This is a genomic window from Mycobacterium sp. (assembly GCF_965229265.1).
Taxonomy (GTDB): domain Bacteria; phylum Actinomycetota; class Actinomycetes; order Mycobacteriales; family Mycobacteriaceae; genus Mycobacterium.
This window is the reverse complement of record NZ_CBDDIY010000013.1, coordinates 226750-457435: the sequence shown is the minus strand read 5'-3', so window position 1 is coordinate 457435 and position 230686 is coordinate 226750. Positions and strand designations below refer to the sequence as shown.

Annotated in this window: 207 protein-coding genes, 2 tRNA genes and 3 pseudogenes (2 of these 212 running past the window's edge); 110 read left to right on the top strand and 102 right to left on the bottom strand. The window is 67.3% G+C overall.

The features are described 5' to 3' along the window. The 4 genes from ADBZ9K_RS24235 to ADBZ9K_RS24220 form a co-directional block, all read right to left on the bottom strand. On the bottom strand, positions 1–732 hold the 5' portion of the coding sequence (locus tag ADBZ9K_RS24235) for an SDR family oxidoreductase (RefSeq protein ID WP_526624795.1). Its footprint begins 132 nt before the window's first position; 732 of the gene's 864 nt are visible here — the first part of the coding sequence; its start codon is at positions 730–732; the stop codon falls past the left edge of the window. 149 nt (positions 733–881) lie between these two features. Continuing rightward, positions 882–1817, bottom strand: a complete 936-nt coding sequence (locus ADBZ9K_RS24230) for a class I SAM-dependent methyltransferase (protein ID WP_526624794.1) — start codon at positions 1815–1817, stop codon at positions 882–884. Positions 1818–1971: 154 nt separating this feature from the next. Beyond that, entirely contained in the window at positions 1972–2607 is a 636-nt protein-coding gene (locus tag ADBZ9K_RS24225; protein ID WP_526624793.1) for a TetR/AcrR family transcriptional regulator, read from the bottom strand. Positions 2608–2909: 302 nt separating this feature from the next. Then, on the bottom strand, positions 2910–4295 hold the full coding sequence (locus tag ADBZ9K_RS24220; RefSeq protein WP_526624792.1) for an aldehyde dehydrogenase family protein: 1386 nt from the start codon (positions 4293–4295) through the stop codon (positions 2910–2912). A gap of 135 nt (positions 4296–4430) precedes the next feature. Between ADBZ9K_RS24220 and ADBZ9K_RS24215 the strand changes: the two genes are divergently transcribed. Together ADBZ9K_RS24215 and ADBZ9K_RS24210 are read left to right on the top strand one after the other, a co-directional pair. Continuing rightward, positions 4431–4994 carry a TetR/AcrR family transcriptional regulator gene (locus ADBZ9K_RS24215; protein WP_526624791.1) on the top strand — a complete coding sequence of 188 codons (564 nt, stop codon included), beginning with the start codon at positions 4431–4433 and terminating at the stop codon, positions 4992–4994. A 22-nt stretch (positions 4995–5016) separates the two neighbouring features. Beyond that, positions 5017–7170, top strand: coding sequence for an FUSC family protein (locus tag ADBZ9K_RS24210; RefSeq protein WP_526624790.1), 2154 nt, complete (start codon positions 5017–5019; stop codon positions 7168–7170). Between the two features lie 6 nt (positions 7171–7176). On the opposite strand, the pseudogene ADBZ9K_RS24205 reads toward ADBZ9K_RS24210, so the two are convergent. From ADBZ9K_RS24205 to ADBZ9K_RS24195, 3 genes and pseudogenes are all read right to left on the bottom strand, one after another. Continuing rightward, positions 7177–7563: pseudogene (locus tag ADBZ9K_RS24205) on the bottom strand (pirin-like C-terminal cupin domain-containing protein); the annotation flags it as partial. Between the two features lie 71 nt (positions 7564–7634). Next, entirely contained in the window at positions 7635–9251 is a 1617-nt protein-coding gene (mdlC, locus tag ADBZ9K_RS24200; protein WP_526624789.1) for a benzoylformate decarboxylase, read from the bottom strand. A gap of 208 nt (positions 9252–9459) precedes the next feature. Then, entirely contained in the window at positions 9460–10947 is a 1488-nt protein-coding gene (locus ADBZ9K_RS24195) for a flavin-containing monooxygenase (protein ID WP_526624788.1), read from the bottom strand. A gap of 112 nt (positions 10948–11059) precedes the next feature. On the opposite strand from ADBZ9K_RS24195, the gene ADBZ9K_RS24190 reads away from it, so the two are divergent. After that, positions 11060–12052: a helix-turn-helix domain-containing protein gene (locus ADBZ9K_RS24190; protein ID WP_526624787.1), complete on the top strand. Its 993-nt coding sequence runs from the start codon at positions 11060–11062 to the stop codon at positions 12050–12052. Between the two features lie 139 nt (positions 12053–12191). Next, entirely contained in the window at positions 12192–12797 is a 606-nt protein-coding gene (locus tag ADBZ9K_RS24185; RefSeq protein ID WP_526625613.1) for a TetR/AcrR family transcriptional regulator C-terminal domain-containing protein, read from the top strand. A 77-nt stretch (positions 12798–12874) separates the two neighbouring features. Here ADBZ9K_RS24185 and ADBZ9K_RS24180 read toward each other — a convergent pair whose 3' ends face one another. The 3 genes from ADBZ9K_RS24180 to ADBZ9K_RS24170 are packed head-to-tail and all read right to left on the bottom strand — an operon-like array spanning position 12875 to position 15701. After that, the gene (locus ADBZ9K_RS24180) at positions 12875–14032 is read right to left on the bottom strand and encodes an acyl-CoA dehydrogenase family protein (RefSeq protein WP_526624786.1); all 1158 of its coding nucleotides are present in this window, start codon (positions 14030–14032) and stop codon (positions 12875–12877) included. A 39-nt stretch (positions 14033–14071) separates the two neighbouring features. Further along, positions 14072–14746 carry a maleylpyruvate isomerase family mycothiol-dependent enzyme gene (locus tag ADBZ9K_RS24175; protein ID WP_526624785.1) on the bottom strand — a complete coding sequence of 225 codons (675 nt, stop codon included), beginning with the start codon at positions 14744–14746 and terminating at the stop codon, positions 14072–14074. Then, the gene (locus ADBZ9K_RS24170) at positions 14733–15701 is read right to left on the bottom strand and encodes an alpha/beta fold hydrolase (RefSeq protein WP_526624784.1); all 969 of its coding nucleotides are present in this window, start codon (positions 15699–15701) and stop codon (positions 14733–14735) included. The genes ADBZ9K_RS24175 and ADBZ9K_RS24170 overlap by 14 nt, the downstream gene beginning before the upstream one ends. Before the next feature lie 100 nt (positions 15702–15801). On the opposite strand from ADBZ9K_RS24170, the gene ADBZ9K_RS24165 reads away from it, so the two are divergent. Genes ADBZ9K_RS24165 through ADBZ9K_RS24155 form a run of 3 tightly spaced genes read left to right on the top strand, consistent with a single transcriptional unit; the run spans position 15802 to position 18769 of the window. After that, complete coding sequence (locus ADBZ9K_RS24165) at positions 15802–16437, top strand: TetR/AcrR family transcriptional regulator (RefSeq protein ID WP_526624783.1); 636 nt, start codon at positions 15802–15804, stop codon at positions 16435–16437. A 43-nt stretch (positions 16438–16480) separates the two neighbouring features. Beyond that, on the top strand, positions 16481–17233 hold the full coding sequence (locus ADBZ9K_RS24160) for an SDR family NAD(P)-dependent oxidoreductase (protein ID WP_526624782.1): 753 nt from the start codon (positions 16481–16483) through the stop codon (positions 17231–17233). Positions 17234–17260: 27 nt separating this feature from the next. Continuing rightward, the gene (locus tag ADBZ9K_RS24155) at positions 17261–18769 is read left to right on the top strand and encodes a long-chain-fatty-acid--CoA ligase (RefSeq protein WP_526624781.1); all 1509 of its coding nucleotides are present in this window, start codon (positions 17261–17263) and stop codon (positions 18767–18769) included. Between the two features lie 247 nt (positions 18770–19016). On the opposite strand, the gene ADBZ9K_RS24150 is transcribed toward ADBZ9K_RS24155, so the two are convergent. The 4 genes from ADBZ9K_RS24150 to ADBZ9K_RS24135 all read right to left on the bottom strand — a co-directional run bounded on the left by ADBZ9K_RS24150 (position 19017) and on the right by ADBZ9K_RS24135 (position 22373). Further along, positions 19017–19487, bottom strand: coding sequence for a hypothetical protein (locus ADBZ9K_RS24150; protein ID WP_526624780.1), 471 nt, complete (start codon positions 19485–19487; stop codon positions 19017–19019). Positions 19488–19496: 9 nt separating this feature from the next. After that, positions 19497–20003 (bottom strand): hypothetical protein, encoded by a 507-nt coding sequence (locus tag ADBZ9K_RS24145; protein ID WP_526624779.1) that lies wholly within the window; start codon positions 20001–20003, stop codon positions 19497–19499. A gap of 5 nt (positions 20004–20008) precedes the next feature. Next, positions 20009–20548, bottom strand: coding sequence for a hypothetical protein (locus ADBZ9K_RS24140; RefSeq protein WP_526624778.1), 540 nt, complete (start codon positions 20546–20548; stop codon positions 20009–20011). A 127-nt stretch (positions 20549–20675) separates the two neighbouring features. Beyond that, positions 20676–22373, bottom strand: coding sequence for a phosphoenolpyruvate--protein phosphotransferase (locus tag ADBZ9K_RS24135; protein WP_526624777.1), 1698 nt, complete (start codon positions 22371–22373; stop codon positions 20676–20678). Between the two features lie 102 nt (positions 22374–22475). Between ADBZ9K_RS24135 and ADBZ9K_RS24130 the strand changes: the two genes are divergently transcribed. From ADBZ9K_RS24130 to ADBZ9K_RS24115, 4 genes are all read left to right on the top strand, one after another. Beyond that, positions 22476–23255, top strand: a complete 780-nt coding sequence (locus ADBZ9K_RS24130; protein ID WP_526624776.1) for a DeoR/GlpR family DNA-binding transcription regulator — start codon at positions 22476–22478, stop codon at positions 23253–23255. Next, positions 23252–24244, top strand: a complete 993-nt coding sequence (gene pfkB, locus ADBZ9K_RS24125; protein ID WP_526624775.1) for a 1-phosphofructokinase — start codon at positions 23252–23254, stop codon at positions 24242–24244. Before ADBZ9K_RS24130 ends, pfkB begins: the two co-directional genes overlap by 4 nt. Positions 24245–24266: 22 nt before the next feature. Then, entirely contained in the window at positions 24267–26267 is a 2001-nt protein-coding gene (locus tag ADBZ9K_RS24120; RefSeq protein WP_526624774.1) for a PTS fructose transporter subunit IIABC, read from the top strand. An 89-nt stretch (positions 26268–26356) separates the two neighbouring features. After that, positions 26357–26614, top strand: coding sequence for an HPr family phosphocarrier protein (locus tag ADBZ9K_RS24115; protein WP_526624773.1), 258 nt, complete (start codon positions 26357–26359; stop codon positions 26612–26614). An 84-nt stretch (positions 26615–26698) separates the two neighbouring features. Here ADBZ9K_RS24115 and ADBZ9K_RS24110 read toward each other — a convergent pair whose 3' ends face one another. Genes ADBZ9K_RS24110 through ADBZ9K_RS24095 form a run of 4 tightly spaced genes read right to left on the bottom strand, consistent with a single transcriptional unit; the run spans position 26699 to position 30496 of the window. After that, positions 26699–27901 carry an NAD(P)/FAD-dependent oxidoreductase gene (locus ADBZ9K_RS24110; protein ID WP_526624772.1) on the bottom strand — a complete coding sequence of 401 codons (1203 nt, stop codon included), beginning with the start codon at positions 27899–27901 and terminating at the stop codon, positions 26699–26701. 17 nt (positions 27902–27918) lie between these two features. Beyond that, positions 27919–29298 carry an MBL fold metallo-hydrolase gene (locus ADBZ9K_RS24105; protein ID WP_526624771.1) on the bottom strand — a complete coding sequence of 460 codons (1380 nt, stop codon included), beginning with the start codon at positions 29296–29298 and terminating at the stop codon, positions 27919–27921. A gap of 28 nt (positions 29299–29326) precedes the next feature. Next, a complete protein-coding gene (locus ADBZ9K_RS24100) occupies positions 29327–29593 on the bottom strand; it encodes a metal-sensitive transcriptional regulator (protein ID WP_526624770.1) in 267 nt (88 codons plus the stop codon). A gap of 27 nt (positions 29594–29620) precedes the next feature. Further along, positions 29621–30496 (bottom strand): sulfite exporter TauE/SafE family protein, encoded by an 876-nt coding sequence (locus tag ADBZ9K_RS24095; RefSeq protein WP_526625612.1) that lies wholly within the window; start codon positions 30494–30496, stop codon positions 29621–29623. Between the two features lie 333 nt (positions 30497–30829). Between ADBZ9K_RS24095 and aqpZ the strand changes: the two genes are divergently transcribed. Beyond that, entirely contained in the window at positions 30830–31588 is a 759-nt protein-coding gene (aqpZ, locus tag ADBZ9K_RS24090; protein ID WP_526624769.1) for an aquaporin Z, read from the top strand. Between the two features lie 57 nt (positions 31589–31645). On the opposite strand, the gene ADBZ9K_RS24085 is transcribed toward aqpZ, so the two are convergent. The 7 genes from ADBZ9K_RS24085 to ADBZ9K_RS24055 form a co-directional block, all read right to left on the bottom strand. Beyond that, positions 31646–32188 (bottom strand): Dps family protein, encoded by a 543-nt coding sequence (locus ADBZ9K_RS24085; RefSeq protein WP_526624768.1) that lies wholly within the window; start codon positions 32186–32188, stop codon positions 31646–31648. Positions 32189–32267: 79 nt separating this feature from the next. Next, entirely contained in the window at positions 32268–33179 is a 912-nt protein-coding gene (locus ADBZ9K_RS24080) for a DNA-3-methyladenine glycosylase family protein (RefSeq protein ID WP_526624767.1), read from the bottom strand. A 2-nt stretch (positions 33180–33181) separates the two neighbouring features. Further along, positions 33182–33544 (bottom strand): DUF427 domain-containing protein, encoded by a 363-nt coding sequence (locus ADBZ9K_RS24075; RefSeq protein ID WP_526624766.1) that lies wholly within the window; start codon positions 33542–33544, stop codon positions 33182–33184. 50 nt (positions 33545–33594) lie between these two features. Then, complete coding sequence (locus tag ADBZ9K_RS24070; RefSeq protein WP_526624765.1) at positions 33595–34965, bottom strand: NAD(P)/FAD-dependent oxidoreductase; 1371 nt, start codon at positions 34963–34965, stop codon at positions 33595–33597. A 49-nt stretch (positions 34966–35014) separates the two neighbouring features. Beyond that, positions 35015–35392, bottom strand: a complete 378-nt coding sequence (locus tag ADBZ9K_RS24065) for a cupredoxin domain-containing protein (RefSeq protein ID WP_526624764.1) — start codon at positions 35390–35392, stop codon at positions 35015–35017. Positions 35393–35424: 32 nt separating this feature from the next. Further along, positions 35425–36486, bottom strand: coding sequence for an NAD-dependent epimerase/dehydratase family protein (locus tag ADBZ9K_RS24060; protein WP_526624763.1), 1062 nt, complete (start codon positions 36484–36486; stop codon positions 35425–35427). Further along, positions 36483–36983: a nuclear transport factor 2 family protein gene (locus ADBZ9K_RS24055; RefSeq protein WP_526624762.1), complete on the bottom strand. Its 501-nt coding sequence runs from the start codon at positions 36981–36983 to the stop codon at positions 36483–36485. Before ADBZ9K_RS24055 ends, ADBZ9K_RS24060 begins: the two co-directional genes overlap by 4 nt. Positions 36984–37064: 81 nt before the next feature. On the opposite strand from ADBZ9K_RS24055, the gene ADBZ9K_RS24050 reads away from it, so the two are divergent. From ADBZ9K_RS24050 to ADBZ9K_RS24035, 4 genes are all read left to right on the top strand, one after another. After that, on the top strand, positions 37065–38075 hold the full coding sequence (locus tag ADBZ9K_RS24050; RefSeq protein WP_526624761.1) for a bifunctional methionine sulfoxide reductase B/A protein: 1011 nt from the start codon (positions 37065–37067) through the stop codon (positions 38073–38075). A gap of 87 nt (positions 38076–38162) precedes the next feature. Next, the gene (locus tag ADBZ9K_RS24045; RefSeq protein WP_526624760.1) at positions 38163–38741 is read left to right on the top strand and encodes a TetR/AcrR family transcriptional regulator; all 579 of its coding nucleotides are present in this window, start codon (positions 38163–38165) and stop codon (positions 38739–38741) included. A gap of 126 nt (positions 38742–38867) precedes the next feature. Then, positions 38868–41162: a BamB-related PQQ repeat family beta-propellar protein gene (locus ADBZ9K_RS24040; protein WP_526624759.1), complete on the top strand. Its 2295-nt coding sequence runs from the start codon at positions 38868–38870 to the stop codon at positions 41160–41162. Positions 41163–41801: 639 nt separating this feature from the next. Further along, positions 41802–42866 (top strand): trypsin-like peptidase domain-containing protein, encoded by a 1065-nt coding sequence (locus tag ADBZ9K_RS24035; protein ID WP_526625611.1) that lies wholly within the window; start codon positions 41802–41804, stop codon positions 42864–42866. A 217-nt stretch (positions 42867–43083) separates the two neighbouring features. Here the strand turns inward: ADBZ9K_RS24035 and ADBZ9K_RS24030 are convergent, their stop codons facing one another. Together ADBZ9K_RS24030 and ADBZ9K_RS24025 are read right to left on the bottom strand one after the other, a co-directional pair. Further along, the gene (locus ADBZ9K_RS24030; protein ID WP_526624758.1) at positions 43084–45543 is read right to left on the bottom strand and encodes an AAA family ATPase; all 2460 of its coding nucleotides are present in this window, start codon (positions 45541–45543) and stop codon (positions 43084–43086) included. Next, positions 45540–45920 carry a hypothetical protein gene (locus ADBZ9K_RS24025; protein WP_526624757.1) on the bottom strand — a complete coding sequence of 127 codons (381 nt, stop codon included), beginning with the start codon at positions 45918–45920 and terminating at the stop codon, positions 45540–45542. Before ADBZ9K_RS24025 ends, ADBZ9K_RS24030 begins: the two co-directional genes overlap by 4 nt. Before the next feature lie 534 nt (positions 45921–46454). Between ADBZ9K_RS24025 and ADBZ9K_RS24020 the strand changes: the two genes are divergently transcribed. The 8 genes and pseudogenes from ADBZ9K_RS24020 to ADBZ9K_RS23985 all read left to right on the top strand — a co-directional run bounded on the left by ADBZ9K_RS24020 (position 46455) and on the right by ADBZ9K_RS23985 (position 59388). Beyond that, the gene (locus ADBZ9K_RS24020) at positions 46455–49211 is read left to right on the top strand and encodes a tetratricopeptide repeat-containing protein (RefSeq protein WP_526624756.1); all 2757 of its coding nucleotides are present in this window, start codon (positions 46455–46457) and stop codon (positions 49209–49211) included. 1111 nt (positions 49212–50322) lie between these two features. Next, complete coding sequence (locus tag ADBZ9K_RS24015; protein ID WP_526624755.1) at positions 50323–51546, top strand: hypothetical protein; 1224 nt, start codon at positions 50323–50325, stop codon at positions 51544–51546. Then, entirely contained in the window at positions 51543–53705 is a 2163-nt protein-coding gene (locus ADBZ9K_RS24010; protein ID WP_526624754.1) for a VMAP-C domain-containing protein, read from the top strand. Before ADBZ9K_RS24015 ends, ADBZ9K_RS24010 begins: the two co-directional genes overlap by 4 nt. Positions 53706–53836: 131 nt before the next feature. Further along, entirely contained in the window at positions 53837–54757 is a 921-nt protein-coding gene (locus tag ADBZ9K_RS24005; RefSeq protein ID WP_526624753.1) for an ATP-binding protein, read from the top strand. Then, a pseudogene (locus tag ADBZ9K_RS24000) lies at positions 54754–56547 on the top strand (SAV_2336 N-terminal domain-related protein); the annotation flags it as partial. The gene ADBZ9K_RS24005 and the pseudogene ADBZ9K_RS24000, both read left to right, overlap by 4 nt. 765 nt (positions 56548–57312) lie before the next feature. After that, complete coding sequence (locus tag ADBZ9K_RS23995; RefSeq protein ID WP_526625610.1) at positions 57313–58251, top strand: mycobacterial-type methylenetetrahydrofolate reductase; 939 nt, start codon at positions 57313–57315, stop codon at positions 58249–58251. Between the two features lie 45 nt (positions 58252–58296). Then, on the top strand, positions 58297–58665 hold the full coding sequence (locus ADBZ9K_RS23990; RefSeq protein WP_526624752.1) for a DUF6602 domain-containing protein: 369 nt from the start codon (positions 58297–58299) through the stop codon (positions 58663–58665). Positions 58666–58671: 6 nt separating this feature from the next. Continuing rightward, positions 58672–59388 (top strand): hypothetical protein, encoded by a 717-nt coding sequence (locus ADBZ9K_RS23985; protein WP_526624751.1) that lies wholly within the window; start codon positions 58672–58674, stop codon positions 59386–59388. Here the strand turns inward: ADBZ9K_RS23985 and ADBZ9K_RS23980 are convergent. After that, positions 59285–60583 (bottom strand): hypothetical protein, encoded by a 1299-nt coding sequence (locus tag ADBZ9K_RS23980; RefSeq protein WP_526624750.1) that lies wholly within the window; start codon positions 60581–60583, stop codon positions 59285–59287. The two genes, ADBZ9K_RS23985 and ADBZ9K_RS23980, sit on opposite strands and share 104 nt — an antisense overlap. 2597 nt (positions 60584–63180) lie before the next feature. Here ADBZ9K_RS23980 and ADBZ9K_RS23975 point away from each other — a divergent pair. From ADBZ9K_RS23975 to ADBZ9K_RS23965, 3 genes are all read left to right on the top strand, one after another. Beyond that, positions 63181–63867, top strand: a complete 687-nt coding sequence (locus ADBZ9K_RS23975) for a hypothetical protein (protein WP_526624749.1) — start codon at positions 63181–63183, stop codon at positions 63865–63867. Between the two features lie 363 nt (positions 63868–64230). Then, the gene (locus ADBZ9K_RS23970) at positions 64231–64884 is read left to right on the top strand and encodes a hypothetical protein (RefSeq protein WP_526624748.1); all 654 of its coding nucleotides are present in this window, start codon (positions 64231–64233) and stop codon (positions 64882–64884) included. A gap of 28 nt (positions 64885–64912) precedes the next feature. Next, on the top strand, positions 64913–66091 hold the full coding sequence (locus ADBZ9K_RS23965) for a hypothetical protein (RefSeq protein ID WP_526624747.1): 1179 nt from the start codon (positions 64913–64915) through the stop codon (positions 66089–66091). A 319-nt stretch (positions 66092–66410) separates the two neighbouring features. On the opposite strand, the gene ADBZ9K_RS23960 is transcribed toward ADBZ9K_RS23965, so the two are convergent. Then, complete coding sequence (locus tag ADBZ9K_RS23960) at positions 66411–67814, bottom strand: AAA family ATPase (protein ID WP_526625609.1); 1404 nt, start codon at positions 67812–67814, stop codon at positions 66411–66413. A 99-nt stretch (positions 67815–67913) separates the two neighbouring features. Here ADBZ9K_RS23960 and ADBZ9K_RS23955 point away from each other — a divergent pair, with 99 nt between their 5' ends. Continuing rightward, complete coding sequence (locus ADBZ9K_RS23955) at positions 67914–68276, top strand: hypothetical protein (RefSeq protein WP_526624746.1); 363 nt, start codon at positions 67914–67916, stop codon at positions 68274–68276. 45 nt (positions 68277–68321) lie between these two features. On the opposite strand, the gene mobF is transcribed toward ADBZ9K_RS23955, so the two are convergent. After that, positions 68322–69197 carry a MobF family relaxase gene (mobF, locus tag ADBZ9K_RS23950; RefSeq protein WP_526624745.1) on the bottom strand — a complete coding sequence of 292 codons (876 nt, stop codon included), beginning with the start codon at positions 69195–69197 and terminating at the stop codon, positions 68322–68324. Positions 69198–69483: 286 nt separating this feature from the next. On the opposite strand from mobF, the gene ADBZ9K_RS23945 reads away from it, so the two are divergent. Further along, positions 69484–69783: a helix-turn-helix transcriptional regulator gene (locus ADBZ9K_RS23945; RefSeq protein ID WP_526624744.1), complete on the top strand. Its 300-nt coding sequence runs from the start codon at positions 69484–69486 to the stop codon at positions 69781–69783. A 184-nt stretch (positions 69784–69967) separates the two neighbouring features. Here ADBZ9K_RS23945 and ADBZ9K_RS23940 read toward each other — a convergent pair whose 3' ends face one another. Further along, positions 69968–70573 carry a TetR/AcrR family transcriptional regulator gene (locus ADBZ9K_RS23940; protein WP_526624743.1) on the bottom strand — a complete coding sequence of 202 codons (606 nt, stop codon included), beginning with the start codon at positions 70571–70573 and terminating at the stop codon, positions 69968–69970. A gap of 98 nt (positions 70574–70671) precedes the next feature. On the opposite strand from ADBZ9K_RS23940, the gene ADBZ9K_RS23935 reads away from it, so the two are divergent. Beyond that, positions 70672–71997, top strand: a complete 1326-nt coding sequence (locus tag ADBZ9K_RS23935) for an NAD(P)/FAD-dependent oxidoreductase (protein ID WP_526624742.1) — start codon at positions 70672–70674, stop codon at positions 71995–71997. A gap of 767 nt (positions 71998–72764) precedes the next feature. On the opposite strand, the gene ADBZ9K_RS23930 is transcribed toward ADBZ9K_RS23935, so the two are convergent. Both ADBZ9K_RS23930 and ADBZ9K_RS23925 read right to left on the bottom strand, forming a co-directional pair. Further along, positions 72765–73067 carry a ribbon-helix-helix domain-containing protein gene (locus ADBZ9K_RS23930; RefSeq protein WP_526624741.1) on the bottom strand — a complete coding sequence of 101 codons (303 nt, stop codon included), beginning with the start codon at positions 73065–73067 and terminating at the stop codon, positions 72765–72767. Next, positions 73064–73396 (bottom strand): hypothetical protein, encoded by a 333-nt coding sequence (locus ADBZ9K_RS23925; protein ID WP_526624740.1) that lies wholly within the window; start codon positions 73394–73396, stop codon positions 73064–73066. Before ADBZ9K_RS23925 ends, ADBZ9K_RS23930 begins: the two co-directional genes overlap by 4 nt. A 178-nt stretch (positions 73397–73574) precedes the next feature. Between ADBZ9K_RS23925 and ADBZ9K_RS23920 the strand changes: the two genes are divergently transcribed. Together ADBZ9K_RS23920 and ADBZ9K_RS23915 are read left to right on the top strand one after the other, a co-directional pair. Next, positions 73575–73784, top strand: a complete 210-nt coding sequence (locus tag ADBZ9K_RS23920) for a helix-turn-helix transcriptional regulator (RefSeq protein WP_526624739.1) — start codon at positions 73575–73577, stop codon at positions 73782–73784. 122 nt (positions 73785–73906) lie between these two features. Continuing rightward, complete coding sequence (locus ADBZ9K_RS23915; RefSeq protein WP_526624738.1) at positions 73907–74995, top strand: site-specific integrase; 1089 nt, start codon at positions 73907–73909, stop codon at positions 74993–74995. A gap of 95 nt (positions 74996–75090) precedes the next feature. Here the strand turns inward: ADBZ9K_RS23915 and ADBZ9K_RS23910 are convergent. Next, positions 75091–75183, bottom strand: a tRNA-OTHER gene (locus ADBZ9K_RS23910). A gap of 150 nt (positions 75184–75333) precedes the next feature. On the opposite strand from ADBZ9K_RS23910, the gene ADBZ9K_RS23905 reads away from it, so the two are divergent. Further along, on the top strand, positions 75334–76131 hold the full coding sequence (locus ADBZ9K_RS23905) for a DUF3298 domain-containing protein (protein ID WP_526624737.1): 798 nt from the start codon (positions 75334–75336) through the stop codon (positions 76129–76131). 75 nt (positions 76132–76206) lie between these two features. Here the strand turns inward: ADBZ9K_RS23905 and ADBZ9K_RS23900 are convergent, their stop codons facing one another. Next, positions 76207–77535: a cytochrome P450 gene (locus ADBZ9K_RS23900; protein ID WP_526624736.1), complete on the bottom strand. Its 1329-nt coding sequence runs from the start codon at positions 77533–77535 to the stop codon at positions 76207–76209. A gap of 117 nt (positions 77536–77652) precedes the next feature. Between ADBZ9K_RS23900 and ADBZ9K_RS23895 the strand changes: the two genes are divergently transcribed. After that, a complete protein-coding gene (locus tag ADBZ9K_RS23895; protein WP_526625608.1) occupies positions 77653–78270 on the top strand; it encodes a TetR/AcrR family transcriptional regulator in 618 nt (205 codons plus the stop codon). Between the two features lie 131 nt (positions 78271–78401). On the opposite strand, the gene ADBZ9K_RS23890 is transcribed toward ADBZ9K_RS23895, so the two are convergent. Then, positions 78402–78911, bottom strand: coding sequence for a hypothetical protein (locus ADBZ9K_RS23890; RefSeq protein ID WP_526625607.1), 510 nt, complete (start codon positions 78909–78911; stop codon positions 78402–78404). Then, on the bottom strand, positions 78911–79369 hold the full coding sequence (locus ADBZ9K_RS23885; protein ID WP_526624735.1) for a PPOX class F420-dependent oxidoreductase: 459 nt from the start codon (positions 79367–79369) through the stop codon (positions 78911–78913). The genes ADBZ9K_RS23890 and ADBZ9K_RS23885 overlap by 1 nt, the downstream gene beginning before the upstream one ends. A gap of 68 nt (positions 79370–79437) precedes the next feature. Between ADBZ9K_RS23885 and ADBZ9K_RS23880 the strand changes: the two genes are divergently transcribed. The 6 genes from ADBZ9K_RS23880 (at position 79438) to ADBZ9K_RS23855 (ending at position 86414) form a co-directional block, all read left to right on the top strand. Next, a complete protein-coding gene (locus ADBZ9K_RS23880) occupies positions 79438–80481 on the top strand; it encodes a zinc-binding dehydrogenase (RefSeq protein ID WP_526624734.1) in 1044 nt (347 codons plus the stop codon). Positions 80482–80543: 62 nt separating this feature from the next. After that, entirely contained in the window at positions 80544–81191 is a 648-nt protein-coding gene (locus ADBZ9K_RS23875) for a TIGR03085 family metal-binding protein (RefSeq protein ID WP_526624733.1), read from the top strand. A gap of 158 nt (positions 81192–81349) precedes the next feature. Further along, positions 81350–82615, top strand: coding sequence for a GTP cyclohydrolase II (locus ADBZ9K_RS23870; protein ID WP_526624732.1), 1266 nt, complete (start codon positions 81350–81352; stop codon positions 82613–82615). Continuing rightward, positions 82612–83859 carry a DUF1688 family protein gene (locus ADBZ9K_RS23865; RefSeq protein ID WP_526624731.1) on the top strand — a complete coding sequence of 416 codons (1248 nt, stop codon included), beginning with the start codon at positions 82612–82614 and terminating at the stop codon, positions 83857–83859. The genes ADBZ9K_RS23870 and ADBZ9K_RS23865 overlap by 4 nt, the downstream gene beginning before the upstream one ends. Before the next feature lie 9 nt (positions 83860–83868). After that, positions 83869–84498, top strand: a complete 630-nt coding sequence (gene upp, locus ADBZ9K_RS23860) for a uracil phosphoribosyltransferase (protein ID WP_526624730.1) — start codon at positions 83869–83871, stop codon at positions 84496–84498. Positions 84499–84542: 44 nt separating this feature from the next. After that, positions 84543–86414, top strand: a complete 1872-nt coding sequence (locus ADBZ9K_RS23855; protein WP_526624729.1) for an ArnT family glycosyltransferase — start codon at positions 84543–84545, stop codon at positions 86412–86414. Here ADBZ9K_RS23855 and ADBZ9K_RS23850 read toward each other — a convergent pair whose 3' ends face one another. Beyond that, positions 86415–87512, bottom strand: a complete 1098-nt coding sequence (locus tag ADBZ9K_RS23850; protein ID WP_526624728.1) for a fatty acid desaturase family protein — start codon at positions 87510–87512, stop codon at positions 86415–86417. It abuts the gene before it with no gap. 17 nt (positions 87513–87529) lie between these two features. After that, positions 87530–88564, bottom strand: a complete 1035-nt coding sequence (locus tag ADBZ9K_RS23845) for a ferredoxin reductase (RefSeq protein WP_526625605.1) — start codon at positions 88562–88564, stop codon at positions 87530–87532. Positions 88565–88646: 82 nt separating this feature from the next. Between ADBZ9K_RS23845 and ADBZ9K_RS23840 the strand changes: the two are divergent. Together ADBZ9K_RS23840 and ADBZ9K_RS23835 are read left to right on the top strand one after the other, a co-directional pair. Next, positions 88647–89373 (top strand): annotated as a pseudogene (locus ADBZ9K_RS23840) (TetR/AcrR family transcriptional regulator). A gap of 54 nt (positions 89374–89427) precedes the next feature. After that, the gene (locus ADBZ9K_RS23835; protein WP_526624727.1) at positions 89428–90099 is read left to right on the top strand and encodes an HAD family hydrolase; all 672 of its coding nucleotides are present in this window, start codon (positions 89428–89430) and stop codon (positions 90097–90099) included. 11 nt (positions 90100–90110) lie between these two features. On the opposite strand, the gene ADBZ9K_RS23830 is transcribed toward ADBZ9K_RS23835, so the two are convergent. Next, positions 90111–90785 carry a hypothetical protein gene (locus tag ADBZ9K_RS23830; protein ID WP_526624726.1) on the bottom strand — a complete coding sequence of 225 codons (675 nt, stop codon included), beginning with the start codon at positions 90783–90785 and terminating at the stop codon, positions 90111–90113. A 145-nt stretch (positions 90786–90930) separates the two neighbouring features. Continuing rightward, on the bottom strand, positions 90931–92928 hold the full coding sequence (locus ADBZ9K_RS23825; protein WP_526624725.1) for a cadherin-like domain-containing protein: 1998 nt from the start codon (positions 92926–92928) through the stop codon (positions 90931–90933). Between the two features lie 319 nt (positions 92929–93247). On the opposite strand from ADBZ9K_RS23825, the gene ADBZ9K_RS23820 reads away from it, so the two are divergent. From ADBZ9K_RS23820 to glgX, 4 genes are all read left to right on the top strand, one after another. After that, positions 93248–94129 (top strand): DUF4344 domain-containing metallopeptidase, encoded by an 882-nt coding sequence (locus ADBZ9K_RS23820; protein ID WP_526625604.1) that lies wholly within the window; start codon positions 93248–93250, stop codon positions 94127–94129. A 46-nt stretch (positions 94130–94175) separates the two neighbouring features. Next, positions 94176–94922, top strand: coding sequence for a pyrimidine reductase family protein (locus ADBZ9K_RS23815; protein WP_526624724.1), 747 nt, complete (start codon positions 94176–94178; stop codon positions 94920–94922). Further along, a complete protein-coding gene (locus ADBZ9K_RS23810) occupies positions 94919–95347 on the top strand; it encodes a hypothetical protein (protein ID WP_526624723.1) in 429 nt (142 codons plus the stop codon). The genes ADBZ9K_RS23815 and ADBZ9K_RS23810 overlap by 4 nt, the downstream gene beginning before the upstream one ends. A 111-nt stretch (positions 95348–95458) precedes the next feature. Next, a complete protein-coding gene (gene glgX, locus ADBZ9K_RS23805) occupies positions 95459–97591 on the top strand; it encodes a glycogen debranching protein GlgX (RefSeq protein WP_526624722.1) in 2133 nt (710 codons plus the stop codon). A 195-nt stretch (positions 97592–97786) separates the two neighbouring features. Here glgX and ADBZ9K_RS23800 read toward each other — a convergent pair whose 3' ends face one another. The 5 genes from ADBZ9K_RS23800 to ADBZ9K_RS23780 all read right to left on the bottom strand — a co-directional run bounded on the left by ADBZ9K_RS23800 (position 97787) and on the right by ADBZ9K_RS23780 (position 102305). Further along, positions 97787–98392, bottom strand: coding sequence for a GNAT family N-acetyltransferase (locus ADBZ9K_RS23800; protein ID WP_526624721.1), 606 nt, complete (start codon positions 98390–98392; stop codon positions 97787–97789). 9 nt (positions 98393–98401) lie between these two features. Continuing rightward, the gene (locus ADBZ9K_RS23795; RefSeq protein ID WP_526624720.1) at positions 98402–99301 is read right to left on the bottom strand and encodes an SDR family NAD(P)-dependent oxidoreductase; all 900 of its coding nucleotides are present in this window, start codon (positions 99299–99301) and stop codon (positions 98402–98404) included. Beyond that, positions 99298–100098: an enoyl-CoA hydratase/isomerase family protein gene (locus ADBZ9K_RS23790; protein WP_526624719.1), complete on the bottom strand. Its 801-nt coding sequence runs from the start codon at positions 100096–100098 to the stop codon at positions 99298–99300. The genes ADBZ9K_RS23795 and ADBZ9K_RS23790 overlap by 4 nt, the downstream gene beginning before the upstream one ends. Before the next feature lie 120 nt (positions 100099–100218). After that, on the bottom strand, positions 100219–101457 hold the full coding sequence (locus ADBZ9K_RS23785) for an NRAMP family divalent metal transporter (protein WP_526624718.1): 1239 nt from the start codon (positions 101455–101457) through the stop codon (positions 100219–100221). Next, positions 101454–102305: a magnesium transporter MgtE N-terminal domain-containing protein gene (locus tag ADBZ9K_RS23780; protein ID WP_526624717.1), complete on the bottom strand. Its 852-nt coding sequence runs from the start codon at positions 102303–102305 to the stop codon at positions 101454–101456. The genes ADBZ9K_RS23785 and ADBZ9K_RS23780 overlap by 4 nt, the downstream gene beginning before the upstream one ends. A 110-nt stretch (positions 102306–102415) precedes the next feature. On the opposite strand from ADBZ9K_RS23780, the gene ADBZ9K_RS23775 reads away from it, so the two are divergent. Together ADBZ9K_RS23775 and ADBZ9K_RS23770 are read left to right on the top strand one after the other, a co-directional pair. Beyond that, positions 102416–103711 (top strand): acyl-CoA dehydrogenase family protein, encoded by a 1296-nt coding sequence (locus tag ADBZ9K_RS23775; protein ID WP_526624716.1) that lies wholly within the window; start codon positions 102416–102418, stop codon positions 103709–103711. A 10-nt stretch (positions 103712–103721) separates the two neighbouring features. Further along, positions 103722–104381 (top strand): TetR family transcriptional regulator, encoded by a 660-nt coding sequence (locus tag ADBZ9K_RS23770; protein ID WP_526624715.1) that lies wholly within the window; start codon positions 103722–103724, stop codon positions 104379–104381. Here ADBZ9K_RS23770 and ADBZ9K_RS23765 read toward each other — a convergent pair. The 3 genes from ADBZ9K_RS23765 to ADBZ9K_RS23755 are packed head-to-tail and all read right to left on the bottom strand — an operon-like array spanning position 104351 to position 106684. Beyond that, entirely contained in the window at positions 104351–105160 is an 810-nt protein-coding gene (locus ADBZ9K_RS23765) for an acyl-CoA thioesterase (protein WP_526624714.1), read from the bottom strand. The two genes, ADBZ9K_RS23770 and ADBZ9K_RS23765, sit on opposite strands and share 31 nt — an antisense overlap. After that, positions 105157–106356 (bottom strand): CoA transferase, encoded by a 1200-nt coding sequence (locus ADBZ9K_RS23760; RefSeq protein WP_526624713.1) that lies wholly within the window; start codon positions 106354–106356, stop codon positions 105157–105159. The genes ADBZ9K_RS23765 and ADBZ9K_RS23760 overlap by 4 nt, the downstream gene beginning before the upstream one ends. Positions 106357–106381: 25 nt before the next feature. Beyond that, positions 106382–106684 carry a hypothetical protein gene (locus tag ADBZ9K_RS23755; protein WP_526624712.1) on the bottom strand — a complete coding sequence of 101 codons (303 nt, stop codon included), beginning with the start codon at positions 106682–106684 and terminating at the stop codon, positions 106382–106384. A 265-nt stretch (positions 106685–106949) separates the two neighbouring features. Between ADBZ9K_RS23755 and ADBZ9K_RS23750 the strand changes: the two genes are divergently transcribed. The 4 genes from ADBZ9K_RS23750 to ADBZ9K_RS23735 are packed head-to-tail and all read left to right on the top strand — an operon-like array spanning position 106950 to position 109549. Further along, positions 106950–107450 carry a metallophosphoesterase family protein gene (locus ADBZ9K_RS23750; protein ID WP_526624711.1) on the top strand — a complete coding sequence of 167 codons (501 nt, stop codon included), beginning with the start codon at positions 106950–106952 and terminating at the stop codon, positions 107448–107450. Positions 107451–107476: 26 nt separating this feature from the next. Beyond that, positions 107477–107929, top strand: a complete 453-nt coding sequence (locus tag ADBZ9K_RS23745; RefSeq protein WP_526624710.1) for a MarR family winged helix-turn-helix transcriptional regulator — start codon at positions 107477–107479, stop codon at positions 107927–107929. Beyond that, positions 107926–108735: an ATP-binding cassette domain-containing protein gene (locus ADBZ9K_RS23740; RefSeq protein ID WP_526624709.1), complete on the top strand. Its 810-nt coding sequence runs from the start codon at positions 107926–107928 to the stop codon at positions 108733–108735. The genes ADBZ9K_RS23745 and ADBZ9K_RS23740 overlap by 4 nt, the downstream gene beginning before the upstream one ends. Beyond that, the gene (locus ADBZ9K_RS23735; protein WP_526624708.1) at positions 108725–109549 is read left to right on the top strand and encodes an ABC transporter permease; all 825 of its coding nucleotides are present in this window, start codon (positions 108725–108727) and stop codon (positions 109547–109549) included. The genes ADBZ9K_RS23740 and ADBZ9K_RS23735 overlap by 11 nt, the downstream gene beginning before the upstream one ends. Positions 109550–109617: 68 nt before the next feature. Here ADBZ9K_RS23735 and recD read toward each other — a convergent pair whose 3' ends face one another. Genes recD through ADBZ9K_RS23710 form a run of 5 tightly spaced genes read right to left on the bottom strand, consistent with a single transcriptional unit; the run spans position 109618 to position 119844 of the window. Then, on the bottom strand, positions 109618–111354 hold the full coding sequence (recD, locus tag ADBZ9K_RS23730) for an exodeoxyribonuclease V subunit alpha (protein ID WP_526625603.1): 1737 nt from the start codon (positions 111352–111354) through the stop codon (positions 109618–109620). Next, positions 111348–114665, bottom strand: coding sequence for an exodeoxyribonuclease V subunit beta (recB, locus tag ADBZ9K_RS23725; protein ID WP_526624707.1), 3318 nt, complete (start codon positions 114663–114665; stop codon positions 111348–111350). The genes recD and recB overlap by 7 nt, the downstream gene beginning before the upstream one ends. Next, complete coding sequence (recC, locus tag ADBZ9K_RS23720; RefSeq protein WP_526624706.1) at positions 114665–117931, bottom strand: exodeoxyribonuclease V subunit gamma; 3267 nt, start codon at positions 117929–117931, stop codon at positions 114665–114667. Before recC ends, recB begins: the two co-directional genes overlap by 1 nt. 39 nt (positions 117932–117970) lie before the next feature. After that, the gene (locus ADBZ9K_RS23715; protein WP_526624705.1) at positions 117971–119179 is read right to left on the bottom strand and encodes a sensor histidine kinase; all 1209 of its coding nucleotides are present in this window, start codon (positions 119177–119179) and stop codon (positions 117971–117973) included. Beyond that, a complete protein-coding gene (locus ADBZ9K_RS23710) occupies positions 119176–119844 on the bottom strand; it encodes a response regulator transcription factor (RefSeq protein WP_526624704.1) in 669 nt (222 codons plus the stop codon). Before ADBZ9K_RS23710 ends, ADBZ9K_RS23715 begins: the two co-directional genes overlap by 4 nt. A gap of 87 nt (positions 119845–119931) precedes the next feature. On the opposite strand from ADBZ9K_RS23710, the gene ADBZ9K_RS23705 reads away from it, so the two are divergent. Continuing rightward, on the top strand, positions 119932–120843 hold the full coding sequence (locus ADBZ9K_RS23705; RefSeq protein WP_526624703.1) for an FAD:protein FMN transferase: 912 nt from the start codon (positions 119932–119934) through the stop codon (positions 120841–120843). Next, a complete protein-coding gene (locus ADBZ9K_RS23700) occupies positions 120840–121049 on the top strand; it encodes a ferredoxin (RefSeq protein WP_526624702.1) in 210 nt (69 codons plus the stop codon). The genes ADBZ9K_RS23705 and ADBZ9K_RS23700 overlap by 4 nt, the downstream gene beginning before the upstream one ends. An 82-nt stretch (positions 121050–121131) precedes the next feature. Here the strand turns inward: ADBZ9K_RS23700 and ADBZ9K_RS23695 are convergent, their stop codons facing one another. The 5 genes from ADBZ9K_RS23695 to ADBZ9K_RS23675 all read right to left on the bottom strand — a co-directional run bounded on the left by ADBZ9K_RS23695 (position 121132) and on the right by ADBZ9K_RS23675 (position 126542). After that, positions 121132–122454: a maltokinase N-terminal cap-like domain-containing protein gene (locus tag ADBZ9K_RS23695; protein ID WP_526624701.1), complete on the bottom strand. Its 1323-nt coding sequence runs from the start codon at positions 122452–122454 to the stop codon at positions 121132–121134. Beyond that, positions 122451–124205, bottom strand: coding sequence for a maltose alpha-D-glucosyltransferase (gene treS / locus ADBZ9K_RS23690; protein ID WP_526624700.1), 1755 nt, complete (start codon positions 124203–124205; stop codon positions 122451–122453). The genes ADBZ9K_RS23695 and treS overlap by 4 nt, the downstream gene beginning before the upstream one ends. A 127-nt stretch (positions 124206–124332) precedes the next feature. Further along, positions 124333–125307, bottom strand: coding sequence for an NADPH:quinone oxidoreductase family protein (locus ADBZ9K_RS23685; protein WP_526624699.1), 975 nt, complete (start codon positions 125305–125307; stop codon positions 124333–124335). Positions 125308–125366: 59 nt separating this feature from the next. Then, on the bottom strand, positions 125367–125846 hold the full coding sequence (locus tag ADBZ9K_RS23680; RefSeq protein ID WP_526624698.1) for a GreA/GreB family elongation factor: 480 nt from the start codon (positions 125844–125846) through the stop codon (positions 125367–125369). Positions 125847–125909: 63 nt separating this feature from the next. Next, positions 125910–126542 (bottom strand): GntR family transcriptional regulator, encoded by a 633-nt coding sequence (locus tag ADBZ9K_RS23675; RefSeq protein WP_526624697.1) that lies wholly within the window; start codon positions 126540–126542, stop codon positions 125910–125912. 145 nt (positions 126543–126687) lie between these two features. Here ADBZ9K_RS23675 and ADBZ9K_RS23670 point away from each other — a divergent pair, with 145 nt between their 5' ends. The 5 genes from ADBZ9K_RS23670 to ADBZ9K_RS23650 are packed head-to-tail and all read left to right on the top strand — an operon-like array spanning position 126688 to position 131029. Beyond that, positions 126688–127302, top strand: a complete 615-nt coding sequence (locus tag ADBZ9K_RS23670; protein ID WP_526624696.1) for an ECF transporter S component — start codon at positions 126688–126690, stop codon at positions 127300–127302. Further along, entirely contained in the window at positions 127299–128777 is a 1479-nt protein-coding gene (locus tag ADBZ9K_RS23665; protein WP_526624695.1) for an ABC transporter ATP-binding protein, read from the top strand. Before ADBZ9K_RS23670 ends, ADBZ9K_RS23665 begins: the two co-directional genes overlap by 4 nt. Then, on the top strand, positions 128774–129556 hold the full coding sequence (locus ADBZ9K_RS23660) for an energy-coupling factor transporter transmembrane component T family protein (RefSeq protein ID WP_526624694.1): 783 nt from the start codon (positions 128774–128776) through the stop codon (positions 129554–129556). Before ADBZ9K_RS23665 ends, ADBZ9K_RS23660 begins: the two co-directional genes overlap by 4 nt. Further along, on the top strand, positions 129543–130103 hold the full coding sequence (locus ADBZ9K_RS23655) for a uridine kinase family protein (RefSeq protein WP_526624693.1): 561 nt from the start codon (positions 129543–129545) through the stop codon (positions 130101–130103). The genes ADBZ9K_RS23660 and ADBZ9K_RS23655 overlap by 14 nt, the downstream gene beginning before the upstream one ends. Then, the gene (locus ADBZ9K_RS23650; RefSeq protein WP_526624692.1) at positions 130100–131029 is read left to right on the top strand and encodes an ABC transporter substrate-binding protein; all 930 of its coding nucleotides are present in this window, start codon (positions 130100–130102) and stop codon (positions 131027–131029) included. Before ADBZ9K_RS23655 ends, ADBZ9K_RS23650 begins: the two co-directional genes overlap by 4 nt. On the opposite strand, the gene ADBZ9K_RS23645 is transcribed toward ADBZ9K_RS23650, so the two are convergent. From ADBZ9K_RS23645 to ADBZ9K_RS23630, 4 genes are all read right to left on the bottom strand, one after another. Continuing rightward, the gene (locus ADBZ9K_RS23645; protein WP_526624691.1) at positions 131026–132078 is read right to left on the bottom strand and encodes an ABC transporter ATP-binding protein; all 1053 of its coding nucleotides are present in this window, start codon (positions 132076–132078) and stop codon (positions 131026–131028) included. The genes ADBZ9K_RS23650 and ADBZ9K_RS23645 overlap by 4 nt on opposite strands. Continuing rightward, positions 132075–132812 (bottom strand): ABC transporter permease, encoded by a 738-nt coding sequence (locus ADBZ9K_RS23640; RefSeq protein ID WP_526625602.1) that lies wholly within the window; start codon positions 132810–132812, stop codon positions 132075–132077. Before ADBZ9K_RS23640 ends, ADBZ9K_RS23645 begins: the two co-directional genes overlap by 4 nt. 71 nt (positions 132813–132883) lie before the next feature. Beyond that, the gene (locus ADBZ9K_RS23635; protein WP_526625601.1) at positions 132884–133729 is read right to left on the bottom strand and encodes an ABC transporter permease; all 846 of its coding nucleotides are present in this window, start codon (positions 133727–133729) and stop codon (positions 132884–132886) included. An 8-nt stretch (positions 133730–133737) separates the two neighbouring features. Further along, entirely contained in the window at positions 133738–134862 is a 1125-nt protein-coding gene (locus tag ADBZ9K_RS23630) for an ABC transporter substrate-binding protein (RefSeq protein ID WP_526624690.1), read from the bottom strand. A gap of 257 nt (positions 134863–135119) precedes the next feature. On the opposite strand from ADBZ9K_RS23630, the gene ADBZ9K_RS23625 reads away from it, so the two are divergent. Continuing rightward, a complete protein-coding gene (locus ADBZ9K_RS23625; protein WP_526624689.1) occupies positions 135120–135920 on the top strand; it encodes a HugZ family pyridoxamine 5'-phosphate oxidase in 801 nt (266 codons plus the stop codon). 1 nt (position 135921) lies between these two features. On the opposite strand, the gene ADBZ9K_RS23620 is transcribed toward ADBZ9K_RS23625, so the two are convergent. Then, entirely contained in the window at positions 135922–136167 is a 246-nt protein-coding gene (locus ADBZ9K_RS23620; RefSeq protein WP_526624688.1) for a hypothetical protein, read from the bottom strand. A gap of 164 nt (positions 136168–136331) precedes the next feature. Continuing rightward, a complete protein-coding gene (locus tag ADBZ9K_RS23615; RefSeq protein ID WP_526625600.1) occupies positions 136332–137342 on the bottom strand; it encodes a vWA domain-containing protein in 1011 nt (336 codons plus the stop codon). Positions 137343–137510: 168 nt separating this feature from the next. On the opposite strand from ADBZ9K_RS23615, the gene ADBZ9K_RS23610 reads away from it, so the two are divergent. Beyond that, a complete protein-coding gene (locus ADBZ9K_RS23610) occupies positions 137511–138506 on the top strand; it encodes a vWA domain-containing protein (protein WP_526624687.1) in 996 nt (331 codons plus the stop codon). Between the two features lie 49 nt (positions 138507–138555). Here the strand turns inward: ADBZ9K_RS23610 and ADBZ9K_RS23605 are convergent, their stop codons facing one another. Beyond that, positions 138556–139932: a cytochrome P450 gene (locus ADBZ9K_RS23605; RefSeq protein WP_526624686.1), complete on the bottom strand. Its 1377-nt coding sequence runs from the start codon at positions 139930–139932 to the stop codon at positions 138556–138558. Positions 139933–140047: 115 nt separating this feature from the next. Between ADBZ9K_RS23605 and ADBZ9K_RS23600 the strand changes: the two genes are divergently transcribed. Next, a complete protein-coding gene (locus ADBZ9K_RS23600) occupies positions 140048–140272 on the top strand; it encodes a hypothetical protein (protein WP_526624685.1) in 225 nt (74 codons plus the stop codon). Here ADBZ9K_RS23600 and ADBZ9K_RS23595 read toward each other — a convergent pair. Next, positions 140262–140831, bottom strand: coding sequence for a TetR/AcrR family transcriptional regulator (locus ADBZ9K_RS23595; RefSeq protein ID WP_526625599.1), 570 nt, complete (start codon positions 140829–140831; stop codon positions 140262–140264). The two genes, ADBZ9K_RS23600 and ADBZ9K_RS23595, sit on opposite strands and share 11 nt — an antisense overlap. A gap of 142 nt (positions 140832–140973) precedes the next feature. Between ADBZ9K_RS23595 and ADBZ9K_RS23590 the strand changes: the two genes are divergently transcribed. Continuing rightward, positions 140974–141777, top strand: coding sequence for an SGNH/GDSL hydrolase family protein (locus ADBZ9K_RS23590; RefSeq protein WP_526624684.1), 804 nt, complete (start codon positions 140974–140976; stop codon positions 141775–141777). Positions 141778–141998: 221 nt separating this feature from the next. Continuing rightward, the gene (locus ADBZ9K_RS23585) at positions 141999–143243 is read left to right on the top strand and encodes an MCE family protein (protein ID WP_526624683.1); all 1245 of its coding nucleotides are present in this window, start codon (positions 141999–142001) and stop codon (positions 143241–143243) included. On the opposite strand, the gene ADBZ9K_RS23580 is transcribed toward ADBZ9K_RS23585, so the two are convergent. Continuing rightward, positions 143233–144141 (bottom strand): LLM class F420-dependent oxidoreductase, encoded by a 909-nt coding sequence (locus tag ADBZ9K_RS23580; protein ID WP_526625598.1) that lies wholly within the window; start codon positions 144139–144141, stop codon positions 143233–143235. The genes ADBZ9K_RS23585 and ADBZ9K_RS23580 overlap by 11 nt on opposite strands. A gap of 284 nt (positions 144142–144425) precedes the next feature. Between ADBZ9K_RS23580 and ADBZ9K_RS23575 the strand changes: the two genes are divergently transcribed. After that, the gene (locus ADBZ9K_RS23575; protein ID WP_526624682.1) at positions 144426–144755 is read left to right on the top strand and encodes a hypothetical protein; all 330 of its coding nucleotides are present in this window, start codon (positions 144426–144428) and stop codon (positions 144753–144755) included. Between the two features lie 236 nt (positions 144756–144991). Further along, the gene (locus ADBZ9K_RS23570) at positions 144992–146659 is read left to right on the top strand and encodes an AMP-binding protein (protein ID WP_526624681.1); all 1668 of its coding nucleotides are present in this window, start codon (positions 144992–144994) and stop codon (positions 146657–146659) included. On the opposite strand, the gene ADBZ9K_RS23565 is transcribed toward ADBZ9K_RS23570, so the two are convergent. Then, positions 146656–147483: a mycofactocin-coupled SDR family oxidoreductase gene (locus ADBZ9K_RS23565; protein ID WP_526624680.1), complete on the bottom strand. Its 828-nt coding sequence runs from the start codon at positions 147481–147483 to the stop codon at positions 146656–146658. The genes ADBZ9K_RS23570 and ADBZ9K_RS23565 overlap by 4 nt on opposite strands. A gap of 304 nt (positions 147484–147787) precedes the next feature. Between ADBZ9K_RS23565 and ADBZ9K_RS23560 the strand changes: the two genes are divergently transcribed. From ADBZ9K_RS23560 to ADBZ9K_RS23525, 8 genes are all read left to right on the top strand, one after another. After that, complete coding sequence (locus ADBZ9K_RS23560; protein WP_526624679.1) at positions 147788–148582, top strand: SDR family NAD(P)-dependent oxidoreductase; 795 nt, start codon at positions 147788–147790, stop codon at positions 148580–148582. Further along, a complete protein-coding gene (locus ADBZ9K_RS23555) occupies positions 148579–149256 on the top strand; it encodes a DUF1275 family protein (protein WP_526624678.1) in 678 nt (225 codons plus the stop codon). The genes ADBZ9K_RS23560 and ADBZ9K_RS23555 overlap by 4 nt, the downstream gene beginning before the upstream one ends. A 97-nt stretch (positions 149257–149353) precedes the next feature. After that, positions 149354–150835, top strand: coding sequence for an adenylate/guanylate cyclase domain-containing protein (locus ADBZ9K_RS23550; protein WP_526624677.1), 1482 nt, complete (start codon positions 149354–149356; stop codon positions 150833–150835). A gap of 123 nt (positions 150836–150958) precedes the next feature. Continuing rightward, on the top strand, positions 150959–151516 hold the full coding sequence (locus tag ADBZ9K_RS23545) for a TetR/AcrR family transcriptional regulator (protein WP_526624676.1): 558 nt from the start codon (positions 150959–150961) through the stop codon (positions 151514–151516). Between the two features lie 15 nt (positions 151517–151531). Beyond that, positions 151532–153796, top strand: a complete 2265-nt coding sequence (locus tag ADBZ9K_RS23540; RefSeq protein ID WP_526624675.1) for a molybdopterin-dependent oxidoreductase — start codon at positions 151532–151534, stop codon at positions 153794–153796. A gap of 14 nt (positions 153797–153810) precedes the next feature. Then, positions 153811–155385, top strand: coding sequence for a class I adenylate-forming enzyme family protein (locus ADBZ9K_RS23535; RefSeq protein WP_526624674.1), 1575 nt, complete (start codon positions 153811–153813; stop codon positions 155383–155385). 10 nt (positions 155386–155395) lie between these two features. Next, the gene (locus tag ADBZ9K_RS23530; RefSeq protein ID WP_526624673.1) at positions 155396–155797 is read left to right on the top strand and encodes a DUF6941 family protein; all 402 of its coding nucleotides are present in this window, start codon (positions 155396–155398) and stop codon (positions 155795–155797) included. 132 nt (positions 155798–155929) lie between these two features. After that, a complete protein-coding gene (locus ADBZ9K_RS23525) occupies positions 155930–156682 on the top strand; it encodes an SDR family NAD(P)-dependent oxidoreductase (protein ID WP_526624672.1) in 753 nt (250 codons plus the stop codon). Here ADBZ9K_RS23525 and ADBZ9K_RS23520 read toward each other — a convergent pair whose 3' ends face one another. Both ADBZ9K_RS23520 and ADBZ9K_RS23515 read right to left on the bottom strand, forming a co-directional pair. Next, a complete protein-coding gene (locus tag ADBZ9K_RS23520; RefSeq protein WP_526624671.1) occupies positions 156683–157891 on the bottom strand; it encodes an FAD-dependent oxidoreductase in 1209 nt (402 codons plus the stop codon). Between the two features lie 3 nt (positions 157892–157894). Continuing rightward, on the bottom strand, positions 157895–159823 hold the full coding sequence (locus ADBZ9K_RS23515) for a potassium transporter Kup (RefSeq protein ID WP_526624670.1): 1929 nt from the start codon (positions 159821–159823) through the stop codon (positions 157895–157897). A gap of 165 nt (positions 159824–159988) precedes the next feature. Between ADBZ9K_RS23515 and ADBZ9K_RS23510 the strand changes: the two genes are divergently transcribed. The 4 genes from ADBZ9K_RS23510 to ADBZ9K_RS23495 all read left to right on the top strand — a co-directional run bounded on the left by ADBZ9K_RS23510 (position 159989) and on the right by ADBZ9K_RS23495 (position 163358). Then, positions 159989–160732: a (Fe-S)-binding protein gene (locus ADBZ9K_RS23510; RefSeq protein ID WP_526624669.1), complete on the top strand. Its 744-nt coding sequence runs from the start codon at positions 159989–159991 to the stop codon at positions 160730–160732. After that, the gene (locus ADBZ9K_RS23505; RefSeq protein ID WP_526624668.1) at positions 160729–162201 is read left to right on the top strand and encodes a LutB/LldF family L-lactate oxidation iron-sulfur protein; all 1473 of its coding nucleotides are present in this window, start codon (positions 160729–160731) and stop codon (positions 162199–162201) included. Before ADBZ9K_RS23510 ends, ADBZ9K_RS23505 begins: the two co-directional genes overlap by 4 nt. Then, positions 162198–162818: a LutC/YkgG family protein gene (locus ADBZ9K_RS23500; protein ID WP_526624667.1), complete on the top strand. Its 621-nt coding sequence runs from the start codon at positions 162198–162200 to the stop codon at positions 162816–162818. The genes ADBZ9K_RS23505 and ADBZ9K_RS23500 overlap by 4 nt, the downstream gene beginning before the upstream one ends. Before the next feature lie 87 nt (positions 162819–162905). Next, positions 162906–163358, top strand: a complete 453-nt coding sequence (locus ADBZ9K_RS23495; protein WP_526624666.1) for a hypothetical protein — start codon at positions 162906–162908, stop codon at positions 163356–163358. A gap of 19 nt (positions 163359–163377) precedes the next feature. Here the strand turns inward: ADBZ9K_RS23495 and ADBZ9K_RS23490 are convergent, their stop codons facing one another. Further along, positions 163378–164244 carry a rhomboid family intramembrane serine protease gene (locus tag ADBZ9K_RS23490; protein WP_526624665.1) on the bottom strand — a complete coding sequence of 289 codons (867 nt, stop codon included), beginning with the start codon at positions 164242–164244 and terminating at the stop codon, positions 163378–163380. A 384-nt stretch (positions 164245–164628) separates the two neighbouring features. Between ADBZ9K_RS23490 and ADBZ9K_RS23485 the strand changes: the two genes are divergently transcribed. The 6 genes from ADBZ9K_RS23485 to ADBZ9K_RS23460 all read left to right on the top strand — a co-directional run bounded on the left by ADBZ9K_RS23485 (position 164629) and on the right by ADBZ9K_RS23460 (position 168167). Beyond that, a complete protein-coding gene (locus tag ADBZ9K_RS23485) occupies positions 164629–165069 on the top strand; it encodes an STAS domain-containing protein (protein ID WP_526624664.1) in 441 nt (146 codons plus the stop codon). 60 nt (positions 165070–165129) lie between these two features. Then, on the top strand, positions 165130–165765 hold the full coding sequence (locus ADBZ9K_RS23480; RefSeq protein ID WP_526624663.1) for a methyltransferase domain-containing protein: 636 nt from the start codon (positions 165130–165132) through the stop codon (positions 165763–165765). A gap of 62 nt (positions 165766–165827) precedes the next feature. Further along, positions 165828–166235: a VOC family protein gene (locus ADBZ9K_RS23475; protein WP_526624662.1), complete on the top strand. Its 408-nt coding sequence runs from the start codon at positions 165828–165830 to the stop codon at positions 166233–166235. 21 nt (positions 166236–166256) lie between these two features. Further along, complete coding sequence (locus ADBZ9K_RS23470; protein WP_526624661.1) at positions 166257–166739, top strand: peroxynitrite isomerase; 483 nt, start codon at positions 166257–166259, stop codon at positions 166737–166739. Next, complete coding sequence (gene lipE / locus ADBZ9K_RS23465) at positions 166736–167989, top strand: lipase LipE (protein WP_526624660.1); 1254 nt, start codon at positions 166736–166738, stop codon at positions 167987–167989. Before ADBZ9K_RS23470 ends, lipE begins: the two co-directional genes overlap by 4 nt. A gap of 37 nt (positions 167990–168026) precedes the next feature. Then, positions 168027–168167: a hypothetical protein gene (locus ADBZ9K_RS23460; RefSeq protein WP_526624659.1), complete on the top strand. Its 141-nt coding sequence runs from the start codon at positions 168027–168029 to the stop codon at positions 168165–168167. Between the two features lie 5 nt (positions 168168–168172). Here the strand turns inward: ADBZ9K_RS23460 and ADBZ9K_RS23455 are convergent, their stop codons facing one another. Genes ADBZ9K_RS23455 through ADBZ9K_RS23430 form a run of 6 tightly spaced genes read right to left on the bottom strand, consistent with a single transcriptional unit; the run spans position 168173 to position 172211 of the window. Beyond that, entirely contained in the window at positions 168173–168481 is a 309-nt protein-coding gene (locus ADBZ9K_RS23455; RefSeq protein WP_526624658.1) for a DUF2694 family protein, read from the bottom strand. Then, positions 168478–168795 carry a type VII secretion target gene (locus ADBZ9K_RS23450; protein ID WP_526624657.1) on the bottom strand — a complete coding sequence of 106 codons (318 nt, stop codon included), beginning with the start codon at positions 168793–168795 and terminating at the stop codon, positions 168478–168480. Before ADBZ9K_RS23450 ends, ADBZ9K_RS23455 begins: the two co-directional genes overlap by 4 nt. 2 nt (positions 168796–168797) lie before the next feature. After that, positions 168798–170210, bottom strand: a complete 1413-nt coding sequence (locus ADBZ9K_RS23445; protein WP_526624656.1) for a DUF4226 domain-containing protein — start codon at positions 170208–170210, stop codon at positions 168798–168800. Positions 170211–170268: 58 nt separating this feature from the next. Further along, positions 170269–170628: a DUF4226 domain-containing protein gene (locus ADBZ9K_RS23440; RefSeq protein ID WP_526624655.1), complete on the bottom strand. Its 360-nt coding sequence runs from the start codon at positions 170626–170628 to the stop codon at positions 170269–170271. A 60-nt stretch (positions 170629–170688) separates the two neighbouring features. Then, positions 170689–171474 (bottom strand): C40 family peptidase, encoded by a 786-nt coding sequence (locus tag ADBZ9K_RS23435; RefSeq protein ID WP_526624654.1) that lies wholly within the window; start codon positions 171472–171474, stop codon positions 170689–170691. Next, the gene (locus tag ADBZ9K_RS23430; protein WP_526624653.1) at positions 171471–172211 is read right to left on the bottom strand and encodes a helix-turn-helix domain-containing protein; all 741 of its coding nucleotides are present in this window, start codon (positions 172209–172211) and stop codon (positions 171471–171473) included. Before ADBZ9K_RS23430 ends, ADBZ9K_RS23435 begins: the two co-directional genes overlap by 4 nt. A gap of 130 nt (positions 172212–172341) precedes the next feature. Between ADBZ9K_RS23430 and ADBZ9K_RS23425 the strand changes: the two genes are divergently transcribed. Next, entirely contained in the window at positions 172342–172752 is a 411-nt protein-coding gene (locus ADBZ9K_RS23425) for a WhiB family transcriptional regulator (RefSeq protein WP_526624652.1), read from the top strand. Positions 172753–172773: 21 nt separating this feature from the next. Here the strand turns inward: ADBZ9K_RS23425 and ADBZ9K_RS23420 are convergent, their stop codons facing one another. Then, on the bottom strand, positions 172774–173913 hold the full coding sequence (locus ADBZ9K_RS23420) for an aromatic ring-hydroxylating oxygenase subunit alpha (RefSeq protein ID WP_526624651.1): 1140 nt from the start codon (positions 173911–173913) through the stop codon (positions 172774–172776). 96 nt (positions 173914–174009) lie between these two features. Here ADBZ9K_RS23420 and ADBZ9K_RS23415 point away from each other — a divergent pair, with 96 nt between their 5' ends. Next, a complete protein-coding gene (locus tag ADBZ9K_RS23415) occupies positions 174010–174630 on the top strand; it encodes a TetR/AcrR family transcriptional regulator (RefSeq protein WP_526624650.1) in 621 nt (206 codons plus the stop codon). Positions 174631–174723: 93 nt separating this feature from the next. Further along, positions 174724–175020, top strand: a complete 297-nt coding sequence (locus ADBZ9K_RS23410) for a hypothetical protein (RefSeq protein ID WP_526624649.1) — start codon at positions 174724–174726, stop codon at positions 175018–175020. Positions 175021–175054: 34 nt separating this feature from the next. On the opposite strand, the gene ADBZ9K_RS23405 is transcribed toward ADBZ9K_RS23410, so the two are convergent. Further along, positions 175055–175939 carry an EamA family transporter gene (locus ADBZ9K_RS23405; RefSeq protein WP_526625597.1) on the bottom strand — a complete coding sequence of 295 codons (885 nt, stop codon included), beginning with the start codon at positions 175937–175939 and terminating at the stop codon, positions 175055–175057. A 174-nt stretch (positions 175940–176113) separates the two neighbouring features. Between ADBZ9K_RS23405 and ADBZ9K_RS23400 the strand changes: the two genes are divergently transcribed. The 3 genes from ADBZ9K_RS23400 to ADBZ9K_RS23390 are packed head-to-tail and all read left to right on the top strand — an operon-like array spanning position 176114 to position 178299. Beyond that, complete coding sequence (locus ADBZ9K_RS23400) at positions 176114–177082, top strand: pirin family protein (RefSeq protein ID WP_526624648.1); 969 nt, start codon at positions 176114–176116, stop codon at positions 177080–177082. Positions 177083–177089: 7 nt separating this feature from the next. Further along, entirely contained in the window at positions 177090–177431 is a 342-nt protein-coding gene (locus ADBZ9K_RS23395) for a GNAT family N-acetyltransferase (RefSeq protein WP_526624647.1), read from the top strand. A gap of 31 nt (positions 177432–177462) precedes the next feature. After that, complete coding sequence (locus ADBZ9K_RS23390; RefSeq protein ID WP_526624646.1) at positions 177463–178299, top strand: acyl-CoA thioesterase domain-containing protein; 837 nt, start codon at positions 177463–177465, stop codon at positions 178297–178299. A gap of 8 nt (positions 178300–178307) precedes the next feature. On the opposite strand, the gene ADBZ9K_RS23385 is transcribed toward ADBZ9K_RS23390, so the two are convergent. From ADBZ9K_RS23385 to ADBZ9K_RS23365, 5 genes are read right to left on the bottom strand one after another with little or no spacing between them, the layout of a single operon-like run. Continuing rightward, positions 178308–178586 (bottom strand): hypothetical protein, encoded by a 279-nt coding sequence (locus ADBZ9K_RS23385; protein WP_526624645.1) that lies wholly within the window; start codon positions 178584–178586, stop codon positions 178308–178310. 25 nt (positions 178587–178611) lie between these two features. Continuing rightward, the gene (locus ADBZ9K_RS23380) at positions 178612–179346 is read right to left on the bottom strand and encodes a YqjF family protein (RefSeq protein WP_526624644.1); all 735 of its coding nucleotides are present in this window, start codon (positions 179344–179346) and stop codon (positions 178612–178614) included. A 7-nt stretch (positions 179347–179353) separates the two neighbouring features. Then, positions 179354–180724: an amino acid permease gene (locus ADBZ9K_RS23375; RefSeq protein WP_526624643.1), complete on the bottom strand. Its 1371-nt coding sequence runs from the start codon at positions 180722–180724 to the stop codon at positions 179354–179356. Positions 180725–180735: 11 nt separating this feature from the next. Beyond that, a complete protein-coding gene (locus tag ADBZ9K_RS23370; RefSeq protein WP_526624642.1) occupies positions 180736–182352 on the bottom strand; it encodes an amidohydrolase in 1617 nt (538 codons plus the stop codon). Next, positions 182349–183332, bottom strand: a complete 984-nt coding sequence (locus ADBZ9K_RS23365) for a nitrilase-related carbon-nitrogen hydrolase (RefSeq protein ID WP_526624641.1) — start codon at positions 183330–183332, stop codon at positions 182349–182351. Before ADBZ9K_RS23365 ends, ADBZ9K_RS23370 begins: the two co-directional genes overlap by 4 nt. 72 nt (positions 183333–183404) lie before the next feature. Here ADBZ9K_RS23365 and ADBZ9K_RS23360 point away from each other — a divergent pair, with 72 nt between their 5' ends. Further along, positions 183405–184010, top strand: coding sequence for a TetR/AcrR family transcriptional regulator (locus ADBZ9K_RS23360; protein WP_526624640.1), 606 nt, complete (start codon positions 183405–183407; stop codon positions 184008–184010). A 1-nt stretch (position 184011) separates the two neighbouring features. On the opposite strand, the gene ADBZ9K_RS23355 is transcribed toward ADBZ9K_RS23360, so the two are convergent. Both ADBZ9K_RS23355 and ADBZ9K_RS23350 read right to left on the bottom strand, forming a co-directional pair. Next, positions 184012–184980, bottom strand: a complete 969-nt coding sequence (locus ADBZ9K_RS23355; protein ID WP_526624639.1) for a GGDEF domain-containing protein — start codon at positions 184978–184980, stop codon at positions 184012–184014. Positions 184981–185026: 46 nt separating this feature from the next. Then, complete coding sequence (locus ADBZ9K_RS23350) at positions 185027–185293, bottom strand: YdeI/OmpD-associated family protein (protein ID WP_526624638.1); 267 nt, start codon at positions 185291–185293, stop codon at positions 185027–185029. A gap of 109 nt (positions 185294–185402) precedes the next feature. On the opposite strand from ADBZ9K_RS23350, the gene ADBZ9K_RS23345 reads away from it, so the two are divergent. After that, positions 185403–186503 carry a GGDEF domain-containing protein gene (locus ADBZ9K_RS23345; RefSeq protein WP_526624637.1) on the top strand — a complete coding sequence of 367 codons (1101 nt, stop codon included), beginning with the start codon at positions 185403–185405 and terminating at the stop codon, positions 186501–186503. On the opposite strand, the gene ADBZ9K_RS23340 is transcribed toward ADBZ9K_RS23345, so the two are convergent. The 4 genes from ADBZ9K_RS23340 to pknB (ADBZ9K_RS23325) form a co-directional block, all read right to left on the bottom strand. Then, positions 186500–187957 (bottom strand): purine-cytosine permease family protein, encoded by a 1458-nt coding sequence (locus ADBZ9K_RS23340; protein WP_526624636.1) that lies wholly within the window; start codon positions 187955–187957, stop codon positions 186500–186502. The two genes, ADBZ9K_RS23345 and ADBZ9K_RS23340, sit on opposite strands and share 4 nt — an antisense overlap. A gap of 103 nt (positions 187958–188060) precedes the next feature. After that, a complete protein-coding gene (gene hisD, locus ADBZ9K_RS23335) occupies positions 188061–189419 on the bottom strand; it encodes a histidinol dehydrogenase (protein WP_526624635.1) in 1359 nt (452 codons plus the stop codon). 84 nt (positions 189420–189503) lie between these two features. Continuing rightward, the gene (locus ADBZ9K_RS23330) at positions 189504–190454 is read right to left on the bottom strand and encodes a LysR family transcriptional regulator (RefSeq protein ID WP_526624634.1); all 951 of its coding nucleotides are present in this window, start codon (positions 190452–190454) and stop codon (positions 189504–189506) included. 21 nt (positions 190455–190475) lie between these two features. Further along, positions 190476–192347, bottom strand: a complete 1872-nt coding sequence (gene pknB, locus ADBZ9K_RS23325) for a Stk1 family PASTA domain-containing Ser/Thr kinase (RefSeq protein WP_526625595.1) — start codon at positions 192345–192347, stop codon at positions 190476–190478. Positions 192348–192610: 263 nt separating this feature from the next. Between pknB (ADBZ9K_RS23325) and ADBZ9K_RS23320 the strand changes: the two genes are divergently transcribed. Continuing rightward, complete coding sequence (locus tag ADBZ9K_RS23320; protein WP_526624633.1) at positions 192611–192964, top strand: hypothetical protein; 354 nt, start codon at positions 192611–192613, stop codon at positions 192962–192964. Between the two features lie 41 nt (positions 192965–193005). Here ADBZ9K_RS23320 and ADBZ9K_RS23315 read toward each other — a convergent pair whose 3' ends face one another. Continuing rightward, the gene (locus ADBZ9K_RS23315; protein WP_526624632.1) at positions 193006–194487 is read right to left on the bottom strand and encodes a PucR family transcriptional regulator; all 1482 of its coding nucleotides are present in this window, start codon (positions 194485–194487) and stop codon (positions 193006–193008) included. A gap of 125 nt (positions 194488–194612) precedes the next feature. Here ADBZ9K_RS23315 and ADBZ9K_RS23310 point away from each other — a divergent pair, with 125 nt between their 5' ends. Together ADBZ9K_RS23310 and ADBZ9K_RS23305 are read left to right on the top strand one after the other, a co-directional pair. Next, positions 194613–195710, top strand: a complete 1098-nt coding sequence (locus ADBZ9K_RS23310; protein ID WP_526624631.1) for an alcohol dehydrogenase catalytic domain-containing protein — start codon at positions 194613–194615, stop codon at positions 195708–195710. A gap of 39 nt (positions 195711–195749) precedes the next feature. Then, complete coding sequence (locus tag ADBZ9K_RS23305; protein WP_526624630.1) at positions 195750–197180, top strand: amino acid permease; 1431 nt, start codon at positions 195750–195752, stop codon at positions 197178–197180. Here the strand turns inward: ADBZ9K_RS23305 and ADBZ9K_RS23300 are convergent. Then, a complete protein-coding gene (locus tag ADBZ9K_RS23300; protein WP_526624629.1) occupies positions 197082–198068 on the bottom strand; it encodes an EamA family transporter in 987 nt (328 codons plus the stop codon). The genes ADBZ9K_RS23305 and ADBZ9K_RS23300 overlap by 99 nt on opposite strands. A 192-nt stretch (positions 198069–198260) precedes the next feature. Here ADBZ9K_RS23300 and ADBZ9K_RS23295 point away from each other — a divergent pair, with 192 nt between their 5' ends. From ADBZ9K_RS23295 to ADBZ9K_RS23285, 3 genes are all read left to right on the top strand, one after another. After that, positions 198261–199169 carry a LysR family transcriptional regulator gene (locus ADBZ9K_RS23295; protein ID WP_526624628.1) on the top strand — a complete coding sequence of 303 codons (909 nt, stop codon included), beginning with the start codon at positions 198261–198263 and terminating at the stop codon, positions 199167–199169. Then, positions 199166–199342, top strand: coding sequence for a hypothetical protein (locus ADBZ9K_RS23290; protein WP_526624627.1), 177 nt, complete (start codon positions 199166–199168; stop codon positions 199340–199342). Before ADBZ9K_RS23295 ends, ADBZ9K_RS23290 begins: the two co-directional genes overlap by 4 nt. Before the next feature lie 154 nt (positions 199343–199496). Beyond that, entirely contained in the window at positions 199497–202658 is a 3162-nt protein-coding gene (locus ADBZ9K_RS23285) for a beta-propeller fold lactonase family protein (RefSeq protein ID WP_526624626.1), read from the top strand. A 203-nt stretch (positions 202659–202861) separates the two neighbouring features. On the opposite strand, the gene ADBZ9K_RS23280 is transcribed toward ADBZ9K_RS23285, so the two are convergent. Next, the gene (locus tag ADBZ9K_RS23280) at positions 202862–203662 is read right to left on the bottom strand and encodes an NlpC/P60 family protein (protein ID WP_526624625.1); all 801 of its coding nucleotides are present in this window, start codon (positions 203660–203662) and stop codon (positions 202862–202864) included. Positions 203663–203894: 232 nt separating this feature from the next. Here ADBZ9K_RS23280 and ADBZ9K_RS23275 point away from each other — a divergent pair, with 232 nt between their 5' ends. Then, the gene (locus ADBZ9K_RS23275) at positions 203895–205295 is read left to right on the top strand and encodes a DUF222 domain-containing protein (protein WP_526624624.1); all 1401 of its coding nucleotides are present in this window, start codon (positions 203895–203897) and stop codon (positions 205293–205295) included. 81 nt (positions 205296–205376) lie between these two features. Here the strand turns inward: ADBZ9K_RS23275 and ADBZ9K_RS23270 are convergent. Continuing rightward, positions 205377–205459, bottom strand: a tRNA-Leu gene (locus ADBZ9K_RS23270). 226 nt (positions 205460–205685) lie between these two features. On the opposite strand from ADBZ9K_RS23270, the gene ADBZ9K_RS23265 reads away from it, so the two are divergent. From ADBZ9K_RS23265 to pknB (ADBZ9K_RS23235), 7 genes are all read left to right on the top strand, one after another. Next, a complete protein-coding gene (locus ADBZ9K_RS23265; protein WP_526624623.1) occupies positions 205686–207104 on the top strand; it encodes an FHA domain-containing protein in 1419 nt (472 codons plus the stop codon). A 149-nt stretch (positions 207105–207253) separates the two neighbouring features. Continuing rightward, positions 207254–207721, top strand: coding sequence for an FHA domain-containing protein FhaB/FipA (locus ADBZ9K_RS23260; RefSeq protein ID WP_526624622.1), 468 nt, complete (start codon positions 207254–207256; stop codon positions 207719–207721). Continuing rightward, positions 207718–209337 (top strand): PP2C family protein-serine/threonine phosphatase, encoded by a 1620-nt coding sequence (locus tag ADBZ9K_RS23255; protein WP_526624621.1) that lies wholly within the window; start codon positions 207718–207720, stop codon positions 209335–209337. The genes ADBZ9K_RS23260 and ADBZ9K_RS23255 overlap by 4 nt, the downstream gene beginning before the upstream one ends. Continuing rightward, positions 209334–210737 (top strand): peptidoglycan glycosyltransferase RodA, encoded by a 1404-nt coding sequence (rodA, locus tag ADBZ9K_RS23250; protein ID WP_526624620.1) that lies wholly within the window; start codon positions 209334–209336, stop codon positions 210735–210737. The genes ADBZ9K_RS23255 and rodA overlap by 4 nt, the downstream gene beginning before the upstream one ends. After that, positions 210734–212209 (top strand): D,D-transpeptidase PbpA, encoded by a 1476-nt coding sequence (pbpA, locus tag ADBZ9K_RS23245; RefSeq protein ID WP_526624619.1) that lies wholly within the window; start codon positions 210734–210736, stop codon positions 212207–212209. The genes rodA and pbpA overlap by 4 nt, the downstream gene beginning before the upstream one ends. Before the next feature lie 66 nt (positions 212210–212275). Continuing rightward, entirely contained in the window at positions 212276–213556 is a 1281-nt protein-coding gene (locus ADBZ9K_RS23240; RefSeq protein ID WP_526624618.1) for a protein kinase domain-containing protein, read from the top strand. Next, positions 213553–215433: a Stk1 family PASTA domain-containing Ser/Thr kinase gene (gene pknB / locus ADBZ9K_RS23235; protein ID WP_526624617.1), complete on the top strand. Its 1881-nt coding sequence runs from the start codon at positions 213553–213555 to the stop codon at positions 215431–215433. Before ADBZ9K_RS23240 ends, pknB (ADBZ9K_RS23235) begins: the two co-directional genes overlap by 4 nt. Here the strand turns inward: pknB (ADBZ9K_RS23235) and ADBZ9K_RS23230 are convergent. Then, a complete protein-coding gene (locus ADBZ9K_RS23230) occupies positions 215417–216115 on the bottom strand; it encodes an aminodeoxychorismate/anthranilate synthase component II (protein ID WP_526624616.1) in 699 nt (232 codons plus the stop codon). The two genes, pknB (ADBZ9K_RS23235) and ADBZ9K_RS23230, sit on opposite strands and share 17 nt — an antisense overlap. Before the next feature lie 27 nt (positions 216116–216142). Next, positions 216143–216934 carry a DUF881 domain-containing protein gene (locus ADBZ9K_RS23225; protein ID WP_526624615.1) on the bottom strand — a complete coding sequence of 264 codons (792 nt, stop codon included), beginning with the start codon at positions 216932–216934 and terminating at the stop codon, positions 216143–216145. Between the two features lie 49 nt (positions 216935–216983). Between ADBZ9K_RS23225 and crgA the strand changes: the two genes are divergently transcribed. Next, positions 216984–217265, top strand: coding sequence for a cell division protein CrgA (gene crgA / locus ADBZ9K_RS23220; RefSeq protein WP_526624614.1), 282 nt, complete (start codon positions 216984–216986; stop codon positions 217263–217265). A gap of 156 nt (positions 217266–217421) precedes the next feature. Beyond that, on the top strand, positions 217422–217835 hold the full coding sequence (locus ADBZ9K_RS23215) for a PH domain-containing protein (protein WP_526624613.1): 414 nt from the start codon (positions 217422–217424) through the stop codon (positions 217833–217835). A 10-nt stretch (positions 217836–217845) separates the two neighbouring features. On the opposite strand, the gene ADBZ9K_RS23210 is transcribed toward ADBZ9K_RS23215, so the two are convergent. Beyond that, on the bottom strand, positions 217846–218391 hold the full coding sequence (locus tag ADBZ9K_RS23210) for a peptidylprolyl isomerase (RefSeq protein WP_526625594.1): 546 nt from the start codon (positions 218389–218391) through the stop codon (positions 217846–217848). A gap of 88 nt (positions 218392–218479) precedes the next feature. Here ADBZ9K_RS23210 and cwsA point away from each other — a divergent pair, with 88 nt between their 5' ends. Both cwsA and ADBZ9K_RS23200 read left to right on the top strand, forming a co-directional pair. After that, positions 218480–218911 (top strand): cell wall synthesis protein CwsA, encoded by a 432-nt coding sequence (cwsA, locus tag ADBZ9K_RS23205; RefSeq protein ID WP_526624612.1) that lies wholly within the window; start codon positions 218480–218482, stop codon positions 218909–218911. A 2-nt stretch (positions 218912–218913) separates the two neighbouring features. Further along, positions 218914–220272 carry an L-serine ammonia-lyase gene (locus tag ADBZ9K_RS23200; protein WP_526624611.1) on the top strand — a complete coding sequence of 453 codons (1359 nt, stop codon included), beginning with the start codon at positions 218914–218916 and terminating at the stop codon, positions 220270–220272. Positions 220273–220283: 11 nt separating this feature from the next. Here the strand turns inward: ADBZ9K_RS23200 and ADBZ9K_RS23195 are convergent, their stop codons facing one another. The 4 genes from ADBZ9K_RS23195 to ADBZ9K_RS23180 all read right to left on the bottom strand — a co-directional run. Next, positions 220284–225947, bottom strand: coding sequence for a beta strand repeat-containing protein (locus ADBZ9K_RS23195; RefSeq protein WP_526624610.1), 5664 nt, complete (start codon positions 225945–225947; stop codon positions 220284–220286). Between the two features lie 945 nt (positions 225948–226892). Then, positions 226893–228299, bottom strand: a complete 1407-nt coding sequence (locus tag ADBZ9K_RS23190; RefSeq protein ID WP_526624609.1) for an MCE family protein — start codon at positions 228297–228299, stop codon at positions 226893–226895. Position 228300: 1 nt separating this feature from the next. Beyond that, positions 228301–229434: an MCE family protein gene (locus ADBZ9K_RS23185; protein ID WP_526624608.1), complete on the bottom strand. Its 1134-nt coding sequence runs from the start codon at positions 229432–229434 to the stop codon at positions 228301–228303. After that, positions 229431–230686, bottom strand: partial view of an MCE family protein gene (locus ADBZ9K_RS23180; RefSeq protein ID WP_526624607.1) — the 3' portion only. It continues 4 nt past the right edge of the window; only the last 1256 of its 1260 coding nucleotides appear in the window; the start codon falls outside the window, past its right edge; the stop codon is at positions 229431–229433. Before ADBZ9K_RS23180 ends, ADBZ9K_RS23185 begins: the two co-directional genes overlap by 4 nt.

Sequence of the window (230686 nt, the reverse complement as noted above, 5' to 3'; positions counted from 1 at the left end):
CACCTTGCCGCCGCCGACGATGAACACCGACGCCGAGTCCGGCACCTCCTCGGTGCACAGGTACGACACGACGGGAGCGACGTACTCGGGGGTGAGCTTCTTGAACACCTCGGGCGGCAGAATGTCCTCGGTCATCCGGGTGGCGGCGATCGGGGCCACCGCATTGGCCTTGATGTTGTACTTGGCGCCTTCCTGGGCCAGCGTGTTGATCAGGCCGACGAGGCCGAGCTTGGCGGCGCTGTAGTTGGCCTGGCCGAAGTTGCCGAACAGGCCGCTGGTGGAGGTGGCGACGACGATGCGCCCATAGCTCTGCTCGCGGAAGTGCGGCCACGCGGCGCGGATGACGTTGTACCCGCCATAGAGGTGCACCTTGAGCACCGAGTCCCAGTTCTCGAACGGCATCTTGTGGAAGGTGCCGTCGCGCAGGATGCCCGCGTTGCTGACGATGCCGTCGATCTTGCCGAACTCGTCGATGGCGGTCTTGACGATGTTCGCGCCACCCTCGGGCTCGGCGACCGAGTCGTAGTTGGCGACCGCGCGGCCGCCGGCGTCCTTGATCTCCTGGACGACCTGGTCGGCCATCGAATGGCCGGCTCCGGTGCCGTCGCGCGCACCGCCGAGGTCGTTGACCACGACACTGGCACCCTCGCGCGCCAGGGTCAGGGCGTATTCACGACCCAGACCACCGCCGGCACCGGTGACGACGATGACACGATCCGCAACTCCGGGCATGAGCTTCCTTTCTGCAGTGACTTGGTGTGTCTTGTATACGCGGGCCGCGGAACGGCCTTATCCGCGGGTCACGGCAGTTGGGTGTGGCCACCTGACTCGGACAGTGGCCGAGTCAGGTGGCCCCGCTCACGGGCGGGCAACGGCTCGGCCTAGACGCGCTCGCCGACGACGAACGTGGCGAACGCGTCGGGATCGTTGCCCATCGGCACGTCGATCCACCGGCCGAGCCGGCGCATCTCCTCGGTCGAGGGCTGTCCCGAGGCGCGCCATCCGTGCGCGTTGAGCCAGTCGGTGACGTTGGCGCGATCGGGGTCGTTGTAGGTCAGGTTCTGGATGTCAACGGCCCGCTCGATGCCGAGCTGGTCGGCGAACTTCTCGAAGCGCTCGCGCATCTGTTCGCGACGTTCCTCGTTGTGGTGCCCGATCGCCTCGGCGGAGACCCGGCTGCCCGGGGCGCTCAGTGCGGTGATGGTGTCGAAGAGCCGATCCTGGGCGTCGGCGGGCAGGTACATCAGCAGCCCCTCGGCCAGCCACGCCGTCGGCTGGGCCGGGTCGAAACCCTGCGCGGCGAGCGCGGCCGGCCAGTCGTGACGCAGGTCGACGGGCACTTCGTGGAGTTCGGCGCGGGGCGCTGCGCCGTGGGCGCCCAGCGTCACCGACTTGTACTCGAGGACCTTGGGCTGGTCGATCTCGTAGATGTGGGTGCCGGCCGGCCAGTCCAACCGGTAGGCGCGGGAGTCCAGGCCCGAAGCCAGGATGACGATCTGGCGAATGCCGGCGGCGACGGCGTCGGCGAAGAACGCGTCGAAGAAGTGGGTGCGCACCGCCTGGTAGTTGCGCATGTGGGCGAAGACCGCGGCGGCTTCGGGGTCGGCTGCGGCCAGCCGGTCTGCCATCGAATCATCGAGGATGGTTTCCCACACGCCGGTGCCGGCTCCCTCGACGAGGATGCGGGCGTAGGGATCGCTGATCAGCGGATCGGGGCTGTCGGTTTCGCCGGCGCGCGCGGCGGCCACCATCACGGCGGTCGAGCCAACGCTGGTGGCGATGTCCCAGGTGTCGTCGTCGGTGCGCAGAGAACTCATGGCAGCGGGGTATCCGTTCGGGTCGCGTAGGGCTTCGCGTGGGGCCGACGGGCAATCTCAGCCCGTGCGGACGTCATCCCAGTTCAGCCAGGGTTGTAAGCCATGCTACCGACCAACGAGGCAAGCCCATCCGGCTGTGGCGTACGTCACCGACTCAGCGGCTGGAGTCCCACACCTTGCCGTTGAGCAGCGCGACGAACTCGTCGGTGATCGCCGCCATCCGCTGGCGGTCCCCCACGAAACCCGCATAGAAGCCGAGCCCCCACATCATCGCCATGAGCATCTCGGCTGCTGCCTCGATGTCGATGTCCGGCCGCACTTCACCGGCTTCTACGGCGTCCTTGAGGGCCGACTTCACGTAGCCGCGGGTGAACTCCCGCGAATCACGGTCGGTACCCGCCAGCTCCGGGTGCCGCTCCGATTCGAGCACCGCGGTTACCAGGAACGCCGCGACCGCGCGATCCTGGCCCTGGGCCTGCACCGCGGACTGGATGAAGGCGCGGATCCGGCCCGCCAGCGTGCTCTCACGCTGCGAGCTCTGGACGGCAGCCTCGATGACCAAAGCGTTGGTCTGGTCGACGACCTCCTGATACAGCAACCGCTTACTGGCGAAGTAATGGTTGATGGCAGGTCTGGTCAGGTCGGCGCGGATGGCGATTGCCTGGAAGGTGGCAGCGTCGTAGCCCAGCTCGCTGAACACCTCGCGGGCGGCGCGAAGAATGCGCTCGCGTGTCTCCGCCGCCTTAGCTGCAGGGGGGCGCCCCGGACCCCGACTCGCTGTGTGCGGCACACTCGAATTGTGCCACAACCCTGGGCACAATTTGACGGCAGACGTCATTTGCACGCAACTTTCATATTAGAGTTCCGCTCATATTCGCAAGCGCATTCGTATGTCATTGCAGCTCAGCGCATTTCGCGAAGGTATCCGAGCACCCCGGCGTACGAAATTTGCATTCGGATGAAAAGCAGACTTGACGTCCGTCAGAATGCATTCCGAACAGGAATTCGCTCAACATCGAGTTCGGTGCAAGTAATCCCCGTCAACGGGATGTCAGCATCCGAGCTTCAGTTTGCTGGCGTCAATCACCGGCGCTACAGCACCTTGCGCATGAGCTTGATCGCGCGGTCGGTGTAGGGCGGGTACATCAGGCTCAGGTCCATCTTGGTCGGCTTGGCCAAGACCGCGCGGCGGTGGCTGAGCGCCTCGAAACCCCAGCGGCCGTGGTAGGCCCCCATGCCGCTGGCGCCGACCCCGCCGAAGGGCAGTTGCGGCACCAGGCAGTGCACCGCCACATGGTTGATCACCGCGCCGCCCGACGGCATCCGGTCGATCAGCTCACGGGCCACCCGCTGCGAGGCGGTGAAGATGTAGAGGGCCAGCGGCTTGGGCCGGGCGGTGACGAAGGCGACCGCCGCATCCACGGAGTCGACGGGGATGATCGGCAGGATCGGGCCGAAGATCTCCTCGGACATGACCGGGTCATCGGCAGCCGGATCCACGATCACCGTCGGTTCGATCCGCAGCGCCGAGCGGTCCGAGCCGCCTCCGGCGACCACCTTTCCGCTGGTCGAGCCGATCAGGGACACCAGCCGGTCGAACTGGCGCTCGTTGACGATGCGCACCGATGGATCCGGCTCGGCGGACCGGAACTCCGCCAGCGTCGCGACGATCTTGTCGGTGAGCTGGGCCGCAATCGCACGATCGGCGAGCACGTAGTCGGGGGCGATGCAGGTCTGCCCCGAGTTCAGCAGCTTGATCCAGGCGATCCGGCGGGCCGCCACGTCGAGGTCGGCGTCGGCGAGCACCACGACCGGACTCTTGCCACCCAGCTCGAGGGTGACCGGGGTCAGCGTCGGGGCGGCAGCGGCCATGATCTTACGCCCGATTTCGGTGCCGCCGGTGAACAGCACGTGGTCGAAGCCCTGGGCCAGCAGGTCCTGCGTTGTCGAGGCCTCACCCTCGACCACTCGGATGGCCTGCGAATCCAGGTACTCCGGAACCAGCCGGGCCAGCAGCGCCGAGGTGGCCGGTGCCAGCTCCGAGGGCTTGACCACCACGCCGTTCCCGGCAGCGATCGCGGCCACCACCGGCGCCATGCACAGGTAGAACGGGTAGTTCCAGGGACCGATCACCAGGATCACCCCCAGCGGGTCGAACTGGACCCAGGCCCGGCCGGGCAGCTGCGCCAGCGGCAGTCCCTGACGCTGCGGCTTCACCCACTTCTTCAGATGTTTGCGCGCGAACGCCGCCTCGGCCTTGGTCGATCCGATGTCCCCGAGCCAGGCCTCGAACGCCGATCGGCCCAGGTCGCGGGCCAGCGCCTCGGCGATTTCGGGCTCCCGCTCGTCACACATCCGCTCGACGGCACGCAGCTGCTCGTTCCGCCACGCCAATGACCGGGTGCGGCCACTGGTGAACGCCCGGCGGACATCGGTCAGCACCTCGGCGGTGTGATCTCGGGTGATCTGGACGGTCATGCCAACTCCTCGGATCGATCGCTCGAGTCCAGCTTGCCCCATCGGCGGCGGGCGGCGACAGGGTGCCGACCCAACTTGGTCACGATCAGGCACGTCGTCGTCATCTGTCGGGGGCGGTCGAACTATGGTCATGGCATGGCCACCGTCGCCAACAAGGACGCGTACTTCGAGACCGGCCTTGGGGTACTTGCCGATCTCGGTTACGGCGGCCTCAAGCTGGCCGAGGTGTGCAACCGACTCGGTGTCACGACCGGCTCGTTCTACCACTACTTCGCCAGCTGGCCGGCCTACACCCGCGACCTGGTGGCGTACTGGGTGCAGGACCGCACCGTCCGGGTCATCGACGCGATCCGCGCCGAATCCGATCCGCGCCGGCGCATCGAGGCGATCATCGAGGTCGGGCTCGCCCTACCGCACGGGGCCGAGGCCGCCATCCGGTCCTGGAGTTCGGTCGACCCGCATGTGCTGTCCGTGCAGACCGAGGTCGACCGGCAGCGCTTCACCATCCTCTACGAGTCGGCCAACGAGATCGTCCACGATCAACGCCAGGCCGAGGTGTACGCATCCTGGGCGGTCTATGTGTTCATCGGCTACGAACAGGCCACCCTGCCGCGCGAGCCGGGGATGTTCGGCTGGATCGCGCAGTACATGCTCGACGCGCTGGATTCGGGCAGCTTCATCAGCGTGCCGCCGCGGTGAGCCGCCGCTCGACGCTCCGGCCATGCTGACCCCGGCTGACCTATGGCGCCGGGCGGCCGAACGAATCCGCACGCGCGACCCCGAGAACGACGGTGCACGACGGGCGTTGCGCGCCGCCATCGTCATTCCCATCGCCGCGGCAACCAGCTTCGCCGTCGGGGGCGGCTCGCAGACCCCGATGTTCACCATCTTCGGCTCGGTCGCGCTGCTGATCGTGGTCGACTTCCCCGGCAACGTCAACGCCCGCGCGCTGGCCTACGGCGGCCTCGGGTTCAACGGGGCGGTCCTGATCACCATCGGCACGCTGGTCGCGCCCATCCCGTGGCTGGCGGTCACGCTGATGTTCATCATCGGGGTGGCCGTCGCGCTCTCGGGCGTCCTCAGCGAGGTCATCGCCGCGGGCATGCGTGCCACCTTGCTGACCTTCGTGCTGCCGGTGTGTACGCCGCCCGGCCCACTCGGTGAGCGACTCGTCGGTTGGCTTATCGCACTGGTGATCTGCGTGCCCGCAGCGTTGTTCGTGTTCCCGCCGCGCCACCACGGCGAGTTGCGCCGCCATGCCGCCGCGGTGTGCGCGGTGCTGGCCGACCGGATCGAGGGCAGTGCATCGGCCGCCGACGTCACCACGGCGATGGATGCGCTGCGCGCAAACTTCCTCGGCGCGAAGTACCGTCCAGTCGCCCTGACCGCGGGCAGTCGTGCCCTGGTCCGGGTGGTCGACGACCTGCAGTGGCTGTGCGACCGGGTCACCGGCGACACCGGCGACCTGATCGGGCCGATGGCAGAGCCGGTGGTCCGCGTGTTGCGCAACTCCGCACGCATTCTGCGCATCACCCGGCCGGCCGATCGGGCCGAGGAGCGGGCCTTGCTGGCCGCTTCGCTGGCCGAGCTGCGCACCGTCGCGGTGGGCAGCTACCGGCAGGACATCGTCGACATCCTCGCCGAGCCCGACGACCAGACCGCTGTCGAGCTGGGCCGCACCCTGTTGACCCGACGCACCATCGGCGCCGCGGCCGCGGTTACCGGGCGGCTCATCGCCGCCGCCGCGGCCGCCGATGCCCGGCCGGTGTGGGCCCGTGTCCTGGGGCGCCAGCTTCCCGAGACCGGATCCGCAGACCGGGTGTACCCCGAGACCACCGCCGTCGCGAATATCCCGGCTGGCTATCTGAAGACATGGTCGGTCACGGCGCGCAACAGCGTGCGAACCGGCGCCGGCCTGGCCCTGGCCGTACTCGTCACGGTCGTGTTCCCGGTCCAGCACGGGTTCTGGGTGGTCCTCGGCGCGATGTCGGTCTTACGCAGCAGCGCACTGACGACGGGCACCAACGTCGTCCGGGCGGTCGCCGGCACGTCGATCGGCTTCGTCATCGGGGCGATCGTCATCGAGGTGCTCGGCGTCGACCCGGTGGTGATGTGGATCCTGCTCCCGGTGGTGGCGTTCGGGTCGGCCTACGTGCCCGAGATCGCGTCCTTCACCGCCAGCCAGGCCGCGTTCACCATGATGGTGCTGATCGTGTTCAACCTGATCGTCCCCACCGGCTGGCGAGTCGGCCTGTTGCGGATCGAGGACATCGTGGTCGGCGCGTCCGTCGGGATCGTCGTCTCACTGCTGTTGTGGCCGGGCGGGGCCAGGACAGTGGTCCAGCGGGTGATCGGTGCGGCATCCAGTGTCGGCTCGCAGTATCTGCGGGCGGCGGTGCTGCGGGTCACCCGGGGCGCGTTCGAGCAGGCCGACAATCAGGTGAATGCACTGAGTCACGACGCACTGACAGCCTCACGAACCTTGGATGATGCTGTGCGCCAATATCTTTCGGAAAGCGGCGGCCCCACCGACTCCCGCGCGCCGGTGGTCAGGGCCGCCAACCGCGCCATCCGGCTGCGGGCGGCGGCGGACCTGATTGCCGACATCGCGCCGCCGCCGCTGGGGGTGTACCCACGGGCCCGCGCGGTGCTCGAGGAGCACGCTGCGGCGATCTGCGCCCGGCTCGACGGCACTGATGCCGCCCCCTCGGCCACCCCGATCAGCGACGATCTGGTGCCCGCGCTGCGGGCCGAGGCGGGTACGGGCGACCTGGCGGTGTCGGCGGCGCTGCCGCTGGTGACCGCGGCGGCCCACATCGGCGAACTCGAGCTGACCTATCCGCCCGCGGTGGCCGCCGAGCCCATGCGCCGATGAGACGGCCTACCCGCGCCCGGTGCGGTGCGGCATCAGCGCACCCGGCGGGATGGCGCCGAACCGGCCGGCGTTGAAGTCCTCGAGCGCCTCGATGACCTCCGACTTGGAGTTCATCACGAACGGCCCGTAGTGGAACACCGGCTCACGAATCGGCTTGCCGCCCAACAGCAGAACCTCCATAGCGGGTCGGTTGGCGTCCTGGCTGGAGCCGGCGGCCACCGTGATGCGGTCGCCGGGGCCGAGCACCGCGAGCTGCCCCTGCTGTATCGGGTGGCCGACAGGACCGACGGTGCCGCGACCGGAGAGCACATAGACCAGCGCGTTGTAGTCGCGCGGCCACGCCAGGTTGAGCCGGGCTCCGGGCTCAATGGTGGCGTGCGCCAGGACGTCTGGGCCACCGGTTTCGGTGATTTCGATGGCGTGCATGGCGGTCTCCTCAAAGGGCTTTCGTTCAAGCGTGTTCGTTAACCGAGCTGTGGCAGCTCCAGTTGAGTGGGGACGACGATCACGGTCGGGCCGTCCGCTTGCAGGGCGGTCGCGAACTCTCGCGCCAACTCTTCGATGGTGTCGACGTTTGCCGTGCGGCATCCGAAACCCGTTGCCAGGGACCCGATATCCAATCCAGGGAGATCAAGCGCAGGCACACCCGGCGTGTTCTCCAGCAAGGCAAACGACTTGAGGATGGCGTACGCCCCGTTGCGCAATACCACGAAGACGATCGGCAATTTGTGCTGGGCGGCCGTCCAGATCGCCTGCACCGAGTACTGGAACGACCCGTCACCGATGGTGGCGACGATATGCCGCTTGACGCCACGCTCGCGGTCGCCGAGCGCCACCCCAACGGCTCCGGGAACGCCCCAGCCGATACCCCCGCTTCCGGTGGCAAAGAAGCTGCCGGGCCGCGTGGTGGGCAGCCACTGCAGCAGCTCGGCCATCGTCGACGTGGACTCCATCACCACCGCGGCATCGTCGGGTTTGACCGTGCTCAGGGTCGCATAGACCTCGTCGGCGGTCAGGGGTTCCGACGGTGCCGAGGACCGCACGGCCCGGTCCCTATTCAACGGAGGGTGCGAGGCCAGGTCAGTCGGTACGTCGATCAGGTCGACCAGTTGTTCCAGGGCAAGCCGAACGTCGCCGAGGAGGCTGTCACCGACTGGGGCGACCGAGGCCAGGTGAGGATCGACTGTGAGCTGAATGAGCTCGGATCCCTCTGGCAGATACTCGCCCGCCACGAACGGGTAGTAGCGGAACGCCTGCGCACCGATCACGAGGACGAGGTCATGCCCATGGACCACCTGATTGACCCCGGCGATCGTCATCGGCATCGGACCTGCGTACAGCCGGTGGTCTTCGGGGAATGACACGCGGTCGGTCAGTGCGCTGGCGCGCACAGGTGCCCCGAGCTTCTCGGCGAAGGCGATGCCGACGTTCCACCCACCAGCACGGTCCACCTCCGGCCCGAGAATCAGCAGCGGGTTCTTCGCGCGATTAATCCGCTCGGCGAACTCTCTGAGCCGCAACATATCTGGGGCACTCCGTCGGCTGACGGTCCGCACCGTTGCCGGGCCGAGGGCTGGCTTCTGCCAGTCGTCCAGCGGAACAGACAGAAACACCGGTCCAGCGGGGGGCTGCAGGGCGATGGCGTAGGCCTGCATGAATGCCGCCGGAACGTCCTCGGAGCGCACGGGCTCGTATGCCCACTTGACCCAGGGTGTGGGCAGCACCGTTGCGTCCCGGTTGTTCAGATACGGGTCGCCCAGCGACATCTCGCGGGTCTGCTGACCCGCCGTGACGATTAGCGGCGTGTTTGCGCGGTAGGCAGCCACTAGGCTTCCCATCGCGTTGCCTACGCCCGCCGCGGTATGCAGGTTGACCAGAGCCGGCTTGCCGACGGACTGAGCGAAGCCGTCCGCCATCGCCAGTGCGGAGGCCTCCTGCAGCGCCAACACGTAGGTGAAGTCGTCAGGAAAGTCTTGCAAGAACGTCTGCTCGGTCGACCCGGGGTTCCCGAAAACTGTTGTCAGACCAAGCGTGCGGAGTAGGTCGTAGGTGACCGCGTGGACGGTCTTGTGATCTGTCATGTAAACACCAGCTTTCGATGGACTTGACGGCTTGGATGACCCCGGCACTCTTGCGAGGTGTCATCGACATCAACGAATCACGTTGGCGCCTAGATATTTATCAATGGCAGTGATCAGACCGGATATTTTCATCCTCCTGATCTACCTTCAGATGGCCTGTGTCGTCACTACTGACGTGCTGGTGACGAACAGTGGTGGGGACGAGTTCTTATCTGGCAGCCCTGACGACTGCGCGTTGTGACTGAAAGTGCAACGGTTCGGCGGAAAAGTCCACCCGGCAAAGATCGGCCTTGTCTGCCCAGTAGTCCTGCGAGTGGCGCCAGAGGTGCTTATCGCCCCGCCTGGGCAGCGTGTTCGCCGCGCGCTGTACGTAGCCGGGGTTGAACTCTTCGGTGTCCAGGTAGGGCAGAAGAACCATGTCGGCATCTTCCGGGCGAAGCTGCGGGGTCACTACGGACACTCCGCTCTGACGCATGTGATTCAGCAGTCTGCACACGAACGCCCCGACCAGGTCGACCCGCAGCGTGTATGGGGCCGAACGGAAGTAGCCGACAACCCACGCGAGGTTGGGAGTCTCGGTGAAAAGGATGCCGCGATAGGTCACGGTCTTGCACATGTCGAACGGCACCCCGTCCTGCGATATCGCGATATCGCCGAACGCCGACACGTTGAAGCCGGTCGCGGTGACGATCACGTCCGCATCGAGCACTGCACCGGACTTCAAACGTACGCCCTCAGGGACGAAGGCCTCGATCTCGTCGGTGACGACAGTTGCCTTGCCGGACCGAATCGCGTCGAAATAGTCGTTGTCAGGCACGTAACACACTCGCTGCCGCCACGGCTTGTACGCCGGGACGAAGTCGTCGGTAAGTTCGCCACCCAGTGCTTCACGCACGCCGGCAAGTAAGTCCCGCTTCGCGTCCTCTGGGTTCTCAAGACTATGCGTGACCCATTCATCATGGTCCGAGAGCACCTGCTGACGCACAATTTCGTGTATCCACTCCTTGGGAATGTCGAGCTTGCGCAGCCGAGTGGCCAGTTCATTCTCGTTCGGTGCCGCCACGAAGTAGGTCGGGGACCGCTGCAGCTGGGTCACGTGTGCGGCGGTGTCGGAGAGCGCCGGAATGATCGTGACCGCCGTTGCGCCCGAACCGATTACCAGCACCCGCTTGCCAGCGCAGTCATAGCCGTGGGGCCAGCGCTGAGGATGCAGGATGTCCCCGGAGAAGTCGCTCATACCAGGCCAATCGGGGATGTATCCCTCGAGGTGTCGGTAGTAGCCCTGGCACATCCAGAGGAAGGTGGCGGTGTAAGTCTCCGTGCTGCCATCGCTGCAGGTGGCCGTCACGACCCAGTGGGAATCGGCCGAGCACCAGTCCACGGTCGTGACGTGACGTGAGTAGTGGATGCGGTTCTGCAATCCGTGATCGTCGATGACCTCGCCAATGTAATCCCGGATGGGCCCGCCCCTGGCGATCGGGGCACCTTCCCAAGGCTTGAAACTGAATCCGTATGTGAACAAGTCGGTATCCGAGCGTGCGCCTGGATAAGTGTTGGATCGCCAGGTGCCACCGTGACCGGCGAAGGCGTCAAGGATCGCGAATTCGGCCCACGGGCACTCCTTGGTGAGGTGGACGGCCGACCCCACACCGGAAAGTCCCGCCCCGATGATCAAGACGTCGAGATGCGTTGCCACGAGTGACCCCATTTCTACTGGGAATTTGTCAGGTGATCGGCTTCCAGCGTGCGCGCCTGCACCCTCAATCGAGGAGTGCCTGAGACGCCAAGAATGTGGCAAAATGAGCCAAATGGTTGATGCCTACGGCCTGCCTAGCCCGATCGGTTACTTCCGCACCATCCAGCGCGCACTCGGTGCCGAAGGCGAATTCCTCGAAGGGACCGGCCTGACCCAGGCCGAGGTCGAAACCACCACGGCGGACATCGATCTCGGCAGACAGCTCCAGCAGATCAGGAACGTCGTGAACACATGCGGAGACGACTGGGTGTTCCAACGGCCGGAGATCTGGGGTGCCGCGATGCACGGCGCCCTGGCGATCGCCGCCGTCTCTGCCCCCACCGTCGGCCATGCGCTCGGGGTCATGCAGCGGTACGGCAGGTCCCGGGCGAGTTGGTCAGAAACCTGCATAACATCGACCAGACAACACATCTGTTTTGACTTGGACCTCAGTGTTCCGCTGGATGTGGACGAATGGCGTCACCTGATCGAAGTGCACTTCGTGACGGTGCGGTATCTGGTGCAAAGCGCACTGGGACGGGAGCCAAAGGAGATGAGCTTCTTCTTCCGGTGTCCTCAACCCGACTACCACGACAGCATCCGGCAGGTCTTGGGATCAAACGTCGAATTCTCGGCACCGATGAATCGTGTTCGCATTCCCCGTGAATGGGGCCCCATCCGCTCGGTCGGGGAAGATCCGCGGCTCCATGCGCACGCGATCGACGAACTCTCGGGTTCCGGAGGCAGCGTCGCAGACAGCGCATACTTCAAGCTGCGCGTCGAGCGGACTCTGCGCGGCGCGCTGCAGGGTCGCCTCTCTGCGGACCACGTTGCGAAGTCGCTCGCGGTATCGCGCCGGACGATGGCCCGACGACTGCTCGCGGAGGGAACCACCTTTCGGGAGCTCAGCGACAACGAGACAAAGCGCAGGGCGCGCGCAATGAGTAAAGCGGGGCTGACTCGCGAGGTGATGGCTGCGCGTCTCGGCTACGACGACCCGACAAGCCTCAGCCGGGCGTGGCGGCGCTGGTCGGCAGAGGACGCTGGCACGTCCCCTCGCCGCTAACACGTACACTGTACCTCTGATTGGTCGCCGCGATATCGCAGTGGAAGGCTGGTGAGGGGTGCGGGCTCGATTCACAGTGGACGAGATCGGCCAGTGCGCGCTGAGCATCGTAGAGCGTGACGGGGTGGGTGGGCTCACTATGCGAGCAGTGGCTTCCCAGCTGAAAACGGGGCCAATGACGTTGTACAACTACGTCAGTGGGCGGGAAGGCCTCGAAGATCTGGTCGTCGACGCGATCATCGAATCGTTGGTGCTGCCCGAGCCCACCAACGACTGGCAAACCGATCTTCGAGAAACAGCAACGGCACTGTGGGAGGTATTGCGGGCACATCCCAACGTCATACCGCTGATTCTGATGCGCCGGCCAGTGTCGGCGTCTGCGTTTGCTCCGGCCGATCAGATGATCGCCGCGCTATCCCGATCGCAATTGAGTGAGCAAGACGTTTTGGCCGCGTTTCGTGCGATCCTGGCGTTGGTGACGGGCTCTGCCCAAGCCGAGTTCGCCGGGCTGTTCGCGGGCACTCCGGAGCACGACGAGGCCAATGCCGCCGGTGCCATAAGAGTCGGCGAACTCGCCCGTGATCGGTATCCGTACATCGCAAAGCTGGCGAAAGTGAGTGAGCAGTCCACGGCAGCAGCCGATTTCCAGCGTGGCCTCGCGATCTTCTTACAAGGCCTCGCCGCTGTTGAGGAGCATCCCGGGGTCAAGCGAGTTCGGCCGCCAACTCGGCGCGGAAAGCGATGATAAGTCGCCTGGGAACGTAAGGCGCTGTCCGACAACCACTTGCTGCCATCGTGACGACCGCGACGGTTGCCGCTTCCTCATAACAAGGCCCTGGACATGACCATTCGTTGAATCTGATTGGTGCCTTCATAGATCTGGGTGATCTTGGCGTCACGCATCATGCGCTCCACGGGGAAGTCGGTGGTGTAGCCGGCCCCGCCGAACAATTGGACGGCGTCGGTGGTCACACTCATCGCGACATCGGAGGCAAAGCACTTACTTGCTGAAGAGATGAAGCTGAGGTCGTCCTCGCGACGCTCGGCGCGGGCAGCGGCGGTGTATACCATGAGGCGGGCTGCTTCGATCTTCATCGCCATATCGGCCAGCATGAACTGTACGGCTTGGAAGTCCGAGACTGAGCGCCCAAACTGTCTGCGGTCTTTCGTATATGCGATAGCTGCATCCAGCGCACCCTGCGCAATACCCACGGCCTGGGCGCCAATCGTCGGTCGGGTGTGGTCCAGGGTCGCCAACGCAGTCTTGAAACCGGTACCGGGCGCGCCGATGATCCGGTCTGCAGGTATGCAACAGTCGGTGAAGTACAACTCCGTCGTGGACGAACCCTTGATGCCGAGCTTTCGCTCCTTTTCGCCCACTGTGAAGCCATCGTCGTCCTCGTGAATCATGAACGCCGAAATCCCGTTTGGCCCTTGGCTCGCATCAGTAACGGCCATCACGGTGTACCAGCTCGACGCGCCGCCGTTGCTGATCCAGGCTTTGGTCCCGTTGAGGATCCAATTCTCACCGGCGGCTTGGGCGCGTGTGCGCATCGCTGCGGCATCGCTACCGGCCTCTCGTTCGGACAGCGCGTACGAAGCCATAGCGATGCCGGAGGCCAGATCAGGGAGCACCTTCCTCTTGAGTTCCTCGGAACCATTGAGGATCAAGCCCATCGTTCCCAGTTTGTTCACGGCGGGAATCAAAGCCGCTGACGCGTCCACCCGAGCCACCTCCTCGATGACGATGCACGTCGCTACTGAGTCGGCGCCCTGCCCACCATAAGCGTCGGGTATGTGGACTGCGTGAAACCCCGCAGTAGTCAACGCCTTCAAAGCCTCGTGAGGGAAGCGCGCGTTCTGGTCAACATCGGCGGCGTGGGGCGCGATCTGCTTTTCGCACAGGGCGCGCATCGACATACGAAGTTCTTGGTGTTCGTCGGGGAGGCGGAACAGGTCGAAATCGGACGTGCGGGTCATGATGGGCTCCCGGGCTGGAAAGTGAGGTGGCCGGACAGGTCACAGGACTCGTCGGGTGTGTCCGATCGGTCTTGAGATCCGCTTGCTCAGAGTGGAAACTCCATCTCCAGAAAGAAAGGCGAGAGCATGTGGGCGGCCCGCTAGCGCCGATGCGAGGTGTGCTGCCCGACCCTCGATCACGCCGCATGGGTCGCCGTCCGCGGTGGACGTCCAACCGGTATCCGTTGCGCGCAGGGTCAAGCCCGATGCGTTTCGCTTCGCGGGAACGAATGGATTGGGCAGACCGACCTCCGTCGCGAGAACGGCGTCGACTATCTCCCTGGGTATCTCCGGTGTCATGCGTAGCGCCAGGGCAATGTCGAGATAGTGCATGACGTGATCGCCCAGCAGTAGCCCGGGTGGGAAGAGGTGTCCGATACCGCGCCTGTGATCGATCAGCAGCTCGAAGGTGTCGATGAGTTCCCGGGCACTGCGTCGACGTGCAAGACGTTGCGCCAGTGCGGTGTTGGTCCGATCAAAGTTCATCCGATGTTTGGCCATCGACCAGCAGAGCGACGGCACGGAGACGCTGTATCCGATGACGAGATGAGCGAGCACGTCATGTGTGGTCCACTCGGAGCACAGGCTCGGTTGCTTCCAGTCCGCGGGCTTCAGCGAGCGGGCGAACTTCACGAAGTCATGGTCATGACGTTGTAGAAAGTCACGGTTCGACATGGAGTTCCTTGCGCAAGAAGGCCGTTTGGTCGGCCACCAGTGTGTGCACCAGCGGTGGATGGTAGATCTCGAAGTGGTCGCCGTCATAGGAACGGACGGTCGCCTTGGGGGCAGTGCCAGCCACGTCGTACACGTGTTTGACATCCATCAAGTTCTCGTTGGAGGACACGCAGATGAACAGCGGTGCTTGAATTTTGGACGCTTTGCGCTTCGCGCTGATCACTGCCAGGCCCAAGGCATTCGCCGCCGCAATCCGGTTGTCGAACGAAGAATCCTGAGGCGTCGTGGAGTTCCAGCCTTGGAGTGCGCCTGGCGCCGTGACCACCGCCGTGCCGCCCGGGGGCCCAACGATGGGAATGTACTTCCGGGGCGATCCGATGGCGGCGCGAACCAGGTCTTCGACGATCGGCGGCGTCATCCTCAACACTGGTCCGAGTCCGGAGTGCAGCGCCGCGCCGGGGCCGTACACGATCGGGCACTGGACCACGACTGCTGCGACGTCGTTGCGTTCGCTGGCTACGCGTAGCGCATGCATGGCGCCCAGGCTGGTGCCCCACAGACCCACTCGTCGGGCGTCGACGCGGGGGTCGGACTTGAGGAAGTCGTAGGCTGCCTGAACGTCGGCGTGTTGCCGACGCATTGACAGCCGCTGGCGAGGGTCACCGGCGGACGCTCCCGTGGTGCGGTAGTCGAACGCTAAAGTGACTATTCCCGCCGTGCTGAAGGCCTGCTCGTACTGCGTCAACATCATTTGATGAGTTGCGCCAAGACCATGGATGAGGACGACTGCCGGGTGTGGGCCCGGCCCATCGGGATAGGTCAACCAGGCTGCGCACCTGGTGCCGCCTGACTCGAAGCTCGCATCGATCGTCGTCGTCATGTCATGTTCCTTCCAAGCCGCCGCACACCTTAGAGGTACGTTGTACGTATAATACGTACAACGTACGTGCAACATGTGTCAAGCGTCCGGCTGGGCCATTGGGCGCCGCCGCGGCCAATTCGGCGTACGTTGTACCTATGTTTGGATATGCGGACGGGTCGCAGAGGAGGCCGGCATGCCGAGAAAGTCGTTGAGGCACACAGCGAAGGGCGAACACACCCGGCAGCGAATCCTGGAAGCTGCCGATCGTCTGATCAGTGGGCATGGCGTGACCCGCGTGACCCTTGAGGACGTGCGAGCCGAGGCGAACGTGAGCAGCTCCCAGATCTACCACTACTTCGCCGACAAGCAAGCCTTGATCTCGGCCGTCGTCGATCATCAGGACTCGCTGTGGTCGGGGGGTGAGTCGATGGTGGGCAGCTTCGGGTCGGCGGATGCCGTGCGGTCCTGGGTCCAGCGTCTGGTCGAGGAGCAACGCGAATCGGAATTCGCAGGCGGTTGTCCCATCACCACACTGGGCGCCGGACTGATGGATCTCGATGGCGCCACGCTCGCCCAACTCGCACGGATACTCCGCCGATGCGAGGACGGCATTCGTGCCGGTTACAGAACGATGCACGCCAACGACGACCTCGCGCCGAACGCTGATCCGGATGCGCTCGCGACCATGACGTTGGCTACTGCGATTGGTGGTCTCGTGCTCACTCAGCTCAATCGCGACGCCCGGCCGCTACAGGTAGCCCTGGAAGCGATGCTCGACTGTCTACAGGCGCAACGGTCTTCGACATCAAAGATGTTGTCATTCAAATAGATTGGATTGGTGATTCCAAAAGCATGCGTCTAACGTTCGGGACATGACTTTGGACATGGCAGGATCGACGGCGTTGGTGACGGGTTCAACGAGCGGTATCGGCACCGCGATAGCGACGGCGTTGGCACAGCGCGGAGCCCACGTACTGGTTTGTGGCCGCGACGCTCAGCGCGGTGAGCGGGTCGTCGACAACCTACGTAACGCCGGTGGGCGTGCCGATTTCGTTGCCGCAGACCTAGGTGGAGGCGCCGCGGCCGCCAAGGAGCTGGCCGCTCGGGCTCAGCAGATCGCCGGCCGACACATCGACATCCTGGTCAACAATGCGGCAGTCGGAATCATCGCTCCGACAGCGGATATGCCCGAAAGCGGATTCGACGCGGCCATTGCGACCAACCTCACCGCTCCCTACTACTTGGTCGGTGCCTTGGCACCTGCTATGGCTGAAGCGGGTAGGGGAGCGATCGTGAACGTGGCCAGCATGGCTGGCCAGTTCGCCCTGCCAGGGATGTCGGTGTACGGCGCGACCAAGGCTGCACTGTTGTTCCTCACCAAGAGTTGGGCCGCCGAATTCGGGCCTCGAGGCGTTCGGGTAAATGCCGTCACCGTCGGACCGACGCGTACCCCGGGTTCGGCCGAATTGGGTGAAGCGCTCGACGCCCTGGCCGCACAAGCGCCCGCAGGTCGCGTTGCCGATCCCACCGAGATTTCCTCGGCCGTAGCGTTTCTCGTCAGCGGCGCGGCGAGCTTCGTCCACGGCGCCGCGCTGTCCGTCGACGGCGGCCGCACCGCAGTGTGAAGCTGCAGGCATCTGGACGGAGGCGACATGTCGAATCTCGCAGTCAACCTCGTTGATTCGGCGCAACGTCATCCTGACCGCATCGCCGTCATCACCGAAACGGCCACGATGACCTACGCGGAGGTTGATAGCGCGGCTGCGCGGCTGGCGACCCTACTGCACCGCAGCGGTATTCGAGCGGGAGATCGGGTCGGCGTCATGGTGCCCAACATCGCGGCAGCGCCCATCTCCTACTACGCCATCTGGCGGGTTGGTGCCATCGCAGTACCCATGAATCCACTGCTAAAAGTGGGTGAGGTGCAGTTTCAATTGGCCAACACCGCGGCGCGGCTGTTGATCGGCAGTCCGGAATTCGCTGCTGCCGCTGCGACGAAAGTGGTCGAGCGGACCAACACGGCACTGCTTCTGGTCGATGACGCATTGCTGGCAGCCGAGACTGCGGAGCTACCCGCATTCGGCGATCCCGTCGAGCGCAGACCTCAGGACACAGCTGCCGTGCTGCATACCTCCGGCACCACGGGTACACCCAAGGGCGCGGAGCTGACGCACGGCAACCTGGGAAGCAATCAAAATACGTTCCGTAGCAGCCTAATTCGACTCACCGAACTGGACGTGGTGCTCGCATGTCTGCCCCTGTTCCACGTGTTCGACATGACTTGCGCAATGAATGCCGCTATTGCCTCTGGTAGCGCATTGTCACTGATAGCGCGGTTCGATCCGACAACGGCGATAGAGCGGATCGCCACTGACGGGGTCACTGTGTTCGCGGGCGTACCGACCATGTACACCGCCCTACTCGGAGTCGCAGATCAGTTCGGGCGGGGCTCAACCGCGTCATTGCGCATTTGCGTCTCCGGTGGCTCGGCATTACCGGTTCAGGTGCTCCGGGATTTCGAGAAGGCCTTTGGGGCAGTTGTTCTCGAAGGGTATGGGCTTTCCGAGACATCACCTGTCGCGGCCTTCAACGGCCCCGACGCGGATCGTCGGCCAGGTTCCGTCGGTACTCCGGTCCCAGGTGTTCTGTTGCGTCTGGTCGACGCCGAGGGGAATGAGGTACATCAGGGACAGCCGGGCGAGATTCAGATCAAGGGTCCCAATGTGATGAAGGGATACTGGAATCAGCCAGAAGCCACTGCGGAATCACTCAGCGAAGGGTGGTTCGCCACCGGTGACATCGCCGTCGTCGACCGTGACGGCTATTTCGTCATCGTCGACCGTAAGAAGGACGTGATCATTCGCGGTGGATACAACGTGTATCCACGCGAAATCGAGGAAGCCTTGCACGAGCATCCGGCCGTCGCTCTGGTAGCCGTGGTCGGGATACCGCATGACTCGCTCGGCGAGGAAGTCGGCGCCGCCGTTGTACTCAGGCCGGACGCATCGGCAGACGTCGACGAACTACGCCAGTTCACCAAGGAAAGGGTCGCCGCCTACAATTATCCCCGCCGCATCTGGTTCGTCGACAGCCTGCCAACTGGGCCCACCGGGAAGATACTTCGCCGCGAAGTCAAGCCACCGCCGACCTCATGTGTTTGAAGAAAAGCATTCATTCCCAGCAACGTGGGCGACCACCGGTTATCGCGGGGTAGGTCGGCGTGTTCCGTCCAGGTTCGGGGCGCCGCATCGAAGCTGGCCGACCAGCGCTGCTGCTCCCAAGCGTCCCCGGGATAACTCGTCAGCCGGCTACACCCAAATCGAGTCGCAACAACGACCATTGGACGCCACCCCACAGCGGCCGTTCGACGAAACGTCGGGGGTCTACAACCCTTATGGCCCGCAACAGCTAGGCACGCATGTTCAACAATTCTGATAGCGGTCGATTGCCCGCCCACAATTCGTCCTGTGCGCGATCGATGTCGGACTCCGTTATCGCTCCGCGGAGTACCACCCGAGCCTCGAACCCGATCGCAACGCCGGCGTGGGCAAGCGCTCGATTAGGGCTGGCAATGCCAGCGTCTCGCAACAGGATCTTGAAGCGTTGGAATTCGAGGTGCCGCCAAGCGATGTAGGGCGAGGTCATTTGATCGTCGAAGAGCCAACGCGCGTGCCACCCTACGCCTTTTGTGGCGGCGAGGACCTCACGCGCCTGTTTGTCCTTGAACCGCTTCAGTTTGAACTCTTGTACTCGTGTCAGAAGCATGTTTGAGGGTGTGGATTGTTGGGCGCTTGCCTCCGCGAGTGTCGAAGCCGCTCGGCGCAACGTGTTGCGCACCGGTCGCGGCAACTGCGTCCAAATGAGCTTCTTCTCGTCCAATTCAATGTATTAGCAGCCCTTGTGCTTTCGTCCCTCCCCGAGCGCCTCTGGTACGTATTGGATATAGCGTCCCCTGCGTTTCTCGATGCTGCCTTGTGGGATCCAGCCGGTCCGGAAGGCTACTTTTCTGCCGTCGGCATCGGAGAGTAGATCGATTTCGTAGACTGCCTGACCGCGCAACATCATGTCCGCGATCCAGCTCAGGTGATACCGAACCGCGGTCTCAAGCCTTGACGATGGACCGCTCGGTGAATTCAGGCCGTCTGTGATCAGATCCTCGACATCGCTGTTGTAGGGCTCTATCGCAACGGAGAAGCCACTCTCGGGGTCGTCCTCCCAGGGCAGAATCTGTTCGGCGTCTTCAGTGAACATATGGCCGTAGAAATTGCCCCAGCGGAGCTGATCTCGTTGAACACGATTGAGCCGGTCGATGAGGTTGGCATCGTTTTCGGCAGCCTCACGGATGTAGAACTGCGTGCGGCGGTGGCTGCGAAGACCTCGATGGGGATCGCGCATTTGTATCAGTCTCTATCGGAGTCGTCGGCGGAGGGGATGGTGGTGTCCGGTTGGGCTGCTTGTTCGGCAGCAGCCGTTCGGTCCTCCTCGAACTGCGCAAGGGTTTGCAACAGCGAGCTGAGGCTAGGACGAACGTTGGTGTCGTCGCCAAGTTGGGGCACGACGTAGTGAGCGAGAAATAAATCGGTTGGCTTGTAGGTGATTCCGAAGGCTCCAGGGGCGAAGGCGGCAACGATCGGCGAAAGTTCGGGAGTCGGGCGGGCATGGGGATTGTCGATGTCGAAGGCGTCGAAGGGATCGGCGATGCCACGCTCTTCGAGGAACCGAACCAGCTTCTGTTCGCGGCTACTGCGCAGGACGTAGAGGTCGTTGAGGGAAATCGCAGAGTCGACATCCGACATGATGTCGAGCAGGTTCGGCAGGAAGTCCTCGCCGAGCTGGTCACGCCGAGAATCCCACATCGGCCGGATAGAGTCCCAGATTCCTTCACCGTCGAGTTCCTGCAGCAGGATGGCGTAGCCACTGAGCTCCATAAGCGCGACCATGGGTTCTACGGTGTAGATGAATTGGAGGAGGGGCAGCTGTCCCGCTACATCCGCGATCATCCGCCGGCCAGCGGCCTGACCCTGCTGGCATGCCCAGATTAACCGGACCGCGGTCCGATTGATTCCCTCAGCCCAGCACGGCCATTGCCGCCGCTCTGGCGTCGCCGGCGCTCGCGGTGGTCAGCACCGCCTCGGCGGCGTCGCGGCACTGCTGCAGGGTGACCGACGCCAGTTTGGCACCGACCCCGTTGACCGCGGCGGCAGCCGCCGACAGCGACGTGACGCCCAACCCGGTCAGCACGCAGGCCAACAGGGGATCCGCGGCGGCCTCCCCGCAGACGCCGACCGGCTTGTTGGCGCTGGCGCCGGCGCGTGCGGTGTGCGCAACCAGTGCGAGCACACCGGGTTGCCAGGGATCGGTCAACGTGGCTAGTTCGGCCGACATCCGGTCGGCGGCCATCGTGTACTGGGCCAGGTCGTTGGTGCCGATGGACAGGAACTCGACGTGGTCGAGGATCCGGTCGGCCAGCAGCGCGGCCGCGGGCACCTCGATCATCACACCCGGCACCAGGCCGCGCTGGCGGGCCCGATCGGCGAACCGCTGGGCTTCGTCGGGGGTGGCGATCATCGGCGCCATCACCCAGGGCGCGTTGCCGGTCCGCTCCGCCGCGGCGGCGATCGCGTCGAGCTGGCGCTCGAGAACCTCGGGGTGCAGCGCCTCGATCCGGATACCCCGCACCCCGAGGGCGGGATTGGCCTCGTCGGGGTGGCCGACGAACTTCAGCGGCTTGTCGGATCCGGCGTCCAGGGTGCGGATGACGACCTTGCATCCGGCGAAGGCGTCGAGCACCTCGGCATAGATCGTGGCCTGTTCATCCACCGTCGGCTCGGTGTCGCGGTTGAGGAAGCACAGTTCGGTGCGGAACAAGCCGATGCCCTCGGCCGGGGTTTCCCGGGCCGAGCGGGCGGCCGACCCATCCTGGACGTTGGCCAGGATGGCCACCGGATGGCCGTCGGAGGTGGCACCGGGGCCGAGCCAACCGGCCATCGCCGCGGTGGCCGCGTCGGCGGTGGCGACGGCGGCGGTCGCCTCGGCCGGGTCCGGCGAGACGCGCAGCGTTCCGCGGGTTCCGTCGATCAGGACCTCGGCGCCGGCCGGGACGTCATCGAGCCCGTGGACGGCGACCACGCACGGGATCCCGAGCTGCCGGGCGATGATCGCGGTGTGGCTGGTTGGCCCGCCCAGGGTGGTGGCTAGCCCGACGATCAGAGCGGGGTCCAGCCCCGCGGTGTCGGCGGGTGCGAGATCCTCGGCGCACAGGATCGACGGGTGTGCCGGGGTCGGCACGCCGGGCTCGGGCAGGCCGTTCAGTTCGGCGACCACCCGGTCGCGGATGTCCCGCAGGTCGGTGACCCGCTCGGCCATCAGGCCACCGAGCTGGGTGAACAACTCGACGAACTGGGCCACCGACTCCGCGGTGGCCCGGACGGCGGGCGCACCCCCGGCGATCAGCTTCTCCGCGGCGCCGAGCCAGGCGCGGTCCTGGGCGAGCATGGCGGTGGCCGCCAGTACCTCGGAGGCGGCGCCGGTGGCGCGCGCGGCGCGGGCGCGCAGCCGTTCGGCGACGGTGGCCGCCGCGGTGGTAAACCTGACCGCTTCGGCCGCACGTTCACCCTCGGCGAGCTGCCCGCCGGTATCGAGGTCCTCGATGGCGGGCAGGCGGCCGGGGCGGATGACCGGTGCGTACTGGACGCCGGGGACGACCGGGACTCCGACGAGGACCTGTCCGGCACCGAGTGATGTAGGTGTGGAAGCGGCGGGCATGTGAACCACGTTACAACAAATCATTGACAAGTCAACACGATCGGGAGTAAAACAACACATATCAACATTCCATCGCCTCAGTACCCACATAAACGGAGAACTGTGTACCCGGAAGAACGGCAGCAGGCAATCGCCGCCCAAGTGCTGTCCCGGGGGCGCGCCTCGGTGACCGAACTGGCCCAGGCCTACGACGTGACCACCGAGACCGTCCGCCGGGATCTGGCGGTACTCGACCGGGCCGGGATCGTGCGGCGGGTGCACGGCGGCGCGGTTCCGGTGCGCGCGCTGCACGTCGTCGAGCCCGGCGTCGACGAACGCGAAGTCACCCGCGCCGAGCACAAGGAGGCCATCGCCCGCGCGGCCGCCGAGTTCCTGCCGCTGGCCGGCGCGACGGTGCTGTTCGACGCCGGCACCACCACCGCCCGAGTGGCGTCCATGCTGCCGGTCGACCGTGAGTTCGTGGTGGTCACCAATTCGGTACCGATCGCCGCGCGGCTGGCCACCATGCCCTCGGTCACCCTGCAGCTGCTCGGCGGCCGAGTGCGCGGGTTGACCCAGGCCGCCGTCGGCGAGCCGGTGCTGCGCAGCCTGGACACGCTGCGGGTGGACATCGCCTTCATCGGGGCCAACGGGATCAGCGTGCGCCACGGCCTGTCCACCCCGGACAGCGACGAGGCCGCCGTCAAGCGCGCCATGGTCCGGTGTGCCAACTATGTGGTCGTACTGGCGGACTCGTCGAAGATCGGCCACGAGGAGTTCGTCAGCTTCGCCCCGATCGACAGCGTCGACGCACTCGTGACCGACTCCGAGATCAGCCCGGCCGATCGGCGCGAATTGACCGAGCAGGGCGTCGAAGTCGTCCTGGCAGGAGGGGACTCATGATCGTCACCGTCACGCCCAATCCGAGCATCGACCGCACGGTGACACTGCCCACCCGACTCGTGCGCGGTGCGGTGCACCGGGTGGATTCGGTGTCGAGTGAGCCGGGCGGCAAAGGTGTCAACGTCGCGCGTGCGCTCACCCTGGCCGGCCTGGACACCGTCGCCGTGCTGCCCGCCGCCAGGCACGATCCCATCGTGGCGGCCCTGGAGACCTACGGCGTGCCCTTCCACGCGGTGCCCATCGCCGGAGCGGTGCGCACCAACCTGGCAATCACCGAAACCGACGGCACCACAACCAAAATCAACGAGCCCGGCGCAGCCATCGACCCATCCGCGCTGACCGCGCTCACCCGGGCGATCCTCGAGCGCGCCGCCTCGGCGCGCTGGGTGGTGCTGTCCGGCTCGCTGCCGCCGGGACTGCCGGTGACCTGGTACGCCGACCTGGTGGCCCAGTTGGCGGACTACGAGTGCAAGGTGGCCGTCGACACCTCCGACGCGCCGCTGGCGGCGCTGGCGGCCGGCTTCGGTGTGGCCGCGCCGGACCTGATCAAGCCCAACGCCGAAGAGCTGGCCGGACTGGCCGGGCTAGAACCCGACGTGCTGGAAACCGCGCTGGCCCAAGGCGATCCAGACCCGGTGGTGCTGGCTGCCCGCCAGCTCATCGAGCGCGGCGCCAAGGCGGTGCTGGCCACCCTCGGGGCGGCGGGCGCGGTCTTGGTCAACGACACCGGCAGCTGGCTGGCCACCCCTCCCCCGATCACGCCCCGGAGTACCGTCGGTGCCGGTGACTCCTCCCTCGCGGGCTATGTGCGCGCCGACGTCGGCGGCGCGCAGGCGCCGCAACGACTGCAGATGGCCGTCGCCTACGGCAGTGCCGCTGCGGCGCTTCCCGGTTCGGCGCTGCCGTCGCCGGCACAGATCAATATCGATGCGGTAGTGGTGAGCTCGATATCGCCCTATCCCGCCGGTTCTCACTCCGCCCGCCCCTGACACCCCATCCGAAGGTAGTCCCATGACGCATTCCGCCGTGTCCATCATCAGCACCGATCTGGTGCTCCTCGACGTCGACGCCGGGGCCGACAAGGAGTCGGTGATCGGCCGGCTCGCCGCTCGGCTCGCCGACAGCGGGCGGGTCAGCGACGCCGCGGCCCTGGTCACCGCGGCGATGGCCCGCGAGGCGCAGTCGGCCACCGGCCTGCCCGGCGGCATCGCGATCCCGCACTGCCGCTCGGCCGCGGTCGCCAGGCCGTCGATCGGGTTCGCCCGGCTGGCACCGAAAGTCGACTTCGGCGCACCCGACGGACCTGCAGACCTGGTGTTCCTGATCGCCGCCCCAGACGGCGCCGGCTCCGAGCACATGAAGCTGCTGTCCAGCCTGGCGCGCGCGCTGGTCCGGCCGGAGTTCGTCGCCTCGCTGCGGGCGGCCGGCTCCGCCGAGGAGGTGGTGGGCCTCGTCGACGCCGTGGTGAGCCCGGCCCCGGCGGCGCGGGCCCCTGCCCCGACACCCGCTGTCACACAGGCAAAGTCGCTCGTCGCGATCACCGCCTGCCCCACCGGCATCGCGCACACCTATATGGCCGCCGACGCACTCAAGCTGGCCGCCGAGCGAGCCGGGGTGAACCTGATCGTCGAGACGCAGGGGTCCTCCGGCAGCACACCGGTCAGTGCGGAGACGATCCGCGACGCCGACGCCGTCATCTTCGCCACCGACGTGGGCGTCAAGGACCGGCAGCGCTTCGCCGGCAAGCCGGTGATCGCCTCCGGCGTCAAGCGGGCCATCAACGAGCCCGACAAGATGATCGCCGAAGCCGTTGCCGCCGCGGATAATCCGAACGCACCGCGGGTCGAGGGCTCGGCCAGCGGGGCCGACACCTCGGTGCCGGCCGGTGGTGTCGGCTGGGGAACCCGGACCCGGCAGATCCTGCTGACCGGCGTCAGCTACATGATCCCGTTCGTGGCGGCCGGCGGTCTGCTGATCGCGCTGGGATTCCTCTTCGCGGGCTACGACATTGCCAACAAGCCCGCCGGCGCCACGGATTCGCTGGGCCACATCATCGCCACCACCAACTCATTGACCGACCTGCCCAGCGGCGGTTTCGCCCAATACCTCGGTGCGGTGCTGTTCACCCTCGGCGGGCTGGCGTTCGGTTTCCTGGTCCCGGCGCTGGCCGGCTACATCTCGTTCGCGATCGCCGACCGGCCCGGTATCGCACCGGGTTTCACCGCCGGGGCGGTGGCGGTGTTCGTCGGTGCCGGGTTCATCGGCGGTATCGTCGGCGGCCTGATCGCCGGGTTCGCCGCGCTGTGGATCAGCCGGTGGAAGGTTCCGCAGTGGTTCCGCGGTCTGATGCCGGTGGTGATCATCCCGCTGTGCGCCTCGCTGATCGTCGGGCTGCTGATGTTCCTGCTGCTGGGCCGTCCGCTGGCCGCGGTGACCTCCGGCCTGACCAACTGGCTCAACGGCCTGTCCGGCGCGTCGGTCATCCTGCTCGGCGTGATCCTCGGGCTGATGATGTGCTTCGACCTCGGCGGCCCGGTCAACAAGGCGGCATACGCCTTCGCCACCGCCGGCCTGAACGTCGCCGACCCGGCCTCGCTGCGCATCATGGCCGCGGTGATGGCGGCCGGTATGGTGCCGCCATTGGCCATGGCGCTGGCCACCACCATCCGCCCCGGCCTGTTCAGCGAGCCGGAGCGGGAGAACGGCAGGGCCGCATGGCTGCTGGGCGCCTCGTTCATCTCCGAGGGCGCCATCCCGTTCGCCGCCGCCGACCCGCTGCGGGTGATCCCCTCGATGATGGCCGGCGGTGCGGTCACCGGTGCGCTGATCATGGCCTTCGACGTCACGCTGAAGGCACCGCACGGCGGCATCTTCGTGTTCTTCGCGATCGGGAACCTGGTCTGGTTCGTGGTGGCACTGGCCGCGGGCACCGCGGTGGGCGCGTTCGCCGTCATCGCCGCCAAGCAGTTCACCAGCCGCAGCGCCGCGCCCGCCGCCGCCGTCCCAGCCTGACCCCCTGTCGCCCAAACCAACGTTTGGCAGCGTTTGTTCGAGTAAACATCTCCATAACGTCGAGTTCGGCACCAACCAGAAGGAATCCCATGCACACCAAGACCGTCATCGTCGGCTCGGCGATCGGACTGCACGCCCGCCCAGCGGCGATCATCTCGGAAGCCGTTGTCAAAGCCGGTGTTCCGGTGACGCTCACGCTGGAGGGCGGCGAGCCCGTCGACGCCGGCTCGGCCCTGATGATCATGACGCTGGGCGCCGGCAACGGTGCCACCGTCACCGTCGCCTCCGACGACGAGGCGGTGTGCAAGAGCATCGCCGAGCTGGTCCAACAGGATCTCGACGCCTGAGTTGCCGCGAGCAGACGCAGAATCGCACCGGATGACCGGATTTCGTGCGATTCTGCGTCTGCTCGGCAGGTCAGTGCCGGGGGGCTAGGCCAGACCCTTGAGCATCAGGTTCCAGTACAGGAACGGCAGCCCGTACTTCTTGAGGTACCAGTACGGCCGGTGCGGCTTGGTCGGGTCGAGGATCGGGAACGACGGCTCGAGGGCGAAGTCGTAGTCGAACTCGGCCAGCAGCATGTCGTGTGACGAGGTCACGATCGGGCACGACGAGTACCCGTCATACCTGGCGGCCAGCGGGCGACCCGTCAGGTAGGCGTCGATGTTGGCGACGACCACCGGAGCCTGCTTGCGGATCGCGGCGCCGGTCTTGGAGTTGGGCGTGGAGCCGGCGTCACCGAGGCCGAACACGTTGGGGTAGCGCACATGCTGCATGGTGAACTTGTCCAGATCGACGTATCCGTTGTCGTCACCGGTGGATAGCGGGCTGGCCTTGATCCAGTCCGGGGCAGATTGCTTGGGTACCGCGTGCAGCACGTCGAAGGCCAGCGTGCTGTCGGTGCCGCCCTCGCCCACCGCGGTCAGCGTCACCTTCTTGGATTCGCCGTCGACGGCGGTGACTTCCGACATGGTGTGCAGCTGGATCCCGTAGTCCGCGATTACCTTGTCGAGGTTGTCCGCGATCGCCGGGATCCCGAAGGCCCGCGGCGTGGGGAGCACCAGGTGGACGTCGATCTTGTCCAGTACGCCTTGCTTGCGCCAGTAGTCGCTGGCCAGGTAAGCGATCTTCTGCGGTGCCCCACCGCATTTGATCGGTCCGGACGGCATCATGAACACCGCCGAGCCTGACCGGGTTTCGCGGATGAAGTCCCAGGTCCGCAGCGCCAGGTCGAACCGGTAGTTCGACGAGACCCCGTTGTGGCCGACGGACTCCGCGAGTCCCTCGGTGCGGTTCCAGTCCAGCTGGATGCCCGGGCACACCACCAGCGCGTCGTACTCGTAGGTCGCGCCGTCGACGCACGTCACCGTGTTGGCGTCCGGGTCGAACGCGCTGGCGGCGGTCCGAATCCACGTCGCCTGCTTGGGCATCACCGAGGATTCGGGCCGGACCGTAGCGGCCGCGCTCGCCTGCCCGCCGCCGACCAGGGTCCACAGCGGCTGGTAGTAGTGCGCATCGCTGGGCTCGATCACCGCGACGTCGGTGTAGCCCTTGCGCAGCAGCCGCGCGGCGACCGTGATGCCGGCGGTTCCGCCGCCCACGATCAGGATGTTGTGCTTTGCCGTGATGGTCATCGTTATTCCCTTTCCGCTCAGGCGTTCTGCACGGCGTCTTCCCAGGCGCCATAGCCGCCCAGGAGGTCACTGACATCGGCGAAGCCGCGCTGGCGCAGCAGGCTGGCCGCGACCGAGGAGCGGTAGCCGCCGGCGCAGTAGACGACGGTGGGCTTGCGCGGGTCGAGTTCGCCGACCCGGTCGGGCAGCTGTCCCACCGGGATGTTGACCGCCCCGGGGATCATGCCGGCCGCGGTCTCGCCCGGGTTGCGGACGTCGACCATCTGCAGCTCCGGGACGTCGGCGATGCGCTCGCCCAGTGCGTTGGTGGTCAGCCGCGAGGCGACCTCCACGTCGTCGCGGTGGGTGAACATCACCTGATACGGCTCGTTGAGGTAGCCGACCACGCGGTCGAAGCCGATGCGGGCCAGCCGGTTCTTGCCCTCGAGTTCCAGGCCGGGCTCGGTCACCAGGACGATGTCGACGTCGGGCTTGACCACGGATCCGGCGAATTCGGCGTAGCGCCCGCCCAACCCGATGTTGATCGCGCCGCGCAGGTGGCCGAGGGCAAACTCCTCGGGGGCACGGCCGTCGACCAGCATGGCACCGGCCGTCATCGCGTTGCGGACCTCGGCATAGGTCATCGCGGCGGGCATCTTCGTCTCGTCAAGCAGGTCGCGGTCCTTGCGGTTGAGGATCGCGTCATAGACGAAGTACCCGGGGGCCGGCGGCTGCCCTTCGGTGACGAGCTCCATGAACGTCGACTTGTCGGGGGCGCGCAGTGCGTAGTTGGTCCGGCGCTGCTCGCCCATCGTGGACCACAGATCCGTCGACAGGTTCTTGCCGCAGGCCGAGCCGGCTCCGTGCGCCGGGTAGATCCGCGTCGTGTCGGGCAGTGTCATCAGCTTGCCGTGCAGCGAGTCGTACAGCTTGTCGGCGAGTTCCTCGCGGGTGAAGCCGATCGAGGCCAGCAGGTCGGGGCGCCCGACATCACCGATGAACAACGTGTCACCGGTCAGCACGCCGTAGGGACTCGTGTCGGAGGCGTGCTCGTAGATCACGATGCTCAGCGACTCGGGGGTATGGCCGGGGGTGTGCCGGAACTCCAGGGTCACCTCGCCCAGCGAGTACCGCTCGCCGTCCTCGACGGGCATGAAGTCGTATTCCGGCTGGGCGATCGAGGAGTAGACGATCTTCGCGCCGGTGGCCTTCGCCAGTTCCAGGTGGCCGGACAGGAAGTCGGCGTGGAAGTGGGTTTCGATGACGAGATCGATATGCATGCCGAGTTCTCGTGCGTCGGCGATGTATTCGGACACGTCGCGCTGCGGGTCGACGACGACGGCGCGCCCGGTGGTCTCGTCACCGATCAGGTAGGACGCATGAGACAGGCAGTCGAGGTAGTACTGGTTGAACTTCATCGGAGTTTCCTTCTCTGTGTGGGTCGGATCAGGCGAGCGCGAGAAACAACTTCTCGAGTTCGGCTTCGGTCAGGGGGATGTCGTCGCCGGAGTCGATTCCGGTTGCGCAGTGCCGCAGGCCGGTGGCGACGATCTTGAAGCCGGCGCGGTCGAGCGCCTTGGATACCGCCGCGAGCTGGGTGACGACGTCCTTGCAGTTGCGACCCTGCTCGATCATCGCGATCACCCCGGCGAGCTGGCCCTGGGCACGGCGGAGCCGGTGCAGGACCTCGGTGGAGCTGTCGTCGTCGATCATCGTTGTCTCCTTTCGGGATGTCGGCACTCAGGCCGCGCCCGCCGTTGCCGTGGGCCGCGCCGTCAGGCGGCGCAGCGGGCAGGCGGCGATGTGCTTGCAGGCGTAGGTCAGGGCGGCGGCCAGCGCGATCAGGGCGGCGCCGACATATCCGACGACGGGGTCGATCTCCTCACCGAGGATGACCGAGGCCATGACCAGCACGAACCAGCCGAATGATGTGCGCAGCAGGTCGGGGTTGACCCGGCCGGCGAACCGCGCGCCGAGCAGTGCGCCGAGCACCGCCGCGGCGGTGACCATGCCGGCCACGGCCCAGTCGATCTGGACCACCGACAGGTAGCCGGCCAGACCGGCGAACGAGTTCATCGCGATCACGACCAGCGAGGTGCCGATCGCGATCGGCATGGCCAGCCCGCCCAGCAGCACCAGCGCCGGCACCACCAGGAAGCCGCCGCCAGCGCCGACCGTGCCCGTCACCAACCCCAGGGCCAGGCCCATGGCGACGATCTTGACCACCGGGAGCTTGTGCGACGGGTCCGCGGCAGCGGTGGCCCGGCGGCCGCGCAGCATCGCGATGGCGGTCGCCACCATGATCACCGCGAACCCGATGAGCAACGCCCGGCCGGGAATGAACGTCGCCAGATGACCGCCGGCATAGGCGCCGGCCATCGAAGTCGCGCCAAACACCCATGCGGTGCGCCACTGCACCCGCCCGGCTCGGGCGTGCGAGACCGCGCCGACGGCGCTGGTGGCACCGACCACCAACAGCGACGTGGCGATGGCGTGCTTGGCGTCCATGCCGGCGACGTAGGCCAGCAACGGCACGGTCAGGATCGAACCGCCGCCGCCGAGCAGGCCCAACGTGACTCCGACGAGGACCGCCAGAACGATTGCCAGGGTGACCATTTCCGTCATTCCGTCCGTGTGCCTCTACGAAGGGTGGTGGCGCTCTGCCGACCGCCTGTGATACCTGTGGGGGTATCTACTCCTCCCACCATAGATACCTATGGGGGTATACGCAAGGGACGGGCGGTCCGCAGGGCCGCCGACCGGCAAAAAGGGTCTTTAGTCCTTCCGCGGATGCCGTCGGCACCGACGACGAGGCAACGGGGAGATAGCCGTGACACTGCGGACAGGTCACCTTCTCACCACAATTGAGCAAAGAATCACGTCGGCGACCTGCCGGATGTGCGATCCTTCACGCACAGCGACCCGGATCAACGGCGAGAGGGTTTCACCATGTCAACTCCAACCATGGCGCATCGACTGGCGGCAGAGTTCGTCGGTACGTTCGGCTTGGTCTTCGGCGGTTGCGGAGCGGCTGTTTTCGCAGCAAACCCCGCCGAGGACAGCTCGGTCGGGATCGGATTCCTCGGGGTATCGCTGGCTTTCGGCCTGACGGTCCTCACCGGCGTGTACGCGTTCGGCACGATCTCCGGCGGGCACTTCAATCCCGCGGTCACCCTCGGCGCCGCGCTGGCCAAGCGGGTGGAATGGAAAGCGCTGCCGGCGTATTGGATCGTGCAGGTGATCGGCGGGCTGGTTGCCGGCGCGGTGATCTACCTGATCGCCAAGGGCAGGCCGGGGTTCACCGCCACCGGCCACCTGGCGGCCAACGGCTTCGGCGAGCACTCACCGTTCAACTACTCGCTGGCGGCGGTGGCGATCACCGAGGCATTGCTGACATTCCTGTTCCTGCTGGTGATCCTGGGCGCCACCGACAACCGCGCTCCGAAGGGCTTCGCTGGCTTGGCGATCGGGCTGATGCTGACCCTGATCCACCTGATCTCGATCCCGATCTCGAACACATCGGTCAACCCGGCACGGTCGACCGGCGTCGCGTTCTTCAACGGTGACGGCGCCCCGGCGCAGCTCTGGGTGTTCTGGCTCGCCCCGCTCGTCGGCGCGGCCATCGCCGGGGTCCTCTATCCACTGCTGTTCGGCCGGGGCGACGAACTGGCCGACCGCCCGGTGCGCGACGACGCACTGGAGCGCTGAGAAATGAAGCCCCGCACCGAATTCGGTGCGGGGCTTCATTCTCGGCATTCTCGGGTGTCAGCGTGCCGCGCCCGCGGCACCCTTCTCGGTCGAGGCACCCTCATGCACCAGCGCGCCGCCGGCGCTCTCCAGGTGCGCGCGCACAAACCACTGGAACTTCTCCAGTTCGGCCGCATGGCCGATCAGCATGTCCTGAGTCACCGGATCCAGGTCATCGGTGGTGTCGATGGACTTGCGGACGTCTTCGATGACGCCGTCGTAGACCAGGTCGAGTGCGGCCAGGTGGGCCTGGACGGTGTCGCGGCCCACGGAATAGTCATCCCAGGTGCGGTCCTTGAGGATTGCACCCGGCGTGCCCTGCGGTGAACGGCCGAGTGTGGCGATCCGCTCGGCGACCTCGTCGGCATAGCCGCGGACGAGTTCGACCTGAGGATCGATCATCTCGTGCACGCCGATGAAGTTCGGGCCCACCACATTCCAGTGCACATGCTTGAGCGTCAGGTGCAGATCGTTATAGGTGCTCAGCTGCTTCTGCAGCAGATCGGCGACCTTGCGGCTCTTCGCGTCCGACATGCCGGGGACGGTGAATTTCGAACCCATGTATCGCTCCTTAGTGCTTTCGCGGTAGACCGGCTGCATACCCGGCCTGCCCCGCAGGTAATCCGCGGCGGGAGCGCCGTCACAGTCTGCTGATGTGCTGCACGGGCAGCCGGGCGCCGCGGCGCGGCTCGTAGGCCAGCCCACTGGCCTCCAGCAGGCGCACCGCGCGGTAGCGGTGCGGCCGCACCGGCTCGAGCAGTTCGACCATGCCGGCATCGTCGACCGGGCGCCCGGTCAACGTCCAGCCGATCATCTTGCAGACGTGGTAGTCACCCACCGACAGCGCGTCGGCGTCGCCGAAGGCCCGCTGGGCAGTCTCGGCCGCGGTCCACACGCCGACCCCGGGCAGCGACATGAGCGCGTCGCGCGCCTCGACGGCGGGCCGGGCGGTCAGGCGTTCCAGCGCCGCCGCCCGCTGGGCACAGCCGACGATGGTGCGCGCCCGGCCCGGGTCGACGTTCGCGCGATGAAACTCCCACGACGGAATCCGCCGCCACACCTCCGGTGTGGGCGGCACCCGCATCCGCGCGGGTGCCGGGCCGGGGGCCGGGCTGCCGAACTTCGTGACCAGCAGCCGCCAGGCGCGAAACGCGTCCGCGCCGGGAACCCGCTGTTCGATCACCGCGGGGATCAGCGCCTCCAGCACCCGGGCGGTGCGTCCCAGCCGCAGGTGCGGGACCCGGGTGAACGCGGCCTCGATGGTCGGGTGGTGCGGGCGGAAGCCGTCGGTGTGGTCACCGACGCCGAGCAGGTCGGGCAGCGCGTCGATGAACTCCTGCGCGCCCTCACCCCACGCCTGGCAGGCCACCGCGTCGGCGGCCGTGCGGTAGATCCGGGCGGTGACCGCTCCGCTGGATTGCAGGCTGGTGCGCCAGATCGTGCCGTCTCGGTCGAGCTGATAGCACGGGTCGCCCGGGCCCCGGCGCTGCGGGGCCAGCGTCAGGCCAGGACTGACCGGACCGGGAAAGGTCAGGGTGCGCTCGACGGGCACCGTCAGTCCGGGTCGACGCTGATGTCGGCCTTGTTCGGGTAGAACGCGACGTGTCCGGCGATCGCCGCGACCGCGGGGTAGGGCTGCTCGTAGGTCCAGATGGCGTCCTCGACGGTCAGGTTACCGACGGTCACGTTGTAGTAGCCGGCGTCGCCTTTGTAAGGGCAGTAGGTGCGACTTGTGCTGCGGTCCAACACTTTCGGGTTCACGTCGGCAATCGGGATGTAGTGCACGACGGGATAGGTCGCCTCCTGCAGGCCCAGCGCGGCGCGCGTGTCGGCGACGAGTTCGCCGTTGACCCGCACCCGCACCCGGCCGCTGGTCGGGGTGATGGTGATCGGGTGTTCGGCAGTGGGCTGCTTCATCCCTCGAGTATCACCCTCGCGGGCGCTGTGCGGCCAGTGCCGATAGCGAACTAGGGCCGGCGGGCGATCGCGTCGGCGACGACGGCGATCGGCGAGGTGCTCGCGCGCCCGCCCTCCTCGTGCCGGTCGGCCACCTTGTAGGCGGTGTACATACCGCGCACCCCGAGCCAGCGCAGCGGCTCGGGCTCCCAGGTCTTGGAGCGATGCCCGACCCACGGCAGCGCGGTTAGCGGGGTGGAGCGCCGCAGGACCAGATCGGCCAGCGTGCGCCCGGCGAGGTTGGTCGCCGTCACACCGTGGCCGACGTAGCCGCCGGCCTCCCCCAGCCCGGTCGCCGGATCTAGGCTGACCCCCGCCGACCAGTCCCGCGGCACACCCAGCACGCCGCACCAGCCGTGGGCGATCGGCACCCCGCGGGTCTGCGGCAGGGCGGTGTTGAGCACGCCGGTTAGGTAGTCGATGGTGCCCTGGCCGACCGCGCCGTCCTTGTCGATGCGGGAGGCATAGCGGTACGGCACGGCCCGGCCACCGATCGCGATCCGGTTGTCGGCGGTGCGCTGGGCGTAGAAGAACCCGTGCGCCAGGTCGCCCATCGTTTCGCGGCCCTCCCAGCCGATCCTCGCCCAGATGTCATCGGGTATCGGTTCGGTGGCGATCATGGCGCTGTTCATCGGCAGCCAGCGGCGCCGCAGTCCGGCCATCCGCGCGGTGAATCCCTCGGTGGCCCGCAGCACGATCGGGGCGCGCACCACTCCCATCGGGGTCCGGGCGCTGCCGGGGCTGATGGTGGTCACCGGCGTCTGCTCGTAGATGGTGACGCCGAGGCGTTCGACGACGTCGGCCAGCCCGCGGGCCAGTTTGGCCGGCTGGATGCGGGCGCAGTGCGGGTTGAAGGAGCCCAGCACCAGCTTGTCGACCCGGATCCGGTCGGCGGCCTCGGCGGCGGAGAGCAGTTCGATGTCGTCGGTGCCCCACTCGCGGTCCTCGTCGACCTCGGCGCGCAGCCGGCGGGCCTGCGCGGCGTTGCGCGCGACCTCGAGGTTGCCGCCCTTGAAGATGTCGGCGTCGATGTTCTCCCGGGCGGCGACCTCGATGACCTCGTCGACGGCCTTGTTGAGGGTCTGCTGCCAGGTGATGACGCTGGCGCGGCCGTACTGCTTGGCCAGCAGGCCGCGATGGCCCGGAGCCAGACCGCCCAGCCAGCCGCCGTTGCGACCGGATGCACCGAAGCCGGCGAACCGCGCTTCGAGCACGGTGATCCGCAGCGACGGGTCGGCCTGCTTCAGGTAGTAGGCGGTCCACAGGCCGGTGTAGCCGGCGCCGACGATGCACACGTCCGCGTCGCGGTCACCGGGCAAGGCCGGACGAGGTTGGGGTAGTTGGGTGTACCAGTGTGAGACGGCGCCGTTGATCGTGCCCATGGAGAGAATCTTGTCAGCCGTCCCGCGGAGCGCGTCACGCTGGTCAGCCTCACCCGACGATCAGCTGTCCGTGCATCATCGGGTGGTAGGCGCAGTGGAACGGATACGTTCCGGGCTGGGTCGGCGCGGTGAAGGTGACCGTCGCCTTGCCGTCGACCTCGGCGTTGAACGCATTGCCGGAGTCGGCCGTCACGGTGTGCTCGGCCCCGTCGGAGTTGACGACGGTCACGGTGGCGCCTGGGGCGACGGACTCCGGTGAGGTGTACTTCATGTCGGCGATGCTGATGGTCGGGCCAGCCGGGGTGGCCGCAGCGGCGGTCGTCGATGCGGGTGAGGACGCCGGAGCGGCCGGTGTCGACGTGGTTCCCGACGAGCACGCCGCCACGAGCAGCAGGCTGGCGAGCAGTGCGGCGATGCGTGCGGTCATACCCCAGACACGAGATCGCCGGGGCCGCCGGTTCAGTCCGGCTTGGCCGCCCCGGCCTGTCGTGCGGGGGCCTGTCGTGCGGGGGCCTGTCGTGTGGAGGCCTTGCGTTTGGCCCCGCGCAGCCCGACCCAGAAGCGCGCGGCTTCCCGGATGGAGTCCTCGACCGGGCGGGGCTGCCAGCCCAGTTCGCGCACGGCCTTGCTGTGGTCGAGTGGCCCCTCGGCGCGCATCAGCCGCAGCGACTCGAGTGACAACCGCTCGTCGGTGTGGCGCAGGCGGGCCTTGAGTGTGCCCGCCGCGGCCAGCAGGTAGGCCATCGGCAGGGGAAGGGTCTTGGCCGGGGGTGGGACACCGGCGGCCTCGGCGGCGATGCGGGCCACTTCGGCGTTGCTGATCATCTTCTCCGAGATCAGGTAGCGCTCGCCGACCCGGCCGTGCTCGGCGGCCAAGGTCATGGCGCGGGCGGCGTCGTCGACACCGACGGCCTCCAGTTCGATGCCGTCCATCACGAACGGCAGCTTGCCGAAGGCAGCCCCGGCGATGATCGCGCCGTGCGGGGTGCGGCCCCAGTCGCCGCTGCCGTAGGTGGTCGATACGCACATCGCGACGGCGGGCAGGCCCTTCTCCCGCGCGTAGCGCAACACCAATTCCTCGGCCTGCACCCGGGATCGCACGTAGGGGGTGATGCCCTTGTCGTTGATGACGTCGGTTTCGCTGGTGGTCTTGCCGCGACGACGCTCGACGGTGACGTAGCTGCTGGTGAAGACGAATCTATGCAGGCTGGCGTCCTTGGCGATTTCGAGGACATTGCGGGTGCCCTCGACGTTGGTGCGGAACAGCGGGGCGGGATCGCGCAGCCAGCCGCGGGCGTCGACCACGCAGTAGTAGACGTCGTCGACGCCGGCCATCGCCTCCCGCAGTGTGTCGTTGTCCCAGATGTCGCCGACGAAGCGCTGCACGTCGAGGTCGTCGATGGCGATGGTGTTGGCGTTCTCGCGCACCATGACGCGCACCTGGTGTCCGTCGGCGACCAGTTGGCGGGTGACGTGCGAACCGAGGAACCCGTTGGCTCCGATGACGAGCTTGGGACTCATTTCTGGCCGCCGTACTGCCGCATCCAGGCGGCCGCCTCGTCATCGAGGGTGCCGAGCTTTTCGGCTTTCTTGCACCACTTCATCCCGGCCAGCAGGAACTTCATCGGGTTGTAGATGTCCTCCTGCTGTGACCACAACCCGTCGCCGGCGTAGGTGACGATCGAGATGTTGGTGGCGGCGATGATCGTGCCGTCGCCCGGGTCGCGCATCGGGTTGTCCAGTTCGCAGATGACCCGGCCGGTCTCCTCGTCGAACACCTTCCACAGCGACGGAAAGTCGGTCATGTGGCTGCCCGGGAAGGTGCTCATGGTCTTGGTGATCCAGGCCCGCACCTCGTCGCGGCCCTTCATGGTGCCCATGGCGTGCTCGATGTAGTCGACGTCGGGGGTGTAGTGCTGCACCCAGGCATCCCAGTCACGGGATCGCGCCGCCGCGTCCACCGTGTTCTCGAAGATTGCGAATGCCTCGGTCAATTCGTCCCGGGAGAAGCGCGCCACAACTTCAAACTAGAACACGTTCTATCCGGCTTTGTCGAGGGGGTGATCGCAGGCAGGAGGCATATCTGACGGATCGGTGACATGGGATTACCCGAACAGCACTCCGGTGTTGAAGGGGTCATGCCACGCGACTATCACCGAAACCCTGCGGCCGTGACGGCGCTGTCGCCCGAGCAGTACCGGGTGACTCAGGACAACGGCACCGAGCGCCCGTTCACCGGCGAGTACTGGGACAACCACGAACCAGGGATCTACGTCGACGTCGTCTCGGGCGAGCCGCTGTTCGCCTCGGTCGACAAGTTCGACAGCGGCACCGGCTGGCCCAGCTTCACCAAGCCGATCGAGGCCGCCAACGTCGTCAAGAAACGGGACTTCTCCCACCTGATGCTGCGCACCGAGGTGCGCTCGGCCCACGGTGACAGCCACCTGGGCCACCTGTTCAAGGATGGTCCGCGCGCCGAGGGCGGGTTGCGCTACTGCGTCAACTCGGCTTCGCTGAAGTTCATCCACCGTGACGACCTCGAGACGCACGGGTACGGCGAGTACACGAGATTGTTCGAGACTTCCAAGGAGGACGCAGTGGGCACCACCAAGACCGCGATTCTGGCCGGCGGCTGCTTCTGGGGCATGCAGGATCTGATCCGCAAGCAGCCCGGCGTGATCTCGACCCGGGTCGGCTACTCCGGTGGGCAGAACGACCATCCGACCTACCGCAATCACCCCGGCCACGCCGAGGCGGTCGAGATCGTCTACGACCCGGCGCAGACCGATTACCGCGCGCTGCTGGAGTTCTTCTTCCAGATCCACGACCCGTCGACAAAGAATCGGCAGGGCAACGATGTCGGGACCAGCTACCGCTCGGCGATCTTCTATCTCGACGACGAGCAGAAGCAGGTGGCGCTGGACACCATCGCCGACGTGGACGCCTCGGGGCTGTGGCCCGGCAAGGTGGTCACCGAGGTGACCCCGGCCGGTGACTTCTGGGAGGCCGAGCCGGAGCATCAGGACTACCTGCTGCACTACCCCAACGGGTACACCTGCCACTTCCCACGGGCCGGCTGGAAGCTGCCCAAGCGGGTCGTCGTCGAGTAAGCCAGAGCGTCACCGAACGGGGACGGGAGCGGCGGCGAGTCCGCGCCCACCCCGTTGCGGCGCGCAATGCATCTACTATCCGTGGGCATGAAGCGCGACGACACCAAGCATCGACTGGGCCCGTTCCGGGACCCGGACGTCGAGGCGCAGGTGCTGTCGGCGACGCGGCGCCTGCTCGCAGAACGTGGGTATCGGCGCACCTCGATCGATGCGATCGCCGAAGCGTCGGGGATCAGCCGTCCCACCATCTACCGACGGTGGCCGTCGAAGGCGCACGTCATCTACGACACGCTGTACCCCCCGGATACCGACGGGGCGCCGGCCAGCCCGCCCTTCACCACCATCAATGAAGCGATCCACGGCATTGTCGAATTCATCGGGGAGCCAGCCGCTCGCGAAGCCTTACCCGGCCTGATCGCCGATATGCGTGCCGACCCGTCGCTGCAGCCGAAGTTCGCCCAGCTCTACACCAGCCGCGTCAGCGTGGCCCTGCGGGAGCTGATGGCCCATAGTCCCGAATCGTTGCGCCAGGTCGACGCCGACATCCTGTTGGACGCGATCGCCGGGGCCGCCATCCGGGCGCTGTGCGTGCGCGAGGTCTCCGATCTCGCTGCGTTCGCCGACACGCTGGCAGACCTCCTGATCAACGGTCTGCGGCTGCGCTGACGCTGGCCCTGACATCACCGGGCCCCATGTGGCCCAGACCCTCTTGCCGTACGGGATGTGATCGTGGTTACATTGCTTGTCATTACGAACTGTAATGTCAAGCTGTCACAGCTACGAGGAGCATCGATGGATTCGTGTGGTTACCCCACCAGCCTCTCCCGCCGATCCGCGGCCGACGTCGGTCCCGCTGCCGGCTCCATGACGTTGATCGGCCGCGTGGGGGCACTCGCGGTGTTCCTCGGCGTCGGCGTCGCGTTGTCGGTCCCCGGAACCGCACACGCCGACGCCGGCGACAGCACGTCGACGAGCTCGTCATCGCAGGCGCATTCCGCCTCGCGGGCCAATGCCGACCACACGTCGTCGGGTAGATCGGCCGCCCGGAAGAGCAACCCCAGTTCGGTGGCCACCGCTGCGAGGACCCGCCGAACCGCGACGTCCAGCGATTCGGTGGAAGCCGTACCCGCGCTGCGCGCGACGCCGTCCGCGGTGGCGGCACAGCCAGTGACCGGTCTCGTCGACGCGGCGGGATCCGCCGTCGGCGGTGACTCGCCGACGCTGCCCGCCCCGCAGCAGTCGCCCTTGGAATTGCTGGGCGCCACCCGCCGGGAGTCCGCCAAAGCTGTGCCGACCGGCGCGAGCCTACGCAAGACCGCACAGCCCGCCGAGGCGTCGGCCGCCCCGGGCGTCGAGTCGATGCAGGCCCCAACCGCCGGAGTAGTCGGCCAAGTGGCCTCGACAGCCAGCCAAGTGCCCGGCATCCCCATCGTGGAGGCCGCCGCGCAATGGATCCAGAACCTGCTGCCCTACACCACGGCGGCGTTGCGCAACGCGGTCGACATGGTTATCAGCTATCCGAAGGAGGTGCTGTTCCACCCCGTCAAGGCCACAATCTTCGTCGCCGAATCACTGGTGAAGGGGGTGCTGACCGACCTCGGCGTGCTGCCCGCACTGCCCTATGCGGATACCGGCTGGGTGACGCTGCACGGCGACGCTGGTAACCGCAAGGAGCAGCTGGGCGTCGCGCCGGCGGCCGACTACAACCGCTGGACCGCCCTGCACGGGGCCGCGGTCCTGGCCGCCCCGACGATCTTGCCGAACGGCAACATCGTGGTGACTACCGGACTCGCGGCCGGCTCGTCGAACCTGCACGTGCTCGATCCACAGGGCAACATCGTTTGGGAATCGGCCGCGTGGAACGGCCAGGTCGGCGTGGATTCCGGTGCCGTCCTCAACAGCGCGATCATCGACCGCGCGGGCAATATCTACATCAGCGACGGCGACCAGCTGTGGTCGTTCTCCCAGGACGGCCAGGTCCGCTGGACGACGGCCTTGCCGTCCGGGCCCACCGACAATCCGTTCGCGCCCGGGTCCCGCGAGATCAACCCGTTCGTGACCGCAACGTTCACCAATGACGGTTCGGTGCTGGGCGTCACCGCATTCGGCCAGGTGGTCGTGGTCAACAGCCAGACAGGCGAGCTCGCCGCGCCGATCTACCAAATCCCCGGACCGCTGGCGGCTCCCGCCCCGCAGAATCCTCCGCCCACCATGTGGGCCGGTGGGTACATGGATCCCGAGATCATCGACCCGGTATGGCAGGTCGCGTACGGCGGGATCGTGCGTAGCGCGAACACCCCCGGCGTCGACGCGCGAACGGGCCGCATCTTCGTCGCGGCGACCGACGAGGAGGCGGGATACGGGGCGCTCTACGCATTCGATTACTCGCCGGCGACGCCGTTCGGCCCAGGCAAGATCAACGTTGCGTTCGTGACGCAGATGGGTCCAGGTAGTGGGTCGAGCCCCACCGTGTCTGCCAACGGCCAGCAGGTCTACGCCAGCGACAACGACGGTGTGCTCTATGCATTCGACACCCGCACCGGCAAGGCCGTTTGGTCGACCCAGTCGAACGCCGAGGCGGCATCGGTGGCGGTCGACAAAACCGGCAACATCTACGTGCTCACCCGCAACAACGTGATGACGTCCTTCGGCTCGGACGGCCAAAAGCGTTGGGATGCCGACGTCTCCGGCCTTCTTGCGATGATGCCGGTCAGCCCGACCCTGGGTAACCCGGTTGCGGTCGGCGGCGGCAACCCCACCGTCGTGAATGGCGCGATCCTGGAATCGGTCATCTACGGCTACAACGTGAATCTGCAGGGCCGCACGGTGTTCGTGCCCGTCCGCGCCGCGCTCGTCGAGTTCGATCCCGAGACCGGGGTCGGTCTGCGCAACATCGCCTACACGACCGAGGGCACCGAGGGGATCCTGAACGTCGCCCCCAACGGCATGATCTACGCCAGCATCGGTGCCATCACCACCACGTCGCTGGCTCCGATCGCGCCCTATCTGAACACGCTGTTGCCCACCGGGTACACCGTGCTCACCCCAGGCGGCGGGGTCAACGGCTTCACCCCAAACCCGGCCTGACGCGGCCGGAGCAACCTGGGCGTGACCTGAGTAGGTAACGCGGCATCGCGGGTGATGCCGCGTTATCTGCTGTTCGGTCGCGCGCTCGGCCGCTGCGCCGGCCACCTTCCCGCGGACGGGCTGACCTTCCGCGTGTGAGGCTGATTTAGCCTAGCTAACTTTCTGTTTGCGCTGGTCAGAGGCTTGCAGATAGGCCGAATTGGACCCTCTGGAGCACCTGGTCTGAAAGTTTGGCCCTATTTTGGCCCTACGAATTCGGGCTCAAAACGACCCCGAGTATCCGGACACCAAGCGGGAGGTCAGGCTTAGTCTCAAAGAACGAGTCGTCGGATCGGCATCAACGCCACCACGCCCTGGCTCTAACGCGATAACACCGAGCTCCTACGAACATGTCGCCGCTTTCAATGTGCAGAGGACAGCCGAGCTGGCCGATCGCATACCCGGCATGTCGCGGCCAGGAACCCGGTCCGGCCGGAAGTAGCGTCGGTAGCCATGGCGGATGCCGATAGCGAGGGCGCGTTGGATGCATCGCTGCAACAGCTCGCTACAACAGGTGGCATCGAACCCGGATCAGTAGCGTGGCGTGTGCTCGTGGCGAGGTTTGCCTACCAATTCTTCGGCTTCGACCGCCACCCCGAAATGGCTGCTGCTATTGGCAAGCATGAGCCGCCGCCCTTGAACCCGTCGGACGGCGGCCCGCCGCCCGCCAAGTTTGTGCCGTGGTCGGTCTCCGATTTCTCAAGGTACCTGAGCACAATCGAAATGCCAGGCGCCGGTGCGATCTCCCCTCTGACCCGCTTACTGGGGGCGATGGAACACGCTGGACTTTTGCTCCGATTCGACTCGGACCCACGCCTGCCAATATTGGGCACGACGTATATCACCGAGGGTAGTGATATCTCCCCTGGGCAGCTCGGCGGCAACCTATGGCTGGCCGAGGTGTTCGGTGCCGAGCTGATCATCCCGAGCTACCACGCGGTGACGATGCAACTCTGCGGTCACGATGATGACGGCAACCCTGTCAACCGCTGGGGAACCGGCCTCATCATCGACCACACGCACATAGTCACCAACAAGCACGTAGTGACCGGACTCGCGGGCAACGGCTCGGGAATATCCGTCTACCCCGCGAGCGACCACACCGAAGGCGACCCGGTCGAATTCGCTTGCCTCGCAATCCCCCATCAGACCCTCGACATCGCGGTGATTGAAGCTCAATTACCCGAAGGCAAGTCCCTACCGCACCTGGGCGGTATGGCGTTCCGAGATCCCCGTTGGGCCGATGAGGTGTATGTGTTCGGCTACCCGCGGGTGCCGATGACTGCCGAGATGGCGCTCACAGTGCAACGAGGCGAGATCGTCAACCCTGCTGCTGAGGCGATGAGCCGGCAGAAGATATTCCTGTATTCGGCTATCGCACGGCCGGGCAACAGTGGCGGACCGGTCGTTGCGCAAGACGGTCGCGTCATCGGTCTAGTTGTGGAAGACAGCGCGACCTCCGTCAGCACCAGGTCCCGAGGACATGAGGAATCCCCGCCAAGCTCGACCCAAGAACGAGTCGAATTCCTAGAGCACGAAGTCGCGGAACTGAGGGAGAAGGCCTTCGCTCCGGCGTTCTATCGCGGCATCCCATCGAGCGAGGTCATTCGCGCCCTTGACGACCTCGGGTTCGGCGGCATCATCGAAATGGACACACTTCCATAGCTGCGCCGCGTTATTCACGTCCGGTCATCACCTGGGGATGTCGGAGCCCACATTAGGCTCCACAGCTCAGCGGTCGCATGGTTAAAATCCGGCGCGCACATCAGGGCTGGGGCCGATCTGCTCGACACCTCGTCCATCGCCATCACGGCCGACCCCCCGTGTGGGCGCACACCCCAGGATGTTGCGCGATAGGGATTGACAGTGCAACTTCGCCAACCTAGAGGCGCCAACTTTGGGTCACGGGCGTCGTCGACCGCGTATTGCGCGCCGTAATGCGCACGCCTTCACCCCGGATGACCGCTACAAAGCTGCCCCCATCTTCGAGAGGTGCCGGAACAGCATGGGGGTCAGGGCTGCCTTCGACCTCGATCACGGTTGACCCACATGGGTCAACAGTGATCTGGGTGAGTCGCCCACCAGAGATATTGGTGAATCGATATCGATTATTCGCCAATATTGCACCACCCCAGGATCTTTGGCCTCTTGCCTCTTCGCGATACGTACGGAGATTCTCGCGCACCTTGGCAGCCAGTTCAGTTTCACCGGAACCTTCGAAATACTGAAGTGCCGCCTCGATGTTAGGGATTCCTTCGGCGTATTGGCGGATCTGGCACTGCGTTTGGCCGAGATTGTTCGTCGTCTCAGCCCAGCCGGAGACGTTGGCCCTGACTCTGTAGATTTCAGCGGCCTCTTTCAACAGATCGATCGCCTCCTCGCAGAGTTGGTGGTCGTCCTCTTCCAGCCCAAGCCGAGAAAGCGACGCGCCAAGATTCTTCGCGGCGCCCGCGATTCCGGGCTCATCACCCATGTCTCGATTGATGGAAATCGCCTGTCGCAGTGGCGGTATTGCTTGACTGTATCGTTCCGCCATCGAAAGCGCGGCACCTATGTTGGACAGTGCGCCCGCTTCACCTGGCCGATTCGGCGGTTCGGATCGACGGCAGGCGTGCACGTCGGCCCAGTAAATCTCGAGCACCTCTTCGAGGTCACGCCCTTGCGCGAGGTAGACGTTGGCCATGTTGCCGCGGGCAGCATCGGCGACGCCCGTATCGTCAATTTCATCGGCTACCTCAACCGCTCTTCGATAGGCCTCCATAGCACCGTCGAACTGGCCCAGCTGCCGTAGCGCGGAGCCATAGTGATTCATCACGCAAGCTGCGTAGTGCCGGTCCTGCGCATCGGATACCAGAGATGCGCCGATTACAGCCACGTCGTGAAACTCTTTGAGCCAGTGGCGCTGCGTCCCGAGAATCTCGCCGAGTGCGGCGACGAATGGGACGATTACGTCCAGATAATTGGGGTCTTTCCCAAGAGCCCTGACTATTGCTATAGCCGTGGCGCGTTCAGCGTCGAACCACGCGGCGGCATGTTGCGGCGAAGGGAGCAGTCGCTTGCCTTTTTCATTGGGAACACCCGTCAGCCAGTCAACCGCGGCGGCGATACCGACGAGGTAATGCAAGACGACAGACTTGAGCGCCCGCGAGGCATCCTCGGGCTCTGACGCCGACGTCTCGGCTGAGTACAGACGGATAAGGTCATGCATGCTCCAGCGGTTGCGCACGTGCTGCTGGATGAGGTGACTGCGAACCAGCGCCATGAGCTGTGGTCGTACGGCCGTGTGTGTCGCGGAGACTAGCCATCCAGCGGCCACGACGCCGACATCACCCCCGGGGATGACAGACATCAACCTGAACAAACGTTGGAGATTGTCCGGTAATCTCTTATACGACAACGCAAATGCCGCTCGGACAGAGAAGTCGGCGCTGTAGTCAAGGCCGTTCAGCCGGTCCTCCTCACTCGCGAGCTCGTCGACAACTTCGCTGGTCGGCCGGTCCGGTTCGTCGGCAAGAAGCGCCGCAACGATTTGCAACGCGAGCGGCAGGTGATCGCACAGCTCGGCGATGCGCCGCGCGAATTCCGGCGCCGCTTCGAGGCGCACGTCACCTGGGTTGCGCTCACACACTGAGCTGGTCAGCACTTCGATTGCTTCATCGGGACTCATCACCTCCAGCTCGACGACTTGTGACTTAGGGATGTTCCCGAATGTTTCTCGGGTGGTCACCGCAACCTTGTGTATCGGACCAGCGGGGCGCAGGGTCTCGAATTGTGAACTGTCGCTTGCATTATCGAGCCACAGAAGAACTGGCTTGCCTTGCGCGGCAAGTTCGCTCAATCGCTGATGGTATTGAAGCGCTTGCTCGGCCGGATCTGCGGCTATGTCCTCGTCCGCGATTCCAAGGAGCAACAGCAGCTTCGTCAACACGATCGCCGGGAGCACCCGGTCTTCGGGATTCCCGGCATATCCGCGGAGGTCGGCAAACAGCACTTGGCTGAACCCCCCGGCAACCTGTGCCGCAAGTACAGCCTGTCGCATCAGGGCGGACTTCCCGACACCTGGGGGTCCGCTCACCACGAGGATGTTCGCGGTGCCACCCGTATTGGTAAGCACTTCGATGGCCCGGGCCACTTCGATATCACGGCCGACCAACGGCGGTCCATCATCCACAAGTGCAGACAGCGGGAGAACGGTCGCGGCGGCTTTGAGATCGGCCAAACCGTCGATGATCAGCGTCTCGATGTTATAGGCCGCCACGGAGCCGTCGGTGGCCGTGATGTAGATGTTTGGCGCATCGCCCCCGACCCCGGGGATGGAGGGCGCGCCGTCACCGTTTGTCACGACTTGTTCCGCTCCGAGCGCCCGCGCCGTCGAGGATTTCCAATCGAAACGTTGCCCATTTCCAAGGCGGCCGCCGATCCGCGGTCGGCAGTGATCGATATGTTCGCACCATCGCCCGACGCCGTCTGCTCTGCGGCGCCGCCGCCTTCAATTGGACCAAAGCCGGAGCCGTCGCGATACCTGCGACGCTCGCGCACCACGCTGACGCCCGTCCATACTGTGCCAACAATGCCCAAGACGCTGCCGACCCCAACGATGATCCACCACCACCACTCGGCGTGGTCCCCCGTCAATCGGTTGAGCGCGTAACCGACCACAACTACGGACACCGCACCCAGGACCGACGGCCCCCATACCCGCACCGCGTTTGCCGACATCGCACCTCCCCGGGTGACCACAGACCTAGGCATACAGCCCCAAAATGTAGAGCTGGCGAGACGCTACTCGAAGAGCGAGTACCACGGGTCTCGGTTGGGGCGATTGGCCAAGAGAGCCGAACAACGGACGCAACAGCGGGTCGGCATTGCGCCCGGGGATGCAGTCATCGCGTAGGCGAAGGCCCCATTCCACGGCGTCAATGAGTAAGGCAGATGCACTTAGCCCGCAACGCCGGAACGTTTGCCTGAATCCCAAACCCGACCACCTGCCATTCAGTAATAGCGAGTAGCGGCGTCGAAGCGTGTGGCGAGCGCGTCCCGGTAGTCTCTGTATGCCGGCCGGGCCGATCGGAATCGAGGGGGCACATAATGGGTAAGGCCTATGACGGCAGGGCAGCCACCTGTCCTAGCCGAATGGTGCTGAATCGCATCGGGGCTCGTTGGATGATTTCGTTGCGCAAGGTGATTAATTTAAGCCGTCATAGTTACATGCCTCATGACTATTTCAGGCAGCTAGTGCGGCGGTCGCAGTAGATGACCGACGACGGCGGCGCGCTTGCCACCTACGGCTTCCGACGCCAGTTTTTCGCGACGGCCGAGGAGATCCTGCGCCTCATCGCGGAGGACGGTGAGAACGTCGCCGAGCTGGCCATCCTGATTGAGCCGACCCGGGCCCAGCTCCACGGCGCCCAGGTAGCCGATGACGATGTTGTCGATTTCGCGGTCGAAAAATCCGGCGACATCGTCCGGCGAGTTCAAGTGAAGTCCACGCGCACGCCCTCGGGCATGAATCCCCTTCGATATTCCGATGCGACAGCAATTTTCAAACGTATGGGCTCCGGCGCTCACGAAGCGGTGATCCTGACCAACAAGCCGCTGGCCAAGAAGTTGAAAGACGGCTGCGAACCGCCAATCCCTCCCGCCCACCACGGCGGTGCCGTATATACCGTCACTGCATCGGCGATTACTGCGGGACAATCCAATCCTGCGAGGTTGATCGTCCGCGACGACCGGACAGCCGACGAACTCAAGCAATCGGTTATCGACCTCGTTCGACAGATTCGGCGGGACAACGCGACCGGCCTTGGGGAGCAGTCCGCAGCCATGATCACCTCGATGCTCGTGGACCGCATGTTCGAGGCCGCGGCCGAGCTGACGCCTCGGCGCTGGACAGCCACCGAGGCCATCGATCTCATCTGCACCCCTGACAACCAGATTGCCCATGCCCGCCGCGCGCACGACTGGGGCGTACCCCTGATCGAGGTTCCGCGGGTCATCTCGGCGGTAGCTCGCACACCGACGCTGGGCACCCTCACCGACCTGTTCAACGAATCTACGGCTACACGCAACCCAAAAGTGGTAATACTCTGGGGAACAACAGGATTCGGAAAGAGCACCATCGCCTCCGACTTCTGCCACCTCAACCGGCATCTCTACGAACACGTCGCCTGGATCGACGCCCGCACCCCTGAGCTCCTCAACGCTGTGGTCAAAGACCGACTCATCCAAATGGGCATCGACATCGAATCCTGCACTGACCTCGGCGCAGCCTTCCGAACCGAACTAGGCCGTATCGGCGGCCCCTGGGTCGTCGTCTTCGACGGCGCCCTGCGCCGGCAGGACATCGAACCGTACTTACCCACAAGCGGCAACGGCTTCGTTGTCATCACCACCACCAACAGCACCGGCTGGTGGCACACCGCCCGCGAGATTCCTGTCGGCTCATTCACCGACGAAGAAGCAGTCGCCTGCTTTGAGGCCTACGCGAAGATCGAACCGGGAACCCATACCGCAGTAATCTCCGACATCGTCACCCGGCTCGGGCACGTGCCTCTCGCCATCGCGATGGCCGCGTCCTACTTCCGCAACGCGGCCGACGACATCGCACTGCTCTCCACCCGTTACTTCGAAGACCTCGCTGCACTCGACGACGACGCATCAAAGCCCGACGATTTCGACAAAACAGCCTTTGCAGCAATCCGATTCGCTGTCAAGCAGCTCGGCTCTAAGACCTACGGCAGCGAAGCGCTTCAGCGCGAAACCCAGCTACTCGTCTACCATTCGGCATTCTTCGCCCCAGAACTCATCCCAGTGAACCTGCTGCTACAGACCGTCCAGGGACCATTCGTCGACGTCGATCTCACATCGCCACCCAGGCCGCACGAAGCGGACCAACACCTGCGCAACCGCATACTCACCAACATCAGGACACAGACAATCGCTCGGCGCCGCCTATACGTCGATGGCTCGGGAACGCCCAGCCCAGCCAGCGATACCATCAACATCCACCCACTGGTGCACCGAATCCTGCGGACCATCCATCTTCAAGCAGCACCCTACGATTCCATGATCATGAACCTGCTCGGGATGTTCATGGGACACCTCTACGGATGGCTCATCGCGCTACGCCCTTCCGGCCAATTCTTCGCCGTCGAGCAACTGCTGATCCACGCCCAATGGCTCCTCGACTTCGTCGACGAGACCATCACCATTCCCGACGACGCCAACCAACACGATGTGTACACCTTCCGCGTCGCCACGTTCTATCTCCGGTACGAAGTGGCCAACTGCTACTCCTCGCGCGGTGAATATGACCGCGGCGCCACCCTGCTCGAGCGAGCCCTCAATGACTTCGCCGACGTCGACGCCACCCCCCACCCCCTTGGTGCAGCCGCTAAGGCTGCGGCCGACGCCATCGCCGACATCGAAATCGGAGGGCTCGGAGAACAACGAGCCCTACCCTTCGCTCGCCTGGCCATCCAAATGTTGAACAAGATGGAACAACTCACCGACCAACCGCGGCGCGGCGATGCCATCGTCCAACTCGCCGCTCAAGCCGCACAGGCCATCAACAGATTCGGCACACCCCAAGCGCGGACGCTCGCCGAACAGCTCAGCGAAATCGCTCAGCGCCAACGCCTCTCACGGCCGCCAGATTTCCAGAGGATCAACGAGATTCATTACGCGCTTCGTGACGGCCGGTACGAACAGGCCCTCACACTGACTCGCAGGCTCCGAACCGAGAATCCCAACGCATACCGCGACATCATGTTCGACAACTTCGAAACCATCGCCAACCTCCACTTAAACCGCTTCGATGCGGCCACGGGCAGCCTCCAGCGCATCCTCGACGCAGCCAACGAAACGCATCACATGCGCCCCCAGATTGAACTCGCTGCAGAAGAGATCAGCACCGCACTCGAAGCGACCCGATCGGCATGGGCAGGCCGGTCACGGCGACTGGCCGAACAAGAACGGCAGCTAATTGCTCTCAGATCGACGAGGACCTAGCTTCATTCCCCGAGATGCACCCGCCTCCGGCCGGCGCGTCGCGCAAGGCTGACGCCGCGGAGAACCGGGGCAGCATCACCAGCTTCATCCTGACCTGCCATCACACCATTTCAGGAATCGTCCGAAGGCCGAGGGCAAGCCGGCGGCGTGCGCCTTCGCCCGCAACCCGATGTTCCGGTGCTTTGCATCGCCCGAGGAACCTGCCACCGCTCCCAAGAGATCGTTAGCTTTGCGAATATTCCCAAGAGTGTTCCCATCGGGATAGAAAATGGCCCCGGAGAAATCTCCGAGGGACGTTTCCGCTAGTGGGGACAGGATTCGAATCTGGACCTCTGGGTTATGAGCTGTCGTCTCAATAGTTTGCTAGGTCCGTTAAGTCTCATTTATGCAGGTAAATGCCTATTGACATTCCGGACCGTTTCAGGGCAACTCATTGATTTCGATCAGTTTCGGAGGATTTTGTTCCCAAATTTGTTCCCAAATCGGAAGTCTTTGCGTTTGAGTGTTAGCTGGCGGGCCGATAGCGGGTGGTGACGCCGCTGGCAAACGGGGTTAGGACCTTCTGCTGGGTGCGTCCGTACGGGCGTTGCCCGCTGTCCGGGCCATGGAAATTGTCATCGTCTTGGCTCGCGCACCCTGGGCGTCGCACACGCCCCAGGTACAAGAATCCAAACTTCACGAGCAGGCCCGACGCAGGTGGTGCGAACCCTGCCGCAATAAGATTAAGATGCTTTGCTCGGGCCGTCGAAAGAGCCGAGAACCTTCTCGGCCTGAGGCCGACTTAGCTACCCTTCGCTCTGTCACGGTGATCAGGAACTCGCAGATATTCGGATTCAGCCCCCTTGAAGCAACTGATGCCTCGTTTTCGCCCCACAACGACACAACGCGACCCGGGATCACGCCTCTAGGTTCGCCCTTCGAATGTCTCGGCAGCCGCCAGATCGCTGCGCCAGAAATCCGCCACACAGTAGCGATCGGAATGCAAAACAGCGAGTCGACACCGCATCGGCGGTGACCCGAAGTCGACTCCAACACCGAAAGCAGTCCGATACTCTCGCGGACAGTATGCGGCCCGCTTTCCACCCTGCGGCTGTTGACGCGCTCCTAGAACATGACCACCATTCTCCTTACACTCTTCTGCTCAAGGGGGATCAGCTTGGACGACGCAACAATCTTGTTCGTGCACGGCACGGGGGTCCGAGGTGTGCGATACGCCTCGACTGTTCGAGAAATTCATCGAAAAATCTCGGGTCGCGGCTGGAAAGCGTCCGTCAAAGGCTGCTTCTGGGGGGCATCGCAGGGCGCGCGTCTCCAACTCGACGGCAAGTCAATACCGAACTATCGGGAGTCCGGTGGGAGTCCGAGCGGCCAGGCTGACGAAGAAATAGCGCTATGGGCGGTCTTATACACAGACCCCTGGTATGAGTTGCGGCTGCTCCGGAACATTCCTTCGGTTGTGGACCCGGTGTTTGGCGAGGAGCAGCCTTCCGAAAAGTTGCATCGCGACGTTGCTCAGTTCTCCGCCTCCGGCAAGCTGGCCAGTGACCTAGCGATGCTCGGCCTTTATGAAGATTTCCAGACCTCACTGGTCGACCTATTGGGTTCACAGGAGTTTGAGGCAGCGTGTGCCACCGCGCAAGCTGACGCACGCGAGCACCGTTGCGCCATCGCGCGAGCAATAATCGCTCATACCCTCGTCTCCGCCGATGACCGAGACGAAATTCCAGTCGCTGGCTCCATCCGTGATGACTTGGTGGAGCAGCTCACAGACGAGTTAAATGGCTACGGAATGGGAATCGGAGAGTTCTTGCTTCGTCCCGCCAAAGGCTTCGCCAAACGCATGGTTACCAAGAAGCTTCTGAACGACCGTGGCAGCATCACAGACTCCGCGGCACCGATGGCTGGTGATGTGCTGCGGTTTCTCGCAAACGGCGACGATATGCGGAGTTTCCTCGAACAGTCCGTCCGCGACATTACCAACGGACCTGTAATCCTTATTGGCCATTCACTCGGCGGCATAATGTGCGCGGATCTCTTAATCCGGCACATTATGCCGAACGTCGAAGCCTTGATCACCGTCGGATCGCAGGCACCATTCCTATATGAGATTGGCGCTCTGCCCTGTCTTAAATATCCTGCTACGCTCCCCGACCACATGCCTCGGTGGGTCAATATCTACGATGAGCGCGACATCCTTTCCTATGTTGGAGCGCGGGTATTTCCGAATCGCGTAGAAGACGTTTTGGTTGACAATGGAGAGCCCTTTCCACAGGCCCATAGCGCCTACTGGTCAAACGACGCGGTTTGGGATGCAATCGAGCAGGTCGTGTCTTGACTGTTGAAGCCGTAGCTCCGGATCGCATTCTTGTGCTAGCTATTGGACTCGAGGACTACGCATATGGACACAACATGCACCTGCCGGGCGCTGCTGCCGTGGCACAGCGCTTTGCTCGATGGGCGCTCGATTCGGCGGTGCCGGCGAGTCGTATATGGCTGGCAACGTCGCCTGATTATACAGAAGATCTCGCAACAACCGGTGTCAAGATTGTGGGCACGACTCAGCATGCGCTCGAGCAAATGTTCGTAGATGCCTCGAAGGAGGCCGGCGAATTGTTATTGGTCTTTTGGTGCGGCCATGGCGTTCTCAACGAGACTCAACAGCGAGCGCTCTTTACAGCCGATGCCACGGTTGAATTAAAACGCAATTTAGTCGTTAGTGACATATTGAATTACCTTTCGTCGCGAGCATTCCAGGCGCTACGAAACCAAATCATCATTATCGACTCATGCGCCAACTTCGTTCAAAATATGCATCTGCCCACTATCCTGCCCGGTTACGGCAACCTCCAAGGAGGCCCACCTCATGCGGTTTCGCGTGCGGTTCTGTATTCCGCGAGCGAGGGACAACCGTCAGCCACGAAAAAAACAATCGAAGAGATGCCATTTTCTAAGATGGTGCTCGATTGGCTCGTCGAGCACGATGCGGTGCTACCGCGAGACTTCGATTCCCTCTGCGTTCACGTCGAGAGTGAGTTTATTAAGTTTGGCGGCGACCGAAATTTAAACCAACGTCCCGTGCAGCTCAATGTGAGATATTTTGACGGCAGTGAAGAGCTAATTGGTAAGCGGGCACCGCTCTCTGCTGCCACTCTCGACGTCATCGACAATTCACACCTGCAAGTTTCCCATACATGGCGCATCACGGATGCACTGAATTCACTGCAGGGGTTTCCCGACGGACTTCTGAGAAGAGCCTTGGTCCGCGCCTGCGGCCTTCGCCCTGACGAGGAACTCACGCAGTATCTCAGTAAGCATGACCTTGTTGCGAGAGTTCTTGCTAGAAATGGAATCGAACCATTTTTTGACGATCTGCTGCAATACGCGGTCGACGATGAGCAGACATTAGCGCTTGAAATGGCTCGCCACGTATGGCGCAGACAGGAAAAAATCTCGTCGGTCGAACTACATTTTCCCGGGATCACTACACAGCAGATGCTGAATGCCTATTACTGGGCCGCGCCTGACGGGGGTATACCTCCGCGAGACCTCGATCAAGCAATGGACCACTTGGCCGACTACGGGCAGAACAAGGATGATCAGCTACCCCTGCATCGCTTTGTCGCCGCACTTGAGGCGGCCACTTCGACATCCGTGCCGGACGAGTGGTTCGGATTATCAGCGAATCGCGTCGGAGCCTTGCGCGACGACGCACGTCGACATCTTTCCGACACTCCGCATCTGGTCATTGAAATACTCTGCGACGGAGATGACTGGCCAAATGAGGTCCTGGGCCACAGGTACATCCCAGGGCGGGGATGGCTTCCGCCGGACAGGCGGCATTGCACCGCCACGCTCGAGGGAGTCCGGCGCGCGGTCAACCAGTTGTTTGAGACCGTGTCGCCAAACTGTGTGCTCGGCTTTCTGGTCCCCCGATCGGCCATTGACGCGGTCCCTGAATCGTGGGTCGTCGAAACTGCTCTGACAGAACCAGACACTCTATGGCGCCTGCATCCAGTCATACTGCATAGCGTCGAACGTCGAACTAATCCGCGCGCCCATACCGCTTGGAGTAGCAAATCCAATGCCATAACGGCGCGTCTACAACATCATTCGCCAGACGTGACTTGGATCCGAAGCACTGACCCGCAGGTCATTAGACGTACCGTGCGTGATGGCGAGTCGCCTTGCTACGGCTTTGTCTTCCCGCCGGCGACATTTTGCGGTGACCTTCGAAAAGATCCATTGATGGCTGCGATAGCAGAAGGAGCCCCCTACCTCATCTGGACAGGGCGGAGCTCGGTGAATCCGAACTTTATCTCGGCGGTTGAGGACCTCGTCACGGTCGGATCCTTCGACCAAGTTCCCTCACGACTACATAAGCTGCGTGAGCAGTCGCCGCCAGATGTTGACACCGAGGTGCGCATGGTCTGGGACGATCCAAGATTTCTCCCACCGAAACCGCGATTGCTTGGGATTAGCGAAGGAACAACATGAGCCTTGAGCCCGAATGGCAGCTCTATACAGGGACAGGGACGCGGCACAAGCTGGTGCTCCCTCCGTCGCCCCCCTGGCGAACTTTCGCTGGAGAGTCAAGTCAGGCGCAAGACCACCTATCCGACCTAGACATGACCGCTACCGCGCCGAAAGCAACTTCGGCGACGCATCATGCAGGCGACCGCGCGTCTGGGGAAACAGGCTCTGAGCCAGAGGATTTCCTGCCGCATACGTTTCAGGCGACGCCGGAGATTGTCGAGGCGGTGAATGCCGCCCTAGTGCTGAGGCGTCCGCTTCTGCTCACCGGCCGCCCAGGGTCGGGGAAATCATCGTTAGTCGAGTCGGTCGCGGATGAACTTCAATTGGGCGACGTCCTCAGGTGGCACGTGACATCTCGGAGCACCCTGAATGATGCGATTTACCGATACGACGCCCTCGGGCGGCTCCACGCCGAGAATCTGCAAGGAACACAAACTGCGATCGAGGACTTTCTGACGCTCGGCCCGCTGGGTACTGCCTTGTTGCCTCGGAGTTATCCGAGAGCACTACTTATCGACGAGATTGACAAAAGCGACATCGATTTACCTAACGATCTACTCAACGTTTTTGAGCGCGGCGAGTTCGAGATACCCGAGTTAACTAGATTGAACCAGCCCGTCGTGCGCATCCGGGAGGACGGAAGCGACACCAGAGTCGATATCACGAATGGCCGGATTCGTTGCCAGGAATTTCCCTTTGTCGTTTTGACGAGCAACGGTGAACGCGACTTCCCGAGCGCCTTCCTGCGTCGGTGTATCCGACTTCGAATGCCCGACCCCACCGCGGAGATGCTGGAAAGGATCGTCTCAGCTCATTTAGGTACGGAAGCTACCGAGGCAGCTGAGAACTTCATCGCTGATTTCGCGGAACGAGCGCAGGGCAACAGAGATCAGGCCATAGACCAGCTGATGAATGCCATCTATCTGGTGACGCACAACGTGTCTCCGGACCTCGAGAGCCGAGCACGGATAACTGAGTTAGTGTTGAAACCGCTTACCACCGACACCCCATGATCCGTCGGCTGGCCGAGGCACTCCAAGCCGCTGATATCGACTTCGACTGGCGCGACTTGGCAGATATCCTCTGGCTGACGCAGACAATGCCGCTTGTCTCAAACCCGTCTAGTGCAGGCCGTGGTGTTGACGCTGATCCGACCGGAGAGTTGCCGGTGGACAATGTAAACAACACTGCGTCCGAAGATTCCTCCGACCGCGCGACATACAGTTTCCGACCTGTCGATACGGGACCGCCTGCCGGAGAACAGCCGTACACGTTACGACGTGCGACGGAGAGTGAAAGGTATTCAGAAAGGTACGAGCTGGTCGGTGCAACCGATCGCGCAGCCCTGCCGGCGCAGCTTGAGATCGGCCGAGCGATCCGCCCTCTCAAACAGCGTCGACTGTCGCGGACTGAAACGGTACTTGACGTTAACGGAACCGTCGAACACTACTGTCAGACAAGGGTTTTAGCACCCGTATTAAGACCAAAACCAGAGCCGTGGTTCCAAGAGGCGGTCCTGGTATCAGACGCTGGCCCCACTATGGTTGTGTGGAAGGAAACGATCGACGCTTTGCGCAAATTACTCGAACGTGAGGGAGCCTTCGACCGTGTTTCCCACTGGACCATCCATGGCAGACGCAATGAGATGGCCCTCTACAACCGGACCGGATCACGTTGTGACCCACGGCAGCTGCTCGATTACGACGGACGTCGATTAATTATAGTTGTCAGCGACTGCGTTGGAGGTTTCTGGCACGGTGACGCCGTCTGGGAAGCCCTGAGACTTTGGGGAAGTGTCGGTCCCGTAGCCATAATGCAGGTATTGCCTCCCCGCCTGTGGCCAGCAACGGCCCTCGGTCCCGTCGATATCACTTTGACTTCGCGCCAACGGGGGCAACCTAATCGCTACCTGCGGCAGCGCCTTCCTTGGTGGTGTGACGAAGCGTCCGAACAGCTTCACACCGTTCCCGTCATTTCGCTAGAAGAATCGCGTCTCAACACGTGGGCACATATGGTCATGGGCAATAGAGCGTTCGGTGTGCCTGGTGCTGTCGCCGAACCGCCTCAAGATGATGCGACCGCGGCGAATCCGCGACTAACTCCCGAGAGTCGCGTCGCCAGTTTTCGGGCAACTGTTTCGAGCGAGGCAACGTTGCTAGCTACCCTGCTGGCGGCTGTCGATGTAACTCTTCCGGTTGCACGCCTGATCTTGAGCAAGCTGATTCCTTCACCGAAGCAGACGCACTTGGCGGAGGTCCTCGCCAGCGGTCTCCTTCTTTCGACAGGACCATCAGAAACACCGAGTTACGACTTCGTTCCGGGGGTACGGGAACTCTTGTGGGATTCGCTCACAGCCACCGCCGCCTTGGGAGTGTGGAGAACAGTGGCGCCATACCTACGCTCGAGTGGCGATGGGCCGACCTCTTTCTCTCTGCTCCTAGACCGCAACACCACCTCTACGTCGGACGAATCATTAACTGCGATGGCAGGATTGGCGTTGGAGGTTGCAGAACGCCTTGGCCTGCGTCGACATTTCCGGGTGCTTCCGACTGACGTGGCGACCCCTGTCGGAGCATTCGTTGGACACACTGGGTCCGTGCGATCAGTAGCAATCTCGGCGCTCGATGGCACACCGGTTGTTGTCACCGGGGGAGACGACAAGACAGTTCGGGTGTGGGATTTGTCCACGGGAGAGGCGCTGCTTGAGTTCACTGGCCACACCAGCGGGATTCGATCGCTCGCGATCGCACCATACGGGGAGAACAGATTCCAAGTCGTCAGCGGCAGCGCTGATGGAACAGTATGGGTCTGGGACGTCGGAACCGGACTCAGCCATCAGGTTGGCAGCAGCCTAGGTCCGATTTCCTGCTTGGCGATCGGCAGTACCCACAACGGGCGTCGCATTGTGGTGACTAGCGATTCGCTCACGGTCCGGGTCTGCGACCTAGACACCGGTGAAGCAGTACAGGAGATTACGGGTGACACCGATTCGGTCACTGCGCTCGCAGTCGGATTCACGCTCGATGACAGAGTGGTAATTGTGAGCGGAAGTGCGGCGGCCACGCGCGTCTGGGATCTTGAGACAGGCAGTCAATCCGGGTTTCCAGTCACGCGCCGTACTGGTCCCGTCGCCATGGTGGCCGCGACAATCCTTCGTGGTCGTCCGACCGTGGTTACCGCGAGCCGAAACGGCTCAATCGACATCTGGGATATGGCGACCGGCGCCCAGTTTGATAACACTCCACGACTCACTGGTCCCCTGACTGCCGCAGCCGTCGAGAGGGTCGATGGCCGTCTCGTCATCATTACAGGAAATCCCGCTGGTGTTACACGCATTTGGGATTTAGTCGCATGGGACCCAGTCGGGGAACCCTTGCTGGGAGATGAGCAGGCGATCGAGGCGGTGGCGATAGCGGCGCTGCCGGAGGGATCGGTCGCGTGCAGTGGCACAAGGTCTGGGCGGGTCATGGCGTGGACAGGCCTAGTCGGCGAGCACAGTCTGAGTAAGCGCTTCTCCCCGACTGCCGTGGCCCAGGTGCAACCGAATGCAGCGTCAGAGAGCCGGAATCTGACACGCAAGAGCGCTGCTTTTGAATCCTATGCGCCGCTCAATACCATTGCTGTGGAGATGGTGCCACCCAACGGTGACCGCACGCCGGATGAGATTCTTGACGAAGCGCGCAAGGTTGTTCAGCTGGCCGCCGAGACCGGCCTACGGATCGGGCACGCAATGATTCCTAGCATGATCGAAGAGGACATCGACCGCCCCATCGATATGAGGCCCAAGCTCGACGTCCTCGACTACTGGTCGCGCATCTCGCCGGAACTGCCCGGGGTGCGCGGGATGTGCACCCAGGTAACGGCATTCATGGACGAGTCCATGCTGTTCAGCCGGCTGACCGCGCTGCTCGATGCGGGCATGGAAGGTGTTGCGTTCGTCGGAGTTCCGCGAACCATGAACGACGGCGAAGGCGCCGGCGTGGCACCGACCGACGCGTTGACAATCTTCTCCGATCTCGTTCCGAACCGGGGCGCGATCCTGATTCCGACCCGCGCCGAAGAAGCGGGCCGCTTCGGTTTCAAGTGCGGCCGGGGCGCGACTTTTGGCTTAACACAGTTGCTGTACTCCGACTCGATCGTTGGCTTTCTTACTGAGTTCGCCGCGACCACCGACTATCGACCCGAGATCTTCCTGTCCTTCGGCTTCGTACCAAAGGTCGAGTCCCGGGTCGGCCTGATCAATTGGTTGATCCAAGACCCGGGCAACGCGGCCGTCCAGGCGGAGCAAGATTTCGTGCGCACGCTTGCCGGAAGCGAGCCGGCCGTCAAGCGGCAGCTGCTGGTCGACCTCTACAAGCGTGTCATCGACGGCGTCGCCGACCTCGGGTTCCCGCTAAGTATTCACCTTGAAGCGACCTACGGCATGTCACGCCCAGCCTTCGACACCTTCGCCGAGATGTTGGCCTACTGGTCACCGAGCGGGCCGACTTCGATGCCGGCGCTTTAAGAAATTGCGCTAAGGCGGGGCCCGGAGGCAGGCAGAATTGACGTCGTGGCGGACATTTCCGATCAGGCTACGGCCGCTCTAGACATCGATGCGTTGGCACAGTCTTGGCAGCCAACCCCAAGCACCGAGGTCATGCAGCGTGCCTTTGCCGAGCGGTGCCGATGGATTGAGGTGTCGCTGCAAGTGCGCGCGAAGGCCGAGATCGCGATGCGGGCTCAAAACTTCTCGTCTGGGCCAGCCATTGAATCAATCTTTCGAGAGGAGCTTGAGAAACTGCTCCCTCGCCGCTACCAAGTTACCTGCGGGACACTTTCAGATCGCGATGGACTCACGGCAGGTGATTGCGACGTCGTTGTCTTTAATGACACCTGGTTCGCCAATGTAAAGCAGCGTGCAACTGCCGAGGACCGGTAACATGTAATGCCCATTGAGGGGGCTTATGCGGTCATCGAGGTCAAGCAAACCCTTTCGCGCAAGACTCTTATCGATGCCCTGGGAAAGCTCGTGACTTGTCACCGTCTGAATCGACCGTCAACTCCGATTACTCAGGTGGTCGAGAACCGTCGGTTCGAGGCATCGCCTCCAGATCGTGTCGGCAACCCCCTGTTCTCTGCTGTGGTTGCCGCGCGACGCGATCCGAACGAAACGCTGGAAAGTTTGCTGAGCTTGTTTATTGAAATTAACCAGCATCTGAAGCGTCCAGAGATGGTGAACTGCCTCTGCATCTTGGGTGAAGCCTGCTATTTCTGGGGCTGGGTACCGGAAGGTTCCACCGAGGCCAATATCGCTACTTTTCATGGTCCGGAAGACCTTGAGGTACCCCTGATATTGATTCAAGCCGTGCCGGACGACGACGAGCCACCACTGGGTGCACTGGTTTCACGACTCTACGCTCATATCACAAAGTCCGTGCTGAGCGATGCTCAAGACATTCCCTATTTTTATGGGATCGGTCAATCGTTCCAGCCCTGTCTTGGCGGGATCCGGCTAATACCGTCCGCCTCTGTGCAAGGACCCATTAAGCGCCATGTTTCTACTCTGAGCGACGAAGAAATGCTTTTCCTGCGACTATGTAACCGTGTATTTGGCTGGCAGTCAATGTTATCGACGCTTCTCCTCGACGTTGAACGATGCTGAAGAAGGCTCCCTCCACCTTGTCGCCGGCAATCGCGCCATGCACTAGGTATGGCTGCATTTCCTCGGGTTGTCGCGGTACGAATACGAACAGAATGCCAGCGTTTCCTTCTCGATCGACCTGCACCCTCTCAATAATTAAGCCAGTGATTGGTGGAACAATCTTTGAATCTAGTGTTGCTTGGTACTGGGATATATCGACACTTTCGAGTCGCAGTGGCACAAGTCGGTCAATCTTGGTAGACGCCTTCGATTTTTCCTCGGCATATCCAAGTACGAGAATTGCATCTCTATCGCCGTTAGCGAAGCGAGCGACATCCTGAGCGAGCTCGATTTTCTGCCGCTCCCCCGCTTGGCCTGGTGCGTTAAGGTTATATTGGCTTGATTTAATTTCTAAATGACCACTCTCGTGCATTCCAAGAAGAACATTGGCATGGCCACCGCGTAAGACTGACATTATCTTTCGAGCGTCCAAATCGCCGCCGCGGATCGCAGCCAGGTAGTCGTGGATAGCGCGGCCACATTCCAACAATCTTCCAGCGAGTTCGTCCCTATCGTTCGAAACAAGCTTGATGATGATGACATGAACAGCATCGGCGTAGTAATCGTAATCTTCGTCCACGTCATCATCCCCCTCGATGAAATAGCCGTCAGGCACGATCGAGCCTTCAGCAATAAGGGATCCGCCAACGTCGTAATATCCAACATCCAGGACATGGCAATCGAATTTGTCGGCCAAGGAGTCGACCATCTGCCGATACTCGGTTCGCGTCATTGGGGGACGCTGGCCATATTTTTCCTCGACGTACGCGCAAACTCCTGAGCTATTGATCTCCAGATATGTTCTGTCGTCGAGGTCCATCAGATCAAAATTTATTGGCCCGTCGCCTTTATGCGCGTATATGCGGTCGGGCCACACTTCAGAATTCTGACGTCCGCACTGTACTGCAGCCGAGAGGCTCGACAATCGCGCCTCGGCGATGTGCTTTTCCAAGCTGACCATGTACCAGTTGTCTACGTAATGAATTACGCCTGCATCGTCGCCGATGATTAACAGCGGCCTAAAAGCCAGGTCGGCGGCGTCTTCGCCTGCGGCCAACGCTTCCTGACCTGACACGCGCAACTCAGGCCCTTCATCGGGATAAGGGTCGACGACTAGGTAGACGGTGCCGTGAATGATTTGGTCGCTCAATGACATCTATTTTCCTGAAAGCGAGAGGTGGCAAGGGGATTGCCGGCCAAGTGCCCAGTCTGAATCCCTCCGCAAGGCATCACCGGACATCCGCATATCCCCAATTACACCCCATACACACAGCACAACAGACGCTGGGCGGCTACCAGCCAATGATTCGGCTGCGGATGGTCAAGTCCAAAGTCTCGGACAGCCTGGCTGCCGCGCCGGTCCCGGGACCCGGGCTGGGGTCGCTTAGTGGGTGCCCCCTTTTTGCGCTCGGTGTCGAGGTCCCCGCCGCCCGGCTGTCGCCGACAAGCCAGGCCGGCGGACGAGGTGATCGGCACCGTCACCCACGCACTAAACCTTTAACAATCGAATGAGGGAAATCCAGCGAACTGAGGCATCTGTAAGACATCCCGTCTGCAGCTCGTGAGGCCGGCAGGTTGCGAGGTGATCGGTCGACGCGCTCGGATAGTGGCCGCGGGGCTCGGTAAGTCCAGGTCATGGGCAGCGCCTAAATCAGATGCTGACCGACCCCCGCTTCCCCGTGTCGTCCGCGGCGCTGGATGGCGCTGATATCGCAGATGTCCAGGTCAATTTCGACACATCGATCGTTGAATGGGACCGGGTTGTGCCCCTGTCTGTGCTCGCAGGAATTTTGCCCTCATTTGGCGGAAGCGTGGCCGGCGGAGCAGCGTCGAAATCTGGGTCGAAATGTGGCGGTAAAGACCTTCTCGGACCGGGGCCCATCAAACGAGACCGCAAAGATAGGTAATTTATCTTCGCATTTTCGCGACCCTCCCGGAATTGGTAATGACTGGAGACTATTATTATGAGCGAAGATATTCCTCGCCTCCCGCCTCGTGTTGTGTGGCGTCGGGATCTGAGGCGAGAAGTACTTAATGACGAGGACCAGGACCTGATCGAAACAGTACTCGAACTCCAACTGTATGGATACCGTAAGCCGGAAACAATATACAATCGGGTCCCGTGTGCTTCGAGAGAAACAATGGTCGCGCCGATCTACTACTTTTGATGCGAAGAAATTTCACGAATGGAACCTTCTACTTTGACCTCGACCGTATATCGGGAGATGTCAGCGAGGAAGAATCTGTCTTTTATCTTACTCATGTAAACGAGACTGTCTCACGCCTGGAAAACCAGTAAGCCAGAAGGCCCAACATAATCGCCAGAGCCCCTGGCCTTACTACCGCGTATTACATTTCCCTTTGGGATTGGATCAGCCAACGTCGGGGAAAAGTGGGGCAGCCCAGCAGGACATCGACGCCGCCATCGTGCTGCTACGACCACAACTCATTTCGTCTACAGAGCTGCCTAACATGTCGAGCATGACGAAGACCAGCAGGCGGAGGCTTTCTAACGATTGGCTGAGAAAGGGTCAGGGTTATGACCTCACCCGCGACCATTGGTGGTCGGGGGGTCTGCACTAGAACTAGTGCTTTGCGCGCAAGTGGCAGGACAACAGAACGCTACAGGACTTGGTTGCGTTGCCGGCAGATTCGGGGCTGCCGGCTTCGACCGAATCACCGCCCATGTACACAACGCGAGCCCTAGGACAGCAAGCACCTGGAGCGCCCCGGCCACCATTAGGAAAACGAACTTGATCGTGGTTCCCTTGCGCAGAGTTCTAATCGCCTCCACGTTGGCTCGTGAAGTGATGTTGCGGGCGGTGGTTTCCGTGTTGCCCCAGCGCGCTTTCAGGAAAGTGTCGAGGGTGTCTGGGCTGACGATTTTCGAGCGCCATGGATACCCAGCGAGGACCGAAGCTATCGCCGCGAGCAATAGCATTAGCAGAGCAAATCCCAAGGCGTTCCGTGAGGTTCCCGCTAGTACGAAATCCTTTCCAACCAGGACCGCGAACACTGCTAGGACCACTGTCACCAGGCCGGCCGCGCCAGTTAGTGCTGACGCGGCGCGGCTATTGACCGAATCTCTACGGTCGTTCTCAGCTTTCAGTTGAGCCTCGACGAAAGCCGCGTATTGCTTACCCTGATCTTCCCAATTTGCCACGCGAATTAGGTTCCTCGAGCTTGCCGATGTTTAGACGATATTAGTCCAACGCTAGTTATCCCGGGACTCTGTATCCGGCACATGATCCTTGAATATTGTGTCGAACTTCAGGTCGGGAATCTCGATCGGCGCATCTTCCGGGCCTTGGGGTTCCTGCTCACCTTCAGACGGGGTAGTCATTTGGTCCGATCCTCCATACTCAAGGGTCTAGTGACTCTGGTTGCCAGATTTCGGGTCATTACGGCTCATCAAATACCTGGCAGTACAAAACTGCCGAGAAAGTTATATCGCCAACGTCCTCGGGTGGCGGCTCGGGCCCATCTTCGGAGGGAGCGCTCTTGGAGTCATCGGTTTTGGGGTCCACGGTGCAACCTCCTTCGGGGTCTCGCCCAGTATCGCCTATGGATAGAGCGCATGGCGTGTCTTGATCCAACAAGATCTCTCGATCTCACGGTCACAATTTTTCCCAACCCGCAAAGCCCAAAAATTACAGAGCGTCCGTCCCGACTGTGCCGGTAGCCCGTGGTGGGGCGGCCCATGGGCTGCTCGGAAAGCCTGGCCGGTCCTACCGTCGACCACCGTCTAACCGAATGTGGACTTGGATTTGGCAGTCACGGCACCACTGGCCGTGGGCGACGATCGCCGCGTTCATGGCGGTCGGTGTCGCGATGGGGATCGCCAACTCACAGAGCCGCGAGCGGCGTCGGCTACTGCGTCAGGAAGCCATCATCAACATTAAGTCGGCCTCGAACGACTGGATCACTGCCGCTTCGGCATACCTCGCCTATGTGAGTTACTACAACGCCAGGAACGGTGGAGCTCAAACCCCGTGGAGCGTCGAACGCCTAGCTGCCGTTAGCAACGCGACTTCCCGAATGGATAGAGCGCTGATGGCGGCCCATATGACTTGTACGGACTTCGAGATCCTGCGACAGCTGACCCACATAGGCACTGTCCTCGAAGGGTTTCTCGAACTGATTAGTGGCCCGTACCCGGATGATCCGAACGAAATCCAACAGCGCCTTGAGACCCTCCCGGGAGCAGGTGTGGATTTGCTTGCAACTTTCAACACGGCGAACGAGGCCCTCTTGAATCGCGGACTCGCGAAGTACGGGCTCAGGACGGGTGCGCTGTTCCGGGTACGTCGAAAGCTTAGCGAAGCATTGCGCCGCGCCAATGAGTTTGGCCGCCCACCCAGGGTGTTCCCACAGACAGCCCGACTACTCGCCACCGTAGACACTCTCGATCGACGTGCCGGGTGGCCGGCGCTTCACTAGGTTGCCGGCATGCTTGCGGGCCGCCACTTCGGTCGCATGTGTGATGCTTGAGTCCTCCGAGCGTCCGTTCTGCTCTACCGTCCACGACACCCGCCATCGTTCATGGTGCTGCGCCCACGTCAGATCGTTCTCGCGGGCTCTCATCGCGACGTAGCTCTACGCGGGTGACGTACGAAGGCACGCGGCGACGGTAGCGCTGGGGTCTGATAACGCCGATCGGCGAAGCATGGAGGCATCCCCGACTGGCACCGCCACGTGGAACCGAGCAAAAGAAAGGCAAGCTCGGGTGCTAGCCCGCCGACTGTTGCACAGCCCCACCGACAAGCATCGGCGATGTCGGCCGCTCAAGTTACCGTGTTGATCATGACCAGATGGATTCGTGCCCGCGGCTCACTATTCTGGGCCGTCGTCGGCAGCGCAGTGCTGGTCGGTGTGCTCTTTGCGGCGAGCCAGATCGCTCACAACCGCGGCCAATCCGTCGACTGGTACACGGGGTTTGGGCAATGGCTCGGCGCGCTGGGAAGTTTCGTCGCCGCCGGCGCGGCCTTGTGGATCGCGACGCGCGATCGAGAAGATCGCAAGCGGGAACGCGAGGACGCTGACCTTGCGCAAGCGCGTCTTGTCCAGGTTGAAGTCGTACAGGCCCGCAACGAGTTCACCGTCAGGATCCACAACTACGGCGACAGGGCAATCATCGGCGCTGCTGTCACCGACGCTTGGTGGTTCGCCCATCCTGAATACACCTGGGACCACATCGGCCCAGACCGCGTGAAGGTCGTGACGCCTAATCGTGATGGCGTTGCTGGTGAAAGTGTGTGGATCGCGTTCGTGGATGCCGAAAGAAGTTCTGTGCCTGAACAACTCAGCATCGACAATCACGGAAATCCTCGATTCGAGAAAGTAACGCCGCCGCCAGACGTGTTGATCGCGTTCATGGATGCCAATGGAAGCCTCTGGGAGACCGGCTCGGCAACGCTTCCGAGGCGTCTGGACAAGGCGCCCGTCAAGTGGCACTGATCAACCTGGGACGTAAGGAGTCTTCAAGTTGAGGTTATTCGGCGATATTGAGCGCACCGACCGGAGTCCAGCGCGGTTCTCGGAAGGCAGCTACGCGTTCTTAGACCGAGTCGCCGGCGCACACTGGGATCGTGTTCGTGACCTTCTCGAGGAGTGGTTCGACAGCTATCCCGAGGACGCCAGACGCGAACTGCAGCAACGCTTCACGGATCAGGATGACGGCCAACATCTCGGCGCGTGGTGGGAGTTGTATGTTGCAAGCCTATTTCGCCATCTTGGCTACGGCGTTGTCCCGCACCCTGTCGTCCAAAGCTCCCAACGCAAACCAGACTTCCTCGTAACCAAGCAGACAGTTGCCTTCTACGTCGAGTGCGTCGTCGCAGGTGCTGGAGGGACACCGGGCACTGAAGCATGGATCTATGACTGCATCAGTGACGTTGAGACCCGCGACTTCCTTGTGGGCGTTAGCCACATTGAGGCTGGCACCGAACGGCCTAAACGTATCGAGGTGACACGACCAATCGCGCAGTGGCTGGCCACACTGCACCCGGACGAGTTACTTTCGGCACCGGATGAGCGGCTGCCCCACAACGTAATTCGCATACGTGATTGGTCACTTGAAGTGGTCGCCTACCCGAACAGTCCCGATGGCCGACAAAAGGGCGGCCGACTCATCGCAACGTTGCCACCCGTCGCCAATTACCCTAGCAACACCGTTGATCGCATCCACGAAGCGATCAGCAAGAAGGGGCGCCGCTACGGGCGTATGCCACTCCCCCTGCCGCTGGTCGTTGCCGTCTTGGAGGGGTCCGGCTGGATAGACGAAGACGAGATCGGCGACGCATTATTCGGACGTAGAGAATGGCGATGGCACACGGGCAACGCGCAATCCGTCCGTCAAGTTCGCAAACGCAACGGCTACTTCCGCGGCGATTGGTCGGACGACGACGAGCAGCGCGGAACACGCGTATCGGCGGTGCTGTTCGGCTCAAACCTGAGGTATTGGCGCATCGCAACTGACTTGCCCCACCTATGGATCAACCCATGGGCCGCCACCCCGGTCAGTCACAACGAGGGCTTCACAAACACTGTCGCACTCGAGAGCGGCGAGTTTGTCCGCTCCGAGGGAACGCTAGAGGCGTCGACAGTTTTCAAAATCGACCCTGATTGGCCGTCTTTCCCCCCTATCCGATTCTGCGAGTTATAGGGATAGGCGCTACGCTGCGGAGATCGTTTCAGGGCAAGCTTTGGTAGCCAGGATTGGCGTGCCGCCTCTACATCCACTCCTCGATCGCCCCACAAGATGGCCCATCTCGGTCGATCACCGTGATGCAAGCTTTTTCCGGGCGAGCTTTTCGACGTCGTAGAACACCTGCCGCCGGTTGTGAGGCGCCGTTCGGCTGTTCAGGAGACGTGTCATCGCCACAATTTCAGGGCGGCGGGCGGGAGCGCAGCGGACGGGCGCCGCCCTAATGAACTGTTGCGCGGGTGCCCGCGAGCACGGTTTGCACCCGGACATGCAGACTCTAGAGATCGATATAGTGGCTGCGCTCGGGACGCCGGGCTTGACTCACGTCGCGGTCGACTTGGGATGCAGTTCCTAGGTGGGCTTGTTGCCACTGCGAGTATGACGCGCGCCGTTCGGCGGTGTGCCGCTGCCGGCGTCGTAGAAGCGCCGAAACACGTTCGGGGATAGCCGAATAGTTGTCTGCGTCGTGGCCGATGTCGTGAGCAGTGCGAGCCTTGCTTCCGTCGTTGCCGATGATCGAGCGGGCGAGTTCGGCGGCGTGTCGACTCGTGTGACCAGACTCGCCATCGAGAGCTGCCAGGCCCTGGCCACCGCCGTCATCGGGGCCCAGCTGCTGAGTGAGGTAGGCCGTGTTGGCGTGGCGTCCGCGGCTCATCGCCACGTAGAACAATGCGCGGCTGCTCGTGTCGCGCAGCACAGCGTGGGTGGCGTCGGCGGTGGCGCCTTGTGCGGAATGGACGGTGATGGCGTAGCCGTGGGTGATGTGCTCGCGCAGGTAGTCGCCGGTGAAGACGGTACGGGCGCCGTCGCTGAGTCGGCGGGCGGCGATGCGCTGACTGTCAGGGTCGATAGCGTAGACGTGCCAGCGGCTTCCGTTACGCACCGGGTCGGCTTGCTGGGTGGTGTCGGTGCGATGGTAGACGCCGATGGTCGGGTCGTTGCGACGGCTGATGATCAGATCTCCGACGGCGATCTGATGTCCTCGGGCAGCTGTCAGGGTGGGCGACTCGGGGTCGATGCTCTCGTTGTGGATGCGTTGATTTAGTGCGTCGGCCATCTCCTTGGTATCGCAAACAAGAAGGCTGTCTTTCCCTGCCTCGATATCGCGCCTGTAGGCGGCCAAAGCGTCCGTGGCCATGGCGATTTCGTCTCCGGCGTGCAGGCGGTCGTTCTTGCGATACCACTCGATCGCGCGCCGTACCGGTGCGGGTCCGCCATCACGCAGGGCTAGGGAGGCGCTCCGCTCCTCCGGGTCGCGCATGCGCCACACCTCGGACAGCTTTTGCGTCCACGGCAGGTCGGTGCACAACTGAGCGAACATGCCGCCGCGGGCCTTGACCGGCGCGAGCTGGTGCTGATCACCGACCAGGACCGTTTTGACTCCCGCGGTCGTGGTCGCGGTGAGCAGGCGGCGCAAGTCATCGGTGCCAACCATGCCTGCCTCGTCGACGATGACCAAGTCCTGGGCGTTCAGAGTCAGGCGCTGGCTGTCGATTTCCTGGAGTGCCTTGGCGATGGTGCAGCCGAAGTCACCGGCACCTTCACGGACCGCGACATCCACCGCGTTGCCGGTCGGAGCCAACACGATCACTCGTCCGCTTCGGCGGCGATGCGCCATCGCCACCAGAGCCCGCATCGACGTCGTCTTGCCCGCCCCAGCAGGCGCGCTCAGTGGTTGCACCAACCACGGTGATACGGCGATATTCACCACCGCACATTGCTGATCCGGCGATAACCCGTCGATGTCGCTCGGCAGACCCCACAGGATTGAGCGGGGATCTTGGCCGTCGACGAGATCGAGCACGACAGCTTCTTCGGCCAGGATCACATCGAGGGTGAACCGTTCGTGACCTTCTCGCTGATGCGCCTCGCGTCGGGCGGTCAATCGCACCGCGATTTCGTCGACGGCTTCCTCGACCAGCTCGCGCGGCGAGCGTTCTGTGTCGACCGGCAGTTGAGCGCCAATGACTTCGACGAGGTCGGCGCGAGTGAACGCGGCCTTTTCGATCGTGACAGCAGCATCGGCGATCCGGTGGCGGTCGAACCGCGGCCCGCTCACTGCGAGACGGTCGCGACGGGCAATGCGATGCGCCGCCGAATCGATGACCAGGCCGCGCTCGTCGGTGCGCCATCCCGCTCGTAGTTCCGTCCAGCCGAGTTGTTCGGGCTTGTTTGGGCGAGTGGCCCTTTAAGCCGCCGCAAGCTGGGATGCCGTCGGCTCGCCGCTTTCGTTCACCGCAAGATTTCCGGCCGCCCACTCGCGCAACGCAGAAGACCGTCGCGACCACGCGGTAATGCTGGTCGGGTCGATGCCGGCGACTTCGGCCATGCCCGTTGACGGGTCAACGGGCAGCCATTCGTAACCCAGGGATCGGTGTAGTTCACGGCGCAGCGTCGCCTGATAGATGACCCCGGCGGCCTTCGCCTCGTGATACAGCGACGTGCCGTCGATTGATACCAATCGGCCGTCACCGCGGGCTTGGCGGTTCGGCACGATGACATGAGTGTGCAGGTGCGGATCACCCGCCCGGGAGGTCTCGTGCTGATAAGCGATCGACACCAGACCGGGCAGTCGGACGAGGTCCTTCTCCCCTGTCACTGGGTTGTGCACGCGGGTGTATCCGGCATGAGCCGCAAGGTATTCCATCGCCTCAGAAATCGCGGTCCCGTGGGCATCTGCGATCGCTTTATCTGTCACGTCATCGGCCCGAAGCGCGCGGATCAATGACACCGATTTGGGGGCACAGAACGTTAGATCGAATCCGTGCACGCTCCCGTTTCGGAACCCGCGACCGGCTGCGCCGTTGGGTGCTTTACCGCCGACCAGCCAGTTCTCGGCGACGCCGGGATCGGCCTCTCCACCTACCCGTTCGAGGTCCGACAAGCCGACGAGTTCGGCGGCGCGGCGACCGTCACCGGCACACAACCAAACCGGTGTCCGGGTGTCGTGTTCGGAGTAATACTCCCCCAGCCCTCCGCCGGCATTTTGGGCATCGGCAGCGGCGCGGGCGGTGTCGTTGTAGTAGTTGATCGACCAGGCCGACAGCTTGGCGATCGTCAGCATGTCGATCACCGCCCGGGCCCGAGATCGCCCGGGGCGCAGGACCGCCGGGCGGCGAACGCAACGTTCGCTACCGCCAATCTCGCACACCCTTGTGCAAATGTGCCATAGGAAAAAGAGGTGAGTTTCTGTGAGTTGCCCTGTAGCTCAATGTCTTTGACTGACGACGGGAAGCAGCGGGAACGGTTGGGAATTGGTTGAGCGTAGGCGATCCGAAGGCAATGGGACGCGTATGGAGCGATGCAGCGAGCCGGGTGGTAAGACCTCGACCCCGGCCGCGGATCGTCGATTGTCTTTGGCCGTTTCTGAAGACGACGGCGCACGCGAGGATGAATCAAGAATCCAATTCCGTCATGGGAGCAACACGAAGGAAGAAGTTGCGATGGAGGAGCCAGCCGAGCGGTGGATTTCTCGCCAGGAACTTGCCGACCGCTTCGGCGTGCCGGTGAAGACACCAGCTGTCTGGGCGTCGAAAGGCACCGGTCCGCCGTACGCTCGATTCGGCCGCCATGTTCGGTATCGGCTCCGCGATGTGATCACCTGGGAAATCGAGCAGCTTGCCAAGGCTCGCCACGACGACACGTCGTAGTGCCCCTTCGAACCCTGCGAATTGCCTCAAGTCGGACGAGTGCCGTCAAAATCTCTCCACTTGCGGCGATGCCCAGCCGGCGGGACAGCGCCAGCCCATCTCCAAACAAATTTCCCTCATCGTTAACGGGTGTCCGCGTCGGCTTCGCGAAGTGGACTGAAGTTCGAGCTGGCGCCTGTGGCTGTCAGCCGTGTGATGCGCTGGTGAGCAGAGAGGCGAGGAGCTGGACTCCATGGAAGATGTCGCCGGCCGGGCGATCGGCGAAGTTTCCGGTCGCGAACAGCGTCGCGTACCCGTGGGACATGGACCAGCCGGCGATGGCGAGGCTGGCGACGTCGACCTCGGTGACCTCCTCGGAACCGCGAACATTGTTCAGGCTTCGCCGGGCAGTTCCGTAAAGGATGTCGAAAGCCTCTGTGCGGGCCTGCTTCAAGTCAGGATCGTTTTGATTGCACAGGGACGGCCGGAACAACACTTCATAGAAGCCGGGGTTCTCCAGCGCGAACCTCACGTACTCTGCCCCTCCGAACAGAAACCCCCGATCACTCGCTGCGGCAGGGCCGATCGCGGCTGCCATGCGCCGAAACCCTTCTGCGGCAACAGCAGTGAACAGACCAGTTTTGTCGGCGAAGTGATGAGCAAGTGCTGCATGCGTAACGCCCGCTCGGCGAGCGATGCGGCGCATCGACGCAGCAGAGATGCCGACTTCCTGCACCTCGATGACTGCCGCCGCAACCGCGGCCGCACGCAGGTCACCATGGTGGTAGTGCCGATCACCCTGTGAAGACATGGGTAAAGAATATCGGCAACGCGAATTGACCATTGATAAGTTTGCAGCTCACCGATAGTCTTACCACTGGTAAGTTGATGCCGGTTTGAGGATCGCAGGTGGAATCATTCGACGTCGTCATCGTCGGAGGCCGCTGTGCTGGTGCGTCACTGGCCACGTATTTGGCCCGCGCTGGCATGCAGGTCTGCGTGCTGGACAAGGCCGCCTTCCCCAGCGAGACGCCGTCCACGCACGTGATTCAGCCCCGCGGCGTGGACGTGCTCGCCGAACTCGGCGCGCTCGAGTCGCTACTGGCTCGCGGTGCGGCGCCGTTGGAGCGGTTCAGCCTTGTCGTTGACGACATCCGCATCGATGGCACGCTCGACGGTGCCTACGCGTTTGCGGGACTGAACGTACGCCGAGCAATCCTCGATCAGACGCTGCAGCAGGTGGCGGTGAAGGCCGGCGCCGACGTTCGGACAGGCTGCCGCGTCACAGGGGTCCGCACGCACAACGACAGGGTCATCGGCGTCGACACTGCTGATGGGCCCGTGAATGCGGCGTTGGTGATCGGGGCCGACGGCCGGAGGTCGATGGTGGCCAAGTCGGTTGCGGCCACCAAGTATTTGGTGAAACCGGCGGGCCGGATACCGGTGTGGGGCTATTTCGCCACGGGGCCGCAGGAGCCCCGACTGCGGATCGGGCGTCGCGGCAATCTGGCTTTTCTTGCCAGCCCGACAGATTCTGGTCTGTACATGGCGGCCGTCGCCGTCGACCATCGCGAGGCCGCGGAATTCCTTCGAAACCGAGAAGTCAACTTCCGTAATGCCGTTCGAGGTTGGCCCGAACTCGACGACATTGTGGGAAACGCAGAACGTGAGGGGCCGCTGCGAGTGATGGCGAACTGGCACAGCTATTTTCGGGAGTCGGCCGGCCCCGGTTGGGCGTTGGTTGGAGACGCTGGGCATTTCAAGGACTTCACGCCCGGTCAGGGTATCTCCGACGCGCTGTGTCAAGCCAAGTCGCTGTCGTCGGCGATCTGCGAATCAACATCCTCTGCGAGCGCACGCGACGAGGCGATACAACGCTGGTGGCGCCACCGCGACCACACCTCCTACGACATGTACTGGTTCGCCCTGCAGATGGCCCCACCGGGAGCGCCCTCACCGCTGGTCGTCGAACTCCTGCGCCGAATAGGCCGCTCCCCAGACGGGGGCGCCACCCTGCTGCGAGTGATCAACCGCGACGTGCCATCAACCAAACTTCTCACCACACCGCGACTCCTCGCCGCGGCCTACCTCGCGCTCCGTAACTACCCGGGACAGCGACGATCCACGCTCCGCGAAATCGGCAGCCAACTCACCACAGAAATCGACAAGTTCCGTACGCGCCTTAGACTCCCGCGAACGTCCCACGCCGTTGCCGAATACCGAGATCCCTCTTGAGAGTCAAAATCACCCGAGGAGCGAGAACGAATTGTTGACGGCGCACCGTCACACCGGCGCCCGCTCGGAGTAGCGCTTGTCCGCTTCACGCTACTCACATTGCGGGTCCGAGCAGGCCGCGTAACTCAACGCCGAGAAAGCTACCACTTACCTTGAACGATGCGGACTTTCACCGGCTTTGTAGTAGCGGATGGTGCGGTGTGGTGCCGCCCGCCCGCGAGGCCACACGGTGATGGCGACAAAGGAGTAACCGTCTTGGCTCCCAGGGTAAGCAGTCGGTTGCCAGTCGAAATCCACCGTCTCGCCCTCGAACACATCACGGAAACCACCGGAGACCTCCACGACTTCGCCTGGACCCGGTTCGGGGCGGACTTCGTGGAAGAGGTGACTGAAGTGGACCCAGCAGCCTCCGGGAGTGTCGGGACAATCGATGACACCCCACCCCTCCTCGCGATGCCACTCCCGCACCGTTCCTACCGACTGCACATCTCAACCCTAGCTCCAACGAATCCGGTCTCGGTTCTCGAGAATCCAGAGCGATGAAACGTTCCAAACTGTGTCCGGTAGGCATCCCGTCAACGGCTCCCGCGGAACGATCCGCGCATGCGCCGTCCCCGACACTGGCCGTCTTGCCCGGTGCGGTGCCGTCAGTCAAGGCTCGGCCCCCGGCCGACCGTGTAGCGGCGTCGGCCTTGACGGATGGTGTCGCACCGTTGAGCAAAATGGTGGCCGTCGGGTTGGCGGCGTAGTCAGCCGCGCCCTCGAAGCTAATGCGACGCCACGGGGTGATTGTCGAAGTACTCGACGATGGCCTGTCGAATCAGTTCCGATGCCGAGTCCGACTCACCCGCCTGGACCCGGTGCTCGATCTCTGCGCGAATGCTCTCGGGGAGCCGGATCGGTAGTGCCGGAGTCTTGCCGGCCCCTGGCATCCCTTTGGCGGGGCGGCCTTTCCGAAGAACGGCGGGATTGACTTCGACCGACGTGACTTCGTCGATGGTCGGCGGATGGGCTGCGTAATCGTCGGCCATCTCGGCGTAGTCGGCGCTTGTACGGCGGCGAGTGGTCATGATGTGGCCTCCTTCGGCGAGGGTGACTGGGGTTTGCGGCGTTGGGGAGCGAAATCAGGCGTGATGTAGGTATCGAGCCGGAGCTGCGCGACGAGCTTGCGTCGCAGCATCATGGCGTGGAAGGCGACGAGGTGTTCAGGTGCGATCCGGTCGGCGATGACTTCGATGTGCGGTTGGTTGTCGTCGGCGCGGCCGACGTAGAGGGTGAGATCGGCGTCGGGCCGGCGGGCGGCGAGGCCCAGTCGTAGTTCCGGGTAGTTAATGACGGCGCGGATCTCCGCGTCGGTGATCAGGTGATCCCGAGCGCTTGGTTCGATATCGATCCGCACCCCATAAAGTGTAATACACTTTATGGGGTCTTGGGCCGGCCGATTGAGGAGACATCGGGACTAGGATTTACCTCGCGCGCCAAACTTCTCCCGGACTGATGCTGCATAAGCCCCCACTTCGACCACATGATGACGGTAGGGGCCGCCCATCGCGGGGAGCCTGGACGAGGAGAGCATCGTGAGCGTTACCGACACCGGAAGGGAAATGCTTACAGCACAACAGGTTCGAGAGATTACTGGTGTGCCGGTATCAACCCTTCACGATTGGGCGGCCAAGCGGGAACGCGGTATCAACGCGCCGGGTCCGCATCACTTGCGGTTGAGTGATCGCCATCGGCGTTGGGCCTTGAAAGACGTGCAGGACTGGCTGGATTCCACGCGCGTGTAGGCGCCGCGCCGAGCATCGCGCATGCACAGGAGCCCGATCATCCACAGCGGGCTGCGCTAGACCGATTTCTGTCGGTGGTGGGTGAAACACTGTGCAGCACAGCCCTGTTGATGGAGTAACTGATGGCTATCATTCGCCGCGAAACCCGCCTCGGCCCCCGATTCGACGTCGAATGGCGTCTGCCCGATCGGTCGAAGCGTCGCAAGACCTTTAAGACCGAACGCGAGGCGCGCATCTTCGAAGCGGCGATCGTCACCAAAACCGCGGCCGGAGATGTCATCGACCCGCGGGCCGGCCGCATTACCTTGGCAGAGGTCTATGCAGCGTGGCTTTCGTCCCGGCTCGACCTGAGTCCCAAGGTGCGGCGGGGATATGAAGATATCTGGCGCCTGCGGCTGCAACCACGGTTCGGCGGATGGCAGGTCAACAAGATCGATCACCAGTCGATTCAAAAGTGGGTCAACGAGATGGCCGCCGATGGCCTGAGCCCGCGCACGCTGCGTTGGTATCACTCGGTGCTCAAGATGTGCCTCGACCGTGCCGCCGACGATGGGCAGCTTCTCGGCCGAAATCCCGCTGCGCGTACCAAGTTTCCGCCGATGCGCCAGACCACGCACACCTATCTCACCGCCCCCGAGGTCGCCGCACTCACACTGATCTGTGGCGACAACGGTGACATCGTGGCGCTGCTCGCCTACACCGGGCTGCGGTTCGGCGAACTGACCGGTCTCAATGTCGAGGATGTCGACCTCACGGCGCGCCGGATTCGCGTCCGGCGTTCGATCACCCAGGTCGGCGGCAAGCTCGTCGAGGGCAATCCGAAATCAGCCGCGGGCCGTCGCTCTATCCCGATCCCCCAACGCGTCGTGCCGATCCTGGAGCAGCGTCTCGCGGGACGGCGCCCGGGCGAACCGGCGATCACCTCGCCGATGGGCTCACGGCTGGGCCTGGAGAACTGGAAGCGCTCGGTGCACTGGTACGACTCGATCGCCGAACTCGGCCGGCCCAGGCTGCGCGTGCACGATCTGCGGCACACCTACGCGTCCTTGGCACGCCGGGCCGGAGCGGATCTGCGCCTGCTGCAGAAGACGATGGGCCACGCATCGATCACGGTGACCGCCCACACCTACGCCGATCTCTACGACGACGAACTCGACGACGTGGCGTCGGCTCTCGATGCGCTCGACGACCGGCCGGTCGATCACCCCTGACGGGTTGGCCCTATTTTGGCCCTATAGATCTCGCGATCGTGGTTTCCTGAGGTGCCGATTGGCCGAAAATATGCCCTCTGAGCTGGGCTTTTATCTGGTGGTCCCGGCTGGTATCGAACCAGCGACCTTCCGCGTGTGAGACGGAACAACAAGTACAAAGAGTCGTGTGCACGGCCGAGCGGTGCACCTACCTGGCTAGCCCACCTCCTGCCCGAGGTCGGGTCCACACCCCCACCTCGACTACGCTGGAGCATGCCGATGCCGTCGGGGCGCTTTGCTGGTGTGGCACACGATGATCATTGGTCGCGGCCTGCGCCGCGTGTGCTTGGAGGTTTCTCATGCGTTCTTTCCCCGCGGCGCTAGTAGTCGCGGTTGCTGCGATTTCCCTTTCTTCGGGGTTGGCGGCGGCGGCCCCGAAGGACTACTGCGCCGACCTCAAGGGCGCCAACACCGGCAGCTCGTGCGTGATCGCGCTCTCCGATCCCGCCTATAGCGTCAATATCAGCATCCCGCTGGATTACCCCGACCAGAAGTCGCTCGCCGACTACATCTCCCAGACGCGCGATGCGTTCATCAACACGGCCAAGTCCGGTACGCCGCAGGGCACACCGTCCACGCTGACCATCACGCCGATGGAATACACCTCGGCAATTCCCCCGCGCGGCACACAGGCCGTGGTGTTCACGGTGACCCAGAACATCGGTGCCGCCAGTCCGCAGACGACGTACAAGGCGTTCAACTGGGACCAGAGCTACCGCAAGGCGATCACCTACACCGCCGCGCCCGACGACAAGCAGAACACGCCGCTGTGGCGGGTGGACGATCCACTGAAGACCGTCGCGCCCATCGTCCAAACCGAACTGCAGCAGCAGCTCGCACCCCCACCACCGCCGGCCGCACCGCCGGTGACACCCACACCGACGAGCACACCGACGACGACGACCACCACCACACCTCCGCCGCCGCCGTTGCCGTTCGCGCCGGGCGCGCTGTACAACCCGGCCAACTACCAGAATTTCGCGGTGGTCAACGACGGGGTGATCTTCTTCTTCGACCAGGGCGTGTTGCTGCCCGCCTCAGCCGGGGCGCTGCACGTGCTGGTGCCCCGCTCGGCGATCGATCCGATGATCGCCTGACCTCCGGCCCCAGTGTGCGGTTTCATACGCAACACGCCGTCGTTGCCGGATGAGGACGCACACTCGCCGCGTCGATCAGCTCCGGCGGTAGACCACCACGCGCCCGCCCTGCTTGGGGGTGAACGCCACACCGCGCGAGTGCCACTTCTCCCCCGGCGCGGTGGTGGTGGCAATGGTGAAGTGCCGCAACACCGTCCGCAGCACGATGTCCATCTCCATGTTGGCGAACGCCGCGCCGATACAGCGCCGCGTGCCGCCGCCGAACGGCACCCAGGCGAACGTGTTGGGCTTGGCGTCGAGGAAGCGCTGCGGGTCGAACCGCTCGGGATCGGGGAACATCTCCGGGTTCTCGTGCAGCTGGTTCAGGCTCACCATGATCGAATACCCTTGCGGGATCCGCCATTGCCCGAGTTCGTAGATCGGGGCCTCGACGTGGCGGCCGGAGAAGTCGATGACCGTCCGGTTGCGCTGAACCTCGAAGATGGTGGCCTGCCGGTAGCTGTTGTCGTCGGTGTCGGCCTCGGCGACCAGCCGGCGCAACACCTCGGGATGCCGCGAGATCCGCTCGAACGCCCACCCGAGGGTGGACGCGGTGGTTTCGTGGCCGGCGGCCAGCAGGGTCAGCAGCTCGTCACCGATCTCGCCGCGGGTCATCGGCGAGCCGTCCTCGTAGGTGCTGCGCAGGAACAGCGTCAGCACGTCGGTACGGTCCTCGAAGTTCGGATCCTGTTGCGCCCGTTGGATCAACGTATCGACTAGGCCCTCGTACTCACGGCGGTACTCGGCGAGCTTTCCCCACGGCGTGTGAGGTATGGCCCGTTTCGGCGCGGGCAGCACGGCCAGTCGCGAGCCGAGGGTCACCCACCGCGGGATCAGATCGCGCAGCCGCTGCAGCTCGACGCCGTCGGCACCGAAGATGGCCCGCAGGATGATGTTGAGGGTGATGTGCATCATCGGCTCGAGGGTCTCGAATTCCCGGCCCTCCGGCCACGTTGCGATCTGGCGGAGGGTCTCCTCCTCCACGATCTGCTCGTAGCCCTTGATGCTCTTGCCGTGGAACGGCGGGGTGAGCAGCTTGCGCCGGACGCGGTGCTCGACGCCGTCGAGGGCGAACACCGACCCGGGCCCGAGCAGCCGGCTCAGGTTGGGCTGGATGTTGTAGAGCACCTCGGGACTGGTGGTGAAGATCTGCTTGGTCAGCGCCGGGTCCGAGACCATCACGCTGTTGCCGAAGACCGGCACCCGCAGGGTGAAGCAGCGGCCGTAGCGGCGGGTCAACCAGTCCGTCGTGGGCCGCCGCGCCACCATGAACGCCATCCTGACCAGTGCGTTCGGCACACCCGGGGTGGGCGGCAGCTTCGGCTCGGTCGCGATCGGCGCATCAACGGTTGGCGCTTCGCTCATCGGTGCGGCCCTTCCCACAGTGTCGTGGTACTGCGTTGTACCACTGGTTGCGAGGTACGGTACCTTTTGGTACCAGGCTCTGACAAGGGTCGGCGACACGAGGAGGTCCGGGTGACCATCACGGTTGCTGCCGAGGCCGCTGCCGTCGCTCGTGAGGACGGCTTCCGCCGTCGGCTGCTCGACGGGCTGGCCGCCTCGATCGAGGAACGCGGCTATCGGGAGACGACGGTCGCCGACATCGTCCGGCACGCCCGGACCTCCAAGCGCACCTTCTACGACCAATTCGGCACCAAGGAAGACTGTTTCGCTGAGCTGCTGATGGCCAACAACGACGTACTGGTGAACACCATCCGCGACGCCGTCGACCCGCAGGCAGCCTGGCCGCAGCAGGTCCGCCAGGCCGTCGTCGCCTATGTGCACAGCATCGAGGCGCAACCGGCCCTCACGCTGAGCTGGATTCGCGAGCTTCCTGCCCTCGGCGAGAACGCCCGTCCCACCCTGCGGCGTGGGTTCGGCCGGCTGGCCACCATGATCGTCGACCTCACCAGCAACGAGGCCTTCCGCAGCGCCGGCATTGCCCCGCTGTCGCATGGCGCGGCGATCATCCTGGTGGGCGGCCTGCGTGAGCTGACCGCCCAGACCGTGGAGGACGGCGATCCGGTCACCGGCATCATCGAGCCGGCGCTGGCCGTGTCGCTGGCGCTGCTGGGCCCGGCCCCGGAAATCAGGGTTTGAGAACGATTTTGACCATTCCGTCGGTCTTCTTCTGGAAGCCGTCGTAGGCCTGCGGCGCGGCCGACAGCGGCAGCCGGTGGATGGCGAAGGCCGAATTGGGTTCGAGGGCCGCATGCCCGCTCAGCGGTCGCTCAAGCCTGCACCGGAATGACGAACGCGAACGCCCGGGGAAACCCGAGCCGAGCCGGCAGGCAGGTTCGGACGCTGTCGACGGGCACGTCGAGCACCGCGCCGGCCGATGGCTCGTAGCAGCGCAGCATGGCCCCGTGAAGTTCGGTCAGCAACACCCAATGCCGCGGTAGCACCGCACCGATCAGCATCGGCACCGGCCAGCCCGCGGCCACCGCGTCGCAGACGTCGGCCAGCCCGTCACGCCACCGGGCCGCACGCCAGCGGTAACGCACCCGGCGGGCGGCGCTGTGCTCGGTCATTGCCCGGGCCATCCCGGCCGGGGTGGTGCCCAGCGCACGGGGCCAGACCACGTTGACGGCGCGGTGCACGCGGGCCTGTTCGGCGTCGAACCAGTGTTGGGGGCGCGCGGACGTCAGCGGTGCGCCGTATCCGGGATCCAACAGCGCACCAGCCATCACCGCGACGCTGGGACCGCAGGTGACACCGTCACGCTGGTGCGGCCACGCCATCAGGTTCCCGGCGGGAAGCCACCCGTCGCGACCGGCCCCCACACCGCCGGTGTAACGCGGATCAGGCACTTGCCCTGCTTGACCATCGCCTCGCGATACTCGGCCCAGTCCGGGTGTTCACCGGCGACCGCCCGGAAGTAGTCGACCAGCGCCTCAACCGCCTCGGGCAGGTCGATCACCTCGGCGGGCCCGTCGATCTGCACGTAGGGTCCGTCGAACTCGTCGGAGAGCACCACCACGCTGGCCCGCCCGGTGCGCCGGACGTTGACCGACTTGGCTCGGCGCGGATAGCTGGCGATCACCAGCCGGCCCGCCTCGTCGACACCGCCGGTGACCGGCGAGCTCTGCAGCGAGCCGTCGGCGCGGAAGGTGGTCAGCACCATCCGGTGCCGCGGTCGCACGAAGTCGAGCAGCTCGTCGAGATCCACGGCGTCGGCTTTCGCGATCCTGGGCGACATGGCGCCACTCTAACCGCGGCGCAGCAGCCCAGCGTAGGTTTGTCACTGACTGACGCCAGGAGGAGACCATGGTCGCGACGATGCGCGCCGAGCGGTTCTATGCCGACACCAAATCAGTTGTGCTCGAAGATGTTCCGATCCCCGAGCCGGGCCCCGGTGAAGTCCTGGTCAAAGTCGCCTTCTGCGGTATCTGCCATTCCGACCTGAGCCTGATCAACGGCACGTTCCCGGCCCAACGGCCGGCGGTGACGCAGGGGCATGAGGCGTCGGGCACCATCGCCAAGCTGGGACCCGGAGTCACCGGATGGTCCGAGGGCGACCGGGTCGTGGTCGCCGCCGGGCGACCGTGTGAACAGTGCCCCAACTGCCGCCGCGGTGACCTGTCCAATTGTCTGGCCATCCGGCTAATGGCCTTCGCCTACGACGGCGCCTGGGCCGAATACACCCTGGCCCAGGCCGCGGGCCTGACCCGGGTTCCCGACAACGTGCCGTTGGAGCAGGCGGCGATCCTGGCCGACGCGGTGTCCACCCCGTACGGCGCGGTGGTGCGCACCGGCAAGGTGGGCGTCGGCGAGTCGGTCGGAGTGTGGGGCGTCGGCGGGGTCGGCACCCACATCGTGCAGCTGGCCCGGCTGGTCGGTGCGGTCCCGGTGATCGCCGTCGACATCAATCCGGTGGTCCGCGACCGCGCCCTCGAACTCGGTGCCGATAACGCCTTCGACTCCCGCGACCCGGACCTGAAGGACAAGATCGCCGCGGCCACCGGCGGGCGCAAGCTCGACGTCGCCTTCGACGCGGTCGGGCTGAAGGTCACCTTCGAGCAGGCGCTGGACAGCCTGACGGCGGGCGGGCGGCTGGTCGGGGTAGGCATGAGTGCCGAATCGCCGACGATCGGACCCACCTCGATGTTCGGGCTGACCCACCGGCAGGTGCTCGGTCACCTCGGCTACCAGAACGTCGACATCGAGACGCTGGCCAAACTGGTGTCGCTGGGCCGGCTCGACCTGTCCCGCTCGATCAGCCAGGTCATTCCCCTCGAGGACATCGCCGACGGCATCCGCATTCTCGAAGAGGCCGAGGGCAATCCGATCAGGGTCCTCGTCCAGCCCTGACCTGCCATCCGCCACCGGCGGATTCCCCAACCTGTGCAGGAACATCGTGACAGCATCAGCCGATGCGGGGCCCGCTGTTCGATGACTGGGAACGCGCGGCGCTGTGCGAGCTGTTCGACAACCTCGGCGGCGACGCACCGACGCTCCTCGACGGGTGGACGACCAAGGATCTCGCCGCTCATCTGGTGCTTCGCGAGCGCGACCCGATCGCGGCGCCCTGCCTGGTCCTACCCGGGCCGCCTGCGCGATTCGCCGAGCGCCGCCGGGCCGCGCTGGCCGAGAAACGCGAGATGCCGTGGCTCGTCGCCCGCATCCGATCGGGTCCGCCTCCCGGCTTCTTCCGGATGAGTTGGGTCCGATCGTTCCCTAGCCTGAATGAGTTCTTCGTCCATCACGAGGATGTGCGGCGAGCCAACGGGCTGGGCCCTCGTGACGATCTGTCGCCCGCGCTGGAAGACGGGCTATGGCGCAATGTTCAGCGAGCCGGCCACTTTCTGAGTCGCCGGCTGCGCGGCACCGGACTCGACGTGCTCTGGGCTGAGACTGGGCGGCACGCAACGGTTCGCGCGGGGACTCCAACCGCGATGCTCAGCGGGCCGCCGGGCGAGTTGCTGCTGTACCTCTTCGGGCGCCAGGCCGCCGCGCGGGTTGAGGTATTGGGCACGCCACCCGCCGTCGCCGCCATCCGCAGCACTCATTTCGGGATGTGAGGCCTCCACGTCCCAACCGAACGGCAGCGTCAACCGACCGTTCACGTCCACGACGCCGTCGCCACCCGGCGCCGACCGCGCGCAGTGACTAAGCTGGCGCCTTTCCGCCGGACGGCAGCACACCGGCCGGCGGGACCTCCTGAAGCGAGGAGCCACATATGTCCGCCACAGCACCCGCGCCGAAAGGCTCGGCCGGTCACATCCGGCTGACCTCGCACCGTGGCGCCGACGCCGCGCTGCCGATCCGGTGGGGTGCGGCCACGGCCGCCGAGCGCGGGCCGCTGATCGGCACCACCACGACGCGCAGCCACCGCAACGTCGTCGGCACCCACAGCGGCTCCTACAGCGTGTATCGCGCCCTGGCCGTGGCCGCCGGGGCGCTGTCCCGCGAGCACCGGGCGGACCTGACCAACACCGCACCCACCGACAGCATCGGCCCCTACCCGCAGTGGGGGTCCCCCGAGGCGATCGTGAGCCTGGACCCGTGGGGCGCCATGGTCGCCGACGTGTTCGCCACCGAGCTGGCCGCCGGGCACGACATCCGCCCGACCATCGCCGTCACCAAGGCGCACGTGATCCTGCCCGAGATCACTGACGCCATCGACAAGGGCCGGTTGCGCCCCGACGGCCGGCTGCTGCTGCCCGGCGGGGCCGCCCTGGTCACCAAGGCCGCGATCGAACCGGTCTGGTATCTGCCCGGTGTGGCGCAACGTTTCGGGTGCAGCGAGGCACACCTGCGTCGGATGCTGTTCGAGGAGACCGGCGGCATGTACCCCGAGCTGGTCACCCGCTCCGATCTGGAGGTGTTCCTGCCCCCGATCGGCGGCCAAACCCTCTACATCTTCGGCGACCCCCGCGATCTGGCCGATCCCGCGGTGGAGTTGACCGCCCGCGTCCACGACGAGTGCAACGGCTCGGATGTGTTCGGCTCCGACATCTGCACCTGCCGGCCGTACCTGACCCACGCAATCGAGGAATGCATCCTCGGCGCGCAACGCGGCGGGGTGGGTCTGGTCTCCTACTCCCGCAAGGAGGGCCGCGCGCTCGGTGAGGTGACCAAGTTCCTGGTCTACAACGCCCGCAAGCGCCAGGAGGGCGGCGACACCGCCGAAGGCTACTTCGCCCGCACCGAATGCGTGGCCGGCGTGCAGGACATGCGCTTCCAGGAGTTGATGCCCGACGTGCTGCACTGGCTCGGGATCCGCAAGATCCACCGCCTGGTGTCGATGAGCAACATGAAATACGACGCCATCGTCGGCTCGGGCATCGAGGTGGGAGAACGGGTCAACATCCCCGACGAGCTCATCCCCGCCGACGCCCGGGTGGAGATCGACGCCAAGATGGCCGCCGGATACTTCACCCCCGGTCCGGTGCCCGACGCCGCGGAACTCAAAAAACCCAAGGGCCGGGGACTGCACGGGTGAGCTCGGCCACCGACGTCGGCCTCGACACCCCGGCGGGGGCCGCCGCCCTGCTGCGCAGCACGCGCGCCGTTCGCGAGCGTGCCGGGTACCTGACCCGCCGGGCCCGCGCCGGGGACTCCGCCTGGTTCACCGTGCACGACGAGGCGCTGGCGGCCGCCGCCGCCGAAGTCGCCGACGTCACCCGGGGCAATTACCCGGGGCTGCAGATCCCGTTTCACAGCCGGTGGCGCCATTTCGAGGCCGGCGGCCTGGACCGCAAGGCCGAGCTGGATCGGTTGCTGGCCGGGCGGGACGGCCCGGCCCGGGCCCGCGCCATGGTCGATCTCACCGTGGTCAGCGTGCTGCTCGACGCCGGCGCCGGACCGACCTGGACCTACCGCGAACCGGCCACCGGTCTACGGCTGGGCCGCTCGGAAGGCTTGGGGGTGGCCAGCTTTCGTGCGTTCACCGCGGGGCTGTTCTCCACCGACCCCGACGATCCGCTGCGGGTCGACGCGGCGGGGCTGGCCGCGCTCAGCGCGCAGCAGCTGGCCGAGGCGTTCCAGGCCGATGCCGACAACCCGCTCGTGGGCCTCGACGGACGCCACGCTTTGCTGCACCGGCTGGGACTGGCGCTGGCCGGCGCACCCCAGACGTTCGGCGCCGACGCCAGGCCCGGCGGTCTGGTCGACGCGCTGTGCCCACCGGGCAGCGCGGCCGTGCGCGCCCACGACATCCTGACCCTGATCCTGGCCACGCTCGGCGGAATCTGGCCCAACGCCACCACGATCGGTGACCAGAGCGTCGGCGACTGCTGGCGCCACGCCGCGGTACCGGGTGCCGGGCTGACCGCGGGCTGGATGCCGTTTCACAAGCTATCGCAGTGGCTCACCTATTCACTGCTGGAGCCGTTCGGCTGGTCCGGGGTGACGGTGACCGGCCTCGACGAGCTGACCGGGTTGCCCGAGTACCGCAACGGCGGGCTGCTGCTCGACACCGGGGTGCTGCGGTTACGCGATCCGGACTGGGCGCACCAACCCTTCACCGCCGCAGACGAACTGGTGGTCGAATGGCGCGCCCTGACGGTGGCACTGCTCGACGAGCTGGCGCCGCTGGTGCGCGCGGCGCTCGGGGTGGACGCCACCCGGATGCCGTTGGCGTGCGTCCTGGAGGGCGGCACCTGGGCCGCCGGGCGGGCACTGGCGGGGCGGCTGCGTGACGGTCAACCGCCGCTGACGGTGGTCAGCGACGGCACGGTGTTCTAAGGGGAATACATGCCAGAAGTCCATCTCGTCGACCATCCGCTGGTGCAGCACAAGCTGACCCTGATGCGGCGAAAAGAGACCTCGACCAACACGTTTCGGCGGCTGGCCAACGAGGTCTCCACGCTGCTGGCCTACGAGGTGCTGCGCGACACCCCCACCCAGGAGATCGCCGTCGAGACACCCCTGGAAACCACCACCGGGGCCGTCATCGACGGCAAGAAGCTGGTCTTCGTGGCGATCATGCGGGCCGGCACCGGCATCCTCGACGGGATCCTGACCGTGGTTCCCGGCGCCCGCGTCGGCCACATCGGCCTGTACCGCGACCCCAAAACCCATGTCGCCGTGGAGTACTACTTCAAGATGCCCAGCGACCTGCACGAGCGTGAGGTGGTGATCGTCGACCCGATGCTGGCCACCGGCAACTCGGCGGTCGCCGCCGTCGACCGGCTCAAGGAGTTCACCCCCCGCTCGATCAAGTTCGTCTGCCTGCTGACCTGCCCGCAGGGCATCGCCGCACTGCACGAGGCGCATCCGGAGGTGCCGATCTACACCGCCGCGGTGGACCGCGGGCTCGACGAGCACGGCTACATCGTTCCCGGCCTCGGTGACGCCGGCGACCGCATCTTCGGCACCAAGTAGGACGGCCGCGGGCTCACAGCCGACAGCCAGCCGGGGATGGGTCAATGGCTGGTGTGACGACGACGTACCTGGACCCGGCGAAGCCGTCCCGCGGGGAGCGAGTCGCCCTGGTCGCCCTGCTGGCCGGCACCGCGGTCATGTACCTGTGGAACATCACCGTCAACGGGATGGGCAACCAGTTCTACGCCGGGGCCGCCCAGGCCGGCTCGAAGAACTGGGAAGCCCTGCTGTTCGGCTCGCTGGATTCGGCGAACTTCATCACCGTCGACAAGCCGCCGGTGTCGCAGTGGGTGATGGGCCTGTCCGGTCAACTGTTCGGGTTCAGCAGCGCCAGCATGCTGGTGCCCGAGGCGCTCATGGCGGTGGCCACGGTCGGGCTGCTCTACGCCGCGGTGGCCCGCGTCTGCGGCCCGCGGGCGGGCCTGCTGGCCGGGGCCGCGCTGGCGTTGACACCGGTCGCCGCGTTGATGTTCCGGTTCAATAACCCCGACGCCGCGATGGTGTTGCTGATGACGGCGGCGGCCTACTGCACGGTGCGCGCGGTGGAGCGGGCCAGCGGCCGGTGGCTGGCCTGGGCCGGGGTGGCGCTCGGGTTCGCGTTCCTGGCCAAGATGCTCGAAGGCCTGATGATCGTTCCGGCGGTGGGGGCGGCGTACCTGCTGGCCGCCCCGGCGGTGTTGCCGCGTCGGGTACTGCACCTGATTGGCGCGCTCGCCGGGTTCCTCGTGTCGGCCGGATGGTTCGTGGTGCTGACCCTGCTGTGGCCGGCGTCGTCACGGCCCTATATCGCTGGGTCGACCGACAACAACTTCATGAACCTGGTGCTGGGCTACAACGGGTTCGCCCGGGTCCTGGGCCACAACCGGATGGCCTTCGGCGGGCGCGATCCGCTCGGGAACTCCGCCGGGGACCAGCTGCGCCCGGCGCACCTGGGCGGCCTCGGCGGGCAACGAGAAGGCCTGGGCCGGTTGCTCTCCGGTGAGTTCGGTTTCGAGATCGGCTGGCTGGTGCCGGCCGCCGTGCTAGCGCTGATTCTGGTCCTGGTCTCCCGCGGCCGCGCACCGCGCACCGACCGGGTGCGCGCCGGGGCGCTGCTGTTCGGGGGCTGGCTGCTGGTCGACGGGCTGGTGCTCAGCTATATGAAGGGCATGGTCCACCCGTACTACTGCCTGTCCCTGGCGCCCGCGGTGGCCGGGATGACCGCGATCGGGGCGCACGAGATGTGGGCCCGCCGGGCCAGCCGGTTCGGCCGGCTCGGCATGGCCGCGCTCATCCTGCTCACCGGCATGTGGAGTTGGTGGGTGTTGAGCCGCAGCGGCGATTGGCTCCCGCCGCTGCGGTGGACGATCCTGGCCGGCGCCGTGCTTGCGGCGGTGGCGGTCGCCCTGTCGGCACCGGGACGGCGGTGGGTCACGGTGGCCGCCGCCGGGCTGGGCGTGGCCGCGGTGCTGGCCGGTCCGGCCGCCTACGCGGTGGCCACCCTCGGCGTCGCCCATCGCGGCGGCGGGCCGACGGTCGGACCGTCACGTCCCGAAAATGCTTTCAGCGCAAAGATGTTCGGCGAATCGAAGGACAACCCGGCGTTGGACGCCCGGTTGCGCACCACCCACAGCAGATGGTCGGCGGCGACGGTGGGCTCGTCGTCGGCGGCCGGGCTGGAACTGGCCACCGGCACCGCCGTCATGGCGATCGGCGGATTCACCGGCCGAGATCCGGTGCCAACCCTCGACCAATTCAAAGCCGACGTCGCAGCCGGCGACATCGGTTACTTCGTCGTCGAGAAGGACTGGCGAGGCAAGGGCGGTGGCTGGCCGTTCGGCAACGGTGACACTGCCATCACCGACTGGGTCAAGGCCACATTCGGCGTCACCGCGGTCGGTGACGCCGATGTGTACGACCTGTCGCGGCCGAGGTGATCAGGCCGCCGAGGCCAGCGCCGGGGCGGGCTGGCTCGCTCTGGTCGGCAGGGCCAGCTTGACGATCTTGCGCACGACGCTGGCGAACTGCTTGGGCAGCGGCCCGGCGTTGTAGGGAATCCCGTATCGCTGGCAGATCTCGGCAACCTGCGGGGCGACCTCGGCGTAGCGGCGCGCGGGCAGGTCGGGGAACAGGTGATGCTCGATCTGGTGCGACAGGTTGCCCGACAAGATGTGGAACAGCTTGCCGCCGGTCAGATTCGCCGAGCCGAGCACCTGACGGTAGTACCACTGCCCGCGGGTCTCATTGCGGGTCTCCTCGACCGAGAACTCGCTGGTGCCCTCGGGGAAGTGGCCGCAGAATATGATCGCGTAGGACCACACGTTGCGCATCAGGTTGGCGGTCAGGTTGCCGGTGAACACGAACGGCGCGAACGGACCGGCCAGCAGCGGGAAGGCCAGGTAGTCCTTGGCGAGCTGGCGGCGGGTCTTGCGCCAGATCTCTTCGATGATCTCGCGCTTGTCGGCCAGCGAGATCTCCCCGGCCCGGATCCGGTCGGCTTCGACCTCGTGCAGGGCCACTCCGTACTGGAACAGCACCATCAGCAGGAACGCGTAGAGCGGGTTGCCGAGGTAGTACGGGCGCCACGGCTGATCGGGGCTCATCCGCAGGATGCCGTACCCGATGTCGCGGTCCATCCCGACGATGTTGGTGAAGGTGTGGTGGGAGAAGTTGTGCGAATGCCGCCACTGGTCGGCCGGGCAGGCGGTGTCCCACTCGAAGGTCTGCCCGGACAGCGCCGGGTCACCGGTCCACTCGTACTGGCCGTGCATGACATTGTGGCCAATCTCCATGTTGTCGAGGATCTTCGAGATCCCCAGCAGCGCAGTGCCGGCCAGCCAGGCGGGCGGGAAGATGCCGGCGAACAGCAGGGCCCGCCCGGCGACCTCCATACCGCGTTGGGCCTTGATGACGCGGCGGATGTAGTCGACGTCGGCCTGGCCGAGGTCGGCGATCACCCGGTCGCGGATGGCGTCGAGTTCGCGGCCGAAGGCTTCGGCCTGCTCGGGGGTCAGGGTGACGGATTGCTGGGTCATGGTGGTGCCCTTTCGGTTCACAGCGCGAGTTCGACGTCGCCGACGGGGACCGACACGCAGATCTGCACGTCTTCTTCGTCGGCGGTCGAGACCGCGCCGGTGGTCAGGTTGCGCACCGCACCGCGGTGCTTGCGGCGGGTGCAGGTGTGGCAGATGCCCATCCGGCATCCGTTCTTCGGTGTCAGGCCGGCGCCCTCGGCCTGCTCGAGCAGGGGGCGGCCGTCATCGGTGGTGGTAATTGCGCTGTCGCGGAAGGTGATCCGTCCGCCCGACGGGCTGTCCGGAATGACGAACGGGGTCGGGGCGAAGCTCTCCGAGCGCGCGGTGGGACACAGGTCCGTGACGGCGTCGACGAGTGCCGGTGGCCCGCAGACGAAGACCGCATCCGGGTCGGGCATGGCGGCGTGCAGGTGTCCGGCGTCGAAGTAACCGGTCAGCTCACTGCCCGGGGAACGGGTGTAGCCGTGCAGCACCCGGACCGGCATCGCGGCCAGTTCGTCGCGATAGTCCGCCTGCGCCGGCGTCGGCGAGTAGTGCACAAAGGCGATCTCGCCATCGAAACCCTCGGCCTGCAGTGTGCGCAGCATCGACATCACCGGGGTGATCCCGCTTCCGCCGGAGACGAACAGGATGCGGCGCGGCCGCAGATCGGGCAGCACGAAGTCGCCGGCCGGTTCGGACAGCCCCACGACCATGCCGGGGCGGGCGTGCCGGAACAGGTACTCGGAGACGACGCCGCCGTCGTGGCGGCCGATGGTCAGTTCGAGGAGCGCCGCTCCCTCGGCATTGGCCGGGGAGTAGCAGCGGGTGTGCCGGCGGCCGTCGACCTCGACGGTGAGGCTCACGTGCTGGCCGGCACGATGGCCGACGACGGCCTCGTTGGGCTCCAGCACCAGGGTGACGCTGCGCGGTGTTGACCGCCGCACGTCGAGCACCTTGGCCCGAGCGTCGGTCGTCCAGATCGGGTCCACCAGCTCGGTGTAGCGGTCCACGCCGTGCGGGCCGGTGAGCAGATCGACCAGCGGCGACCGGAGCACCTTCTTGGTCAAAATTTCAGTGAACTTATGTACACCATCCTCGGCGAAACCGCACGTCGTCAAGGGATCAGCGCAGTGTGTGGTAGGGTTCACAACAGTGAACAGTCGTACGCCGAGCTCACGACGTGAGCGGTCAGGGAAGACGCGGTCGCGGGAAGCGCCGTCGCGCGAGGAGCGCAAGGAAGCCACCCGCCGGGCACTCATTGCCGCCGCACTCAAGCTGCTCGACGAGCGTAGCTTCAGCGGCCTGAGCCTGCGTGAGGTCACCCGCGAAGCCGGCGTCGTCCCCGCCGCGTTCTACCGGCACTTCGAGTCGATGGACTGCACTGGGCCTGGTGCTCATCGACGAGTCCTTCCGCACGCTGCGCGAGATGCTGCGCAGCGCTCGCGCCGGCAAGCTCGACCCCAACCGGGTGATCGAGTCGACCGTGGAGATCCTGATCGCCGGCGTCACCGAACAGCGGGAACACTGGCGCTTCATCGGGCGCGAACGGTCCAGCGGGGTCACGGTGTTGCGCTATGCGATTCGCACCGAGATCCGGCTGATCACCTCCGAGCTGGCCACCGACCTGGCCCGCTTCCCCGGCCTGAACACCTGGAGCACCGAGGATCTCAACATCCTGGCCAGCCTGTTCGTCAACTCGATGATCATCATCGCCGAGGCCATCGAGGATGCCCACGACGCCGCCGCGCTGGACGAGATCAAGCGCACGGCCGTCAAGCAGCTGCGGATGATCACGGTGGGGGTCAACGACTGGCAGCCCGAAAACGACGCGGTCGCCGACGGTGACGCGCCGACGCCGTTGTCGATATCGGCCGAGTGACCGCGCGAACAACCGCGGTGTGGGCGCCGGGGCCATAACGGGGTACCCCGTCTCATGCACAAGCCCCGACCCGCCGTGTTGTTCGACATCGACGGCACCCTGGTGGATTCCAACTATCTGCACGTCCACGCCTGGCAACGGGCATTCCACGAGGTCGGCCTGCCCGTGCAGGCCTGGCATATCCACCGCCGCATCGGGATGGACGGCGCCACGCTGCTCGAGGAGCTATCCCACGGCGCCGACGACGATGTGCAGAACCGGCTCAAGGACTTACACACCCGCTACTACGAGGCCAGCGCCGCGCTGTTGACCGCGCTGCCGGGCGCGCGCGAGCTGCTGCAGCGGGTCGCCGACAGCGGACTGCAGGTGGTGCTGGCCACCTCGGCGCCGGAGCACGAACTCGCCCTGCTGCGAGCGACCCTGGACTGCGACGACGTCGTCTCGGCCATCACGTCATCGGACGACGTCGAGCAGGCCAAGCCCCGGCCCGACATCGTCAACGTCGCCCTGCAGAAGGCGGGCATCGACGCGCAGCAGGCGGTGTTCATCGGCGACACCGTCTGGGATGTCGAGGTGGCCGCGCGGGCGGGGGTGCCCTGCATCGGCGTGCTGTCCGGTGGTGTCGGTCGGGGCGAGCTCGAAGATGCCGGCGCGGCAGCGGTTTTCGACGACGCGCGCGACCTCAACGACCACCTGGACGACTCGCCGATCGCCGCCCTGACCTGAGACCCGCGGGCTCAGGTCAGCTTGGTCGGCAGTGCCTGGAACTGAACGTCGCCCTTACGGGGGAACGAAACTGTGGCGTTGGTGATCGTGATGGTGGTATTGCCCACCTTGATCTCCAAGTTGCCCGTCGCCTGTACCAGTGGTGTACGGACCTGCGCCGCGACTTGGTAGCCGGGCCGAACGGTCACCGTCTGGGTGCCACCGGATGTCTTCGCCGTCGACTCCTCGGCGCCGTACTTGGCTGCCAGCTCCGCGCCGAGGACATCCTTCACGAGCGTGATGCTGGTCTTGGCGCTGACCTCGTAATTGGTCTTGACCGAATCGGTCACCGAGTAGCTCAGGTTGGCCGTGATGTCCGGCATTGGCGGGTCGGTCTTCGGGTTGTAGCCCACGGGTAGCGGGTTGCTCCAGGTCGTCGACGTGCCGGCCGGAACATCGGGGGTACGCCACGGCGAGTAGGTTGCCACCGGCTGCCCTGTGGCGGTGAACCGACAGGTGGCCTTGCTGTTAGTGCACAGGTTCATCAACGAACTCGCCGACAGATCGGTGGCCGGGAGCGTTCTGGTGGTCCCGGGTGCGTCGGTCAGGTAAACGTAGTCCTGCTTGTCCCAGAATCCCGGCAGCACATAGCCGACCTTGCCTGCTCCAACCACGACCCTGGCGTTGACTTGTTCGGCATTGTTCATGTACTTCAAACTGAGTTGCCACTGCGACTTTGGTGTTTGGAAGATCGGGCGTAGCTCGTAATAGCCTTGCCAAAAGGAATGTTGGGTGGGCATATCGAAGTAGACAACCCCCCCAGGCGGAATCACCGTGTTGAGTGCCGGACCGCTAATGGGCCGTTCGGTTCCCTTGTAACCCCCACCACTCCAAAAATCCGTCCGCCTTGGTGCTGTACCCGGTGAACACAATGGGGTCCGACGTCAAGTTCCACACCGCGTACCGGCGCGTGGCGACGTTGGACTTGAAGGCTGCCGTGGCGCTGCCCGTCGCAGCTGCTGGCGCTGTGGAAGCCGCCGGGACCGAGGACGCCGCCACCGCCGGGGTCACCAGCGCGGTGAAAGTGGCCTCGGCCGGGGCGTCGAGTGTGATCGGGTCGACCGCCTCGTCATAGGTGCCGGCGACATAGAGTCGCCCGTCGGCCCCGATGGCGATTCCGGCGGCGCCCTGGGGCGCCGCGATCGGATCACCGACACGCTGACCGCTGTGCAGATCGACCACCGAGACGGTGCCGCCGTAGAAGTCGCTGACGTAGGCCAGGGTTCCGTCGGCGTTGAGCGCGACATCGGTGGGGTAGACCCCGACCTTGATCGGGTCACCGATCACTGACATCGTCTTGGTGTCGATCACCGAGACCGAGCCCCCAGCCGAGGTGCCGTCGTCGCTGAGGGTCAGCGAACCGGAGTTCGTGACCACCACCCGGTCGCCGGCCGCAGCCACCCCGGTGGGGTGATCACCCACGGCGATGGTGGCCACCACCGTGTTGGTCGCGGCATCGATCACCGACACCGTGTCATCGGATTCGTTGGTCACAAAGACCTTGTCACCGGCGACGGCCACTCCGAACGGGCTGGCACCGACCTGTACGACACTGCTGGCGTAGGTGGCGGTGTCGATCACCGACACCGTGCCGTCGTTGGTATTGGTGACGTACACCCGGCTGCCCGTGGAGTTGACCGCCACGCTGGTCGGCGATTCACCGACCGGGATCGGATCACCCAGCACCGTGTTGGTGGTGGTGTCGATCACCGACACGGTGGCGTCGTCGGAGTTGACCACATACGCCCGGCCGTCGGAAGCCACCGTGATGCCCCACGGTGACCCGCCAACGGCGATGGATCCGATCACCGAGTGGCCGGCGACGTCGATGACCGACACCCGGTTGTTCTCGATATCGGTGACATAGGCGCGGGAACCGTCCGGGCTCATCGCCACCGCGTAGGGCTCGCCCCCGATCCCCAGTGCGTCACCGGCACCGACGGCCACCGTCACCGGCACCGTGGTCACGCCCGGCTGGCTCAGCCAACGGGTTCCGCTGTCGCGCACGGTAACCAGGAACTGGTCCTCTCCTCCGGTCTCGGCGAAGACCTCACCCGGGGTATAGGTGTACGTGCCGTCGGCGTTGATCGCGACAGTTCCGTACTTGGGTGCCGCAGTAACCTCGTAGGTCACCGGGTCACCATCGGGATCGGTGGTCCCGAGGACGCCCTTCACCTGACCGTTGGCCGTCTCCCCGATCTCGAGCGGGTTCGCCGTGGGGGCTCGGTTGTAAAACGCACCGACGATCTCGCGACGTGCCGCCGCCAACATGGCCCACAGTCCCGGCGGGTCGAGCGGCGGCGGCGGAAGCTGCGGCAGTACCGGCGGATGGAACACCGCGCCGATCAGATTCGATGCGAACGCCACGATGCTGTCCGGGGTCACCACCGCGGCCCTGGGTGTGGCGGCGGCCGGAGCAGAGCTCGCGGCCGGCTGCGCATCGCTGAGGACGGCGGCGGTTTCGTCGGACCGGCCGGCAGCGGGCTGGTGCTGCGCGGCGCCTGTGGTCGCCGACGCCTTGGCCGGGCCGCCGCTTCGCACTGCCGCAGCGGCGACCGCCGACCGGCGTGACGGCGAAACCGATTCGGCGACAGTCTTATTGGAGGATTTGACAGCCTTGGCCGGGCCGGCCCCGGGATTGTGCCGACCCACCGCCGAGTGCGGCCCGGCCGATCCCGCCGACGACGAATCGTCGGCCCACGCCACTCCCGGCGCATTGGCCACGGCCACACCGACGCCCAACGCGACCGCGAGCGCTCCGACGCGACCGACGTATCTGCCGTACCCCATAGCCATGCCTCCCCGACCTGAACGACCTCCGACTAACGACCGCGCCTCGAGCCCGACAGCGTCGTTGCGATGGGAGCCTAAGGCCGCCCTGCGCCGCACAGTTCACCCACAGCAAACCTTTCGCCAACTGTTTGCGTATTGGCTACAGTTCATTCGAATGCGTTGATAGGCGCAAAGACCTCTACCAACACCTCGGCTGACTCGCGATCGTGAAGTTTGCGCAAAATATCGTCCGCGTCTGCAGCCCATTGCCGATAATGACAGCGTGCGCGATGCGCCCCGATGTGTGAGGAGCGAAGTGATCAAGAGACTGCCGCCAATGTGCCTGGCCGGTGCCGCGTTGTCATTCGCCGTCCTGACCGCGGGCTGCGGTCACAGCACCAAGCCGCAGGCGGCCCAGTCCGAGACCGCCTCGACGGCAAGCGTCGCGGTGGCCGAACCCACCAACACCGACGTGAACGGCAATGGGCGCGCCGACGCCGACCCGTCCGACACCGAGTGGCCCGGCAAGATGACCGTGGTCTACGAGGACGCCACCACCCCCGAAGCCGTTGCGGGCCGCCAGTTCATGGAGACCAACAACCTGCTGCCGCAACTGGCCGACGACATCAACAGCACCCTCAAGCTGCCGCACGACATCACGCTCAAGGGATCGCAATGCGGCCAGCCCAACGACTTCTGGAGCCCGGGCGACAACGCCATCACCATGTGTTACGAGGATGCCGCCAACTCGGTGGACGTCTTCACCAAACTCGGCGACCCCGATCCGGAGAAGTCCGCCTTCCACACCGAGTTGGAGGCGTTCTATCACGAGACCGGTCACATGGTCGTCGACATCTACGACCTGCCCGCGACGGGCCGCAACGAGGACGTCGCCGACCAGGCCTCGGCCTACCTTCTGTTCCGGCCCAACGAGCAGGGCGTCATCGACGCCGATTCCATCGAGGCGATCCGCGATACCGCTCGCTGGTATGAGGCCTCCAGCGGCGAGGTCGACGACGGCGCGCTGGCCGACGTGCACTCTCCGGACAAGGCGCGCATGTACAACTTCGAATGCTGGGCCTACGGCGCCGATCCCGGGCAGAGCGCCGACCTGGTCAACAACGGGCTGCTCCCCAAGGACCGCGCCGACGGCTGCGAAGAGGAGTACGACCAGCTGGAGAAGGCCTGGGGCACGCTGCTCGACCCCTACCTGAAATAACGGCGCGGGCCGGTTTTGCCGGGCCGCGGCGCGGGTAGAGAGGGGCATGACCCGGCCGGTGCAGCAGATCCGTGCACCGCGCGAACTCGTGTCGCTCTACCGCGACCCGCCCGACGGCGTGCGGGCCAACATGATCATGTCGTTGGACGGCGCGGCCGCCTTCGACGGTGTGGCCGGGCCGCTGTCCGACCCCACCGACCAGAACCTGCTGCTCACCCTGCGCGGCTACGCCGACGTCATCCTGGTCGGGGCCGGCACGGTGCGCGCCGAGGGCTACGGGCCGGTGCGCTTGACGCCCGCCCAATCGGCCGAACGGCGGGACCGCTGGGGGGTGTACACCCCGCCGCCGATCGCGGTGGTGACCCACACCGGGCGGCTGCCCGCGTCGGTGTTCGCCGATCCCGCCCAGCGGCCCATCCTGGTGACCACCGCACGGCTGGCGCACTCCCGGCCCGACCTGAGCGTGCACGCCGACGTCCTCGTCACCGGTGACACCGCGGTCGACCTGCGGTCCGCGGTGCAGACGCTGCGCGCCGGCGGCATGCGCCGCGTTCTGTGCGAGGGCGGACCTACCCTGCTCGACGAGCTGGTGGCCAACGACCTCGTCGACGAGATGTGCCTGACCCTCTCGCCGACGCTGGCCGCCGCCCCGGCCTCCGCCCGGCCGGGCGCGCCCGCGCTGCGCGTGCCCGCCCGGCTGGCCCTCGGCCATGCCGTCACCGTCGAGGACTACGTCTACCTCAGATACACCCGGCCCGGCGGATCCGGGAGCTACCAGGAGGGCACACCATGAGCGGCGCCGAGGATCTGCTGGGCCGGCGACCCGACGGGGTCGACGACGACACCGTGCAAGCCGTCGGGACGTTGTCCGAAGCGCTGGAATACGTCGAGCGGGCCCGCGGCCACCTGTACTCGTTCCACCAGCTGATGGGCCACGCCGACCTGCTGCTCGGCGACACCTGCGACAAGCTGCGCGACGCCGGCCACCCCGACATCGCCGACACCCTGGCCACCGAGATGGTCGGGCGCAATGTGCTCGACGGCCGCTGGACGTTCCAGGTGGTCGAGGAGTTCGACGACACCTACTGGTCACCGCTGCGCGACCACGAACGCGCCGTGCGCGACCGGCTGATGGGCGGCAATCGGCACGTGTTCGAGGCCGAGCTGAAGCAGCGCCGACGCACCCACGGGCGTCCGGGTCACGAAGCCACGCCGTGACGCGACATCGATCTGCACTGTCGTTCCCCTCACACCCGCGGCCGTCGATGGTTGGAGACCGCCCGCTGCGGGGTATTCGCCACAGTCAATCCGCCGATCAAGGGAGTCCACGTGACCAACGCAGCCACTAACGAGGTATGGCCGGGCAAGGCCTATCCGCTGGGCGCGTCCTATGACGGATTCGGCACGAACTTCGCCCTTTTCTCCGAGGTGGCCGAGCGGGTCGAACTGTGTCTGTTCGACGACGCCGGCACCGAGACCCGGATCGCCCTGCCGGAGGTGGACGGCTTCGTCTGGCACGGCTATCTGCCCGGCATCGAGCCGGGCCAGCGCTACGGATATCGGGTGCACGGCCCCTACGAGCCCGAGCAGGGCAACCGGTGCAACCCGAACAAGCTGCTGCTCGATCCCTACGCCAAGGCCATCGACGGGCATTTCGACTGGGACCAGTCGCTGTTCGGCTACAACTTCGGCGACCCAGACAGCCGTAACGACGACGACTCGGCGGCCAGCATGCCCAAGTCTGTGGTCATCAACCCCTACTTCGACTGGGGCGTGGACCGCCCGCCGCAGCGCGAGTACGCCGACAGCATCATCTATGAGGCGCACGTCAAAGGCCTGACCCAGACCCATCCCGACATCCCCGACGCGGTGCGCGGCACCTACTCGGCGATCTCGCACCCGGCCATCATCGAACATCTGAAGTCGTTGGGGGCCACCGCAATCGAGCTGATGCCGGTGCACCACTTCGCCAACGACTCGACGTTGATCGACAAGGGCCTGTCCAATTACTGGGGTTACAACACCATCGGCTTCTTCGCCCCCGACAGCAAGTACTCGGCCAGCTCCACCCCCGGCGGCCAGGTGCAGGAGTTCAAGGCGATGGTGCGGGCGCTGCACGAAGCCGGCATCGAGGTGATCCTCGACGTGGTCTACAACCACACCGCCGAGGGCAATCACATGGGCCCGACGCTGTCGTTCCGCGGCGTCGACAACGCCGCCTACTACCGGCTCGTCGACGACGAGAAGAAGTACTACATGGACTACACCGGGACCGGCAACAGCCTCAACGTCGGGCACCCGCACTCGCTGCAGCTGATCATGGACTCGCTGCGGTACTGGGTCACCGAGATGCACGTGGACGGCTTCCGCTTCGACCTCGCCGCGACGCTGGCCCGCGAGTTCTACGACGTCGACCGGCTGAGCGCGTTTTTCGAACTGGTGCAACAGGATCCGACCGTGAGCCAGGTGAAGCTCATCGCCGAACCGTGGGACGTCGGCCCCGGTGGATACCAGGTCGGTAACTTCCCGCCGCAGTGGACGGAGTGGAACGGCAAGTACCGCGACACCGTCCGCGACTTCTGGCGCGGCGAGGACGCCAGCCTGGGTGAGTTCGCGTCCCGGCTGACCGGTTCGGCGGACCTCTACGAGCACACCGCGCGCCGGCCGGTCGCCTCGATCAACTTCGTCACCGCCCACGACGGCTTCACCCTGGCCGACCTGGTGTCCTACAACGAGAAGCACAACGAGGCCAACGGCGAGGACAACAACGACGGCGAGAGCAACAACAGTTCGTGGAACTGCGGCGTCGAAGGCCCCACCGACGACCCGGAGATCAACGCGCTGCGGGCCCGTCAGCAGCGCAACCTGATCGCCACCACCATCCTGTCCCAGGGCGTCCCGATGATCTCCCACGGTGACGAGCTCGGCCGTACCCAGGGCGGCAACAACAACGGCTACTGCCAGGACAACGAGATCACCTGGATCGACTGGGACGCTGCCGAGCGCGAACTACTCGAATTCACCTCGTCGGTCTCGGCGCTGCGGGCTGCGCATCCGGTGTTCCGCCGGCGCCGCTTCTTCGACGGCCTGCCCGTGCGCCGCCGCGGCAGCGAGGGCCTTCCCGACATCTCCTGGTTCCGACCGGACGGTTCGGAGATGAACGACGAGGACTGGGGTTCCGGGTTCGGCAAGTCGGTCGCGGTTTACCTCAACGGACAGGGCATTCCCGACTTGGACACTCGCGGGCAGCGCGTCACCGACGAGTCGTTCGTGCTGTGCTTCAACGCCCACCACGAGCCCATCGAGTTCACCCTGCCGCCGGCCGAGTTCGGCGAGGCGTGGCAGCCGGTCGTGGACACCGCGGCCGGGCCGGGCGAAGTCGAGGAGGCGGCGGTGGCGAAGGCGGCGACGCCGATGCGGGTCGAGTCGCGGTCGATGGTCGTGCTGAAGGCCGTGCAGTAGCACTGCGGTTCACTCACGGTAAGGGCGGGACCATGGCCGATCCCCTCCCCTCCGGGGGACCCGCCATGGTCCAGGTGATGTCCTTGGCCGATTATCACAATCGGAAACGACGGATACACACTTTTCGCAAAGTTGAATTCAACAATTTCCCGGGGCATCCAGCAAACCCTCAGGAACCTCGGTGACGACTGCCAGCTATCTCGGGGTTCGCCACATCGGCCAGAGCGAGGGCCCGCCCTCGGGCAGGACGATCTCGCCGGTCACCACGAAGCCGAATCGTTCGTAGTACGGCACATTGACCGGGTTGCTGGACTCGAGGTACGCGGGCGCGTACTCGGCGTCGCACCGATCGAGCCGGGATTGCATCAACGCCCGGCCCAGCCCGGCACCGCGCACGGTCGGGTCGGTGCCGATGACCGCCAGATACCAGTGCGGTTCCTCGGGATGGTGGGCCTTCATCAGGTCGGTGAGCAGCCGCCCGGCGGCGAGCCGGCCCCGAAAGGCGCGGATGACGGCGGGCAGCATGGCGAGCTGGTCACGCGATGTGTGCTGCCAGCGTCCGGGCGGGTCCCACAGCGCCGCGGCGGCCACCCCGTCGTCGGACGTCGCGACCTCGGTGGCGCGTCCGGGCAGGAAGTGATGGCGGGCCAGGGCGCCGAACAGGCCGGGCAGCGCCGCCTTCCGGCGTTCGGCGTCGGGTTGGACCCACGCCATCACCGGATCGTCGTGGAAGGCTCGGCCCAGCACCCGTGCCAGAGCGGGGATATCCGACCTGCGGGCGGGACGGACGTCGATGGACACCACTGCAGATTAGCTACCCAAATTAAGTGCGGCCTGGTGCTGCGACCAGTCCCACAGTCGAGCGGCCTGGTCGGGGTCGACGGCCCAGGGCGCATAACCGCCCTCGGTGCCCTCGGCGAATGGACTCGCGATGCGGCAGTCCTCCAGATACAGACCACCGAGCCCGGTCAGTTCGGGGCTGACGGCCGCCCACACCGTGGTCGCCGCGCCGTGTTCGACGTCGGTTACCTGGAGGTTGGCCAGCGCCCCGCCGCCGCTGAAGTCGTCGCGGGTCATGTGCCGGGCCAACTCGGTGTAGACCACCCCGGGATGGACCGCGAAGGAATGCACACCGCGGGGGCCCCAGCGCCGCTCGGCTTCGACGGTGAACAGCACGTTGGCGGTCTTGCTCTGGCCGTAGGCCTGCCATTTGTCGTAGCCGGACTCGTCGTCGTAGTTGGGGTCGTCCCAGCGGATGCCGCTGTAGAGGTGCCCTCGGCTGCTCAGGTTGACGATGCGGGTGCCCTCGACGAAGCGGTCGGCCAGGCCGGTGGTGAACACGAAGTGGCCGAGGTGGTTGGTGCCGAGCTGCATTTCGTAGCCCTGCGCGGTGCGCGACAACGGGGGTGCCATGACGCCGGCGTTGTTGACCAGCACATCGATCCGGTCGAGGCGCGCGGCGATGGCGGCGGCCGCGGTCTGCGCCGAGCGCAGGTCGCTGAGTTCGAGGTGCACCGTCTGGCAGTCGATGGCCGCGCGGGTCTTGTCCACGTCGCGCACCGCGGCCACGATCTCGGCCCCCGCCGACTGCAGCGCCCGAGCGGTCTGCAGGCCCAGTCCCGTGGAGGCGCCGGTGACGACCACGGTGCGGCCGGTCAGGTCGACACCGTCGAGCACGTCCGCGGTGGTCGGGCTACTGGTCGCCGTCATGCCGGATCTCCTGTCTCGCTGGCCGAGGACCGCCACACCGGCGCCCGCCGCTCCCGCCAGGCGGCCGGCCCTTCGGCCGCGTCCGGGCCACCCATCAATCTGTGGTGCACCGTAGTCTCCTCGGCGGCCACGGCGTCGATGTTCGCCCCCGACCACAACAGCCGCTTGCTGTAGGCCACCGAGGCCGGGTTGGCGTTAACGGCGACATCGCGGGCCAGGTCCACCGCGGCGGGCAGCACCTCCTCGGCCGGCAGGGCCAGGGTGGCGATGCCCATCGCGGCAGCTTCGCGGCCGGTGAAGCTGCGCCCGGTGAGCAGGATGTCGGCGGCCACCGCCAGCCCGACGCAGTGCCTGAGTGTGTAGTGCACCGCGCAGTCGCCGATCATGCCCCGGCGGACCTGCGGGATCGCCAGCTTGGCGTCCTGGGCCACCAGCCGGATGTCGCATTGCAGGGCCAGCGTCAGGCCGATGCCGATCGCGGGACCGTTGATGGCGGCGATGACGAGCTTGCGCACCCGCCACGCGGGCGGTTGGACCGGGGAGGCGCTGAACCCGTCGCCGGGACTGTCGAACGCCCCGGCCACCGCCGACATGTCGGCACCGGCGCAGAACGCGCGTCCCGCCCCGGTGAGCACCACGGCGCGCACAGTGTCGTCGGAGTCGCAGCGGCGGTAGGCCTCGCTCAGGGAGCGGGCGGTCTCACCGGAGAAGGCATTGAGCCGTTCCGGGCCGTCCAGTGTCAGGACGGCGACGCCGGTGTCGTCGAGGTCGACGGCGACGGTGGTGGCGCGGCTCACACAGCGATCTTGGCACACGCCAGCGCCGGTGCCGCGCGGCTCAGACCTGCAGCGGCACAGTCAACCCCGCCAGGCTGTAGGCGGTGACGCGGGCGAAGCTTGCCGGTAACGCCGCGGCGGTCAGCCGACGAGGGTGGTGACGCCCAGGGTGAGGACGCACGCCACGACCACCGCGGTGGTGACGGCGTAGCCGACCGTCGCGCGGCGACCGATCGCGAACCGGCCCATCAGCTCCCGGTCGCGGCCAAGGCCGATCATCGCCAGCAGCAGCGGCACCAGCAGTACGGCGTTGAGGACCTGGGTGCCCACCAGGATCGTGACGAGCGGGATCCCGGGCGCCAGGACGATGGCGGCACCGATGAAGGTGATGATCCCGTAGGTCATATAGAAGGTCCGGGCGTCGCGGTAGGGGTCGTCCATCGCGGCCTCCAGGCCGGCGTACTCGCACACCGAATAGGCGGTGGACAGCGGCAGGATGGACGCGGCCAGGAAGGCCGCGCCGATCAGGCCGACGGCGAACAGTGTCGAGGCCGCCTCCCCGGCGAGCGGTTGCAGCGCGATGGCGGCATCGGCGGCGTCGGTGATGCTGCGCCCGTCGCGGTGCAGGGTCGCCGCGCAGGCCACCACGACGAAGAACCCGATCACCCCGGTCAGCACCGCGCCGGTGACGACGTCGACGCGCTCGAGCGGCAGGTCCTCGGTGCACAGCTTCTTGTCGACGGCGTAGGACTGCATGAACGACAGGCCCCACGGCGCCAGCGTGGTACCCAGCGTGGCGGTGACGATCGCGATCGCCTGCCCGGTCATCGGCATGGTGGGCACCACCGTGCCGTGCAGCGCGGCGCCCCAGTCCGGCTTGGCCAGGAAGCCGGAGGCGATGTAGGCCAGGAACACCGTGGACAGCAGCAGCAGGAACCGTTCGACACGATGGAAGCTGCCGCGCAGCACCAGCAGCGAGACGATCACCCCGGCGGCGGGCACGCTGATGTAGCGGCTGATCCCGAACAGCTCGAATCCCGCTGCAATGCCGGCATATTCGGCACACGTGGTGCCGATGTTGGCGACCACCAGCGCGGCCAGCACGGCGCCGCCGATGCCGACGCCGTAGCGCTGGCGGACCAGCCCGATCAGGCCCTGCCCGGTGACCACGCCCATCCGGGCGGCCAGGGTGTGGAAGACGACGAGGGCGACGGTGGACAGCAGCAGCACCCACAGCAGCTGGTAGCCGTGGTCGGCGCCCAGAACCGAGTAGGTGGTGATGCCGGCCGGGTCGTCGTCGGACAATCCGGCCAGCAACCCGGGGCCGACGACGGCCAGCAGTGCGCCGATACGAGTGCCCGCGCGGCCCGGCTTCTTCATGACGGCCCGACGCCGTGATGGCGGCGTGGCCACACCCGGGACCGCAGGAACTGCCGCCCCAGCAGGGCCGGTGCGTGCCCGAGCACCTCGCGCCAGCGGCCGGCGTGCTCGGCGGGCATGGCCGCGACGATCCGGGCGGCCTCCGGTTCCGGCATCGCGCGCAGGACGCGCTCACCGACCGCGGGGTGGGCGGCACGCACGACCTCGGCGGCGACGCCGGGCCCCTTCACGGCCAGAATCTCGGTGGCCGACTCGGTGTCGAGCCGGCTGAGCAGGCCGGCGAGTTCGCGAGGGTTGAGTCGGTGCACCGCCGCCCGCGGTGTGGCCAGCTGCACGGAGTGGCCGCGTTCGGAGGCCAGGTGCAGATCCGACCAGGCGACGATGTCGGCGCCGGCTTTCTCCAGGGCGGGCAGCCCCAGCCGGCGCAGGACGCCGTTGAATCCCACGTCAACGCCCATCAGTTCGAGCCGCCCCTCGGGCGTGCGGGCCAACACCACATCGGCGACCCGAGCCAGGCGCTGGCCGACGACGTCGACGACCTGGGTGTCCAGCACGTCACGCACGAGCAGAATTTCGCGGTCACCGAGCGCGGCGGTGATGTCATCGACGGCGTAGACCTCGGTGTCGGGGCCATCGCAGGCCAGCACCAGCCGGCCGTGCTCGAGGGTGGCCACCTGCTCCCAGGGGACCACCAGTCGGCCGGCTCGACGGCGCGCGACGACCACCCGGTCGACCAGGTGCGGGCCGGATTCTTCGACCAGATCGGCGGTCAGGTCGGCCAGCCGCCCGATGGTTCGGCCGTCGGCTCCGAGCACGACCTGACCGGCGATCCGGCTGAGCAACAGCACAGTCGCAGCATGCCGTATCCGGCTGGAACGGCATCACCAATTGATTGATGCAGGTGCATGAAGTTATGGTCGGGTCGCCTTAATGCTGCGGATCCGAGGAGGACCAAGCCATGTGGGATTTCGAGACCGACCCCGACTACCAGAAGAAACTCGACTGGGTCGAGGAATTCATGCGCGAGGAGCTCGAGCCGCTGGACTTCGCCCCGCTGGACCCCTACGAGAAGACCAACCCCGAGGTGCTGCGCGTGCTGCGGCCGCTGCAGCAGCGGGTCAGGGAGCAGGGGCTGTGGGCGGCGCACCTGAGCCCCGAGCTGGGTGGCCAGGGCTACGGCCAGGTCAAGCTGGCGCTGCTCAACGAGATCGTCGGCCGCTCCCGATGGGCGCCGTCGGTGTTCGGGTCGCAGGCGCCGGACTCGGGCAACGCCGAGATCCTCGCGCTGTTCGGCACCGAGGAGCAGAAGAAGCGCTACCTGCAGCCGCTGCTCGATGGCGAGATCTCGTCGTGCTACTCGATGACCGAGCCGCAGGGCGGATCCGACCCCGGCCTGTTCACCACCCGCGCCGAGCGCGACGGTGACTCGTGGGTGATCAACGGCGAGAAGTGGTTCTCGTCCAACGCGCGCAACGCCAGCTTCTTCATCGTCATGGCGGTCACCAATCCCGAAGCCCGCACGCACCAGAAGATGTCGCTGTTCATCGTGCCCGCCGAGACACCGGGTATCGAGGTCATTCGGCACGTCGGCGTCGGGGGTGAGTCCGACGAGCGCGCCGGGCACGGCTACATCCGGTACAACGACGTGCGGGTGCCGGCCGATCACGTGCTCGGCGGTGAGGGGCAGGCGTTCGCGATCGCGCAGACCCGTCTCGGCGGGGGGCGGGTGCACCACGCCATGCGCACTATCGCGTTGGCGCGCAAGGCTTTCGACATGATGTGCGAGCGGGCGGTGTCACGCCAGACCCGCCGCGGCCCGCTGGGCGACTATCAGATGACGCAGGAGAAGATCGCCGACAGCTGGATCCAGATCGAGCAGTTCCGGCTGCTGGTGTTGCGCACCGCCTGGAAGATCGACAAGTACCACGACTACCAGCAGGTGCGCCGTGACATCGCGGCGGTGAAGGTGGCGATGCCCCAGGTCCTGCACGACGTGGTGCAGCGCGCCATGCATCTGCATGGGGCCCTTGGTGTTTCCGATGAGATGCCGTTCGTGAAGATGATGGTCGCCGCCCAGTCGCTGGCGATCGCCGACGGCCCGACCGAGGTGCACAAGCTGACCGTGGCGCGGCGCACGCTCAAGGAGTACGAGCCCGTCGACACCCTGTTCCCGTCCCAGCACATCCCGACCCGGCGGGCCGCGGCCCAGGCCCGGCTCGCCGAGCTGATCGAGCACGAGGCCGCCGAGCTGTGACGGCACGGTGATGGCCGTCGACACCCGGGCCAACCTGGTGACCACGGCCGAACGGCTCTTCGCCGAGCGCGGCGTGGACGCGGTCAGCCTGCGTGAGATCGCCCGGGAGGCCGGCGCCCGCAATGTCATGGCGGTGCAGTATCACTTCACCGATCGGCCCGGCGTGCTGGCCGCCATCGCCGACAAGCACCTGCCGGTGATCGACGCCCGGCGCGACGCGCTCCTCGACGCGGTGGAGGGTGAACCGGAGCCCTCGATGCGGGCGATGGCCGCGGCCCTGGTCCGCCCGCTGGCCGCCAAGCTCGCCGATCAGGACGGCGGCCCGGCGTTCCTGCGTATCCACGCCGACCTGCTCAACCGCCCGGTGCCCGCGTTCGACTTCACCGGCGGGCGATCGAGCAGCCTGCAGCGCTGGCGCCGGCTGGTCGAGCCGATGCTGGATCCGGTGGCCGCCACGCTGCATCCGCGGCTGGGGGCGCTGGTATACACCGCGGTGGAGCTGGGCCGCCGGGCGGCGACCGCGCCGCACGCCGACGACCGGTTGTTCACCAGCCATCTGATCGACACCGTGGCCGCGATGCTGACGGCGCCGCTGTCGGAGGAGACCCGGGCGCTGGCCGGGGAGCGCCAGGCGCGCCGTCAGTCCCGCTCGATCGCCAAGCCCTCCTGAACCAGGGTGGCACTGCGTATCAGGTCGGCGTCGTAGAGGTCCAGCGTGACCAGCCCCCGCCCGCGCCCCGCCGCCGGTGAGCGCGATTCCAGCAGATTCCACTGATCGGCCCGGATGGGCCGATGAAACCAGATCGACGAATCGGTGGTGGCGGTTCGGTGGCTGCGGTCGGTCATCGAGTGGCCGTGCACAGCCAGCACCGGGTCGATGCCGTAGATGTCGGTGACGTAGACCGCGGCGCACGCGTGCAGTCGCGGATCGTCGGCCAGCGCACCGGTGACCCGCCACCACAGCCGCCGGACGAAATCGCCCGCGCTGCCCTGGTCATCGGTGCGGATATCGATCTCGTCGAGCGGCAGCGACGGCGCCGGCCCGACCGGACCATTGGCCGGCAGCTGCTCGGGATCGCCTGCCGCCGTGGCATGTTGGGCGTGTTCGGGACCGTTCGCCGGGATCGAGAACGACGCCGTCGCGGTCACCAGCAGCCGGCCCTCCTGACCGGCGAGCACCCGACGCGACGCCGTGGTGCGTCCGTCGTAGACCCGCTCGACGTCGTAGCGCACCGGTGCGCCAGCGTCACCACCGCGCAGGAACTGCACGTGCAGGCTGGTCGGGGCCAGCCCGCCGGGGACGGTGTGGCACGCCGCGGCCAGGGCCTGGGCGGCCAGCTGCCCGCCGTAGGCGCGCTTGTCCGGTGGGCCGGCGGGCTTTCCGGTGAACGCGTCCGCGGTGTCAGGGTCGGCGTCGACCTCGAGCAGGCCGGCCAGGACGTGAGTCACGTTGTCACCGTGCCGGATTGGACCAGACCGGTGATCTCCTCGGGTGCCATGCCGAGTTCGCCGAGGACGGCGGCGGTGTCATCGCCGAGTGCCGGTGCCGGCCGCGGCGCGATGTGGGCGCCGTCGACCGACATCGGCAGACCCGGCGCCAGGTAGCTGCCGATCCGGGGCTGCTCCAGCAGACTGAACAACGGATTGTCGGTCACCCGCGGATGTTCGGCGACTTCGGAAAAGTCCAGGTAACGCTCCCACAGCACCGAACTCGCCGAGAGCGCCGCACTCACCTCGTCGGCGGTGTGGCTTCGGAACCACGGCGCGAACAGTCCGGTCAGTACCGCGCGATGCTCGTAGCGCTGGCCCTCGTTGGAGAAGTCCGCGCCGAGCGCTTCGGCAACGGCGGCAACGGCTTTCGTCGTGCCCGTGAGTTCGGACAGGTCGCGGAAGTGCCGGCCGGTGAGCGCGACCACCATGAACGACGCCCCGTCGCTGCTGGTGAAGTTCTGCCCGTACTGGCCGTAGATGGCGTTGCCCAGCCGCGGCCGCTGCGCACCGGTGACCATGGGCTCGGTGAGGAACCCCAGGTTGGCCGCGGTGGCCAGCGCGACGTCGTCGAGCGGCAGCCGGATGCGGCTGCCGGCACCGCCGGCATCGCGGCGACGCAGCGCGACCAGGATCGCCAGCGCGGCGTACAGCCCACAGCTGACATCCCAGGCGGGCAGCACGTGGTTGACCGGTCCGCTGTGCTCGGGTGGCCCGGTCAGCAGCGGGAATCCGGTGGCCGCGTTCACCGTGTAGTCCACGCCGGTCGTCCCGTCGCCGCGACCGACCACCTCCAGGTGGATCAGATCGGGACGCTGGGCGCTCAGAGTTTCGTAGGAATGCCACTGCCGCCCAGCAACATTGGTGATGAGCACACCGGCGTCGGTGATCAGGCGGGCGACCAGCTGCTGCCCCTCGGGGGCGCGCATGTCGGCGGCCACCGATCGTTTGCCCTTGTTCAGGCCCGCCCAGTAGATGCTGTCGCCGTCCTCGGTCAGCGGCCAGCGGTGGTAGTCGGCCGCCCCGCCGACGGGGTCGACCCTGATCACTTCGGCACCCAGCTGTGCCAACGTCATCCCGGCCAGCGGCACGGCCACGAAGCTGGAGATCTCGATGATTCGGACACCGGACAGCGGCAGGTCAGATGATGCGCTCACCCGACGAGTATGGCGAACGCAGCGGTCACCACACGGCCACGGGCACTCCCAGGCAGACCAGCGTCAGGGCCAGCAGGAACCAGGCCGCGCCCTGCCAGATCGGCCACACGCCCTCGGCGCGCCAAACCTGGTAGGTCCGCACCAGCGCGCCCACTCCACCGGCGAACAGGATCACCGGGACCAGGATGCCGGCGATCCGCGAATGCCAGATCGCGGTCGCCGCCAGCGCCACGCCGGCCACCGCAACGACGGCGACGACGTAGGTCACCGCCGCGCGGAACCCTTCCGGGTCGTGCCAGCGCTTCTCGACATCATTGGTCGACATCATTCACCTCTTCTCCCACAGTAGGCCGACTTGGGAAATCGATGGTGGCGGTTCAGGTCCGTGGTCACCGGGTAGCCCCACCGCATGACGAATCCCACCGACGACCGCAGCGAAGAAGACGTCGAAGCCGACCCGCACGTCGCGCGCCGGCACGGACGGCGAGCGCGGGACCTACGTCGGTGCGGCCACCTCCGATGACGCAATGGACACCGGGGAAACCGCCGCCGAGGCCCGCGGCGAGCGCGGAGGCCGGTGAGAGGATCGGCCTATGCGCCTGCTGTTGCTCGCCGACACGCACATCCCCAAACGCGCACGGGACCTGCCGGCCCAGGTCTGGCAGGAGGTCGAGCGGGCCGACGTGGTGATCCACGCCGGGGACTGGGTGGAGGTCGATCTGCTCGACGAACTCAACGAGCGGTCGAACCGTCTGGTGGCCTGCTGGGGTAACAATGACGGCCCGGATCTGCGCTCGCGGCTGCCCGAATGCGCCGACGTGGCCCTGGACGGGCTGCGCTTCACCGTCGTGCATGAGACCGGCACGGCATCCGGCCGGGAAGCGCGGATGGCTGCGCGCTATCCGCATACCGACGTGCTGGTGTTCGGGCACAGCCACATCCCGTGGGACACCACCGCCCGGACGGGGCTGCGACTGCTCAACCCCGGCTCCCCGACCGATCGGCGGCGACAGCCGTTTTGCACCTATATGACGGCCAGCACCCGGGCCGGCGTGCTCGCCGATGTCCTGGTCCACCAGATCGGCCGGCATTAGCTCTGTTACAGAGCTAATGTGGTGGGGTGGACACCCGCACCGACCTGATCACCGACCTGCTGAGCACCGTCGGCCGCTTCCGCCGGACCGTGCGGCGAAGCAGCGGTCGGCCGTTCGGCATCTCCGGACTCACCGAGTCGCAGGCCGAGCTGGTGCGCCTGGTCGCCCGACAGCCCGGCATCTCGGTCAGCGCGGCCGCCGCCGAGCTCGGACTTGCCGCCAACACCGCCTCCACCCTGGTGTCCAAGCTGTCGGCCGAGGGGCTGCTGACCCGCACCGCCGACCCGGACGACCGCCGGGTGGGCCGGCTGGCGCTCACCGCACCGGCGCAGCGGCTCGCCGACACCTCCCGCGCCGCCCGCCGGGCCGCGGTGGCCGAGGTGCTCGATGAACTCGACGCCGACGACACCCGGGCCCTGGTCGAGGGCCTGCGAGTCCTTGCCGAGATCACCGTGAAGCTGCAGGAGAAACGCCCATGACCGCACCGGCCATCGATTGCCGCAACCTGACCCACCGCTACGGCGATTTCACTGCCGTCGACGATCTCACCCTGCAGGTGCAGACCGGCGAAACCCTTGGCCTGCTGGGCCCCAACGGCGCGGGCAAGACCACCGTCGTGCGGCTGCTGACCACCCTGACCCCGATCCAGCAGGGCCAGGTGCGCATCTTCGGGCTCGACGCCCGCCGCGACACCATGGACATCCGCTACAACTTGGGCTATGTGCCGCAACAACTTTCGATCGAGCCGGCACTGACCGGCCGGCAGAACGTGGAGTGGTTCGCCCGGCTCTACGACGTGCCCCGCACCCAACGCAAGCAACGGGTGCGCGACGCCCTTGAGTCGATGCAGTTGCTCGACGTCGCCGACCGGCTGGCCGGTACCTACTCCGGCGGCATGGTGCGCCGCCTCGAACTGGCCCAGGCGCTGGTCAACCAGCCGTCGCTGCTGATCCTGGATGAACCCACCGTCGGGCTGGATCCCATTGCCCGCGACGGGGTGTGGTCACAGGTCACGAGCATGCAGCAGGAATTCGGCATGACCGTGCTGCTGACCACCCACTACATGGAGGAGGCCGATGTGCTGTGTGACCGGGTCGCCCTGATGCACCACGGCCGGTTGCGGGCGGTCGGCACCCCGGCCGAGCTGAAGTCCGAGGTGGGACCGCAGGCCAGCCTGGAGGACGTCTTCCGGCATTACGCCGGGTCCGGGCTCGACGAGGCGACCGCCCATGCCGGGCTCGGTGAGATCCGGTCCGGGCGCAAGGCGGCGCGCAATGCCGGTTGAGTCGGCGGCCCCGGCCCGGCTGCTGCGGGCCCCCCGCGGCTGGCGGCGGGTGCCGCGGATGGTGGCCCGGATGGAGACGTTTGCCTGGGTGGAGCTGCAGAAGCTGCGCCACGACCGCACCGAACTGTTCACCCGGATGGTGCAGCCCGCGTTGTGGTTGTTGATCTTCGGCACCACGTTCAACCGGTTGCACGTCATCGACACCGGTTCGGTGCCCTACCTGGCGTTCCTGGCGCCGGGCATCATCGCCCAGTCGGCGCTGTTCATCTCGATCTTCTACGGCATCCAGATCATCTGGGATCGCGACGCCGGCATCCTGGCCAAGCTGATGGTCACCCCCGCCCCGGCACCGGCACTGGTCACCGGCAAGGCGTTCGCGGCCGGCGTGCGCTCGATGGCCCAGGTGGTCGGCGTCCTGGCGCTGGCCTACCTGATGGGCATCCAGATGACCTACAACCCGCTACGGGTGCTGGCCGCGATGGGCGTGGTGATGCTCGGTTCGGCGTTCTTCGCGTGCCTGTCGATGACGCTGGCCGGGCTGGTGAGCAACCGGGATCGGCTGATGGGCATCGGGCAGGCGATCACCATGCCGTTGTTCTTCGCCTCCAACGCGCTCTACCCGGTGGCGGTCATGCCGGAGTGGCTGCGCTGGCTGTCCCGGGTGAATCCACTGAGCTACGAAGTGGATTCACTGCGGCTGCTGCTGGTCGGCATCCCGTCGGCGCATCCGTGGCTGGATCTGGGCGTGCTGGTGGTGGCCGCCGTGCTCGGCATCGCCTCGGCGTCGGCGCTGCTGCGCCGGCTGGTCCGATGAACCGTCGGCGACCGTAACGCCATGGCGGTCCTCCGGGCGATTTCTCGCCGTGGCGTTACCCTCGGCGCTCAGTCCTCGCGCAGCCGGCGGCTCAGCCCGGTGGCCCGCACCGCCCGGTGCGCCACCGCGGCACCCAGCTGCGCGGCCGAACCCACCACCCGCACCTTGGTCTGGGCCCGGGTGATCGCGGTATAGAGCAGCTCGCGGGTCAGCAGCCGGGAGTCTTCGGGCGGCAGCAGCACGGTGATCTCGGCGGCCTGGCTGCCCTGGCTCTTGTGGATGGTCATCGCGTGCATGGTCTCGATATCGGCCAGCCGGCCGGTGGCGAACTCGACCGGGCCGCCGGCCCCTGCCATCACCGCCCGCAGCACACCGTCGCGCAGCACCGTCACCCCGGTGTCGCCGTTGTAGAGCCGCAGTCCGTAGTCGTTGGCGGTCACTAGCAGCGGCCGACCGACGTACCACGAGGCCCAGTTCGGCGCGTCCGTCTCCTCGGCCAGCCACCGTTCGACCTGGCGGTTCCAGTACGTCACGCCGTGCGGACCGTGCCGGTGTGCGCACAGCAGCCGGTGTTCCTCCAGCGTGGCCAGTGCGGCCGGCCCGTCGCCCAGCACCGCCGCTTCGCGCAGCCGAAGGGCGTGCGGCACAAGGACACCGCGCAGGATCGCGGCCGGCTCGTCGGTGTCCACCCATTCGATGTGCTCACCGCCGGCGTTGAGCACGTCGATGGCGCGGTTGGTGTCGCCGACCCGGATGGCCAGCGCCAGGGCCCCGATGGAGGCCCCGAACCGGTGCGACCGGACCAGCTTGGCGACCGGGCTGTTGGCCCGCGCACTGAGGCCCTCCACCAGATCGGCCAACACCGCGCCGGCCTCGACCGAGGCCAGCTGATCGGGATCGCCGACCAGCAGCAGCCGCGCGTCCGGGCGTACCGCCTCCACCAGCCGGGCCATCATCGTCAGCGAGACCATCGAGGTCTCGTCGACGACGATCACATCGTGCGGCAACCGGTTGAGCCGGTGGTGGCGGAACCGCGACGACGTGTCGTGGCGGGGCCCCAGCAGCCGGTGCAGCGTGGTGGCGCGCAGCCCGGCCAGCCGCGCGCTGTCGGCGGGTTCCAACTCGCCGACTTCGGCCTGCACCGCCTCCTGCAACCGGGCGGCCGCCTTGCCGGTCGGGGCGGCCAGCGCGATCCGCAGCTGCGGCTTGCCGTCCAACTCGGCCTGCTCGGCCAGCAACGCCAGCAGCCGGGCGACGGTGGTGGTCTTGCCGGTGCCGGGACCGCCGGTCAGCACCGTGAGCCCGTGCGACAGCGCCACCTCGGCGACCCGGCGCTGCTCGTCGTACCCGGCCGGGAAAAGCCTTGCAATATCGGGCGATTGGCGCTGGGGACGGGGGTGCGCCAGGGCCAGCACGTCGCCGGCGACCTGACGCTCCTCGAGCCAATAGCGGTCAAAGTAGAGCAGGCCCTCCTCCAGGTGCAGCACCGCGGGTGAGGACAGCAGCGGGCTGGCCGCGACGGCGGTCAGCCACGGTCCGGGCTCCGGCCAGGGCAATTCGGCCATGTCGATCTGGGTGGCTACCGACGCCAATTCCACGCAGACCGACCCGCCGCGCACCGCGCGCACCACGAACGCGATGGCCAGTGCCACCCGCTCGTCGGGCTCCTTGGCCAGGGTGGTGAGCCGTTGCGCGACAAGCACATCACCGGATTCGATGACGCCCGCCGCGTTGAAGATCTGCAGCAGCCCGGTGGCGGCGGTGCACCGGCGCCAGTCCGCGGCGTCCACGTCCACGCTCACAATGCCACCGCCCTGCCGTCGAGCAGCTCGGACATCTCGACCACCAGCGCCGCCGGCGGCCGCCAGCTGAATACCCCGGCCGGGGTGTCGTCGACGGTCGGGGTCTGCGGACCGCACATACCGCGGACGAACAGATACAGCACCCCGCCCAGCTGCCGACTGGGCTGGTAGCCGGGGTGGCGCCAGCGTAGAAACCGGTGCAGCACAACGCTGTACAGCAATGCCTGCAGCGGGTAGTCGGAGTGCAGCATCGCCTCGACCATGCGGGCGCGGTCGTAGTCGGCGGCGCTCAGCGGGCGGTCCGACTCGCCGAGCCAGTTGGTCTTGTAGTCGACCACCAGATAGCGGTGCCCGTCGCGGTCGGGCACCCGCAGCACCGCGTCGACCGACCCGGACAGATACCCCCGCAGCGACTGGCCGCCGAGGCTTCCGCCGGTCAGCCGGTCGGCGTAGGAGGCCAACGGGTCGTCGGCTGGGAGGTGCTTGGGCAGCAGGCGACCGACGTCGGCCAGCCGGATCTCCGGGCCCGTCCGCCGCCGATCACCGCCGTCGAGGGGGAACTCGAAGTCCATCTCGCGCAACCGGTCCCGCAGCCCGATCTGGCGCAGGGTGCGGCCGTCGGCCAGCGGCCCCAGCGGCGTGTCGTGCATGGGTACCAGCGCCTCGGCCAGCTGGCCGGCGGGAACGTCTACGGGCCACCACACCGCGTGGCGTTCGATCTGGGTCCGCAGTTCGGCGGCCAGGTCGGCCGCCAGCGGGTCGGCGGTCTCCAGGACGGCGTGCACCAGGGTGCCGAACGTGGCGCCGGTCGGCAGATCGGCCATCGGCGAGGGCAGGTCGGCGCCGGCCGGCGGGGCCGTCACCGCGATCTCGGCGACCTCGTCGTCGAGCCGAACCACTTCGGGTTCGCTGCTCACCCCGGCGGAGCCCGCGGCGCGGATCAGGCCCGAGTAGGAGGTGCGCCGCCAAGTGGTGTCGATTCCGCGGTGAAAGTGCCTCACACTGAGATCATTTCGTGGTGCGGGCACCGCTAGCTGGGTCGGCGCGGCGATGATGGACTCCTCCAGCACCGGGCCGCCCGCGGTCTCCCATTCCCGCAGCAGGGCCACCGCCTCGGGATCGTCGACCCGTTCGGGATCACAGCGGTCCGGGACGACTGTCTGCCCCGGGCGGCGGCCGCGCAGCAACCGCGACAACCCCCCGTTGGGTTCGTCCCAGGACGGTGCCCACCACGCCACCAGCTGGGACTGCGCCCGAGTCATCGCGACGTAGGCCAGCCGGGTCTCCTCCCCGGCGGCCTCCCGCCTGCCCAACGCCTGCACGCGCGCCAGATCGGCGCTCTGCGCGCCGCCGACGTGCAGGCAGCGACTGTCCCCGTCGTGGAAGCGGACCAGGTCGTCGGTGCGCACGTACCGGTTGAACGTGAAGGGCAGGTACACGATCGGGAACTGCAGGCCCTTGCTCACCCACACCGTCATGATCTGCACCGCCGCCGCGTCGCTGTCCAGGCGCCGGTTGCGTTCCGCCGCCCCGGTGCGCTCCTCGCGCTGGGTGCGCAGCCAGTCACGTAACGCGGTCAGGCTGAACCGTTCCCGGTGTGCGACGTCGTGCAGCAGCTGGGTGACGTGGGCGAGGTCGGTCATGTTGCGCTCCCCGCCGGCCCAGGACAGCACGCGTTTTCCCATCCCGGCCAGCTGCGCCGCCTCGAAGACCGCCGCCACACCCGCTTCCCGGGCGTGGTCGGCCCACTGCCGCAACGTGTCGGCGACCCGGTCGGTCAGCTCGTCACCACCGTGGGCCAGATCCTCGGCGGTGTTGCCGAAGAACATCGTCGTGGCCGCGGCGCGCACCAGCCCTGGGCGGTGCAACTGGTCGAAGGCCTCCAGCAGGCTGAGCCAGTCGTCGGCGGCCTGCGATTTGAGGACGTCGGTGTCGCCGGTGTACACCGCCGGCACCCCGGCCTGCACCAGCGCGTCGAAGCAGGCCCGCGCGTCGGCGTGGCTCTCGGTGATGACGGCGATCTGATGGGCGCCCAGCGGTTGACCGTCGAAGGTGGCCGCACTGGCCAGCAGCGCGGCCACGTCGGCGGCCAGATCCTTGGCGATGTGGGACCGCAGAGCGTCCATCTTGATGGTGCGGGTTCCGCGCTGCCCGAACGTCTCCCGGGACACCACCCGCAGCCGGAACGGGTCGTTGTGGGGGGCACCCGCCAGCCGGTGGCCCTGATGGTGGGCGTGCACGTCGAGGACCTTGATGTCGGGGTCGCCGAGCTCGGCGCCGCGCAGCACCGTCTGCAGGCGATCGACCAGCACCGAGTCACTGCGCCAGTTGATGCCCAGTGTGCGACGCTCACCGGCGGTCTTGGCGGCGTGCAGGTAGGTGACGATGTCGCCGCCGCGGAAGGCATAGATGGCCTGCTTGGGATCGCCGATCAGGATCAGGGTGGAGTGGCCGCTGAAGGCCCGCTCGATGACCTGCCACTGCACCGGGTCGGTGTCCTGGAACTCGTCGACCATCACCACCGACCACCGCCGGTGCATGCGCGTGGCGGCCCACGACTCGGCCGGTTCAGCGCCGCCGGCCGGTTCCAGTGCGTCGGCCAGGCGGCTGAGCAGATCGTCGTAGCTCAGGATGCCGCGCCGCCGCTTACGTCTTTCCAGTTCTGCCAGAACGTCATTGGCGAACCCGACCCGCACGGCCGGTTGGGAACCGGCGGCCGCGTCGAGGGGACGCAGTTGGGTGCCCGGGTTGGCGACGACTTCGCGGGCGAGTTTGAGCGCCTCGGTGCGGGTGATCGGCGGCGCGTCACGGTCCTGCCCGAAATGCCGCAGGTACAGGTCGTCCACGATTTCGGCGACCAGGTCGTCCAGGCTCTCGGCCAGGGTCACACCGGAGTCGGTATCACCGGCGACACCAAGGGATTTCAACACCAGATGGCAGAACTGGTGGGTGGTCGCGATGGTCGCGGCGTCGAAGCCGGCCAGCGCATCGCGCAGCCGCCGCCGACGTTCGTCCAATTCGGTTGCGTCGCCGGTGATCAGCGCGGCCAAAACCCGGTTGCCCTCGGCCAGGTCCGGGTTATCGAATGCGGTCAGGGCGTCCTGCAGCGCGTGCCGCACGCGCTCGCGCAACTCCTGGGTGGCGGCCCGACTGAAGGTGATCAACAGCATCTGGTCCAGGCCGGCGATGCCTTCGGCGACGTAGCGGGTCACCAGCCCGGCCAGCGTGAACGTCTTGCCGGTACCGGCGCTGGCTTCCAGGACGGTGGTCGATCGTTCGCCGGGAAGCGGCCCCAGCAGGTCGAATTCATGCATCAGGCGCCATCCTCGGCGTCCAGCAGCGGTGCCCACAGCCGCACGGCGTAGGCGCCGAGCCGGGTCGTCTCGCCGTCGACTTCCTCACCGGGGCGCGGCGCGGTCAACAGTTTTTCCAGGTCCGGTTCGCGGCCCCAGACCCGTTCGATCGCCCGGTCGTCGCGCTCATATCGCCACTTCGACGAGGCCTCGCTTCTCGGGTCCTGGCGGCTGCGTCGCGCCGCGGCCCAGGCGTGAGAAGTCCTGATCGGCAGGGGAATCGGCTCGCGACGTCCCGCATCGTAGATGGCGACCAGGTCGCGCAGCACCCCGAGCGGGTCCTGCAGCGGGGGGCCTACCACCCGCTCGGCCACCGCCGTCCGCCTGCGCTGGCGCCCGATGCACACCCCCGACCACGTTCCGGGATGCGCCGCCGCCAGGGCAACCATCGGGATCCAGGCCCTCAGCAGGTGCGGGGCGTCGAGCTTCGAGTAGGTCACCTCCACCAACCGGGTGCCGTATATCCCGGACACCGTGCCGGTCAGCCGGCGGCCGCCTCCCAGGTCGACGTCGATGTCGTAGGCCCGTGGCGTGCCGACCCGGTGAGCCAGCGCCGCCCGGGCCAGTTCGGCTGCCTGGTCCCGGATTTCGCCGGCCTTGCGCCAGCCCAGCCGACCCGGCGGTAACGCCCCGCGACGCCATTCGGCCTGCCCGGCGCGCCCGGGGTCCATTCCGGCCAGCATGTCGGTGAGCAGACGTTGGCCCACCGTCCACTCCTGCAGGCCGTCGATCTCGACCGGCATGCCGTCCTCGACCCCCTCCACCTCCCAAGGCAGCGTCAGGTCGAGCGCGGTGAAGAACCCCTTGACCGGGTTGGCGAAGAACTTCATCAGATCGCTCAGGGCCACGTCGTCGGGGGCGGGCGGGTCCAGCGGGCGGGCCAGCAGGTCGGGCTGCTCGCGGCGCCGGCCGCCGGTGATGCCCGCCGAGCCCAGCACCCCGGCATCGAAGGTGAACGGCTCGCCGGGCACGCCGAGAGCACCCGGGGTGACGTTGCGAACATCGAAGGGCTGCAACGGATGCCGGACGACGATCTGCTCGTGCACCGGCGCGGCGGTGGTGCGATCCAGGGCATCGAGCAGCTCGGCCAGCGGCACCGCGGGCGGGCGGGGCTGGCCGGAGTACTCGTTGGCGCCGGTGTAGGTGACGACGAGCTTTTCGCCGGCGGCGCAGATCGCGTCGAGCAGTAGCTGACGGTCCTCGGAGCGGATGTCGCGTTCGCCGGTCATCGGGTCGCGGGCCAGCGCGTCGTCCCCGTCGACCACCCCGATCCTCGGGAAGACGGTGTCGTCGAGCCCGACCAGGCACACCACCCGGTGCGGCACCGACCGCATCGGCACCATCGTGCACACCGTGAGGGTGCCGGTGCGGAAGTTGGCCCGGGTGGGGCGACCGGCCAGGTGCCGGCCCAGCAGCGCGGTGACGTCGGGCAACCGCATCTCGGTGCCGGCCCGCGGACCGGCGCTCTGCTGCACGTCTCCGAACTCGCGCTGCAGCTGGCTGGTCTGCCAGGCGTCGTCGCCGGCGGTGACCGTCAGCAGGGCCACCGCCTCCTGCAGCGCGGCCAGCCACAGTGTCAACGGCTTGACTCCGCCGAGCGAATCGACCACGCGCTGCAGCCGTCCCACGTACTCGGCGAGGCGCCCGGCCAGTTCCACGCTGTTGCTGCCCACATCGTCGAGGGGCAGCGTGACATCGAGCCAGTCCTTCGAGTCGTCGGACATGGCCACCCCGGCCAGCACCCGGTCCAGGCCGAAGCGCCAGGTGTTCTGGATGAACGGAATGCCGTAGGGCTCCCGGTGCTGCTGGTCGAACCCCCACCGGATGTTGGCCTGCTGCACCCAGCGGGTGATGGTCTCCAGGTCGTCGTCGGTGAAGCCGAACCGGGACCGGACCGGCTCGAGATGGGCGAAGTCGAGGACCTCGGTCGCGGTCACCCGGCTGCCGGCCAGGGTCAGCAGTTTGGCGGCCACCCCCAACAGCGGGTTGGTCTGGATCAACGCGCGATCGGCCAGCCGGACCCGCAGCTGATGGGCGGGATGGGCACCGGGGACGACGTCACCGAGCCCGAAGTCGGCGACGATCAGCGGTGCGTAGGTTTCGATGTCGGGGCACATGACCAGGATGTCGCGCGGTTCCAGCGAGCGGTCCTCGGCCAGCAGGCCGAGCAGGACCTCACGCAACACGTCGACCTGCCGGGCCGGCCCGTGGCAGCTGTGCACCTGCACCGAGCGGTCGTCGGGCCGGTGCGAACGGCCCTGTGGCCGTGCGGCATTGGCGGCGATGTCGGACTGCAGCCAGCCCAGCAGCGTGTCGGGCCGGGCGGCCCCACCAAGGAACTCGTCGGTGGCCACCGCGGCGGGCAGGCTTCGTTGCAGCTCACGCAGGTCGCGACCCAGGGTGGCCAGCAGTGGGTGGCCGGCGAACCGGTGGCTAGTGTCCTGGCGGCGCGGGATCGGGCCGCGCAACTGCGTCAGCGCGGTCCACAGCTCGGCGCTCGGGTGCGGCAGCCACAGGTGGACCTCGTGGTGGCAGGCCAGCGCCTCGATGAGCTCGATGTCGGTGCCCGGCAGCCGGGTGTGCCCGAACAACGACAGCCGCGCCGGCAGATCCGCGCCCGATTCGCGCAGTTGCGCAACGGTTTTCGCATGACGAACCGGCGGGGGGTCCAGCGCCATGAGGTCGACCAGGGCGCACCACAGGTGCGGCTGCCAGCGCAGGTCGGCGTCCAGGCCGTCGACGTCGCCGTCGAGCCAGGCGGTCAGCAGGTGCGGCCGCTGCCGGGCGTAGGAGGCGAACAGCCCGGCCAGCCGGCGAGCGACCGCATAGCGCCGGCCCTGGCGCAGTTCCTTCTCCTCGCCGGCCACGAAGTGGCCGAGATGGGTGGCCAGCGTGCGGCACCACGGTTCGTCGAGGCTGGCGTCGATGACCGCGAGCAGCGGCCAGGCCATCGCGTCGGCCGACCACGGGTCGTCCTGGCTGGTCCCGGCGATCTCGGCGATCAGCGAGGCCGGCGACCGGAACGACACGCCCGCGCACACGCCGTCGCCGCCGTCGCCGCGGCCCAGCCGGTGCGAGAGTCGCTGGCTGAGCCAGCGTTCCACCCCGCGGGCCGGCACCACGACCAGCTCCTCGGCGAACGGGTCGGGTTGTGGGGTGGCCAGCAGTGCGCCGAGGCCATCGGCGAGCAGGTCGGTTCGCTCGGCGCGGTGTAGGTGCAGAGCCATCGGCATAACCGTAGACGGCCGCGCCGACATCCCAGTGCGTCAGCCGCGCTGCGCGGCGGGCAGGCTCAGCGTGAAGGTCGCGCCCTGCCCGGGCGTCGAGGTGACCGTGATGTCTCCCGCATGGGCTTGGGCGATCTCACGCACCAGGGCCAGTCCGATGCCGTAGGACTCCCGCCCCTCGCGCAGGGTGTGTTCGCTGCCGTGCGAAAACCGGGTGAACAGCGTCGCCATGGCGTCGGTGTCGATGCCGACACCGTCGTCGACGACCGCCACACTGACCGTCGCCGCGGTACGGCCGAGGCGCAGTCGCACCGTTCCGCCCTCGTGTTCGTGACCGAGGGCGTTGTCGACGAGCGCGGTCAGCGCCCGGCGCAGTGCCGCCTCCGAACCCGACACCTCGAAAGAGGCTGTGGCGGCGTCGTTCTCCAGGCTCAATGCCACACCGTGGGCATTCGCGTACGGTGCCATGCTGTCGCGGACCGAGGCCGCCACCGCGGCCAGGTCGACCCGGTCGCGCGGCGGCTTGCCCGCCGTCATCGTGGCCGAGGCCAGCAGGTCGTCGACGATGTCGGCCAGCGCCCGGGTGTCGGCCACCAGCGCGTCGGCGTCCTTCTGGACCGTCGCGGCGTCGGCGGTGCCGGCCCGGTGCGCCAGCATCTGCGCCCTGGTGTGCAGGACGGTCAGCGGTGCCCGCAGCTCGTGGGAGGCGTCGGCGACGAAACGCCGCTGCAGAGCCAGCGCCTGTGTCAGCGGACGCACCGATCGCCGGCTGAACAGCACCACCACCGCGATCGAGGCCAGGATGCCGGCCAGCTCGGCGAACGCCAGCGACATCAGCAGCCGGTTACGCCCCGCGTGGTAGGGCGCCAGATCGGTCATCGCCACCACCCGGCCCTCGCTGCGGTCCACCACCAGGGCGCGCATGTGCCGTCCGTCCGAGCGGATGTCGAAGAACCCGGCCGGCCCCGACAGGAACGGCACACCGAGCTCACCGCCGTCACTGGTCGACACCCGCCCCCGGTTGTCGCGCAACGCCAGCTCCATGTCCGGGGGTGGGTCGTTGGCGTCGTCGGCCGTCATGGCCAGCGTCTGCAGTTCGGCGTCGATCTGCCGGTTCTGTGCGCGCACGTAGACCGTGAACACCACCCCACCGACGACCAGCAGCACCAGCGCGAGCGCCGTCGAGGCCTGGATGGCCACGATGCGGCCGGCCCGTTTGACGACGGCGAGGTCGCTGGGCGGGGTCATTCCATCCCGAATCGGTAGCCGGTTCCGTGCACGGTGCGGATCACCTGCTTGCCGAGCTTGCGCCGCAGATAGTGCACGTAGAGGTCGACGGCGCCGCTGGACTCTGCCCCGTCGAACACCGAATCCAGCAGCTGGGCCCGGCTGAATACCCGCTTGGGTGCCGCCATCAGGGTGCTCAGCAGCGCGGCCTCCCGCTCGGACAGCTCCGCCTCGGCACCGTCGGGGGTGTCACCCGACACCCGTCGGGTCACCCGGTCCAGCCGCAACGGTCCAGCCGCGACGACGGTGGCGGCGTTGTCGGTCCGGCGCAGCAGGGCCCGGACCCGGGCCAGCAGCTCGGGTACCTCGAAGGGTTTGACGAGGTAGTCCTGCGCGCCGGCGTCGAGACCTTCGACGCGGTCGTCGACGGCCCCGCGCGCGGTGAGGATCAGCGCCGGCGTGGTGATGCCCTTGGACCGCAGCAGCGCCACCAGATCCGCGCCGTCCATCACCGGCAGGCCGCGGTCGACGATGATCGCGTCGTATCCGCCGGTCAGCCCGCGGTGCATGCCCTGCTGGCCGTCGTAGGCGGTGTCCACCCGGTAGCCCTCACCCTCGAACAGCTCGGCCAGCATCGCGCTCAGCGCGCGGTCGTCCTCGACGACCAGCAACACGGGTGCGGACACGTAGAGAGGGTGCCACGGCAGCGGCGCACATCGCCGGTGAACCTGTTTCTTACAGGGCTCAAAGAACGGGCGCGCAGCATGGGACCCATGGCGTCGACGCTGGTCAGCCCCGGCCAATCGCAGTGGAGCCGGTGGAGCACGGACATGCACCTGCTGGTCACCCGCCCCGATGCGCTGCCGCAGGCGCGCGCGGTGGTCGACGCCGAGCTGGATGCGATCGAGCGGGCGGCGTCGCGGTTTCGCCCGGACTCCGAGATCTGCGCGCTGGCCGCGGCCGGCGGCGCCCGCACGGCGGTCAGCCCGGTGCTGGCCGACCTGATCGAAGCCGCGCTGGCCGCGGCCCGGCTCACCGACGGCGACGTGGATCCGACGGTCGGCTCGGCGATGATCGCGCTGGGCTATGACCGCGACATCGCCGACCTGGACCCCGAGGCCCCGAGGGTGGCGTCGCTGACGGTCGCGGCCGACTGGTCGATGGTCGAGTTCGACGGACGGTCGGTGCGGCTGCCGGCCGGGGTGCTGCTCGACCTGGGCGCAACCGCCAAGGCCGTGGCCGCCGATCGCTGCGCGCGGCTGGTGTGCGAGCAGGACGGCACCGGTGTGCTGGTCAACCTCGGCGGCGACATCGCGACCGTGGGCCCCCCGCCCGAAGGTGACTGGCAGGTGCTGGTCCAGGACACCGACGACGACCCGGCCAGCCAGGTGGCGCTGGGCGCCGGTGTCGGGCTGGCCACCTCGAGCACGCGACGGCGGCGCTGGTGGGCTGACGGCGACCTGGTGCACCACATCATCGACCCGCGCACCGGCCGGTCCGCCGAACCGGTGTGGCGCTGCGTCAGTGTGGTGGCCGGCACCTGCCTGGCCGCCAACGCGATCAGCACCGCGGCAATCGTGCGCGGGCACCGGGCCCCGGATTGGGTTGCCGCACTGGGTTTTCCGGCTCGATTTGTCGACCGGGACGGTGGCATACGGACAGTAGGAGGATGGCCGCAGCCATGACGAAACGATTGCACATCGACTGGACCCGCTGCGACGGGCGCGGGTTGTGCGCCGAGCTGCTGCCCGACGTCTTCACCCGCGACGACTGGGGTTATCCCCTGGCGCACAAGCCCGCTCGCGAACCCGCCGTCCCACCCGAGTCGACCAAGTACGCCAAGGCGGCGGTGAAGCGTTGCCCGCGGCTGGCACTGCGGCTGCTGGACTGAGAGCGGTTCGCGAGCGTAACGCCATGGCGGAAAATCGCGCGTCTCACCGCCACGGCGTTACGCTCGGTGCCGCTAAGCCCGGCTACCCGACGAGGCGGGCGATCGACCGCAGCGGGATGTGCAGCCAGCTCGGCCGGTGCCGCGCCTCATAGGCGACCTCATAGACCGCCTTGTCCAACTCGTAGGCCGACAGCACCGCGGAATAGTCGCGGGGATCGGTCTCGGACTCGGCGGCATAGCCCTCGCAGAACGACGTGCAGTTGCGGTCCACCCATTCCTTGGCCCGGGCGGCCAGCTGCCGATCGGAGGTCTGGTCGACCAGCTGTTGGTAGGCGGCGTACTCGAAGGAACGCAGCATGCCGGCCACATCGCGCAGCGGTGAATCGGGGCGCCGGCGCTCCTCCAGCGGCTGGCCGGGCTCCCCCTCGAAGTCGATCAGCAGCCAGCCTTCCGGCGTGCGCAGCACCTGCCCGAGGTGCAGGTCGCCGTGCACCCGCTGCACGGTGACCGGCTCGTCGGCCAGTTTGGAATAGCGCTCCTCGATGGCCGGCAGGTAGTCGGCCAGCTCGGGGACCGCCGCCGCGGCCGTGGACAGCCGTTCGCGCATCACGTCGACGGCCAGCACGCTGGTGGAGGTGCCCAGCTCCCGGGCCAGGGTGGCATGCACCGAAGCCACCGCCTCGCCGAGCCGGTAGGCCTCGCCGGCGAAGTCGCCACCCACCTCGTAGGCGTACAGGTCACCCTCGGCGTAGAGGTCGCGGGTGCTGGCGGTGGCCATGTCCCAGCCCTCGGCGGAGTTCGCGGCGTAGGCCGTCACCATGCCCAGCGGGCAGGGCTGCCCGTCGCGGGTCGTCTCGAACGATCCCAGCAGCCGGGCCACATGCGGGTTGCCGGCCCGGCCCAGCACCCGGTTGAGCTCGATGTCCGGGTTCACCCCACAGGCCACCCGGCGGAACAACTTGAAGATCGCCGCGTCCTCGAACACCACGCTGGTGTTGCTCTGCTCGGCGTCGGACACCCGCGGGGCGGCATCCAGCGGCAGCGTGACGTCGGGTTCCTTGGTGAAGGTGACCTCGCCGATCCGTGCCCCGGAGTCGATCAGCGACAGCAGGAACTGGACCGCCGACGCGTCATACAGGCCGTCGTAGGCGGTGCGCTCACCGGCCGATCCGATCGTGGCGACGTTGCCGTACTCCGACATCGGCGCCGAATCCCATTGCACCAGAACCTGATAGCGCTCCGCAGAGGTGTCGGCGTAGGTCACGTCGACAAGCATCAGATCCAGTCCCGGCCGCAGCGCGACCACCTCGGCGGCCTGGGCCGACGCCAGGGTTCGGCTGCGGCCGGCATACCACCGCTGGGTGGGCAGCCACTCGGTCCACGGCAGGTTCACCGGTGAATTCATTGGTTCTCCTCCGACGGACACAGCCTGAACCAGTAGAACCCATGGCCAGGCAGTGTCAGCAGATAGGGCAGCTGGCCGATCCGCGGGAACGGCACATGCCCGGTCAGCTCCACCGGGGTGTAGGAGTTCCAATGCTGCAGATTCAACTCGATCGGCTGCGGGAAGCGCGACAGGTTGTTCACGCACAGCATCGTCTCGCCGCCGTCGATCTCCCGCACATAGGTCAGCACCGACGGGTTCGATCCGCCCAGCTCGCGGAACGTGCCGGTGGCGAACGCGTCGTAGCGGCGCCGCACCGCCAGCATGGTGCGCGTCCAGTTCAGCAGCGAGGTCGAGCTGTTGCGCTGGGCCTCGACGTTCACCGACTGGTAGCCGTACACCGGGTCCTGGTTCGGCGGCAGATACAGCCGGCCCGGGTTGGCCGTCGAGAACCCGGCGTTGCGGTCCGGGGTCCACTGCATCGGGGTGCGCACGCCGTCGCGGTCGCCCAGCCAGATGATGTCGCCCATCCCGATCTCGTCGCCGTAGTACAACACCGGCGAGCCGGGCAGCGACAGCAGCATCGCGGTGAACAACTCGATCTGGTTGCGGTCGTTGTCCAGCAGCGGGGCCAGGCGGCGTCGGATACCCACGTTGGCCTTCATCCGCGGGTCCTTGGCGTACTCGGCGTACATGTAGTCGCGCTCTTCGTCGGTGACCATCTCCAGCGTCAACTCATCATGGTTGCGCAGGAAGATGCCCCACTGGGCCATATCCGGGATCTCCGGGGTCTGGGCCAGGATCTCCGAGATCGGGAACCGCGATTCGCGGCGCACCGCCATGAAGATCCGCGGCATCAGCGGAAAGTGGAACGCCATGTGGCATTCGTCGCCGCCCATGTCCGGATCGCCGAAGTACTCGACGACATCGGCGGGCCACTGGTTGGCCTCGGCCAGCAGCACCCGGCCGGGGAATTCGTCGTCGATGACCTTGCGGCAGTGCTTGAGGAAGGCATGCGTCTCGGGCAGGTTCTCGCAGTTGGTGCCCTCCCGCTCGAACAGGTACGGCACCGCATCCAGCCGGAAACCGTCGATGCCGATGTCCAGCCAGAACCGCAGGACGTCGATCATCGCCTCCTGCACGGCGGGGTTGTCGTAGTTCAGGTCGGGCTGGTGGGAGAAGAACCGGTGCCAGTAGAACTGCTTGCGCACCGGGTCGAACGTCCAGTTCGACTCCTCGGTGTCGATGAAGATGATCCGGGCGTCGGTGTAGCGCTGGCTGGTGTCGCTCCACACGTAGAAGTCGCCGTAGGGTCCGTCGGGGTCGCGGCGCGACTCCTGGAACCAGGGGTGCGAGTCGGAGGTGTGGTTCATCACCAGATCGGTGATGATCCGGATCCCCCGCTTGTGGGCGGCGTCGAGCAGCGCGACGAAGTCGTCGACGGTGCCGAATTCGGGTAGCACCCGGTAGAAGTCGCGGATGTCGTAGCCGCCGTCGCGCAGCGGCGAATCGTAGAACGGCGGCAGCCACAGGCAGTCCACGCCGAGCCACTGCAGGTAGTCGAGCTGCTCGATCAGCCCGCGCAGGTCGCCCACGCCATCTGAGTTCGAGTCGTAGAACGCGCGGACGAGCACCTCATAGAAGACCGCGCTCTTGAACCACACACGGTCGGCGGGCAGCGCGTGCGCCTGCCCGAAATCGTCAGCGGTGGGATGCTCGACGACGCCACCTTCGACGTGGCTGCCCTCTGTCGGATTGCTGCTCAACTCCATCTAGGTTCCACTACCCCAGTCTGGTCGTGTCGAATCTTCCTCCGACAACCCTGTCGTCTGCCCACCGTTGTAGTGGGCGCACAGCCCGGTGGCAACCGGGGACCAATCCGCTTGGAGCCGTGGAGTTTTAGTCGCGAACGCGGACGACGACCTTGCCCTTGGCGGTGCGGTTCTCCAACGCGGAGACCGCGGCGCCGGCCTGCTCGAGCGGATAGACGTCGGGCTGGGGCGGGGCGAGCCGGCCCGATGTGAGCAGCGCGGCCAGCCCGTCCCACTGTTCGGCGAGCGCGCCGGGATGGGTCATCGTCCAGGCGCCCCACCCGACCCCGACGACGTCGATGTTGTTCAGCAGCAGCCGGTTGACCTTGACCGTCGGGATCTCACCGCCGGTGAACCCGACCACCAGCAGCCGCCCGCCCGGTGCCAGGGACCGCAGCGAGTCGGTGAACCGGTCGCCGCCCACCGGGTCCATGACGATGTCGACGCCCTTTCCGCCGGTCAACTCGGCGACCGCGTCCTTGAAGCCCTCGGCCAGCACGACGTCGGTGGCACCGGCGGCCCGCGCCACGTCGGCCTTCTCCGCGCTGCTGACCACCGCGATCACCCGGCTCGCGCCCAGCGCCGGCGCCAGGCGCAGCGTCGAGGTGCCGATGCCGCCGGCCGCGCCATGCACAAGCACCGTCTCACCGTGGGCCAGCCGGCCCCGCACGGTGAGCGCGAAATACACGGTCAGATCGTTGAACAGCAGCCCGGCGCCGGCCTCGAAGCTGACGTTGTCGGGCAGCGGGAACACCCGCTCGTCGGTGAGCACCACCGTCTCGGCCATCGCGCCGGTGATCATCGTCAGCCCCGCGACCCGGTCCCCGGCCTTGACCGGGGCGTCCGCGGGCGCCGAGCGCACCACACCGGCGACCTCGGCACCCAGGATGAACGGCAGCTCCGGTTTGTATTGGTAGAGCCCGCGGGTCAGCAGGGCGTCGGGAAAGGCCACCCCGGCGGCGTGCACGTCGACGACGATTCCGCCGTCACCGGCGGGCTCGTCGATCTCTACCAGCTGCACCGACTCCGGACCGCTCAGTTCGGTCACCCTGATCGCGCGCATCGCACCTCCACACTGACTCGATCGCGTCGTCAGTGTTGCATGCCTGCCGGCCGTGGCCGCTAGCTGGGGAAGTCGATGGCGAGCAGGTCGACCTGCAGCTCGCCGCGCGGAGTCGAGTAGGTGACGGTCTCGCCGGCCTGCCGGCCGAACAGCGCCAGACCGAGCGGGCTGTCCGAGGTCAGCGTGGTGTCCTCGGCACCGGCCGGGGTCTCCTCCAGGAAGTGGATGACCCGCATGCGGATCGGCTCATCGCCGGGGAACCGCAGCGTCACCTCGGTACCGCTGGGCAGCTGCCCGGGAGTATCGGTGTTGCCGCCGGCCAGCAGCCAGGTCAGCCGGTTGATCTGCTCGTCGATGCCGGCCAGGTCCTCGGAGCGCTGCAGTGCGTCGGCGGCGTCGCCGCGGTCACCGACGGTGTCGGCATCACCCTGCAGCTCGGCGCGCATCTGGTCGCCGCGCAGCCGCAGCTCGGCGAGCTCCTCCTCGATGCGGCCACGGTCCTGTGCGGAGAAGTTCGTCGATCCGGTGTCCTGACTCATGCACGACAACGTACCTGCGTCCGCGCCCGGGGATGTCGCGTTCGCCCGCTCGGCCGCGGGCGGCTACTGGATGGCCAGCCCCGACTGCGCGAAGGCCTCGAGGCGCAGCTGCTTGGAGCGTTGCAGGTGTCCCGCGACGGCCTGCCCGGCGGCGGCGGCGTCACCGGTCTCGATGGCCGCCAGGATCACCCGGTGTTCGTCGGCGACCACCGCGAGGTCGTCGTGCTGGTGCCCGCCGCGGTCGTAGATGCGCAGGCGGGCGACCAGGTTCGCCAACGTCTCGCACAGCGTGGCGTTGTGCGAGGCGACCCACAGCACCTCGTGCCAGTCCGCGTTGAGGGTGCGCGCGATCGCGGGGTCTTCTTCGCGGCACGCCTGCCGGTGCAGCTGAGTCAGCCGAGCCAGCTCCAGATCGGTCCGGCGGGTCGCCGCAGCTTCGGCCGCCGCTTGTTCGAGGACGATCCGGACGTCGTAGATCTCGATGACGTCGTCGGGCGCACCCGACCGGATGCGATAGCCGCGGGCCGCCCGGATGATCAGCCCCTCCTGCTCCAGCCGGTTCAGCGCCTCCCGCACGGGTGTGCGCGACACCCCGTAGACGCCGGTGAGCGCGCTTTCACTCAGCGGCTGCTGCGGGGAGAACCGCCCGGCCAACAGGTCGGCCCGAAGGATGCTGTGAAACGACGCCCGGTGCATGCGACCTCCGTATTCGGCTCTCCGCAGAATACGTAACGGCGGTTTTTGTATACAAGAAATACTCATAGTGATGCGAACTAGCGCTCATTGCAGGAACGCGGCCCATACTCTGTCTGACTGAGCGAGCCCTCACGAAGGAGTCCCCATGGCTGGTCCCCAGAGCACCGCGGCCGCCGTGCGATGGCGAGTCGTCGACATCGTCGTCGCCAGCGTCCTGGCGGTGGCCTCCGGACTGGTCTTCGTGCTGTGGAACATCGCGTCCAACCCGATCAGCGCACCACTCGGCGCGGTGCTGCCCGGCTTGCAGGCATTCCTCGGCGGCGGCTGGCTCTTCGCCGGTGTCCTCACCGCCCTGGTCATTCGTAAGCCCGGCGCCGCGCTCTACGGCGAGGTCGTCGCGGCGACGGTCTCCGCGCTCGTCGGCAACCAATGGGGGGTGCTGACCCTGGAATCGGGCCTTGTCCAGGGGATCGGCGCCGAGCTGGTGTTCGCCGCCTTCCTCTACCGCCGGTGGAACCTGCCGGTGGCGTTGGCGGCCGGCGGCGTCGCCGGCCTGGCGCTGGCCATCAACGACCTCATCCTCTGGTATCCGGGCTCCGCGGCCTCGTTCGCGGCCATCTACACCGTCGCCGCGATCATCTCCGGCGTGCTCATCGCCGGTCTGCTGTCCTGGTACGTGGTGCGCGGGCTGGCCCGAACGGGTGCGCTGAGTCGATTCGAATCGGGCCGGACGGTGTTGCGCAGCCACACCACACCGTGACATCGGCGGCGGGGGCGGCGATCACCGCAGCCGGGTGGGGCTGGCAGCACGCGGGCCGCCCGGATTGGGCGGTGCGCGACCTCGACGTGAGCATCGGTCCCGGCGAGCGGGTTCTGCTGCTGGGCCCGTCGGGAGCGGGCAAGTCGACCTTCCTGCACGGTCTGGCCGGACTCCTCGGCGGTGCGGAAGACGGGCTGGAGCAGGGCCGCCTGCAGGTCGACGGCGCACCGCCGGGCCGGCAGCGCTCGTCGATCGGCATGGTCCTGCAGGATCCGGATTCGCAGGTGATCCTGTCCCGCGTCGGCGACGACATCGCCTTCGGCATGGAGAATTTCAACGTTGCCCGCGAACAGATCTGGCCGCGGGTGGCCCGGGCCGCCCAGGCCGTCGGGCTGACCGTGCCGCTGGACCACAACACCGCCGAACTATCCGGCGGGCAGAAGCAGCGCCTGGCGCTGGCGGGCGTGATCGCGATGGACCCCCGGCTGATCCTGCTGGACGAGCCGACCGCCAACCTCGACCCGGGCGGTGTCATCGAGGTCCGCGACGCGATCGCCGCCGCCGCGGAACGCACCGGGGCCACCCTGATGGTCATCGAGCACCGCACCGAGGTGTGGCTGCCCGTCGTCGACCGAGTGATCGTGCTCGGATCCACCGGCGAGATCATCGCCGACGGAACCCCCGACGCCATCATCCGCCGCGAGCACGACTACCTGCTGCGCTGCGGGGTGTGGGTTCCCGGAGCCCCGGCACCCGACATCCGACGCGCCGGGTCACCCCGGGCGGGGACCGTGCTGGCCGCCACGGAGCTGTCCCTGGGCTACGGCTCCGGCCAGCAGCTGCAGACCGGATTGGACTTCGAAATATCCCGGGGCACAAGCACAGTCGTGACCGGTCCGAACGGGGCGGGAAAGTCGACACTGGCCCTGACCCTCGGCGGGCTGATCCCCCCGAGCCGGGGCCGGCTCGAGGCGGCCACCGATTTCGCCCCCTCGCCCAAGCGACTCGAGCCGATCCGCTGGCGGTCCAGGGAACTGCTCACCCGCATCGGCAGTGTCTTCCAGGATCCCGAGCACCAGTTCCTCACCGGCACCGTGCGCGAGGAACTGACCCTGGGCCCCAAGGCCCTCAACCGCAGTTCCGCCGAGACGTCGGCGCTGGGCGAGGAGCTGCTCGAGCGCCTCGGTCTGGCCCGGCTGGCCGAGGCCAATCCGTACACGCTCTCCGGCGGCGAGAAACGCCGGCTCTCGGTCGCGACCGTGCTGGCCACCCGGCCCGACCTGATCGTGCTCGACGAGCCGACCTTCGGCCAGGACCGCCGGACCTGGGAAGAGCTGATCCGGCTGCTGGCCGAGGTCGTCGACGGCGGAACCGCGATCGTGGCCATCACCCACGATCTCGAGTTCGCCGCCGCGCTGGCCGATGAGCGCATCGCGCTGCCGGCGTGGGACACCGTGGCAGGAGGCTCCCGATGACACCGGATCCGTCCACCGCGGCCATCACCGCACAGCCCATCAATCCCGTCGCGAAGCTCATCACCGCGTTCGTGATCGCCGCCGCACTGGTGCTCAGCGTCGACTGGGTGTCGGCGCTGACTGCCCTCGCGCTGGAGGTGGTGCTGATCCTGGTTCTCGGAGTTCCGTTGCGGCAGTTCGTGATCCGAAGCTCCGTGATCGCCACGGCGGCCGGGCTGACCGCGCTGACCATTCTGCTGTACGGCCAACCCAGCGGGGTGGTGCACTGGCATTTCCTGCTGGTCACGGTCAGCGAAGGCTCAATTGCGCTGGCCGTTGCGACGTTCCTGCGGGTACTGGCGATCGCCCTGCCGTCGGTCTTCCTGTTCCTCGACGTGTCGCCGACCGAGCTGGCCGACGGGCTCGGGCAGGTGCTCAAACTCCCGGCCCGATTCGTGCTCGGCGCCCTGGCCGGTTTGCGCCTCGTCGGCCTGCTGCGCCAGGACTGGCAGTACCTCGGCTACGCCCGCCGCGCCCGCGGGGTCGCCGACCACGCACGGATACGGCGAACCGCGGGACAGGCATTCGCCCTGCTGGTGTTCGCGGTGCGGCGCGGCTCGAAACTGGCCACCGCCATGGAAGCCCGCGGCTTCGGCGCCTACCCGACGCGGACCTGGGCCCGGCCCTCGACGCTGGCCGGGCGCGAAATCGCCCTGATCGGTGCGGGTGTGGTGATCGCGGTGGCCGCGGTGTCGGTGTCGGTCGGGACGGGAGCGTGGAACTTCATTGGCACTCGATGAGACCGTGGGGCTCCTGCACGCGCGGGCGGCGACCACCGTGCTGATCGACGGGCGGTCGGGGTCGGGGAAATCGACGCTGGCCACCCAGCTGTGCCGGGCCTGGCCCGGCAGCGCCATCATCCGGCTGGACGACATCTATCCGGGCTGGGACGGCCTGTCGTGGGCCAGCGACCATCTGCGGACCGACCTGCTGACGCCGCGCCGCGGCGGCCAGCCGGGGCGCTGGCGCAGCTGGGATTGGGCTGCCGACGGCCCCGGATCCTGGCACACCGTGGGCCCCGACCAGCGCCTCGTCGTCGAGGGAATCGGGGCGCTGACCCCGCAGAATCGGGCGCTGGCCGACCTGGCGATCTGGGTCGACGCCGACGACGCCGACCGCAAGCGGCGGGCGCTGGAGCGCGACGGCGATACCTACCGCCCGCACTGGGACCGGTGGGCCGCCCAGGAAGAGGCCTTCATCGCCCGCCATCACCCGCGCCGCAACGCCGACCTGATAGCTCAGCTCGCCGCCGGCGAGTTCACGCTGACCGAGGAACCGACACCATGAGCACGCGCCTGTCCCTGGCCCTCGAGTACTTCCATCCCTGGCCCAATTCGGCCGGGTTCTACCTGGCCCGCCACCACGGCTGGTACGCCGAGGCCGGGATCGATCTGCAGATCCGCACCATCGACCCCGGCATCGGCGACGGGCTCGAACACCTCGAACGCCAGCTGGTGGACCTCGCCGTGGTGCCGACCAACCGGCTGCTGGTCCGCGTCGAGGGCGGATCGCAGCTGCGGGCGGTGGCCGCGGTCAACCAGCGCGGCCTCGAGACGGTGCGGACCTTGCAGAGCAGCGGGATTCACACGCTGGCCGACCTCGCCGGCCGACGCCTGGCACTCAATCCCACCCCGCGCGGCACCGCCATGGTGCGCGACCTGGTGCGCCGCGCCGGCGCAAACCCCGACGACGTCATCCTGGTCGACGTCGGCACCCGCGAACTGACCAGCGAAGAACTGGCCGACGGCGTCGCCGACGCCACCTTCGGGTCGTACTGGGCGTGGGACATCCTGCTCAGTGAGCACCCGGACCGGCCAGAGCGGGTATGGCGGGTGGACGACGAACTGCCGTTCAGCTACCACAGCTACGTGCTCGCAGCGGGTTCGGGCAGCACGCGGGACAGCGCCGCGCTGCGCGCGTTCCTGGCGGTCAGCGACCGCGGGTTCCGTTACGCCGCAGCACATCCCGACGAAGCTGTCGATCTACTGCACAACGTCACCCCGTATTTCAGCGCCGACGTGCTGGCCCGGTCACTGGAGGCCATCGCCGGCACCTGGTTCCACGACGGGAACTGGGGCCCGGTTCGCCGGGAACTGATCGAGCCCTACGCCCACTGGCTGGCCCAGCATCGCATCCTGGCTGCCCCGGCCCGCTGGCACGACGCGTTCGCCGACACCGCGGTGGCCGACTGGGTGCACCCCAGCCGGGCCTAAGCCGCCGCGGCCGGCACCACCAACGCCTCGGTCTGCTCGACGCTGACCCGCACCCGCAGACCGGGCACCAGTTCGGCAGTGTGCGCACTGGCGGTCTGGGCCACCAGCCGGGTGCCGTCGTCAAGTGTGCAGTGCACCAACGAGATCGGGCCGAGGAACGACACCGATGCCACCTGTGCCGTCCCGCCGGGGTCGACGGTGATTCGCACCGACTCCGGGCGCACCAGCGCCACCCCACTGCCGGTGGCGATCGACCCCGCGGCCACCGGAAGCGAGATCCCGAGCAGATGCGCCCGCCCGTCGGTGACCTGGGCGCCAACCTTGTTGTTGAGACCCACGAACTCGGCGACGAACGGGGTCGCCGGGTGCGCGTACACGTCGGCGGGTGCGGCGATCTGCTCGAGACGGCCCTGGTTCATCACCCCGACCCGGTCGGCGACCGCCAGCGCCTCCTCCTGATCATGGGTGACGAACAGCGTCGTGGTGCCGACCTCGAGCTGAACCCGGCGGATCTCATCGCGAAGCTGGCCGCGCACCTTGGCGTCCAGCGCCGACAACGGCTCGTCGAGCAGCAGCACCCGCGGCTGGATCGCCAGCGCGCGGGCCAGCGCCACCCGCTGCTGCTGGCCACCGGAGAGCTGGCTGGCGTACTTCTGTTTGTGCGCGCCCAACCCGACCAAATCGAGCATGTCGGCGGCTTTTTCGGTGCGGTCGCGCTTGTCGCGGCCACGCAGCTTGAGACCGAACGCGACGTTGTCCAACACGGTCAGGTGCGGGAAGAGGCTGTAGGCCTGGAACACCATGCCCATATCGCGCTTGTTCGGCGGCACCGCGGTGATGTCGTGGCCGTCGACGGCGACCGAACCGGAGCTGGGCTCGTCCAGGCCGGCCAGGATCCGCAGTGCGGTGGTCTTGCCACACCCGGACGGGCCCAGCAGGGCGACCATCTCACCGGGCTCGAGGTGCAGCGTCAAGCCGTCCAGGGCCCGCACCGCGCCGTAAACCCTTGTCACATCGATGAAGTCGACGGCAACGCCGTTGCGGGTCATTCCTGTCCCTTCCGAGTGGTTGCCGCCGTGGGCGCGGCGACGGGCACCTCGTGGTGTCGCCCGCGGGTCACCAGCGACAGGATGAGCAGCAGAACGAATCCGAACACCAGCGTCGCCAGCGACGCCGCCACCGACGTCGGCCCGTCACTCTTGCCGATCGCGACGATCACCACCTGCAGATTCTGGTATCCGCTCAGCGAGGCGATCGTGTACTCGCCCAGCACCACCGCGATCGAGATGAACGCCGCCGCCAAGATGCCCGACCAGATGTTGGGCACCACCACCCGCAGGATGGTGGTGGTCCACCCGGCGCCGAGTGAGCGGGCCGCTTCGGCAAGGGTTTTCAGGTCGATCGAGGCCAGCGCCGCGTCGATCGACCGGTAGGCGAACGGCAGCACCAGCACCACGTAGACGAACGTCAGGGTCAGCGCCGATTCGCCGAAGAAGTACACCACCCACAGGTAGACGTTGCGCAGGCCGACGACGACCACCAGGGCGGGAATGGTCAGCGGCAGCAGACACAGGAACTCGACCAGTCGCCGGCCCCACGGGGCGCGCAACCGCACCCAGATCATCGTCGGCACCAGGATCGCCAGCATCACGGCCACGGTGAACACCGCCAGCAGCAGCGAGATGACGATGGCGCGGTACAGCATCTCGTTCTGCACCAGGTTCTTCCACGCCTGCAGCGTGCGCCCGCCGCTGATCAGGTTGCGGGTGCTGAAGTCGGCCATCGCGTAGAGCGGGAACAGGAAGAACACGCCGAACAGCGTCAGCAGCGTGGCCCGCCCGATCCGGCCCGCCTTCACTGCAGCCACCGCGACGTCCGTCGCACCAGCACGTTGTAGATCGCCATCACCACGGCCACCACGACGACCATCTCCAGGGCCAGGGCGTAGGCGAAGCCGGACTGGCCGAGCACCACCTCCGAGGTCAGGGCGGTCCGGATCAGCAGCGGCACGATCGGGCTGCCCTGGCTGACCAGTGCGGCCGCGGTGGCATAGGCGGCGAAGGCGTTGGCGAACAACAACAGTGCCGAACCGAGGAACGCCGGCGTCAACAGCGGGAAGCCCACTTCGCGCCAGTAATCCCAGCGCGAGGCGCCCAGGCTGACCGCGGCTTCGCGCCACTCGGCGCGCAGCCCCTCCAGCGCCGGAGTGAACACGATGACCATCAGCGGGATCTGGAAGTAGGTGTACACCAGGATCAGACCACGCAGCGAGTACAGCCACCCGTCACCGGCCAGGTTGAAGCCGAACCGTTCGAACACCCACACGGTCAGCACACCGTTGAGACCGATAGTCGCCAGGAACGCGAATGCCAAAGCCACGCCGCCGAATTGGGCGAGCACGCTGCACAGCGACAGGACCACGCGGCGCAGTGGAGAGCCGGCGCCGCTGCTGACCACCAGCCACGCCAGCACCGCCCCCAGAACCGCGCCGATCAACGCCGTGCTGGCCGAGAGCAGCACGCTCTTGCCCAGCGCGGCCAGCGCGGTGCCGGAGAACAGCAGGCCGATCCGCTGCAGGGAGAACACCCCGTCGAGATAGAACGCCGACACGATCACCGTCACCGTCGGGACGATGAGGAAGATCGCGATGAACGCCCCGAACGGCAGCAACGGCAGGGCCTCCCGCAGGCGTCGGCCCACCACGCCGGTCAGCCGATCGCCTTGGCCCAGTTGTCGGCCAGATACTTGGTCGCCGCATCGGTCTGAGCCTTGGTCAGGATGACCGGGGTTCCACTGACGGGCGGCAGCTTGTCATAGGCGGCGGCGTCGATGGTGCCGGACTTGACCATCGCGTCGGCCCGCACCGGGCGCGCACCGCCGGCCAAGAACAGGTTCTGACCCTCGTCGCTGTAGAGGAACTCCTGCCAGAGCCTGGCCGCCGCCGGATGCGGGGCGTCGACGTTGATGGCCTGGAAGTAGTAGCCGCCCAGCACCGCACCCTGCGGTACGAACACCTTCCAGCTGGGCAGCTTCTTTGTCTCGGCGGCGTTGAGGTAGTCCCAGTCGATGACGACGGGCGTCTGACCCGATTCAATGGTCGCCGGGGTCGGGTCGACGGGAAGGAAGTTGCCGGCCTGCTTGAGTTTGGTGAAGAAGCCCACCCCCGGGGCGATGTCGTCGGCCGACCCGCCCTGGGACAGGGCCACCATCGCCACACCGGAGAAGGCGGCCCCGGCCTGGGTGGGATCGCCGTTGAGCGCGACCTTGCCCTTGTACTCCGGCTTGAGCAGATCGTCGACGGTGCTCATGTCGGGGACCTTGGCCGAGTCGTAGCCGATCGACATATAGCCGCCGTAGTCGTTGACCCACGTTCCCTTCGGGTCCTTCATGGCCGCCGGGATGCTGTCGAAGGTGGCCACCTGGTACGGCGCGAACAACGCGGTGTTGGCCAGCGCCACCGACTGGCCCAGGTCGAAGACGTCCGGGGCGGTGCTGCGGCCCTTCTGCTGGTTGGCGGCGTTGATCTCGTCCTGGCTGGCAGCGTCGGGCTGCGCGGAATTCACCTTGATGCCGTACTTGTCGCCGAATGCCTTGATGATGGCGCCGTAGTTGGCCCAGTCCGGGGGCAGCGCGATGACGTTGAGCTCGCCCTCCTTCTTGGCCGCCGCGACCAGGCCGTCCATGCCGCCGAAGTCGGCCGCCGAGGTTGCCTGGGCTGCGGCGACACCGGAATTGGTCTGTTCCCCGCCACTCTTCTTTTCCGGCGGTGCGCAGGCGACGGAAGTGACCACGACGGTGGCCGCGACGACGGCGAGCAGACGTACGTTTCTCATCATCAAACCTTCTTGTGCGCAGGAGGCGAGGCGGTGGCGCCGCGGCAACCCCAGCGTGTCGCGAAGGTGAACGAGATCGCCGCGATGGTCTGACAGTACCGCCGGTGCGGGGCGGATTTGGGCCCATTGGACCGGCTCGGCCGTCGGTGCCCCCCGCGGCGAACGCAGTGAGCGCGGTATCGGGCCCCCGCGGCGAACGCAGTGAGCGCGGTATCGTGCCCCCGCGGCGAACGCAGTGAGCGCGGTATGGTTCCTGAGTGGCATCCCGCGATCACGGCGACCCCGGCGATGCCCCGTCGGTGCCTCCGCCGCTGAGCGAGATCGCCGAGGCGAGGCGGCCGTCGGCGGCCGAGGAGGCGCGCACCATCGCCGCGTCGACCAACACCGGGACACTGGCCACGCTGACCGCTGCCGGAGACCCGTGGGCCTCCTTCGTCACCTACGGCTTGCTGGGTGGGGCTCCGGTGCTGTGCGTGTCGCACATGGCCGAACACGGCCGCAACCTGGCCGGCGATCCGCGGGCCAGCCTGGCCGTCGTCGCCCCCACCAGTGAGTCCGATCCGCTGGCCAGCGGTCGGATCACGTTGGCGGGCATCGTCGAACGCCCCGGCGGCGACGAGTTGCGGGCGGCCCGCGAGGCGCATGTCGCCGCGGTGGCGGCCGCGAAGTACTACATCGACTACTCCGACTTCGCTGTGTGGGTGCTGCGGGTGCAGCGGGTGCGCTGGGTGGGCGGGTATGGCCGGATGGATTCGGCCACGGGCAGCGACTACGCCGCCGCTGCACCGGACCCCATCCGCCCGCATGCGGCGGGCGCGGCGGCTCACCTCAACGCCGATCACGCCGACTCGCTGGTGGAGATGGCCCGCGCGCTCGGTGGCTATCCCGACGCCACGGCGGCGGTGTGCACCGGGATCGACCGTTATGGCATCGACCTTCGCGTCGACACCCCGCGCGGGGTCGCCTACACCCGCGCGGGATTCGCCGAGCCGCTCACCGATGCCGATCAATTGCGTTCGGCCGCAGTCGATCTGGTGGCCCGCACTCGGCGGTCCTGAGTCAGCCGCCCAGCTCGGACACCGCGCTGTCGAGCGCGGCGGCCTGCTCGAGAATCTCGCGCTCCGAGGGCAACTCACCGCCGACCTGCCCGACCAATTCGGCGCGGGTGATCACCTGCAGCGCGCCCCGGTAGCCGTCGGTGTCCAGCGCCGCCGGGTCGACGACGTCCACCCGGCCCTCGATCAGCACCAGCACCGCGTCGGTGTCGGCGTCAAGCAGGCGGCGCACGTCACCGGCGCCGATCATCGGGCACCGGGCCTGGTGCGCGCCGCGCTGTTCGCATCCTCATTCATTGTGGTGACCCTTCTGTGGTGTCGCCTGCCGCGGCGAGCCTGTAGTTGCCGTGCCGGTTACTCGTCGAATTCTCCCTCTATGACGACAGTTTCGACTATGCCGCACGGCGACGGTGGTCAGGCCGGGAGATTGCGGTTGACCGCCAGCGCCAGGAACGCCGCGATGGTGGCCACCAGTACCGCCAGCCGCAGCCAGCCGCTGCCCGCGGGCGCGCTGACCGTCTGATACCCGACCTGCTGCAGCACCGACCCATAGCTGCGGTTGAGCTCCTCGATGGTGGTGGCGGTGTAACTCTGGCCGCCGGACAGCTGCGCGATCCGCTTCATCTGGCTGTCGTCCGAGGGCACCGGGATGGATTCGTCTTTGAGGGTGACGACGCCGGCCCGGGTGCCGAAGGTGATGGTTGAGATGGGCACGCCCTGATCCTTGGCGGCGCGGGCCGCGGTGAACGCCCCGCGCGGATTGTCCGGACTGGCCGGCCTGTTCTCCCCGCCGTCGGAGAGCAACACGATCCGGGCCGGCGGCGGGGTCGCGTCGCCGGCTGTGAGCACGGTGGTCACGGTGTGGATCGACTCGAGCGCGGTGAAAATGGCCTCGCCGGTGGCGGTGGCGTTGTCCGGCTGGAGTTTGTCCAGCGCGGCCACGGTGGCGCTGTGGTCGGGGGTGGGCGACACCAGCAGGTTGACGTTGCCGGCGAAGGACACCAGGCCCAGATTCACGCCCGCGGTCAGGTTATTCGCGAACGTCTTCGCGGCATCCTGCGCCGCGGCCAGCCGCGTCGGCGGGACGTCCTTGGCCTGCATGGACTGCGAGACGTCGATCACCAGCATCACCACCGCGCGGTTGCGGGGGATGCGCACCTGATGGGTCGGTCCGGCCAGCGCGACGACCAGCAGCAGCACCGCGGCGGACGCCAGCACGACCGGCAAATGCCGCAACGGGTGTGGCCGTTGGGGTGAGATCCGGCCCAACGCGGCCGGGTCGCTGAATCGGCGCAGCCGTCGACGCCGCTGCAGCTGCACGGCCGTGTAGGCCGCCAGCAGCGCGACCGGCACCAGCGCTGCCAGCAGCAGCGCCGGATGCGCCAGACCGGACAGGGTGAGCGTTCCGATGCCGGGGATGGTCATCGAAACCGTGCGGACGGCGCCGCCCCGTCCCATGGCGTGATCACGTCGATTCCGCTCCAATCCTCGCTCGCGGCTGTTCATCAGAAACCGTGGCTAACGTGTCCTTTGTACCGGCGCTAGTTGAGAGGTGGTCGCGATGCAGTGCTGCCAGACTGGACTGGATCGGCTGTGAACTCGCTGTCACTCTCGGGCTTCACCGCCCCGTGGTTCTTCCTGTATCTGTTGGTCGTCGCTGCGGCCGCGCTGACCTACGTCCTCGTTCAACGAACCCGGGCACGGCGCGTCCTGCGGTTCGCGAATATGCCTCTGCTGGAACAGGTTGCGGCCGGGCGCAAGCCGCGGCGGTGGCGGCACCTGCCGGCGGCCCTATTGGTGGCCGCGCTGGCCCTGTTGACCACCGCGATGGCCGGACCCACCCACGATGTGCGGATCCCCCGCAATCGCGCGGTCGTCATGCTGGTCATCGATGTCTCCGAGTCGATGGCCTCCACCGACGTCGCCCCAAGCAGAATCGCCGCTGCCCGCGCGGCGGGTAAGAACTTCGCCGACCAGCTGACCCCGGGCATCAACCTGGGGTTGGTCAAATTCTCCTCCGGCGCAACGTTGTTGGTAGCGCCCACCATCGACCATGACCAGGTCAAGCAGGCGATCGACAAGCTCGTTCCCGAGCCCCGCACCGCGACCGGGGAGGGCATATACACCGCCCTGCAGGCGATTGCGACGACGGGCGCGGTGCTGGGCGGCGGTGACGGACCGCCGCCGGCCCGGATCGTGCTGGAGTCCGACGGCAAGGAAACGGTGCCACCGGATCTGGAGGCGCCACGCGGCGCATTCACCGCCGCGCGGGCGGCCAAGGAACAACACGTGCCGATCTCGACGATCTCCTTCGGCACCCAGAGCGGAACGGTCCCGGTCGACGGCGAGCAGATCCCGGTGCCCACCGATGACGCGTCGCTGGCCACGATCGCCGAACTCAGTGGCGGGCAGGCCTTCCGGGCGGGCAGCCTGGCCGAGCTCAATCAGGTGTATTCCACCCTCGACCAGCAGATCGGCTACCAGGTAGTGCGCGGCGACGCCAGTGCGGGCTGGGTGGCCCTCGGCGCGCTGACGTTGGCGTTGTCCATCGGCGCCGGAATCCTCCTCAATCGTCGGCTACCAGGCTGATGCACCGTGCAGCACATTCCCAGCAACCGTCCAGCCGTCGAGTCTGCGCTCAGCGCGACGACACGCCGACCGAACCCGCCGTGGATGCAGACTCGGTGGGCGAATCAGCCCGCGAGCGCCGGTACACCACCGCCCGCCCGCCGGCACCGGGAGCGTTCGCGATCCCGCGGGAGTGGTACCGCTCACCCGCGGCGTCGGTGGGCGCAAAACTGAACTCCCGCAGCATCGTTCGCAGCGTCACGGTCATCTCCATGTTGGCGAAGGCGGCCCCGATGCAGCGGCGGATGCCGCCGCCGAAGGGGATCCAGGCGTAGTTGTCCGGCGCCGCCCCCACACCCACGAACCGGTCGGGGTTGAACGCCGACGGGCGCTCGAAGCGTTCCCCGGCGGCGTGCGCCATCGCGATACTGACCATCACCACGTGGTTCTCCGGAATCACCCACTCGCCCAGCCGAATTCGCTGCCGTGTTCGTCGTGAGGTCCCATCGATGACCGGGCGGACCCGCTGCACTTCCCAGATCGTGGCCTGCTGCAGGTCCGACCCACCGGCATCGACCTCCTCGGTCAGCCGGTCCAGCAGGTCGGGATGACGCCGGACCCGTTCGACCAGCCAGGCCAGCGTGGTCGCGGTGGTTTCGTGCCCCGCGGTCAGCAGGGTCAGCAGTTCGTCGGCGATGTGGCGATCGGAGATCGCCGAGCCGTCCTCGTAGCGCGCCCGCAGCATCAGCGACAGCACGTCGGGGCGCTCGTCGAACGCCGGATCGTTGCGGGCGTCGGCGATCAGGGAGTCGATGATCTCGTCGTAGCGGCGCCGATAGCGGCGCATCGCGCCGCCCGGGCTGTGCGCGCCGAAATCACGACGGAATGACCTGGGCAGCACCACCAGGCGGGAACCGACCTCCACCGCCCGGGGCAGCAGCTCCCGCAGCTCGTCGAACGCCGCGCCCTCGGCCCCGAACACCGCCCGCAGGATCGCGTTGAGCGTGATCCGCATCATCGACGGCAGCGTCTCGAACTCGGTGCCCTCCGGCCAGCCGGCGATCTCGCGCAGCACCTCTTCTTCCACGATCGCCTCGTAGCCGGCCATCCGCTTGCCGTGGAACGGGGGGACCAGCAGTTTGCGGCGCTGCCGGTGTTCCTCGCCGTCGAGGCTGAAGGTGGATCCCGGGCCCAGCACCTCGCCCAGGTTGGTGGCCCGCCCGACCAGGTCACTCCCCGTGGTGAACAGATCTTTGACCAGGGCCGGGTCACTGATCAGCACGGTCTTGCCGAAGATGGGCAGGTTCAGGGAGAACTCCGGGCCGTAGCGGCGGGCCAGGGCGCCGACCGAGGAGCGGCGCGATGCCACGAACCGGATGCCCTGGATGATCCGGGGAGCACGCGGGCCGGGCGGCAGTCGTACGGGGTCGGTCGTCGGCTGCGCCATCGCATCGCTCCTCACCTGGTGTGGTACATGGGTGTACCACACACCGTACGCCCGCCCGGCCCGCGGCAGTACCCTTGGTGACAACCCGACTTTCTCGGCACGAGGAGATGCACTGATGGCTGCCACCGACGAACGCCTGACCCTGTCCGAACTCGGCGGGGAACGGGGCTGGCAGCGCAAGGAGACCGCCCGCGCCGACGTCTACAACCGAGGGAAGATCCGGGTGCGGGTGATCTGGCAGGGCGACGCCGCGATCAGCGGGGCGTCGTACTTCGAAGACGAGATGTATGAGGCCTACACCCGTGATCTGGACAAAGTCCGCAGCTGGCTCAATCGCTGAGCGCTGCGCCCTGACCCCGCCGCGCTGAGGGCGGACCGAGCAGCGCGACCGCGGCGTCGACCGCCTCGGCGGTGACGTCGCTCATCCGACCGCCGCTCTCGACGGTCACCGCGGTCAATTCGCGCAGGCCGCCGATCAGCATGATCGCTCGCTGACGCGACACTGTCGCGATCCCGGCGGCCCGCAACTCCGCAGTATCGCTGAGGGTCCGGATCATCGTGATGAACGATTCGGTGACCTCCCGCTGCAGCTCACGCGCCGCCAGGCCCAGGGCGGGCACGTCACGAATCCAGCTCAGCATCACCGCCGGCTGCGCCTCGGCGTTGGAGATCCACGCCTGCACCGCCTGCCGAATCTGGGTTTCCCATGTCGCGCCCGGGTCCACCGCCGCCGAGATGGTGTCGATGGCCTGCCGGTTGGTGTCGGTCAGCAGCGCCACCAGGCAGGCTTCGCGGTCGGAGAAGTACTCGTAAAAGGTGCGCCGGGAGGTCCGCGCCCGCCGGACAATCTCGGCGACGGTGGTGGCCGAGTAGCCCAGATCGGTGATGGCTGCGGCCATCGCATCGATGAGCCGCTGGCGGGGGGTCGCATCGAGCCGGGCCGCGGACGCCCGGGTCTCCGCCGACTTCACCGTTTGTACACCCCACCTTCCCGTTCGTGTGCCGATCGTACTGCCCTGTGCCGCACTAAAGTCGGAGATCATGTCGGACATCGGCTTCTCCCGCTATGTCGCCGTCGGCGACAGCCAGACCGAAGGCCTGTGGGACGGCGACGACACCATCGGGGTGATCGGGTTCGCCGACCGGCTCGCGGCCATGCTGGACTCCTTGTATCCGGGCTTGATGTACGCCAACCTCGCCGTGCGCGGGCGTCGGGTCATCGACGTCCTCGACGACCAACTCCCCCGCGCGCTGGCGATGGACCCGGACCTGATCACCGTCTGCATCGGGATGAACGACGTGACGCGGCCGGGCCGCGCGTTCACCAGGGCGCTGGCCGATCTCGACGAGGTCTACCGGCGGCTGGCGGAGTCAGGGGCAACCGTGGTGACGACGCTGTTTCCCGACGTCGCCAAGATGCTGCCGGTCGGGCGACTGATCGGCGCCCGGATTCAGCAGATCAACGACATCACCGCACGAGCCTCCGGCCGCTACGGCTTCGGGCTGGTCGACCTGTACCGCGCGCCGTCGATGAGTGAAGCACCGACCTGGAGTCACGACCGGATGCACGCCTCGACCAGGGGCCACATCCTGTTCGCCGAGGCGGCCGCGGAGGCACTGAGACTGCCCGGCAGCAACCATGACTGGGCCCGGCCCACCGAGGGACTGGCGCAGGCGAACAAATGGGAGCGCACCTACGCCCAGGCCCAATGGACGCACGGCCTGCTGATCCCGTGGGTGTGGCGGCATCTGCGCGGCCGGTCCTCCGGGGACGGCAGGGAGCCGAAATACGGGGTGCTGCAACCGGTCTCGGAGCAGGTCCGGGAGGCCCACCACATGGCCTAGCGCGTCGGTATGCCGCGATCGCGTGGCCGGTCCGTACCAGCGCGACCTGGAGTGATCCACATCACTTCGGCTACCGTTAGGGTCCTTCGTCACCGGTATCGATTGGCGTGAAAAGCCCGACGACCCCGGCCTGCGTGGGATAGTGGCTACACAAATTTCGGCGATGTGTCGCTGGACCGCTGTGGTGGAGGGGACCCCTGTGAACTACAGGTGCGCACCTGATGAGTGATCAAGAGAGCGGCGCTGCGCCCGGATGGTTGCAGTCCCGGACTCGCCACTGGCAGTACTCGCCGCCGATCAAGACCGCGTTCGCCGTGACCGCCGTTATCCTCACCGCCGTCGTGGTGGTCGTCTACATGCAGTTTCGCGGCGACTTCACCCCCAAGACCCGGCTGACGTTGATCTCCCCGCGCGCCGGCCTGGTAATGGACCCAGGATCGAAGGTCACCTACAACGGGGTGGCGGTCGGCCGGGTGACCGGCGTCGACGCCATCGAACGTGACGGCACCACCCAGGCCAAGCTGTCGCTGGACGTCAACCCCAAATATGTCGCGCTGATCCCGGCCAACGCGATCGCCGAGGTCAAGGCGAGCACCGTCTTCGGCAACAAATACGTGTCGTTCCGCAGTCCGCCCGACCCGAGTAAGGCCAGGATCTCCAGTGCGGATGTGATCGACGTGTCGCATGTGACGACCGAGTTCAACACGTTGTTCGAGACGTTGATCTCGATCTCGGAGAAGGTCGACCCGGTCAAGCTGAACCTGACGCTGTCGGCGGCGGCGCAGGCCCTCGACGGGCTGGGCACCAAGTTCGGCCAGTCCGTGGTCAACGCCAACGCGGTGCTCGACGACATCAACCCGCAGATGCCTCAGATCCGCAGCGATGTGCGGCAGTTATCGAATCTGGCCGACGTGTACATCAAGGCCAGCCCGGACCTGTGGGACTTCCTCGACCACGCGGTGACCACCGCGCGGACCCTCAACGAGCAGCAGAAGGACCTCGACGCTGCGCTGCTGGCCTCGGCGGGGTTCGGCAACACCGGCGGCGACGTCCTCGAACGCGGCAGCGCCTATTTCATCCGCGGTCAGCAGGACCTGCTGCCCACCAGCCGCCTGCTGGACACCTACAGCCCCGAGTTCCTGTGCACTATCCGCAACTACGCGACCTCGACCGCCAAGGACAGTGCGGGCGGCAACGGTTACTCGATCGACTTCCACATCGGGCTGACCGGCGCGGCCAACCCTTATGTCTATCCCGACAACCTGCCGCGGGTGAACGCCAAGGGCGGGCCCGGCGGAGCCCCGGGCTGCTGGCAGCCGGTCACCCACGACTTCTGGCCGGCGCCGTTCCTGGTGGCTGACTACGGCGCCTCGCTGGCGCCTTACAACCACTTCGAACTGGGCCAGCCGATCCTCACCGAGTACGTGTGGGGACGTCAGGTCGGCGAGAACACCATCAACCCGTAAGGCCAAAGGCCGCGGCGAGTTCACGCAGGGCGGGGCGCGGATCCCACACCGGGTTGCCGTCACCGAGTACCTGCACGACGACATGGTCGGCGCCCGCATCGAGGTGCGCGGTCACCGAGGCGGCAACCTGCTCCACCGAACCCTGCCCGACGATGCCGCGAGCCAACCGATCGGAGCCGCCCTTGACCAGGTCGGATTCGTCGAATCCCTGGCGTAGCCAGGAGTTCCGGTAATTCGGTAGCCCCGAATAGATCTCCAGGTGCAAGTGTGCGCGGCGCAGCTGCTCCTCGGCGTCCTCACCGACGACGACGGCCTGCTCGGACACGATCCACTTGTCCGGGCCGAGGATCTCGCGTGTGGTGGCACTCTGCTCGGGGGTGACGAGGTAGGGGTGCGCTCCGTCGGCCATCGCGCCGGAAAGCTCAATCATCTTGGGCCCCAACGCCGCCAGCAACCGTGGGGGCCGTACACCGCCTTCGATGAAGTCCGGTAGCCCGGCCATCCGCTCCAGGTAGCCACGCATGGTGGCCAGCGGCTTGTCGTAGGACAGCCCGAAGGCGTTCTGCACCAATGGCCCGTGGCTGACGCCGAGGCCGAGGACGAAACGCCCGGGGTGCAGCGCGTTCAGGGTGCGCCCGCCGCCTTCGGCGACCGTTGGGAGCCGGGCGTGGATGTTGGCGATGCCGGTGCCGATCACCAGCTTGTCGGTTGCCTCGAGCAGCGCCGCGGACTCGACCAGGCAGTCCTTGAGTCCGATCTCCGGGATGAACAGCGAACCGTAGCCCAGCGATTCGATCTCCCGGGCCACCTCTTGCGCGGCCGGCATTGGCCACGCGGTGCCGCCCCACCACACTCCGATGCGGGACGGGAAGTCGATGCGCGGGCGTGCGGTCACCAGATGCTCCTCGGGGGCGTCGCGGACGGGTCACTGTTCAGCATCCCAATCTCGCGCGGCCGGCGACCGCGCGGGGGGTCGACGGTTACCTCGGTGTCGGATCGCATCGGCTCGCGGAGACGAGCGGCCTGCGATTCACAGCTGGCCTCGGTGAGCCACCTGCCGGGTATAGTCGCGGTGCCCAGCCGGCATCCGCCGGATCGCTCGTTGGCGACTTGGGGCATGTGGCTACCGAGGCAGTTCTGGTGTGCCGCGGCTTGTTGCGATTCACAACCGGAGGATTCTCGATGACGCCGGGCGTCTCCCACCGCGCATCAGCGCTCGTCGCTGCCGCCGTGATCGGCGCCGCGGGATGCCTCGCAGCCGGCTGCAGTACGACCACCGCCGGCGTTTCGACCACTGACTCGACCCCGCCGGCCGGCTCGCTGACACCGACGAACGGAGCGGACGTGAACCAGGGCAACGGCGGCGCCGGCGGCCAAGGCGGTGCCGGCGGGCAAGGCGGCGCGGGCGGCCACGGCGGCGCCGGCGGGCAAGGCGGCGCCGGCGGCCAGGGCGGCGAGCCCGGACAGCCGGGCCAGCCAGGAGCACCGGGCGCACCCGGTCAGGCCGGCTGAACCGACCCGGTCCACCCACCGTGATCGACAACGTGTCGCCCAGCGACCATCGCCGCGGTCACCACAGCATGATCCCGCCTGAATCAGACGAGCAACTCTTGCGTGTAGTTGCTTCGACCCTTTCCTGATGCAGCCACCCAGCGCAGTCCCGTTGGGCGATCATCGGCGCCGGGCCCGCCCGTGCCGCGTGGCAGACTAGAACGCGTTCTAATCTGACCACACGTGCAGGAGCGCCCATGGGCAGTCCCGTCAGCTTCGACCTCTCGTCGGTCTTCCACACCGTCGCCACCACACTTCCGGGCAACCGGGCGCTGATCTGGCGAGACCTCGACCTGACGTACGCCCAGATGGACACCCGCATCGACGGTGTCGCCCACTACCTGACCACACAGGGCCTGGGCTGCCACACCGAGCGGGACCAGCTACAACCCCATGAATCCGGGCAGGACCACGTCGGGCTGTACCTGCGCAACGGCAACGAGTACCTCGAGGCGATGGTCGCCGGCTACCGGGCCCGGGTGGCACCGTTCAACGTCAACTACCGCTACGTCGAAGAAGAGCTGCTCTACCTGCTTAACGACTCCAAGGCCAAGGCATTGGTCTACGCGGCGGAATTCGCACCCAACGTCGCCGCGATCCTCGAGCAGCTTCCCGAGCTGCGGGTCCTGATCCAAGTCGCCGATCACTCCGGCAACGATCTGCTGCCCGGCGCCGTCGACTACGAGTCGATCATCACCACACCGGCGCCGGCGGGCGGGATGCCCACCCCCAGCGGGGACGACCTCTACATCCTCTACACCGGCGGCACCACCGGCATGCCCAAGGGTGTGTTGTGGCGCCAGCACGATATCTTCATGTCGGCGATGGGCGGTCGCCCGTTCGGCTCGGACACCGTGCTGCAGTCCTACGAGGACCTCGCCGAGCAGGCGCGGACCAACGCCGGAATCCGGACGGTCCTGATGATCCCGCCGCTGATGCACGGCGCGGCGCAGTGGGCCGCGTTCAACATGATCAGCACCGGCGGCTGGGTGGCGCTGCCCGACGACGTCGACCACCTCAACGCGCCGGCGGTCATGCGCCTGGCCGAGCGGGAACGGGTGCTGAGCATCCCGGTGGTCGGCGACGCGATCGCCCGCCCCCTGCTCGACGAGATCGAGACCGGCAAATACGACCTGTCTGGCCTGCTGACGATCACCAACGGCGGCGCTCCACTGTCGCCGACGGTGCGCGAGCGCTTGCTGGCCGCACTGCCCAACATCATGGTGCTCGACGCCGTCGGCGCGTCGGAGACCGGCATGCAGATGACCACCATGGCGGCCAAGGGGGTCGACTCGAAGGCGGCCACCTTCACCCCCCAGCACGACACCGCCGTCATCTCAGCCGATCTCAGCCACGTCCTGCAGCCCGGCGACGGCGAGGGCTGGCTGGCCCGACGGGCCTACGTCCCGCTGGGTTATCTCAACGACCCCGAGAAGTCCGCGCGCACGTTCCCCACCATCAACGGGGTGCGCTGGTCCGTGCCCGGCGACAAGGCCCGGCTCCTGGCCGACGGACAGGTCGAGCTGCTCGGGCGCGATTCGGTGACCATCAACTCCGGCGGCGAGAAGATCTTCGCCGAGGAGGTCGAGCGGGCGGTCGCCAGCCATCCGGCGGTGTATGACGTCGTGGTGGCTGGCCGTCCCTCCGAACGGTGGGGCAGCGAGGTCGTGGCGATCGTGCAGTTCGCCGAGGGCAAGTCCGCCACCGACGAGGAGCTCGCCGAAGCATGTAAGGCCCACATCGCCCACTACAAGCTGCCGAAGGCCTTCGTCCGCACCGACAAGGTGCTGCGCTCGCCCGCCGGCAAGGCCGATTATCGGTGGGCCAAGGCGCTGGCGGCGGAAAGCGCTGTCGCACCAGGCTAGATCTTCAGGTAACCCTTGTCCGCCGGGATCTGGGCCGCGGTCAGCAGTGCCGAAGCGTCACTGGCCAGGAACAGCACGACCTCGCTGACCTGTTCGGGCGGGGTCAGCGACTCGGTGGGCAGCGCGCCCGGCGAGAAGCTGTACACGTAGTTCGGGTGCGCCTGGAAGGTCTCATACAACGACTGGTCGTTGCCCAGCGCGGTGTCCACACCATAGGTGTGGATGGAGTTCACCCGAATGTTGTACTCCCCCAACTCGATTGCCAGGGAGTTGGTCAGCCCGACTACGCCGAACTTGCTCGCGCAGTAATGCCCCGCACCCGGCACCGCCTTGATCCCGGCGGCCGAACTCGTCACGATGATCGACCCGCCGTTACCGGCCTCGATCATCGCGGGCACCGCCGCCTTGACGGTGTTCCAGACCCCGGTCAGGTTGATATCGATGATCTCCTGCCACTGCTCGGACGGGATCTCCCACAGCCGTCCCCAGCTCATTACCCCGGCGTTGGCGACCACGATGTCCAGCCGCCCGAATTGTTCGACGGCGTCGGCGATGACGCGTTGTTGACCGGCGAGATCCCGGACGTCGACCCGCGCGGCGCTGATCTTGACACCCTCATCCTCGACCAGGCGGACGGTGTCGGCGAGATCCTCCGGCTGGGCCGGTGGATAGCCGATGTGGGCGCCCACCGGGCCGCAGGCGTCGATGGTGACGATGTCGGCGCCGGCCCGGGCCAGCCTGACGCAGTGCGCCCGGCCCTGACCCCTGGCTCCGCCGGTGACATAGGCGACCCTGCCGGCCAGCGGCCGTTCCGCGGCGGTCATGCGGTCCGCGCATTCGGGCCGGCGTCCCGCCGGACCGTGTCGAGCGGCGATGCCGTGCTGAATAGCCCTGCGGTATTTATATTTTCGGGTCGGGGGTACACCGTGTCTCCTTACGGGTTGACGAAATCGTCGGTACCGCGTTGCCGCAGTAGGTGCGCAACGGTGATGCCACCCGGTCCCGCACCGATGACGTCCACCTCATGCATCACGGCCTCACCATACGTTTGACACCCCGGTGGATGGTCGGGATTGGGCCGATGTTCGGTCGGGAACAATTGGCCGGCGCCCGCCGCTTCTGCACGGTATGCAGATCACCCTCACCGGCAAGACGGCACTGGTAAGCGGCTCGACCCAGGGCATCGGGGCGGCCATCGCCAAGGGCTTGGCCGCGGCCGGGGCCAGGGTGGCGGTCAACGGTCGCTCCGAGGCGTCGGTGCAGGGGGCGGTCGACGCACTGCGCTCCGAGGTAGCCGATGCCGAGTTGATCCCCGTGCCCGCCGACCTGACCACCGATGACGGCGTGGCGGCCCTACAGGCGTCGCTGCCAGAGGTCGACATCTTGGTCAACAACCTCGGCATCTTCGAGGCGGTACCCGCCCTGGAGATCGACGACGCGGCCTGGCGCAGGTTCTTCGAGGTCAACGTCTTGGCCGCCGCCCGGCTGAGCCGGATCTACCTGCCCGGGATGATCGAGCGATCCTGGGGCCGGGTGCTCAACATCGCCAGCGACTCCGCGGTGGTGACACCGGTGGAGATGATTCACTACGGCATGTCCAAGACCGCCCTGCTGGCCGTGACCCGCGGCTTCGCCAAGGCCGCCGCCGGATCAGGAGTTACCGTCAACTCCGTGGTCGTCGGTCCGACTCACACCGAAGGTGTCGAGGAGTTCGTCTACCAGCTGGTCGACAAGGACCTGCCCTGGGCGGAGGCCCAGCGGCAGTTCATGATTGAGCACCGCCCGCAGTCGTTGCTGCAGCGGCTGATCGAACCCGACGAGGTAGCGAACATGGTGGTGTACCTCAGTTCGCCACTGGCCTCGGCCACCACCGGCGGGGCGCTGCGCGTCGACGGCGGCTACGTCGACGCGATCCTGCCGTGACCGCCACCGCATCCGGCACGTCACGGCGCACGGTGGCCGCCCTGCTGATCCTGACGGCGGGCACCGGTCTCGTCGACGCGGTGTCCTACCTCGGGCTCGGTCACGTGTTCGTGGCCAATATGACCGGCAACATCGTGTTCCTCGGATTCGCCGTCAACCCGCACTCCGGTCTGTCGGCGGCACTGGCACTGATTGCGTTGGCCGCGTTCATGTTCGGCGCACTGGTCGGCGGTGGTGCCGGCCACCGGCTCGCCGGCTCACGCGCCTGGCCGATGTCGATGCTCGCGGCTCAGGCGGTTCTGCTGGGCGCCGTCGCGGTGGCCGCGGCGGTGCTGGGCATCGCGGCCCTCGGCCGCCCGCTGGTGGTTGCGACGCTGGCGTTTGCGTTCGGGCTGCAGAACAGCACGGCGCGACGCATGGCGGTACCGGACCTGACCACCACGGTCCTGACCCTGACGGTGACCGGGCTGGCGGCCGACAGCCGGATCGCGGGCGGACCGGGCGCCAAACCGGCCCGCCGGGTGGCCTCGATCGCGACGATGCTGGCCGGTGCCGCTGTTGGCGCCCTGCTCATCCAGGTCTCGGTCCCGCTGACCATCGGCGCGGTCGCGGTCTGCGTGCTCATCGCCGCGGTCCTGATACAGGCTGATCACGCTGCACGCCAGCATGTTTGATCCGGCGCGCCTATGGCACGCCACACCGGGGCAGTCGAAAGCGGCCCGGATGGGTGAACAGCGCGCCTCGGCGCCGCCGCCCCAGTAGCGTTGACCCATGACGGCGAGCAGGCTGAAGGTCCGCTACGCCACGGCCCTCGTGCTGGCCCAGTTGCTCGCGGCCGTCGAGTTGACCGCCCTGATCATGCCGCTGCGCCACGACCTGGTCGCCGCCGTCGACACCGTGTTCGCCACCGACACCCTGGTCGCCGCGGCGGTCTTGTCGGTCTTCACCATCGCCTCGACCATCGGCTACGCCGTGGTGGTGGTCGACTACAAACTGCACTGGTTCACCGCCGGGACCACGCCCGGTCCGCGGGACCGGCTGTTCGTGAACAAGTTCCTGCGCAACCAGTCGACGCTGCTGGGGATCCTCTGGTCGGTGGCCGGGGTGGTGCTGTTCATCGTCAACCGCGACGGCGGCGCGGCCGCCGCCGCGCTGATCGGGATGCTGATGCTGTTCGGGGCCACCACCTCGACCGGCGCGGCGCTGCTCCTCATCCTGCGGCCGCTGCGGCCGATCACCGCCGCGACCACCGGTGCGGTGCCCGGCCGCGACACCGCACCCGGGGTGCTGCCGCGGCTGCTGCTGATGTGGCTGATGAGCAGCGCCCTGCCGACCATCGGGATCGCCGTCGTGGTGGTGATGCGCTCGCACGGCTGGATCATCAAGCAGGGGGCGTCGGTGGAGGTCCCGGTGTTGGTGCTCTCGGTGATCTCGGTGCTGGTGGGGTTGCGCGGGATGGCGATCGTCGCGCTGTCCATCTCCGACCCGGTGCGCGACGTCGTCGACGCCATGGCCAAGGTCGAGCGCGGCCAGATCGACACCAAGGTCGAGGTATACGAACGCTCCGAAATCGGGCGGCTACAAAGCGGTTTCAACCGGATGGTGACCGGCCTGGCCGAACGCGACCGGCTGCGCGACCTGTTCGGCCGCCACGTGGGGGCCGACGTGGCACGCCGCGCGGTCAGCGATACCGATTCGCTCACCGGCGAGGTCCGCGACGCCGCGGTGCTCTTCGTCGACCTCGTCGGCTCCACCCAGCTGGCCCAGAGCCGCTCCCCTGCCGAGGTGGCCGAGGTGCTCAACCACTTCTTCCAGATCGTGGTCGCCGCCGTCGATGAACGGCACGGGCTGATCAACAAATTCCAGGGTGACGCGGTGCTGGCGGTGTTCGGCGCGCCGCTGGCCAACCCGCGCGCGGTCTCCGACGCGCTGGCGACCGCCCGCGCGTTGGCGGTCACGCTGCGCCGGCTGCCGGTGGTGGATTTCGGCATCGGGGTGTCGTCGGGGCCGGTGTTCGCCGGCAACATCGGCGCCGAGCATCGCTACGAGTACACGGTGATCGGTGACGCCGTCAACGAGGCCGCGCGGCTGGCCGATCGAGCCAAGACCGTCACCGAGCGGGCGCTGTGCTCGGAGGTGGCGCTGTTGGGTGCGGACCCCACCGAGCGCGCGCAGTGGACCGCGGTCGCGTCCGAGGTGCTGCGCGGCCGGTCCGAGTCGACCCGGATGTCGGCGCCGAAGCCTCAGGCCTGAGCGGATCGGCCGCGCGTCCATCCTGCGGTGAGTGCGCCGATTCGGGCCCGGAACTCACGCTCAGCACAGTCTCGATGCGACGGCCCTGGCGCCGCCGGCCTATGTATGGTTACATACATAGGCGTGACGAGCCCGCGTGAACGCATGGTCAGCTCGGCCGCGCTGCTGATCCGCGAGCGCGGGGCGCAGTCCACGGCGATCGCCGACGTCTTGGCGCACAGCGGCGCACCGCGCGGTTCGGCTTACCACTATTTCCCGGGTGGGCGTACTCAATTGCTCTGCGAGGCAGTCGATTACGCCGCCGACTATGTCGCGTCCAAAATGGCGAGGGCGGCCAGCGGTACCGAGTTGCTAGACGGGCTGACCCGCTTCTACCGCAAGCACCTGCTGGAGACCGACTACCGCGCCGGCTGCCCGGTGCTGGCCGTCGCCGTCGAGGCCGGCGAACCCGGCACCGCCAACCCGGTGCTCGACCGGGCCGCCGCAACCTTCACCCGGTGGAATGACCTGATCGCCCAGCGGCTGGTCGCCGACGGCATCGCCGCAGCACGCGCCGACGAGCTGGCCGTGACGATGACCGCCGCCCTGGAAGGCGCCATCGTGCTCGCCCGCGCGGCCCGCGACACCCGACCGCTCGACATCGTCCACCGACAACTGCGCGAACTGCTCGAAGCCGAGTAGGAAGAAGGTTCACCGATGTCCGCTGACTGGCAACCCACCGCCTGCATCCTGTGTGAATGTAACTGCGGCATCGTGGTTCAGACCAGTGTTCAGGACGGGGTCCGCACGCTCGCGCGGATCCGCGGCGACAAGGACAATCCCGCCTCGCAGGGCTATACCTGCAACAAGGCGCTGCGCCTGGACCACTATCAGAACAACCGGGCCCGGCTGACCTCGCCGATGCGCCGCCGCCCCGACGGCACCTACGAGGAGATCGACTGGGACACCGCGGTCACCGAGATCGCCGCCGGTTTCCGGCGTATCGCCGACACCTACGGCGGGGAGAAGATCTTCTATTACGGCGGCGGCGGCCAGGGCAATCACCTCGGCGGCGCCTACAGCAGCGCCTTCCTCAAGCCGCTTGGTTCGCGCTACCGCTCCAACGCACTCGCCCAGGAGAAGACCGGCGAGAACTGGGTGGACATGCAGCTCTACGGGGGCCATAGCCGCGGCGAGTTCGCCCACGCCGAGGTGTCGGTGTTCGTCGGCAAGAACCCATGGATGTCGCAGAGCTTCCCGCGGGCCCGCACCGTGCTCAACGACATCGCCAAGGACCCGGGCCGCTCGATGATTGTCATCGACCCCGTGGTGACCGACACCGCCAAGATGGCCGACTTCCACCTGCGGGTCAAGCCCGGCGCCGACGCCTGGTGCCTGGCCGCGCTGGCCGCCGTGTTGGTGCAGCAAAACCTCTGCAATGAAACCTTTCTCGCCGATCACGTGCACGGCGCCGACGAAGTCCGCGAAGTATTGCAGACGATCCCGGTCGGCGAGTACGCGCAGCGCAGCGGAGTGGACGAGCAGCTGCTGCGCGCCGCCGCCCGCCGCATCGCCGCCGCCGACAGCGTCGCGGTCTTCGAGGATCTCGGCGTGCAGCAGGCCCCGAACAGCACCCTGTGCTCCTACCTCAACAAGCTGCTGTGGATCCTCACCGGTAGCTTCGCCAAACGCGGTGGGCAGCATCTTCATTCGTCGTTCGCGCCGCTGTTCAGCCTCAGCGGGGTCGGGCGCTCCCCGGTCACCGGCGCGCCGGTCATCGCCGGTCTGGTGCCCTCCAACGTCGTGCCGCAGGAGATCCTGTCCGACCACCCCGATCGGTTCCGGGCGATGATCGTCGAAAGCGCCAATCCCGCGCATTCCATCGCCGACTCGCAGGCCTGCCGGGCGGCGTTCGAGACGCTGGAGCTGCTTGTGGTCATCGACGTGGCCATGACGGAGACGGCGCGGCTGGCCCACTACGTGCTGCCCGCGGCCAGCCAGTTCGAGAAGCCCGAGGCCACCTTCTTCAATTTCGAGTTCCCGCACAACGAGTTTCACCTGCGTCACCCGCTGTTCGACCCGCTGCCCGGCACGCTGCCCGAACCCGAGATCTGGGCCCGGCTGGTGCGCGCGCTGGGCCTGGTCACCGACGACGACCTGCGTCCGCTGCGCGAGGCGGCCCGCCACGGCCGCGACGCCTACACCCAGGCGTTCTTCGCCGAGCTGGCCGGCAACCCGGCGCTGGGCAGGGCGCTGCCGTATGTGCTGTACGAGACGCTGGGACCCACCCTGCCGGAGAATCTGAAAGGTGCTGCGGCGCTGTGGGGGCTGGCCCAGAAGGCGGTCCTGACCTACCCCGACGCGGTGCGCCGGGCCGGTCACGCCGACGGCAACGCGTTGTTCGACGCGATCCTGGCCGGAACGTCGGGGGTGACGTTCAGCGTCCACGAGTACGCCGACGACTGGGCGCTGATCACCCACCCCGACCGCAAGATCGCACTGGTGATTCCGCCGTTGCTCGACGAGATTCGCGCGCTCGGCGCGGCCCAGCCCGGCCTGACCAGTGCCGAATTCCCGATCGTGCTGTCCGCCGGTGAGCGTCGCGCCTTCACCGCCAACGACATCTTCCGCGACCCGGCGTGGCGCAAGCGGGACTCCGAGGGCGCGTTGCGGGTCAGCGTCGAGGACGCCGCAGCCCTCGGGCTGGTAGACGGCGGGCGGGCCCGCATCACCACCACCGCCGGGACCGCCGAGGCCGTCGTCGAGATCAGCGCGACCATGCTGGCTGGGCACGCCGCCCTGCCAAACGGGTACGGCCTCGACTTCGTCGACGCCGACGGCCGCCGGCGCGTGCCTGGCGTGGCACCCAATGCGCTGACATCCACCGATTGGCGCGATCCGTATGCCGGGACGCCCTGGCACAAACACGTCCCGGCCCGCATCGAGGCGGTGCCGGCCGACCTCGCCGCCGCGCCCGCCTAATAGGATCGCCCTTTGTGCAGTCCCCGTGGGGTGAGGAAGTCGCAGAAGGCCGCTACGCAGGCCATGCCGGGCTGATCTACCCGCAACGTCCACAGTCGTTCGCCGAGCTGTTTACCGGCGCCGAGCGGTGGTCGCAGCGCATCTTCCTGGTCCAAGGCGACCGGCGCATCACCTTCGGTGATTTCTTTGCCGCCGTCGACGCCGCGAGGGCCGTGCTCGAGCCGCTGGGCATCCGCCCCGGCGATCGGGTCGTGCTGCTGGGCTACAACAGTGCCGAGTGGGTGGTGGCGCTGTGGGCGATCTGGTCGCTGGGGGCGGTACCCGTCCTGGGCAATCGGTGGTGGAGTCCCCGGGAAGCCGAACACTCCATCGCCCTGGTCGCGCCGCGGGCGGTGATCACCGACGCCGCCGACCTGTCCGTGCCGGCCGGTGTCTCGGTGCTCGACATCAACGAGCTGGGGCAGTGCTTCGGCAGTGTCACGCACACGCTGCCGGGGCTGCCCGGTCCGGCTAGCGAGGACAGCCCGGTGGCCGTGCTGTTCACCTCGGGCAGCTCGGGTATGCCCAAGGCCGTCGAGCTGCCGTTCCGGGCCGTGGTGGCCAACCAGCAGAACGTCCTGGTCCGCTCCCGGCAGCTGCCCCAGTTCCTGGATCCCGAGGCGCCGCAACCGGTCAACCTGGTGTGCACCCCGCTGTTCCATGTCGGCGCGCTGGCCACCCTGCTGACCCAGGTGATCACCGGCGGCCGGATCGTGCTGACCCGCGGCCGCTTCGACCCGGCCGAGGTGCTGGCCCTCATCGAGACCGAGGGGGTGCAGCGCTGGGGCGGTGTGCCGACCATGGCGGTGCGCGTGCTCGAGCACCCGGCCCTCGACACCCACGACGTCTCCTCGCTGCGCTCGTGGCCGCTGGGCGGGGCGGCGGTGTCGCCGGTGCTGTTGGAGCGCATGGCGCGCCGGCTGCCCCAGCTGGCCCGCCGCGGACTCGCCAACACCTGGGGAATGACCGAAGGCGCCGGATTCTTCACTGTCGCCGGCAGCGCGGACTTGGCCCGCTATCCCGCCTCCGTCGGCCGGCCCTATCCGACGGTCGAACTGGCTATCCACGATCCCGATCCCGACGGGGTGGGCGAGGTGCTGGTGCGCTCCCCCACCGTGATGCTCGGCTACATCGGAATCGATTCGGGCCCCGTGGATTCCGACGGCTGGCTGCACACCGGCGACCTCGGCCACCTCAACGAGGAGGGCTATCTGTTCATCGACGGCCGCAGCAAGGACATGGTGATCCGCGGCGGGGAGAACATCGCCTGCCCACACGTCGAAGCGGCGCTGCTCAGCCATCCCGACGTGGTCGAGGCCGCCGCGATCGGGCTGCCCCACCCCGATCTCGGGGAGGAACTCGCCGCCGTCGTGGTGCACCGGACCGGTGTCCGCGCCCCGACCGAGGAGGAGCTCACCCGGCATCTGAGGGGGGTGCTCGCCTACTTCGCGATCCCGACCCGCTGGCGCATTCGGGAACATCCACTGCCCACGGTGGCCGGTGAGAAGGTGGACAAGAAGGGCCTGGCGGCCGAGTTCGGCAACCCATGAGAGCCAACGCATGAGAGCCATTGTGTTGCTGGCCCACAGCGGCCATCTGGACAAGACCGGCACCGTGCACGCGCTGGGGCTGGGGTGGACCACCAGCCCGACCCCGACCGCCCAGCACGTGTTGATCGTGTTCGTGGAGGTGCAATGGTCGGAGCTGGGCAGGTCGTTCCCGATCCGCGCCGAACTCGTTGACAGCGACGGCAATCGGGTCGCCCACACCGAGGAGAACGTGATCAAGGCCCGCCGTCACCCGGTACATCCGGCGGGCACACCGGTGACCATTCCGTTCATCGCGACCATTCCGCCGCTGAAGCTCACTGTCGGAGAGCGCTATCAGTGGCGAGTGTCGATCGCCGAGGAGATGCACGAGGACTGGCTGGCCGGTTTCACCGTGACTGCCGACGACGCCTGACCCGCCCCGGACGATGCAGAACGCAACGGCCACAACGGGTTTCGGATGCATTCGGTTGACACCCACGGTTGCGGCCCTTACCGTGACCGTCATGGTAAGGCATGCGACCGCCGGGTCGCCCCCGTTGTCCCGATGAGCCGTCCACTGGAAGGCCGCCGCGCGGTGGTGACCGGCGCCGCCAGCGGCCTGGGCGCCGCGGCGGTCCGGGCACTGGCCGGTGCGGGAGCAGACGTGGTCGCGACCTATCACCAGACCGAACCCTTCGACGACGCGCAGGCGACGTGGTTGCGCTGTGATGCCAGGGATCCCGGTGCGGTCGACGCGATGATCGATGCGGCGGTAGCGACGCTGGGCGGCCTCGACGTCCTGGTCAACGCGGCGGGACTCTGGCAGCAGGGCATTCCCGGACAGATCACCGCCGCCGACATCGACTTCGTGCTCGACACCAATCTGAAGACGACGATCTTCACCAACCAGGCCGCCCACGCCGTCATGCGCAACTCCGGCGGCCGGATCATCAACTTCGGCTCGTCGGAGGCCGTCACGGGCAGTCCGATCTCCGCGGTGTACGCGGCGGCCAAGGGTGCTGTGCAAGCCTGGACCCGGTCGGCGGCCAAAGCGTGGGCGAGCGACAAGGTCACCGTCAACGCGTTGGCGCCGGCCATGCAGACCCGCGGCGCGGAGCGGCTGCGCGAGTTCCTCGGGCCGCAAGCGGCGCCGTTTATCGATCAGCAGATCAAGGCGAGCATCCCGCTCGGCGGCGCGCTCGGCGATCCCGACCGTGACCTGGGCCCGGTCCTGGTGTTCCTGGCCGGCGAGGGTTCGCACTTCATCACCGGGCAACTGCTCGCCGTCGACGGCGGGCTGATCATGCTGGGCGGCTGACTAGCGACGAGCAAACGCCGGTGCTCGCTCCGGCCGGATGCCAACCCCGACGAAGTAGGCCGGGATGGCCGACAGCCACGGCAACCGGCGAATCAACTCGCCCATGTATGCCGGCGGCTCCGCGGTTCCGCCGGCCATGATCGGCGCCACCAGAGCCCGGTGCATGGCCTGCTGGACCGCCTGGGTGAGTACGGCCGGCGGCAGCCGCCGGCGCCGGACCGCGGCGAGGTTACGGCCGGTCACATCGCGGCGGCGCAGCGGATCGGCCAGTAACGTCGCCGCGCCCACCGCATCCTGAACCGCGATGTTGATACCCACCCCGCCCATCGGCGACATGGCGTGCGCGGCGTCGCCGATGCACAGCAGGCCGTCGGAGTGCCAGCGCTTGAGCCGGTTGAGCCGTACATCGAGGAACTTCACGTCCTCCAGCGAGGTCAGGCTGGCGACGTCGGCCTCGGGGATCAGTTCGGTCAGCTCTGCCTTGAAGGCGTCCAGGCCGCGGGCCCGCAGCTGCGCGTCGCTGCCCTTCGGGATCAGGTAGGCGATCTGGAAGTAGCCCTCCCGCGGGATCATGATCAGCACCCGTCCCGGACCGAACCGCGGGATCAGCGTGTATTGGCCGTCCATTTCGCGGGGCAGCCGGAACCACCACACATCGAAGGGCACCGGGAACTCGCGCGCCGACAGCCCGGCGCTGCGCCGCACAATCGACCAGCGCCCGTCGCAGGCCACCGTGAGGTCGGCCTGCAGTTCGCCCTCGCCGTCCGGTGACCGATACCGCACGCCGGTCGTCCTGGCACCGCTGCGCAGGAGCCCGGTGACCTCGTGTTGCAGGCGCAGTGTGAAGGTCGGCTCGACCGCGGCGGCATCGGCGAGCAGATTGAGCAGATCCCACTGGGGAACCATGGCCACATACGGGTGCGGTTGGCGCAGCCGACGGAAGTCGACCATGGTCACCGACTTGCCGCCGATCGTGAGTTCGGCGTGATCGACCTTGCTCTGCGGCAGTGCGGCGAACCTGTCCCACAACCCCAGCTCGTCGAGCAGCCGCAGCGTCGTGGGATGCACTGTGTCACCACGGAAGTCGCGCAGGAAGTCGGCGTGCTTCTCCAGGACCGTGACCTCGATACCGGCCCGCGCCAACAACAGCCCGAGCACCATGCCGGCAGGTCCGCCGCCGACGATCGCGCACGTGGTGGATTCGCTCATGTACTACACCTCGATCCGCGAGCCGATCAGCACCGTCTGGTCCAGCGGAAGCCCAAAGTACCCCGCGGAATCGGCCGCCATGAACGACGTTGCGATGAAAATTCGCTTACGCCACGGCGCCATCGTGGGCTGATCCCCCGGGACCACCTCGATCTTGGACAGGAAATAGGAGGTGTCCGCGAAATCGATCGGGCCGCCGACCTGGGCGGGGTTCACCAACCGCAGTGCAGCAAGCACATCGGGCCGTTCCATGTAGCCGAACCGGGCCGCCATGTAGTAGATGCCGTCGCGGTGGTTTCCGAGGTCGTTGACGGTGATGCGCTCGTCGTCGGCAACTCGCGGCACCGGCGGGACGACGATCGACAGGATGATAACCCGCTCGTGCAGGACGTGGTTGTGATTGACGTTGGCCCGCATCGACAGCGGTGCCGTCTCGCTCTCGCGATTCAGGAACACCGCCGTACCCGGGATGCGGGCCAGCGGCGGTTGGCGGTGGGTGATCTCGTCGATGAACTCCGGCAGCGGCCCCTCGGCCCGCTCGCGCGCGCCGACGACAATCATGCTGCCGCGCTGCCAGGTGATCAGCACCGTGAAGGTGACCAGCCCGATCAGTAACGGCAGCCAGGCGCCGTGCACCAGCTTGGTCAGGTTCGCCGCCAGGAACATCAGGTCCACGCCCAGCAGCGCACCGCCGCCGCACACCACCAGCCACAGCGGCCAGCGCCACCGGGCATGGGCGATGTAGAGGAACAGCAAGGTGGTGATCGTGATCGTTCCGGTCACTGCCATGCCGTAGGCATAGCCCAGCGCCGCCGAGCTGCGGAAGGCGAAGACCAGGATCAGCACGGCGACCAGCAGCATGCCGTTGATCCAGGGCACGTAGATCTGGCCGATCGAGGATGCCGAGGTGTGGGCCACCCGCAGCCGGGGCAGGTAGCCGAGCTGGGCGGCCTGCGATGCCACCGAGTACGCCCCGGTGATCACCGCCTGCGAGGCGATCACCGTTGCGGCGGTGGCCAGCACCATCATCGGCAGCTCCCACCCGCTGGGCACCAGCAGGAAGAAGGGGGCGTTCACCACGCTCTGCTTGCCCAGCAGCAACGCGCCCTGGCCGAAGTAGTTGAGCGTCAACGCCGGTAGCACCAGGCCCAACCAGCCCCAGGTGATCGCCTTGCGGCCGAAGTGCCCCATGTCGGCGTAGAGCGCCTCGGCGCCGGTCACCGACAACACGACGGCGGCCAGCGCGAAGAAGGCGATGTGGAAGTGGCTGACCATGAACTCCAGGGCGTAGGTCGGTGAGAGTGCCCGCAGAATCTGCGGGTGCCGGAGGATTCCGCGGATCCCGCAGGCGCCGATCACCAGGAACCAGACGATCATCACCGGGCCGAAGAACCGTCCGACCATGGCGGTGCCGTGCCGTTGCACCGCGAACAACCCGACGATGATGACCGCGGTGATCGGGACGATCAGCTCGGCCAAGCTGGGATCGACGACCTTCAGACCTTCCACCGCGGACAGCACCGAGATCGCGGGTGTGATCATGCTGTCACCGAAAAACAGTGCGGCGCCCAGGATTCCGAGCGCGGACAAGACGCTGATGATGCGCGGGCTGGATCGGCGACCGAGCCTGCGCACCAGGGTGATGAGCGCCATGACGCCGCCCTCACCGTCGTTGTCGGCGTGCATCACCAGCGTGACGTAGGTCAGCGTGACGATGATCATCACCGACCAGAAGATCAGCGACACCACCCCGTAGACGTTGGCGTGGCTGATCGGCACGGGGTGCGGGTCGTCGGGGTTGAACAGGGTCTGGACGGTGTAGATCGGGCTGGTGCCGATGTCGCCGAACACCACCCCGAGCGCGCCGATGATCACGCCGGTCCGCGCTTTGCGGGCGGGAGAATGTACCGGCACCGCGACGTCTGTGCTCACAGGTAGTCCCTCTAGCTCGGTCCGCCTGGCGTCGATCCCCGGCGACGTGGAGGCCAATGGTAGCCACCGGCCTTACGCGTCGTGCCCGAACACGCATCCCGAAACAATGATCCCGCTCACTCCGCGGCCGGCGGCCCGCCCGATGGCCGACGTACGGTGGAGCCGATGCGCATAGCCCTGTTCGCGACCTGCCTGGCCGACGCGATGTTCCCGCGCGCGGCCATCGCGACCGTGCAGGTGCTCGAGCGGCTCGGCCACCAGGTGGTCTTCCCCGATGGGCAGACCTGCTGCGGCCAGATGCACATCAACACCGGATATCTGGGGCAGGCCACCGAACTGGTGCGCCGCCATGTCGAGGTGTTCGAGGACAGCGGGTGCGACGCCGTCGTCGCACCGTCGGGGTCGTGTGTGGGTTCGGTGCGCCATCAGCACGCGATGGTTGCCCGCCGCGCCGGTGACACCGCCCTTGCCGAGCGGGCCGAGGCCGTCGCCGCGCGCACTTACGAGCTGTCCGAGCTGCTCGTCGACGTGCTGGGGGTACGCGACGTCGGCGCCTACTATCCGCATCGGGTCACCTACCACCCGACGTGTCACTCGCTGCGGCTGCTGCGCGTCGGCGACAAACCACGCCAGCTGCTCCAGCACGTGCGGGGGCTGACGCTGGTCGACCTGGCCGACGCGGAGACCTGTTGCGGCTTCGGCGGCACCTTCGCGATCAAGAATGCCGACACCTCCACCGCCATGTTGGCCGACAAGATGGCGGCGGTCATCGCGTCGCGGGCGCAGGTGTGCACCGCCGGGGACAGTTCGTGCCTGATGCACATCGGCGGCGGGCTGAGCCGGATGCGCTCGGCGGTCCGCACGGTCCATCTCGCCGAGATCCTCGCTGCCACCGAGGCCGGCCGATGACGACGTTCCTGGGGGTGCCCGGCTTCGGCAATCTGCGCGGCGAGCAACCGTTTCCGGCCGCGGCACGCGATGAGCTGGCCAACAGCCAGATGCGCCGCAACGTCGGGCACGCCACCCGCACCATCCGCGCCAAACGGCTGACTGCGGTGGCCGAATGCCCGGATTGGGAACAGCTGCGCGCGGCCGGCAGCGCTGTGAAACAGGAAGTGCTGGAACGTCTTCCAGATCTTCTGGAACAGCTCGAGGCCAATGTGGTCGCACGCGGCGGGACGGTGCACTGGGCCCGCGATGCCGCCGAGGCCAACCGGATCGTGACCGGGGTGATCCGCGCCCGCGGCGCCGAGGAGGTCGTCAAGGTCAAGTCGATGGCCACCCAGGAGATCGGTCTCAACGAGCACCTGGCGGCCGAAGGCATCGCCGCGATCGAAACCGACCTGGCCGAGCTGATCGTCCAGCTCGGCCACGACAAGCCCAGCCACATCCTGGTTCCCGCCATCCACCGCAACCGGGCCGAGATCCGCGAGATCTTCGCCCGCGAGATGCCCGATGCCGGTGAGCTGACCGACGAGCCACGGGTGCTGGCGATGGCCGCCCGGGCGCATCTGCGCCGAAAGTTCTTGTCCGCCAAGGTCGCGGTCAGCGGTGCGAACTTCGGCATCGCCGAGACCGGCACCCTGGCCGTGGTGGAATCCGAGGGCAACGGCCGGATGTGTCTGACCCTGCCGCAGACCCTGATCACCGTGATGGGCATCGAGAAGGTGCTGCCCCGTTTTGCCGATCTCGAAGTGTTCATGCAGCTGCTGCCCCGCTCGTCGACCGCGGAACGGATGAACCCCTACACCTCGATGTGGACCGGGGTGCACCCCGGCGACGGTCCGCAGGAATTCCACCTCGTGCTGCTGGACAACGGGCGCAGCTCGGTGCTGGCCGACCCGGTGGGCCGTGCCGCCCTGCACTGCATCCGCTGCAGCGCCTGCCTGAACGTGTGTCCGGTGTATGAGCGCACCGGCGGGCACGCCTACGGTTCGGTATATCCCGGCCCGATCGGTGCGATCCTGAGCCCCCAGCTGACCGGCACCCGCGGCGCCCACGGCGACCCGAACACGTCGCTGCCCTACGCGTCCTCGCTGTGCGGGGCGTGCTTCGATGCCTGTCCGGTCCGCATCGACATCCCGTCCATCCTGGTGCACCTGCGCGCGGCCCAGGTCGACGGCGAGCAGCACCGGCCCTCCGGGCAGGATCTGGCGATGCGGGTAGCGGCCGCGGCGATGGCGTCGCCAAAGCGGTTCGCGCTCGCCGAGAAGGCGCTGGCCGCCGGACGGCTGCTGGCCGGCCCGGATCGACAGATCACGGCGCTGCCCTGGCCGGGGTCGCGCTGGACCACCAGCCGCGACATACCGGCACCCCCGGCCGAGACGTTCCGGCAGTGGTGGGCCCGGACCCACCCCGCCCCGCAGGACCGGCGGTGACCGGGTCCCGCCGCGTGGTGTTGGACCGGATCCGCGCGGCCCTGGCGGTCGCCCCGCCGGACCCGGTGGTGGTGCCCCGCGACTACGAGCGCGCACCGGCGCGCGGCCCGGGAGATGCCCGCCGGTTCGCCGAGGCGGTGGCCGATTACCGCGCCCAGGTCCTGGTGATCGAGGCCGCCGCGATCGCGTCGACCGTCGCCACGCTGGTGGGTCCCGGCGCCCGGGTGGCGGTGCCGGCCGATCTGCCCCCGGACTGGGTGGCCGGTCTCGACGTCACCGCCGATGGCGGCGAGCACCGGATCCCGATCGCCGAACTCGACGGGATCGACGCCGTCGTCACCGGATGCGCACTCGGGATCGCGGCCACCGGGACGATCGTCCTGGACGCCGGGCCGGCCCAGGGCCGGCGTGCCCTGACGCTGGTCCCCGACCATCACATCTGTGTGGTCTTCACCGACCAGATCGTCGACACCGTTCCGCAGGCCTTCGCCGCGCTCGAACCGGCCCGCCCGCTGACCTTCATCTCCGGCCCCAGCGCCACCAGCGACATCGAACTCAGTCGCGTGGAGGGTGTGCACGGCCCGCGAACCCTCGACGTGCTCCTGGTCAGCCGGTGACATTGCAGATTCCACTCGATTAGGCCGACCGCAGCGCATAGATTCCTAGTCGGACTAACACGATGGCCAGACGAAGGGAGTCCGCTGGTGCGGACGGTGGCGGTAAGCGTTGCGCTGACGGCGGCGGCTCTGGCGTTGGCCCCGTCTGCCTCGGCCGAACTCTGGCCCGGCAACTACAACATGATCATCCCGGACCGGCGCGACTTCCACACCTGGGTGTGGGCGTCGACCCCGTGCCCGCCGGCGATCGAGTTCAGCCCGTCGTGCGTGCGCATCTCGGCGAACCCGGCGCCCATCGCCAAGGCGTACGGCTGGTACGGCATCGCCACGCTGCAGAACGGCCAGTACACGATGACCGTCGACGTACCGGACGGGTTGCGCTGCGGGGACATCTATTACGGGCCGGTCATCCCCACCCACGACGTGTACACCTGGGATGCCACGACGCTGGCGGGCACGCTGCAGTCGTCTTTCGACGCCGGCTGTGACGGGGCGCCCGGAGGCACCTTCACCTACCCGTTCTGGCTGACCAGGCTTTGAGCCGGGCGGCCACGCCCGCTCAGCCGGTGATCAACGCACCGAACTGAGAGATCAGATCGGCGCTGCGCCAGTAGATCAGCGCCGCGAACACGACGAAGACGCCGACACTGACGCCGCCCTGAACCAGGTTGCGGTTCGCCCGGGGCGCATAGGTGTAGGCGGCGGCGATCAGTGCGCCGGTCAAGAGCCCGCCGACGTGGCCCTGCCAGCTGATCGACGGGACCGTGAAGGTCATGACCAGGTTGATCGCGATCAGAATGACGACCCAGCGCACGTCCAGGTTGAGCCGCTTGGCCACGACAAACGTGGCACCGAAGAGACCGAAGACCGCGCCCGAGGCACCGGCGGTGGCGGCACCGATCGGGGCCAGCAGGTAGACCAGCACCGACCCGCCCAGTGCGCTGAGCCCGTAGAGCGCGCCGAACCGCAGCCGGCCCAGCCACCTCTCCAGCGGCGGCCCGATCACATACAGCGCCCACATGTTGAACAGCAGGTGCAGGATTCCGTAGTGCATGAACGCCGAGGTGATCAGCCGGTAGTACTCACCGCCGGCCACCCCGGGCGCCCACAAGACGAGCTGGCGCTGCAGGTCCCGGGAAGTCATCTGCAACACGAACATCAGCACATTGACTGCGATCAGCGCGTAGGTCACCACCGGCTTGGCCGACGGCCGCAGCACGGCGCCGAACGCGGTCCGTGCCTGGGGAACGCCCTGCGCGGCGGCGGCGACACAGTCCACGCACTGGTGCCCGACGGCCGCGCTGCGCATGCACTCCGGGCAGATCGGCCGCTGACAGCGGGTGCACCGAACGTAGGTCTGACGATCAGGATGCCGGTAACAGGTCGGTGCGGGTGCCGGCGTCTGCGGTGGGTAAGGGATGCTCATGGTCCTGACCGAAACGATACTGTGCTGTTCGCGGGCAGGGTCTCATCGGATCTCGTTCGCCACGGCGCCGGGCGCGGAATGGACGCCCGGCTACCGCAAACACCCTCCCCTACGGATTCAATTGTGAAACCCGTCAATATTTGCCACATCCACCCGGTTACGTCCATTTAGCGGGCCAGAGAACCCGGTTTGACGTGCGGGTATAGGCTATCGAAACAAATTGTGGTCCGGCAACGAAATCCGTAGTAGATTTCCACCAGGTTGAGTGCACAGCCGCCCGGCGACGCCATGGTGCGAGGGCGAGACTCCCGCACCGAGGACTCGAGGTCTCCCGCCCCGACACGGCGCCCGACAGCACTGCGACACAGCACACATGGAGGCGTCATGTCCATTGCCACCACCGCGACGCCGATGGCCGTCACACGCCTGGGCCGCGACCCTGCCGATCGCGGCCTGTTCCGGGCCCGCGAACTGAGCGCAACGACCCTGCTGGTCGCGGCGGTCGGCGAGATCGATGCCTCGAACTCCGCCGACCTGCTCGCCTACATCGAGACTCAGGTGAGCGGCTACCGGCAACTCGTTCTCGACCTATCGCGACTGGCCTTCTTCGGCGCCGACGGTTTCTCGGCGCTGCATACCCTCCACGCGCGGTGCTCGCGGCGCACGATCGACTGGGTGCTGGTGCCCGGCCCCGAGGTGACGCGTGTCCTGCGAGTGTGCGATTCGGAGGGATTGCTGACCACCGCCGGCAATATCGTCTCGGCGGTGGCCGCCCTGGCCCGTGGACCGCACAGCCATCCGCAGCTGACCCCACTGGCGAAGTGAGCACGACCGGGGCTTCCTAGACTGGCGGGGAACAGTCGGTTCAATCGGAGGCGGTCCCCCATGGCGACACCCGGTCGCAATCTCAACGACGTCGTGACCCGGTTCTGGACGTTTGCCGCCCCGCTCTACGACCTGCCCGTCCTGCAGCAGTGGGTCTACCGTCCCGCACAGGACGAGGTGGTCGCGGCGCTGAGAACCCACGGAGCCCAAAAGATCGCCGATATCGCCTGTGGCACAGGAATTCTCGCCAGCCGTATCGCTGACGAGCTGCACCCCGGTGCGGTGTACGGCGTGGACATGTCCGACGGGATGCTGCGCCAGGCCCAGGCCCGTTCTCCGCAGGTGCACTGGCTCAAGGGGCCGGCCGAGCAGTTGCCGTTCGACGACGGCGCGCTGGATGCCGTCGTCTCCACGTCGGCGTTCCATTTCTTTGACCAGCCGGCCGCGATGCGGGAGTTCTTCCGGGTGTTGCGCCCCGGCGGGCTGGCCGCCGTCGCCACGATCAGCCCACCGCAACCTGCCCTGCTGGCCCCGTTGACCAATGCGCTGTCGGGGGCCGCGCACAATCCGTCCGCGGCCGAAATGCGCACCCTGTTCGCCGAAGCCGGGTTCGACCTCACCGACCAGCACCGGGTCGATCGGCCGCTGTGGACCAAGGCGGTGTGGGACCTGATCACCATCGGGACCAAGCCCTGAGCGGGCTGCCCACCGCCGCTATCCTTCCGAGGGTCACCCCAACTCAGCGCAGAGGAATCCCGATGGCCATCGAGCTGCTCGCAACGAATATCGAAGTCGGTCTGGTCACCGCCAATCTCGGCCCGATGGTCGACTTCTACGAGAAGTTCCTGGGCCTGCCCTTTCAGGGCGACCTCGATTTCCCCGGCGGGACCATGAAGCGGTACGCCGTCGGCAACAACGTTCTCAAGCTGGTCACCCTGGACGAGCCTCCGGCCGCGCCTGCGACGCCCGGCGGGGGTCCGGCTGCGGCCGGGATTCGCTACTACACCCTGGTGGTGGCCAACGTGACCGCGGTCGCCGAGCAGGTCAAGGCCGCCGGCTACGAGGTCGCGCAGGAACTCGCCGAGTTCGCCCCGGTGCCCGGGATGGGGTGGATGTTTGTGGCCGACCCGGATGGCAACTGGGTCGAGCTCGTCGGTCCGCTCTGATCTGAGCCGTACCCTGGCCTGGTGCCCGAACTCCATCCCGATATCGCAATCCTGGCGCCCCTGCTGGGCACCTGGACAGGCAAAGGTACCGGCGAGTATCCGACCATCGAGCCGTTCGGCTACCTCGAGGACGTCACCGTCGGGCACACCGGCAAACCGTTCCTGACCTATGCGCAGCGCACCCGCGCCGCTGACGACGGCCGGCCGCTGCACGCCGAGACCGGCTATCTGCGGCTGCCTGCCCCGGATCGGATCGAGTTCGTCGTAGTGCATCCCACCGGTGTCACCGAGATCGACGAGGGCACCCTGTCGGTCGACGGCACCGGCCTGGTCATCGAGGTCGACTCCACCTCGATCGGGCTGACCGGATCGGCGAAAGAGGTTACGGCGCTGAGCCGTTCGATCCGCGCCATCGGTGACGAGCTGACCTATACCCTGCGGATGGCCGCGGTGGGGGTTCCGCTCACCCACCATCTGGCCGCCACCCTGCACCGGCAGCGATGAGCCCCTCCCCCGCCGGGGACGGCCGGATCGCGGTACCGGCCGACCTCGACGCCGTCACCGACATCGGCGTCGAGGACCACAGCTTGATCCCGGCGGCCGCGGTGGACCGAATCTGGCAGGCGGCCCGGCACTGGTATGCGGCCGGCATGCACCCGGCGATCCAGTTGTGCCTGCGCTACGACGGCGCTGTCGTACTCAACCGGGCGATCGGCCACGGTTGGGGCAACGGTCCCGACGACCCGCCGGCCGCGGAGAAGGTGCCCGTCACCGTCGCGACCCCGTTCTGCGTGTACTCCGCGGCCAAGGCGATCAGCACGACCGTGGTGCACATGCTCGTCGAGCGGGGCGCCTTCTCCCTCGACGACCGGGTCTGCGACTACCTGCCCAACTACACCAGTCACGGCAAGGACCGCACCACCATCCGCCACGTGATCACCCACAGCGCGGGCGTGCCGTTCGCCACCGGCCCGCGGCCGAACCTCAAGCGGATGAACGACAGTGCGTACACCCGCGCCAAACTGGGTGAGCTGCGGCCTATCCACCCTCCCGGGTTGATGCACATCTACCACGGGCTCACCTGGGGCCCGCTGGTGCGCGAGATCGTCTCGGCGGCCACCGGGACGAGCATCCGCGACATCCTGGCCACCGAGATCCTCGACCCGCTCGGCTTCCGGTGGACGAATTACGGTGTGGCCGAACAGGATGTCGCACTGGTGGCCCCGAGTCACGTAACCGGTAAACCGCTGCCTGCGCCGATCGCGGCCGCGTTCCGGACGGCAGTCGGCGGCACCATGGCGCAGATCATCCCGTTCTCCAACACCCCGTTGTTCCTCACCGGCGTGATCCCGTCGTCCAGCACCGTCTCGACCGCCGACGAGATGTCCCGTTTTGCCGAGATCCTGCGCCGCGGTGGTGAACTCGACGGGGTTCGGGTCATGACCGCCGACACCCTGCGGAGCGCGGCGGCACCAGCCCGGCGACTGCGCCCGGACGTGGCCACGGGTCTGGCGCCGATGCGGTGGGGCACCGGATACATGCTGGGTTCAACGCGTTTCGGTCCGTTCGGGCGGGACGCCGCGGCGGCGTTCGGTCACACCGGGCTGACCAACGTGGCGATCTGGGCCGACCCGCAGCGTCGGCTGTCGGTCGGGCTGATCAGCAGCGGCAAGCCGGGGCGGCACCGCGAAGCCGGCCGCTACACCGCCCTGTTGGACCGCATCAACGCCGAGATCCCCCGCACCGGCGGGTGAATTGTGCCCGCCGGGTGGGGCGGTTAACGTACCGGCCATGGGTGACTCGCTGCTGCAGCAGCAACTCGACGAGCTGCGCGCCCTGCTGCAGCGAGCCCGCGAGCTCTTCGGCGCCAATCCCGTTGCGCCGCCAGGGATCATCGGCCCCGACATTGACGGTGGCGAGCCCGGCCAGTAGCCCGCTCAGGCCGGGGGAACGGGCCGCAACCGGTGCGCGTGCAACGCCGCGGTGGCCCGCTGCAGGTCGGCGGGCCCCGGCACGTCGGCTGACGGCGTGTGGCCCGCAGCGATGATCTCGGACCGAACCTGCACCAGCGCCTTGAGGTAGGACACGTCGGCGGTCAGCAGGATCGCCTGCGCCAACGTGTCCGCGTCGGTGTCCATCGCGGGCTCGGCCAGCGTGACGCTGTGCAGGTACCCGCCCCGGCAGGACCGGAACAGGAGGTGGCCGCTGGGGTGGACGGCGTCGAACGCGGGATCGGCGTCGGTCACGGGCCGGCCTCGGTGATCTTGCCGAATTCGGCGGCGGCGGCGCTGTCCTGGTGCTCCCACACGTCGGCGGCGTGGCGCAGGTTGGTGGCTAGCTCGACGTGCGCCGCGGCCTGTTGCTCGTAGCAGGCGCGCCGCTGATCGAGCAGCTCGCGGCCGGCATCGCGCAATTCGCCGAAGATCGGGCCGAGCGATTCCAGGCTGGCCAGGATCTCCTCGTGGCTGGCCGGCAGTGTGCTCAGCTGCTCGGCGGTCTCCTGGTGGTGCACCGCCGCACGGCGCAGCTCGTCGGGCACCACATGGATGCGCTCTGCCATTATCACTCTCCTATCGCCGGTGGACCGGCCGTGACCGCCGGCCGGGTGGGAGTCGGTTGGTTGGACGATCCGGATTCGGCTCGGGCTCCCGGTTGCGGCGGATGCTCCCACCCTAGGAAGCTCGGCCCGGTCACGCTGGCAATGGGTTGGATCTGGTTGTTGAACACGGCTTTGCCGTTGCCCAGCGCCAGCGCGTGACGGTCAGTCAGCACGCCGATGTCGCCGGCCATCAGCCTGGCTGGCTCGACCGGATGCGGCACCGCGCTACCGGGCGGCGGAATCGTGATGCCCTGCTGCCGGAACGCCTCCGGGATGGGGGTGCCCGCCACGGCGGCGGTGATCGCCGCGGCCAGTTGCGGGCTGGACGCGGTGACGCTCTCGCCGTTGGGCAGGTGGACGACGGTCTCCGATGGCGACGGTTCGGGGGTTTCCTCGTCGGTGTCCGTCGTGTCCTCGGTGACCGCGTCGGGCTCGTCCGCGGGTTCGTCGACGGGCGGGTCGTCGAACAGGGCACCGTCGTCGACGGCGGGAACGCGCAGCGGCGCCGAGTCGCCGAGGGACGGCGGTGACAGCGGTGGGAACGCCGCCGGGACGCCGCCGCCCGGGATGCCGGCCCCACCCAGGGCAGGCATGGCGGCCATCGGGGGAACCAGCGGCGCGGACGCTGGGGCGGCCGCAGCAGGCGCGGCCGCGGCCGGATCGGCCAGGTCCTCGGGAAACAGGCTGTCCAGGAGCGGATCGGCCATCGGGTCGGCCGGGGGGACGTCCTCGCGTGGGCGCTGCTCCCCCGCCCCGTCGGCCGGTGCGGGGGTGGGCCGGGGTTGGTCGCCGCTCTCCGGGGCGGCCGCGGCGTACAGCGATGCCAGCGCCGCGGCCAGCGCGGCTTTGGACGTGGCATCCAGGCCAGCGGTCTCAACCACAGTCCGAATGTCGCGCAGCTTCCCGATCAGGTAGCGCTGGAAGGCGCGCGCACCGGCGGGGGTGTCGAGGTCGGTGCGGGTCGCGACGGCCGACTCGATGTCGTGCTGCAGACCGTCGAGGGCCGCGCGGCCGGCGGCGTGGCCGGCATGCGCGTTCAGCACCGCCGCGACGACCTGCAGGTCCAACTGCGCGCTGGCCGAGGTCTGGTGTGCCAGCGAGGTTTCGGCGGTCCAGATGGCTTCGGCCGCGGTGCCCTCCCCCGGCGTGAGGTCTGGTCCGGCCGGCGCCGCCTGGGTGGGCGGATCAAAGATCTGACGATGCTGGGCATGGATTTTGGTCAGCACGTCATCGACGGCGTTGGCTGCGACCACACTTGCCGGGCTGGTGACCACGGCCAGATCCGCCCCCGATAGCCCGGCCATCCACGCCCGGCCGTCACCGGTGGCGGCGCCGACGCGGGCTATCGCGTCGAGCAGTTCTTGGTATGTCGCCACCGGCGGCCTTTCATGGCGGCGACTGTATCCAGTGGGCGGACAGCCGACAATTCACCCTTCACACGGCGCGTGGCGGCTGTCGGTAGTGCGCCAGAAGTTGGCGCAGCACAACGACTTTGGCATCGGCATCGGCGCGGGCGGCGGTGAGGATATCGAGAGTCTCGCGGTGCTTCTGGATCAGGAACCGGGCGAATTCGCGGCCCTCATGGGGCTCCATGGTGGCGCGCTGGGCCACGGCCGCCTCGATCTCGGCGCTGACCGCATCGAGCCTGTGGATGGCGTCGGTCGCTGCGGCGTGCGCGCCGGAGAGCACCGAGGCCAGCTCGGCGTCGGCGCGGGCGAGGTCGCCGTCGCGGGCGGCCAGCACCGCGCGGGCGGACTCGAGAGCCGCTCCCGACGCTCCGACGTGCTCGGCCATGGCTCGACGGTACTCATCGCGGTGAGGCCGAACAACTCACCACCCCGGCGCGATCGGTTCCTACAGCGGTCGCCGGATGACGACGTCGCTGCCCAGTCGGCTGATGCGGACAGTGGCCCCGGCGTGCGGCGCCTCCACCACCAGACCGTTGCCGATCGCCAGCTGAACATGGCCGGGGTTGGGAAACACCAGGTCCCCCGGACGCACCTGCGAACGGGCAATGGGCACACCGTCATTGACCTGGTCGTAGGTGGTGCGATCCAACTGCACCCCGGCCTGCGCGTAGGCCCATTTCACCAGCCCGGAACAGTCGAACCGGTCCGGCCCGGTGGCGCCCCAGACGTAGGGACAGCCCAAGCGAGACAGCGCGGCGCGCACCGCCAAGGCGGCTCGAGCGCTCGCCACAGGCAGGCGGTGCCGGCGGATCGGGTAGCGCAACGCCCGCAGCACAGCGAGGCGGCGCCGGGCGCGCCGGCGCGCGGCGAGCACATGGTCGTGCTGGGCGCGCAGCCGAGCGGCTCTGCGCCGCATCAACTCACGATGGGCTACCGGGTTGTCCGGCACTGCCGCGGCGTCGGCGCGGGCCGCCTCCAGCACCGCCCTGGTCTGCTGTTGCGCCTCGGCGCGGTCGCGGTGGGCGCGGGCCAGGATCGCCGACAGTTCGGCATCGACGCGCGCCGCGGCGGCGAGTCGCCCGCCATGGTCGGCGGCCGCGGCGGGGTAGCCGGCGGGGAGTCCGTCGGCCGGCGCGAACGGTGCCGCGGGTGCCGTACCCACCGTGCGCGGCAGCGGGTCACCGGCGAACAGCGCGTGCGCGCGCTGCAGCAGCTCCACCTCCCCGCTCACGGTGCGCCCTCGACGAAGGCCCGCACCCGCGGGAGGGCCCCGGGCGGGATCATGCCGCGGTTGCGGATATCCCACAGTTGTTCGGCGCTCACCCCGAGCAGCGTCGCGATCACCGATTCCGGGAGCAGCGAGCGGGCGCACGCCTGGTCGAATCGGGCGCCGATGCTGCCGGGCAACCGCGCGAGCAGCCCGGTTCGGATGGCTTCCAGGGACTCCAGATGGGTCATCAGCCGGTCGGTTGATTCGGCGCCGGCGTTGACCGCGACGCGCCACGAGTTGGCGGCCAGGATCTCGGCCTTCACGCATTGAGCGATCACGGACTGAATATACGTTTCGTATTCGTTTGACGTCTCCGCTGGCAGGCGGGCTATCAACGATCTGAGCGATTCCAGGTGCGCCTCGGCATGCGCTTCGAGCACATCGGCGTCGCTGTGGCGGTTGACGATGACGCCGGTGGCCGCCCGCGGCTGGGCGCGCACGGTCGGTGCGACGGCGAGCAACTGGTCGAGTTCGGCGTCCGGATCGTCGGCGACGACCAGCCGCGCATACGTGCCCGGCGGCAGGCCCAGGCCATTTTCAACCTTCTGAACTGTGCCTTTGTGTGGCTTCCTGGCGCCGCGCTCCAGGAAGCTGAGGCCCATGATGCTCACGCCGGTTTCACCGGCCAGGTCGGCCAGTGACCATCCGCGCGATTCCCGCAGCGCTCGAATGGCCGCGCCCGCCGCCTCTCGGCTCACCGACGGGCTCCAGCCATATGCGGATCGTACACAGCCGTCATCGTTTATACGTTTTGTTCTACGTTTTGATTGCGCTCGACCGTGCGGTCGTATACGGTTCCGTCATCGATTTCCCGACAAGGAGGCTGCGATGAACGACCGCCCGTGCTCGACCGAGCCTGATCTGTGGTTCGGCTACGCCGACGACGACGCCAGCGACGGGGCCGCCAAGGCCCGCGTCTACGAGCAGTCCGCCACCCGGGCCAGGACCATCTGCCTGCGGCGCTGCCCGCTGGCTCAACAGCGAGCCTGCGCGCGCAGCGCCGTCGACGGCGGCGAGGAGTACGGGGTGTGGGCCGGTGTGAAGTTGCCCGGCGGTCAGTACCGCAAGCGCGGCCAGCTCGCCCGCGCCCACGAGGTACTGCGGCGTATTGCCGAGGGCGACCTCAACCCCCGCGAACTGCCCGAGAGCGTCGAGCTGCTCACGCGTAGCGAGGCCCTGCCGGTCGCCGTGGCAACCGTCGTGCACCTGCCGCTGAGCCGGTCGCGCACCGCGGCGTGAAAGACGTCAGATGCTAACGGCCTACCCGGAAACGGTTGCCTCAGAGCGCTTCTGCAGGTTGTCTTCGACTTCGCGCTGCCAGACGCCGTAGGCGTGCGTGGTGTCGACCTCGAGCTCGAACCGGTTGGTCATGTCCGCGGTCACATCGGCGGCGTCGACGTAGAACTGCTCGTACCACCGGCGGTACTGGTACAACGCGCCGTCCTCCTCGCACAACAACGGGTTCTCGATGCGCGTCTTGTGCTTCCAGATCTCGACGTCCTGCAGGAAGCCGACCTCATACACCTTGGAGTAGGACTCGGCGAGCTTGTCGGCCTTCTCCTTCGTCATGCCGGCCGGCACCTCCACCGAGACACCGAACTGCAGCAGGAACGAGTTCTGCGTGATCGGGTAGTGGCAGTTGATCAGCACCGAGTTCACGGTGAAGTCGGGGCCAAGGTCGTTGTGCAGCCAGTTGATCATGTACGACGGGCCGAAGTAGGTGGCCTCGGAGCGCAACTTGGTGCCCTCCCACAGTCGCTCCGGATGCTCGGTGAAGTCCTGGCGGCCCTTGGACTCCATGAACTGGCTGGCGGTGTGGCCTTCGAACACGTTCTTGAAGTACGTCGGGTAGGCGTAGTGGATGTAGAAGAAGTGCGCCATGTCGACGTTGTTGTCGACGATCTCGCGGCAGTGCGCGCCCTCGATGAGGATCGAGTTCCAGGTCCACTTCGACCACTTGTCGGTGCCCATGCCCTCGATCTGCGGGGGGTTCAGTTCTTCGGACGGCGTCGACCCTTCGGGGTCGTGCCACACCAGCAGCTGACCGTTGACCTCGAGGGTCTGCCACTTGCGGGTACGCGCCAGCTTGGGAACGCGGCGGGCGTAGGGGATCTCGGCGCAGCGTCCGGTCGCGCCGTTCCAGCGCCAGTCGTGGAACGGGCAGGCCACGTTGTCACCCTTGATCGAGCCCATCCCCAGGTCGGCCCCCAGGTGCCGGCAGTAGCCGTCGAGCACGTGGATGTCGCCGTGCGAGTCGGCGTAGACCACCAGTTTTCCGCCGAAGGCCTGGATGCCGTGCGGCTTGCCGTCACGGAAGCTGTCGGCCAGGCCCAGGCAGTGCCAGCCGCGTGCGAACCGCGTCATCGGCGTGCCGGTGTCGATCTCCCGGATCTGGTTCATGTGGCGCATCCTTTTCGCTCTGGTTTGAACAATTGCACCCGCGGCCAATTTAAGCACATGTGCTTAATGCTGCCTAGCGTTCACTAGACTGCTCGCGTGGACCGCGGCGCCCGATCCCGGGAGGAGCTGCTCGACGCAGCCGAACAGCTGATCGCCGAGCACGGCTTCGAGGTGCCGCTACGCGAGATCGCCAAGGCCGCGGGCCAACGCAACAACTCGGCGGTCAACTACTACTTCCGCAGCCGCCAAGACCTCATCGACGCGGTGGTGGCCCGCCGGCTGGTTCCGATGGAGGTCGAACGGCAGGCCCTGCTGGACCGCATGTCGGCCGAGGATATGACCGACGCCAAGGCCGTGCTGCGCATCCTGGTCGGCCCGTTCTTCCACTGCGAAGGCACCCACTATGCCCGGTTCCTCGAGGTGGTCCGGATCCGATTGAAGAACGAGCCGCAGAGCCCGGCCGAGTCGGCCTGGCCGCGCATCCTCGACGCCCTGGCCAGGCTGGTGCCCCTGAAGGAACGCAGTGGTCGCGAGCGCCGGGTCGGCTCCGTGGCCACCGCGATGTTCGCGCTGCTGGCCGACCATGAGCGACGGGTGGAGGCCGGCGACGGTCCCCGGGACTCGGGGGAAGAGGGTCCCGACAGCCTGGAGGAGATCGTGACGATGCTGGCCGCGATGCTCACCGCCCCGTTGCGGGCGCCGGTGCACACCCGCTGACGCGCTGACCGCCTCGGTCATTGCCGCCCCCGGCGGTGGGTATGCAGTAAACACTGTGACGACGAATCGATGCGCTGTCGAGGGGAGCGGTCCGTGACGGTCGTGGTAGTGGTGGCCCTGGCGGGGCTGGTGGCACTGCTGGTGGCGATCCTGACCGACAGCACGTTCGTCGCGCTCGCGGTGGTCGCCCTGGCGGGCCTGGGGATCGTGCTGCTGTTGCGGGACTGGCGGGTCGAGCACCGCCAGCTATCGGCCCGCTACACGACACCGGATGACGACGAGACCGCCGCGGACGACGAGCCGGTGGACCCCGCGGTGACCCCGGAGATGTTCGCCCCCGACATTTCCGCCGACGGCACCGGCCCGTCCTCCGACGCCCGCGCGGATTAGACCGCCTCGATTCGCTCGTGTCGCGCTCGACCAGTCAGCGGATACCCGCCTGCCGAGCACGGGTGAGTGCGACACCGGCGATCACTAATGCCGCGCCGACGGGTTGATTCCAGGTGATCGGTTCGGCGAGCACAAGGACGCCCAGCGACACACCGATGACCGGGGTCAGATAGGTCACCGTCGAGGCGGTGGTGGCGCCCCAGAGGGTGACGACGTTGGTGTTCCAGACGTAGGCCAGCCCGGTTCCCAGCACCCCGAGAAGAAGGACACTGACGACGACTCGGGCCGTCAGATGCACCGGCTGCGCGGCGACGAAGGGGGCGAGGGCGAGCATGACCGCAGCGCCGATGCATACCTGCACGGTGGCCACACTGAGTGCGGGAATGGCGCGGTGGGCAAGGAATCGGCGCAGGTAGACGAACGCGGCTCCATAGCTGGCAGTGGCCAACAGACATGCGGCTTGAGCGGCACCGCTGCCACCGGTGATGCCGTGCCATGCACCGAGGACGACGAGCACGCCGATCAGCCCGACAAGCAGTCCGGCCAGCCGCCGGGACGTTGGGCGTTCCTCGGGTAGCACGATTGCGGCAACGAGCATGGTCATCAGCGGGGTGGTGGCGTTGTAGATGGAAGCGAGCCCGGACGAGATGTGCTGCTCGGCCCACGCAAACAGCAGAAACGGCAGCACGCACAAGGTGACCGCGACGACGCCGAGGTGGGCCCAGATAGCGCCGATCGGCGGGATGCGGGTACCACTGATCACCATCAGCACAACCAGTGTCACGGCACCGCCGGCCAGGCGTGCCAGGACGACTTGGGTGGGGGCCAGGCCCGCCAGGCCGATCTTGATCAGCAGGAAGCTCGAACCCCAGGTCATGGCGAGCAGGATGAACTGGATCAGGACCGGCATTCGTCGCATCGGCACGATGTCTGATGGTCACGGACTGCAGTGCGGGACGGCTAGCAGAAATCCGACCTCACCGATGCAGCCCGCCGATCCCTACGCGGATTGACCCCGTCGCGCAGCGCACTCGGCGAGTACCCTCGCAAAGGTGGCGTGTGAGCCTGCAGCTGTCGCTGCCGAGGCGCGATCGTGAGCAACCTGGAACCCGCGCCGGCGGAATTCACCTGCGCCTCAACGGACTTTGCCGGCGTGGAGGTGTTGGCCCCGAGGGAGGTCCCGCTGGGCGGACCGCGTGCCCTGTCGGTACGCCGGACGTTGCCGCAGCGTCAGCGCTCATTGATCGGGGCGTGGTGCTTCGCCGACCATTACGGCCCGCAGGATGTCCGCCAGTCCGCCGGAATGGACGTCCCGCCGCACCCGCACACCGGACTGCAAACCGTCAGCTGGCTCTTCCGCGGTGAGATCGAACACCGCGACAGCGCCGGCGTGCATCAGCTCGTCCGGCCGGGCGAGATGAACCTGATGACGGCCGGCGCCGGGATCTGCCACTCGGAGGTCTCGACGCCGGCGACGTCGGTTCTGCACGGCGTGCAGCTGTGGGTGGCGCTGCCCGATACCGACCGCAACACCGCGCGGGATTTCGATCACCATGTGCCCGAAGCTGTTTCGCGTCACGGAGCCACAATCCGGGTGTTCCTCGGCGGGCTGGCCGGCCAGCGTTCGCCGGTGCACACCTTCACCCCGCTGCTGGGTGCCCAGATCGACCTGACCGCTGGATCCACCGTGGAACTGGACGTACACCCCGGCTTCGAGCACGGGGTGCTGCTGGACCTGGGCTGCGTCGAGGTGGCCGGCCGGCGCCTCGAGCCCGGCGAGTTGGCCTACCTGGGGCCCGGGTCGGACACCCTGCGGCTGCACAACCCGGCCGGGCTCACCGCGCGGATGCTGGTGCTCGGCGGAGCTCCATTCACCGAGGAACTGCTGATGTGGTGGAACTTCGTCGGCCGCACTCACGAGGAGATCGCCGAGTACCGCCGGCTGTGGCAGGACGGCGACGAGCGGTTCGGCGCCGTCAGTGGGTACTCCGGTTCGGTGACTCGGTTGCCAGCGCCGCCGCTGCCGGTCACCCGACTGCGGCCCCGCCGCAACCGACGTTAGGAGCCTCATGACCGCCGACAAGACCGGCACGCCGACCACCGTCACCGCGCACAACGATCGGTTCACGATCGCCATCGACGGCCGGCCGGTCGGCTTCGCCTCCTTCGTTGATCACGACAAGCAGCGCATCTTCCACCACACCGAGATCGACGGCGCCTACGAGGGACGCGGGCTGGCCAGCATCGTGGCGTCCGAGGCCCTCGCGGCGACGCGGGATGCCGGGCTGCGCATCGTCGCGGTGTGCCCGATGGTGGCCGATTACCTCGACAAGCATCACGACTTCGACGACCACGTCGATCCGGTCACCGGCGAGATCGAGCGGATCCTGCAGCAGGTACAGACCGGCTGACGCCGGGAGGCCGCCACTATCGTGTCTTGTCGTGGCGGAACCCGGCAGCACCAGAGACCTATCGCTGGCCTACTTCACCTCCGACGGCCAGGTGCTGCTGCCCGACCCGGTGGCCAAGGGGCCGTGGGGGCCCACGATCAGCGGCCACGTCGTGGGCGGAGTGTTGGCCCGCGCCGTGGAGGGGGCCGGCCAGACTGACGACTTCGTTCCCGCCCGGCTCACCGTCGATCTGCTCCGCCCGACGGCGATCGCACCGCTGGAGGTGCGCACCGCCGTGCGCCGCGAAGGACAGCGCATCCGGCTGATCGATGCCGAACTCGTCCAGGACGGTGCCGTCGTGTCGCGGGCCAGCGCGGTGTTCCTGCGACGTGGTCAGCAGCCCACCGGCGACATCTGGTCATCGGCGGTCGAAATGCCGCCGCTGCCGCCCGATCCTGGCCCGCTGCCCGACGACCTGCCGATGTTCGTCTGGGGATTCGGGGGAGAGGGCTCATCCGGTGGCAGGTTCGGCTTCGCCGAATGGCATGCCGGCGGGCCGAAGTACGCGTGGGTGCGGCAGTTACGCCCGCTCGTCGCGGGCGAGGAAACCAGCCCGTTCGTCGAAGCGGCGATGGCCGCCGACGCCACCAGCGCGTTGACCCATTGGGGGACAACCGGATTGCGTTACATCAACGCCGACTACACGCTGAGCCTGACCCGGCTGCCCCGGGGCGCGAACATCGGGCTGGCCGCGCTGGTGCACAGCAGCCACGACGGGGTCGCATCCGGAGTCGCGGCAGTCTTCGACGAGCACGGACCGATCGGCAACGCGATGGCGGTGGCATTGGTCAACCCGGTGGAGTCATTCCAGCCGACAACGATGCGGTAGCTAGCCGGTCACGGCCACGGGCCGCCCACCGGTGGGCCGCCGCCCGGCGGAGACTGGTTCTGCAGGATGCCCAGGCAGGTGCCCATCGACTTGCCGGGAATGCAGGGGATGCCACCGACACTGGGTACGCCGCCGTTGGCCACGTAGCACTGGCCGGTAATGGGATCTGAGGCATGGCCGATCGGGCAGGCGTTGGCCGGGGCCGCCACCATGACCGGCGCAGCCACGAACAGCGCGCCACACGCGCCGGCGAGCAGCGCCCTGGAGATCCGGGCCCGAACGGTCATCGGGTGAGCTTACTGCGCGCGCCCGTCACGCGACCACGATCGGCCGGCCGAACCGGGTCCGCATGCTGGGGGAGTACAGGGCGCGCAGCGATTCACCGGCGGTGCGGACACCGGCGCCGGCCACCAGTTCGTCGTCGAGGTCGACGACCTCGGCCGCCCGCACCGGCCACGGGCCGTGCTCGTTGGGCACCCACCAGGTCCGGCCCGCCTTGCGGGTGTGGGCACCCCAGCGCGCGGTCAGCCAGAGTTCCAACGGCGTGGGCTCGACCGGTTCGCCCACCCGGACCGTGAGCCGGCTGTGCAGCCCGCGGTGCGGCCAGCGCCGGAGGCTGTCGTAGCTGATCACGTTCCCGGACCGGGTGATCCGCATTCGCGCCCAGGTGTAGGGCACGCCCATCCCGATGCGGACCGCGGGAACCACCGCCAACCGGGTGGTCTCCAGGGATCGGAATAGCACCCCGTGGCGGCCCGCGGCGTCGACGGAATACAACCGGACGTTGGTTTCGGCGAACGCGCCGAAGTAGGGCAGTGCCGGCCCGGCGCCCAAGGCGGTGTGGCCCATCCGGAAGGGCACCAGCCCGACATAGGTCATGCCGTCGAACAGATCGGGGCGGGTTCCGGCGGGATACAGATGGGCGATGTCACCGGCGTGCACCGGCCAGTGCAGGAAGGTCAGCTCGAGCCAGCTCTGGTCCACCCATACCGGACGGCCCAGCGGCGGCGGCAGGACCGGGTATCCCGCCGGGAGCGGGCCGGTCACCCCAGGATCATTCGTGCTCGATGTCGAGCACCGGCGTGGGGCGCCGGAACCCGCGGGTGACGCCGAGCAGCCAGATGAATCCGATTGCCAGCCAGCATAACCCGATGGTGAGCGCAAGTCCGTCCAGGCTGGTCCACAACCACACCGTCAGGATGAAGCCGATGATCGGGAAGATCAGGCTGGTGAGTAGCTGGCGACCCTGCCGCTCCCGCAGGTCGACGAAGTAGTGCTTGATCACCGACAGGTTTACCGCCGAGAACGCCACCAGCGCACCGAAACTGATCACCGATGCCAGAATCGCCAGGTCGATGACGACGGCCAGCAGCGAGACGACACTGACCACCACGATGGCATACACCGGCGTGCTGAACCGCGCCGAAACGTGGCCGAACACCTTGCGCGGCAGGATGCCGTCGCGCCCCATCGCGAACAGGATCCGCGCCACCGAGGCCTGCGAGGTCAGCGCCGAGCCGAGTGCACCGGCGACGTAGGCGGCGGTGAAGAACGTCGACAGGAACTGTCCGCCGGCGGCGGTCATGACGTCTAGCGATCCGGAATCCACATCGGCGAACGTGTTGGACGGGAATACCAGCTGGGAGACGTAGGACAGCAGGATGAAGATCAGTCCGGACACGAGCGTGGCGATCAGGATGGCCCGGGGGACATCGCGTTTGGGCGCCTTGGCCTCCTCCGACAGCGTCGAGACGGCGTCGAATCCGAGGAAGGACAGGCACAGCACCGCGGCGCCGGCGAAGATCGGCGAGATGCCGGTGGCGCTGCCGTCACCGGTGAACGGGGCGGCGATGTCGACGCTGCCGTGGCCGAAGACCTTCGCGACCGCCAGCGCGACGAACGTGACGATGAAGATGGTCTGGACCGCGATGATGAGGAAGTTGGCCCGTGCCACCGACACGATGCCGACGATGTTGAGCACCGTCACGATCACGATCGCCGCCACGATGAACACCCAAGTCGGCACCGCCGGGATGGCCGCCGCCAGGTAGATCCCGATGACCAGGTAGTTGATCATCGGCAAGAACAGGTAGTCCAGCAGCAGTGACCACCCGGCGAGGAAGCCGATCGGAGCGCCGAAACTCTTCTGCGCGTAGGTGTACGACGACCCCGCCACCGGGTACGCAACCGCCATCCGTGCGTAGGACACGGCGGTGAACACCATCGCGACCAGCGTGACGATGTAGGCCAACGGCAACCGGCCGCCGGTGGTCTCGGTAACGATTCCGTAGGTGGTGAACACGGTCAGCGGGACCATGTACACCAGGCCGAAGAGCACCAGCGATGGCAGGCCCAGCGCGCGCTGCAGCGTGCCTTCTTCTTCGAACAGCGGGTTGGCCGCTGAGGCGTTTGTCGGAACGGTCATGACGGTGTCCTTCAGGTCGCGCTGGTGTAAGCGAGGTGGCCGCGCAGGTAGGTCGCGCGGATGGGCAGGGTCGGCAGTTCGAGTGCAGGGGTGCTGCGCGGGTCGGCGGCCAGCCAGACGAAGTCGGCGCTGGCTCCCGGAGTTATTCGGCCCCAGTTATTTTCGGCAAAAGCCTGGTAGGAGACGGCGCCGGTGTAGGCCGAAAGGGCCCGCTCGATCGGGACGATCTCGTGCGGGGTCCAGCCGCCTTCCGGCTGTCCTTCGGCGGTGCGCCGTGAGGTCCCCACGGCGATGCCGTCCAGCGGCGCCCCCGAGGACACCGGCCAGTCCGAGCCGAAGGCCAGGGCCGCGCCGGTGCGGTTGAGGGTCTGCATCTGGTACTGCCGGTCGGATCGCTCGACACCAAGGCGGGGAATGGTCAACACTGTCATCAGCGCGTCCATCTGCGCCCACAGCGGTTGCATGTTGGGGATGACACCGAGGGCGGCGAACCGCTCGATGTCGGCCTCGTCCACCAGTTGGACGTGGGCGATCACCGGCCTGCGGTCGCGTTTTCCGTTGTGCGCCTGCACATATTCGATGGCGTCGAGTGCTTGGCGGACGGCAGCGTCGCCGATGGCGTGGATGTGGATCTGCAGTCCGAGTTCGTCGACGCGGCGCGCGGCCTCGGCCAACGAGTTGCCCTCCCAGTTCTGCATACCGTGCGAGTGAAGCCCCGAGCAGTACGGCGCGAGCAGCGCACCGGTCTCGTTCTCGACGACACCGTCGGCGAAGAACTTCACCGTCTGCGCGGTCAGCAGCGGGGATGCGGCGGCCTCGACCTCGCGTCGGGATTGCGCGAACTGCTCGATCTGCGTGTCGAAGTGGCGCGGGTCGGCATACAGCGCCAGATTGAACCGCATCCGAAGGGCGCCCTGGCGGGCGGCGGCCACGTAGGTCGCGACGTCACCGGGCTCCACCCAGGCGTCCTGTACCCAGGTCACGCCGCGGGCCAGGAAGTAGTCCGCGGCCGTCCCGAGCGCACCGATGCGGTGGCGCTCATCGCGCGGCGGCATCACGTTCATCACTAAATCGGTTGCGCCCCATTCCCGTAACGTTCCCAGCACGGAGCCGTCTGGGCGGTGTGGGATCTCGCCGAGGACGGGGTCGGGGGTGTCGGGGGTGATCCCGGCACGGTCGAGTGCGGCGGTGTTCACCCACAGGGTGTGGTAGTCCCAGGCCCGCAGCACCACCGGCCGGTCGGGGACCGCCGCATCCAGCCAGCGGGCGTCGAACAGGCCGCCGGGAGCGAGGCTGCCGTCGTAGGAGGCGCCGACGATCCATTCCTCGTCGGGGTGTTCCTCGGCGTAAATCTTGACCGCCGTGACGATTTCGTCGACCGTTGCGCAGCCGCGCACGGCCGGGCCGACGGCTTCCAGCCCGCCGTAGAGCGGATGCGCGTGGCCGTCGCCGAAGGAGGGCATCAGGAATCCACCCTCGAGGTCGACCTGCTCGCAGTCCAGGCCGGCGGCCAGCTCCCGGGCCTGTTGACCGAGCGCCTGTACGACGCCGTCGGTGACCAGCAGCGCATCGGATTCTTCTCCGGTGCCGGTCCAGATCACCCCGCCGGCGAACAGCGTCGCGCTCACTTGACCACCGCCGTGGCGGCGTGGCCGGCGCCGTAGGGCTCGGCGGTGACGACCGTCCGGGTCAGTGCGTCGTAGGTGTCGGGCCGGCGAGTCAACAAGAACGGAAACAGTTCCAGCCAGTCGCGGCGTTGGTCTAGATCAAGGTCGGTCACCAGGACTGCCTCCTCGTCACGGGGCGCCTGAACCAGGACGCGGCCGTAGGGATCGGAAATGAACGATGAGCCGTAGAAGCTGAGCGCGCCCTCGTCGCCCACGCGGTTGGGCACGACCATGAATAGCCCGCTGTTGATGCCGTTGGCCACGATCACCTGTTGCCAGAGCGGCTGGGTGTCGAAGTCCGGGAACACCGGCTCGGACCCGATCGCGGTGGGGTAGACGACGATCTCTGCCCCGGCCAGCGAGTAGCTGCGTGCGACCTCGGGAAACCATTCGTCCCAGCAGGTCGGCATGCCGATCCGGGCGTCGAGACCTTCCGGGGCGTACACCGGGTACGGGTCGGCGGCCGGTCCGGGCCGAAAGTAGGTGTCCTCGTAATAGCCCGCCGAGATCGGGATGTGCAGCTTGCGGGTACGACCGACCAGCTCGCCGGCGGGCGAGACCAGAATCGCGGTGTTGTATCCCAGCCCGTCACCGTCTTCGGCCGCCCGCTCGTAGAGCGAGGCCTGCACAAAGATTCCGTGGGCTCGCGCGGCGTCAGCGGCCAGCGCGAAGGTGGGCCCGTTGGCCAGGTCTTCGGCCAGGGCGGCGGGGTTGGCCCCGGCCGGGGTGTCGGCCGGATAGCGCAGCAGGGTGATCTCGGGAAGGAAGACCACCGCGGCGCCCGCGTCTGCCGCGCGGTCGATCCCGCAGCGCAGTGTCGTGGCGAGGTCATTGGGGTCGGGTCGCCACCGATGCTGCACCAGGGCGACCCGTAACGCGGGCCGGTGCGAGGGCACCGAGCGGGACAGCGGCTCCAGTGCGGGCGCGGTCAGGGTGATCATTCGGCTCCTAAACGAATCAGATTCGTTTAGTGTGAACTCGCTCATAACTCTTCGCAAGAGAAAGACGAAATCATGGGCCGGCCGTCGACGCCTCTGCTGTCCACCGACCGGATCGCCACGGCAGCGATGGAGTTGGTGAGTGCCACCGGCGGTTTCACGATGCCCGACCTGGCCCGCAAGCTGCAGGTCAGCCCATCGTCGCTGTACAACCACATCTCCGGGCGAGACCAGATCGTCGAGTTGCTGCGCGAGCGGGCGATGTCGGAGGTGCACCTGCCCGAGGACCAGCCCGACCGGCCGTGGACCGCTGTGGTGGCCGACGTGCTGCGCTCCTACCGGCGCAGCTTCGCCCGCTATCCGCGGCTGATTCCGCTGCTGACGGCCTACCCGGTGAACAGCAGCGATGCCATCCGGATGTACAACGTGCTGGCGGTGACGCTGCGGCGAGCCGGATTCGACCCGACCGACACGCTGCGGGTGATCACGTTGATGGATTGCTTCGTGCTCGGGTCGGCGCTCGACGTGGCCGCCCCCGAGGAGCCGTGGCATTCCGGCGACGACGTCGGGCCGGAGTTCGCCGAAGCGCTGGCCACCGGGGTCGGGATCCCGGATCGGGCCGACGACGCCTTCGAGTACGGCCTGGCGGTCCTCCTGCGGGGCCTGTCGGCCGGCACGTGAGTCACTCGACGCTCGCCGGCGGCGCCTTCCGTTGCCGTTTCCGGCGATACAGATCGGCGTCGGCGACCGCCAGCAGGGCGGTGAAGTCATCCGGGTCGGTCGGCCGCCCGAGCGCCATGCCGACCGTCACGCACACCGGATAGCCCTGCGCCAGCACGGGCGCGATTTTGCGGGCGAGGTCCTCGTCGCATCCGCCGAGAAGGACGATGAACTCGTCGCCGCCGAGCCGTCCGAGGACCGCGCCGCGGGGGAGCTGTGCTCGCCATCGCCGCGTCAACCCGACCAAGACCCGGTCACCGGCGGCGTGCCCGTCCCGGTCGTTGATCATCTTGAAGTCGTCGACGTCGAGGATCATCACCGCAAGCTGTTGCCCTCGCCGGCGCCCCACGGCGATCAACGCATCTGCCTGCCGACTGACCCCCGACCGGTTCCAGACCCCGGTCAGCGGATCGCGGTCGGCCGCGTCGCGCAGGATCGCATGGCTGAGCCCGAACACCTCCGAGGCGGCGGCGATCGACAGGAAGAAGAGCAACAGCCACAACCGCGGCACCTGCGCCGGTGCCAGTTCCAGGCCGATCGCTGCGGCGGTTCCGACGATGACCACATACCAGCGGGCTACGGCAACGTTATGCCACGTCCGCACGAAGATGCCCAGGAACATCAACGGAATCAACGACCACACCTGCGCGGCGAGGTGGACGTGGAAGAACAGCGCCGCCACCGGAGCCGCGCTCACCAACGACACCGCGGCGACGTAACGCCAGCCCCGCAGGGCGTTCGGCAGGCACAACACGAATGCGGCCAGGCTCAAGGAGGCCGCCACGGCCTCCCCACGCGGGTCGGTGGGTGTGGAGTCACTCACCGACGAGAGCACGCCAATCGCATAGAGGGCGGAGACGAACAGCGCATAGCTGATCAGCATCTGCCGGCGCAGCGTCTCCCGATGGCTGGCGGTGGCGGGCTGATCCATGCCCACCATTATCGCCGCACGCGTTTGCCAGTTTTGGCGGTGGCCGTTATGTACCGGTGCGTTCCCGGTGTTTGCAGCCCGGCCAGCAGCAGGGCCGGCGTTTGCCTTCCGCCAGTTCTTCCCGGGTGCGGCGGATGCGCCGTACCCGGGTTGTCTGTTGCTTGGCGTCCTCGACCCAGCAGATGAACTCATTGCGCGCCAGCGGGGTGATGTCGTTCCACGCCGCGAGCGCGGTGGCGTCGGCGACGAGCGCGGCGCGCAGATCGGCGGGGAGAGTGTGCACAACTCCGCCAGGGACCCGTTGACTGCCCACCCGGCCAGGTTAGCCGCGCACCCCGCGCGATACCGGCCGCACTGCGCTGGCAAAATCGTTCTGGCAACTACTCGGCACCGGGGTCACCGAGGCGAATGGGGGTTGACAGATGCTTCGGTGGGACCGCCTGCCGGGCCGTCAGCCCGACCAGTTCGACTGGATCAGCGTCTATCTCCACGACCGCGGCCTCCAGCGGGTCTGGCGGGTGATGGTGGTCACTGCCACCCTCGCCCTGGCGGCGTCCACCGCCCTGATGGTGCGCAGCCCCTCGGGCCCCAACAGCCGACTGACCGCGGCGGTGTGTTTGGTGTCCGCCGGGTTGGCGACGGCCGCGACGCTCCCGTTCGTGATCCGCTGGCCCACGCGCCGGCAGTCGCTGGTGTTCGCGTTGACCTCCACCGTGACCATCGCCGCGGCGTGCCTGTCGTTTTCGAACCCGTACACGGGCCTGATGGGCTGCGCGACGTTCGCCGTGATCGGCGGGTTCGTGGCCTACTTCCACACGCTCACCGAGGTCGTGATCAACGGCGCCATCGCGCTGACCTGTGCCGCCATGCTCGCCGGCAGGGTCATTGCCACCACCGGCGATATCTATCTGACGGCCGCGGCCGTCGTGGTGGTGGTCACGGTCAACATCAGTCTCCCGTTCGGCATCCAATCCATGGTGCTCGTGCTGCGCACGGACCTGCGCAGCTCCGGCCGCGACCCGCTGACCGGGCTGCACAATCGGCGCTCGTTCCACCAGTCGGTCTATGAGCTGATGATGCGCCACCACCACTCCGGCGCCCATCTGGTGATCACGGTGGTCGACCTGGATAACTTCAAGCAGCTCAACGACGCCCGCGGCCACGCCGCCGGCGATGCGGCGCTGATCGAAATCAGCGCGGCGCTGGCGGGCACCTACCGCCGCTCCGCGGTGATCGGGCGATCCGGGGGAGAGGAGTTCGTCGTCGCCGACATCGAACGCAGCCCCGGGCCGTGGGACAACGCCGAATTACTGCGCCAAGCCATCGCCGACACCCCTGCCCCGGTGACCGCCAGCATCGGCACCGCCAGTGTCTTCCTGGAGTACGGCGGGCCGCGCCCCCACCCGCAGCTCATCGACGACCTCATCGACGCGGCCGATGCCGCCATGTACCAAGCCAAACGCGCGGGCGGAAACCAGGTCTGCCACGGCGGCCAGCCCGGTGCCGACCCGTGCGGGGCCTAGGTCTCGACGGGGGCGATGCGACCGGCGAACGTGACCGCCTCGATGCCGTGCTCGCGGGCATCGTCCTCGGCCTTGGCGTGCTCGGCGCTCAGATCCAGTGAGCGGGCCATCAGGATGTAGGCCACCGCCGAGGCGACCAGTCCGATGAACAGGGCGATGTCGATGTTGTTCATCGCTGCCGCGACCGGTCCGGTGTACCAGACGGTGACGACGAAGGGGATCATCGCGACGATGCCGACGCCGTAGGCGATCAGGCCCCGCCACCCCCACATGCCGTACACCCCGCCGCGGGGTACGAAGATCTCCCGGATGGCGTAGTGACCGCGCCGGACGAAGTAGTAGTCGACCAGGTTCACCGACGTCCACGGGACCAGCAGATACAGCAGCACCACCAGGAAGCTGCTGAAGTTGGCGAGGAACGCTCCGCTGGACGCCACCGCGCCGAGCAGGCCGGCCACCGCAATCACGGTGCAGGCGACGATACGCAGGCGCCGGGTGGGTTGAACCGCGCGGAACGAGTCGACAACGGTGATCAGCTCGATCGAGGCGGCGTAGATGTTCACGGTGATGACCGTGACCAGACCGGGCAACGCGGCGGCCAGCAGCCACAGCCCCGAACCGGGCCAGATGTCGTCGGCCGTGTTGCGGACGGCGTCCAGCGGGGACACATCAGCGAACAGCGCGGCGACGAACGCGCCGAGCACCATCAGCCAGGCGGCTCCAACGAAGACCCCGGTGTAGGTGTGGAACAAGGCTTTTCGGGGACTGGTCTGCGGCGGCAGGTAGCGCGAATAGTCCGAGACGTAGGGGGCCCACCCCAGCGCGTATGCGGCGGCGGCGGCGAACTGGACGAGGAAGGCGGCCCAGCTGAATCCGCCGAAGCCGAATTGTCCCTGCGGCACATCGGAGGCGACCAGCGCGACGACCGTGAACGCCCCGAACGTCGCCAGGAACAGCCACGTCAACCAGGTCTGGACCCGATGGATCCAGTGGTAGCCGAAGATCGCCAGCGCCAGCGCGAGGCCGGTGATGAGCACGAACCATAGGTCGTGCGTGTCGCTGCCGGTGACCATGGTGAGCACGTCGCCGGCCAGGATCTGATTGAAGACGTTGAACCCGACGATGCTGAAGATAACGACCGCACAGATCACCACGACTCCGCGGTACCCGAATTGCGCTCGGGACTGGATCATTTGGGGCAGGCCGAGTTGCGGGCCCTGCGCGGAGTGGAACGCGGTGAACACCGTGCCGACCGCCGCGCCGAGGACGATCGCGATGAGCGAGGTGAGAAAGGACGCCCCCAGCGCCGCACCCACCATGCCGGTGGCCAGCGTGGTCAGGTTGGCGTTGGACATGAACCACAGCGGGAACAGCGTCGACGGCTTGCCGCGCCGATCCTGCAGGGGCACCCAGTCGATGGACTTGGATTCGATGGTGGACGACTCTCGGGACACGGTTTCCTCGTTTCAGGAGGTCTGGAGGAGGCGGACAGGGGGTCCGGGGTACCGCGATGTCCCCGTACAGGTCGGGCCGGCGATCGGCGAGGTCATCGCGGGATCACCGTTCGCGGTCGACGGCCGGGGTGCCGTCGAAGGCCCCCGAGTGCCGCCCGATCGCCTCGATGCGCACGGTGGCTGTCGCTTCGTGGGCGGCCAGCCCCTCGAACGCCGAGATTCGCTCCACCGCGGGCGCCAACTGTGGGGTCGCCTCCCGACCCGCTCGCTGATAGGTCAGCGGCTTGAGGAACCGCGACACCGACAGCCCGGCGTTGTACCGGGCGGTCTTACCGGTCGGCAGAACGTGATTGGTGCCGGCGATGCCCTTGTCGGAGTAGGCGACCGTGCTCCAGGGGCCGAGGAACAGCGAGCCGTAGTTGCGCAACTCCTTGTGGAAGTAGTCGTCGTCGGAGGTTTGGACCTCGAGGTGCTCGGGCCCGAGGACGTCGCAGATCGCTGCTGCCTGCGCCCGGTCGCCCGCGACGATGACCGAGCCGTAATCCCGCCAGGCGGCCCCGGCCACATCCCGTGTGGTCAATGCGCGCAGCTGACGGTCAATGGCCTCGATCACGCTGTGCCCCAGCGATTCTGACGTGGTGATCAGCGCGGCGGGGGAGTTGGGGCCGTGTTCGGCCTGACCCAGCAGATCCGCGGCCACCCACTCCGGGTCGGCGGTGTCGTCGGCGAGCACCGCCACCTCCGACGGCCCGGCCAGCAGGTCGATGCCGACCCGGCCGAACAGCTGGCGTTTGGCTTCGGTCACGTAGGCGTTGCCTGCCCCCACCAACATGTCGACCGGTGCTTCACCGAGCAGGCCGAAAGCCATGGCGCCCAACGCCTGGACGCCGCCGAGCGCGAACATGCGGTCGGCGCCGGACAGGTAGGCCCCGTAGAGCACCGCCGGGTGCACACCGTATTCACCGGAGGGCGGCGAGCAGGCCAGCACGGTCGGCACACCCGCGGCCTTGGCCACTCCCACGGTCATGAAGGCGCTGGCCACCAACGGGAAGCGGCCGGCGGGCAGATAGGCGCCCACCCGAGATACCGGGACGTACTGCACGCCGCCGGTGACTCCCGCAGCCAGCTCGATCTCGAAATCGGCGAGGTGCTGGCGTTGCGCGCTGGCGAAGCGGTTGGTGCGCTCGTAGCCGAGCTCGAGTGCGGCGCGCACATCGGCCGGCAGCGCGTCGCCACTCTTGCGCAGCACGTCGGCATCCACTTCGACCGGGCCCGACCAGCCGTCGAGGTCCCGCGCATAGCGCTGCACGGCGTCCAGTCCGTTGCGCTCGATGTCGGCGAGCATCGCGCCCACCCGGTCGACGACCTCGGGCAGGCGCTGGGCGGGCGGCCCGTCGACGGCGGGCTTCTTCAGCCAGGTGAACGGGCCGAGGGCGCGGGCTTCGTCGGGGGTGATCTGCATGAGCGGCGACGTTAAGCCAGGATTCGCCACAGGACTAGATGGATGATTCCTGCGCGAAGGTCAGGATTTCCCTATATGTGCTGCTCAACGCCGGAGCCGTGTGATCAGCGGGACCGCCGATCGGTCACCGGATTCGGGTGCGGCCAGCTCGCGGACGGTGTCCTCGGCCAGCCGGGCGAACTCGCGGGTGGCGTTGGACAACGGCCGGGCCCGGTGCTGAGCCAACGCGACGACGTCGAACAGCGGCTCGGCGAACCGCGCCGTGTGCAGGCCCGCCGGGAACGCCGCACTCTCGACGACGGCGCCGCTGGCGATGGTGTCGCCGACGCCGGCGGCCACCAACTTGAGTGCGGACTCGACGTGTTCGATCTCGATCATGGGTTCCAGCCGTAGCCCGGCCAGCTGGGCCCGTTCGGCGAGCTGGCGGCGGGTGGGATCCTTCCAGCCGTAGTGGGCGTCATAGAGGACCAAGTCGGCGGCGGCGAACTGGTGAATGGTGACGGGCTTGGCGGTGCGCGCCGGGTCCGCGCTGACATAGAAGACCTCGTCGCGCACCAGCGGGCGGACCGTCAACTCCTCGTCGTCGATCGGCAGGATGAGGATGCCGGCCTCGATCTCACCGGTCTGAATCGCCGCCGCGGTTTCCGCCGAGTTCTGCCCGACCAGGCGTACCCGCACCGCCGGATAGCGCTTGTGGAAGGTCTGCACCAGGCTCGACAGCAGGTAGTAGTCGGCATTGCGGGGCATCCCGAACGTGGCGGTGCCGCCTCCGAGTGAGCCGAGTGAGCGCACCGCGTGGGTGCCGTCGTCGGCGGCCTGCACCACCTGCTGGGCGTAGGGCAGTAGCTCCTGCCCGGCGGCGGTCAGGGTCAGCCGGCGGCTGCCCCGAACGAACAGCTGGGCGTCGAGTTCGTCTTCGAGCCGGCGCACCAGTTCCGATACCGACGCTTGGGCGATGGCCAGCTCGTCGGCGGCCGCGGTGAACGAGCCGAGGCGCTGCGCCTCCAGGAAAGCCCTGAGCTGATTGAGGGTCATCGCAGGAGAACCCTATGCCCGCTATGACCCGTAGTTCACGGTGATGGTGCCGTCCCGGTTCACACTCGCCCCGGCCGGCGGATCCTGCCTGATGACCCGGTTTCTGCTCGCATCGGGACCCGGGAGGTCACCCCCGTTGAGCAACTGCCCCACCAGGCCGAGCCCCTGCAGATAGGGCACCACTTCCAGGTAGGTCATTCCGATCAGGCTCGGCATGACGATCTGGTTGCCGCGCGACACCTTCAGTGTGATCGCAGCATCGACCGAGACTTCCGTTCCGGCGGGCGGATCGGTGGCGGCCACCTGACCGGCCGGCAGGGTGCTGTCGGCGGGGCCAGTGAGAACGGTGGGGAATCCGGCGGTCGTGAGGTTCCTGGTGGCGTCCTCGACGGTCTGGCCCGACACATCGGGGACGCGGCGGGCCTCCGGACCGCTACTGACCTCGATGACGATCTCGGTGGTGATGGCCGTGGTCTGGTTGACGGCCGGGACGGTATCGATCACCACGTTCTCCGGGACGCTCGCCGAGGGCTCCCGCGTGCGCTTGGTGCGAGTGAAGCCCGCGGTGCCGAGCAGGCGCGCGCAGTCGTCGGCGCTGAGGTTCGAGCAGTTGGGCACCTCGCGCTGTTCGGGTCCTGACGACACCGTGATGGTGATGTCGTCGCCGGCAGCCACCGCGGTGTTGGCGTTCGGGTCGGTGGCGATGACATTGCCGCGGGGCACCGATGAATCGAATTTCTGCACCGGTGCACGGACGGTGAATCCGCGGTTCTGCAGCGCCGTGATCGCTTCTTGGGCAGGGCGGCCACGCACGTCGGGCACCCGCTGGTCACGCTGGTCGCCGGTGAGGTTGACCGCGATCGCCACCACCAGGGTCAGCACCGCCAGCATCGCGGCCGCGACCAGCCAGCGGCGCACCGACCCGCCGCCTCCCGGCCCGCCATCGTCACCGCGTCCGACGGGACCGAACTGCTCGGTGACCGGTGACCGGCCGCCCGATGACGCCGGGCCGACACGCTCGGCGTCGGTGAATACCTTTGGCGCGGAGGGTTTTTCACCACTACGGACGCGGACGAGATCGGCGCGCATCTCGGCGGCGGTCTGGTAGCGGTTGTCGGGGTTCTTGGCCAGTGCCTTGAGGATGACGGCGTCCAGCTCGGGTGAGATGCCGGCATGCTTCTGCGACGGCGGGATGGGGTCTTCGCGCACGTGCTGGTAGGCCACCGCCACCGGGGAGTCCCCGAGGAACGGCGGCTCACCGGTGACCAGCTCATAGAGCACACAACCCAGCGAGTAGACATCGGAGCGGGCGTCGACCTTGTCCCCGCGGGCCTGCTCCGGCGACAGGTACTGGGCGGTGCCGATCACCGCGGCGGTCTGGGTCAACCTGTTTCCCGCGTCGGCGATGGCGTGGGCGATGCCGAAGTCCATCACCTTCACCGCGCCGGTCTTGGAGATCATGATGTTGGCCGGCTTGACGTCGCGGTGGATGATGCCGTGCTGGTGGCTGAAGTTCAGGGCCTGGCAGGCGTCGGCGATGATCTCGATGGCCTGATCGGGTTCTATCGGCCCGCGGTTGTCGACGATGTCGCGCAGGCTCACGCCCTCGACGTACTCCATCACGATGTAGGGCAGCGGGCCGGCTTCGGTGTCTGCCTCACCGGTGTCATAGACCGCCACGATCGCCGGGTGGTTCAGCGCCGCGGCGTTCTGGGCTTCGCGGCGGAAGCGTAGGTAGAAGTTGGGGTTGCGGGCCAGGTCGGCGCGCAGCACCTTGACCGCCACATCGCGGTGCAACCGGGTGTCGCGGGCCAGATGCACCTCCGACATGCCGCCGAAGCCGAGGACCTCGCCGAGTTCATAGCGATCCGAGAGGTGTCGAGGCGGCATCATGGCCACGAATCAATCCGCATCAAGCACGACGGGCGTCTGCTTGGCCGACCACACCCACGACGGTGACCCGATTACGCTGCTCATCAAACCTGTGCTTCACGGGGTATTTGCCTCGGCAAGCACAGGGCGTGGCCTCAACCGGTGACGTCATCGCCATAGTCATCGCCATAGTCATCAGTATGGGCGTTGTCGGCGGTTGGCGATTCCGCATGGCAGGCACCGATGGGTGTTCCGCGCGTAGCCGGCCCGGCTAGGGTCAGACGATGCAGTCGGTGGGAACCGTGCGGGAGTGGCATCCCGAGCAGGGGTGGGGAGTCATCGATTCCCCCGACACCCCCGGCGGCTGCTGGATCCACTTCAGTGCCCTCTGGAATGACATCCCGCCGGCCGGCCCCGGTGAGGTCGTCGAGGTGTCCGGGGGATACCGCGAGGCATTCGAGGGCGAAACCGTGGACTTCGACTGGGAACCCACCGCGTTGCCCGGGAGCCAGGACGGCTACTCCTTCCGCGCCACCACCGCTGCGCCCCGCGGGCGCCCGGCACCGCATCGGGTCGTCCGCCGCTACCCGGCCGGTGAACACCCCCGCGGAATCCACCTTCAGATCGGCCCCGACTAGCGTCTACTCGGGCTTTCGCTCGATAACGACAGCTTCGAAACTCACTGGAGATTACCGACTTTCGCCAGCTCGGACCCGCCAACCGCGGTGGTTTGCAGGGCCCGGATGGCCAGCCATGCGGTGGCCCGATCGTCGGGGTTGGCCATGGACATCCCGGTCAGCTCCTCGATCCGCCGGATCCTGCTGGCAAGCGTCTGCCGATGCACCCGCAACCGAGTCGCGGTCGCACCCCACACCCCGTGTTCAGCCAGGTAGATCTCGAGGGTCCGGGTCAGCGGTCCGTGTCGGCCCTCCTCGTCGCGAAGCGGGTCGAGCACCGCGGCGATGCGGGTGGTCGCGCTGTCGTCCAGATGCTCCAGCACATAACTCACCGTGGCCAGCGATCGATACCACACCACCGAACGGGCATCCACCACAGCCACTTCCAGGGCATGCCTGGCTTCGGCCGCCGAGCGGGCCAGCACCTGCGCCTTGGCCGGTGAGCCGATACCCAGCCGCAGCGGCATCCGCGCATCCCCGCTGAGGCCCTCGACGATCGCGGCCAGGTCGGCCGCACGGTCGTCACGGATGAACCCGAGCACCCTGCCGCGTTCCTCGGCCAGGACGTGAACGGCGCCAAGGTCATCCAGCCAGCGGATCGCCAGCCGTTCGGGGTCGATGGCGCGCGATCGCGATGCCACCGCGAACGCGGTCAGTGAGGTTTCGTGAACTCCCCACCGCCGCAACAGCGCCGAGGCCTCCGGACCGCCGCGCAGCAATGTCGACAGCATGACTTCCCGGCCCAGTCGCTCGGTGGCCGGATCGTCGGCTGTGCGCAGCAGCAGATCCAGCAGCGCCGCGGCCTGCGAGGCCAGGTCACGACTGCGGCTGGTCGGACCCCGCGCGCCGATCACCAGGTGGGCGCTGATGTCTTCGCCCTGACCGACCGGATGGACCTGCAAACCCGGATGCCGCACCCGCACCGGGCGGTGAAAGGCCACCGCGACGGCGTCGCGCACGTGCAGCCCGCCCGCCCCGGCGGTGGTGATCACCTCACCGCCGGCGTCGAGCAGAACGGCCCAGCCGTCGATGCGGTGCGCCAGTTCGGCGACCACCGCGACCACGCCGCCGCGCCGGGCGACCTGGGTCAGCACCTTGGTCCCGGTGGTGACGCGCCGATCTTCGGCGGCCTGGTCGGTGGCGATGCGAGCGGCCAGGGTGGCATAGACGACCTCGGCGGGACTGTCGGGCACGACGATCGCGGTGATCTCCGCCGCGGCGAGCGCGGCCGTCAGGTCGGGTCCGGCGTCACCACCGGCGACCACCGCCACACAGGTGGCCAGCGCCTCCTGGCGCGATCCGTCGGCCAGGGCTTCGGCGAACCCGTCGGGCGTGCCGACGACCAGGGTGGCGAACCCGGGCGGGCTGGCGACCACCAGCTGCGCCAACCGGATGGCGTCGTCGACCACGACGGCCCCGTCCACGCGTCCCACCGCCAGCTCGCACGCCAGGAACGCGGCGACGGCCCGCACGTCATACGCCACCCGGGCAGTGTACAAAACCGCTATCCAATGGCTTGAATTCACATATTTTCACACTGCCGCTGGATTCATTCGCTCCCTAGCATTCGATGCGTTCACCGCTCGTTGTCCAGCCCGCAAGGAATCCCGTGAAAGCGATCGTCTTCCGTGACCACCACACGCCCATCGAGCACACCGATGTCCAGCTCGCCGGACCCAAGGCGGGCGAGGTCCGGGTCAAGATCGCCGCGGCCGGGGTGTGCCACTCCGACCTGCACGTCAAGCACGGCGACTGGCAGGCGCCCGCGCCGCTTGTGATGGGCCACGAGGGTTCCGGTGTCGTCGTCGAACTCGGCGAGGGGGTGACCTCGCTGGCCGTCGGCGATCACGTGGTGCTGTCGTGGGTGCCGCCGTGCGGCGAGTGCCGTTACTGCCGCTCCGGGCACGAGGCGCGCTGCCAGAAGGTGGCGACGGTGGTCGGGCCCAAGGGCGTGTTGTTCGACGGCACCTCCCGGCTCTCCCGCGACGGCGAGCCGCTGCATCACTACCTGGGTGTGTCCTCCTTCGCCGAGGAAGTCGTGGTGCCCGCCTCCGGTGCGGTCAAGGTCCGCGACGACGCGCCCCTGGACGTCATCGCCCTGGTCGGTTGCGCGGTCGCGACCGGCGTCGGCGCGGTACTCAACACCGCGGCCGTCGAGCCCGGCGCCACCGTCGCGGTAATCGGTTGCGGCGGTGTCGGACTCAACGTCGTGCAGGGTGCCAAGCTGGCCGGCGCCGAGCGGATCATCGCCATCGACGTGCTCACCGAGAAGACCCAACTGGCCATGCAGCTCGGCGCGACCGACCGCATCGTCGCACCCGCCGGTGACGCCGTCGAGCAGCTCCTCGCCCTAGTACCCGACGGGGTTGACTACGCCTTCGACGCGTTCGGCCACACCAAGACCACCGAGCAGGCCATCCAAATGCTGGGCCTGGGCGGGGCGGCGGTGATCGTGGGCCTGCCGCCGACGGGCGCTAAGGCGACCTTCGAGCCCCTGGTGCTCGCCGAGGCCGACCAGCGGATCCTCGGATCCAACTACGGCTCGGTCCGTCCCTCCATCGACATCCCCGCTCTGGTCGACCGCTATATGGACGGCCAGCTCAAGCTCGACCCGCTGGTGTGGGCGCGCCGGCCGCTGGCCGAAGCCGCCGCCGCGTTCGACGACCTGGAGTCCGGCGAAGCACTCCGCACCCTGCTCATCCCTTGAGCACCAACCACTTTCCCATCTGCTAGAGGAGCGTCCACCATGTCGACCAGCCCCAGCACCGCGGCTCCTACCGACGCGGGCTTGCGCCGCGGCGTCATGTCGGGTCCCGAACTGGCCGCCCAGGCAATCGCCAACATCGCGCCCAGCGCGGTGATCGCCTTCACCGCCGCCGCGATCTACCTCAGCGCGGGCAACGCCACCATCCTGTCGTTCGCCCTGGCCACCGTGGTGATCCTGGCCGTCGGCTACTGCGTGGTGGTCTTCGCCAGGCGCAACGCCTCGGCGGGTTCGCTCTACACCTATGTCGCCAAGGGGCTCGGGCCATTCGGTGCCTACCTGGCCGGGGTGGCCCTGCTGATCGGCTGTTGGGGCATCGCGGCGGGCTCACTCGGTGGGGCGGTCTCCTACGCCAGTGACTTCCTGGTGCTGCTCGGTCTGCCGGTGGCAGGCACGGTCTGGCAGATCGTGCTAGCGGTGGTCCTGGGTGGGTTGGCGACGTTGTTCACCATCCGCGGCATCCGGCTTTCGGCGCGTGTTTCGCTTGTGCTGGAACTGATTTCGGTCACCATCATCACGATCCTGTTGGTGCTCGCCCTGGTGTGGGCGGGCCCGGCCGCCTGGGATCCGGCACAGTTCTCGCTGCGCGACGTCCCGGCTCAGGGTGTGGCCGTCGGGATGGTGCTGGGCATCCTCGGGTTCGTCGGCTTCTCGTCGGCCGATGCGCTGGGTCGGGAGGCCCGCAATCCCTACACCGCCATTCCGCGGGCCATCATCTGGAGCGCGATCGTGGTGGGCGTACTCTACGTCTTCGCCGCCTACACCCAAATCGCCTTGCTCAAGCAAGGTTTGGGCGAGAGCGCCAGCCCGCTGCAGGACATCGCCACCATGATCGGCATGCCGTCCTGGTTCACCCCCATCCTGACCTTCGGCGTCGGGGCGTCCTTCTTCGCCGTCGTGGTGGCGCCGCTGAACGTCGTCGGCCGGATCGTCTACGTCATGGGCAAGGAGGGGGTGGTGGCCGAGCACTTCGGCCGCACCCACGAGATGCATCTGACTCCGCACCGGGTGCTGCTCATCGCCGGCCCGGCCGCGATCATCCTCGACGTCATCCTGCTGGCGGCCGGTGTGCAACCGATGAACATCGTGGTGTGGGTGGATACCTATGGCACCTACGGCTACATGGTCGCCTACGCGCTGGTCGCCATCGCCTGCGTGGCCTACACCAAGCGCGCCGGCATGCCCAACAAGCTGGTGTGGACGGCGGCGATCGTGGCGGTGACCGCCATGGCGTACACGTTCTTCGCCAATGTCTACCCGGTGCCGGCGTACCCGCTGAACATCCTGCCGTACCTGTTCCTGGCGACGATGGCTCTAGCGTTGGTCCGGTTCTACCGGCTCAAGCGGGCGGCCCCGGAGGTCATCGCGCGGATCGGGCAGACCGAGACCGACATCCTCGAGGGCGTCGGCTGACCGGGGCTGGCTGCGGCGGGAGTCGATCACCCGGCCGCAGTTGGTGCCGAGCAGGATCAGCCCCGCCCCCACGGCGCCGACGGCGGTCACTGGATCACCGGCGATCAGGACGCCGAAGGCGGCGGCCCACAGCGGTTCGGTGCCCAGCAGCAGACTGACCCGGCTCGACGAGGTGCGCCGCACCGCCCACATCTGGATGACGAAGGCGAACACCGTGCAGCCCAGCGCCAGATAGACCGTGATCAGCCAGCCGCGCAGGGGCAGGTGGGTGACGGCATCGGCCACGCCGCCGCCGGTGAGCAGTGACAGCGACCCGAACACCACCAGACAGGTTGCGAGTTGGACCAGCGTGACCCGCGCCGAATCGAGGCGGCGGCCCGCCGAGAGGTGGGCGATCACGGTGACGTGGACGGCACGGGCGGCGGCGGCCAGCAACATCAGGAGATCACCCAGGCGCGACCCGGCGGCCCCGCCGTTGCGGGTGAGCAACCCGACTCCGGCGACCACGATCACGGTGGCCCCGTAGAACGTCGGCGGTAGGTGGGTGTGCCGCACCCACTGTTCCAGCAGGGGTGTCATGACGATGGTCAGCGCGATGATCAGCCCGGCGTTGGAAGCCGACGTCATGCTGACCCCGAACGTCTCCAACGCGAGGACGCCGCTCAGGATCACCCCGAACACCGCCCCCAGGCCGAGTTCGGCTCGGGTGAGGTGGCCCAGCCGGGGGGCCACGATGAGCGCCAACCCCGCCGCCGCGATGCCGAACCTGATGGCCAGGAACGCGACGACGGTGTCGGCGGTGACGACGTCCTTGGCCGCCAGGTAGGTCGATCCCCAGACGACGGCCACACCCAGCAGCGCCAGGTCGACGGTTCGGTGGGTGGCCATGGCGGTGCTCGATTCTGCGTGTGCTTGTCGTGAGTCCCGTTTGTAGACAGGGATATTCACGCGATCGGCGGGACCGATGACCGGTGCCCCCGGGCTGGCTGCGGCTGCGTTGCGCGCGGTGACTCCATGATCGCCAGGCGTTGATGCGTTAGACAAGCGATTGTTTTTGCACGTACTGATTAGGATCTCTACATGGATGTGGGGCGTTTGCGGCTGCTTCGGGAACTGGCCGAGCGCGGCACCGTGCATGCAGCCGCCCAGGCGATGTCACTGACCCCGTCGGCGGTGTCCCAGCAGCTCAAGATCCTCCAGCACGAGACAGGCGTCGATCTTCTTGAGCGCGACGGGCGCCGGGTTCGGCTCACCGAGGCCGGCCAGATCCTCGTGTCTCGCACCGATGAGGTGCTGGCCGCCCTCGACCGCGCCCAGGCGGACATGGACGCCTATCGGACGACGCCGAGCGGGACGGTGCGGGTGGCCCTGTTTCCCTCCGGCGCGGCCATGCTGCTGGCACCGTTGATCACCCGGGCGGCCGCTCGCGGAGTTCAGGTGCTCGGGCGCGACATCGACCAGCCGGCCGCCAGCGCGCCGGCGCAGTTGGCCGACTACGACGTGGTGGTGGTCCACCGCGACGAGCGCGACGGCGCGGCGTTGGGGCCGCGGCTGGAGACGACGTTTCTGCTGCGCGAGCCGCTCGACATCCTGCTAGCCCCGCACCACCGGCTCACCAGCCGCACTCGGGTTCGGTTGCGCGATCTGGCCGACGAAGCGTGGATCGGCGTCGAAGGCGGGCTCATGGTCGACGATGTGCTGCACTCGCTGGCCGCGGTCTCCGGGGTTGCGCCGCGAATCGTTCAACGCGTCAACGACTTCCGCGTTCTCGAAGAGCTCGTGATGGCCGGAGTCGGGGTGGCGCTGCTGCCGCGCTACGTGCTCACCGTGCGTGAGGTGATCCGCAGACCACTCAGCGGGGTGCGCATAGCCCGCCGCATCGAGGCCGTCACCCGGGTCGGAGCCACCACCCGGCCCGCCATCGCCGCGGTCCTCGACATCCTCAGCGAGGTATCGCGAGAGATTGTGGAGCAGGGCGGTGGAGCGTGACCCGGGTTGCGGGCGCGGTCAAGCAGGTCGGCGAGGCCGACGACGTCCTCCCCTCGCCGCAGATCGCCGCGCTGCCCGGCGCCAGGGCAGCGGTGGTTAGCGGGTCAGCGCCGGCACGGCACCGCGGCCCCCGGCTGAAGCTGCGGCGACGATGGCCGCACGCGCCCCAATAGCATTGCGGCGTCGGGGGCGCCGCCACACCTGGCCCTCAGATTCTCCTTCAGTCCACTTGCTTGTTACTTACCTGTGCTAACTTAACCGCCGCGTTGGCATGTTTGCCACGTATGCGCTTACATGCCGTACAGGCAAGTCCATAACGGGGGGGCAATGCGGAATTCCCAGAGTTCGCGGGTAGGCGGCTTTGTAGTTGCCGCGGGCATCGGCCTGGCAGCGGCAGCGGCCGCGGGCCATGGCGTGGCGGCAGCGGAGCCGGATCGATCAGAGTCGCCGAGCACCGGGGCTAGCTCTGCGGACTCGTCGTCTCATGCCGGGCCCAAAGCTAAGCCCGGCCGCGCCTCGTCGGGCCGAGGCCAACTCCAATCTGCCAAGGCGGCCCCGGCCGCGGCCGCGGCCAAGGGCGGCTACGAGGGCGGCCACGAGGTCGTCGCTTCATCCACCAGCAGTGACCCGGCCCGTCCCGCGGCGACAACGGGCGTCGGCGGTGGTACCGACGCGGTAACCACGGCAACGGCGGCCACGCGGACGGCGACGGCCGTCGCCGCTACCGCTTCGCCCGCACTGACCCGAACCGCAACCGCACACGCGCGAAGGAGTATCACCTCCGAGGTCGCCGTTACCGCGGGTGAGAGCGCTGCAGAGCCGATTCAGGTGGCCCCCGCAGCAGCAGCAAGCCCGCAAGACCTGGTCTCGGGTCTGCTCGCCCCGTTCGGCCTGGGCGGAGGCACTCCGTCGGCTCCGGTCGATTCCCCCACGTTGTGGACTGTGCTGGCCTGGGCTCGTCGCCAGATCGTCGGCGCCTTCTTCAACCAGGCGCCCGTTGCTCACCTCGCCCAGACGTCGGTTTCCGAGGGGGGCGTCATCCGCGGGACGATCGGCGCCGTCGACCCGGACGGAGACCCGATCACCTACAGCGTCGATCAGCAGCCCACCGCAGGTACCGTCACGGTCGCCAACGACGGCAGCTACACCTTCACCCCCATCGACGCTGCCTTTACCGGGACTGCCACGTTCACAGTCACGATGCGCGACAACGGCTTCCGGCTGTTCAGCCAGCCGGGGGTGACAACAGTCGATGTGACTGTGCGCATCGGCGCGCCGGTCGACGTCGTCACTGCTCCGACCACGAGCGCGCCTGATGCCACCACCGGACAGGTAACCGGATCGTTGGGCGTCACGGACCCGAACAGCCCCGGCGCCGGTTACACATACAACCTGGTCAGCAAACCCCGTTACGGCACAATCACTTTCGATGCAAACGGCGGCTACGCCTACACCCCGACCCTCGTCGGGCGCATCACCGCTGCGCTGAACCCTGGTCTCACAGACTCCTTCACGGTGGGAGTGGGCACCACCGTCAGCGAGGCGGTTGATGTCAACGTAGACGGCATCACCGTATCGCCGCACGCGGTCACCACAACGGAGAATCAGGTTGGTACCGATAGCTACCCGCTCGGCATCGCGGTGAGCAAGGACGGCAACCGCGCCTACGTCACCAATATCAGCGACGGTACGGTCTCGGTGATCGACCTGCGCACCGGCCAGGTCAGCGCCGCGATCACCGTGGGCGGTCAACCCACCGCCATCGCGATCAACGGCGCCGGCAACCGCATTTACGTGCTCAACGATTCCGACGACACCGTGTCGGTGTTCAACACCGCAACCGGAGCGATCGTCGGCCAGCCCATCGAGGTCGGTAACGACGCAGCCGCGATCGTGCTCAGCCCCAACGGGACTCGCGCCTATGTGAGCAACAGCAGTGATGACACGGTGTCGGTGATCGACACCGCAACCAGGAAAGTTGTCAACACCATTGCCGTTGGCGAGAACCCGTTCGGCATGGCGCTGAGCCCCAATGGGCGCTACGTATACGTGACCAACGCCGACTCGGGCACGGTGTCGGTGATCAGCACGGTGCGAAACGCAGTGGTCGGTACCGCGACCGTCGGTACCGCCCCGACGGCGATTGTCGTAAGCGCCGACGGCTCGCGCCTGTACGTGGCCAATTCCGGCAACTCGGCGATCAGCGATGACGGCACCGTGTCGGTGATCGACGCCGCGACGCTCACCACCATCGGTTCGCCCATCCGGGTAGGCGACTACCCGACCGGACTTGCTTTGAGCGCCGACGGAACTCAGCTCTACGTGGCCAACGCATTCTCGAGTGAAATTTCGCTGATCGACACCACGACCTTCCAGGTGGTCGACCTTCCCGTCGCGAGCGGCCCGACCGGTGTCGTGGCGATCAACGGCGCAAGCGGCCCGGCCATCATGGTCACCCACACCGACCTGCTGGGTACCGGCACTGCGCCCATCACGATCATCTCGCTCGACGGTCAGGCGGGCGTGCTCGCTCCGGCCATCGGCTCGAACGTCGCCGACAACGAACTCTCGGTGGCACATGCGGTGGCGGACGCCCCGAACTACACACCGCCGCGGGGCAACGACTGGACCCAGGGCTTCGACGTCACCAACCTCTCCGCCTACCCGATCGTGCTGCAGTCGCAGACCTACGACGGCCGAGGCGGCGGCCCGCTCAACGGCGAGATCCTGCTGCCCGGCGAGACCCAGCATTTCGAGGTCACTCGCTACTTCTGGAGCGCCAATGCCGGGACCCTGACCTACTACCAGGAAAAGACCGACCAGACCTATGTCGTCTCGCTAGAAGTCAGTCGGGTCGCTCTGAACGACGACGAAGGCATATCGTGTGCGAAGGGCAATTGCGCTGGGACGGGCGGATTCACGCGCGGACACAGCATCGGCCTGTTGGGTGCACCGGGCAGCAGTATCACCATCGCCGCCGCACAGGCTGAAGACCAGGCGGCCGCGGTCAATGCCCTGTGCGACAAGAGCGGTGTGAGCTGCAGCTTCAAAATCAAGTCCAAGGACGAGCAGGCCTACAGCGCTGCACGCGAGGCAGCCGATCCCGTCGCCAATCACAGCGGGAGCTCAGTGACCACGACAGTTACTGCGACCACCACTCAGACCGTGACCAGTAGCTGGGAGCTGTCACCGAAAGTTGGTTTCAAGGTCACGAAGCTGGCGGCGTTGGAGATCTCAGGCAAGTACGGACGGTCGACGGCAGAGGCCAAGACATTCAGCCAAGCGCTGCAAGTTCACGTCAGGCCCGGATACGAAGGCCGCATCATGGTGGAGACACCGGTCACCCGCTACTACGGTGACATGACGATTACCGTCGGAGACACCACCATCAAACTCGTGAACACCTATTTCGATGCGCCGCGCGCCGGCTATGCACGGTGGGATGTCATCGAGGTGCCGCTGTCAACCACGTCTGCAACCGCCCTGTAGCTGGCGAGCCGCCCCGTCGCTGCCCAAGTCGAGTGTGCTTGGTATGACGAAAGATCAGCTCTCGCTCGCGCCCTATGCCACACAGTCCCAACGCCGGCTACCGACGCCTACGCATAGCAGGTCAATCGGGTGAATTGGGCCATCAGCCAGGCCACAGAACTCTGCTAGACGACACCTCAACAAGCGCGCGCCAAGCCCAACCCCTACCCCGCGGTTGGCCGCCAAGCACCAAGCACCGCGGCGCGGTACCAGCCAGTGCGGTCGCGGACCTGGACGCCGGCCACACCTTGGGCGTTTAGTCGGCTGTCGATCACATGCTGGTCGTCGAGGAAGATCACCACATGTGAGGCCCGGTCGGGGTTCCCGTTCGGGTGCAGGAACACGAGGTCGCCGGGCTGGAACGGCCCTTGCGCCGAAATCGGTTGGCCCATTGGGCCGGCCGTGCCTGCGTACTGCTTGCCCACGTCGCCGCCGAACTTGATGCCCAGCCCGTAGTTGTACACCCAGGCCGTGAAGTTCGAGCAGTCCAACCCGCGGCCGGGCCCCCAGGTCTCCAGCGACTGCCCGTCGGCGTCATCGGCATTCTGCACCGCGGGCGGCGCGGTGGACGCTGGCGGATCCCACGCGGGAATGTGGTGGTGCCGGTACTGCAGCGCCTGCGGGTTACCCGGCACGTTGAGGTAGCGCAACGCCGTCGCCACGACGCGCTCACGCATCCAGGTGCCGGCGTCGCACCCGGCGTCGACGGGCACTCCTACTCCGGTAAACACCGCAGCCGCCGGCCCCCAGCCGCCGTTCGGGTACCGGCCATTGCGCTCGACATACCAGCCCGCCGGATCGGCATCCGTTTGTGGCAACTCATCGCGCTGCGCGAAGTCAGCCGTCAGCGAGGCGCGATTGCAGGTGAAGGCGTAGTCATAGGCGCCCGGATCAGCGACGGCGGTCGCCGGTGAGGGCACCAAGACGAGCGCGGCCACGACGGCCGATACGACGAAGCGAATCACCAGAGCAGTACAACAGAAATATCTCCGTCCGACGCCAGGCTTCAGCTCGAGGCGGATACGAGGATCGATAGGTTTATTGCCAGCCACCGCTCGAGCCTCGGGGCGCAACTGTCACCACCAAGACCACCGAAACTGTCACCGATGTCCTGAGGCAGAACTGTCACCGATGTCCTGAGAGATGACAGCTTGAGGCCGACTAAAACTTGTCGGTACTCGAATGTATGTTCGAAGAGTGATCCAGAGCTGCCCCACCGACGCCGGTACGCCGGCTGCGGTTGTCGACCTGGTGGAGGCGTTGACCCGGTTGTCCGCATGTGACGTGGCCGCTCTGACTCCGCGCGAGATCGTGCCGGCCCTGGAGTCCCTGCAGCTGGTGCGCAATGTGCTGCCCGCTGTCGAGCACCGGCTGCTTGCCGGGCTTCAGCACCAGACGACGCCTGCTGATCTTGGGGACGCACCCACCTGGGCCGTGTGGTTACGCGACCTGCTGCTGCTGTCATCGGCTGAGGCGCGCCGTCGGGTGGATCACGCCAAGGCGCTCGGGCCGCGGACCTCACTGACGGGCCAACCTCTTGGACCCGAACTGGCGGCGACGGCCGCCGCCCAGGCTGACGGGCAGATCACCGAAGCGCATGCCGCGGTGATGGCTGACTTCGCCACCCGGATTCCCCAAGGTGTCGACCCGGAGGAGGTTGCCGAGGCCGAGGTCAACCTCGCCGAGTTGGCCGCCACGTTCACGCCCGAAGAATTACGCACACTGGTCACCAAACAGCTCTACTGCTGGAACCAAGATGGTCAGTTCACCGACGTCGACCGTGCCAAGAAACGCGGCATTGTCATCGGTAAGCAAGGCCCCGACGGCATGAGCCGAATCACAGGCTGGCTGACCCCGGCGATGCGGGCTAAGTGGGAAGCGGCCCTGAAGAAAGAGGCGGCCCCGGGGCACTGCATTCCCGAGAATCCCACCGTCGTGGGCTCGGAGCCGAGTGAGGAACAGATCAGGGCCGACACGCGTACCCCAGCGCAGCGCAACCATGACGGGATGGAAGCCTTGCTCACCGCGTTCCTGGCCTCTGACACGCTCGGCACCCACCGCGGACTACCGGTCAAGCTCATCGTCCGCGCCGACTTGGCTGACCTCGAAGCCCGCACTGGCCACGCATTGACCTCCAGCGGGTCGATGATGCCCATCTCCGATGTCATCGCGCTGCTCGATGCTAAGCTGGCGCACCATTATCTGGCCATTTTTCAGGGCGCAAAGTCGTTGCAGCTCAACGAAGGCCGGTCGAAGCGCATCGCCACCGCCGCCCAGCGGCTGATGCTCTTCGCCCGTGACGGCGGGAGCACGCGGCCGGGATCGACTACCCCGTTCGACCATTGCGAGGTCAACCACAACATCAAGTGGGCCGCACCGCACAACGGGCTCACGGACATCGACGAACTGTCCCTGATGTCCGGACCCGACAATCGCATCCTGGAAAAGGGCGGATACACGGTCGCGCTCGGAAACAGAGGCGTCGAATGGCGGCCGAGCCGCCGGTCCACGCGCCGCCGACCACCCCGCAACTACTACTTCAACCCCCATCAGATCCTCAAGAGGGGGGACGCGGCAGACGACACCGATCCGCCGTGATCGTCTGCACTTGGTGCCGCAACGTCGTTGCCGCCGCGCACGAAAAAACCCCGGCCGAAGCCGGGGTCCATCCGCTCAATGTGGGCGAAGGGGGACTTGAACCCCCACGTCCCGAAGGACACTGGCACCTGAAGCCAGCGCGTCTGCCATTCCGCCACTCGCCCAAAACAACCGGGGGAGCCTATCACGGTCGAGGGGGTGAACCTCAACTCGCGCCCGCGGCTGCCAACAGCCTAGCGATTGTCGTCACATTCTCCGCATCGCGCCCCTGACCTGGTGTAACCCGATTCTCAGAGTTCTCATGGTGACGGGCCGCCGACCAGGGCCGATACCATGCAGGGGACTGTTGGCGACCACGCGACACGCGACGGACACGAGCGAGGCGGTGAGATGAACAACCAGAAAGGTCTGGTTCAACGCATCGAGCGCCGCCTCGAGAACAGCGTCGGTGACGCGTTCGCCCGGGTGTTCGGCGGATCGATCGTTCCCCAGGAGGTCGAGGCGCTGCTGCGCCGGGAAGCCTCCGCCGGCGTGCAAACCCTGCCGGGCGAGCAGTTTTTGGCTCCCAACGAATACGTCATTACGCTCAGTGCGGCTGACTTCGTGAAGGTCAGCGCCGATCGCGATCTCACCACGGACACTTTTGCCAAACACTTGGGCGGATACATCCGGGAACAGGGATGGCAAACGTATGGTGATCTGGTCGTCAGGTTCGAGCAATCGCCGAACCTGCACACTGGCCAGTACCGTGCGCGCGGTGTCGTCAACCCTGACGTCGACCCCCACCCGTTCGTTGCCACACCCGCCCCACCACAATCGAACCAGGCGTACACCGCAGAACCAGGAGTACCAGCGATGAGCGACAACCCCACCTACCGCGGCGACCAGGGTCAGGGGCGGCCCGGCGACGACTACTACGACGAGCGCTACCCGCGCCCGCAGGACGACCAGCCGCGCGCCGCGGCCCCCGAGCAGCGTCCGCCCTACCCGCCCGAGCCGGCCGGCTACCCGGCCCCGCCGAGCGAGCCGGGCTACGGGCAGCGGCCGGGCTACCCGGAGCAGGGCGGCTACGGCGGCGGCCAGGGCTACGGGCAGGGCTACGACCAGCGGCCCCCGGCCGGCGGCTACGGCGGCGGCCAGGGCTACGACCAGGGTTACCGGCCGGCCCCGCCCCCCAACTACCCGAACTACGGCCCGCCGCAGGGCGGTGGCTACGGGGCCCCGGCGAGCCCGCCGCCCAGTGACTACGACTACGGCCGCGCCCCCGGCCGTCACGAGGAGCCCGGCTACGGCCGGCCCGAGGCTCGGCCGGCCTACCCCGACCAGGGCGGGTACGAGCCCGGCTACGGCCAGCCCGGCTACGGGCGTCCCGAGTACGGCCAACCCGACTACGGCCGCTACGAGCAGGGCAGCCCGGCCGGCTACGCCGAGCCCGCCGGCCGCGACTACGACTACGGGCAGCCGCCCGCCGGGTACGGCGGCTACGCCCAGCCGCCCGCCCAGGGCGACTACCCGGCCGCCGGCCACGCGGTCACCCTGCAGCTCGACGACGGCAGCGGCCGCACCTACCAGCTGCGCGAAGGCGCCAACGTCATCGGCCGCGGCCAGGACGCGCAGTTCCGGCTGCCCGACACCGGTGTATCCCGGAGGCACCTGGAGATCCGCTGGGACGGCCAGGTCGCGCTGCTGTCCGACCTCAATTCCACCAACGGGACCACGGTCAACAACGCGCCGGTCCAGGAGTGGCAGCTGGCCGACGGCGACGTCATCCGGCTCGGCCATTCCGAGATCATCGTCCGCGTTCACTGAGGTCTGCGAGGCCGCGACTTGGGCGAAGCGGAGTGGCATGCTCCGCACGCCCACCTGCGTCCAAGTATCGTGACGGTGCCGAAGTCGGCCCGGTGCCTGCTGGTATTGCCGGGGCGACGCCACTGGCATGAGGACTGAGAGGACGCCGGATGCAGGGACTAGTGCTGCAGCTGACGCGTGCCGGGTTCTTGTTGCTGCTGTGGCTGTTCATCTGGTCGGTGTTGCGGATCCTGCGCAATGACATCTACGCACCCACCGGGGCGGTGATGGTGCGCCGCGGCCTGGCGCTGCGCGGTTCGCTGCTGCCCTCGCGCCAGCAGCGCCACGCCGCCCGCTACCTGGTGGTCACCGACGGTGCACTGGCCGGCACCCGCATCACGCTGGGTAGCCAGCCGGTCCTGATCGGCCGCGCCGACGACTCCACCCTGGTGCTCACCGACGACTACGCCTCCACCCGGCACGCCCGGCTGTCACCGCGCGGGCCCGAGTGGTACGTGGAAGACCTAGGATCGACCAACGGCACATACCTCGACAGGGCGAAGGTGACGACGGCAGTACGCGTTCCGATCGGCACGCCGGTTCATATCGGCAAGACGGTAATCGAGCTGCGCCCGTGACACTGGTCCTTCGCTACGCCGCCCGCAGCGACCGCGGGCTGGTCCGCGCCAACAACGAAGATTCGGTCTATGCCGGCGCCCGGCTGTTGGCCCTGGCCGACGGCATGGGCGGGCACGCCGCCGGTGAGGTGGCCTCCCAGCTGGTGATCGCCGCGCTGGCCCACCTCGACGATGACGAGCCCGGCGGCGACTTGCTCAGCAAGCTCGACGAGGCGGTGCGCGACGGCAACTCGGCCATCGCCGCGCACGTGGAGATGGAGCCCGAACTCGAGGGCATGGGCACCACCCTGACCGCAATCTTGTTCGCGGGCAACCGACTTGGGCTCGTCCACATCGGCGACTCGCGCGGCTACCTGCTGCGTGACGGTGAGCTCAACCAGATCACCAAGGACGACACCTTCGTCCAGACCCTCGTCGACGAGGGCCGCATCACCGCCGAGGAGGCGCACAGCCACCCGCAACGCTCGCTGATCATGCGCGCGCTGACCGGCCATGAAGTCGAGCCGACCCTGATCATGCGGGAGGCCCGCGAGGGCGATCGCTACCTGCTGTGCTCGGACGGCCTGTCCGACCCGGTCAGCCAGGAGACCATCCTGGAGGCCCTGCAGATTCCCGACCCCGCCGAGAGCGCTGACCGGCTGATCGAACTGGCGCTGCGCGGCGGCGGCCCGGACAACGTCACCGTGGTGGTCGCCGACGTCGTCGACTACGACTACGGCGGCCAGACCCAGCCGATCCTGGCCGGCGCGGTCTCCGGCGACGACGAGCACACCGCACCACCGAACACCGCCGCCGGCCGGGCCTCGGCCATCGCGCCGCGCCCAGTGGCCGTCAAACGGGTGGTGCCCGAACCCGAGCCCCCGCCCAAGCCACGCTCACGCCGGCGGATGGTCATCGCCGCCGCGCTGGTGTTGCTGCTGGCGTTGGCCGGGCTGGGCGTGGGTCGCGAGGTCATCCGCAGCAACTACTACGTCAGCGCCTACAACGGCACGGTGGCGATCATGCGCGGCATCGAGGGCTCGATCCTCGGCTATCCGCTGCAGGAGCCGTATCTGCTGGGCTGCCTCAACGACCGCAACGAACTCTCCCAGATCAGCTACGGACAGGCCTCCGATTCACTGGGCTGCCAGCTGATGCGGCTGCAGGACCTGCGCCCTTCCGAGCGGGCCCAGGTGTCGGCGGGGCTGCCGGCCGGAACCCTGGACAACGCGATCGGGCAGCTGCGCGAACTGGCCCACAGCTCGGTGCTTCCGCCGTGCGCGCCGCCGCCGACCAGCACTCCGACCCCGACGCCAGTCGCCACCCCGACGCCGGCTCCGAGCGCGCCTCCCGCGCCAGGGCCGGCGCCTACGTCAGCGCCCCGGCCGTCGACATCGCCGCCCGCACCACCGAGCACCACCGCACCCTCCACCACCCCGAGCACCACCACCCCGAGCGCTACCGCCCCAGGCACCACGGCCCCGAGCACGACGGCCCCGTCACCGGCGCCCGATGACAGTGACGGCGCGACAACACCTTCTGCCGCACCCGTGCCGCCACCTAGCCCCCCGCCGACAGTGACCCAACTGCCGGCGCCGCCGCAGAAGCCGGGCACTGACTGCCGGACGGCGGCATGAGCACCCAACCGCAGGCACCGGTCACGCTGACCCCCGCAACGCCAACTCGCCGCAACGCCGAGCTGGCGCTGCTGTGTTTCGCCACCCTGATTACCGTCGTCGCCTTGGTGATCGTGGAGGCCAACCAGGAGCAGGGCATCAGCTGGGACCTGGCCAGCTCCACGCTGGCCTTCCTCACCCTGTTCGTCTGCGCCCACCTGGCCATCCGGCGCTTCGCGCCCTACGCCGATCCGGTGCTGCTGCCGGTCGTCGCCCTGCTCAACGGACTGGGCCTGGTGATGATCCACCGCCTCGACCTGGTCAACGGAGCGCTGAACGCAACCCGAGGACCCAGCGACGAACAGCAGATGCTGTGGACCCTGCTCGGCGTCGTCGGCTTCTCCCTGGTGGTGGTCTTCCTCAAGGACCACCGCATCCTGGCCCGCTACGGCTACACCTGCGGACTGGTCGGCCTGGTGCTGCTGGCCATCCCGGCGCTGTTGCCGGCGCACTTCTCCGAGACCAACGGCGCCAAGATCTGGATTCGCTTGCCGGGCTTCAGTATTCAGCCCGCCGAGTTCTCCAAGATCCTGCTGCTGATCTTCTTCGCGGCCGTGCTGGTGGCCAAGCGGAACCTGTTCACCAGCGCCGGCAAGCACTTCCTGGGCATGGACCTGCCGCGTCCGCGCGACCTGGCGCCGCTGCTGGGCGCCTGGATCGCCTCGGTCGGGGTGATGGTGTTCGAGAAGGACCTGGGCACCTCGCTGCTGCTGTACGCCTCGTTCCTGGTGATGGTTTACATCGCCACCGAACGGCTGAGCTGGGTGGTGATCGGGCTGACCCTGTTCGCCGCGGGCAGCGTGGTGGCCTACTACGTGTTCGGCCACGTTCGCGTGCGGGTACAGACCTGGCTGGACCCGTTCGCCGACCCCGAAGGCGCCGGCTATCAGATGGTGCAGTCGCAATTCAGCTTCGCCACCGGCGGCATCTTCGGCACCGGCCTGGGCAACGGGCAGCCGGGCACCGTGCCGGCCGCCTCGACGGACTTCATCATCGCCGCGGTGGGTGAGGAACTGGGCCTGGTCGGCCTGGCCGGGGTCCTGATGCTCTACACGATCGTGATCGTGCGCGGGCTGCGCACCGCGATCGCCGTGCGGGACAGCTTCGGCAAGCTGCTGGCCGCCGGGCTGGCCTCCACCCTGGCGATTCAGCTCTTCATCGTCGTCGGCGGGGTTACCGGGCTGATCCCGCTGACCGGCCTGACCACCCCGTGGATGTCCTACGGTGGCTCGTCGCTGGTCGCCAACTACCTGCTGTTGGCGATCCTGGTCAAGATCTCCCACGCCGCGCGACGGCCGATCATGAACAACCCGCACGCCTCGATCGCGGCTTCGGCCACGGAGGTGATCGAGCGGGTATGAACACCTCACTGCGCCGCATCTCGGTGATGATCATGGCGTTGGTCGTGCTGCTGCTGATCAACGCGACGGTCACCCAGGTGTTCCGCGCCGACGGGCTGCGGGCCGATCCGCGCAACCAGCGGGTGCTGCTCGACGAGTACTCCCGCCAGCGCGGTCAGATCACCGCGGGCGGGCAGCTGCTGGCGTACTCGGTGTCCACCAACGGCCACTACCGGTTCCTGCGGGTGTACCCGAACCCGTTTGTCTACGCGCCGATCACCGGCTTCTACTCGCTGCGCTACTCCAGCACCGGGCTGGAGCGCGCCGAAGACGCCATCCTCAACGGCTCCGATCAGCGGCTGTTCGGGCGGCGGCTGGCCGACTTCTTCACCGGCCGCGACCCGCGCGGCGGCAACGTCGACACCACCATCGTGCCGCGCATCCAGCAGGCCGCCTGGGAGGCCATGCAGCAGGGCTGCAACGGCGGGTGCAAGGGCTCGGTAGTGGCGGTGGAGCCGTCCACCGGAAAGATCCTGGCGATGGTGTCCTCACCGTCCTACGACCCGAACCTGCTGGCCACCCACGACACCGAGGAGCAGGGCAACGCCTGGCAGCAGCTGCGCGACGACCCGGGTTCGCCGCTGACCAACCGGGCCATTGCCGAGACGTTCCCGCCCGGCTCGACGTTCAAGGTGATCACCACCGCCGCCGCGCTGCAGGCCGGTGTGACCGACACCGACCAGCTCACCGCGGCGCCGCAGATCCAGCTGCCCAACAGCACCGCCACCTTGGAGAACTACGGCGGTACCCCGTGCGGCACCGGCCCGACGGCCTCGCTGCGCGACGCCTTCGCCCGGTCGTGCAATACCGCCTTCGTGGAACTGGGTATGCGGGTCGGAGTCGACGCGCTGCGCAATACCGCGCGGGCGTTCGGGTTCGACAGCTCACCGGCGCCGATCCCGTTGGAGGTTGCCGAGTCCACCATCGGCCCGGTCTCCGACGCCGCGGCGCTGGGGATGTCGAGCATGGGTCAGAAGGACGTGGCGGTGACACCTTTGCAGAACGCGTTGGTGGCGGCCGCGATCGCGAATTCGGGCGTGATGATGCAGCCCTACCTCGTGGACAGCCTCAAGGGACCGGACCTGTCCAACATCAGCACCACCGCGCCCCAGGAAGAGCGGCGTGCGGTCTCGGCGCAGGTCGCGGCTAAGCTAACAGATTTGATGGTCGGCGCCGAACAGATGACCCAGCAGAAAGGGGCGATCCCCGGCGTGCAGATCGCATCCAAGACGGGCACCGCCGAGCACGGTACCGACCCGCGCAACACCCCGCCACATGCCTGGTACATCGCGTTCGCGCCGGCACAAAGCCCCAAGGTGGCCGTCTCGGTGCTGATCGAGAACGGCGGTGACCGGCTCTCGGCGACCGGCGGTGCGCTGGCCGCCCCGATCGGGCGGGCGACCATCGCCGCGGCATTACAGGGGGCATCGTGAGGACCCGCAGCCGAGCGAAGCGAGGCGAGAGATGAGCCCCCGCAGCCGAGCGAAGCGAGGCAAGCAATGAGCCCCCGCGTCGGAGTGACCCTGTCGGGTCGATACCGCCTGCAACGGCTGATCGCCACCGGCGGTATGGGCCAGGTCTGGGAAGCCGTGGACAGCCGCCTGGGCCGGCGGGTCGCGGTCAAGGTACTCAAGCAGGAGTTCTCCTCCGACCCCGAATTCGTCGAACGGTTCCGCGCCGAGGCACGAACGGTCGCCATGCTCAACCACCCCGGCATCGCGGCCGTGCACGACTACGGCGAGACCGACATGGACGGCGAGGGCCGCACCGCCTACCTGGTGATGGAACTCGTCAACGGCGAGCCGCTGAACTCGGTGATCAAGCGCACCGGCCGGTTGTCGTTGCGGCATGCGCTGGACATGCTGGAGCAGACCGGCCGGGCGCTGCAGGTGGCCCACTCCGCCGGGCTGGTACACCGCGACGTCAAGCCCGGCAACATCCTCATCACCCCGACCGGCCAAGTGAAACTCACCGACTTCGGTATCGCCAAGGCCGTCGACGCGGCCCCGGTCACCCAGACCGGCATGGTGATGGGCACCGCCCAGTACATCGCCCCCGAGCAGGCACTCGGACATGACGCCAGCGCCGCCAGCGATGTGTACGCGCTGGGAGTGGTCGGCTACGAAGCCGTTTCGGGCAAGCGGCCGTTCACCGGTGACGGCGCGCTGACGGTGGCGATGAAGCACATCAAGGAGACCCCGGCACCACTGCCGGCCGATCTGCCGCCCAATGTGCGCGAACTGATCGAGATCACCCTGGTGAAGAACCCCGGCATGCGCTACCGCAACGGCGGTCAGTTCGCCGACGCGGTGGCGGCGGTGCGGGCCGGCCGCCGGCCGCCGCGCCCCAACTCCGCCCCGACCATCCGGGCCACCCCCGCCGCGATCCCGGGCAGTTCCCCCCGGATGCCGGTCCCCGCGCCCGCCACCGGCATGCGGCCACGCGCCACCACCGGCAGCCACCGTCCGCCCCCGCCACGGCGCACGTTCTCCTCGGGCCAGCGGGCCCTGCTGTGGGCGGCCGGGGTGCTGGGCGCCCTGGCGATCATCAGCGCGATCCTGATCGTGCTCGCCGACCGTGACCGCAAGGACAACAAACCCGTCGAGCAGACGGTCACCGACACCATCACCCCGACGGCCCAGTCCGCCCCATCGGGTTGGACGGATGGGCCACGTAGCGGTAATCCTGAAGAACAGATCGGGATCTTCCGATTCACCGCTGTCAGCGTCGCCATCCCGGCGCTGACCCAGCCCGATCGACACGACGAGATACCGCGATGACCACCCCACCCCAGCATCTATCCGACCGCTACGAGCTCGGCGAGATCCTCGGCTTCGGTGGCATGTCCGAGGTGCACCTGGCCCGCGACACCCGGCTGCACCGTGATGTGGCGGTCAAGGTGCTGCGCGCCGACCTGGCCCGCGACCCCAGCTTCTACCTGAGGTTTCGCCGCGAGGCCCAGAACGCGGCGGCGCTGAACCACCCGGCGATCGTGGCGGTCTATGACACCGGCGAGGCGGAGACGGCTAACGGGCCGCTGCCCTACATCGTCATGGAGTACGTCGACGGCGTGACGCTGCGCGACATCGTGCACACCGACGGGCCGATGCCGCCGCGGCGGGCCATCGAGGTCATCGCCGACGCCTGCCAGGCCCTGAACTTCAGCCACCAGCACGGCATCATCCACCGCGACGTCAAGCCGGCCAACATCATGATCTCCAAGACCGGCGCGGTGAAGGTGATGGACTTCGGCATCGCGCGGGCACTGGCCGACGCCGGCAACAGCGTCACCCAGACCGCCGCGGTGATCGGCACCGCCCAGTACCTGTCGCCGGAGCAGGCCCGTGGTGAGCCGGTGGACGCGCGTTCGGACGTGTACTCGCTGGGCTGCGTGCTCTACGAGATCGTGACCGGTGAGCCGCCGTTCGTCGGGGATTCGCCGGTCGCGGTGGCCTACCAGCACGTGCGCGAAGACCCCATCCCGCCATCGCAGAAACATGCCGGCATCTCACCCGAGCTGGACGCCGTCATCCTCAAGGCGCTGGCCAAGAACCCCGACAACCGCTACCAGACCGCCGCCGAGATGCGCGCGGACCTGGTTCGGGTGCACAACGGCGACGCCCCCGAGGCACCCAAGGTGTTCAGCGCCGCCGAGCGGACCTCATTGCTCAACGCCGCGCCGGGACCGTCCCACCGCGACGCCACCGAGCAGATTCCCCGCCAGGGGACGTTCGTCGACAACGACCGCGCCGGCGGGTCGATCGGGCGCTGGCTGATCGCCGTCGCCGTGCTGGCCGTTCTGACCGTGGTGGTGACCATCGCGATCAACATGGTCAGCGGCAGCCCCCGCAACGTGCAGGTGCCCGATGTGCGCGGGCAGGCCTCGGCCGATGCGATCGCCGCCCTGCAGAACAAGGGCTTCAAGATCCGCACCCAGCAGAAGCCGGACAACACCGTCCCGCCGGAAAAGGTCATCGACACCGACCCGGCGGCCAACACCTCGGCCAGCGCCGGTGACGAGATCACCATCAACGTCTCGACCGGCCCCGAGCAGCGTGAGCTGCCCGACTGCTCCACGCAGAGCTACGCCGAGTGCGTCAAGAAGCTCACCGACGCCGGGTTCGGCAAGTTCAAACAGACCACGTCGGCCTCGACGCCGGAGCAGAAGGACAAGGTGCTGTCCACCGTCCCGCCGGCCAACCAGACCTCGGCGATCACCAACGAGATCACGATCGTCGTCGGATCCGGGCCGCAGACCGCCGAAGTTCCGGTGGTCGCCGGCCAGACCATCGACGTGGCCCAGCAGATTCTCACCGCATCCGGCTTCCTGAAGACCCTGCCGGTCCCCACCGACAGCACCCAGCCATCCGGTCAGGTGGTCGGCACCGATCCGCCCAACGGGCAGGTCGTGCCCCAGGACACCGTGATCCAGATCCAGGTCTCGAAGGGCAACCAGTTCGTCATGCCGGATCTACGGGGCATGTTCTGGACGGATGCCGAGCCGCGGCTGCGCGGGCTGGGTTGGACCGGCACGCTCGACAAGGGTGCCGACGTGCAGAACAGTGGTCAGCGCTCCAATGCCGTGGTCACCCAGAGCCCGGCGGCGGGTACCGGCGTGAACTTCGGGGCGACGATCACCCTCAGCTTTGCGTCGTAGCCGCCAGGGAGGGCTCCTGCCCGCCTAGCGCGTGCCGCACGGTGTCGGCGACTTCTTGTTCGAGGCGCCGCACCAGCGTCTCCTCGGGCGCCTGCCCGCAGTAGCCCAGCCAGTTGGCCAGCATCCGGTGACCACCCTCGGTGAGGATCGACTCCGGGTGGAATTGCACGCCGTGGATGGGCAGCTCGACGTGGCGCACCGCCATGATGACGCCGCCCTTCGTCTGGGCGGTCACCTCCAACTCGGCGGGCACCGTCTCGGGCAGGATGGTCAGTGAGTGGTAGCGGGTCGCCGTAAACGGATTCGGAAGACCATGCAGCACACCGACATTCGTGTGATACACCGTGCTGGTCTTGCCGTGCAGTAATTCGGGCGCCCGGTCGACGGTGCCGCCGAAGGCCACCCCGATCGCCTGGTGACCCAGGCAGACCCCGAGCAACGGCGTCCCGACCGCCGCGCACGCGCGAACCAGAGGGATCGAGGCACCGGCCCGCTCCGGGGTACCCGGCCCGGGGCTGAGCAGCACCCCGTCGAAGTCGGCGGCCACGGTGTTGATCTCGGCCTCCCCGCCTAAACGGGCGTCGTCGTTGCGCCAGACCTGCGCGTCCACCCCAAGCTGGCCCAGATACTGGACGAGGTTGAACACGAAGCTGTCGTAATTGTCGACGACTAAGACCTTCACCAGGTCAGGTTACCTGGGGCGATCGGGTCAGTAGCCGACCGGACCGGCCGGCTGGGCGTAGCGCATCCGCACCGGTTCGGTGTATCCGGCGACGGTGACGTCCCCGCGTACCTGCTCGCTGTAGCCGAGCCCGAACCGGACCACGTATTGCTTGTAGAGGGTCACCAGGGGAGCGACGGCCAGCGCGGCCTGCATCGCCGACGCGTCGCCGATCGCGGTGATCGTGTACGGCGGGCTGTAGGTGCGCCCGTTGAGCAGGAGCGTGTTGCCCACACAGCGGGGCGCCGAGGTGCCGATGATCCGCTGGTCCTGCATCTGGATGGCCTCGGCGCCGGCACTCCACAGTGCGTTGAGCACCGCCTGGATGTCCTGCTGGTGGACCACCAGATCATCAGGGGAAGCGTCGCGCGGGAAACGCCCGTTGGCGTCGCGCTGCGCATCGGACAGCGTCACGACCAGCCCGGGGCCGTGGGCCGGATCCAGCCCGGCGTCGTCGGCCAGCTCATCGGCGCGGGCCAGCATCGCCGCCAGCGCGGTACCGGCCGAGGCGCCATGGACGGAGTCGACCTGGGCTGCCAGCGCGTCCCGCTGCCCGCTGAGCCGGTCCACGGAGCTCTGGGCTTCGTGGACTAGGTCGACCAGCCGGGGTGAATCGCTGCGGCGGATCTCGCCGCCACCGGACACGCCGTGGGTGGTGGCCAGCAGTACCCCGGCCAGCAGGCACACCACCGGGACCCCGAATCGCCACGGCGAACGCCTCGCGTCCGTCGTCGCTGGGGCCGGATGTGTCTGGTCGCGGCGTCGCTGCGTTAATCTCATAGTCGATCTGCGCACCATCGTCGCACCGATTCCCGTCCCGAAGGTACCCATGCCCAAGTCCAAGGTTCGCAAGAAGAACGACTTCGCCGTCAAGCCGGTCAGCCGTACCCCGGTCAAGGTGAAGGCCGGGCCGTCGAGCGTGTGGTTCGTCGTGCTGTTCATCAGCCTGATGCTGATTGGGCTGGCCTGGCTGCTGGTCTTCCAGCTGGCCGCCTCCGGATATGACACGCCCAGCGTGCTGCAGTGGATGGCGAATCTGGGGCCGTGGAACTACGCGATTGCGTTCGCGTTCATGATCACCGGCCTGTTGCTGACGATGCGGTGGCGCTGACCAGCGGCGGACACCTTACTGGATCCGTGCTGGGCAATCACCGTTTTGCGACTGGCAACCTTCTGGTAATCCAATCACACGCGTGTGATTCATCCCCATTGTTGATAGCGCCTGTGGATAACTCCATCGGCCACGGTGAGGGCCCCGGAGGATCCCATGCAGCAAACTGAATGGGCGCCCAAGACGGCGGCGATCGCAGGTCTGGGCGTCGCGGGAATCCTCATGGCTATCGCGTGTGTGACCGTCGTCACAGACGCTCCCGGCCGCGCTCTCACCGGGATTGCTGCGCTCGGTCTGTTCGCCTTCGCGCTCGGATCATGGCGAGCGCAACCCCGGCTGGCAATCACCCCCGACGGGCTGCTCTACCGAGGCTGGTTTCGCAGCCAGACGCTCAGCCGCGCCGACATCTCGCTGATCCGGATCACCGAGTTCCGGCGGATCGGTCGCAAAGTTCGGCTGCTCGAGATCGACACCGCCGCTGACCGGCTGATCGTGCTCAGCCGGTGGGATCTGGGTACCGATCCGCTCAGCGTGCTCGACGCGCTGACCCAGGCGGGTTACGCAGGCTAGCGCCTAGGTCTCAGGAGACGGTGATCGACTCGATCACGACCGGCTCGGTGGGCCGATCATTGCGGTCGGTGGCCGTGGTGGCGATGGCGTCGACCACCTTCTGCGACTCGGGGTCGACGACCTCGCCGAAGATGGTGTGCCGACGGTTCAGGTGCGGGGTCTTGCCCACGGTGATGAAGAACTGCGAGCCGTTGGTTCCCGGCCCGGCGTTGGCCATCGCCAGCAGGTAGGGCTTGTCGAACTGCAGCTCGGGATGGAACTCGTCGGCGAACTTGTAGCCCGGGCCGCCGCGGCCGGTGCCGGTCGGGTCGCCGCCCTGGATCATGAAGCCATCGATGACGCGGTGGAAGACCGCGCCGTCATAGAAGGGTCCGGAGGTGCTGCCCGAGGCGTTCTCCGTGGAGTACTCCTTGGTGCCCTGAGCCAGACCGACGAAGTTGGCGACGGTCTTGGGGGCGTGGTTACCGAACAGGGCGATCTTGATGTCGCCGCGGTTGGTGTGCAGGGTCGCTGTCGCGGTCGCAATGGAGCTCGTCACGGGATCCCAGTGTGCCACCACCGTCGTGTGGCCCATCTCGCGGCCACCCCCAGGCTGCTGTGGCAGTGTTGAGGCGACGAACAGCCGCCAGGGCAGGGAGGATCACATGGGCCGCAAGACCGAACCCAAACTCACGTCGCGCGAGCGGTTGACGCGGGGGCTGCACTACACCGCGGTTGGTCCGGTGGACATCACCCGCGGCGTGGTCGGCATCAGTGTGCATTCGGCGGAGTCGGCTGCTGCCGGCGTGCGCCGCCGCGCCCGCGAAGCCCGGGTTGCCCGCGAGCGGCTGGCCGCCGCCCAGGAGGGCATCGCCAAGGAGGCCGCCGCGGTCAAGCAGGTCGTCGCCGAGCTGCCGCAGGCCCTGCAGGACGCCCGCAAAGCCCCGCATCGCCGCCGGCGCCGGCTGTTCGTGTTCGGCTTCCTGGGGCTGGCGGCGTTGGTCGGGGGCACGGTGGCCGTGACGATCGCGCGCCGGTCCGCACAGCCCGAGCCCTCTGCGCTGCCGCCCAGCGTCGAGGTCGCGCCCAAGCCGTAGCCGTGGCTGTCAGCGTCTTCGACCTGTTCTCCATCGGAATCGGACCGTCCAGTTCGCACACGGTCGGGCCGATGCGTGCGGCTGCTCGCTTCACCGCCCGGCTGGCCGGTGCGGGTCTGCTCGACACGGTGCACCGGGTGCGGGTGGAGCTGTACGGCTCGCTCGGGGCGACCGGCACCGGCCACGGCACCATCGGTGCGGTGGTCCTCGGCCTGACCGGCGCCGACCCGGAGACCGTCGACCCGACTCGGGTGGCGCGGCTGGTTCATTCGGTGCACGACGGCGGCCGGCTGGTGTTGGCCGGCAGCCGGGCGATCGACTTCCGGATCGACACCGATGTAGCAATGAGCCTGCAGCGCTTGGACTTTCACAGCAACGGGATGACTTTCCAAGCCTTCGGCGCCGACGGCATTGTGCTGGATCGACGGACCTACTTCTCCATCGGCGGCGGCGCGGTGGTCGACGAGGACGAGGCCGCCGCACCACCTGCCGGACCCGCGCAGGTGCCGTATCCGTTCGCTACCGCAAAGGAATTGGTGGCATTGGCCGTCGACCGCGGGTGTAGCATCGCCGCGCTGATGGCCGACAACGAACGCGTCCTGGCTCGGCATCCCGATCTGCACGAGGGAGTGTTGCGGATCTGGTCGGTGATGCAGGAGTGCGTGGCCGCCGGGCTCACCCACCGTGGCGTGCTGCCCGGCGGGCTAGGGGTGCGGCGACGGGCCGCCCAGTTGGCCGCCCAGCTCGAAACCAACCCCGACGACCCGCTCTACGCCATGGACTGGGTCACCGTGTACGCGCTGGCGGTCAACGAGGAGAACGCCGCCGGCGGGCGGGTCGTGACCGCGCCGACCAACGGGGCGGCCGGCGTCATTCCCGCCGTGCTGCACTACTACACCCGGTTCGTCCCCGGTGCCGACGACGAGGGCGTGGTGCGGTTCCTGCTGACCGCGGCCGCAATTGGTGTGCTGTTCAAGGCGAATGCGTCGATCTCGGGTGCAGAGGTGGGGTGTCAGGGCGAGGTGGGCTCGGCCTGCTCGATGGCCGCTGCCGGACTCACGGCGGTGCTCGGCGGTTCGCCGGCCCAGGTGGAGAACGCCGCCGAGATCGGCATCGAGCACAATCTTGGACTGACCTGCGACCCGGTGCGCGGGCTGGTTCAGATTCCGTGCATCGAGCGCAATGCGGTGGCCGCGGTCAAGGCGATCACCGCGGCACGGCTGGCCATGCACGGCGACGGCACCCACTTCGTCAGCCTGGACACCGCCATCAAGACCATGCGCGACACCGGCGCCGACATGGCCGACAAGTACAAGGAAACCGCGCTCGGCGGCTTGGCCCTCAACGTCGTGGAATGCTGAGACCGGGTCGGTCAGGCGACGGCGTGTGCGGTTGTCCCGTTCGCTGCTGACTGCGCCGTCACCACCAAGCCCTCCAACCGCCAGGTGAAGGCGGTAAGGACCGGCGCGGCCTCCACCCCGTCGAGAACCACGGCGATGTCGACCGAATCGGACTGCTCGGCGGTGCACACGAGGCGACTTCCGCATAACACCTCGGTGTATCGGCTGCCGGCGGCACTGACCTGCAGGGCCGCGGCGCTGATCTGCCAGCCGACATCGGGTCGGACGTGCGTTCGACCGGTGGGGTTCATGAACAGCCCCGACAGACCCCCGATGATGCCGAGGGTCAGGGTCAGCGAAAGGCCTGCGGCCGTGCCGATCACGTAACCAAAGATGTTGTCCCCGAACAGGGATCCGATTCCCTCGCCCACCGACATCCCCACGGCGATCTGCACGTCCGGTTGCCGGAGAATGGCATGGATCAGGATGTCCTTGACCTGGCTCAGCGGGGTTCCGGTGACGATGTCGACGACGATCTTGTTGGCAAGGTTCACAATCGCCGTCTTCGCCAGCAGGGCGATCACCGAAACCTTGGTGACCTGGGCGGCGACTCCGTCAAGGAACTCATTGGTGATCCCGGCGTCCTTGAGCAGGTTGAGCACGACCAGTGCCGCTGCCACACCGGCGGCCTGGCGAAGCTCGGGGTTGCTCAGGATCTCGCGGATCGAGCTGGGGATGATGGCGATAACCGCGGCCGTGAAGGCCGGGTTAGCTTGCAGCGCTGCCAATGCCTGCTGCAGCGCCACAGACACGTCGGTGCCGGCAAGCACGGCATCGGCGAACTGATCGATGGCGCCGGTGAGGGCGGTGCTGAAGCCGGGGTAGGCGAGGAATTGGGTGACCGCCCAGCCGAGCCCGCCTGCCACCACGTCGACGGCCGCCGAATTGGCCAGCAGTGCAACGACAGCGCTGCCCAGCGGCGGACCGAGCTCCTGGCCGATGGCGGTCCGGAAGATCGGGTTGCCGGCGAGTTCGGTCATCAGTGTCGTGACGATCGAGCCCAGTGCCTGCTGAACCGACGGAATGCTCAGCAGGGTGGTGTTGACCAAATCGAGGGTGGCGGCGATGGTGGTGCGCAACGCGGCTTGGATGGCCGGGCTGGCCTGCAGCTCGGCCAGCACCGTGGACAGCACCGGACCCAGGTCCTGCCCGGCGACCAAGGCCGCGGCGATCTGGCCCGCCGCATCCGCCAGGGCGGCGGGAACGTCCTGCTGGGCAAACAATTCTGGCAGCACCGAGCCGATCACGACGGCCAGACCGGTGCTGACTCCGGGTGCGGCCAGCAAGGTCTGCACCGCTTGACCGACGGCCTCGCTCACCGGCCCGGCGATCGGGCTGCCGGCCAGCGCCGAAGCAACCAGGGCGGCCACCTGATCACCGGCGTAATGCTGCACGGCGGTGTTGCCGACAAGTTGGTTGACAAGGGTCGTCACGGTGCTGCCAACTGCCTGCCAAACGGCGGCATCGGACAGCATGGCCGTCATGGCGATGGTGACGACGGTGTCAGCGGCGTGCTGGATATCGGTGTTGGCCTGCAGAGTCGCCAACGCTGCCGCCAACGCCGCCGACACATCCTGACCCGCCACCACCGCGGCAGCGATCTGCCCGGCCGCCTTCGCCAACGCCGCCGGCACACCCGGCTGGCCGAACACCGTCGGCAACAACCCACCCAGCAAGCTCGCCAGTCCGCCACTGACCACAGGATTGGCGATCAGACCGCTCACCGCCTGACCAACGGCCTGGCTCACCGGGTCGGCGATCGGTGTACCCGCCAACAGCGAAGCCACCACCGCGGCCACCTGGTCGCCGGCGTACTGCACCACCACCGAATCACCCAACAGCTGATTCACCAACGCAGTGACCGCGCCACCGACCGCCTGCCACACGGTTGAATCAGACAGTGCTGCAAGCACTCCCGCCGAGGTGACCGCCTCAGCGGCGTGCTGGATATCGATGTTGGCCTGCAGAGTCGCCAACGCTGCCGCCAACGCCGCCGACACATCCTGACCCGCCACCACCGCGGCAGCGATCTGCCCGGCCGCCTTCGCCAACGCCGCCGGCACACCCGGCTGGCCGAACACCGTCGGCAACAACCCACCTAGCAAGCTCGCCAGTCCGCCACTGACCACAGGATTGGCGATCAGACCGCTCACCGCCTGACCAACGGCCTGGCTCACCGGGTCGGCGATCGGTGTACCCGCCAACAGCGAAGCCACCACCGCGGCCACCTGGTCGCCGGCGTACTGCACCACCACCGAATCACCCAACAGCTGATTCACCAACGTCGTGACCGCGCCACCGACCGCCTGCCACACGACCGGATCCGAGAGTAGCTGCGCCACAGTGGAGGCGGTGGTCGCACCAACGGCCAACTGCACGTCGGTGTTGGCCTGCAAGGCGGCCAACGCCGCCGCCAACGCCGCCGACACATCCTGGCCCGCCACCACCGCGGCAGCGATCTGCCCGGCCGCGCCGGCCAACGCCGCCGACAGGCCTGGCTCACCGAGTAGGTCGGGCAGTATGCCGCCCACGATTCCGGCCAGCGCGCCGGTGAACGCCGAGTTGGCCAGAAGGCTGCTCACGGCTTGGCCTATCGCCTGGCTCACCGGGGTGGCTATCGGGTTGCCGGCCAGTAGTGACGCAATGGTCGCTGCCACCTGATTGCCCGCGTACTGCTGCACTGCGGAGTTGGTCGCGAGTTGGTTGATCAGCGTGGTGATCGCGCCACCGACCGCCTGCCACAGGTTTGAATCCGTCAGTACTGCAAGGACTTGGGTCGCGGTGACCACCTGGGCGGCGTGCTGGACGTCGGTGTTGGCCTGCACGGTGGCCAACGCAGCCGCCAGCGCTGTCGAGACATCCTGACCGGCCACCACCGCAGCAGCGACCTGCCCGGCCGCGTTCGCCAACGCCGCCGCGACACCCGGCTGGCCAAACACCGTCGACAGCAACCCATCCACCAGCGTCGCCAACCCACCGCTCACCGTCGGATTCGCGAGAAGGGTCGAAACGGCTTGGCCCACAGCCACACTGACGGGGCCGGCGTTCGGATTCCCCGCCAACAGCGACGCCACCACGGCGGTCACCTGAGCGCCGGCATACTGCTGCACCGACGCATTTGCGGCCAGTTGGCTCACCAGGCTCGACGCCACACCACCCAGCGCCTGCCAGATGCCCGAGTCCGTCAGTAGGTCGTTGACCGTGTCGTAAGTCGTTGCAGAGACCGCGTTCTGGATGACCGTGCTCTGCTGCAGTGTGGCCAGTACTTGCGCCACCGCCTTTCCGAACGGATCGTCCACCTTGGGGTGGGTTTGGCTGGCGAGGTCGAGATAGACCACCGCGATCTGCCCGGCCGCGTTCGCCAGTGTGCTGATTAGACCCGGCTGGCCCAGGAAGTCCGGCAGCAGGCCACCGAGCACCGTAGCCAACGCGCCGCTGACGGCGGTATTGGCCAGCAACCCGGCTACAGCCTGTCCCACCGCCGAGCTGACCGGCCCGGCGATCGGGTTGCCAGCCAGCAGCGTTGAGACCAGCGTGGACACCTGCTGGTTGACGGCGGCTTGGACCGCCGAATTCCCGGCCAACCCGGAAACCACAGCCGTCACTGCGGTATTCACGGCACCGGTGACGGTGGTGCTACCCAACAGCGTGGTCACCAAGTTGACGAGAGTGGTGTTCGCGGCGGACTGCAGCGGTGCCAGTGGTGGCGCCGGCAAGAGATCGCCGTCCAATGCCGAGAGCAGTTGGTTCACCGCCAACGTGGCGAGAATGCCGTTCATCTGAGGCTGCTGCATGAAGGTGAGAATCGCCGTGCCAACAGCCGATACCACGGTGCTCTGGACGGAACCCATCAAGGTGCTCACCGCAGCGCTCACGATCGAACCGGCCGGACCGGTCGCAGAGCTGTCTTTGCCGAACAACGCTTCTGCGAGCGCCTGCCCGGCATAATCCGCAAGTGCCGTCGAGCTCGTCGGCGTCATCCAGCTTTGGGTATTGCTGCCGAAGAGGACACCGATGGCAGACGTGGCGCCCTGGTCGATGCCCTGCTGGACCTTCGGATCCTGGAAGTAGGTGGTCAGCGCGGCCTGAACGGGTGCGCCAATCATCGCGGCAAGGGTTTTCTTCAAGCTGAAGCCGGACGCGACGAAGTTGTAGAGCCAGTCGACAAGACCCAGGATGCTCGTCGGCAGCGTGACGGCTTGGAAGACGGGAATGAGCGCATTGGTGACATCGGTGTTGCCCAACGTCACCTGGACGAAGTAGGCCGCGGCGTTCCCAATCGTCGCCTTGACGTCATCGGGATACGTCTTGATCGAGTCGAGGCCCGCCACTTCCGACGACACCCAGGTGAGGAAGGCAGGGTTGGTGGCCAGCGACTGAATCGTCGGCGGGACGAGACCCAGGTTGCCTTCCACCAGGGCGCTCAGGAGTGTGAAGCCGCCCGCTCCAATGAGGGCAAGGACTGCGGCGTTCTGGGGCAACGCCAACGGTGGGAACAACGAAATGGCCAGTGCCTCAATGGCATCGGTGATCGGCCCTTGGAGGGCCTCCAGGGCGTAGCAGATCGGGTCCACACCGCAGCCGCCGAGATCCATCGCCATGGGCGTGAGCAGTTCTGTCGCCGCGGCTGCGGCGGGCGGCACGACCGCCGCTCCGCCGTGGCCGAACAGGAGCCCGCCCACTCCGGGCGTGCCATTGACCGGGTCGGTGGTTTTGACGGTCGATTCGCCACCACGTCCGGCGTCGCCGCCGTTGCCGAACAGCAGTGCCGCGCGGCCACCGGATCCGCCGGCACCACCGGCGTCGGCCCCGTCACCGCCACTGCCGCCGGCCCCGCCGTCGCCGAACACCAGCCCGCCGTTGCCACCGTTACCGCCACGGCCGCCGGTTCCGCTGACTGTGCCACCATTTCCGCCGTTGCCGCCAGCGCCACCCGACCCGCGCAGCGAGAAGATTCCGGCACTACCGCCGTCACCACCGCGCCCGCCATCCCCTGTGGCGCCATCGGCCGCCGCGCCGTCACCACCGCGGCCGCCGTTGCCGAAGAACAGGCCCCCGCGGCCGCCGTTGCCGCCGGCGCCGCCGTTGACAGCCGAGACACCCGCACCACCGGCACCACCGTTGCCGAACCAGCCCGCGGCGCCGCCGGCACCGCCGTTGAAACCGTCACCGCCGTTGCCAAACAGGCCGGCGTTGCCCCCGTTGCATGCGCCGCTGGTGCATGCGCCGCCGTAGCTTGTGTAGCTGTAGCCATTGCCGAACAGAATGCCGGCGTCGGGATGGTCGGCTGTGCCGTCACCGATGAAGATCCGAACGAGGGCAGTGAGCGGGTCAACCGCGACCGCTCGTGACGCCGCCGCCGGAAGCTGGCTGACCGCCGCATCGCTGGTGCTCGTATCGGGATCGGATGGTCCCGCGGTGGTGGTGCGGGCCGCCGGCGGGGTCCTGGCAGCGGTGCGGGACCGTTCCCGCCTACTGACCGCCAGGGCCGCCCACGCCAGCGGTGCCCCGACCGGTGCGCCGGGATCGCTGCCTCCGCCCAGCCACGCGGGCAGGCCACTGTTCGCACCCGACAGCGCCCCTTGCGGGTCGGCCGTCATCACCGCCGGCTGCGTCGTCGCCGCCGGAACGGTCACGACTTGTGGATCCGTCGTGGACCCCACGCCGGCGGCTCCGCTATCACCTCCAGCAGTCGATACCGGTTGTTCTGCGACGCCATTGGCCTCCGGCGTTTCTGCCACCGCGGCGGAGTCGGGGACGGGGGAGCTCGCGGGGGTGGTGGCCTGGGGGGCTTGGCTTGCAGTCGACTTCCGGCCGGGTGTGCGGCGCTTAGCCGTCGGCGTGTCTGCCGCGGAGCCGGCGGTGCCCGGGGCATTCGGTGCGCGGCCGCTTCGTCCCTTGGTGGCGGGCGAGGTGTCACCGGCGGAGCCTGAGGCGTCGGCAGGGGGCGTGCCGGGATTGCCCGTGCCGGGGGCCGGCCGCGGTTTGTGTGACGGCGCGGCAGACGAACCCGTCCCGGCTGACCCAGGCCCCGCCGTGCTTTCAGTGCCGGTGTCGGCTGCCGCTACCGCAGGCACTCCGACGATGACGACACCCACTCCGAGTGCGACCGCCAACGCGCCGACTCGACCCACCTGCGGCGTCGACCGGTTCACCGGTGCGAGCGTCCACCGGCCCGCCGGATCCTCGACCGGCCGGACCGCTCCCGCAGCGAGTCGATGCCGACCTACCGCAGCGCGCCCGCGCCGACGCGAGCCCGACGACGGGCGCTCGGACATGCCGTCGGCGTTCATCGCGTCGCCTCCCCGAATGTGCGCAGCAAATAGCATCCGAGCTATATCACACCATGGCGTCCGCAACACGGCCGATTGACGACGTCCCGGTTCGCGGTCCGGTCGGCCCGACCGTACACCGCAGGCTGCGGCGCTGGTCGGACACGCCCGGTGACGGCACCCCGGCGGTGGCGCACGGCCGGCCTGACGGCCGCTGGGACCGCGTGGTGCCGACCTGGGGGCGCCCGGTGGTGCCCGCCCCTCAGCTAAGGGTCCTTCGGGAATGCGCGGCGCGCCGTGCCCACCTGCTCAGCTGCCCGGCAACAACATGGACTGCCAGTCGGTGGGATGTTCGGCGCCGGCGGCGAGATCGTTCTGGGTGTACCGGTGCCCGTCGGGTGTGGTGAAGGTGCCGGTCGCCGGGTCGTACTCGGCACTGCCGACCGGGGCCAGCTGCTGCGGAACGCCCTGGCCCGACAGGGTGGTGTTGGGGTCGCCCTTCCAGTTGTATCCGTCGTTGAGCGGCACGTAGTTCTCGTCGCTCTCGCACATCGCCGCCGTCGGCGCGCGCTTGCCGGGCCGGGTGGTGCACGGGATGTTGCGCACCCCTCGCACGCTCAGCGGCGAATCCTGCGGCACCCGGCAGTACAGGTCACCGGCCGGCCGGTCCGGGTAGTCCTGGAGCACCGCTGCTCGCTGCTGCTGGGCGGGCAGATAGCCCGTCGTACACGGCGGCGGCTGGTTGAGGCTCAGGTTGAGGCTCAGGTAGGCGCCCCGATAGGGCTGCTCGGTGTCCCGGTTGGCCAGGACGATCGCCTGCGCGACGGCAGCCGCCTGCGGCAGGAGCACCAGGAGCTGTTCCACACCCGGCTGGTAGGTCAGCGCCACCTGGGCCACGCTGGCCAGATTCGCGGCGATGATGGGCACCGTGGGCTGGACCCGGTCGAGTAGCTGACGCGCCTCCGCGGCGGCAGGGCCCCCTTGCTGCAGAAGATCGACGACGGCGTCGTTGTTGGCCTTGAGTTGACGACCTATGCTCGCCCCGCGCGCGGCCCAGGCCTGGACGGATTCGGCGGAGTCGTTCTGCGCGTCCAGGATCGGCTTCGACTTGTCGATGAGGGTCAGTAGCGGGCCCAGGTTCACGCGGGCGGCGGCCGCCAGTTTCCCACCCCCGGTCACGAGCCGGGACAGCTCCGGCCCGAGACCGCCGACGGCGGTATATGACTCGTCGACCACCGTCTTGAGGTCGTCGTGGGGGATGGCGTTCAGGCCGGTGGTGACCGAGTCGAGCACTGCGTCGAAATCAGGCGGTACCGAGGTGCGGTCGGCGGGGATCACGTCGCCGTTGCGCAACGGCGCCGAGTCCCGGCGCGGTAGCAAGGTGATGTACTGCTCGCCGACCGCGGACTGGCTGTGCACCTGCGCGTCGAGATCCGACGGGATGGCGACACCGGACTTCAATGAGAGCACAGCGGCCACACCGGTTTCGGTCAAGCGCACGTCGTGGATACGGCCCACTTCGACCCCCCGGTAAGTGACGTTGCCGCCGGGGTAGACGCCGGCGGTGCGGGGCAGCTCGACGGTCACTTGGTAGCGGCCGATCCCGAACATGGCCGGGAGCCTGATGTAGCCGAACACCATGGCCGCCGCGAAGATCACCGCGACGATCGCGAAGACGACCAGCTGGATTCTGATGCGCAGCGTCAGCGGGGGCATGTCAGCGTCCTTGGTCCCATTGGTAGGGCGCGACAAGGGGATTGCTCCTGGTGTAGGGGCTCGGCAGCTGACCAATAGTCCGGCCCCACTGCAATTCCAGTTCGGTCAGGTTGCCCTCCCATCGAGTGCCGGTCAGGAACGACGCGTCGAGGCGGCTCAGGGTCAGGTCGATGACAGCGGTCAGATTGGCGAAATCCCCACGCTGCCAGGTACCGACGGTGTCGGTGGGAAACGGGTAGGTAGCGAACAGGCCCAGCGACCGGGTCAGAGCGGGACCGGCATTGGCCAGCGACTCCAGCACCGGACCGAGGTCCTTGAACTCCGCGATCAGGCTCTCCTTGGTCTGCCGGGTGGAGTCCGCCACCAGTGCACTGAACTTGCCGAGTTGATCGAGTGCTTCGACCAGGGTCTGGCGCTGATCGCTGATCACCTCGAGTGCGGCCGGGATGGTTGTGAGCGCCTTGTCCACCACCGGTTTCTGGTCGGCGAACTGCCCGGCGAGGCGGTTCAGACTCTCGGCGGTGGCGATGATGTCGTCGGATTCTTCGTTGACGTAGCGGGTGAAAGTGTCCAATTGTTCGATCAGGCTGCGCAGGTCCTGCTCGCGACCGGCCAACGCCGTGCTCAACGACTCGGTGATGTCCTCGACCTGGCCGATGCCACCGCCGTTGAGCAACAACGTGATCGCCGAGAGAAGCTGCTCGCTGGAGGGGAAGGTGCCCGCCGACGACAGCGGGATCAGCGATCCGTCATGGAGCCTGCCCTGGGGCGCGATGCCCACCGGGGGCGCCAGCTCGACATGCAGGGAACCGAGCAGGCCGCTCTGGCCGACCGTGGCGGTGGCGTTGGCCGGCAGGTCGACGTCACCGTCGAGGCTCAACGTCAGCAGCGCATGCCAATCCTGCCGCTCGATCTTGGTGACGGTTCCGACGGTGACGTCACCGACCTGCACCCGGGAGTTTGGTTCGATGGTGCGCACGTCGGGCAGCTGAGCCTGGATGGTGTAGGAGCCCGGCCCGCGTCCGGCGATGCCCGGCAACGGCATCGAGTTGAGGCCCCGCCAGGCACACCCAGATACCGCCACGGCCAGCGCTGCGAGCAGCGCACCGACGGCAATGACCCTGGTATCCCTCATGAGCCCTCCTGCGGTGGGGGCATCATCAACCCGGTCAGGCCGTCGGCCGGATTCGTCTGCTGAACAGGCGGATTGGCCGGCGGGACGTAGTCGGGTCGCAGCCAGTCCTGGCTGTAGGTCACCTCGTTGGGCCGTGCGGTGGCGCCCACGATCAGGTTCTCCCCTAGCGGGGGGAAGTTGTACTGCCGGTTCTTGACGATCGGCGCCAGATACTGGACGCACAGCTTGGCCGCCTGTTCGGCACCCAGCCGCGAGGCCGCCTGGATCGCCCCGCACAGGAAGGTGATTGGGTCGGCGAAGTTGTTGAACGCGTATGCGCCGCCCATCGTGGCCTGTGCTGGCTGGTAGGTGTTCATCAGATTCTGCAGTTCATTAGGTGCGACATGCAGCGCCTGCTCGAGGTCACCGCGGCTGGCTGACAACGCCGTCGACACCGACGCCAGTCGGTCCGCCGCGGCGCCCAGCGATTCACGGTTGTCGGCGACGAAGCTGCGCACATCGCCCACCACTGCGTCCAGAGCGAGGACAGCGTCGCTGACCTCATACGGGTTGTCGGTCAGCAACCCGGTCGCCGCGGCCAGGTTCGTGTTGAGCTGGCGCATCATGTCCCCGCTGTCCTGCAGGGCCGACACCAGGATCGCCAAGTTCTTCGCCGAGCCGAACAGGTCGTCGCTGTGGTCGCTGAGCACCGAAACTGCCTGCGAAAGTTCGATGATCGTCTTCCTGATGTTCGCGCCCTGCCCACGCAGGGCGGTCGCGGTGGTGTGCACGACGGAGCCCAGGGCGCTCAGGCCCTCCGGCTGACTCGGCTGCACGAGCTGGCTGAGTCGCTGCAGCTGCTGGCGCAGCTCATCCCATTCCACCGGGACCGCGGTGCGTTCCTGCGGGATGACGGCACCGTCAGGCAGCTGCGGACCGCCGGTGTAGGCCGGGGTCAGCTGGATGATGCGGGCGGTCACGATCGCCGGTGACAGGATCACCGCCTTGGCGTCGGCGGGAACCTGGTATTTGGCGTCGTACCAGAAGGTGATCTTCACCCGGTCGGGGCGGGGTTCGATCGCCGTGATCTTGCCGACGGCGACCCCGAGGATCCGCACCTCGTCGCCGACGAAGATTCCGTTGCTGTTGGCGAAGTAGGCGACGACCGTCCGCCGGTTCGCCGTCGACGCGGAGTGCACCAGCACGGTCGTGGCGGCGAGAAGCAGCAACACCAGCGTGGCGGCCACGCCGATTCGGATGCTGTTGTGCTTGG

Coding starts and splice junctions, on each gene's coding strand:
- ADBZ9K_RS24230 (WP_526624794.1), bottom strand. CDS start 1,817: ATGAGTTCTCTGCGCACCGACGACGACACCTGGGACATCGCCACCAGC.
- ADBZ9K_RS24220 (WP_526624792.1), bottom strand. CDS start 4,295: ATGACCGTCCAGATCACCCGAGATCACACCGCCGAGGTGCTGACCGAT.
- ADBZ9K_RS24215 (WP_526624791.1), top strand. CDS start 4,431: ATGGCCACCGTCGCCAACAAGGACGCGTACTTCGAGACCGGCCTTGGG.
- ADBZ9K_RS24210 (WP_526624790.1), top strand. CDS start 5,017: ATGCTGACCCCGGCTGACCTATGGCGCCGGGCGGCCGAACGAATCCGC.
- mdlC (WP_526624789.1), bottom strand. CDS start 9,251: ATGACAGATCACAAGACCGTCCACGCGGTCACCTACGACCTACTCCGC.
- ADBZ9K_RS24190 (WP_526624787.1), top strand. CDS start 11,060: ATGGTTGATGCCTACGGCCTGCCTAGCCCGATCGGTTACTTCCGCACC.
- ADBZ9K_RS24185 (WP_526625613.1), top strand. CDS start 12,192: ATGCGAGCAGTGGCTTCCCAGCTGAAAACGGGGCCAATGACGTTGTAC.
- ADBZ9K_RS24180 (WP_526624786.1), bottom strand. CDS start 14,032: ATGACCCGCACGTCCGATTTCGACCTGTTCCGCCTCCCCGACGAACAC.
- ADBZ9K_RS24175 (WP_526624785.1), bottom strand. CDS start 14,746: ATGTCGAACCGTGACTTTCTACAACGTCATGACCATGACTTCGTGAAG.
- ADBZ9K_RS24170 (WP_526624784.1), bottom strand. CDS start 15,701: ATGTTGCACGTACGTTGTACGTATTATACGTACAACGTACCTCTAAGG.
- ADBZ9K_RS24165 (WP_526624783.1), top strand. CDS start 15,802: ATGCCGAGAAAGTCGTTGAGGCACACAGCGAAGGGCGAACACACCCGG.
- ADBZ9K_RS24160 (WP_526624782.1), top strand. CDS start 16,481: ATGACTTTGGACATGGCAGGATCGACGGCGTTGGTGACGGGTTCAACG.
- ADBZ9K_RS24155 (WP_526624781.1), top strand. CDS start 17,261: ATGTCGAATCTCGCAGTCAACCTCGTTGATTCGGCGCAACGTCATCCT.
- ADBZ9K_RS24145 (WP_526624779.1), bottom strand. CDS start 20,003: ATGCGCGATCCCCATCGAGGTCTTCGCAGCCACCGCCGCACGCAGTTC.
- ADBZ9K_RS24140 (WP_526624778.1), bottom strand. CDS start 20,548: ATGGTCGCGCTTATGGAGCTCAGTGGCTACGCCATCCTGCTGCAGGAA.
- ADBZ9K_RS24135 (WP_526624777.1), bottom strand. CDS start 22,373: ATGCCCGCCGCTTCCACACCTACATCACTCGGTGCCGGACAGGTCCTC.
- pfkB (WP_526624775.1), top strand. CDS start 23,252: ATGATCGTCACCGTCACGCCCAATCCGAGCATCGACCGCACGGTGACA.
- ADBZ9K_RS24120 (WP_526624774.1), top strand. CDS start 24,267: ATGACGCATTCCGCCGTGTCCATCATCAGCACCGATCTGGTGCTCCTC.
- ADBZ9K_RS24115 (WP_526624773.1), top strand. CDS start 26,357: ATGCACACCAAGACCGTCATCGTCGGCTCGGCGATCGGACTGCACGCC.
- ADBZ9K_RS24110 (WP_526624772.1), bottom strand. CDS start 27,901: ATGACCATCACGGCAAAGCACAACATCCTGATCGTGGGCGGCGGAACC.
- ADBZ9K_RS24105 (WP_526624771.1), bottom strand. CDS start 29,298: ATGAAGTTCAACCAGTACTACCTCGACTGCCTGTCTCATGCGTCCTAC.
- ADBZ9K_RS24100 (WP_526624770.1), bottom strand. CDS start 29,593: ATGATCGACGACGACAGCTCCACCGAGGTCCTGCACCGGCTCCGCCGT.
- ADBZ9K_RS24095 (WP_526625612.1), bottom strand. CDS start 30,496: ATGGTCACCCTGGCAATCGTTCTGGCGGTCCTCGTCGGAGTCACGTTG.
- aqpZ (WP_526624769.1), top strand. CDS start 30,830: ATGTCAACTCCAACCATGGCGCATCGACTGGCGGCAGAGTTCGTCGGT.
- ADBZ9K_RS24085 (WP_526624768.1), bottom strand. CDS start 32,188: ATGGGTTCGAAATTCACCGTCCCCGGCATGTCGGACGCGAAGAGCCGC.
- ADBZ9K_RS24075 (WP_526624766.1), bottom strand. CDS start 33,544: ATGAAGCAGCCCACTGCCGAACACCCGATCACCATCACCCCGACCAGC.
- ADBZ9K_RS24070 (WP_526624765.1), bottom strand. CDS start 34,965: ATGGGCACGATCAACGGCGCCGTCTCACACTGGTACACCCAACTACCC.
- ADBZ9K_RS24065 (WP_526624764.1), bottom strand. CDS start 35,392: ATGACCGCACGCATCGCCGCACTGCTCGCCAGCCTGCTGCTCGTGGCG.
- ADBZ9K_RS24060 (WP_526624763.1), bottom strand. CDS start 36,486: ATGAGTCCCAAGCTCGTCATCGGAGCCAACGGGTTCCTCGGTTCGCAC.
- ADBZ9K_RS24050 (WP_526624761.1), top strand. CDS start 37,065: ATGGGATTACCCGAACAGCACTCCGGTGTTGAAGGGGTCATGCCACGC.
- ADBZ9K_RS24045 (WP_526624760.1), top strand. CDS start 38,163: ATGAAGCGCGACGACACCAAGCATCGACTGGGCCCGTTCCGGGACCCG.
- ADBZ9K_RS24040 (WP_526624759.1), top strand. CDS start 38,868: ATGGATTCGTGTGGTTACCCCACCAGCCTCTCCCGCCGATCCGCGGCC.
- ADBZ9K_RS24035 (WP_526625611.1), top strand. CDS start 41,802: ATGGCTGCTGCTATTGGCAAGCATGAGCCGCCGCCCTTGAACCCGTCG.
- ADBZ9K_RS24025 (WP_526624757.1), bottom strand. CDS start 45,920: ATGTCGGCAAACGCGGTGCGGGTATGGGGGCCGTCGGTCCTGGGTGCG.
- ADBZ9K_RS24020 (WP_526624756.1), top strand. CDS start 46,455: ATGACCGACGACGGCGGCGCGCTTGCCACCTACGGCTTCCGACGCCAG.
- ADBZ9K_RS24015 (WP_526624755.1), top strand. CDS start 50,323: ATGACCACCATTCTCCTTACACTCTTCTGCTCAAGGGGGATCAGCTTG.
- ADBZ9K_RS24005 (WP_526624753.1), top strand. CDS start 53,837: ATGACCGCTACCGCGCCGAAAGCAACTTCGGCGACGCATCATGCAGGC.
- ADBZ9K_RS23985 (WP_526624751.1), top strand. CDS start 58,672: ATGCCCATTGAGGGGGCTTATGCGGTCATCGAGGTCAAGCAAACCCTT.
- ADBZ9K_RS23980 (WP_526624750.1), bottom strand. CDS start 60,583: ATGTCATTGAGCGACCAAATCATTCACGGCACCGTCTACCTAGTCGTC.
- ADBZ9K_RS23975 (WP_526624749.1), top strand. CDS start 63,181: ATGTGGACTTGGATTTGGCAGTCACGGCACCACTGGCCGTGGGCGACG.
- ADBZ9K_RS23970 (WP_526624748.1), top strand. CDS start 64,231: ATGACCAGATGGATTCGTGCCCGCGGCTCACTATTCTGGGCCGTCGTC.
- mobF (WP_526624745.1), bottom strand. CDS start 69,197: ATGCTGACGATCGCCAAGCTGTCGGCCTGGTCGATCAACTACTACAAC.
- ADBZ9K_RS23940 (WP_526624743.1), bottom strand. CDS start 70,573: ATGTCTTCACAGGGTGATCGGCACTACCACCATGGTGACCTGCGTGCG.
- ADBZ9K_RS23930 (WP_526624741.1), bottom strand. CDS start 73,067: ATGACCACTCGCCGCCGTACAAGCGCCGACTACGCCGAGATGGCCGAC.
- ADBZ9K_RS23915 (WP_526624738.1), top strand. CDS start 73,907: ATGGCTATCATTCGCCGCGAAACCCGCCTCGGCCCCCGATTCGACGTC.
- ADBZ9K_RS23905 (WP_526624737.1), top strand. CDS start 75,334: ATGCGTTCTTTCCCCGCGGCGCTAGTAGTCGCGGTTGCTGCGATTTCC.
- ADBZ9K_RS23900 (WP_526624736.1), bottom strand. CDS start 77,535: ATGAGCGAAGCGCCAACCGTTGATGCGCCGATCGCGACCGAGCCGAAG.
- ADBZ9K_RS23890 (WP_526625607.1), bottom strand. CDS start 78,911: ATGGCGTGGCCGCACCAGCGTGACGGTGTCACCTGCGGTCCCAGCGTC.
- ADBZ9K_RS23885 (WP_526624735.1), bottom strand. CDS start 79,369: ATGTCGCCCAGGATCGCGAAAGCCGACGCCGTGGATCTCGACGAGCTG.
- ADBZ9K_RS23880 (WP_526624734.1), top strand. CDS start 79,438: ATGGTCGCGACGATGCGCGCCGAGCGGTTCTATGCCGACACCAAATCA.
- ADBZ9K_RS23875 (WP_526624733.1), top strand. CDS start 80,544: ATGCGGGGCCCGCTGTTCGATGACTGGGAACGCGCGGCGCTGTGCGAG.
- ADBZ9K_RS23870 (WP_526624732.1), top strand. CDS start 81,350: ATGTCCGCCACAGCACCCGCGCCGAAAGGCTCGGCCGGTCACATCCGG.
- upp (WP_526624730.1), top strand. CDS start 83,869: ATGCCAGAAGTCCATCTCGTCGACCATCCGCTGGTGCAGCACAAGCTG.
- ADBZ9K_RS23855 (WP_526624729.1), top strand. CDS start 84,543: ATGGCTGGTGTGACGACGACGTACCTGGACCCGGCGAAGCCGTCCCGC.
- ADBZ9K_RS23850 (WP_526624728.1), bottom strand. CDS start 87,512: ATGACCCAGCAATCCGTCACCCTGACCCCCGAGCAGGCCGAAGCCTTC.
- ADBZ9K_RS23835 (WP_526624727.1), top strand. CDS start 89,428: ATGCACAAGCCCCGACCCGCCGTGTTGTTCGACATCGACGGCACCCTG.
- ADBZ9K_RS23830 (WP_526624726.1), bottom strand. CDS start 90,785: ATGAACAATGCCGAACAAGTCAACGCCAGGGTCGTGGTTGGAGCAGGC.
- ADBZ9K_RS23825 (WP_526624725.1), bottom strand. CDS start 92,928: ATGGGGTACGGCAGATACGTCGGTCGCGTCGGAGCGCTCGCGGTCGCG.
- ADBZ9K_RS23820 (WP_526625604.1), top strand. CDS start 93,248: ATGTGCCTGGCCGGTGCCGCGTTGTCATTCGCCGTCCTGACCGCGGGC.
- ADBZ9K_RS23815 (WP_526624724.1), top strand. CDS start 94,176: ATGACCCGGCCGGTGCAGCAGATCCGTGCACCGCGCGAACTCGTGTCG.
- ADBZ9K_RS23810 (WP_526624723.1), top strand. CDS start 94,919: ATGAGCGGCGCCGAGGATCTGCTGGGCCGGCGACCCGACGGGGTCGAC.
- ADBZ9K_RS23795 (WP_526624720.1), bottom strand. CDS start 99,301: ATGACGGCGACCAGTAGCCCGACCACCGCGGACGTGCTCGACGGTGTC.
- ADBZ9K_RS23785 (WP_526624718.1), bottom strand. CDS start 101,457: ATGAAGAAGCCGGGCCGCGCGGGCACTCGTATCGGCGCACTGCTGGCC.
- ADBZ9K_RS23775 (WP_526624716.1), top strand. CDS start 102,416: ATGTGGGATTTCGAGACCGACCCCGACTACCAGAAGAAACTCGACTGG.
- ADBZ9K_RS23770 (WP_526624715.1), top strand. CDS start 103,722: ATGGCCGTCGACACCCGGGCCAACCTGGTGACCACGGCCGAACGGCTC.
- ADBZ9K_RS23755 (WP_526624712.1), bottom strand. CDS start 106,684: ATGATGTCGACCAATGATGTCGAGAAGCGCTGGCACGACCCGGAAGGG.
- ADBZ9K_RS23750 (WP_526624711.1), top strand. CDS start 106,950: ATGCGCCTGCTGTTGCTCGCCGACACGCACATCCCCAAACGCGCACGG.
- ADBZ9K_RS23740 (WP_526624709.1), top strand. CDS start 107,926: ATGACCGCACCGGCCATCGATTGCCGCAACCTGACCCACCGCTACGGC.
- ADBZ9K_RS23735 (WP_526624708.1), top strand. CDS start 108,725: ATGCCGGTTGAGTCGGCGGCCCCGGCCCGGCTGCTGCGGGCCCCCCGC.
- recB (WP_526624707.1), bottom strand. CDS start 114,665: ATGCATGAATTCGACCTGCTGGGGCCGCTTCCCGGCGAACGATCGACC.
- recC (WP_526624706.1), bottom strand. CDS start 117,931: ATGGCTCTGCACCTACACCGCGCCGAGCGAACCGACCTGCTCGCCGAT.
- ADBZ9K_RS23715 (WP_526624705.1), bottom strand. CDS start 119,179: ATGACCCCGCCCAGCGACCTCGCCGTCGTCAAACGGGCCGGCCGCATC.
- ADBZ9K_RS23705 (WP_526624703.1), top strand. CDS start 119,932: ATGGCGTCGACGCTGGTCAGCCCCGGCCAATCGCAGTGGAGCCGGTGG.
- ADBZ9K_RS23700 (WP_526624702.1), top strand. CDS start 120,840: ATGACGAAACGATTGCACATCGACTGGACCCGCTGCGACGGGCGCGGG.
- ADBZ9K_RS23695 (WP_526624701.1), bottom strand. CDS start 122,454: ATGAATTCACCGGTGAACCTGCCGTGGACCGAGTGGCTGCCCACCCAG.
- treS (WP_526624700.1), bottom strand. CDS start 124,205: ATGGAGTTGAGCAGCAATCCGACAGAGGGCAGCCACGTCGAAGGTGGC.
- ADBZ9K_RS23685 (WP_526624699.1), bottom strand. CDS start 125,307: ATGCGCGCGATCAGGGTGACCGAACTGAGCGGTCCGGAGTCGGTGCAG.
- ADBZ9K_RS23680 (WP_526624698.1), bottom strand. CDS start 125,846: ATGAGTCAGGACACCGGATCGACGAACTTCTCCGCACAGGACCGTGGC.
- ADBZ9K_RS23675 (WP_526624697.1), bottom strand. CDS start 126,542: ATGCACCGGGCGTCGTTTCACAGCATCCTTCGGGCCGACCTGTTGGCC.
- ADBZ9K_RS23670 (WP_526624696.1), top strand. CDS start 126,688: ATGGCTGGTCCCCAGAGCACCGCGGCCGCCGTGCGATGGCGAGTCGTC.
- ADBZ9K_RS23660 (WP_526624694.1), top strand. CDS start 128,774: ATGACACCGGATCCGTCCACCGCGGCCATCACCGCACAGCCCATCAAT.
- ADBZ9K_RS23650 (WP_526624692.1), top strand. CDS start 130,100: ATGAGCACGCGCCTGTCCCTGGCCCTCGAGTACTTCCATCCCTGGCCC.
- ADBZ9K_RS23645 (WP_526624691.1), bottom strand. CDS start 132,078: ATGACCCGCAACGGCGTTGCCGTCGACTTCATCGATGTGACAAGGGTT.
- ADBZ9K_RS23640 (WP_526625602.1), bottom strand. CDS start 132,812: ATGGCCGACTTCAGCACCCGCAACCTGATCAGCGGCGGGCGCACGCTG.
- ADBZ9K_RS23630 (WP_526624690.1), bottom strand. CDS start 134,862: ATGAGAAACGTACGTCTGCTCGCCGTCGTCGCGGCCACCGTCGTGGTC.
- ADBZ9K_RS23620 (WP_526624688.1), bottom strand. CDS start 136,167: ATGATCGGCGCCGGTGACGTGCGCCGCCTGCTTGACGCCGACACCGAC.
- ADBZ9K_RS23615 (WP_526625600.1), bottom strand. CDS start 137,342: ATGACCATCCCCGGCATCGGAACGCTCACCCTGTCCGGTCTGGCGCAT.
- ADBZ9K_RS23605 (WP_526624686.1), bottom strand. CDS start 139,932: ATGGCGCAGCCGACGACCGACCCCGTACGACTGCCGCCCGGCCCGCGT.
- ADBZ9K_RS23600 (WP_526624685.1), top strand. CDS start 140,048: ATGGCTGCCACCGACGAACGCCTGACCCTGTCCGAACTCGGCGGGGAA.
- ADBZ9K_RS23595 (WP_526625599.1), bottom strand. CDS start 140,831: ATGGCCGCAGCCATCACCGATCTGGGCTACTCGGCCACCACCGTCGCC.
- ADBZ9K_RS23590 (WP_526624684.1), top strand. CDS start 140,974: ATGTCGGACATCGGCTTCTCCCGCTATGTCGCCGTCGGCGACAGCCAG.
- ADBZ9K_RS23585 (WP_526624683.1), top strand. CDS start 141,999: ATGAGTGATCAAGAGAGCGGCGCTGCGCCCGGATGGTTGCAGTCCCGG.
- ADBZ9K_RS23575 (WP_526624682.1), top strand. CDS start 144,426: ATGACGCCGGGCGTCTCCCACCGCGCATCAGCGCTCGTCGCTGCCGCC.
- ADBZ9K_RS23570 (WP_526624681.1), top strand. CDS start 144,992: ATGGGCAGTCCCGTCAGCTTCGACCTCTCGTCGGTCTTCCACACCGTC.
- ADBZ9K_RS23565 (WP_526624680.1), bottom strand. CDS start 147,483: ATGACCGCCGCGGAACGGCCGCTGGCCGGCAGGGTCGCCTATGTCACC.
- ADBZ9K_RS23560 (WP_526624679.1), top strand. CDS start 147,788: ATGCAGATCACCCTCACCGGCAAGACGGCACTGGTAAGCGGCTCGACC.
- ADBZ9K_RS23550 (WP_526624677.1), top strand. CDS start 149,354: ATGACGGCGAGCAGGCTGAAGGTCCGCTACGCCACGGCCCTCGTGCTG.
- ADBZ9K_RS23540 (WP_526624675.1), top strand. CDS start 151,532: ATGTCCGCTGACTGGCAACCCACCGCCTGCATCCTGTGTGAATGTAAC.
- ADBZ9K_RS23530 (WP_526624673.1), top strand. CDS start 155,396: ATGAGAGCCATTGTGTTGCTGGCCCACAGCGGCCATCTGGACAAGACC.
- ADBZ9K_RS23525 (WP_526624672.1), top strand. CDS start 155,930: ATGAGCCGTCCACTGGAAGGCCGCCGCGCGGTGGTGACCGGCGCCGCC.
- ADBZ9K_RS23520 (WP_526624671.1), bottom strand. CDS start 157,891: ATGAGCGAATCCACCACGTGCGCGATCGTCGGCGGCGGACCTGCCGGC.
- ADBZ9K_RS23510 (WP_526624669.1), top strand. CDS start 159,989: ATGCGCATAGCCCTGTTCGCGACCTGCCTGGCCGACGCGATGTTCCCG.
- ADBZ9K_RS23505 (WP_526624668.1), top strand. CDS start 160,729: ATGACGACGTTCCTGGGGGTGCCCGGCTTCGGCAATCTGCGCGGCGAG.
- ADBZ9K_RS23490 (WP_526624665.1), bottom strand. CDS start 164,244: ATGAGCATCCCTTACCCACCGCAGACGCCGGCACCCGCACCGACCTGT.
- ADBZ9K_RS23485 (WP_526624664.1), top strand. CDS start 164,629: ATGTCCATTGCCACCACCGCGACGCCGATGGCCGTCACACGCCTGGGC.
- ADBZ9K_RS23480 (WP_526624663.1), top strand. CDS start 165,130: ATGGCGACACCCGGTCGCAATCTCAACGACGTCGTGACCCGGTTCTGG.
- ADBZ9K_RS23475 (WP_526624662.1), top strand. CDS start 165,828: ATGGCCATCGAGCTGCTCGCAACGAATATCGAAGTCGGTCTGGTCACC.
- lipE (WP_526624660.1), top strand. CDS start 166,736: ATGAGCCCCTCCCCCGCCGGGGACGGCCGGATCGCGGTACCGGCCGAC.
- ADBZ9K_RS23460 (WP_526624659.1), top strand. CDS start 168,027: ATGGGTGACTCGCTGCTGCAGCAGCAACTCGACGAGCTGCGCGCCCTG.
- ADBZ9K_RS23450 (WP_526624657.1), bottom strand. CDS start 168,795: ATGGCAGAGCGCATCCATGTGGTGCCCGACGAGCTGCGCCGTGCGGCG.
- ADBZ9K_RS23440 (WP_526624655.1), bottom strand. CDS start 170,628: ATGGCCGAGCACGTCGGAGCGTCGGGAGCGGCTCTCGAGTCCGCCCGC.
- ADBZ9K_RS23425 (WP_526624652.1), top strand. CDS start 172,342: ATGAACGACCGCCCGTGCTCGACCGAGCCTGATCTGTGGTTCGGCTAC.
- ADBZ9K_RS23420 (WP_526624651.1), bottom strand. CDS start 173,913: ATGAACCAGATCCGGGAGATCGACACCGGCACGCCGATGACGCGGTTC.
- ADBZ9K_RS23405 (WP_526625597.1), bottom strand. CDS start 175,939: ATGCGACGAATGCCGGTCCTGATCCAGTTCATCCTGCTCGCCATGACC.
- ADBZ9K_RS23395 (WP_526624647.1), top strand. CDS start 177,090: ATGACCGCCGACAAGACCGGCACGCCGACCACCGTCACCGCGCACAAC.
- ADBZ9K_RS23385 (WP_526624645.1), bottom strand. CDS start 178,586: ATGACCGTTCGGGCCCGGATCTCCAGGGCGCTGCTCGCCGGCGCGTGT.
- ADBZ9K_RS23375 (WP_526624643.1), bottom strand. CDS start 180,724: ATGACCGTTCCGACAAACGCCTCAGCGGCCAACCCGCTGTTCGAAGAA.
- ADBZ9K_RS23365 (WP_526624641.1), bottom strand. CDS start 183,332: ATGATCACCCTGACCGCGCCCGCACTGGAGCCGCTGTCCCGCTCGGTG.
- ADBZ9K_RS23360 (WP_526624640.1), top strand. CDS start 183,405: ATGGGCCGGCCGTCGACGCCTCTGCTGTCCACCGACCGGATCGCCACG.
- ADBZ9K_RS23355 (WP_526624639.1), bottom strand. CDS start 184,980: ATGGATCAGCCCGCCACCGCCAGCCATCGGGAGACGCTGCGCCGGCAG.
- ADBZ9K_RS23345 (WP_526624637.1), top strand. CDS start 185,403: ATGCTTCGGTGGGACCGCCTGCCGGGCCGTCAGCCCGACCAGTTCGAC.
- hisD (WP_526624635.1), bottom strand. CDS start 189,419: ATGCAGATCACCCCCGACGAAGCCCGCGCCCTCGGCCCGTTCACCTGG.
- ADBZ9K_RS23330 (WP_526624634.1), bottom strand. CDS start 190,454: ATGACCCTCAATCAGCTCAGGGCTTTCCTGGAGGCGCAGCGCCTCGGC.
- pknB (WP_526625595.1), bottom strand. CDS start 192,347: ATGATGCCGCCTCGACACCTCTCGGATCGCTATGAACTCGGCGAGGTC.
- ADBZ9K_RS23320 (WP_526624633.1), top strand. CDS start 192,611: ATGCAGTCGGTGGGAACCGTGCGGGAGTGGCATCCCGAGCAGGGGTGG.
- ADBZ9K_RS23305 (WP_526624630.1), top strand. CDS start 195,750: ATGTCGACCAGCCCCAGCACCGCGGCTCCTACCGACGCGGGCTTGCGC.
- ADBZ9K_RS23300 (WP_526624629.1), bottom strand. CDS start 198,068: ATGGCCACCCACCGAACCGTCGACCTGGCGCTGCTGGGTGTGGCCGTC.
- ADBZ9K_RS23295 (WP_526624628.1), top strand. CDS start 198,261: ATGGATGTGGGGCGTTTGCGGCTGCTTCGGGAACTGGCCGAGCGCGGC.
- ADBZ9K_RS23285 (WP_526624626.1), top strand. CDS start 199,497: ATGCGGAATTCCCAGAGTTCGCGGGTAGGCGGCTTTGTAGTTGCCGCG.
- ADBZ9K_RS23265 (WP_526624623.1), top strand. CDS start 205,686: ATGAACAACCAGAAAGGTCTGGTTCAACGCATCGAGCGCCGCCTCGAG.
- ADBZ9K_RS23260 (WP_526624622.1), top strand. CDS start 207,254: ATGCAGGGACTAGTGCTGCAGCTGACGCGTGCCGGGTTCTTGTTGCTG.
- rodA (WP_526624620.1), top strand. CDS start 209,334: ATGAGCACCCAACCGCAGGCACCGGTCACGCTGACCCCCGCAACGCCA.
- pbpA (WP_526624619.1), top strand. CDS start 210,734: ATGAACACCTCACTGCGCCGCATCTCGGTGATGATCATGGCGTTGGTC.
- ADBZ9K_RS23240 (WP_526624618.1), top strand. CDS start 212,276: ATGAGCCCCCGCGTCGGAGTGACCCTGTCGGGTCGATACCGCCTGCAA.
- pknB (WP_526624617.1), top strand. CDS start 213,553: ATGACCACCCCACCCCAGCATCTATCCGACCGCTACGAGCTCGGCGAG.
- ADBZ9K_RS23225 (WP_526624615.1), bottom strand. CDS start 216,934: ATGAGATTAACGCAGCGACGCCGCGACCAGACACATCCGGCCCCAGCG.
- crgA (WP_526624614.1), top strand. CDS start 216,984: ATGCCCAAGTCCAAGGTTCGCAAGAAGAACGACTTCGCCGTCAAGCCG.
- ADBZ9K_RS23215 (WP_526624613.1), top strand. CDS start 217,422: ATGCAGCAAACTGAATGGGCGCCCAAGACGGCGGCGATCGCAGGTCTG.
- cwsA (WP_526624612.1), top strand. CDS start 218,480: ATGGGCCGCAAGACCGAACCCAAACTCACGTCGCGCGAGCGGTTGACG.
- ADBZ9K_RS23190 (WP_526624609.1), bottom strand. CDS start 228,299: ATGCCCCCGCTGACGCTGCGCATCAGAATCCAGCTGGTCGTCTTCGCG.
- ADBZ9K_RS23185 (WP_526624608.1), bottom strand. CDS start 229,434: ATGAGGGATACCAGGGTCATTGCCGTCGGTGCGCTGCTCGCAGCGCTG.